Here is a 165007-nt window from a genome sequence, read left to right as displayed (position 1 = left end):
GGTTCACCTCCGGGAGCCCGGGCAACATTCCCCCTTGGCGAGCGATCAGGAGGCCGTTCGGCGGATCGAGCGCGATCGGCTCGTCGAACCGGATCGCTATCCAACGCGAGATATCTGGGATCGGGTACGGTGCAACGATCAGGGCGCCACGAGCAGCAAGCTCGTCGACCCTCGCGCGCGCCGAGTGTGTATCCCGCGCCGGCTCGACGGTGAGCCCAACTTTTATGAATTCATGAAACGAGAACGGTAGGCGTTCGTGCTGAGCCTCCGTCACGATTAGGAGCGTCGGAAAGACCGCGGCTTCACCGAGAACATATTCTCTGATGGCCTTGAACATGCTCTCCGCGCGCGCTCCCTCTTGGGGACCTCGCGTCGCATCCACCACGAGGCGGATCGGACGCTCGGCGAGGAGCATCTCGGCCAGGCCTGTTAGTCGATCCCGAGCAGCAGCCGGAGCGCCGAGCACCTCGAACGTCGTGTCCCTTCGTTTCCGGTCGCCTAGGAAAAATTTCACTCCGTCGACCCGACCTCGGAGGCACGAGCTCAGGCGCGACTCTGCCGTATCGATGCTCCAGCTGTCATCTCCGGGGTGATTTTTCTTCCAGGCCTCGAGCCACGCTATGGCAAACTCCTTCTGCATCATGCCTTCACGGAAGTATCGCCTGAGCTCGTCGCCGATCGTTCCTGCCACTGCTGTTCCTCCTGCGGCCACCCTCGCCGTGGCGATCGCCCGCCCACGATACGGCTTCGACAGCAAAGGGCACTAGGGTCTCCTTGCATGTAAGTGGAGGGCGCGGCCGCCGGTGGCGGCGCGGCGGTCACTCGATCGCGAGCAACCGCGTGCAACCGGCCGACGCTGCAGCCTCCCGCCGGTCCGACCGAGAAGCACGCCTCTGTAGTCCAATGTGGACAAGTTCAATGTATGTCCTCATGGCTTCGTCATGGATCCGTCGCGATCCGTCACATGCGCCGAGGTTAGGGGGCATGAACGCGGATGGCCCCGCTCGAGGGGCATGGCCCCAACCCGGGCCAACCTCCGCCTTCGGGGAATTCTCGCCGACGAAGGCGTCGTCATGGGCTGCGGTGGTTACCGAGCTTGCAGCAGCCTGAGCCGCGCCGTCGCGTTCGGGAACGAACTGGTGGCCAGGGTCGCTCGTGCACTAACCGGGCAGTTCCTCGGCTTGCCGCCGGTACCGGTAGGGTGAGCCACGTCCCGGTCGATAATCGGGCCGAATGCCCGCCCTGGTCGCCCAGTGAGCCCGGCAGCACCTCGACGCCCGCCGACCCGGCCGACCGCGCGCGGGCGGGGTGAGCAAGCGGCGGAGGGGAGCCAAGCGCCCGCCCGCCGCGCCGACAACACCGCCGACCGAGGTGAAGCCTGAGGTGATCCTCGCCGAGAGCAAGCTGCTGCGCGCGGTGCTGGCGAACTGCGGCGTGCCCGTGCGCGACCGCGACGACGTGCTCCAGGAGTGCCTCATCGGCGCCGTCGTGGCCGTCCGTGAGGGCCGCTACCGGCCTGAACCGAGGCTACACCCGAGGCGCGTCCTCCAGCGCTGGCTGATCGGCATCGCCGTCCACCTGGCAAGGAAGTACCACGAGAAGGCCTACCGTCGCCGGGAGCACGCCGTCCCTCGGCAGCTGGCTTACGCGCGGCGCGAGGGGTACAATCTGAAGCAGCTGTACTGGTGGCGCTGAAAGCGTATCCGTCCTGTAGACCCCATCCTCGCGAGGTGCGTGCCGTCGCCGTAGATTCGCGACGCGATGCGAGAGCAAGAGCGGCCTGCGGCGAAGGGTGGTTGGGCGCAGCAGCGAGCGGGTAAAGCGGCGGTCGATGCCGATCTCCCCGCCCGCGTGCAGGTCGCCCGCAGGCGCACGGCAGCGAAGCCGCGTGCCGCCGATGCCACTGCCGACCCCGAGTCGTCGACGAGGCGCCGGAGGCCACGCGTCGGCCGAGCGAGCGCCGAAGAGGCGGCACCAGCGCAGCAACGCCGGCGAGCGGCGAGTCCGGCGGCCGGCAAGGGGGCGCCGGTGCCTGCGGCAGCGGACGGCGAGGCCGGGGAGCGATCAGCTGGCGGCCGCGGCCGGCGCCCGAGGCCACGGACTGGCCGCGAGCTGCTGCCGAGCGTCAGTGTTCTCGAGGGTCTGCTTCCAGGACTTGGGAGCGAGCTCGATGAGCCGCTCGGGAGGCCAGGTTCGCAGCAGGATCAACACGTCGCGCAGGTAGGCCCAGGGCTCGATGCCGTTCAGCCCACAGGAGGCAATGAGCGACACGATAGTGGCGTTCCACTCGGCGCCGTCCTTGCTGCCCACGAAGAGCCAGTTCTTCCTGCCGACGGCTTCGCGGCGGAGCTCAAGCTCGCTCCGATTGTTGTCCAGGCGGAGCCGACCATCCTCAAGGAAGCGAGTGAGCGCGGTCCACTGATTGAGCGCGTAGCCGATGGCCCCGGCGATGGGGCTTTTCGGCAGGACGAGCACGTCCTCTGTCTCAAGCCAGGCGCGGAAGGCCACGAGCACGGGCTCGGCATCCGTCCGGCGCTTCTCGGTCCGGCGGCTCGGAGGCAGCTCCTTGGTCGCCTTGTCGATCGCGTAGAGCTTGCGAATGAAGCCGATGGCGACTGTCGCGCGCTCCCGGTCGGAGGTCATCGCTTCGAAGAACTTCCGCCGGCTATGGGCCCAGCAACCGACCTCGGTCACCTGCTCGGTGCGGAAGAGCTGCTCGTAGACGTTGGAGGCGTCGGCCTGGACATAGCCCTTGTAGCCCCGAAGGAACTCCTTGGGGCCATCCTGGTTGTGATGGGGCGTGAACCGGAACAGGACGTGATCTCGGTCCGCCACCAGGACCCAGAAGTGGCCCCGCCGGCACCTTTCCTTTGCTTGCACCAGCACGCCGGTGGCATCGATGGCGATGCAGTGCGCGTTCAGGGCGTCCTTGGCCATCGCCCCGACGAGGATCGCGAGCTTGTCGGCGCACGATTCGACCCAACCGCACAGCGTCGAGCGCGAGAGGTGAAGGCCCCAGCGCTCGAACATCTTCTCCTGCCGGTGAAGCGGCAAGTGATCCGCGTACTTGCTCACCAGCACGTGCGCGAGCAAACCCGGACCGGCGAGACAGCGCGGGATGGGGCTGTCGGGGACGTCGGCGATCGTGATGCCTTGCTCGGGCTCACCTTTGACCGCGAACTTCGGCCTCACGATCTGCAGCCGCACGAAGCTCGCGGGCCGCCACTCCAGCGTCTCCGACACCTCCTCGCCGACGCGGACGAGCGCGGTCGCGCGCTCATCCTGCGCCTCCGGCGGCAACAGCTCGATCCGCTCGACAGGCAGATGCTCGGGCAGGCGTTGCCGCCCGTGCGGGCGGGCCTGGCGCCCCTTGTCCCCGCCGCCGGAAGAGCCGTTCGGCGTGGCGTCATCGCGGCCTTCCGGCGAGCCGGTCGCGCCCGCGTCCGGCTGCGCACCGGCGCCCGCGAGCATCTGTACGATCGCGTCGAACGCGAGCTGCATCTGCCCGGGGTCGACGTGCTCGGCCTTCTGGCCGAAGATGTGCCGGCGAAGCCGCTCCAGCTCGATGCTGGCGAGCTCGTAGAGCTTGCGGTACTCGTCCCGCTCGTGGGCAGCGCGCGCGAGTTTGTCCTTGAGCTCGCGAATCTGCTCTTCGACCGGCTTGCTCACGGGGCGGTAAGTACTCGTGAGCTCCTGCTTTTTGAAGGGGCTTGTTGAGGAAAGTTACAGCGTCTCGCGGGAATGCAACCATGGGTGCTGCCCGCGAGAATGCAGTGCTATCAGGTAGGATCAGGGGGCTGGAGGGGGTGCAGCCTCAGCGAGGCGGACCTCTCGCCGCAGCTTCGAGGGCGCAAGCGCGATGCCCTCCAGGATCTTCGCGAGCTCGGCGGCGTCGATGATGACGCTCGTGCCACCCGGTGTGATTGCGCGCGGGACTCGAAACGTTCCGCGCTCTAGCCTTTTGTAGAGAAGACAGTACCCGCTGCGGTCCCACCACAGGGCCTTGCAGCGGTCAGCTGCCCTGTTGAAAAAGAGAAACAGCGCTCCGGAGAGCGGGTCCTCCCGTAGCACTTCCCGCACGACAGCAGCGAGGCCATCGAACGACCGGCGCAGGTCGAGCGGCTCGGTGGCAACGTAGATCGAGACGCGGCCCGGGATCATCGCATACCCCCGAGCGCTCGAACAACGCGCGCCAATGTCTCCTCGTCGAACGTCGGTGGTACGCGCACGACCGCGCCGTCTGGGAAGACGATCTCCAGCGCCGCGCCCGAAGGGCAGGCCGCAGCGCCCGACGGGGCGACCACCACCGGGAGCAACGTGGGCAGCGTCGCCTTCTCCGAGCGCTGCCGGTAGTCGCTCCGCTTCATGCCCAGTCGGCGGCTCCACGAGTACAGCGTGCCGGCGTTGACCCCCTCCTGCTCCGCGAACACGCGGGCGGAGTGCCCGCTCTTGTGCCAGCGCGCCACGCGGTCGCGCCAGGTGCGTGTGCTCTCGTCCATCGATACCTCCGGCGCCGGTTTCTAAGCGGCGCAGAGGCTCGAAGACAGGATGGGGTCCGCAGAACGCGTACCTGAAAGCTACGCGCCGACGGTCCCGCGCAGCCCTCGCCGCCGCCGTCGATGGATCCGCCGCGCTTCCATGACCGCCCAGCCAACGCCATCGTGATCGTCCGTCGGGCCGGCTACCTGTTCCCAGCGCGAAGGCGGAAGCGATGGCGACGAGAGCGCCCCGTCGGCCTGGTGCCCGCGGTGGAGCTCCGACTATGCGAGGCCGCCCCCTGCGAGGCCAATGCTCTGCGAGACCATCCGAGCCTCTTTCCGCGTCAGGACGGCGTCCGGGCACCGTGCTCCCGGCGAGCGGCTCCTGACCATTCCGCTGTGGCTGTACATGGGTCCCAGGATGCGCCTGCCGCAGGCACGGGGCACGCCTGCCGCGAGGCGAGGCATCACGCCTCCCCGGTCTCGACCGCCCGCCATCATGACCCGGCCCGCCAGGTCGCGGCGAACAGTCCGGGACCGCCGTAGGCGAGCTCATGTGGAAGTCTTCATCTCGAACCGTCCTGTGGACCGCTTCTTGACCCGTTAGTCTCCATTTACTCCTCTGGCAGGCACACATGCGGTCGAATAGTAGACACGGGACTCTCAAACTCGATAGGCGGAGCGTTCTCGCAAAAAATAAGGCCCTTGATAGTCGTGTAGCCTCCGATGGAATCGTCGTTTCCGCAGATATCCACCACGTGTTTTTCGTATTGTGGATAGAAAGATCGATTTTGATCCATATAGAATCCCAGCGAAGTCGATCCGTCCATAGAACGGGCATCGTCGCGGTACCAGCCGACCGCTTGATTTTCGGCGCTGAGCCGAACCCTGTCGGAGTGTCTCCAGATCTCGATGCGAATGTACGGTGATCGAGCTGCACCGCTGCCCCGGTTTACCAGCCAGATACCGAGATGCGTTAGCCGAGTTTGTGATATTTGGACTGCGAGTCTAGGGGACGGAGGGCGGCCAAATAGCGCAGCCAATACCGTATATGGCATGGGCGTCGCTCCCAACTCAGTGCGCATATAGAAGTCGGGGGCGCGTTTTGATCTTGATCGATGAGGCCCTGCAGAACCTGGCGGCACGTAGATCATCACAACACCAGAGCCGTTGCTGTCGGGATCTTTTATGGGATCGACGCGCACGTTCATGATCTTGGGATCGCAGATGTCGTCTAGCCTATCACGAACCAGTTTTGCGAATCGTTCAACGGAATCGATCGCGCATATCTGATCGGCCCGGTCGCCATCGCTTGTTCTCAATGTCTGAATTCCGAATATAACAATTCCGCCATCCGTGTTTGCGAATGCGGACATTGACTTTGCTAGGTTCTTGTGATCATCTTCTCCTAGCGAAGGGCCTCGGCCGTTGTCTTGCGAGCGTTTGAAGTCGAGATGTATACCTTCTGGTGTTTTCTCGGCTATCATGCTCTGAATTGCCGACCATCGCTCCTGCTCGATCCACTGCAGTAGACGCAATGCAGACATGTCCTACCTCAGCTGTTTTTACGTTGTAACTATCGTACTATTTAACCCCACGGCTACTCTACTCTAGGAGGCCAGCGGAGATACCGTTCCGTGTCAAGAGGAGGCCGTCTTTGGTCCCCCCGGCAGGGGGCGCCCGGCCGGCCGTGCTCCCGGCGAGCGGCCCCGGGTCGTTCCATTGTGGGTGTACGTGAGTGCCGCCGCTCCCGCCTGCCGCGAGGCATCACGCCTCCCCGACCTCGACTCCCGCCACCATGATCCGGACCGCCAGGTCGCGGCGAACAGGCCGCAGCTGTCATCGGCGAGCTCCAGCACGAGACCGGGGGCGATGGACAGGGCGAAGGTCTCGTCCTCCTCCGCGAGAACAGCGTCTGCGATGGCGTCGAGCTCGTCAGGGTCGATCATGCCGGTACGCGTTCGGTGACCCGCATGCTGTCGTCGAGCCTCTGCGCTGCGTAGAAACCCGCGCCGGAGGTGTCGATGGACGAGAGCACACGTATCTGGCGCGACCGGGTGGCGCGCTGGCACAAGAGCGGGCACTCCCGTTGGCGAGGCGGCGCCTGTCCAACCTCGGTCGCGGCGCGCCGCTTGCGGGACTCGGGCTCGGCGGTCGATGCGCTCGGCTTGCCGGGGCGCCGCCTTCGCACGCCCGCCTCACTGGCCGCGCGCTGATCGGCCGCCGCTGCGGGATTCCTCAGCCCGGTCTCGCCGCCCTTGCCGGCGTCCTGCCGTCGCTCTCGCATCGCACGGCAAGCCTATGTCCCTGGCCTGCTCGGCGTCAGGATGCGCTCTGCCGAACGGATACTTGGGGGCGAGCGCGGGCGGCCGGGAAGTTCGCCGGCGCGTGACGCGGTGGCAGAGAACGCGCCCAAGCGACGCGCCGGAAAGAGAAAGGCCCTGGGTAGGGGTCACAAGTTAGCCGTCACTCTGCTCTCCGGCTTCCGCCGCTGGCATGCCCATCATCTTATCAACCTCGGAGTCGACCTCTTCTTGTGAGACGTCGTACAAGTGCACCAGGATTTCTCGTCCGACGACGGCCAGACCGGGTTCGAATTCGGGCAGGTTGGTCGGGAAGTACATCGGGGGGCACCAGCCACGCTGAAGCACCTCGAAGTCGAGGTTGTGAAAACTTGCGGTCCGCGGGTCGTCGGCTTCCAGCATGCTGACAAGACGGTGCCAGGTGAACTCGTGCACCCTTGCGCGTGTGGAGTCAAGGAAACCAAGCTCCACAGGTTCCCATAGATCAGAAGCCCGTTCTTCGAAGCGCTTGGCGACCGTATCCGGTGGGAGTGTCGACAGATAACTAGAAACTGTCGCTTCGTCGGATCCGTAAATAAAACGAGCGGCACTCGAGGCGAGTACCTGACCGAGCTGAATGTGTGAATATGGACTGAGGGCAGTTCGCTTGATCAGCGGGATCCACTCAGAGCCGTCATACCGCAAGATCGCACGCGTCTGACAGGGATGGATCCTGAGCACGTGCCGAGGGCCGAGCGGAATGGCAATGCCCAAGGAACCATCCCTATCACCGGAGGCGACGAATCCTATGTCACTGAGGATTAGATCTCCCGGACCATCCGCCGCAAAAACGTGCCATTCGGCGGCGAGCACCGAGGCGAGAATGCGTTGCAACTCAAGCAGTCGCCCGTAATTAATGTTGTCGTTAGAGCGCTGCTCCTCGGGCCAGTCTCGAAGCCTAGATGAAAACCGATGCTTAAAATCGACTCCTCGCACGAGCATGGCCGCAGCAAACGGCACGAGAATGCGCGTCCAGGCACGAGCCGTTATCGTACCGGAAACAAGAGCCGAGATTGCTTCGGCGAGCCCACCCTCGTAGGGCGCCCAAGTAGCATCTACAAAATCACGATAGGCCGTCTCAGACTCTATAGTATAGAGGTTCTTTTCGGCAGCAAGCCGTGACGCCGGGGCACGGAAAGTAGTCATGTGCTGCTTGTCCCCCACTACGAGCATACGGTCCCGCCTCGGAATCGTTGCCTCGTCCGCAGAGAAGCACGCCAAGTACGTGGCCGGAAGATAGTGATGGAGAGACATTATCAAACCTCCAGTACTGGTACAGCACGCCTAAAATCTAAATGTGTTACCAACGCGAGGTGACCGAGAGACTCGAAGCGACTCAGAGCTGAAGACGGTGGTCCCGAGTGAAATCTGTTGAAATATTGGTATTGATATGACTGCTCGAGATGCGCGTGCACGTCAATCGCGCCAGCGTTCGAGAAGAGGTTGTGGCGAAGAGGAGCCGACTCTGCGGGGCCTTGTTGAAGTTACTCAGGAGGTGTGACATGAGGCGGCATTTGAACGTAAAATGGTGCTGCGGCGGGGCACACCTCGCCGTCAGCACCAATTTTTGGTTAGGCGCCTCCTCGCATGGTAACACTAGGAACTCCAAGTACTGCCGTCCACATGGTTTCCTCTAGAGAACGCTCGAAACGTCGAATCGTCATGGCTCTCCGGTCGACATAATCAATGTTGACATCCCGTAGACCGGTGACAAATTCATGCATTTCGCGAGTGCTGCGCTTCGTATCGGACGAGAGTTCGTCGCTCCAGACGATGGTGATCCATAGGCTCAGCTTCTGGCGCTCCTCGTCTGTGTACTCGGCCAACTTCTTGCTAAAATCCTGAGAAACCCTGTCGATGGTGATTGATATACTTGGACTGGCAGAGGTTCGCAGGTCCGCGTATTCCTCTCTCCGCAGCGTCAGCCCGAGAAGCGACATCGCAACGTCAAGGCAGTGCTCAACCGTTAGGTCCAGGGAGAACGGGATTTGAAGTCGGACAGGTGTGCGGTTGTTTGCCAGGTCCAGTACGTAGCCCTTATCCTTAATAAGTCGTTCGTATTCCTTGACCTTGTGCTCAAAGTACCGAGCCTTGCGAAACGCATCGATGGTCTGTTCCTCGGTGAAAAAGAGTCGATAATCCAATCTGCTCTGTACCTTGGAAAGGTGCTGGTCGCACAGCTCGGACCAGTAATCTGGACCGAGAAACAGGATCGAGCGCTTACCAACACCGAGTTCCTCGGCAACCTTGAGGATCTCCTCGACACCCCTCCCGGTGTATTCGGCGTTAGTCGCCAACCGGTATTGGAGCCACTCAAATGTGTTCCAGTGCTCGACGGCTGTGCGAAGCGATTCGACTGTAGGAGCTGCGGGAATGGTACCGAGCGCACCGCGCTCGTCTGACTTGCATTGATAAGCCTCGGCCGCGCTCTTGTGGAGTATGTCGATACCACGATCTGGAGGCATCAGGTGAAGGTAGTCGCCGTCCGGATCGGAAGCTCGGAGAAGGTCAAGGCAGAGCAGTTCCCAGGCATCTCCGAAGGACGTTGCGGGCGGCTGAACTTTGAGGAACTGAGTATTGAATATGTACTTCATTGACGTGCTCGGTGTCTTACAGGTCTGCTCTGGGCGCGCCTAACGATCAGTCGGTTGGTCAACCGAAGCCGCCGGACCAGGTCTGTCTACACCGTTGCCTTCTGTAGTTTTGCGCACCAAAAAATCTCACGGATCGGCTCTGCGCCGCAAGGCCCAAACGCTGTCCAACACCATGGGGTAGATCGGTGCCCAGCTACGCGGCACCGAACCCGAACGCCATCGGTTCCCACGTCGGGTCGCGTGCGGGTGCTGCCGTTCGCTGGACGGCATCCTCAACTCCGGGAAGGTGATAACGCCGCTCCAATGAGCGAAAGCTCGCGGCGCTCCCCTCATGGCTCACCCGACCGCGACGCGCAGCACCTCGGACCGGAGGTGAAGAAACGACGCATGGACGTAGCGGACGAACGGCGCACGGAGCCCAAAGAAGACCGCCAGATCGACCTCGGCCGCGGCGCGGAACATCCCCTGATCCAGCACGGGAGCCTCGGTGCGGAGCGCCCCGCTCGCGAGGCTCCGGGAGGCGGGGGACGCCGACTCGGGGTGGATGGCGACCACCAGCGTGGCAGCCCACGGGGCGGCGTCGATCCGCTCGCCGAGAGCCCTCGGGTACCGGTAGCTGAGCTCGAGCACGCCGCCCTGCAGCGCGGCCTCGATGCCGGGCGCCGCCGCCACGGCCAGCGCCGGAGGGGCGGCCTTTGCCCCCGCGGGCGCGCCCTTCGCTTCCCCAAGCGCCTCCCTCGCCCCCGCAGGCGCGCCCCCCGCCCCGGGCGCGCCGCCGCACCCGCCGAGCACCACGAGGCCAGCCCCCACGGTGACCTGCGCGATGAACGCGCGCCGCCCCACAATCGCCATGCGACGGCCCCTGGAGCCTGCGCCTGCGCGCCTGCCCCACCAGCATCCGCGCCGGCGTGATGCGGCCCAGCGCCGCGGCGCTCTCCTCCGCCGTCGGGCGCACGGGGTGCCCCGGCGGGAGCTCGGCGACCATGCTCTGCCACAGCGCGAGCGCCCGGTGCTGGTAGATCTGCGCCAGGCTCGATCGCGGCGTAGCCGCTCCGCAGAGCGCGTTCTGAAGCGTGCTTGTGGAGGGCGGCCACGTGCGTAGAGTCGCGATGCGATGACGAAGCGACGGAGCGGGGACGCAGGCGCCGAAGTCCCGAGCCTGACGACGGCGGTGCTGAAGCTGTCGGCGCCGCATGTCGCGTGGCAGGGCCGCGAGGACGCCCCCGCCCGCGCGAAGGGGCGCCCGCGTCGCGCGGCCTCGCAGCAGGAGCGCGCGGGAGTTGCCGAGGCCGCCGGCGTGCGGCGCCGCAAGACCGCCGCCCAGCCGTTCGCGGAGGAGGTGGGCGAACGGCCGCCGACCGGAGGCGCGGACAAGCCGCGCCGAAGCGAAGCGACCCGAAGGCGCCCCGCCAAGACGAACTCGACGGTGGCGGGGCGAAGCGACGACAGCACCGGCTCGACGAGCCGACGCACCTCGGCGCGGAGAGGACGCGCGCCCCACTCGGCCGCTCCGGACGCGACGAGCGCTGTGGGCGCGACGGAAGCGGGCAACGCCGCACGATCAGCGGTCGCGGAAGGCGAGCCGCGAGCCGGTGATCCGAGCCAGGTCCAGGTACTTGAGCCGCCCCTCGGCGATGAGGCGTTGTCGCGTCGCGACCCAGTTCTTGGGACTCAGGTCGAGGATGCGACGGAGCGGGTAGCTCGGAGCCACGGTCAGGATCTCCTGCAAGTACAGCTCGGGGTCGAGCCCGTGCATCTGGCAGGTCGCGATGAGCGACGTGATGGCACACGCCCGGACAGCATGCTCGTCGCTGCCGTGGAACAGCCAGTTGCGCCGTCCCTTGACGACGCGGCGCAGAGCCCTCTCGCTGGCATTGTTGTGGATGGGGATCTCCCCGTTGGAGAGGAACTCGCAGAGCGCCTCCCTCTGGTTGTGCAAATAGACCAGCCCCTCGCGCAACGGCGAATGCTCCGGGACGACCTGCCGCTGCGCCTCGGCCCAGGCGAAGAGCTTCTCGATCAGCGGTGCGGACTCGCGCTGCCGGATCGCGAGGCGCTCGTCCGGGCTGCACAGGGCGCATTCCTCCTCGACGCGGAAGAGCGCCTGGAGGGTCTGGAGCGCGAACGCCGCCTCCTTGCCCGCCCCGGCCTTGAACGCCTTGAAGAAGCGCCTCCGTGCATGGCTCCAGCAGCCGGCCTCGCGGGCCTTGCCCGGCCCGAACAGCACGTTGTGGTTGGCCGAAGCATCGGCGACGAGCGTCCCCTGGTAGCCGCCGAAGAGCTTCGCGACGGTGAGGCCGTCGTACGTCGGTGTATAGCGGAACAGCACGCCATCGCCTGGCGCGACCAGGACGAAGACATGCCCATAGCGGTGCTTCTCCTTGGCCCGGATGGCGGTGCCCGTCGCGTCCATGGCGAACCACGACCTCGAAAGCGCGTCGCTCCACATGGCATCGGCAATGCGCATCGCGATGCCGCCGCAATCGTACTGCCAGCGTGTCATGTTGCTGCGGCCGATGCGAAAGCCGTGGCGATCCGACTCCACCTCTTGCCGGTAGTAGGGCATGTGGTAGTCGAGCTTGTGGACGAACAGGTGGGCCAAGAGGCTCGGATCGGCAAGGCACCTGTCGATCGGGCGCTCCGGCAGCGAGGCGATCTTCACCGGTCCGCCGCTGTCCTCCTCAGCGTCCGATTCGGGCGTGTAGCGTACGAGGACGCCGTCGACGAAGGGGCTTTGCTTGAAGCCCGTGTCCGTGGGGATCCCCAGGAACTCGTGCTCCCGCAGGACGAGGGGCTCGTCGAGCTCGCGCGTGAAGGCCGACCCTACGGCTGGCAAAGAAGCAGGCTCCTGGCCCGCTGCGCGGCTCGCCGCCGGTACCTCCGCCTTGGCCACGTACTTGGGTCGACGCCAGACGATCTCCACGGGGCCGCCGCGCCGGTGGCCGATAACCGAGCTGTCTTCGACGCCCACACGCTCGAAGCGCTCGATGCCCTGGAGCAGCACCTCCGGCGGCAGCGTCTCGATGATCACCCTCGGGATGACACCGATGCGACGGCGCCCGTGCTCGTGGCGCTTAACTCGCTTGCCACCTCCGGGATCGGAGCCGGAGGAGGACTCTGCCGTCCCCCCACGCTCCGGCGGCCTCGCGGGGTCCGGCGGCGGGCTGCTGCCCTCGCTCGGGTCCGCTTCGGGCGAGGTGCCGAGGCTCTCGGCCTGCGACGCGGGAGCCGGACAGGCGCCTGGCTCACCGGCCAGCGAAAGCCGCAGCTGGTCAGGCGAGATCTGCTCGGAGACGTGGCGCCGGAACCCGATCTCCAACGTCCGAATCGTCTCCTGCAGCTGTCGATTGTACGCCTTGAGCGACTCGACGGAGCGAGCGAGCTCTTGGGCCTGCTGCTCCGCCGTCGAGAGCTCGGTCAGCCTCGCCTCGAGCTCCTGCACCCGCCGGAGCAGCGCGTCGACCGCCGACGCGGGGTCGGCGGGGCTCCCCTGTCCTTGTCCCCTGGCCTGGAGATAGCCGAGCACGAGCGCCGCGCCGTCAAGGCGCTCTGTCTCCGCCGACTGCGGCAGCTCGGTCCCACCGGGTCGTGTCGTCGAGGTCAAAGCGCGCCATGGATGCCCGCTCCGCTTGCTCCTGGCAAGTACCTTACGTAGACACTTTCCGCTGTTTTTTGATGAGAATATTTTGTCGAAAGTGGGAACGCGGAACAAGCGTGATGCGCCCTCGGCGCTGCGCTGTCGCGAGGTCTTCGGGATGATGCAACTCGCGCCCTGCTCCACCTCGGCATCGGGCTGAGCCGGCCGCCATCGGGCCGCGCTGGCGCCCGTAGCGCGGTGTCCGGCAGCGCGGTGGACGAGCGCCGGCGCAGACACCTCAGTGCACCACGCGGCGGCGGCTTGCCAGCTCTTCCACGGGTAGACCGGCGAGCAGCTGCGCGAAGTCCTGTGCTGACAGCTCTATACACTTGCCGTCGGCCTCGGTGAACGAGGGCAGAGACCTGCATCCGTGTCCCATCGGCAAATGCGACGTTGAGCCGCAAAGGCGGCGCCTCTCGGCGCTCCGGGCGCACCACGACGGGTAGGAACGAAACATGCTGAGCCGCCTTGATGGTCGCTGGCAACGCCCCCTCATCTGCGCGCTCACCGCCAGCCACCCATCGGTCGGCCGTCATCTTGTGGACACCGAGCTCCGTGGCGATCTCGGTCGGCGTCGCCCCCGCCCGGGAACGCTCCCTGGCGTACGCCTCGGCTCGCTCTCGCAGCTCGCCCGGGTACTTCCCACGGCTCTTCTGCTCTCGATACCTCGACAGCTCCGCACGCAGCTGCACCAGCTCCCTGCTTCCTGGCATCGCTCGCTCCTCTTCGCTCGACGAGGGCACGGCCCTCATCGGACGCCGCGTAGCGTGCAACCGAAGCTGGCCAGGGAAAAGACGCGGTCTGCGGAGCGGCTACCGTGAAGCGAATCTGCTCGCGGACAGCCCCGCGATCACGGAGCCATAGGCGGGAGCGGCCGGAGACCCGGTTGCCTACTCGCGAGGGGCCGCGCAGCGGCGACGGCCTCTCGTTCATCATGAAGGAGACTGCCCATGCGGTCGGTTCCCGCACGCCGTAAGCGTGCATCCCTGGTGAGCGCGGCCCTGCTCGTCGCCGCTGTCGCGGCGTACACGAGGCTCGCTCCGCATAGCAACGAGACCGCCGGCGTCGATCGCGGTCGATCTAGCAGAGCGCATGTTGCAATCGGGTCTGCGGGCGCCCCCGTGCAAAGGCTAGCGTCTCGAGGGACGAGCATCGGGCTCGCGAAGCCGGTGGCCGAGGGGGAGGCTGCAAAGCCCCAGAAATCGGAAGAGTGGCCCGAGCTGGCGCCGCTCTCGGCAGAGGAGCAAAGAGAGTACGCCGTCATCACGGAGCAAATCGCCCGATTCTACGACTGGGGCGAGATCGATCAGGAGGAGCTACCTCGCTTCCAGCAAGCCCTCATCGCCATGCGGGACCGTGGCCTGGCGCACATCGCGCGCAGCTTGATTCGTGCCTCCCAGGACACGGTCAAGGACCCGGGCGACGCGAAAGAGACGATCGAGAAAATCGATGTGCTGCGCTACTTCGCCGAGAATGGAAGCGCCTTGGCGATGGATGCAACCTGGAAACTCGTCGAGCGCGGCTTCCGTACCGACGGTAATGGTACACCGCTCGATCGCGTCGAGGCGCAGGTCGCGCTCGAGGCCTTCGAGGTCCTCGCCAGATCCGAGCCCGAGGCGGCGCGCTTCCACCTGCGCGATCTGCCAAGTGATCAGGTCGTCGCGTTCTCGTACCACTACCTGATCGGACGGCGGATCGCGCATGAGCCGCAAGACGAGACGATCGGCTATCTCGCGTCGACGTTTGGTGACGCCATGGTCAGCTACATGAAGCAGATGGGGTTGAACTAGCAGGAATGCGCGGACCGGGCGTCCCCCTCACTCGAGCTCCACCTCGACGAGCCGGAGCGAGCCGGAGCTCCCCCGCGAGCATCCCCGTCTCCCGGAAGTACGTCACGTACTCCACCCGTCCTCCCTCCCGCGCGAGCTCCGCGTGGCCCAGCGCCGCATACGGCCACGCCTCCGAGGTCGACGGGGCGGCCCAACGCGGAGCCACCTGGCCCGGACGAGGCCACGTGGCCCTCGGGTGTGTCCGTTATGAGAGATGTTGCGTCCGTTATGGTAGACGAGCGCGCCGCGCCGTGGTACCTGGCGATCAACGGACGGAACAGCGATGCACTACCGACAACTGGGTGACAGCGAGCTCCGGGTCTCGGAGCTCTGCCTTGGGACGATGACGTTCGGCGAGCAGAACACGCTCGAGGACGCCAGAGCGCAGCTCGATCGCGCGTTCGAGGCCGGGATCAACTTCGTCGACGCGGCCGAGATGTATCCCGTGCCGACCCGCGCCGAGACGCAGGGCCGCACGGAGAGCTACATCGGCGAGTGGCTGAGCCAGCGGCCGCGCGACAAGGTCGTCCTCGCGACAAAGATCGCGGGGCCCGGCCGGCCCATTCCGTGGGTCCGCGACGGCTCCCTCGCGGTCAACCGCGCGAACGTCCGGCGCGCGGTCGAGGACAGCCTGCGGCGCCTCAGGACCGACTACATCGATCTCTACCAGATCCACTGGCCCGATCGGTACGTCCCGCAGTTCGGCGCGACCGTCTACGATCCGGCGAACGAGCGGTCGAGCACGCCGATCCCCGAGCAGCTCGCGGCGTTCGCGGAGGTGATCCGCGACGGCAAGGTCCGGTATATCGGGCTCAGCAACGAGACGGCCTGGGGGGTGACGCAGTTCAGCCGCGTGGCGGAGCACCTCGGGCTGCCGAAGCCGGTGTCGATCCAGAACGCCTACAGCCTGATCAACCGCACGTTCGACTCGGCCCTCGCGGAGGCGTCGCGCCGCGAGGACGTGCCGCTCCTGGCCTACAGCCCGCTCGCCTTCGGGCTGCTCACGGGCAAGTACCTGGGCGGACCCCCGCCGGGCTCGCGGCTCGCCCTGTTCGAGACGTTCGGGCAGCGCTACCGGAAGCCCAACGTGGACGAGGCGGTGCAGGCGTACGTCAAGCTGGCGCGCGCGCACGGGCTGACCCCGGCGTCGCTCGCGCTCGCCTTCGTGCGGAGCCGCTGGTTCGTGGCGAGCACGATCATCGGGGCGACGACGCTCGATCAGCTCGAGGAGAACCTGAAGAGCGCGAGCGTGGTGCTCGGCAAGGACGTGCTCGCCGAGATCGACCAGATCCACGCCCGGTACCCGAGCCCGGCGCCGTGAGCGCGCTGGCCGCGGAGCCGCTGCCCCCGCGGGGCGCGCGGCGCTCGTTCGCCGAGGCCGAGAAGCGGCGCTTCATGGCGCGGGCGCTGGAGGTGTCGCGCGGGGCGCTCCCGCGCTGCCGACCCAACCCGCCGGTGGGCTGCGTCGTGGTGCGCGGCGCGAGCATCGTCGCGGAGGGGTTCACGCAGGCGCCCGGCTGCCACCACGCCGAGGCGATGGCGCTGGCGAGCCTCCCCGGCGATCTCTCCGACTGCGCGGCGTTCGTGACGCTGGAGCCCTGCTCGTTCTTCGGCCGCACGCCGTCGTGCGCGCGGGCCCTGATCCAGCGGCGCATCGGCGCGGTGTTCGTGGCCGTGATCGACAGCGATCCCAGGAACCTCGGCCGCGGGGTCGCGATGCTGCGCGCCGCCGGCATCCCCGTCGAGGTCGGGACGCTCGCCGACGAGGCGGAGGCGTTCCTCGGCAGGTACCTGATCCGCTGACGCCACGGCGGCGCGCTGCGGCGGCCGGAGGAGCCCGTCCTGCGCTCCGGCGAACGGCCCCCCTCGCGGGGCGCGCCGCGCGCGGCGCAGATAAAGCCGTGGTGATCCGGGATTATCCTGCGCGCGCCGCGCGACGGGATTGCGCCGACACAGCGGACCGGCTGCGATCTGCCCACCATCGCGAAAATACCTTTGTTTTCGAATACTTATGCTCGTTGTCGGCCGCCGTGCATACTCCGCGGGCTGCGCGGGGCGTGGGAGGGGGAGGCTCCCCTGCTCGCGGAGGCGCGGCGCGCGCCAGGCGGGCCATCCTGCGGTTCCGGAGGGGCTGCGCCCGGCAGGAAGGGAAGAGACGCAGAATGATGAAGCTACCCAGGCGGAGCTTGCTGGAAGGCCTGCTGGCGCTCGGCGCCGCGGGGTGCGCGGCCTCGGGGACGGCGACCGCCGCGAGCGGTCGGCCGCAGGCGCGCCCGCCGACCGACGCGTGGCAGCGCGTGCGGGACGAGTTCGAGGTGTCGCCGGCGTGGATCCACATGACGAGCTTCCTGCTCGCCTCGCACCCGCGGCCCGTCCGCGAGGCGATCGAGGCGCTGCGGAGGGAGCTCGACGACAACCCGGCGCGCGCGCTCGACGCGCACGAGGACGCGGCGCCGGTGCGCGAGGCGGCCGCGGCGTACATGGGCGCGAGGGCCGAGGAGATCGCGCTCACGGGCAGCACCACGATGGGGCTCGCCTCGCTGTACCTCGGGCTGCCGCTCCGGGCGGGCGACGAGGTGCTCACGACGGTGCACGATCACTACGCCACGCACGAGTCGCTCCGGTTCGCGGCGGAGCGGACGGGCGCCACGGTGCGGAAGATCGCGCTGTACGAGCGGGGCAGCGCCGCCACGGCGACGGAGATGGCGGGGGCGATCGAGGCGGCGATCACGCCGGCCACGCGGGTCGTGGCGATCACGTGGGTGCACTCGGGCTCGGGGGTGAGGACGCCGGTGCGCGCCATCGCCGAGGTCGTCGCCCGGGCGAACCAGGGGCGGGCGCCGGGGGATCGCGTCGTCTGCTGCGTGGACGGCGTGCACGGCTTCGGGGTCGAGGACGTCACGATGGCCGACCTCGGCTGCGACTTCTTCTCGGCCGGCTGTCACAAATGGATCTTCGGGCCGCGGGGCACGGGCGTGCTCTGGGGCAGGGCCGAGCTCTGGCCGATGCTGCGCCCGAGCATTCCGCACTTCGGCCAGGAGGGATACGGGGCCTGGCTCCGGGGGCAGCCGGCGCCGCCCACCACGGCGAACATGATGTCTCCCGGAGGATTCCACGCCTTCGAGCACCGCTGGGCGCTGCCCGCGGCGTTCGCGTTCCACCGGCGCATCGGCAAGGCCAGGGTCGCGGCCCGGATCCACGCGCTGAACCGGCAGTGCAAGGAGGGGCTCCAGGCGATGAGGCACGTCACGCTGCACACGCCGATCGACGACGCGATCTCCGCGGGGCTCGTGTGCTTCGAGGTCGCGGGGATGTCGACGGCGGCCGTCGTGGGGAGGCTCCGCGAGCGGAAGATCATCGCGTCGACGGCGCCGTACGCGACGCGCCATGCCCGCGTGGCGCCGAGCCTGCTCAACTCGGAGGCGGACGTCGAGGCGGTGCTGCGCGAGGTCCGGGCGCTCGCGTGAGGGGTCGTGGCGTTGGAGGAGCCTCCTCTTGAGGCCTCCCTGTCGGCCATCGGGGGCATGAGGGGCGCCGGGGCCGACTCGGTCGGTCGCGCGCGATCGCCGTCCTCGGCGTGCTCGCGGGGGTCTACATGGTCGACGACGTGCTCGGCATCGAGCTGCTCGACGAGCCGCAAGGCCGCCCTGGAGGCGCTGATCCGTACCTGTCACGAGGGCGGCGACCGAGACGCGAAGAGCGCGCCATCTTGCCGCGCCGCATGGGCAGATGTAACAGAACCACTCCTCCTCTCCCTCGGCTCCCCATCGAGCCCCGTCGTCGAGACACCCCGCAATGTTCTCCTTGAGCTCGCTCTGGAACCGCGTTCTCGCTGCTCTCGGCCTTCACAGGAGCACCGGAGACGTCGCGTTCGAGGAGGACCGCGTCGTCTTGCGAGATCTCCATCGTGCGACGGAGTTTCCGCAGGAGCCAGCAGAGCCAGGCCGCAGGGAGATGGCGGCATGCGAGCGGTGCGGCGGGCCGCTCCGCCAGGTCGTGTTCACGACCGCGGGAGGTGGTGCTCAGGTCGAGATCTGGCGAAAGTACCCGCTGGCTGTCGACGGGTGGATGTGCCGGGGGTGCGGGTGGTCGGCGATGCCGCGGTTCATCAGCGCCGAGGAGTCGGTGCAGTACGGGCGGGAGGCGACCGCGCACGCGTCGGCGGGGCAGTTCGACGACGCGGAGTTCTGGCTCCGGCGGATCATCGGCTCATGGCCGGGCTACGCGCCTGGCTATGCCGATCTGGGTCTGCTCTCGTTTGCGCGCGCCGAGGCCGCCGTCGATCCGGAAGGGAAGGAACGCCATCGATCCGAGGCCGAAGCCTGGTTTCGGCGCGCTGTACATGCCGACCCCGAGCGCCGCATCCCAGGGGTGCGCGTTCCTCTGGCGCGGACCCTTGCCCTCAACGGCAAGGAGCGCGACGCGTTCGAGGTGCTGGACGGGCTCCTCGGCGACCCGGCGCTTCCCGCGCCGGTCCGCACCGACGCGGAGACGCTCGCGACCGATCTCCGCGAAGGAAGGGCGCTCTTCTCCCGGGCTGCCGAGATGAGCGGAGATCTCGTGCTCGAACCACCGTCGAGACCCCTGGCAGCGGCGCAGCGAGGCGCCCTGAAGCAGGCCCGGGCGCTGCTCCGACAGGCTGCAGAGCGAAAGGGCACGTTTGCGACCCTCTGGCTCCTCGGGAAGGTCGAGATGCGGTCGGGCGACATGGAGGCTGCGCTGGCCGCCCTTCAGCGCGCGCACGCGATCGATCCCGAGCAGGCGGACGGATGCCGCGAGCTCGGCGCCGCCTACCTGGAGCTCGATCGTGCGCACGACGCCCTGCCGATCGCCCGACGCGCGGTCGAGCTTCGGCCCGGTGATGCGGGGCTGCACTGCAACCTGGCCCTGATCCTCCTGCTGACGGGAGACGTCGAGGGCGCGCTCGCCGAGGCGACCTCTGCGCTCTCCCTCGATCCAAGCGACGCCATCACGCGTGGCCTGCTGAAGCTGATCGAGGACGTCGTCGCTGGTCGCCGCCAGCGACCGCGCTCCCTCGCAGAGGCAGAAGGCCGAGCGCGGTGACATGGCTGATCTGGCGAATTCCAGAGCGCTGGACGGAGCAGAAGCCGTGGACCTGCGTAGAACTCGAGCCGAAGCGTTCCTCCTCGCGCTCGACGTGGGGGCTGCCTCCGTCGACGAGGTCGTCAACTGGGCGCTGAAGGTGATCCAGGAGGTGGATCATCCGCACTGGTCCTTCTGCGAGCTCGCCTTGTGTTCCATGAAGTACCCGCGAGACCTTGCAGAATACCTGCGAGCGGTGCCTGGCGTACCCGATGTGAAGCTCGCCCGCCTGCGGGTGCTGGAGATGTTGAGCGACGTTCTGGCCGAACATCCAGAGCGAGCTGAGCAGATCGCCCGCTCGCTGTATCATCTCGCGATCTCGGGAGACCTTGACGATCCGGCGGTTGGTGAGGTTGCCTGGTGGGCGTGGGATGCCCTCGACCTCGCTGCCCAGGGAGCGATCGAGCAGACGCGCGACGACGTGGTGAGCCAGATGCGCTCCGCGCTTGCGGAGGCGATCTCGGCGGGAGCGACACAGCGAGCGCCTGGCTAACACGGCATGACAGCCGTACCGAGGCGGGTCGAGCGGCAGCCTGGCTCGCGGAGCAGCTGCAATCGCTCCCGTGCGAGTTCGGTCCAGAGCGCCTCTGGCTATCGATCCCGGCCTTCCGCGCGGCCACGCAGCAGCGGTGGTTCGAGTACGAAGTCCTGGAGCCGCGTGAGCAGGTCGGGGGCGCGGCCCCGTCGGTCCCGTAGGCCGCATTCCGGTCGAGACCGAGCCACCTACGGGTGGAGCGCGGCCTGCACAGGTCGCCTCCTGCGCAGCCCATCGTCCGCGCGCGGCGGGCGCCCGGGCGACAACCCATCAGAACTCGCCCGAGACCGTGAGGCCCGCGGCGCCCTCGGGGCCCGACGGCGCGAGGCTCAGGCCTGCCCGGCGCAGGTCCTGCAGATAGGACTGCGCCGGGTGGTCGACGTCCAGCATGGCGAACGACCACACGCAGGTGAGCAAGCCGGTCGTCACGCTCACCAGGCGCTGTGACCCGGGCAGCTCGCTGTCGAGCGCGGGCAAGGCAGCGGCGACCCCGCCGAGCGCGACCGGGAGGTGGATGGCCCAGCTCGGGATCGCCGGCGCGGTGCCCAGCAGATCCCGCTCTATGCCGGCGATCTGCGCGCCTGAAAGCCGCGCGCGCCACGCGGGCGTCGCCACCAGCGCGTGGTCGGCGCGGAGCCGGGAGACCGGCGTGTAGTCGGACAGCGCCAGGTTCAGACCGGAGAGCGCGCCGGAGAGGTAATATCCCGCCGAGAAGGCGACAGGCGTCATCCTCGGGAGCATGTCGCTGTCGAGGAGCGCGAACCCGAGCCAGAGGCTCCCTTGCGAGAGCAGCCCGGCCGTCGCCAGGGTGCCCCGCCGGTAGGTCTCCGGCACAGCGAACCCGACGAGGCCCCCGGCGAGCATCGTCGCGGACCCGGAGGCCCAGGCGATGCGCAGCGGCGTATCGATCTCTCCGGCCAGGCTCACCGCCGCGAGGCTCGCCGCGCCGAGACCGCCGAAGAGGATCGGCAGCCCTTTGCCGGCGGAATGGAGCCTCGTGGCGTCGTGGAAGTGCGTTGCCAGGAGCGCGGCGCGCTCGCGCCGCTGGGCCACGTCCTCCGGACGCTCGCGCTCCTCCCACGTCGGGGCGATCGCCCCCTGCGCGGCGGCGCGCCCCGGCGGCGACAGGCACGCCGCCGCCGCTCCCATCATGACTGCCCACCGCGCGCAGCGCATGAACCATGACGACCAGACCATGAGAAGCCTCTCTGTTGAATCATCTCGCGTCGACTGCACTCGACACCTTCGACGAGCCGAGCACGCCAATCCCCCTCTGGAGGGCCCTTCAAAGCAGGTTCACGCCGCTGATCACCTGTCCGTCGTCGCGCCGAGGAGCGCGCGCACGCCCGCGGCGTGCGGGCTCGTCGGGCGCGAGGCGAGGAATCGCTGGCCCAGATCGGCCGCGCGGGCCCGATCGCCGAGGCGGATCAGCGCCTCGATGCGGAGCACGGTGGCCTCCTCTCCCATCGCGCTCCGAGGGAACCTCCCGTCGTGGGCGTCGAGCGCTGCAAGGCACCCGGCCGCGTCGCCGGCGCCGAGGGCGTCGCGCGCACGATCGATCATGGCGACCTGCTCGCCGAGCGCGTCGGCCGGCGCGACCGGCGCGGACCGCGCGCGCGACGCGGCGCCCGTCGGGCGCGGAGGGCTCGCGACGGCGGCGGGCGCGGGGCTCGGCGAGGCGCTCGCCTGGAGCGGGATCGGCGCGCGCGTCACGGGCCCCGAGGGCGCCGGTGCGGGCGTGACGGGCTGCGCGCTCGCGGCCGGCGGCTCATCGGCGACGGGCGGCGCGGTCGCGACGGGCTGCGCGCTTGCCGCCGGCGGCTCGCTCGGGGGCGCCGCCGCGGAGGGAGCCGCCGGCGGACGGAGGAGCGCGACGCCCGCGCCGAGGAGGCCGGCGCCGATCACCGCCCCGAGGCCCCACTTCGCGAGCGTCAGCAGCTTGCCCGCGGCCGCCTTCGGCGCGGGCGCGGCATGCGCGTCGGGGGCGGCGCTCGTCCCCGCGGCGAGCCCGGCGATGGCGAGCGCGCGCGCCCGCGCCGACGAGGACGGCGACTCGTGCTTCCACGAGCGGAGGAGCGCGCGCTCGAGGTCGGTCGTCTCGTCGTCCCCGAGCTCTCCGAGCGGCTTCGGATCGGTCATCGCTTGCCTCCCCCGTGCATCGCTCTCGCCTGGGCGCGCTTCACGATGGCGTGAAACTCCTCGCGCGCCCGCCGGAGGCGAGACGCCACGGTGCCCCTCGCGAGCCCGAGCATCGCGGCGATCTCCTCCGTCGGGACGCCCTCGAGCTCGAAGAGGACGAAGACGACGCGGAGGTCGTCCTCCATCGCGTCGAGCACCTCGTCGAGCAGCGCGCGCGCCTGCTTCATCTCCATGAGCTGCTCCGGGTTCGGTGCGCCGTCGGCCGCGGCCGCCATCGCGTCGTCGTCGCAGCGCTCGCGCCGGCGCGCCCCGGCGCGGCGCGCGTTCGCCGCGACCCCCATCGCCGTCCCGAAGAGGAACGAGCGCTCGCGGCCGGGCGCGATCTCACCGAGCTTCTGGTGCGCGATCAGGAAGACGTGCTGCGCGGCGTCGTCGGCGGCCGCGGCGGGCACGCCGAGCCCGCGCAGCGAGCGCCAGGTGAAGTCGAAATACGCGTCGACCAGCGCGCGGTAGCGCTCCGCGGCGGGCGACGGCGCGCCGCGCTCGGCGCCCTCTGCGGGCCCGGTCACGGCCGCGCCGCGCGCCGCTTCCGCGCGTGCGGGGGGGCTGGCTCGGGTCGCGCTGATCATGGTCTACCGGCGCCATGTCCGGCGGCGGGCGCCGGGATCACGGAATCGCCCACCCGAGCCCGATCGCGGAGACGCCCTCGAGCGGCGGCGCGGCGACGACCTCGGCGCCCTCGACGAGGAGGCCGTCGCGCAGCAGCGGCATGCGGATCCCGGCCTCGGCGTCCAGCACGAGCGGGCCCCAGAGCAGCAGCCGCGCGCGCACCGGCAGGGCGAGCGCGAGCCACCCGCGCGCCGCGCTGCGCACGGGGGCGTCGCCTCGACGGCTCGCCGAGAGGAGGCCGCCCTCGACGCGCGCGCAGGGGGCCAGGCGCAGGGCGCCGTACGCCGCGCCGAACGGGCACGCGTCGGCGGCGACGGCCGCGAGCCGGAACGACGCCGAGCCGCCCGCCGCGGGGATGTCCGAGGACACCTCGAGGTCCGCGTGGAAGCGCAGCGGGCCGATGTCGCCGTCCGTCGCGCCGACCGGGGGCTCGGCGAAGAGGCGCGCGCCGATGGCTTGCGGGCCGACCATCGCGCCGTAAAGGAGCTGCGCGCCGAGCGTCAGGCGCGTCGCGGTGTCCGCTGCGGGCACGGGCGGGGGCGGCCGCGGCCGCTCACCACCGACCGGGGCGGGCGGCACGGCCGCGGCGCTCGCGGAGGCCGATGCCGCGGGGGCGGCGGCCGAGGCGGGCGCGTCCGCGGCGTGGGTGCCGATGGCGAGCGCGGTCACCACCGCGAGCGCGGCGACGACATCATCGCAGGTGTCCCCCGAGACATCGCGGTCGGACGCCGCCCCGTCCGCCGCGCGGACGCCGAGGCGCCCGGTGAACCGGCGATCGCTCTTCTCGATGGTCACGACGTACGCGTTCGCCGCGTCCGCCTCCCCGAGGGGCCGGCGGAGGCGCGCGACGACGCGCTCACGAAAGTCGGCCTCCGTCGGGCATCCAGCCTCCGCGCGATACTCGATCTGCAAGGGGGCAGCGGTCGGCTGCGCGCGCGCGACAGCGCCGCCGGCGAGCACCGCCGAGGCCATGACGAGGCGCGCTGTGGATCTCCCCCGAAGACCGCGGCGCGCGCGTCCTCCCGGAGGGCGCGATACCGTGTCTCCCGGACGCTGAGCCGCTTGAACGCCCATTACAGCGCCTGGCGCGCGACGGCCGCCCTGACGGCGCGCTCGAGCGCCTCGCCGTCCTCGGTCGAGAGGGCGCGCATCGCGCCGGGGAACGCCGCCTCGAGGTCCACGAGCACGTCGAGCGCCGCCTCCTCGTCGACGGCGGCCCGGTCGTGGCGCCCGACCTTCGACGCGGCGGAGGCCAGGCGCGGGCCGTTCGCGAGCCGCTCGCCCCAGCGGATCAGCGTCGGGAGGTCGACCGGGCGCGCTGGATCCCACGGCGCGCTCTCGTCGAAGCGGTCCTCCCGCATCTCGGCGATCTTGCGCTTCAGCGCCATGTACGCGGCGGCGGGCATGCGGACATCGGGCCTGGCGACCAGCCCCTCGGCGAGGTTCTCCGGGCCGAGGGGCGGCAGCCCCAGGGCGGCGGCGACGCGCGACGGGAAGCGCTCCGACAGCGCGGCGATCTCCGACTTGCGCCCGCGCGCGAGCAGCGGCGGCGTCATGAGCCCCGCCGCCGCGGCGATCGGGGCCGCCTCGCTCCAGGCGAGGAACGCGTCCTCGCCGCCCCCGACGGCGCGCAGCTCGAAGAGCGCCCACCGCAGATCGGGCGCGTACCAGACGCCGGTCTGCACCGGCGACACGCCGCCCGCTGGCACGTCCGGATGGGGGTAGCCGCCGCCGAAGAGCTCGCCGTAGAGGACGATCCGCTCCGCGCCGACCGCCGCGTGGGCGGCGCGGGCGGCGTCCCGGAGCGACGCGCGGAGGAGCTGCCAGCCGAAGAAGGCGTCCTCGTCCCGGAGCCACTCCTTGCGCTTGCCGAAGCGGACGCCGGCCGCATCGACGCCGATCACGAGCTGCGCGCCGTGGATCTTCTCGAGCGCGACCCAGGTGGCGGCGTCGCTCGCGCCGACGCACGGCATCTTGGGGAAGGAGAGGAACTCCATTCCGGGCGACTATAACGCTGATGGCGCCGCCGGTCGTCGGATGCCGAGGAGGCTTGACTTCAGGGAAAGCCTCTGGATCTCCTTGACCGTGGGGGGGTGATCCATGTCCGCAGAACCCGGCCGGGCTCCGCCGGCCCCGTGCTTTCGCCTCTTGCTGATCGAGGACAGCGCCATTGCGGCCTCGATCGTGCAAAGCCACCTCGACGCCGTGCCGTGGCAGCGCGCCGAGCTCGCGCACGCGGAGACGCTCGCGGCGGGGCTCGCCCGCGTGAGGGAGGGGTGGGACGTCGTTCTCCTGGACCTCGGTTTGCCGGACGGCGAGGGCCTCGAGGTGGTCGAGCGCGTTCGGGACGTCGATCCCCATGTGCCCATCGTGGTGCTCACGGGCCACGACGATGTCGGCCTGGCCGAGCGCGCGCTCGGCGCCTCGGTCCAGGATTACCTGGTGAAGCGCAGGCTCGACGCCGACGCGCTGTGGCGCGCGATCCGCCACGCGGTCAGCCGCCAGCAGCTCGTGACGCAGCTCGCGCGGACGATGGCGGAGGCGAGGGAGAACGAGGCCAACCTGCACCAGCTCATCGCCCGGAGCGCCGACGGGGTGGTCGTGCTGGAGCCTGGCGGGACGGTGCTGTTCGCGAACCCGGCCGCGGAGGGGCTCCTGGGCGACGGGCGCCTCGTCCGCGGGCGGGGCTGCCCGGTGGCGCTCGGGGCGGGGGAGACGACGCTCGACCTGGGCGGCCTCCCCGTCGTCCTCGACGTCCGCTGGGTCGACGTGGACTGGCAGGGTCGGCCGGCGAGGATGGCGCTGCTGCGCGACGTGACCGGGCGGCGCCGGGCCGAGGAGCTGAGGCTCCATCTCGAGCGCAGCGAGCGGCTCGCCGCGGTCGGCCAGCTCGCGGCGGGCGTGGCCCACGAGATCAACAACCCGCTCGCGTACGTGGTGGCGAACCTGGAGCTGCTCGCCCGCGAGATAAAGCGCCTGGCCGACACCGGTGCTCCCACCGAGCGGCTCGGCCAGCCGCTCGCGGACGCGTGCCACGGCGCGGCGCGGGTGATGCACATCGTGCGGGATCTCGGGGTGTTCGCGCGCGGGGAGGCCAACGAGGCGATCGGGCCGACGGACGTCAATGCGGTGATCGAGAGCGCGCTCAACATCGTTCACGCGCAGATGAAGCACCGCGCGCGCGTCGTGCGCGAGCTCGCCCCGGTCTCCCGCGTGGGCGGGGCGGAGGGCCGCTTGACGCAGGTGTTCGTGAACCTGCTCATCAACGCGGCGCACTCCATGCGAGAGGGGCGCGCCGCCGACAACCTTGTCGAGGTGCGCACCCGCGAGCAGGACCGCGAGGTCATCGCCGAGATCGTGGACTCGGGCTGCGGGGTGGCCGAGGAGCACCTGCACCGGCTGTTCGAGCCGTTCTTCACGACGAAGCGCGCGGGGGAGGGGACGGGGCTCGGGCTCGCCATCTGCCGGAGCATCGTCGAGTCGTGCGGCGGGAGCATCGCGATCAGCAGCAAGGTCGGCGTGGGCACGTGCGTCCGCATCCGGCTGCCCGCGTGGTCGAGCGGCGAGCCGGCGGCGCTGCCCGCGCCGGCGCGCGACGAGGGGGCGGCGCGGCGCGGCCGGATCCTCATCGTGGACGACGAGCCGCTGATCTTGCGCGCGCTGCGGGGGATCCTGGGGACGACGCACGAGGTCGTGTGCGTGGGCTCGGGGGCGCAGGCGCAGCGCACGCTCCTGCTGGACGCGGACTTCGATGTGGTGCTCTGCGATATCGTGATGCAGGAGGGCACGGGCATCGAGCTGCTCGAGTGGATGGAGGCGGAGCTGCCGGCGCTCGCGGAGAGGGTGCTGTTCATGACGGGGGGCGGGACGAGCGAGGTGAGCCGGCGCTTCCTGGCGGCTCACGGGGCGCGCGTGCTGGCCAAGCCGGTCGATCCGGCGGAGCTGGTGGAGCGGGTGGAGGGGTTGCTGGCGGAGAGATCGGTCGCCGCGGTGTAGCCGGGCGCGGCCAGAGCACCCACGGGGGCGAGCGCGTCAGGCGCAGCTCTCGCCGGTCGCTGGCTCGCCGTCGGCGAGCAGCCGCTTGAGCGTGGCGAGGTCGACGGGCTTCACGAGGTGCTCGTCGAACCCGGCTTCGCGCGCCTTCTCGCGGTCGTTCTGCTGCCCGTAGCCGGTGAGCGCGATCAGATAGACGTCCTCGTGCTGGCGCCTCTCGCGGACGCGGCGCGCGAACTCCAGGCCGTCGATCCCCGGCAGCCCGATGTCCACGATGGCGATGTGCGGGCGCACCGCATCCATGAGCTCGATCCCCGAGATCCCGTGGTCCGTCGAATGGCACTCGAACCCGGCGCGCTTCAGGAGCGCGCAGAGCGCCTCGCGGCCGTCGGCGTTGTCCTCCACGACGACGACCCGTGATCCCTTGGGAAACCTCCTGAGGAGCGACCCGCGTGCCGTCTCCTTCTCGTGCGCCCGCTCGGTGATCGGCAGCCGCACCTCGAACTCGCTGCCTTTGCCCTCTCCGTCGCTCCGCGCGCTCACGGTGCCGCCGTGCTTTTCGACGAGGCCCCGGACGAGCGTGAGCCCCAGGCCGAGCCCTCCCGCCGACCGGTCCAGCGTGCGGCTCGATTGCACGAAGAGCTCGAACACGGTGTCGAGCATCTCCTTCGGGATCCCGACGCCATCGTCCCTCACGCGGATCACGGCGTGTCCGTCCACGCGCCTGGCCTCGAGGGCGACGTGACCGCCCCGCGGGGTGTATTTGGCAGCGTTGTTGAGCAGGTTCACCTGAACCTGCTGGAGCCGCGCAGGGTCGCCCTCGACCCAGATCGGCTCGGGATCGACCGCGGCCGAGAAGCTGACGCCGCGCCTGTCCATGAGGTTCTTGACCGCGTCGGTGGCGTCCTTCACCACGGCACCAAGGTCGATCACGCGCTTCCGAAGCTCGATCTTGTTCTGCGTGACGCGGCTCGCCTCCAGCAGATCGTCGAGCAAGCGCGCCATCTGCGCGGACTGACGCTCGAGGATCTGGAGGACCTTCTCGTCGATCCCGGACGCGCCGTTCGACGCGGCGCTGTCTTCCTTGAGCAGCGCCGTGGCGTGGACGATCGCGCCGAGCGGGTTGCGGAGCTCGTGAGACAGCATGGCGAGGAACTCGTCGCGCCTTCGTACGGCGTCCTTGATCTGCTCCTCCGACCGCTTTTGCTCGGTGACGCTCCGGAAGATCCCGATGATGCCCACGATGCGGCGCGCGGCATCCATGAGCGGGAGCCGCGTGACGAGGTCCCACTCCACGACCCCATCCGGCCGCAGGCGCTTCTCGAGCTTGTAGTGCTGCGCCTCGCCGGTCCGCAGCACCACCTCGTCCTGCTGGTGGACGGCGAGCGCGGCCTGGTGCCCCGGGAGCTCGAAGCCCGTCTTGCCCGCGGCTTCGCGCGGGTCGGAGAGGCCGAGGCGCTCCGCCATGGCGTGGTTCGCGCGAATGAACCGGCCGCGCGCATCCTTGAAATAGATCGCGTCGGGCACGCTGAGGAGCAGGCTGTTCAGGAGATAGCGCTCGTGGAAGAGCGCGTCCTCCGCCGCCTTGAGGCCGCTCACGTCGATCAGCGTGAGCACGACCCCCGCGACGGTGCCCTTGGCGCGGTAGGGGAGGATGCGAAGAAAGAACGAGCGATTGTGCCGATCGCGCAGCTCGCGCTCCACGCGCTCCCCCGTCGCGAGCACGCGCCTGAGATCCTCGGTGAGCTCCGGGTGGTCGACCGCGTACGTGAACGTCTCGATCGGCCGGCCGACGTCCTGCAAGAGCAGGTTGAAGCTCTCCGCGATCTGCGGCGTGAACTTCCTGATCTTGAGCTCCTTGTCGAGGAAGATCGTGCCGATGTCCGTGCTCGACAGGAGGTTCTCCATGTCGTTCCCGAGCTCGGTGAGGTCGGCGATCTTCCGTTGGTACTCCGCGTTCACCGAGTAGAGCTCCTCGTTGACGCTCTGGAGCTCCTCGTTCGTGCTCTGCAGCTCCTCGTTGGAGGCGAGGAGCTCCTCGTTCGCCGCCTGCAGCTCCTCGTTGCTCGCCTCGAGCTGCTCGGTCGTCGCCTGAAGGCTCTGCTTCGTGTAAACGAGCTCCGCCTCGAGCGCGCTGAGCTGCTCGCGCGAGACGTCGTCGAGGTTGATCTCCTTCTCCGGCATCGCCGCCCGCCGCGGCGCCCCCTCGAGCGCGTCGAAGGTGATGAGGACGTGGGGCAAGGTGCCTCGCCGGCTCTCGACCCGGCGGATCGTGACCTTGTACACGCCGCCCTCCGCCTGCACCCCCTTGAACACGATCGCCGAGGGCTCCTTGAGGGCGCGCTGGAGGCCCCCCATCAGCATCATCTTGAGATCGCAATCCAGCATCTCGAACGCGTTGAGCCCCTGTCTGCCGTCCTTGACCTTCAGGAAGCGGCTCGCCCCGCCGAACGTGTGGACGAGCTCGCCCGCGTCGTTCACGAGGAGGCTCGGAGGCATGAACTCGTCGAGCAGCGCGTCGTAGGTCCCGAGCAGGTGCGTCAGCGGGGGGCGCGCGGCGGGCGCGGTGATCCCGGAGCGCGGAGCGCTCTGGCCCTTCGGCGACGCCGGCTGAAAGCGGGGATCGACCTGCATCCGCCGGTCGCTGTACTTGCGGTAGATCCGCCACTGCTTGTTGACGACCTCGAAGTCGTGCGCGAGGTGCCCCGGGGTCTCGCTGGGCCCGAGGAGGACCACGCCCCCGCGGTTGAGCGCGAAATGAAAGAGGCTCAGGACCTTCTGCTGCGCCGCCGGCTGGAGATAGATGAGCATGTTGCGGCAGCTGATGAAGTCGACGCGCGTGAACGGCGCGTCCTTGATCACGTTGTGGTGCGCGAAGACGACCGCCTGGCGCAGATCGGGGACGATCTGGTAGCTGCGTCCGCGCCGGATGAAATGCCGCTCGAGGCGCTCGGACGAGACGTTGACCACCGCCTCTTCCTCGTAGAGCCCGCGCGTCGCGAGCTCGAGCGAGCCGTGGTGCACGTCGGTCGCGAAGATCTTGAACGGGCGGTGGCCGCTCCGGGACGTGAGCTCGTGGAGCAGGATGGCGAGCGAATAGACCTCCTCGCCCGTCGCGCAGCCGGCGACCCACACGCGGAACGGCGCGTCGCGCGGCCCCTCCCGCAGGAGGGCGGGGAGCACCTCCTGCTCGAGGATGCCGAACGCCTCCTCGTTCCGGAAGAAGCGCGTCACGCCGATGAGGAGGTCGCGGTAGAGCACGTCGAGCTCTGTTGACTCGCTCTTCAGGCGCTTGACGTACTGGTCGAGATCGTCCGTATGCGCGAGCTGGATCCGTCGCTCGATTCGCCGGGTGACGGTGCTCGGTTTGTAGTGCGTGAAGTCGATGCCGAACTGCTCCTCGAGCATCTGGTAGACCCCGGCCATCGCTTGATCGACGCCGGCCGCCTGCCGCTCCGGCCGACGCCCCTCGGACCTCACGTGCTCGAGGAGGACGCGCGGCATGTCCTGCGGAGGCATGACGCAGTCGGCCACGCCGGCGTCGCGCGCGGTCTTCGGCATCCCGTCGAACTGCGCGCTGTCGACGTCCTGCACGACGACCAGGCCGCCCGCCTCGTGGACCGCGCGGATCCCGCGTGAGCCATCGCTCCCGCCCCCGGAGAGGACCACGGCGACCGCCCGCGTGCCGCAGTCCTGCGCGAGGGATCGGAAGAACACGTCGATGGGCAGCGCGAGCTCCTGGTCGGGATCTCTCTCGCTGAGGAGCAGGCGACCGCCGGAGATGATCATCTCCTTCTTCGGCGGGATCAGGTAGACGTGGTCGGGCTCGACCAGCATACCGTCCTCGACGAGGTGAATGGGCAGCTCGGTGCGGCGCCCGAGGATCTCGTCCATCAGGCTCCTGAAGTCCGGCGACAGGTGCTGGACCACGACGAAGGCCATCCCGCTCTCCTTCGGGAGGTTGTCGAAGAAGTGCTCGAGCGCCTCGAGCCCCCCGGCCGAAGCGCCGATCCCCACCACGTAAGGCCCGAGCGCTGGCGGTGCCACGCCGGGTCTTGTGTTGGTTGCTTCGCGCATCTCGCCTTCGGTCGACATCCCCGAGCTCAACGGCAGCAAGCGTGCCCAGGCTGTGTCCGCTCGAAAGAGCGCTCACGGGGCCCATCTCCGTGGATCTCGGGCAGCGGGCAACCGTCAGAGCTGTGGCAAAGTGCCACGCCTCGCGCGGGGTGTGGTGATCCTGCGGCGTCGGAGCGGCTCCGGTGCGACGCTGGCGGGCCTGCGGTGACGCCGGGCGTCCTCGCCAGCGTGCTGCGCGGCGTCCCGAGGCGCTGCGTGCCGCAGGGCCACGATCAACCGGGCGGCGGCGCGCGGTCGTGCGCCGGCGCCGCGCTCCTGCTCCTCGGAGCCGTCGGCGCCGCCGCCTGCACCGCCGGAGCGCAGGGCGAGGCGGAGAGCCTCGGGGAGGCCAGCCTGCTCGGGACTTATGATCTCACGAGCAGCTACACGGGCGACGTCCAGCAGACCCGCGGCTGGATCATCGAATGGGAGGTCCCCGTGCTCCTGAACGCGAGCGAGGCGTGGGCCGCCGTGGGGCAGTGGTACTTCAACCTCGAGTCGGGCATCTACCACAACCCGAGCGGCTGGCATGTCTACTACTTCGCAGATGACAACGGCATCGCGGGGAACCACCCGAGCTGCGCCCTCGGCACCTGGGACGGCGGGAGCCTCTGCGAAGGCGCGCTCAGCTCGCTCCAGCCCGGACAGCGGGTCGCCTTCAAGTACGAGTGGTGCACGGCCTCGCGCGTCGCCGACGTGAACGGCGCCCAGATCTGCCTCTATGTCGACATGAAGGATGGCGCTGGCTGGCAGTTCCTCGCGCAGGACGCCCGCTCGACCGTCGAGATGTACGCGCACGACATCGAGCATTTCCGCGACGAGGGCCCGCAGTACCCCGAGCCGCAGTTCTCCTGCGAGGCGCCCATCAAGATGCTTCGCCAGGAGGTGAAGACGACCTCGGGCGCCTGGCAGACCATGACGGGCGCGAGCACCTGGTCGTTCCACGACGCCGCGCCCTACGTCTACCAGAACAAGAACCTCACCGCGTCGCCGGCGACCTGGGAGGCCTGCACGGCGTCCAGCGGCGGGAACAACTGCGGCGGCGCCGTCGCGTGGGCGCCGGCGCAGGCCTACCCGCCCTCGACCCAGGTCACCAGCGGCGGCAAGCTGTACTCCGCGAAATGGCACATCGGGTGGTCGCACCCGAGCTGCCCGCCGAGCAGCCCGGCCTCCTGGTGCCCGGCCGAGTGGACCGAGATCGGCCCCTGCAACTGACCGCGATCCCGGCGCGCTGATCCGCGGAGCACCGTGGCTCCGCGCTGTCGGCTCACATCCCGCCGCAGGCCTCGTACTGCGACTTGCACACGTCCATCGCCGCCTCCTCCACGCAAGGCGCGCAGTTCGCGGTCAACCCCTCGCCGGCGCACTCCGACGCGCACGCGTCGGCGCAGACGTCCGCCGCGCAGACGCAGGCGATGAGCGCGTCCGTCTCGGGGTCCTGGTCGAACGCGGTGCTCGGATCGCAGCCTGGCACGCAGGCGCAGCAGATGCCGTCGCCCGGACAGCACCCGTCGCCGCGCCCCGTGGGGCAGGAGCAGTCGCTGCCGTCTTGTTCCATGCACGGCCCGTAGCCGCTGCCGTCGGCGAGGCACGTGGCGACGCCCGGCTCCTGGATGGCGTGGCAGGTGCACGACATGGTCGTTCCCGGCGCGCAGGCCGCCCCGGTGGCCGAGCTTGCGCTGGTCGAGCTGGCGGTCGACCCGCCGCTCCCGGTCGGGTCCGGGTCGGTCGTCGTGGAGCCGCACGCGACCGAGAGCGCAGCCGTGATCATGCAGAGAGAGAGGATGTTTCGCATGGTCACACCCTATATCCCGCCGCCGGCGTCGACGTCGAGTTGCATCACGGCGCTCCCTCGAGGGCTCCCCGTCGCCACCTACATCGCCGCCGCGTCACCGAGGGTTTCCGCCAGCCGGCTGGTCTGCCGCGCGGGGAGACCCGCCTCGTGGCGGAATGGACGATGTTGCCCTCCGGCGCTCCGCCGCGAGAGAGGCGTCGAGCGGCGTGATGGCCGAGCGGCGTGGCCCGGCTTCCGTCGACAGGGATCCTTTCACGGCAGGTGAAACGAGCGTGCGACCGGCTCTGCGTCCTGTGCGTGGGGGCGGGCGCATGCGCCGTCGAGATGGTTTGCACTACTTCACAGGCGCGCCTCGAGGGCTCGCCCAGCGTGCCGTGTTCTGTGCGCCTGCGCGGTGGAGTCCGCGGGGCGGCGCGCGAGGGCCGCGCTGAAGCGTGGGGAGGTGCGGGCGGCGCCGGCGTGATATCGCGCTTGCGCGAGGGGGGTGGCGTCTCTATGTTCGCGCCCGCGCTTCCCCGACGGCGGTGCCTCTGCGCCGCGCTGGATGTGTCGTGCGGGGGCTGCGCGGCTCGTACCGTGCGGTAACAAGGAGATGAAGATGGCGATCTCGATGTATCAGGCCTCGGTCCCTGTGTTCGTGAGGATGTTCGGCAACCTCTCGGCGATCCTCACCAAGGCCGCTGCGTATGCCGAGGCGAAGAAGATCGAGCCGCGCGTCCTGCTCGACGCGCGCCTCGCCCCGGACATGTTGTCTCTCACGCGTCAGGTGCAGATCGCCTCGGACTCGGCCAAGGGCTGTGGGGCGCGTCTCGCCGGGGTCGATGTCCCGAAGTACGAGGACAACGAGGCGAGCTTCGACGAGCTACAGGCCCGCATCGCGAAGACGGTGGCGTTCCTGAACAGCCTGCGGCCCGAGCAGATCGACGGCTCCGAGGATCGCGACGTCTCGATCCCCACGCGCGGCCAGCCGTTGCAGTTCAAGGCCCTGCCTTTTCTGCTGCACTTCGCCCTGCCCAACTTCTATTTCCACGTGACGACCACCTACGCCATCCTGCGCCACAACGGCCTGGACATCGGCAAGATGGACTACCTCGGTCAACCCTGACGAGCGGCGGTCACCCGCTGCGGATACGGGCCCACCTCGACGTTTTCGGTGCTCGGCGTACGAGAGTACGCCTCCGCGCCGAAAACGCCGATCTGGGCCCGTCTCCTGTGCGGGTGACCGCCGCTCGGTGCCGTAGGTGCCGGTTCCGGCCGCCCCGGATCATTCCCACCCTTTGACGCACGGTAGGCCCCCGGAGGGGGTGTTCTTCGCGCGGGGTGGGGGATGGGCCGATGTCTGAGCCTTCGAGTCGAGGCATCCGGCTTGCCGGATGCCTCGATTCGAAGGCGAGTCCGGCGGGGCCCCCACCCCGCGCGAAGAACACCCCCTCCGGGGGCCGGGCCGGATCTACCTCTCGCCCTCTTCGCCGTCGTCCTCCGGAGGAGGAGCCGGCCGCTCGCCCGCCGCCACCTGGAGCTCCCGGACGATCGAGAGCAGCGCCGGACAGCAGAAGCGCTCCACCACCGACCCGTCCGGCGCGAGCTCGAAGCTCGGCGGCCCGCCGTGCATCGGACACGCCACGTCGGCGTACTTCGACTCGAGATCCTTCAGGACGCTCTCATCCACCTCGCGGACCTCGATGTCCCCGGCCCCGAGCGCTTCTTCCTTCTCGTAGATCGCCATGCGGCGCACGCTAGCACGAAGAGCACCGCGCCTCGCGCGCTCACCTCGTCGCCCGACGACCTCATCTTCCGCCGCAGGGACGTCAACAGCCGTCCGAGATCAAGAGACAAAATAGCAGCGCCGCCGGGCGCCTCGGGGGGTAGCGGAGGCCGCCGGCGGTGCTGGCCGTCGGATAAGCACCCTCCGTACCAGGCGCAGAACCCCGAAATCCCCGCGTTACGTCCAGGGTACCGCCGCGACGCCTTTCGATCCTGCGAGGCACGGGCTTGCACGGCTGCAGGATCGCGACGCCCGCCCCCGGGCCGCTTCTTCCTCGCGGCGCCCGCGGCGGCAGCTCGCCGGCAGCTCGGGCTCGATTTCCCGCCGGCGAAGGGGGAGGGGGCGCCCCGGTGACGAAGCGGCCGCGGGCCGCACGCCCGGTCAGGCGTGCGGCCGCGGCCCGGTCGAGGCGCGCCTCGGTCGACGCGCCTCGATTCACCAGGTCTTCACGAGAGCGCGGTCTACCAGGTGCTGAAGTAGGCCCACGCCTGGTTGCCGGCGGACGCCTCGAAGCAGTAGCCGCCGTTGCGCTTCGCGGGCAGCGTGATGTTGCCGCCCGTGCAGCTCACGACCGTGTTGTTGACCTCGAACGTGCGGCCGCTCGCGAAGTTGCCGCAGTTGGCGCCGGTCAGGTTCGCCGTCGTCTCGAAGCAGCGCGCGCCGGTGCCGAGGTTGCCCGAGTTGTAGCTCGCGCTCGTGAACACGGTCGGGCTCGTGCACAGGCTAGCGCACGGCGTCGTCCCGCTGCTGGGCTGGCAGACCCCGGCCACGCAGTTCGCGCTGGTGCAGTCCGCGTTGACGCTGCAGGTATCGCCGTTGGCGCAGTCGGCCGTGCAGGTGCCGCCGCAGTCGACGTCGGTCTCGGTGCCGTTCTGCACGCCGTCCGTGCAGGTCGGCGCGGTGCCGCCATTGATCACGCTCACCCCGAGGCCCTGGAGCCACGACGTCACCGTGTAGCGCGCCGAGGTGTCGAGCCGGGTGTGCCAGTTGGTCTGCGACGGGTTCGAGCCGGGCGCGGACGGGAACGTGTAGTAGGCGTTGACGCCCACGACGATGAGATCGGTCGAGCTCTGGCGGTAGAGCGGGCCGCCCGAGTCGCCGGGGCACAGGCTGGCGTACGAGGTGCTGGCGTAGTAGCCCGGCGTGAGCACGTACGACGCCGCGACGTCGTTGATGGCGGTGCCGGAGACGTAGGAGCCGGGGTGATTCAGGATCGAGGAAGCCGCCGCGGTGAGGTTCTGGAGCTTGAAGACATTCGACATCCCTGCGCCGGGCGTCTCGCAGCCGTAGCCGGTCGCGACGACGGGATCCCCCACCGCCACCGCCGCCCCGTCCACCACGGCCGCCGGGATCGTCGGCGAGAGCTCGTTGACGACGACCACCGCGAGGTCGGGCGTGTATCCCGGGTTCAGGACGTTGACCCCGCAATCGGGCGCTCCCGCCGTCCGCGCGGCGGCGCAGTCCGCGATCCACTGCGGGTGGATGTACGTCTGCTCGATCGTCAGGTTCACGTAGGGCGAGATCGGGGGCGTGTTGTCGGCGCTGACCGAGTAGATCCCGCCCGGCCCGAACCACGGCTCCACCGTGGCGGTGTACAGGTCGTCCACGCAGTGAGCGGCGGTCAGGAAGTGACGCGGTCCAACCTTCGCCGCGGTGCAGCCCCCAGCGAGGACGGTGGAGGCGTATTGCGACTCGAGCGCCGGCGTCCCGCCGATCAGCTCGTCGTTCGCCGCGGCGATCTCCTCGGAGGTCTCGTCGTAGCCCTCCACGCTGCAGGCGGCCAAGCACAATGAGAGCAAAGCATAGACAGGTGCGCGCACTGGTTGCTTCTCCTGTCGTCCCGATGCGCGATGGCCCCGCGCGCCGCCGCCTGCCTCGCGCGCGCCCGGGGGGGGCCCGCGAGCCCGCCTGTTGCGCCGCGCCCCGCGAGCCGAGCCGCTCTGAGCGCGGCCTCGGGGCGCGGATGCGCGGATGTCAGGGGGTCGCGTGCCCCTTCAGGGGTCCACGTCGAGCGTTCAGGGAGCGCGGCCGTCCGGTGGGACTGCCCGCGCGGGATCACGTCGTGATCGGTCCGACGCTCCCTGTCTAGTCCGCCCGGTAACCACCATCCAACTCGCAAACAGCATGGACGTGATGCACGCCCTGCATAGCACATTCGCGACGCCAGCCATGACGCGCAACTCCGGCCGTCTGCGGTCCGCGCTCGACCCTGAACCGATTAATCCTTCCGCTCGCGGTGCTGTCGACGCAGATGTTCCCCGGGATCGCGCTCTCGCGCCGCACGAGCTTCCCGATTTCCCGCCTTCATGACAAGCTCCTCCGGGCCGACGAAGCACCCCCCGGAACAACACAGCTCGTGGAGGACGCACGATGAAGGCATCCCAGGAGATCCTCGACTTCTACACGCGCCCCGCGGCCATGACGTCCGCCGGCGCGCACGCGCCCCGGCTCGACGAGCTGCCGCGCGACGTGCCCTCGCTCGTCCGCGTCGTGCAGGGCCTCTTGCTGCACCAGCACTGGGCGCATGCCTACGGCGTGGAGCTCTCGGACGAGCGCCGCGACGAGTCCCACCTCCGCCCGGTGGACCGGATGCTGGATCGCCTGCTCGCCCACGACGCGCGGCCGCTCTCCGCCGCCCGGCCGCTCGAGACGCGCCTCGTCGGCACCTGCCGCCAGTTCACCGTGCTCCTCGTGGTCCTGCTGCGCGCCAAGGGGGTCCCTGCGAGGGCTCGCTGCGGCTTCGCCGGGTATTTCAACCCCGGCTCCTTCGTGGACCACTGGGTCTGCGAGTACTGGAACGCCGCCGAGGCGCGCTGGGTCCTCGTCGACGCGCAGATCGACGACGCCCAGCGGGCGGCGCTTCAGCCCGACTTCGACCTGCTCGACGTGCCGCGCGACCGCTTCGTCGTCGCGGGCGACGCCTGGACGAAGGGCCGCGCCGGGGAGGCCGATCCGATGAAGTTCGGCTTCCTCGACGAGGGCGGGCTCTGGTTCATCGACGGGAACATCGTGCGCGATCTCGCGGCGCTCAACGGCATGGAGATGCTGCCCTGGGATTGCTGGGGCGCGATGAGCCGCCCCGAAGAGCCGCACGGGGACGAGCGGCTCGCGCTGTTCGACCGGCTCGCCGCCATCACGCGCGCGCCCGACGCGCGCTTCGCCGAGCTGCGCGCGACCTACGAGGGCGACGATCGCCTGCGGGTGCCGGCGACCGTCCTCAACGCCGTGCTGAACCGTCAAGACACGATCTGAGACGGCCGCCGCCCGCCCCGCGCCGGGCCCCGGAGCGCAGTCCTCCTGCGCCGGGGGCCCGCGCTCACCGCGGGATATCGAACGGCTGGCACACGCCGTTCAAGCACACGTCGCTGGCCCAGCAGCAGTCCGAGCTGGCCGCGCACTCCCCACCTGACTCCTGGCAGGTCTCGCCGCCGCCCGGATCCTCGCCCGGATCGCTGCCCCCTTCGCCCGCGGGCGGGTCGTCGTCCTCGCACGTCGATTGGCACGGCCCCGGCGTCACGGTGAGCGTGTCCGACGGGTACTTGCTCGGCGACGCGTGCACGTAGCTGATGGTCGCGTCGCCGAAGCCCGCCGCGCCGAACGCCGAGGCGCTCAGCCACACGTCGTACACGACGCGGTAATCCCAGTCCGGCGTCTCCGTATTGGGGGTGTAATTCTCGTCCGTGGCCGGCGAGTCCTCCGTGTACCCGCCATAGCCGCACGCGTTGAGATCGCGGTCGAGCGACGTGGTGGCAGCGACGATGGCGCTCGCGTCCCCGAGGAGCATCTTGCCCTCTCCGCCGAGCACGCCGAGCGACCCGTAGCCGGAGGGCTTCTCCTCGTCGGCCGAGAGATAGTCGACGTAGAAGTCGAGCACGAGCGCGCCTGTCCCGTCCGTGATCTGGAACTGGGCCTTGTCGCTGCCCACGAGATCCTTGAACGTGTGCCCGTTGTGCCCCTTCGGCTTCGGCGCGTCGCCGGGCTTCGGCGCGTCACCGGGCTTCGGCGCGTCGCCGGGCTTCGGCGCGTCGCCGGGCTGCGGCGCGTCGGCCTGCTCGTCGCCGCCCCAGCCGATGGCCGTCTCGCCGTACGTGTTGTCGACGAACGCAGGGTTCAGCGTCAGCCGCACGTGCACGAGCTCCTCGCCCTCGGCGATCTCGACGACGCGCTCGACGAAGGCCATCGGGGTGGTCTGGTCGCCGTTCGCGTAATAACAGTCGATCTCGGCGGTCTCCTCCACCGCGGTGAACCGGCTGCGCCCGCCGCACGACAGCGGATCGAGGGCCGCGGTGATGGGATCGCCGGCCCCCGATAGGCCCGATCCCGGGAAGGTCGGGGCGGGGGTGCTCCCGCCCTCGTCCGACGGGACGCACTCTCCCCCGGAGACGACGCCGCCGCCGGCGGTCCCTGTGCTCGGCCCGGTGCAGGCCGCGCCGACGACCGCGAGAGACAGCAGCCCAACACCCATCGATCCTGTGAACGCGAACGAACGCATGGAAGTCCTCCCTGCTCGAAGACGAGCACGACATGGAGCGCGCCCGGCGACGCCGATCGCGGGCGCGATGATCTCCTCGATGCAGTGGAAGTAACCGGAGGCGCCGAGAGCAGGCAGCCGTTCGTCAGAAAAGCGGCGAGGTCCGTCAGCCGCGGGCGATCACGGGCGCGCGCCGCCGGCGCGGGACGCGGACGTGGCCTCCTCGCGCCCGAAGCCCCGCGGGTAGTCCTTGAGGTACCGGCGCGCCTCGGCCGCGGTCCGGTCCTTGTCGCCGAGCATCTCGGTCGCCCGCAGCCGCTCCACGCGGGCGATCTCGGCGAGCGGCGAGTCCGGGTAGCGGCCGAGGAGGCGGTCGAGCCGCTCGATCGCCCGCCTGGGCTGCCCCTGCCTCCGCGCCTCCATCGCGCCCTGGAGCAGCTCGTTCTCGGCCGCCAGCGACGCGCGCGCCGGCCCTCCGCGCGCCCCGCGCGGCTCGCCGGCCCCGCCCTCGTCGCCCTCCCGCGCCGAGCCGTCCTGCTCCCGCGGCGGCGCCTCCGCGTCGTCCCGCTGTCCCTCGGCGGGCGGGTCCAGCCGGCGGGCCGGCTCCTCGTCGCGCGACGACCACGTCTCGCCCGGGCTCAGGAAGCGCTCGACCTCGCCGCGGCGCACCGCGACGCGCCCATCGACGACCGCCACGCGCGTCTCGGCCGCCTCTCCCGCCGCGCCGGGCTGCCGCTCGACCGAGAACCGCGTCCCGTGGACCGTGACCACGGTGTCCGCGGTGCGCACCGACAGGGTCACGCCCGCCGGCAGCGGCGGCACGTCGACCGAGATCCGCCCCCGATCGAGGGCGACGATGTCGTCGAAGCGGTCGCGCCCGGCCCCGGACGGCGTGAACCTCACGCGCGTCGAGGGCCCGACCTCGACGGTGGCGCCCGTCGCGAGCGACGCCTTCGCCATCGCGCCCTCGCCCGTCCGCAGCTCCTCGCCGCTCGTGAGCGGCACGAGGGCGCGCGACGGCGGCGAGCGCGTCGCGTTCCCGGCCGCGATCTCGACCGCGCCCTGGAGCGCCGTCACCTGCGCCGCGGCGTCGGGGAGGGGGCGCGCCCGGAACACGACAGCCACGCCGGCGGCCGCCGCGGTCAGGGCGGCCGCGAGCGCCGCCGCGGCGACGGCGGTGCGCCTCCGGCGGGCAGCGCGGGCGCGCCGCGCCGCTTCCTCGGCGGCGAGCCGGTCGATGCGGCCGGCGATCTGCTGCTGGAGGTACCGCGCCTGGGCCCTGGGCAGCGGCGGCACCGGCTGCGCGACAAGCGCCCGCAGCGAGGCCTCCACGCCGTCCACGCTGGCCACCGCGGGGCGATCCTCCGGGATGGCGTCCACGTCGTCCTGCTTCATCGTAGCTCCTCGGGTCGGGCGGGGTCGTTTCGCGTCGCCGCGCCGGATTCCCAGCGCGCCTGGAGCTCCCGCCGCCCCCGCGACAGCCGGGACTGGGCCGCGGCCGCGGAGACGCCGGTCAAGTCTGCGATTTCATTGAGGGAATAGCCCATGACATGGAGCAGCAGCGCGGTCGCGCGGTCGCCGTCCATCGCCGCGAGGTGCCGGCGCAGCGCCTCGAGGTCGCGCTGCGCGCTCACCTCCCGCTCGGGGTCAGCGCTCCGCGCGGGCGGCTCGGGCCCGGCCTCGGGGGCCGGCGTGCGATCGATGACCTTGCGCTCGCGCCGGCGGGCGCGCAGCGCGCTCAGCCCGACGTGGCAGGCGATGACGGACGCCCAGCCGGCCAGGCTGCACTCCCCCGCGAAGCGGCGCTTCGCGAGGGTGCTCACGATCTGCTCGAACGCGCCCTGCACGAGGTCGGCATGGTCCTGCTCCCGGCAACCCAGGATCCGATACAGGGTCCGGTCGACCACGGGAAGCAGGTGCTCGTACAGGCGCAGGCCGATCCCTCGCTCGCCCCGCTGGAAGGCGAGCAGGAGCTCCTCGTCGCTGACGGGCGCGGGTTGCTCCGCGCCTGGGGCGGAGACGAGCCTGAGCCGGCGGCTCGCTGGTCGTGGCTCGGCGGTTCCCATGCTGGTGCAGTAGCCGCTCGGCCCGAAAGCAGGCTGAGCCGCTGATCTTCCTCTCGCGGCGGCGCCTCGCCGCCCTACCGCAGGCGGAGCTGGAGCCCCAGCATCCCGGTGAAGCCGCCCCTCGGCAGCGTGGTCTTTGGTTTCGGGTGCACCTCGAGCGCGGTCCCGTGGATCCGCACGAACGCCTCGGCGCTGCCGAGGAGGGCCACGCTGCCGCCCTCGGGCCACAGGAGGTCGACCGCCGTGCGCGTCCCGAGGGCCCACCCGTGCCCCGCCTCCGGCGGCTGCTTCGGGTCCCGCGCCGAGGCCGTCACCCAGTCGAGGGTGGCCTCGAGCCGCGCCCGCACGAGCGCGTCGATCGGGTAGATCGGCGCGGCGAGGCCGCCTCCGCCGCCGAGCGTGAGCCACTGGACCGACACCCCCGGGGCCGGCTCGCGCAGGGCCGCCGCGTAGGACACCGACAGCGTCCCGAAGAACCCCGTTCCCGGGTCGAGCGCCGTGGCCATGACCCAGCCGCCGGCCCGCGCCGGTCCGCCTTCGAGCCCGCTCCCGGCGAGCCCGCCGGCGCCGACGAACCAGCCCAGCGGGCGCGGCGGCTCCGTGGCCGCGGCCTGATCGGCGTCCGCGGCCTGGTCGGCGCCCGTCGGCGCGGGGGGCGTCGGCGCGGGGAGCGTCGGCGCGGGGAGCGTCGGGGCGCCGGCGCGCTCCGCCGCCAGGGCGGCGACCAGCAGCCCCGCGGTGCGGTAGCGGTCGGGCAGCGGGTCCTCGGCGCGGAACTCGATCTGGCGCGACGACAGCGTGCCCTCGGGGGAGCCGAGCGAGGCGACGTCGACCCGCAGGCGCAGGTGGTCCGGCCCGTCGAGCCAGACCACGGCGAGCGCCCTCACCGCCGTCCCGGTGCGCTTCGGGTCGCCGAGCGCGCAGCCGCCGCCCCCCGCGGCGCGAGAGCACGCCTCCACGAGGATCGCCGCGAGCTCGCCATCCACGGCGGGACCCGACGCAAGCTCGACGACGATCGGGGCCGCCACGCAGACTCTACCCGGGGCCGACGCTACCGACGGCGAGGGGACAAGGCAAGACGCAAGACGGAGATGACCCGCGCGGCGCCGTCGCGTGGCGGCGCCCGCGGACCGGGAGGCTGCGCCAGGCGAGGTCAGCCGTCCCGGCCTGCACCGTTTGCGCGGGCGCGCCGCGCTTGCGCCGCGCCGGCGCGGCGCAGCGGCGGCGAGCTCGGGTTCCGACGCGCATCGCCGCCGAGGTCCGGCGCGGACGGGCGGCACGCTTGTTGTCTCGTCTCGTGGTCTGTCGAGGAGGCGCGCTGCGCGGCCGCGTGACTGCGCGGCTGCCGCGGCGCGCTGTCCGGCCCGAGCCTGCGCGGCGCGCGTGGGCTCCTGAACCACGAGGTCGATCATGTCCATGTTCTGCAATCAGTGCGAGCAAGCAGCCCACGGGACCGGGTGCACCACGGCCGGCGTCTGCGGCAAGGACGAGGACGTGCAGTCGCTCCAGGAGCTCTTGATCTACGGCCTGAAGGGCGTCGCCGCCTACGCGCACCACGCGCGCAAGCTCGGCGTCACCGACGAGCGGGTGAACGCCTTCGTCGAGGAGGCGCTCTTCTCCACGCTGACCAACGTGAGCTTCGACCCCGAGGCGCTGCTCGAGCTCTGCCTCGAGTGCGGCCGGGTGAACCTCCAGGTGATGAAGATGCTCGACGAGGGCCACCGCCTGCGCCTCGGCGAGCCGCGGCCGACGAAGGTCCGGGAAGGCACCGTGGCGGGGCCGGGGATCCTCGTCTCCGGGCACGATCTCGCGGATCTCGCCGAGCTGCTACGGCAGTGCGAGGGCACGGGCGTGAACGTCTACACGCACGGCGAGATGCTGCCGGCGCACGCGTACCCGAGGCTCGCGGAGCACCCGAACCTCGCCGGCCATTACGGCTCTGCGTGGCAGAACCAGAAGGCCGAGTTCGTGGCGTTCTCGGGGCCGATCCTGATGACCTCGAACTGCGTGCTCGTCCCGCGGGAGGCCTACCGCGATCGCCTGTTCACCGCCGGCGTCACCGCGGTGCCCGGCGGCCGGCGCGTGAAGGGCAGCGACTTCTCCGAGGTCATCCGGATGGCGCTCGCGAGCCCGCCCTTGCCCGACGAGCTCGTCCGCGAGACGGAGGTCGGCTACCATCACGAGGCGATCCTCGCGCACGCCGGCGCGATCGTGGACGCGGTGAAGGCCGGCCAGATCAGCCGGTTCTTCCTGATCGGCGGCTGCGACGGGCCCGAGGCGGCGCGCAGCTATTACACGGACTACGCGGCGCAGACCCCGGCGGACTCGTTCATCCTGACGCTCGGCTGCGGCAAGTACCGTATTCGCAACCAGGACCACGGCACGCACCTCGGCTTGCCGCGGCTGCTCGACATGGGGCAATGCAACGACGCCTATGGAGCCATCCGCGTGGCCAGCGCGCTCGCCGAGGCGTTCGGCTGCGGGGTGAACGATCTGCCCCTCACGCTGGTGATCTCGTGGCTCGAGCAGAAGGCGGTGGCGGTGCTCCTCACGCTGCTCAGCCTGGGCGTGAAGGGCATCGTGCTCGGGCCGCGCCTGCCGGCCTTCCTCTCGCCGAACGTGCTGCGGCTGCTCCAGGAGCGCTACGACCTCCGGCTGACCAGCAGGGCGCCCTCGGTCGACCTGCTCCAGCTCCACCGGGCCCCCGCGAGCGCCTGAGTCGCCCGCGCGCCCGCGTCGCGGGTTGTTCTCGGTTGCGAACAGTTCGCGCCCTCGCGCACAGTGGGCGCATGATCGACCCGCTCTTCGACGATCTCCCCGGCATGCTCTGCTTCGCGCGCGTCGTGGAGCGCCGATCCTTCACCGCGGCCGCGGCCGACCTCGGGGTGTCGAAGTCGATGGTGAGCACCCGGGTCGCGCGCCTGGAGGAGCGCCTCGGCGAGCGGCTGCTCGTGCGCACCACGCGCAAGCTCACCGTCACGGACGCCGGCATGAACCTCTACGCGCGCTGCGCCCGCGTTCTCGAGGAGGCCACGGCGGCGGTGCGGGGCGCCTCCGACGCCGACCGGGGCCGCATCCGGCTCAACGCGCCGGTCAGCTTCGCGCAGATGTACCTGGCGCAGCCGCTCGCCCGGTTCCTCAGGGCGACCCCGGGAGCGCACGTCGAGCTCGCGCTGAACGACCGCCTGGTCGACCTCGTGGAGGAGCGCGTCGACCTCGCCATCCGGATCACGAAGCTCGGGGACTCGAGCCTCGTCGCGCGCCAGATCGCCGTGACGGCGCTGAACGTGGTCGGCGCGCCGGACTACCTCGAGCGGCGGGGGCGGCCCGAGCAGCCGGGGGATCTGCTGGGCCACGACTGCCTGCGCTACCTCCACCTGCGCGTCGAGGACGAGTGGCGCTTCTACGGCGCCTCGGGGCGCATCTCCGTCCCCGTCACGGGCCCGCTCACGGCGAACAACGGCACGGCGCTGCGCGAGGCGGCCGTGGCCGGCGTCGGCCTCGCGGTGCTGCCGCGCTTCATGGTCGACGAGGATCTCCGGGCCGGGCGCCTCGTCGCGCTGCTCGAGCGGTTCGCGCCGCGGCCCATGGGCATCCACGCCGTGCACGCCGCCGGCCGGCGCCCGCCCGCGCGGGTGCGGCGGCTCATCGACTTCCTGGCGGCCGCGTTCCGCGGGACGTCGTGGGCGTAGCCGGCAGATCGTTCTCCTGCGAGAACAATTCGTTCCCGAGCGCGCTCTACCGCGGCGCGGCTCCGCGGCTTATTCATCGAGCCATGGAACAAACACTCATTCACCGTCTCGACACCACCCTCTCTGTCCCCCGCTCGGCCGATCTGGCCGCGCTCACATTGCGCCTCGGCCTCGGCGCCGTGTTCCTGGCGCACGCGCTCGCCAAGCCGCTCGTGTTCACGATGCCGGGCACCGCCGCGTTCTTCGCCGCGAGCGGCTTCCCGGGCTGGACGGCGTACCCGGTGTTCCTCGCCGAGCTGCTCGGCGGCCTGGCGCTGCTGGCCGGGTTCAGGACGCGCCTGGTCGCGCTGGCGCTCTTGCCCGTGATGGCCGGCGCGCTGCTCGTGCACCTCCCCAACGGCTGGATGTTCTCCGGTCAGGGGGGCGGCTGGGAGTACGTCGCCTTCCTCATGATCGCGCTCGGCGCGCAGGCCCTCCTCGGCGACGGCGCGTTCGCCCTGGGGCGGCGGCAGCGCGCGTAGCTCGGCGCCGCCCGGGCCCGCCCTGCGCGCTCCCGCCGGCGGGCCCGGGGACACTGACCTTCTGAAGGTTGACATGCTCCGAGATGAACCGGTAAAGTTCGCGCCCTGAGGGTCGCGTTTCGACGCGACCGGCGGTCCGACGTCGCATGGCTTTGCCGTACCGGGCGACGGCGCCGCCTGATGGGGCTGACGTGGACTGTCGCGGGGACGAATCGCCCGCGTGGAGCATGCCGATGAAGACTCGATCCATGACGCGCCGCGTGTTCGCGCTGGCGGCGCTGGCCCTCTCGGCCGGCGTCGCGGCGGGCTGTCCTTCCAGGGACGAGGCGCGGCCCGCGCCCGGCCCGAGCGCCTCGGGGGCCGCTCCGCAGGGCGCGGCGCCGGCGCAGAAGGGCGCCGGGTTCGTCACGATCTCCAGGGAGCAGCAGGCCTCCTGGGTGCGCAACTTCAACCCGCTGCTCGCCGAGGGGAGCGTCCGTTTTCCCACGCTCGCCGGCATCTACGAGCCGATGCTCGTCTTCAACACGATGAAGGGCGAGTACACGCCGTGGCTCGCGACGAAGTACGCGTGGAGCGACGGGAACAAGAGGCTCACCTTCACGACGCGATCCGGCGTCAAGTGGTCGGACGGACAGCCGTTCTCGGCGAAGGACGTGGCGTTCACGTTCGCGCTCCTGAAGAAGCACCCCGCGCTCGACCTCTCGGGCGTGTGGAAGTTCGTCGAGTCCGTGAAGGCGACGGACGACGCGACCGTCGAGTTCGCGCTGGCGCGGGCGTACGTCCCGGGGCTCAGCTACATCGGCCACCAGCCGATCGTGCCGGAGCACACGTGGAAGGACGTCGCCGACCCGGTCACGTACGCGAACGAGAACCCCGTGGCGACAGGCCCGTTCACCGAGGTGAAGGTCTTCCAGAACCAGGTCTACGAGCTCGGCAAGAACCCGAACTACTGGCAGCAGGGGAAGCCGGCCGTCGACGGGCTCCGCTTCCCGGCGTACCCGGGCAACGACCAGATCAGCCTGGCGATCATCAACGGCGAGGTCGACTGGGCGGGCGCGTTCGTCCCCGAGATCGAGAAGGTCTATGTCGCCAAGGACCCGGCGAACCACCATTACTGGTTCCCGCTCGTCGGCGGCATGGCCACGCTCTACCCGAACAGCACGAAGAAGCCGTTCGACGACGCGCGCGTGCGCAAGGCGATCAGCATGGGCATCGATCGGGCGCAGATCGTCAAGATCGCGTCCAACAATTACACCCAGCCGGCGGACGCGACCGGGCTCGACGACTCCTACGAGCGCTGGCGCAACCCGAAGGCCGTGGCGTCGGGCGACTGGGTGAAGCTCGACGTGGCCAGGGCGAAGCAGCTCCTCGACGAGGCCGGGTGCGCGGTGGGCCCGGACGGGATCCGGGTGAAGGACGGCAAGCCGATGCGCTTCGAGATCAACGTCGTCACCGGCTGGTCCGACTGGGTCCGCGCGGTCCAGATCATCGCGCAGAACCTGAAGCAGCTCGGCATCGACGCCTCGCTCAAGGCGTACGACTTCAGCGCGTTCTTCGAGGCGCTCCAGAAGGGCACGTTCGACATGTCGATGGGGTGGACGGTCGTCGAGCCCACGCCCTACAACTACTACCGCGAGCTCATGTCCGCCGAGCTCGTGAAGCCCGTCGGCGAGGCGAGCGCGCGCAACTGGCACCGTTACGGCGACAGGGAGGTCGACAAGCTGCTCCAGCAGTTCGAGTCGGCGACGGAGTTCGCCGAGCAGAAGCGCATCCTCGACGAGGTGCAGATGCTCTACGCGCAGAGCGCGCCGGTGATACCGCTCTTCAAGAACCCGTCCTGGGGCGAGTACAACACGAAGCGCTTCACGGGCTTCCCCACCAGGGAGAACCCGTACGCCAAGCTGTCGCCGAACAACCCGCCGGAGTACCTGCTCGTCCTGACCGAGCTCAGGCCGAGGTGATCCCGGGCGTCAGGGCAGCTTGCAGACGTAGGGCAGCTCGGCGTCGCAGGGCATGTCGTTCCAGCGACCGCTGGCCCCGTCCGCGAGCTGCACGCAGTGCTCGCCGCGGCCGGCGTCGTTCGGCTCGCCGCCGTTCCAGCGCTCGTAGTCGAGCGGCGTGCCGTCGGTCCACGCGAAGTCGCCCTCGGACTCCGCGTCGGTGAGCCCGATCCACCAGTCGCCCTGCTGGACGTCGGCGGCGGCCGAGAACACGAGATCCTGCGTCTCCCTGTCGTGGATGGACACGAGGTGCCCGTCCTGCGCGATGCAGTCGCGCTCCGCGTCGTCCCACGTCGCGGGCCTGAAGCAGAGCGCCAGGGTGCCGCCGTCGGGCAGCGGCTGCGGGACGCAATGCGGGCACGACGGATCGTCGTCCACGACCCCGTCGCAGTCGTTGTCGACGAGGTCGCACAGCTCGGGGGCGCCCGGGTACGCCGAGGCGTCGTTGTCGTCGCAGTCCACGTCGCAGCCGGAGGAGAGGTCGCCGTCCGCGTCGATCCCCGCGGGGTCCTCGCACGCGAGCCCCGCCCGCACGCTGGCGGGGCGGTCGTTCAGGAAAGCGATGGTGGCGTCGATGTACGCGCCGACGTCCTCGGGGCTCGTGTCCAGGCGGGGATCCTCGAGCACGTGGGGCCAGATGAGCGCGCGCGCCGCCTCGGCGTCGCTCGCCAGGTCGAGCTCCGACGCGCGCTCGAGGACGCGCTCGAAGGCCGCCACCAGCGCCCGCCGGCACGGCGGCGAGGCGGTGCACATCTGCTCGAGGCGGGCGACGCCGCCGAACGGATAGAGGTCGTCCTCGAAGGTCTGATCGAGGCCCCACGGCAGGAAGGTCCAGCGGCCGTCGTCAGGGCGCCGCGCGATGAAGTAGTTGTTGCGCAGCCAGACGTAGCCGTCCCAGTGGCCGATGAAGGTCTCGGTGGCGGCGAACGCGAGGTAGCGCTCCATGTCGATGCGCTGCGACGCGTCGGCGAGGAACGTGTCCGGGTCGTTCATGCCGTCGAGCGCCTCGACGAGCTCGACGAGATCGGCGAACGCGACGTCGTCGCCGTTGTCCTGATCGAAGGTGTCGATGAGCCGGGGCTCGAGATCGCTCCCGTACGCCCCCTCGTACAGGTTGCCCTCGTGGTCGCCGAGCCAGCGGTCCAGAAAGCGAGGGTTATCCGCTGCCTCCACGGTGGTATACAGGCCGTAGAGCGAGCCGTTCAGCCAGACCGTCGCGTGGGCCGAGCGCGCCGCGGGCACGTCCATCGCGCGGAACAGCGCGTAGGCCAGGCGCTCGTGGATCATGCTGTGGTCCTGGACCATGTTGTTGAGCGCGAGCTTCTCCACCCCGAGCAGGGTCTGGTCGTCGGTGAACTCGTCGAATTTCAGAAGGAAGGCGGCCTTCTGGTCCAGGGTCCGGAACGACCCGTGCTCGCCCTTGAGCCGCACGCCGATCTCGGAGAGCTCGACGACCTCGCCGTCCAGCGTCACCGTGAGCTGCCCGGGGACGTACTCGTCGGGTGTGGCGTTGAGCTGATCGATCGACGCCTCCGACAGCGCGATGTCGAACCGCGGGACGCTCGTGCCGGCGAAGAGCGGCGCTGCGGGATCGGGCGGCGCGGGCTGCTCCCCGCCGGAGCCGCCGGAGCCGGGGCCACCGCCGGCGCCGCCAAGGCCGCCGGTGCCGGGGGCGCCACCCGAGCCGCCCACGCTGCTGCCATTCGGCCGGGGGTCCTCGGTGGAGTCGCCGCATGCGGCGAGCAGCGCAAGGGATATCGCGAGGGGACCGGTCCAGTTCCAGGAATATGGGAGTAACTTTCTCACGTTTTTTTGTCTTCTACATTGGTTGCTTGCTCGTTGCACGTATCCTCGATCTAACGTGCACCGCGAAGCCGCGCGGCTGCCTGCGCGAAACATCCGGCGAGGCTCTCGCCGGGCGCTCGCGTGCGAGAGCTTCATCTTCTATGTCGACATCCCCTACATCGGAACAGACGGCGACAGCGAAGATGTCTGGACGGCGCGTTCATGAGACGAACCGGCAGAACGATGACGACCAGGCGCTTGGCCTCCGCTGCTTCGTCGAGATTGGTTGATGCGGGGCCGCCCGAGCGACGCTGCCAGGCCGTCCGCCATCAAGCGGGCGAACCCCGCAGTGCGTGGTCGCTCAAGGGCAGCCCCGCCCGCTGGGATACCGAACGCGTCACCCGTCGCTACGAGCACGACGCGCGCTGCGGCTCGGCTGTCAAGGACGAGGAGACGACGGAAGACGGGATCCGCCACGCCGCAGATGGGGGATGCCAGGGAGGATAGAATCGGCCGGACGTCGAATCCAATACGGACAAACTGTTGCCGCGCTGACCAAATTCCTTGTAGGCCAAACTCCTTACAGGTAGATGATGTCGTTGTGCGTGTTGTTTGATGCGCACACGCGGAGGCAGGGGCGAGCTTGGACTCTCGACAGAAGATCGGCGCGGTGCTCGGGGACCGATATGAGATTCTCGCCGAGCTGGGCGAGGGCGGCTTCGGCACCGTCTACAAGGCCCGGCAGCTCGCGACCGGCCAGCTCGTGGCCATCAAGGTGCTGCAGCTCGGGTCGAGCGGCGCGGCGCAGGCGCGCGAGAAGCGGATCGCGCGCTTCCAGCGTGAGATGCAGCTATGCGCGCAGCTCCACCACCCGAACATCGTCCGCCTCATCGACTCGGGACAGGCGGACGAGGCCGTCGTCTATTCGGTCTTCGAGTTCGTGCCTGGCAAGGATCTCGCACAGGTACTCGCCGAGGAGGGCCCGCTGGATCCGCGCGAGGCGCGGCACTTCATGCTGCAGATCCTGGACGCGCTCGGCTGCGCGCACGCGCAGGGGGTGATCCACCGGGACCTCAAGCCGGCGAACCTCATGATCATCCCCACCGGCGCCCGGCGTAACGTGCTCGTGCTTGATTTCGGCATCGGGGCGCTCACGGAGGAGGCGACCCGCGACGAGAAGACGCGGATCACGCTGACCAATGAGTCTGTGGGCACGCCCGCGTACGCCGCGCCCGAGCAGCTCCGCGGCCAGCCTCCGACGCCGCGCTCGGATCTCTATGCGTGGGGCCTGGTCTTCCTCGAGTGCCTGACCGGCAAGCGCGTGATCGCGGGCGACACGGCCGCTGACGTGATCTTCAACCAGCTCTCCACCGATCCCGTCGCCATTCCTGCGACCATCCTCGACCATCCGCTCGGGAACATCCTCCGGCGCGCGACGGCGAAGGACGCGGCGGCGCGCAATGTCACGACCGAGGGGCTCCTGCGCGAGCTCGAGGAGTGCGACGTGAGCGGGCTGCGGCCCAGGAGTGCGCCCGCGCGCCTTCAGCCGGCCGCGCCGAACATGAGGACCGAGACGGTGGAGCTCGCCGGACAAGGGAGCAGCGGAGGGCTCTCCAGGCGTCTGGTCGAGGGCGAGCGGCGTCAGATCACGGCCGTGTGCTGCACCTTGACGGCGACGAGCACGGGGCGCGGCGCCGCGGACATGGAGGAGCTCGATCAGCTCCTCGGCCTCCAGCAGGAGGCGTGCACAATGATCGCCCGCCGCTTCAACGGTCACGTCGCCGGCGTGCTGGGTGACAGGGTGCTGTTCTATTTCGGCTACCCGACGGCGCGCGAGGACGCCGCGCGGCACGCGGCCGAGGCAGCGCGCGAGATGGCTGCGGATCTGCTCCGGCGACGGAAGGCGCTCGAAACGGAGCGCAAAGTACGCATCGATTTTCGCATCGGGATCCACACCGGGCTGGTGATCGCACGCGAGTTGCGCGACCAGACCATCGCCGGCTTGGGCTACGTCGTGGGGACGACGCCGAAGCTCGCCGCTCGGCTCAGCGCGGCGGCGGAGCCAGGCAGCATCCTCGTGAGCGGCGAGACCCAGCGGCTGCTCCGTAAGCACTTCGCGCTGGAGGCGGACGGCACCCGCTCGCTCGAGGGCTTCGACGCGCCGGCTGCGGTCTTCCTGCTCCGGGAGGGGAGCGCGTCCGGCGGGCTTCGGGACGTGCCGCTCGTCGGCCGCGCGCGGGAGCTGGAGACGTTGATGGAGCGCTGGGGCCGCGGTCGAAGCGGCGCAGGCCAGGCCGTCCTAATAACCGGTGAGCCGGGCATCGGAAAGTCACGCCTCGCCCGCGAGCTCGAAGAGAAGATCGGCGGTGAGGCGCACTCTTGGCTGGAGAGCCGCTGCACGCCGGACGGCGCAAACAGCGCGTTCTACCCCATCGTCGATCTGCTTGATCGCTTGATGGATCCGCGCCGCGAGGTGAAAGAAGACCGGGCGGCCAAGCTGGAGGCGCTGCTGTCGCTCCACGGCTTCGATCTGACCGAGGCCATGCCTCTCTTCGCGCCGCTCCTGTCGATTCCGCTCCCGAACAAGTGGGTGGCGCTCGACGTCTCGTCCCAGAAGCAACGGGAGCTGACGCGCAACGCCGTGCTCTCGCTGCTTTTCGAGATGGCCGAAAAGGAGCCGGTCGCGCTGTTCATCGAGGATCTGCACTGGGCCGATCCGAGCACGCTCGAACTGCTCGGCCAGCTCGTCGGCGAGGTGGGGTCGGCCCACGTACTGGCGCTCTTCACCGCGCGGCCGGAGTTCGTGCCGCCATGGTCGCCGACGGCGATGCTCCAGATCCAGCTCGGGCGCTTCGACCGGCCGCAGGTCGAGCAGATGGCCACGACGGTCACCGGCGATCACGCGCTGCCGGCCGAGGTGCTCGACGCCATAGCGTGCCGTACCGACGGCGTGCCGCTCTTCGTGGAGGAGCTGGTGCTGGCGATGATCGAGGCTGGCGCGCTGGTGGAAGAGGATGGGCGCTACACGCTGGCGAAGCCGCTGTCGGACGTAGCGATCCCGAGCACGCTTCGCGATCTGCTCGTGTCGCGCCTCGATCGGCTGGGCAGGGCCAAGGAGACCGCACAGGTGGCTGCGGCGATCGGGCGGGAGTTCTCATTCGAGTTGCTCCGCGCGGTGAGCCCGCGCAGCGAGGCCGAGGCACAGGAGGACCTGGACAAGCTGGTCGTGGCGGAGCTGGTGCACCGGAAGCGGCGGCTGAGGAGCGCGGCGTACCTGTTCAAGCACGCGCTGGTGCAGGACGCGGCGTACGAATCGATGCTCAAGCGGTCGCGGCAGCAGGTTCACGCGCGGATCGCCAAGGCGCTGGAGGAGAAGCTCCCCGAGGTCGTCAGCGAACGGCCAGATCTGCTCGCCCATCACCATGCGGAGGCGGACCAGAAGCAGGAGGCGATCGGGTACGCGCAGAAAGCAGCGACGGGGGCGCTCATGCGGTCGGCCTACGAGGAGGCCATCCGCCACGCGAGGCATGCCCTCGCCTGGGTGGACGCGATTGAGAATCCTCTGGAGCGCGCGTCGACCGAGCTCTCCGTGAACGGGCTGCTCACGATGGGGTTAATGGCCCGCCAGGGCTATGCCTCCGGCGAGGTCGAGGCGGCGCTCGCTCGCTCCAGCGCGCTGATCGAGACCTTGGGTGACTGCCCCCAAGTGTTCGCAACCCGCGTGGCGCTTTTCATGTTTCACCACCTGCGGAGCCACCGCGTGGAGGCGTGCGCGCTCGCGCAGCGTATGCTCGCCGTCGCCCAGCGTGAGCAGGACGTGAGCCAAGAACTCGTGACGCTCGTGTTGCTATCTAATGCGCTGCTCATGGAAGGGAGGTTTGTGCAGGCGCGGTCGCTCTGCGAGCGTGCCATTTCGCTCTACGAACCAGAGGCGCATCGTGGACGTGCGATGATGCTCGGCATCGACCTTAAGGTTTATGCCGGTGCGGCACTGAGCATTCTGCTCTGCTACCTCGGGTACCCTGAGCAAGCGTTCTGCCAAGCTCGATCTGTGATCGAGTGGGCGCGCGAACTGAATCATAAAGACAGTTTGATGAACGCTTTAATCGCTTCGGTGGTGGTACACTTCGAGAACCGCGAGCGCGATCAAGTGGCAATACTTGTGGACTCTATTACCGAGATCGCAACCCGGTATGGGTTGGCCATGTACCAGAACCTTGCGGCGATCTTCCGTAGCTGGGTAGATCGCGACGCCGACGCTGCTAGCCGCCACTTCGCAGCGCTCCAGGCATCCGGCCAGAACAACGGCACGTCGCTGATCACGGTGCTGGTGGCAGATATCGAGTTGGATGCGGGGCGACACGAGGTCGCATTTGCGCGGCTCGACGCCTGTATGACAATGGTCTTGGGCAACTCGGAGAGCTACTATGATGCTGAACTCTTGCGCCAGAAGGGAACCTGCCTCTTGGCGCGCGACGCAAGCTCTGAGGTTGCGGCGGAATGCTTTCGTGAGGCGATCATGATCGCTCAGCGCCAGAGCGCCAAGACGTTCGAACTTCACGCGAGCGTCGCGCTAGCGAAGCTGCTACGTAGCCGAGGCGCCGTCGATGAGGCAAAGGCGCTCGTAAGCTCTATACTTGACTGGTTTCCCGAAGATTTCAGTACGCCTCCACTTCGAGAGGCACGTTCCCTGCTGGATTAGCAGCCCCGGGGAACTCTAAATACCAGTCAACTCATCGTAGGAGACAGGGCCGAGGGCGCCCTGCGCGCGGGTATTCTCCACCTGTTTACAGGCAGACCGCGTCGGGCTGGCTGGGATCCGGGTTGGGCTCGGGATCGTCGCCGGGATCGATGAATACGGCAGCCCGCGCCGTGGTCTCCGCGCGGTCTCTGTTGTCGAGGCGGTACAAGAGGGCGGCGGACTCCGCTGCCGATAGCCCAGCGTCCTTCAGGACTGCCGCTGGATCGCGAAGATAGGCTTCGAGCTTGAAGGGATCAAGATTCAGTTCGGTCAGCAGATCGAGGAACGGTTCCAGAAACGATTCTCTGCTTTCGCTCATTGGTCATCTCCATGAGTATAGCTGTTAGCCCCCTGTAGCAATGCGCGGAGGACCTTGCCAAGATCCGATCCGCTAGGTACGTTGTGCCATATCGGATCGTTTTGTGCGATGAACATGGATTCTAGATCTTGCTTCCCAAGGAGGAACTCGAGCATCTCCTTCGCCTCGGGATGACTGCCCTGAGCGTAGTACACACCGGCAAGCAACATGTGAACAATGTTGAGCAGTGTTGAGAGCCGACGGCGCGCATAATCGAGGGCTGCTTTGGCGTTCGGGTCATTTATGGCATTGAGACTCTGCGCGATATAGTAGGGAACGATGGCGTCCTCGGGATCCGCTTGGCGCGCCAGCCATCCTTGTGTTAGAGAGTGACGGTAGTGCTTGTCCCAGTAGCCCAGCTCTGCGAAGGCTCTATGTGACGGAACTTTGCTGTTCGTGCTCATCATGAGGGCCTCCCCCATGACCTTAGTGGCATCATTGAAGCGGCCGACTATGCCATAGAAGACTGACTTGAAAGCGAAGGCCCAAGCATAGCTCGGATTTAGATTCGTTGCTGCATCGAAGCATTGCTCCGCGTCGCGTGCATGGTCGTGAGGGTGGTCCCCTAACTCCGGGTAAAGCTTGATCAGAATGTATGCAAGGGCGTGCATTGCCCCCTTGTGCGCAAACGCCCAGGTGTAGTTTGGGGCCTGCTCGGTGGACGTTTGGAACGAATCCAGGGAGAGCTGGATATTGGCCTTGAGTTCCTGCAGTCTATCTCTGGTCCACGGTATGCCGTCTCGTACATATATGCGGTACGCTTCCCCCCTTTGTGCAGAGGCCCATGGGTAGTGCTGCTTCTTGAGATTTTTGATGTTGATGGCCTCGTCGAGATCTTTGATGGCGCCTACGTGATCGCCCAATGCTGCTTTGGCAGCCCCACAATGCGCAAGGCTCCACGCGTCTTTCGGATGAGCTTCGAGCCATTTGGAGAAGCAGTCGACGGAATCTGAATAAAGCCCGGATGTTCGGAGTGATTCTGCACGCTGCGGCGAAATTTCGTTGATGTTTGTCATGGGCTGAGGCGTCCTTTCAGTCTCATTTCAGTGCGACGCAGGGCCGGGCTCGTTTGGCTGGGCCATGCCGAGTCGAGCGAGCATCCGAGCGTCGAGCGGAGCGCGTCCGATTGGCGGCACGTAGAGCGTCGAGAGCTCCGACACCAGTGCGTCCTCGAGATCACCCAATGCGATTCGGTCCGCTCGTGGCGGCTTCACTAAGAGTGTTGATGCCTCGTAAATCACGGCTTCGTGCGTGCGGGGAAACAGGAGGCACAGGGCCTCGCCTAGGGCTGCAAGCCCGCGCCGCAGCCGCTCTTGGTTCGACGGATTGAACGAGCCGAGGTTGCCAATCATACCAATCTGGCAGAGGAACATCGGGGTGTGGACGTCCACCACACGTGGTCGGGTCAAAAATAGCGTGGCCTCGAAGACCTGGCAGCCATCTTGCCCAGGATCCAGCCCGAGATCAGCAATGAGGCAGTCGATAGAGGAAACACCGGGCAGCATTCTGGCCGAAAAACCCTCGCTCCGCGCACGGCGGATGGCCTCGTGCGCAGGGAAGGTGAGGACGCCGGGATGGCCGTAAAAAACGGCGCACACTCTATGCCCCGCCTCGACCTCGGCCATGATGCGCTCGACCATGTCGAGGTAGATGCGCTTCCGGCGCCGGCCATCCAGCGGATAGGAAAGCTGCTCGGCCCGGGGGTTCAGGCCGAGCACCCATTGTGACGCCAGTGAATCGGCGACGGCGAAGAGCACGCGATCTGCTTTCTCGATGGCGCCTCGGGCTGCGAGCGTCGTCTGTCCACCCCACTGGATGCCGGTACCCACGACGAGCAACGATCCCCTATTTGGCATGGTCCTCATTTGAGAATGACATCAGATGCACTCGGGAGCTGTCAAGAGGAACGTCGCTTGCCTTGATGTCCATATGAATGAGACATCGGTCGGAGCGGCGTCTCAGCCCTTCGGCAGCGTGATCACGAACTCCGTATACTCCGCCTCCTCGCTCTCCACCCGCATCGTCCCCTGGTGCCCCTGCACCACGATCTCCCGGCTCAAGGACAGCCCCAGCCCCGTCCCGTCGCCGGGCGGCTTCGTCGTGAAGAACGGCTCGAACATCCGCGCCGCGACCTTCTCCGGGATACCCGTCCCGTTGTCGCGGATGCGCACCTCGACGTGATCGCCCCGGACGGCGGTGCGGACGCTGAGCTCCGGCGCATAGCCGTCGCCGTGCTCGCGCCTCTTCTGCCGCATCGCATAGAGCGCGTTGTCGACCACGTTGAGGAACACACGCCCCATGTCGAGCCTCGCCATCTCCAGCGGCCCGATCGCCGGATCGTACGCCGCGACGACGCGCACATCGAGATCGCCGCCCTGCGTCCCGGCGCGCGCGAGCCGCACGCTCTCGTCCACCACCGCGTTCAGGTCGGCCGGCGCGCGCTCGCCCGAGGGGCGCCGCGCGTGCTGGAGCATCCCCTTGATGATCGCGTCCGCGCGCCGGCCATGCTCGGTGATCCGGGCCATGCTGCTGCGCAGGTGGGCCAGGTTCTCCTCGAGCTGCGCGAGCGAACCAGGGTCGAGCCGGGCCTCTTGCGCGCGCAGATCCTCGCTCACCTCCTGGGCCACCTCGGCAGCGATGTCAGCGAAATTATTCATGAAATTCAACGGATTGCGGATCTCGTGCGCGATCCCCGCCACGACGCCGCTGAGCGAGGCGAGCTTCGCGTCCAGCACGAGCTGCATGCGCTCCACCGTCTCGCGCTCGAGGCGCCGGTACAGCGAGGCGTTCTGCACGGCGACGGCCGCCTGGCTCGCGAACGCGACGAGGAACTCCAGATCCGATTCGGTGAAGATGTGCGCCGCGCGGAGGTTGTCCACGTAAAGCACGCCGATCACGTCGTCCTTGGGCTTGAGCGGAATGCACATCGAGGCGCGGATCGACTGGGCGATGACGGAGTGCGCCGCCTCGAGGCGCGGGTCGAGGACGGCGTCGGCGAAGAGCGCCGCCACGCTGTTGCGGCACACGTAATCGACGATGTTCTGGCTGTAGATCGGCTCATCGTCTGGCGAGGGGTTCGCCGTCTTCGCAGCGCGGCCCTCGAGGCGGCCGGTCACGTCGTTGACGAGCAGGATGACGCCGCGGTCGACGTTGAGGATCTGGAAGATCAGATCGAGTACTCTGTGGAGGAGGGTGTCGATGTCGTCGGAGACCGGGAGCAGCTTGGCGACCTCGATCAGGATCTTGAGCCGAGCCTCCGCGCTCGGCCTGCCACCGGGCGTTGTGTCACCCACGAGCCTGCCGATGGAGGTGTGCGTCAGGGGGCGGATCGCCTGCGGTCGGAGGGAGCCGTCCGACGAGGGAGCGGCGTCTGCCGTGAAGAGCAGGTCCAGATCTCCGAGCGTGATCGTGTCGCCGCTCCGGATCGCTTTACGCTGGACCCGCACGCCGTTGACGAACGTGCCATTCTTGCTCTGCAGGTCGACGATGAAGAACTTTCCCTCGCACGGCTCGATCCGCGCCTGGCTGCGCGACAGGCTCCTGTGCGGGATGCAGATCGCCTGATCTTCGGCGCGGCCGACGGTGACGGCGGCGTCTCCGATCACGAAGACCTGCTCGTCGGGTCCACCGGGGTTGTAGATGAGCGTTGGCACGGCTCGACCTATGGCATGGTGGCGGTCGTGGGAATGCGAACGGTCGGCTCGCAATCTGCGAGCAGGGCGGCCGGACCGCGCCGCACCACGTTGAACACGTCCACCGGAGGGGCGCCCGGCAGGAGGCTCCTCGCGCCGACCTCCTCGAAGTCGAACAGCGCCTGCGCGGCCTCGCGGACCGGCGCATCGACGAGGATCTCCCCGGGCACCGCCGCTCTGGCGAGGTGCGCGGCGGCGTTGACCGCCTCGCCGAGCACCGTGTAGTCGAGACGGCCGTACGCCTGAGATCCGATGCTGCCGGAGAGGACCTGCCCCGTCGAGAGGCCGACGCAGATCCCCTGTGCGTAGGGCGAGCTCTCGCCGGCGCGGCGCGCCACCGCCGCCATCTGCGCGCGGACGATCACGCACGCGCTGAGCGCCCTCGACAGGTGCTCCGGCCCCTGGAACACCGCCATCACCGCATCGCCGAGGAACTTGTCCACGACGCCCCCCTTCGCCATGAGCTCCGGGACGATCACCTCGAAGTTGGCCCTGAGCAGCCTCATGGCCTCGCCGGGCGGCCTCTCCTTCGTGACGCGCGTGAACTGGAAGATATCGATGAACGCCACCGTGGCCATGACCGCCTCGCTCGCGAGCGCGATCGCCGGCCCCATCTCCCGGATCCGCTCGACCAGCGCCGCGCTCGTGAACTGCCGGAGGATCTTGTTCTCCTCGTCCGAGCGGGCGTTTCGCCGCAGCTCCGCGACATGCTTGATGGTCTTGTCGATGGTCGCCTCGAGATCGGCGCAATGGATCGGCTTGAGCAGGAAGTCGAACGCGCCCTGGTTCATCGCGCACCGGATGTTCGCCATGTCGCCGTAGGCGGACATCATCACCGTCTTCGCGAAAGGGTTCACCTCCGGGACGCGCCCGAGGAACGTGAGTCCATCCATCACAGGCATCTTGATATCGGTCAGGATGACGTCGATATCGGGGTGGCGCCGGAGCTCGTGGAGGGCGGCCTCGCCGTTGTCGGCGAAGATGAACTCGTAGACCCCGTCGCGGATCTTCTGCCGGAACTGCAGCCTCATCATGAGCGCCACGTCCGGCTCATCCTCGACGACGAGGATCTTGGTGGGGCCGCTGCTCACCTCGACCACCGCCGCGAACGCCGCGACGAACTCGCGCGCGGACTGGAACCGCTGCGCTGGGTCCTTGGCCAGCGCGCGAGCGAAGAAGCCGTCGAAGCCGGGCGGCAGGGCCGGGACGAGGCTCGACGGCGGCGGGAACGGATCGGTGCAGATGCTGATGAGCAGCTCCCCGACCCCGCGCGCCACGAAGGGGGGTCGGCCGGTGAGAGCTCTGTAGGCGATGACGCCGAGCGACCAGAGATCGCTGAGGTGATCCGGCGCGACGGCGCGCACCTGCTCGGGGCTCATGTACGCTGGCGTCCCGATCGCCTTGCCGAACGAGCTCTGCTGCGCTTCGTCCGACCCCTCGAACAACGTCCAGACCACGCCGAAATCGAGGAGCTTCACGCACTCCCCGGGCTCCTTCCGGGCCATGAAGACATTCGCCGGCTTGAGATCGCGGTGGACGATCCCGGCGGAGCTCGCCGCCTGCAGGCCAGCGGCGATCTGCCGGAGCAGGGCGAGCGTGGCCGACGGCGAGAGCTGCCGCTCCCGGGCAAGCCTGTGCTCGAGGTCTTCCCCTTCGAGGAGCTCCATGACGATATAGGGGCAGTCCTCGTCGATGCCATAGTCATGTATCTGTACGATGTGCTCGTTCCGGAGCCGGGCGATCGCCGTCGCCTCGCGCTCGAAGCGGCGTCGCGCGCTGTCGGACGTGACGTGCTCTGGCGTCATCACCTTGAGCGCCACAGGACGCCGGAGCGCCTGATCGAACGCCTCCCAGATGACGCCCATCCCGCCGCGTCCGATCTCACGTCGGAGCGTGTACTTCCGCGCGATCGTGCGATTGAACATGTTCATCGCGGTTCCATCATCAATGCTCGGTCGGTCTGATCACGCTGCGGCATAAACCAGGCTCTGGGCGGCCGGATCGCGCTCGAAATACGGGAGCTCATCGACAGCATCTCAGCCTCATTGAATGGCAAGCAACAAGTAGAAATCAGCAGTTAGCAAGAAGAAGTTAGCAAGAAGAGGGCCGCTTCACGCCCAGCACCTTCATGCGGTACGACAAGGTTCGCACCGGCATCCCGAGCCGCCGTGCCGCCTCGGCCCGATTCCAGCCCGCAGCCTCGAGCGTGTTGTGGAGGAGCCTGGCCTCGTACTGCTGCACCATCCCGCGGGCCGGCGCCCCACCCTCCGCCGCCGCCTCCTCCGGGGCAGGGGGCGCCGAGGAGCGTGGCTCCGGGTCGGGTGAGGAGGACATGCGGCCAGTCGCCGAGGCGCGCTGCGGGTCCAGCGCGCGGTCCGGGTCTGGCGCGCGCTCCGGCGAGCGCACCCTCGGCGGCAGATCCACCTCATCGACGATCACCCCGCGCGCCACCACGACCGCGCGCTCGATCACGTTGCGCAGCTCGCGCACGTTGCCGGGCCACGCGTAGGCGTCGAGCAGCGCGAGCGCCTCCCGGGTGATGCCCTCGACGCTGCGGCCGTTGGCCTCGCTGGCCGTGCGCAGGAAGTGCCGCGCGAGCGGCTCGATCTCGTCCCTGCGATCGCGCAACGGCGGGATGTCGATCACGACGCCGCCCAGCCGATAATACAGATCGGCACGGAACGCGCCCGACGCCGCCATCGCCTCCAGGTCCCGGTGCGTCGCCGCGACGACGCGCACGTCGACCTCGACCTCTCGGCTCGAGCCCACGCGGCTGAATGCCCCCACCTCGAGCACGCGGAGCAGCGCGGCCTGAGCCGCCGGCGGAAGCTCGCCGATCTCGTCCAGGAACACCGTGCCGCCGTCGGCCTCCTCGAACACGCCCTTCTGCTGCTGGAGGGCGCCGGTGAAGGCCCCGCGCTCGTGGCCGAAGAGGGTGCTCTCGATCAGATCCTTCGGGATCGCCCCGCAGTTGACGCGCACCATACGCCGCCCCTTGCGCGGCCCGCTATCGTGGATCATCCGAGCGAGGACCTCTTTGCCCGTCCCCGTCTCGCCGTGCAGGATGACCGGGAGGCGCGAGGCAGCCACGCGCCTCACCGTCTCGAGCAACGCGCGCATCTGCTGGCCAGCGATGATCCCCGCATCGGCCGGCTCCTGCCGCGCGAGCACCGTCGCCGCGGCCGGGCCGTACGCCACCGGATGCCCCGGCGAGGCGCGGCGGGCGGCCTCGCGCGCGGCCGCGAAGAGTTCGTCCGCGGTGCTGCCGGCGTCCGGATAGAGGGCGAGGCCGACGAGCAACCGGGCGTCACCGCCGACGCAGGCGGCGGCGATGGCCTGCGCGATACGGCTCGCCTCCTCGGCGCCGGTCTCGGGTAGCAGCACCTGGGCCGCGCAGGAGCCATAGAGCGCCACACGATGCACCGGCTGAAGGCAGGCGCGCACGGCCTTGAGCCAGCCCTCGGCCGCGACCGCCGCGCCGATGCGCACGTGGAGGAGGGCGAACGGGCGGCGAAAATGTCGAGCACGCGTGAGCTCGTCCTCCACCCGGCGCAAGAGCCTCTCCTCTCCCTCGAGCCCGAGGGAGTCTCCTCGGGCGCCGAGCGCCTGCACCTGCAGCGTGACGCTGCCGAGCACGACCTCATCGCCGATCGCGATCCCGGCACGCGAGACGCGGCGGCCATCGACGAATGTCCCGTTCTTGGATCCCCGGTCATCGACCCACACCCGCCCGCGGGAGAGGACAAAGCTGGCGTGCTCCCGCGACAGGGTACGATCTTCGATGCAGAGCGATGCAGGCAGGGCGCGCCCCACGACAAGCGGCGTGTCCGGCGAGAGCAAACGTCTCTCGGTCTTTCCGTCGTGGTGCCATACCAGGGCGATGCGCAGCGCCGCGCTCTGCTGGAATGCAGCGGTCGCCTCCCCATCCATGGTCCAGGTCTTCCCCGCGTCGTCCTGAACCGAGTTTCTGGACCGCATGTACTACCCCTCGCCGGTCTCTATATCAGGCGCGTTCGACCGGTCCAAGAGGCACTACCGGGCCGATCCGTGGAGGTGTTCCCCGGTCGCTTCCCGCCAGGTCACGCTGCGCGGCAGTCCCTTGCGGGTAAAATTTTACCAATGCGCGGCTGGCTGTGGCCTGGGGGCACCGGCGCGCTCACGTGCCCGGCGGAGCCACGAGGTAGGCGAAGGACCAATTCGCGGTGGCGATCCGGCGCGATCCGTGCGTTCCGCCGGTTTTTTCGGCGGGCGTGACGACGGATCGCAGCCCCTGGACGGCATGGACCCAACCCGGGCCCGACCGAGCCCCCGGCTCGGGGAGCTGACGGCGGCCGACCCGTTGTCTTGGGCTGCCGTGGTGCCGAGCTTGCCAGCACCCTGGGCCACGGCGTCGCCCTCAGGAATGAGGTGGCGGCCCGGGTCGCTCACGCGGCGATCGGTCAACTGCTCGGGCCGCCGGTGGCGCCTGCGGAGCGAGCAAGCTTGGGCCGAACGTCGAGCCTGGATCGATGGAATCAGGGCCCGCTCTTCGCGCCGGGCGGCCGCGGCAGGTTCTTCAGGAAATCTGCGACGGAGTCCATGAACTCGTCGAGCCTGTAGAGCTGGTGGGGGCCGACGAGCGCGCCGAGACGCGGATCGGGCACGTCGACGGGCAATATCTGATTTTGCTTGTCTGCCAGCCAGAAGGCGAGCGTGTAGGCGGCGGGGATGAGCAGCAGCCGGAGCTCGTGCTCCTTGTGCACGTGCTGCTCGATCCAGCCGATGGCGGCGTCGATCTTGGCGACCGCCGGGGAGATCCCGATCGCCTCGACGCTCGGCGCGTTGGCCGAGCCGGGATCGGCCAGGGACCGCGCGTAGGCCGCCGGGTTGCCGTCGATCAGGATCTGGTGCCAGTAACCGACGTTCTCGAAGAGCTTCGCGGGCGTCCGCTCGGCCTCGAGGAAGCCGGGGCGCGCGGTCCAGAGCGAGAAGGTCTCGCCCAGCTCGATGGAAGCGTTCCGGGCAAGCGAGGGATCGAGGCCGTAGAGCCGATGGGCCTTCTCGCCGAGCTGCCGGGCGATGTCGTCGAGGTGGTGGGGGAGCATGTCCGTGGTGTTCATGGCGTTCTCCTCAGTGAGACAGGACCCAGGTGTCGTTCCATCTGCCCTGCCCGTATGCGCTCGACACGTACGCATAGGTGCCCCAGAACTGCCCGATGGTCGGCCAGGGATCGTTCACCAGGAGATCGGTCGAGGCGTTGTCATAGCCGATGATGAGGGCGAGGTGGCCGCCTCCGGCCGTCCAGTTGAGCGAGGCCTCGAGCACGGCATTCGCGTTGATGAACTGCTGGACGTAGGCGAGGGCGACGGGGCCGTACGTCTCGTTGGCCGTGATCTGGTACTGGGGGTACGCCGGCCCGACCATGCTGCCGGAGATGGACGTATTGCACCACCCGGAGCCCGGCTTGCTGCAGCAGTCGCTCCGCCCGAGCACATGGTTGACGATGCTGCACTGCTGCTCCGCCGCGGTGTTGTAGTACGTGATCACCATCTCGATGCAGGCGGCCCAGCACCACATGCTCTGCTGCTGCGAGTAGTAGGGGACGTTGAGCCCGATCTGCACCATCGGCCCCGGCTCGATCTTGCGTCGCTCCTTGAGTCTGGCCTTCATCTTTGTGTCCTCCTCCGCGGGTCCGCGGATCGACGTGGCGAGTTGTACCGCCCGCGCCAGGGGACTCCAATGCATGGACGGGGCCAGCCGTTCCCCGCGGGGCAGCAGCCAGGTTTGCGCGCGTGACGCCGGTCGAGAGCCACCGGGGAGAGCTGCCGGGACGGGCAACTTCTTGCCGAGGGCAAGGAGCTGCCGAGGCGATGGCCGTCGCAGGCAGGTTGTTGCCCGCACGGAAGAGCAAGCAGCAGCCTGTTTGTCGCGCAGGCGCTCCCCCACGTCCGACGCTGCGACCCTGGGCTCGCCCTCGCCGTCCAGTCTCGGCGGGCGCGTGGTGAGAGCGGGCATCCGGCCATGGAAGCGCAGGAGGAGCACGGAGGAGTGCTGATGTTGACTGGTATGGAATGAGGTTTGCATCTCGGTCTCTTCACGATGCGGCGTTGAGCCGAGCTCCGGGCCGGCCGCCGCCGCCGCGTGTGATCGTGAGTCAATTCCACCGAGGAGACCAATTCATGACATACCAGATCAATATCGACATCGACGACGCCGGCCTCCAGAACATCTACAAGAGCGGCCAGGCCGTGACGCTGGTGAAGAGCGTCGTGAGCAACCCCGTGTCCACGGGCAACCTCCCGGTCGCCTGGATCGAGTTCCAGCCCCTCGAGACGAACCAGATCACCTGGGTCGAGAACTACTATGCCTACGCAACCACCACGGTGATCCAGGCGGGCGCCACCATCGTCATGACATCGCAGACCGCCGCCCCGGTCCAGCCGGGCTATCTCTACACCTTCGCGCAGGGCCAGTTCACCTCGGCCTCGGGATCGGGCGGCACCTATAACGTGGTGAACGGCCAGGTCAACGGCTTCAACTTCGGCCTGGCCCAGCAGGCGACCGTCAACAACACCGCGACGCTCGCGCCCCTCAACTCGGTGCCGGTGCTGTTCAATGAGGAGGTGTCCTTCACGCCGATCGAGACGGTCTCGATCTTCCTGTCGTCGTACATCAACAACGGCGTGGTGATCAGTCAGATCGCGGGCGCGGCGCTGACGGTGCAGCTCACCAGCCAGTCCCCGACGGCGACCGTTGGCTTCAACGACGCCACCAACGAGTTCTACCTGATCCCCAGCGCGGTGAACAGCCCGCAGGATTACATGCGCCGCCTGGCCTCGCGGCGGAATCATCAGCATCGCCCGACGATCAGGGCATGATCGGAGCCGCTCGGGCGCGGGCCTCTGGGCCTGCGCCCGAGCAGCGGGCGCAGGCATGCAATATCAGGTCATCATCGGCATCGACAGCGCTGGGCTCCACACGATCTACCGTGCTGGTCAGGCCGTGACGGTCATCAAGTGCGTCGGCGGCCAGGTGATGACCCCGAAGAGCGCCGCGACGAGCCTCCCGGTCGCCTGGCTCGCGTTCCAGCCGCTCCAGAGCAATCAGGTGATGTGGACCGAGACCTATTACGCGTACGCGACCACCACGGCGCTTCAGGCGGGCGCCGTCATCGTCATGAACTCGAAGACGGGCTCGCCGGCGCAGCCAGGCTGGACTTACACCTTCGCGCAGGGCCAGTTCACCTCGGCCTCGGCCTCGGGATCGGACAGCACCTTCAACGTGGTGAACGGCCAGAGCAACGACTTCAGCTTCGGCCTGGCCCAGCAGGCGACCGTCAACAACATCGCGACCGTCGCGCCCGTCGACGCGATGCCGGTGCTGCTCGGTGAAGAGGCCTATTTCAGCCCGAGCACGACGGTCTTGCTCTTCCTCTCGTCGTGCACCCAGAGCGGGACGGTGCTCGTTGGCAGTCCCAGCAGCGCTCTGGCGATCCGGCTCTCGTCCCAGAGCCCGACGGCGACCGTGGGGTTCAACGACGCGACCAACCAGTTCTATCTGGTACGACCCGCTCCGCGGTCGCGACTCCATCCGCCAGCGGGGCCCCGCCGGCGCTCGTAAAACCAGCGTTCGTGCTCACCGTTCAGGGTGATGCGACCCCATGCCGTCATGTGCCGGGCGGGTGAAGCCGGTCGTGACCATGAGCAACCCCTCGAAGCCGGTCACGACCCTCGGCCCGCCTCGGCGGAGGCGCTCAGGGGCTCGGTGCCCGGTTCTCTATCATCTTCTGAAGGGTCGCCGCGATCTCGACGAGATCCGCGTCCGCGCCGGTCGCGTTCGCGGCGAGGACCGTCTCGCGGGCGGCCGTGACCGCGCCCGCGCCGGGGAGCAAGAAGTCGCGCACGACCCCCATGTGCTGCATCGAGCTGGCGCCGCTGTCCGTCGCGAGGGCCGGGCTGAGCTCCGCGATCGGCGAGTAGACGCGCGTGTCGGCCACCAGGCCGTTGGTGAAGCGGCTCTCGCCGATCACGACGGCGGTCTCGAGCGGCGCCAGATCGTCGTCGACGAGCACCCAGTCGTACGGCTTGCTCCTGCCGGCGTTGGTGTCCGTGTCCCCGTTCCTGTCGGCCGGGTAGGGCCCTGACGTGGCGACGACCTCCGACAGCGCGGAGATGCACGGCTCGCTCCGGTTGTCGGTGTTGAAGTCGCCGCCGATGACCAGGTAATCGCCCTCGGGGACGATGTCCCGGATGACCGTGACGAGCTGCTGCGCCTCGTCCCGGCGCACGCTCGCGCTGCGGGTCAGGAGGTGGACGCTGACGGCCCAGAGGTCGATCGGGCCAGGGATGTCGATGCGCGCCCAGGCGAAGTCCCTGTTGTCCACCTCGCCGTCGTCCCACTCGCCGGCCTCGACGATCGGGTAGCGGCTGATGATCCCGTTCGGGATCTGCGCTCCGTCCTCCTGGTAGTAGCTGAACGTGCTGCCGAACGTGCCGTCCACGAACGCGCGGAGATCGGCCGCGCGGTTGTCGCCGTAGTTGAACTCCTGGATCAGGACGATATCCGGTCCGACGCCCTGCATGATGCGCTGGCCGTGGCCGAGGTCGTAGCTCTGACGCGTACCGCTCGTGAGGTTCGCGGCCATGAGCCGGAGGCGCACCGAGGGCGTCTCGCCGTCGCCGCCACCAGCGCCGCCGGCGCCGCCAGAACCACCCGTGCCGTCAGCGCCGCCGGCGCCGCCAGAACCACCCGTGCCGTCGGAGCCGCCGGCGCCCCCGGCGCCGCCCGCGGCGCCACCGATACCGCCGGCGCCACCCTCACCAGCACCGATACCGCCGGCGCCGCCCTCGCCGCCCGCGCCACCCTCACCAGCACCGATACCGCCGGCGCCGCCCTCGCCGCCGGCGCCGCCCGCGCCGCCCTCGCCGCCGGCGCCACCCTCACCAGCACCGGTTCCACCGCCGCCGCCGACGCCGCCAGCGCCGCCCTCACCACCACCGGCGCCAGCGCTGCCCCCGGCGCCCCCGGCGCCGCCACGGCCGCCCTCGCCCCCCGCGCCGGCGCCCTCGCCCCCGCTGCCGTCACCGCCGCCCTGCTCGGCGCCTCCCTGGCCGCCGGACGATGTCGAGGACGAGACGCCGTCCTCGCTCCCCGGCGGGTCGGTCCGACATGCGGCTCCGGAGAGCACGGACAGGAGCAATGCCCATCGCAGGAGCTGGCGCCCCGGGGCCATGGAGGACGAACTGCGCATCTCGTTGCACCGGACCTTTCCTGGTTTCCTCTCATGAAAGCACGGACGAGGACGCGCCAGGAACCCTGAACGCCCGCCGGACGACGATCCGCGGGACCGATGGCCATCTGTGCGGAGGCAGCGCACATCGCGAACCGTCCACGCGCGCCGCCACGAGCGCTGCCTCACCGACGAGGCCGCGTCCGCGGCGTGCCCGGGACTGGCATGGTCGGGGTCGCGGACCTGCGCCGGTTCGACGCAGGTCCTGCCCCGCCGATGCTGCTCAGTGGGATCCCGTGTACTTGAACTCGAGGATCGCCCCCGGGTTCTCCAGCGCCGTCGTGGCGCCGCCGGTCGGTCCGCTCGTGTTCCCCGCGGTGTCCGTGATGATGTAGAGCGTCTTGCGGTCCGGGCTCATCGCGAGGTCGCGGTAGCGGTTCGTGGTCTGGAAGTGGACGATCGGCTCGCCGACAACGGACTTCCCGTTCGGGCTCAGCTTCACCTGGTACAGCGCGCCCTTCTTGAGGGTCGTCATCAGGAGCGTGTTCTCCCACCCCGGGATGCCAAACCCGGCGGGGTAGTAGTGGAGCGCGGAGGGCGCGACCGTCGGCCAGCAGATGTACTGCAGGAAACCGCACGACCAATCGAAGAAGTTGTAGTCGTCGGGGACGGTGAAGAAGGTGAGGAGCGGCTCCTTGAAGGGCTGGCTGAACGCGCTCTCCTCCTGCTGCGGGACGGAGGGAGGGGCAGCGTAGTCGTTCCAGAAGAGCGACTCGCAGGACTCCGGGCTCGAGGCCGACCAGTTGTCGTACGTGTAGGCCTGGTCGTCCTGATAGCCGGCGACGTGGGGCCAACCGTAGTTCTTGCCGGGCTCGATGAAGTTCAGCTCGTCGTCGCTCTTCGGCCCATGCTCGTTCGCGTAGAGCTTGTCACCCCGGCCGAACGTGAGGCCCTGCGGGTTGCGGTGGCCGTACGAATACACATGGCTGCGGACCCCGTTGATGACCGGGTTGTCCTTCGGGATCGAGCCGTCGAGGTTCATGCGCAGGATCTTGCCCTGGTACGTCTGCCAGTCCTGCGCCGCGACCTGGGCCGCCGTGGGCAGCTCCTGCGCGCGGATCGGGAGGCACTTCCTGTCGAACTGGTTGTTGCCCTGATCCCCGATGGTGTAATAAATCCTGTAGTCGGGGCCGATCAGGATCCGCGCGGAGTTGTGGTCGTAGCTCCCCGGAAGGCCCGTGATGATGTCGACCGGGCTCCCCAGGGTCTCGGTCGCCGCGTCGTACGTGTAGCGGCGGATCTTCACCCTTCGGTCCACGTCTTCGCCGGGATCGATGTCGTAGGTGTACGAGACGTACACGTATTCTCTCCCCATGCCCTTGAACATGTCCGGGTGGAGGGCCAGGCCCAGCACGCCGTCCTGTCCACCCGACTGGAACGCCTCCGTGATCGTGATCGCGGGCTTCAGCAGGCCGTCTTCCGGCCTCACGCGCACGACCCGCTTCGCGGTGCGCTCGGTCAACCACAGGTGGTCGTCCGGCCCCCAGACGATCCGCATCGGGTACGCGAGATTCCGCAGGATCTCGCGTGAAGCGAAGGTGGCTTCGCCGGGGGCGGAGCCCCCGCCGCCCGGCTCGCCGACGACGACGGCCTGGCCCTCGGCGCCGACGGGATCGCCCAGATCCTCGGCGTTGTTGCATCCGATGAAACCCAACGAAGCGACGGTGAGCAAACCAACCTGAGCAAGGGTAATGGCTGGACCGCGTGAGATGAATAGGGACATGGTACTACCTCTCTGCTTCTTTCAGGCGACGGCGCTGACCAGGTCCTACCGCGCCAGGCGCGGTGGACATGATGGGCGAGCTTCAACGTGGAACCGGTGAACACACTGCTCCCGGTAAGGCGCCTCCCGGTTAAGGTAAGGTCTTTACTATATCAAGCGCCCGGGACCCCCGTACTGTCAAGTTCAATCCGCTTTGCAGCACGGATGGCACAGCGCACGAAGACGGCGCTGAATCAGACTTCTGGCACGGCCGTTGCGGAGCTCGTGATAACTCGCCGAGCCTCACGAGGCCGGCACGCGGCGCTTCAAGGAGCACCATGTCGTCAAGGAGCGCTTGTTATGCGCCCCCCGGGGATGCCAGCGGCGACGCTGCAGTGGGCCGGAGCGGAGAGCGAAGCCGCGCTGTCAGGGAGATCGCACGGCGGCAATCGAGGGCGACAGGACATCTCCTGGCTTGCTCACCGACACGCGCTGCTCGCTCATCGAGGCGCGGCGATCGCCGGCGAGGGCGCCTCGCGCGCGATGGGATCGAGCGGCATCCACCCTGCGATGGCCCGGAGCGCGCTGCCGTGCTTGCGGCGTGCGGGAGGGGTGTTGGTGACGCCCTCGCTCGCGAGGCCCTCGACCCTCGATCGGCAGCATGAAATGAAGCGCGACGAGCCGACAGGGTTCGTGAGGGTCCAGCGGACCGTCGAGGGTACGGACGGGCTCCCGGAGCCAAGGAATCCCCCCATTGGCAGCCCTTTTCAGCGGGGAAATTGAACAGGGAGGCGGGGAGACGGGGAGGATTGAGAAAATCTCCCTCCCGCCTCCCCGCCTCCCTGTGAAATCTTCTTGAAATTGAAGGGGATGCCCCACCTCGGCTGCGCCGTTCGCGCGGGGGCGCCGCGGCCGTGGGTGGGGCAGGGGAGGCGCGGCGGCCGCCCTGGCTACCGCGCCTTCTCCGCCAGGCCGAGCTTCTCCAGCGAGCGCGGGGTCCCGAAGCCGGGCCCGCCGAGCGCGGACTCGATCTGCTGATACACGTTCTCCCGCCCCGCGGAGCGCGCCGCGTCGAGGAGCACGTCATTGCGGTAGAGCGTCAGCGTCAGCCCCGCCACGACCGACAGCGCGAGCATCAGGCGCTGCGCCCGCCCCGCGCCGCGCGCGCGCGGACCCGTCCGGACCGTGTCCCGCAGCGACATCGGCGTCAGCATCTGCTGCGCCGCGACGCCCGGCAGGGCCAGCGTCGACATCATCTGCGGCGCCGGCGTCGCGGGGTCCGGCAGCATCAGCGTCGCCAGCATCTGCGGCTGCGGCGGCGGCGGGGTGGGCCGAGACGCCGCGAGCACCGCCGCCGGCGGGGCGGCCACCTCGGTCCGCGTCACGATGTTCGTGAAGCTGTCCACCGGCCCGAGGAGCGCGGAGGCCGAGAGGCTCGTCACCACGGGCGTCGGATCATCGGAATCCATGGCCCGCGGGATCGTCGGGCCCGGACGACCCGCGCCCGGCCGAGCCGGGGCCCGCGCCGGCTCCGGCGTCTCCGGCTCGAGGCCGGCCACGATGCCGAGCGGCTGCCAGTTCGCCATGCCGGGCCGCCAGATCTTGGTCGACTCGTCGATGAGGTCGAGGCGGAACAGGTCGTCGAGCTTGTCCAACGTGAGCACCTTGATGTCGTCTGGCGCGACGGCGACATGCCACAGGGTCTCGCGCTCATCGGTCGCCGGAACGGGCGGCGCAGGGCGCCTGGCCGGAAGGGGCGGCGGTTTCATACAAAGTCCTCCCTTGCGAAGCCGAGGATGCCACGACACGAGCGCACCTGTACACACCGACCTGAGACGCGGCGTTCTTTCGAGGTAGTGCGGATTTTTGCAGCGCCTGACGCGCGCTCCGTGGCGCTGGCGAGATCGTCGCCATGTAGGTATTCTCGCCCGCGGCGGAGCGGACCATGGAGGAATTCATGAGCACGGGACATGAGGGGATCGCGGCCGGCAACAGCGCTGGATCCTCCAGCTTCTCGCGCTGGGTCCGGGCGATCACGGCGCTCCTCCTCGTCGCGAGCGCGACGTTCGTGGCGGCATATTACGTTCCGCTCCGCCGCGCACACATGCTCTTGATTCAGGAGCAGCAAAAGTCGGTCCAGAAGGCCAGAGAGCTCGAGCAGACACTGGGCCAGGTGCGCGGGGAGCTCCAGGCCAAGGCCGCCGAGTTCGACAAGGTCGAGGCGGAGCGGCAGCAGGCGGCGGCCGCGAAGCGATCGGGGCTCGAGCGGGCCGAGCAGCTCAAGGCCGAGGTCGCGGGGAAGCTCGACAAGCAGGTCAAGAAAGGGGTCGCCGCGGTCGCCGTCGCCGACGGCCATGCGTTCGTCGTGCTCTCCGAGAGCGCGGTGTTCCTCCCCAGCACGGTCGACGTGAGCCCGCAGGGGCAAGGCCTCCTGTGCCAGGTATCGGCCGCGCTGTCCGCGAGCGTCGGTCAGGCGCCGCTGCGCGTCGGCGCCGTCAGCGGCCCTCCGGACTCGGTGCCGCCCGCCTTGCAGGCCGCCTATCCGACGCCGTGGGAGCTCTCCGCGGTCCGGGCGGCGACCGTCGCGCAAGCCCTCCAGGACAAGTGCGCGGTGGCAGGAGCCCGGCTGTCGGCGGTCGGGCACGCCGAGCACGACCCCGCGGCCGCCGCGCTCGGCGAGACCAAGCTGCCCCCGGGGCGCGTCGAGATCTCCATCGCGCTGCCGGCCGCCTCACCCGCGGACAAGTGACGCGACGATCCGGCGCAGCTCCTCCTCGACGAACCGCTGCTTCGACAGCACCGCCCGCACGCCGAGCCCGCGCAGCGCGGCCTCGCTCTGCTCCTGCGCCGCCGTCGTCAGCACCACGACCGGCACCCGGGCGAGCCCTGGCGAGCGCCTGAGCTCCGCCACCATCTCCAGGCCGCTCATGTAGGGCATCTCCAGGTCGGTCAGCACCACGTCGGGCGGCGTCGCCCGCGCGCGCGCGAGCCCCTCCCGGCCGTCGCTCGCCTCCTCCACGCGCAGCCCGATCGACCGCAGGATGCCGCAGAGCAGCTCCCGCGCGACGGGCGCGTCCTCCACGACAAGCGCGAGCGGCTCCCGCGTCGGCTCGGCGGCCGCGGCGAGGGGCGCCTCCCGGGGCGGCTGCCGGGCCCACGCGAACACCCGCTCCACGTCGAGCAGCAGCAGCGCCTCGCCGTCCGCCGTCGGCGCGACGGCGCGCACGAGCGGCGAGGTGACCGGCAGCTCCTCCGAGCGCACGAGCGAGACCAGCCGCGGGTTCTCGTAGCCGTCCACGCTCACCGCGAACAGGCCCGCGGCGTGGTGCAGCACGAGCGCCGCGTCCCCCGGCGCGGGCTGGCCCCCGTCGCCGAGCACGGCCGCGAGCGAGAACAGCGGCACGAGCTCCGCGCCGGGCTCGCCGGTCACGCGCACGCGCGCCCCCTCCGGGGTGTGCAGCGCGTCCTCGAGGAGCACGACCGAGTGCACGGCGTGCGTCGGCACCGCGCACCGGAAGCGCCCGCTCGAGACCGGGACCACCTCCTCGCCGTGCAGGCTCGTCGGCAGGACGAGGAGCATCGTCGTCCCGAGCCCTGGCCTCGAGTCGACCCGGACCTGCCCGCCGAGCGCGCCGATCTCCCGCGCCACGACGTCGAGCCCGACGCCCCGACCCGAGATCGCCCCGACGCTGCGGCTCGTCGTGAGCCCGTGCGCGAACAGGTACGGGATCAGCTCGGCGTCGTCGAGCGACGCGACGTCCGGGACCGACGGCGCGAGCACCTCGCGCAGCCGCGCGAAGTCGACGCCGCCGCCGTCGTCCTTCACCTCGACCCGCACCGACGCGTCGGTCTGGGCCACGGTCACCGCCACCGTGCCGCGCGCGGGCTTGCCGCGGCGCGCGCGGACGTCGGCCGGCTCGATCCCGTGGTCGACGGCGTTGCGCACGAGGTGGAGCAGGGCCGGCTCGAGGCGGCGCTCCACCCGCGCGTCGAGGAGCCCCGTCCCCTCGACCCGCGCCTCGACGTCCTTGCCCAGCATGCGCGCCGCGCTCCGGGCCGCGAGCGACACCTGGTTCAGCAGGCGCTCGGTGCGCACGACCGACGCCGCGCGGACCACCTCGTCGAGCTCGCCGAGCGCGCGCCCGACCGCGAAATCGTTGCTCGACCAGTCCGCCCGGACGGCCCCGAGCGCCCGCTCGATCTCGGCGCCGTAGCCGAGCGTCTTCGTGATGCGCTCCGCGACGCGGTCCACATCCGCCCCTCGGGGGTCGATCTCGAGCAGCAGCGCGCGCAGCATGCGCTGGGCCTCGCGGAGCCTGCGCTGGAGGACCTCCCGCTCGCCGTGCAGCCGCTGCAGCTCCCGCGAGAGCGCCCCGACGGCCCCCGCGTCGAGGACCGGGGGCGACGCGGCCGCCGCGTCGAGGACCGGGGGCGGCGCGGCGCTCCCTGCCGCGCGGCCCGGCGGCGACCCGGGCTCCTCGGCGGACGGGCCCCCGCCCACGAGCGCCGCGCGCGCGGCGCGGAGCGTCTCCCGCACGCCCTCGAGGTCGGGCGCGGCGTCCTCGCCTGCGCTCGCGGACAGGATCCCGAGCGCCTCCAGCGCGCCGAGGAGGCTGTCGCCCGTGAGCTGCGTCGGGCGCCCGCCGCCCCGCAGCGCGTCGATGACGCTCTCCGCCAGCTCGGCCAGGTCGCCCCACGGGAGCAGCTCGAGCATGTGCGCCTCGCCCTTGAGCGTGTGCAGGAGGCGGCGCAGCACCGGCAGGTTGCCGCCCTGGCCGTGCTCGTAGCCGAGCCAGAGGTCGGTCGCCTCGGCGACGCGGTCCGGCATGGCCCGGTGGAACGCGGCGACGAGGTCAGCCCGGCTCCTCATCCGTCTCCGCGGCCGCCGGCCCGTCGCCCTTCGCCCCGGCGGGCTTCACCCGGAAGGCCCTCGCGGCCGCCTTGAGCGCGCGCGAGAGCTGGAGCAGCGACTCGGCCGAGCGCGTCGCCTCCGCGCTGCTCGTCAGCGTGTCGTTCACCGCGCCGACGATGTCGACGATCGCCGTCTTCACCCGCGCCGTCCCCTCGCGCTGGTGGTCGACCGCGTCCGAGATCTTCGCGGCGGCGGCCGCGGTGTCGCGGGCCAGCTTGATCCCGTCCTCGGTCGCGAGCACCGACGCGTGGGAGGCCGCGCGCATGTCCGCCACGAGCTTCCTGATGTCGCGCACCGAGTCCATGACGTGCTCGGACATCCGGCGCATCTCCGCGGCCACCAGCGAGAACCCGCGCCCCACCTCGCCGGCCTTCGTGCCCTCGAGCGCCGCGTTGAGCGCGAGCAGGTCGGACTTGTCGGCGATGCTCTGGATCAGCGACAGGATCTCGCCGATCCGGCCCGAGTGGGCGCTGACGAGGCGCGTCTGCTCCGCCGTGTGCTGGACGCTGACGAGGCTCCGCTGCGCCGTCTCGCGCACGGTGGCCGCGTCCTTCGCGATGTGGTCCGCGCTCGCGGTCAGGGCCTCCACGGTCCGCCGGATCTCCTCGAGCGCCGCGTTCTGCTGGCCGGCGGTCGTCTCCTGCTCGCGCACCGACGAGAACATCCCGGCGGCGGCCGACGCGACCTCGGCCGACGTGTCGCCGACGCGCGTGGCGAGCGCCTCGAGGCGCGTCACCATGGCCCGGAACGCGGCGAACAGCTCCCCGTCGCCGGTGATCGTGCAGGCGAAATCGCCGCCCGCGACGCGCGTCGCCGTCTCCTGGAGCTCGCGGAGCTGGGTGTTCATCCGCTCGAACGCGCTCGCCATCTCCCCGAGCTCGTCGTCGGAGATCCGGAGGGACAGCCGCGCCGACACGTCGCCGCGGGCGATGCGATCGGCCGCCTCCTTGATGTGCGCCATCGAGCGGGTCATGCGCGCCGAGACGACCCACGCGAGGCCCAGGCCGAGCAGCACGACCCCGGCCGACTGCAGGGCCATGGTCCTGCGCGAGTCGGCGCGCCGCTGCGCGATCCGGTCGCTGCGCAGCCCGACGGCCAGCGTACCGAGCGGGCGATCGCCGCTCCGCGAGCGGATCGGGGCCTCGCTGACGACGACGCTGTCGTCGCCGCCGCGGGGGGCGCCCTGCGCGATCCCGGGCGCCTGCACCGCGCCCACCCCGGCGACGCGATCGCCCTTCGCGTCGTACACGGCGACCCAGCTCACCAGCGGATCGGTCATCGCGGTGCGCAGGGTGTCCGGGAAGGTCTCCGGCGGCTGCTCGAGGTCCATGGCCACGCCGATGGGCTCCTTGAGCATCGTGGCCAGGATGCCGGCGCGCTCGCGCAGCTCGGCCTCGCTCGCCCGCGCGGTGCGGTCGGGGATCAGCCACAGATCCAGCGCCGACAGCGCGATGGCCACCGACGCGACGAGGGCAGCGATCTTCCAGCGGATGGATCGAAAATTGAACATGAAGTGGGCATGAGTTGAAAATGAATTGAACATGAGTCGATGAATCCCGCGGCGTCGATGCGCCGAGGGCCTCAGTCGACGATGCGGGCGAGCCGGAGGAGCTGCGGGTCGAAGCGGAGGCCGACGGCGTTGGCGTGCTTCACGTTCAGCAGGAGCTCGGGCTTGGCGCCGGCCAGCCCCACGGCGACGGCGCAGCCGCGCTTCGTGTCGTCGCCGTCGCCGCACACGACGATGCGGACCACGGCGCCCTCGCGCGGCGGGATGTCCGGGATCGCCGCGGCCAGCCCGCGCGCCACATAGACCACCTCGGCGCCGCCGGCGCGCAGCGCCTCCGCGAGCTGGGCCTTCGAGGTGTACGTCACGCGCTGCACGGTCGCCGGCCGCCTGGCCACGGTGGTCTTCGCCGCCAGCTTCGACAGCACGGTCGCCATCGCGCTCGCGTCCTCCGCGCTCTCGCCCGACTCCCCCCCGACGACGGCGAGCACGGCGGTGCCCGTCCGGCTCGTGAACCCGCTCTCGTAGCCGAGCGACCGCAGGAGGATGGCCCCCCTCAGCTCGTAGGGGACCGGGGGGGCAGCGTGGGTCTCCGCGCTCGCGGTGATGAGGAGCGCCAGGGCCGCGAGCGCTCGAATCGCAGCCGCCGGAGACACCGTGTTTCCCTGCCAGGCCTTCAACCGTCACCGCTCCCTGGCGGCGAGCCGCTTGACGAGGGCCGGCAGGCGATCGAGGTGCCGCTTCGACAGGACCGCGTCCGCCTGGACCTCGAGCTGCAGTTGCTCGAGCTCCCGCTCGGAGTGCCCTGACATCAGGATGACGCTGAGGTGCCCGAGCCGCTGGTTCTTCCGGAACAGGGTGAGCAGCCGGTCCCCGCGGATGGTGGGCATGAAGATATCGACGACGACGACGCGCGCGTGATGCCGCACGATCGCCTGCGTCGCGCCGATGGGCGACGGGAGCGCCACGACATGAAAGCCGGCCGCGCGCAGCACGCGGGACGCCTCTTCTCGTGCGATCTCGCTGTCGTCGATGACGAGCACAGGCGCGCTCGGCGAGGCGCTCAGCGGCGTCCGCGACGCGGGCGACGCGCTCAGCGGCGCGCCCGCCTCGTCGACGGGCAGCTCGTTCAGCGGCCTGGCCCTCGACACGGCCGACCGGGAGCTCGGCTGATCGCTCATCGCCCCGACCCGGCGGCCCGCGCCTCGCGCGGCGCGACGACCGGCTGCGGGGCGCCCTCGGCAGCGTCGAGCAGGTGGGTCACGTCGAGGAAGGTGACTGTCCCCTCGCTCGTGTCGACGACGGCGCCCGGCGAGAGCTCCCCGAACACCTGGACCGCGGGCACACACCGCGTCTTGCCCGCGGGCAATCCCAGGTAGCCGCGCGGCGTCCGGCAGACGACGATCCGGAGCGGCGCGGCCGGTCCCGCGAGCGCCGAGACGATCACGATGATCCTCCCCCGGTCCTGGAGGATGCCGAGCACCCGCGGACCCACGCGGGGCAGCGGCGCGGGAGCGCGCCACGCGATGACCTCTTCCACCTGCTGCGCCCGCAGCGCGAAGGTCACCCGCCCCAGATCGAAGAGCAGGAGGTCGAGAGCGGCCGTCTCTCGCGGGCCCTTGTCCGCGGCGTCGCCGTGCAGGTCGAGCGGTGCTTGAAGCTGAACGAGCGCTTCAGACAAGGTTTCCTGGATTTATCACAATGGTTGAGTCCGGGTAGGTGCTTTCGTAACGGGTGACACCGAATCAGGAGAATACTTACCTCACCTGCGACATGGCTCCGCCATTGTGGGGTGCTCCGGCCGCGCGATTGATGCATTGCGACAGACGGCCAGCCTGCCGCCGCGGGGGCGCGGGCGCCGGGTGTGCTGTCCGTTGCGCCACGGGCGCGGAGCCGCTCCGCGTGGAGGTGCTTCGCGTGTATTTGTCGAGAACCATTGGACTTGATTGCCTCCGTGGCGAGGCGGCAGCGCTGTCCGTCCCGCGGGCGCCTACCTCTCCACAGGTCCTGCGCGTGCCGGCGCCAGCCCTTCTGTCGCGGGCGCTCCGGACGGGCTCAATCGCTCACCTCCACCGAGGTGCCGACCTGCGGGCGCCCTGAGGCATGCCCTTACATTCTTCGGAAAGTTCACAGGGAGGCGGGGAGGCGGGGAGATAAATCTTCAATTACTCCCCGTCTCCCCGCCTCCCTGTTCAATTTCTCCGCTGAAAAGGGCTGCAACATGAGGGGATCCTCGGGCGGGCGACCGGTCGTGAGGTGGATGTGGGCCGTGCTGCTCCGGGGCGGTGGCTTCTCTCCCTCGTTGTCGGAGAGAGCGATCTGCGTTGTGCTTCTGCCGTCGTGCACGACGAGCGTCGTGGCGCTGTCGTCGATGAGGATCCCGCGCGCCGAGGAGGGGCGGTGTTGCCGGGCGGGTGGGCGCGATCTCGCGGGGGATCCGGGCTTCCGGGGGCGCCGCGCGGCGTCCGGCGTCACCGCCCGGTGATCCAGTAATGGAAGGCGTGGAATCCGGAGCCGCGCCGCAGGGTGATCGCGATCGGGGTGGGGCCCGCCAGGCGCGCGGCAGGGAGGGGCAGCGCCCGCTCGACCCAGGGGCCGCCGGGCACATCGACGGTCCCGACCTCCTCGCCGGCCACGGAGACCGCGAGCTCGGCGCGCTCGTCCGAGGCCACGCGGAGCACGAGGCGCGCCTCGGACGGGGGCGCGACGAGGTGGACCGTGAAGCGGTCGGCGGTCCGGTGGTACCGGCCGCCGTCGGCGATCTCCGGGCGCGTGGGGTCGGGCTCTCCGGGCGCGCTGCTCTCGGGCGCCTCGAGGGAGATGGCCGCGTTGCGCAGGTCCGCGAGCGGCTCGAGCGCGTAGGCGTGGGCGGCCTCGGACTCGAGGTCCGAGACGTCGAGCTCGTCGAGGATCCGCTCGCCGGGCACGGCCCGCACGGGCAGCGCCCCGGAGCCGAGGAGGTCCCAGCGCGCCTCGTAGGCCACCATGGTCGTGCCGCCGAGGATCGCCTGGTCCTCGACGGTGGCCGCGATGAGCTCGCGGCCGAGCACCGGCGGGCACGCCATCCAGTGCGGGTAGACGATGAAGTGCGTCGGCCGGCGATCGGGGGGCAGCTTCTCGTAGTGCTCGAACCTGGAGCCCGCGCCCGCGACCCAGTAGCGCGCCTCGCCCTCGGTCGTCAGGCCGACGACGTCGAAGGTCCTGCGGCCGCTGAAGTACGCGAGCGCGCCGGTGTCGTTGACGCCGATCCTGGCGTCCTCGGGCAGGTGCTGCGCGGCCCAGCGGCCGAGCCATACCTGCTGTCGATCGATGGCGCGCGCGGAGTTCGCGAGGTCCGCCACGGCCCACGGGATCCGCGCGGCGAGGGCGCCCGCGAAGGCGCCGGCGACGAGCGGCGTCACGTGGTGGATGGGGCGCCGGAGCCGCCGGGCGGCGTCGCCGAGCTCGCGCGCGAGGCACGCGGCCATGACGATCCCCGCCGGGGCGAACGGCCAGACGTAGCGTACGCGGTTCCAGAGGAAGCTCAGGTAAGTGCAGGGCAGCAGCGCGCCGAGCGCGAGGGCGACCACGACGGCGGCGTGCACGGGGCGGCCCCTGCGGTACGCCGCCACGACGAGCGCGACGGCGCCGAGGGCGAGGACGGCGGCGGAGCCCTCGGGGAGGAAGACGGCCGTCCACTGGCCGCCGTCGATGACGTCGGTGACGAGCAGCCGGAGGTTGTTGAGGATGGCCGCCCGGAGCGTCGCGCCGTCGTAGCTGGGGTTGCCGATCAGCCACTTGACGGCGGTCGTCGACGAGGTCGGGTGGCCGGCGAGGAGCTGGTTCAGCGCGGGGACGACGAGCGGTCCGAGGAGCGGCACGAGGGCGAGCAGGCGCCCGGCGAGGAGGCGGGAGGCGGCTGCGCGGGCGCGGAGCGGCAGGCTCGAGGGGGCGGGGGAGGACGCGGGCGATGGAGGCGACGGGCGCGGCGCCGAGGTGGCGAGCGCGACCGCCGCGAGCAGGGAGGCGAGCGCGCCCTCGGGGCGGAACAGCGGCGCCGCGAAGCCGGCGAGCGCGAGGGCGCGGGCGACGGAGGCGGGCTGCGCCGGGGCGGGGCGTGGCTGCGCGGGGGCTGGCTGGTTTGAGGCGGGGGCGCCGCCGTCCTGCGCGGGATCGGCGCTGTCGCCGGCGGGCTCCGGCGGCGCGGGCTCGCAGAGGGCGGCCGCGAGGCGGGCCGTGCGGGTGAGGATCCAGGCGAACGCGACCGTCTCCATCCCGCTCCAGGCGAACCAGGCGAACGCCGCGAACCCGGCGCACATCGCGCCCGCGCCGGCGGCCGCCGCGGGGCCGGCGAGGGGGCGCGCGAGGCGCGCGGTCTCGACGGCGAGCGCCGCGTGGAACACGACCCCGAGCGCCCAGGTGGCGTGGACGAGCGACAGGTCGCGCAGGCCGAGCGCGTGGAACGGGGCGAGCAGGACGGGCCAGAGCAGGCTGGTGGCGCCGGTCGAGTATCCATCGCCGGCGACGAAGCTGAAGAAGCCGCCCTCCGCGAGCCGGCGGGCGTACTGCATGTGGATGAACGCATCGTCGAGCGGCACGGCCGGGCCCCCGGCCTGCGCGACGACGGCCCGGATGCAGAGCGCGCCCAGGGCGCCGCTCGCGATGAGCGCGGGCGCGTAGGGCGAGGCGCGCGCGGCGAGTGCGCGCAGCCGCGAGGGGGCGGCGGAGGGCGCGGGCGCGGCCGGGGCGAGCGGCGTGGAGGGCGCCGCCGCCGGACCTGCGGCGCCGGGCCGCGATGCTGGAGCAGCGGCGCCCGCGGCGCCGGACTGCGACGCTGGACGCGCTGCGCCGTGATCACCTTCCGCCATGGGGCCGGACGAATACCACCACCCCGCCCCGGGGCCGCGATTTCCCGCGCGTGAGCGGCCGGCATTTGGTAGAGCGCCGGGGCTCCATGGTCTTCCAGCCGCGCCCGAACCACCCCTACGCCGACGCGCCTCGCTTCCCCGACGGCGACGACGTGTCCATCGACGACCTGATCCCCGGCGCCGGCCCCGTCGAGATCGAGATCGGCCCCGGCCGGGGCGGCTTCCTGTTCGAGCGCGCCGCGGCGAGCCCGGAGGCGCGGCTGCTCGGGCTCGAGATCCGCCTGAAGTGGTCCGCCATCGTCGACGAGCGCCTGCGGAAGAGCGGGCTCGGCGGCCGCGTGCGGGCGCTCAACGCCGACGCGCGCGAGGCGCTCGCGCGGCTCCGGCCCGACGCGTCGATCGCGCGGTTCTTCCTGCACTTCCCGGATCCGTGGTGGAAGAAGCGCCACGAGAAGCGCCTCGTGATGGGCCCGGGGCTGCTCGACAGCCTCGCGCGCCTGCTCGTGGACGGCGGCGAGCTCTACGTCCAGACCGACGTCGAGGAGCGCGCCGCGCTCTACGCCGAGCAGATCGGCGCGCACCCCGCCTTCGAGCCCGCCGGCGACGCGCCCGGCTCGCCGCTCCTCGGCGAGAACCCCTACGGCGCCCGGAGCCCCCGCGAGCACCACGCGATCGCCGACGGGCTGCCGGTGAGCCGGCTGCGCTACAGGCGCCGGCCGCGCGCGGCGGGTGGCGCGCCTCCGGACAACGGATAGGCTCTCTCCGGCAGCGGCCGGGCGAAGCGCGCCGCGCAGGCCACCAACCTGAGGAGGTCAGCCATGGAACAACCGATGCGGAGCACGATGCGAGCCATTGCGCTGGACCGGTTCGGCGGTCCCGAGGCGCTTCAGCTACGGACCCTCCCCGTGCCGACCGTCGGGCCGGACGAGGTCCTCGTCCGCGTGGAGGTCGCGGGCGTGGGCGAGTGGGACCCGTTCGAGCGCGAGGGGGGATATGCCCGGATGCTCGGGCTCACGCCGCAGTTCCCCTATGTGCTCGGCTCGGAGGGCGCGGGGAAGGTCGTGGCGGTGGGGGAGCAAGTCCGTCGCTTCCGCGAGGGCGACCCGGTGTACGCCCTCGGCTTTCTCAACCCCAGAGGCGGATTCTACGCCGAGTACGCCGCGGTGAACGCCGATCTGGTCTCGGCGATCCCCGGCGCGTTGACCGTCGATCAAGCGGGGGTGATGGGCGGGGTTGGCATCACCGCCCTGCGCGGCCTGGACGACACGCTGGGTGTGAAGCAGGGCGAGTCGGTGATGATCTTCGGCGCGAGCGGCGGTGTCGGGCACATGGCGGTGCAGCTCGCCAGGCGGATGGGCGCCAGGGTGTTCGCCGTGGCCTCGGGCGACGACGGCGTGGCGCTGGCCGAGCGGCTGGGCGCCGACGCCGTCGTCGACGGGCGCAAGGACGACGTGCTGGCGGCCGCCCGGGCGTTCGCGCCCGGCGGGCTCGACGCCGCCCTGCTCACCGCGGGCGGCGAGGCGGCCGAGACGGCGCTGCGCGCGCTGCGCGACGGCGGGCGCGTGGCCTACCCCGGCGGCGTCCAGCCCGAGCCCCAGGGCCGCCCGGCCCTCGTGCGCAGCAGCTACAACGGCGAGCCTGACGCGGAGATCATCGGGCGCCTGAACCGCCTGATCGAGCGCGGCCCGTTCGAGGTCCACATCGCCCGGACGTTCCCCCTCGCCCGGGCCGCCGAAGCCCACCTCGCGCTCGGCGGCCACTACCTTGGCAAGCTCGCCCTCCGGGTGGATTGATCGGGCGGCGCCGCGTGGAAGCGGCACGCCTGCGTGCTCTCTGTGTTATGGCCTGGCGGTTCGCTCGCACCGACGCACTCATTGGAGTGCGGCCTGCTCCAGGTGTTTGCTGCTGAAAGGAACCGACATGGACAATCTCCAGCTCACGCAGGTGCCGATCGTGAAGACCGGGATGCTCATCCGCAGGCCTGTCGCGGAGGTGTTCGAGGCCTTCATCGACCCCGAGATCACGACGAAGTTCTGGTTCACCAGGGGCAGCGGGCGGCTCGAGGCAGGCAAGCAGGTCCAGTGGGACTGGGAGATGTACGGCGCCTCGGCCCCTGTGGACGTGAAGGTCGTCGAGCCGTGCAAGCGCATCGTCATCGAGTGGCCGGGAGACAACGGCCTCACCACGGTCGAGTGGCTCTTCACGCCCCGGGAGGACGGCTCGACGTTCGTCAGCATCACGAACACCGGATTCACCGGCGACGGGGACTCGCTCGTACGGCAAGCCACCGACTCGACGCAAGGGTTCTCGCTGGTGCTCGCGGGACTCAAGGCGCTCCTCGAGCACGACGTCAGGCTGAACCTCGTGGGCGACCGTTACCCCGCAGGCCTCGAAGAGCACTGACCCGGCGGCGCGCCGAGCTGCTCCCGAGGTGCGCCGGCAGGGCCGTCGGCGCGGGGGAAGCGCGGGAGCCAGACGTCTGGCTGTCCGTGGCCAGACGTCTGGCTCTCGGGCGGGACGTGCTCTTCGCCCCCCGCCAAGCTAGCTTCGCTCCCCCGGAGGCTCCTCCTCGTACCTCCCGTCCCATGGCGCCCCCGGGAGAACGAGAAACCCCGACCTCCATGCGCTCCGCCTGGCTCCCCCGCGCCGCCCTGATCGTGGCGATGGTCCTCTGGGGCTCCTCGTTCGCGGCCCAGAAGTACGCGTTGCTCGCCTTCTCGCCGATGGAGATGAACTTCGGCCGCATGGCCGTGGCGAGCGCCTGCTTCGCCGTGCTGCTCCCGAAGCTCAACGGCGTCCGCCAGCACTACCTCCCCGGCGACTGGTGGAGGCTGCTGCTGCTCGCGCTGTTCGAGCCGTGCCTCTACTTCGTCTTCGAGGCCTGGGCGCTCACGAAGACGAGCGCCTCGCAGGCCGGCATGATCGTGGCCCTGATGCCGCTCCTGATCGCCCTGGTCGCGCGGCTCACCCTGAAGGAGACGCTGCCCCCGCGCATGGTGCCAGGGTTCTCGGTCTCCATCGCCGGAGCGGTCTGGCTCTCGGCCGCGGGGCAGGCCACCGGGCTCGCGCCGGAGCCCGCGCTGGGCAACCTCCTCGAGCTCGTCGCCGTGGTCTTCGCCACCGGATACACGATCTCGAGCAGGCAGCTCGCCCCGCGTTATCCGCCGCTCTTCCTGACCGCGGTGCAGGCGCTCGTCGGCGCCCTCTTCTTCCTGCCCCTCATGCTGATCACGAGAGGCGCGGGCGTCGTCGAGCTCTCCCTCGCCAACAGGCCGCTCCTGGCCGTGCTCTATCTCGGCGTGTTCGTGTCGCTCGGCGCCTATGCCCTCTACAACTACGCGCTGAGCAAGGTGTCGGCGGTCCGCGCGGCGCCCCTCATCAACCTCATTCCGGTCTTCTCCCTCATCGTGGGGCGCGTCTTCCTCGGCGAGGAGCTCACCCCCGGCCAGTACGCCGCCTCGTGCCTCGTCCTCGTCGGCGTCCTCATCGCCCAGAGCGCCCCCGGGGACGCCGCGACCCGCTCGCCCGGCAGCGCGTGACGGCGCCCGTGCCGATCGACGGCCACGACGTCACCGGGCCCTCGCTCACGCGCGTGTCGTCCCGCTCCCCTCGGCAGGCGCGACGCAGAAGTCGGCCTCGGCGGCGTAGCCCTGGGCGTCCCGGAGCTCGACCACCCGGTCGCGGCCGAGGGGCGCCGCGCCCGGGACGCGGAAGGTGGTGATATCGAGCCGCGGCACCGGCGCCTCGCGCGGCGCCGGGAGCTGGGGAACCCAGGCGTACGGCGCGCGGTAGGCCCGGTAAACCAGGTTCAGGCTGAGCGGCGGTTTGCGCCAGTAAGGGCTGATGTACTCCCAGACGATCTCGTGCCCCGGGGTGACCTCGAAGATGCGGCCATCGGACCCCTCGGTGATGAGCGTGTTGCCGTTGGGCAGCCGCTGCGCGCTGCTGATGAAGGGGCTGTAGAAGCGCGACGCGTCGAGGGGCATCACGAAGCCCGCCTCCCTGGGCGTGTACTGCCAGCGGATCTCCAGCGTGATGGGGTCGATCTCCAGCACCCGCGAGTGGTCGCGCAGGGCCGTCTTGAGCCCCCTCGGCGCGCCGGGGTTGGGGGCGCCGTAGCCGGCCCAACCCCCGTTGTCGAAGACGAGGAGATTGCCCTCGCCGGGCAGCCCGCGCGGGATGATGTGCGCGTGGTGCTGGCCGATGATCCAGCCGAGCCGGCGCTCGGCGTCGTTGCCGTCGTACCGCGGGCCGAGCTTCCACACGATCCGCCCTGTCTTCTTCTCGACGATGGCGATGATGTTCGCCTCGCGCGCGTCCCAGATCAGGTTGTCGGGGTGAAAGCGCTGGTCGCCGGCGTCATACCACCGGTTCGGCCCGAGCAGCGACAGCGAGTTGATGTGCAGCCAGTCGCCCACCCCCGAGGCCCCGGGGGTCGCGCCGAGGGCCCCCGCGCCCGGCGCGCGCAGGTTCGGATCGCGGCGCAGCGCCGCGCGCGCGGCGTCGTCGAAGCCGAGCTCCTCGACGTGCTCGTGGGCGCGCCACTGCCACACGATGTTCCCCTTCCAGTCCACCTCGATGATCTTGTCGTCGAGCAGCGGGTGCTCGGAGATCGCGATGTTCCGCACGTTCTCGTGCACGAGCAGGAAGGTGCTCCCCCGGTCGACGAGCGGCTCCTGGCCGGGCGCGTAATACCCGACCGGGTTGCCCTGCCGCTGGAAATCGTGGTGCTGGCGCGCGAACCAGCGCGGCGCCTCGCCGGGATCGTGGATGTGCTCGAGGCGATCGAAGCGCCACACCACGTTGCCTTCCCAGTCGACCTGCACGAGGTCGATCTGATCCTGCGTCCCGTGCTGCGGATTGCGCTCACCGGTGCTGCCGAACACCTGACCGCCGGGCAGGAGCTTGGTCGGAAACCCGTGCAGCCCTCTCCAGAGCTGCACCTCGCGACCGTTCATGTCGATGAGCAGCGCGCCGAGGCCCGCGGCCTGGAAGATCGTGTAACCGTTCCAGCTTCGATCAGGGTCATAGAGGGTGACCCCGGTGGGGTAGATGGTCGGATGGCCCATGGGCTTCGCGTCTCCGGTCGTCGGTGGCGGCCCGGCGCTCGACGTGGCGCGCGTGGCGCGCGTGGCGTGCGTCGCTCGCGTCCTCTGCGTTGGCCGCGTCGTCCGCGCGCCCATGTCATTGCATGGGACGTACCAGCGGTGGACAGCGCGCGAAGGCGCTGCGCCGAGCGCCGCGGCGCGACGCTGCTGCGCTGGGAGCAGCCGGGCAGCAGCGGAGCTCGCCAGCGCGCACGGCGGACGCAGGCGGGCCACCCCAGGGCGCGGAGATGCGCCGCAGATTGACCTCCTCCACGCGCTCCACGCCGTGATCCGACAGCGCCTCGGCCGAGGCCGGTGCGCCACATCCTCCCACCTGAAATAGACAATCCACCATCACGGCGGCGTCCGCTCGCATGACAATCGACGTGAGCGTGTCATCTTGCCTCACCGCAAGGGGCTCACGTTCTGCATGTAAAATTCCAGTGAAGCTTTGGCAGTGTAAAAATTCAGTGGAGCTTGCGATTCCGAGGAGGACGCCTCTATGAGAGCTCGAGCTTGGTTGACGGGGTTGCTCCTCGTCGTGGGCTGCAACGGCGAGATCGGTGAGACGATGCCTGAGGGCGCCGAGCAGGTCCCCGATGGCACGACGCCCGCCGCTGACGGCGCCGCGCCCGTCCCTGGTGGCGCCGCGCCCGTCCCTGGCCCCGTCAACACCCCTCCGGTACAGGCCGCTTGCACCCACGTCGGGAGCGGCAAGGATTACCAGGTCGGCCCCGGCAAGGAGTTCGCTTCGATCGGTGATGTGCCGCTCGAGTCGCTCGTGGCCGGCGACACGGTGCGCATCTTCTGGCGCGCCGAGGGGTACCACGAGAAGATCATGATCGGAGGGCAGGGGACCGCGGAGCAGCCGATCCGGGTCTGCGGCGTCCCGGGGCCCGGCGGCGAGCTGCCGGTGATCGACGGCGAGGACGCCACCACCCGACCCGAGCTCGATTTCCCGTTCGACGGCCACCAGGTGAGGGGGCTCGTTGTCATCGGGCACAAGCACGACGACCCCTACGATCTCCAGCCCAGCCACATCACGATCGAAGGGCTCGAGATCAGGAACGCGTCTCCCCCCTTCCGCTTCACCGACAAGGCGGGCGCGGTGACGCCCTACGCGCGCAACGCCGCCGGCATCTTCGTCGAGCGCGGCGAGCACGTGACGATCCGCGCCTGCGAGGTCCACGACAACGCCAACGGCCTCTTCATCGGCACGGGCGGCGCGGAGATCCGCACGAAGGACGTGCTCATCGAGTCGAACCACATCCACGACAACGGCAGCGAGACCGATTTCACCGAGCACAACGTCTACAACGAGGCGTCGAACGTCGTTTACCAGTTCAACCGCTTCGGCCCCACGCGCGGCGGACAGGGCAACAACATCAAGGAGCGCTCGGCCGGCGTCGTGATCCGGTACAACTGGATCGAGGACGGCGCCCACCTGATCGACCTCGTGGACGCGCAGGAGGCGACCGACTCGGTCGACATGCCGTCGTTCCACGAGACGTTCGTCTACGGCAACGTGCTCCTGCGCACCGGCTACGGGCCCTCGATGGTCCACTACGGCGGGGACAGCGGGCAGACCGAGTATTACCGGAAGGGCACGCTCCACTTCTTCTCCAACACCGTCTTCGTCGACAACGCGACGTACCGGGACTACGAGCGCTCTGCGGTGTTCGAGGCGTCCACCATGGACGAGCGGATCGACGCCCGGAACAACGTGTTCGCGAGCAGCCAGGAGCCGACGGACATCCGCGCGATCACCTTCCTCGGGGACCGCGACAACGTGGCCGCCGGGACCCTCGTCCTCGCCGGGAACTGGGTCATGCAGGGGTGGACGGCGTTCGACCCGGTCCCGGGCGCGCGGCTGCTCGGGAAGGTGAACGGCCTGGAGAGCTCGATCATCGGGCTCGATCCGGCGTTCGCCTCGGCGGAAGCCCGCGACTTCGCGCCGGCGAGCGGCGGCCCGCTCGTCGGCGCCGGCGCGGCGCTCGACGGCCTCCCGGCGGTCGATCACCAGTACTCGCCGCACCAGCAGGCCACGCCGCGCAACGACGGCCAGAAGCTCACGATCGGCGCATTCGGGCTGTGACCTTGACGGCGGCGGCCGAGCATCGCGCGCGCGATGCGCGATGCCGGGACCGCCGCGCCGTCCGGGGATCAAGGCGCCGCCGGCTGGCCCGCCGCGGCGGTCGCGCGGCTCGCAAGCGTAGAGTTTACCGCTACTTGCGCGCAGCGCCGCGGGCGCCCGTGACGGGCATGGGGCCTGTCGTGGTATCGTGGCGTGATGGTGGAAGCGAATGACTCCAAGGATCATGACGAGCTCCCATCGACGCCGCAGGAGGGGGAAACGGGGGACGCGGCCCCCAGGAAGAAGCGCGACGTCTATCCCGTCGGGCCGGCCGGAGATCTGCCGCCCGTCCAGGTCACGCCCGGGTACAGGCTCCGGGTCGTCCTCGTGCTCGCCTCGCTGCTCACCTTCGTTGCGCTCTACCTCGCGCTGCTCGCCGCCTCGGGCTACCTCGTCTACCTCACGCTCTTCGAGATGGCGTGGCTGCCCGGCAAAGGGATCATCCTCAACCTCGGCGCGGTCGCGGCGAGCGGGATGCTGTTCCTCTTCCTGCTGAAGGGCCTCTTCCACAACCGCCCGTTCTCGTCGGAGGGCCTCGTCGAGGTGACGGAGGCCGACCAGCCGCGGCTCTTCGCCTTCCTCCGCCGGCTCTGCGAGGACGCGGGCAGCCGCCTCCCGGGCAAGGTCTATCTCTCGCACGACGTGAACGCGGCGGTGTCCTATCCGCAGTCGCTCCTCAGCCTGATCTGGCCTGTTCGCAAGAACCTCGTCATCGGGCTCGGCCTCGTGTCGGCCCTCGACCTCTCGGAGCTCAAGGCCGTGCTGGCCCACGAGTTCGGGCACTTCTCGCAGGCGAGCATGAAGCTCGGCCAGTATGTGTACGTCGCGAACGGCGTCGTCGCAGACATCGTGTTCGGCCGCGACGCGTGGGACAGAGCGCTCAATCAATGGCGGGGCGTGGACATCCGGCTGAGCTTCCCCGCCTGGATCCTGAGCGGCATCGTGTGGGTGCTGCGCAAGCTGCTCGAGCTCGTCTTCCGGGGGATCAACCTCGCGAACCTGTCGCTGGCGCGTCAGATGGAGTTCAACGCCGACCTCCACGCCGTGCGCATCGCGGGCAGCGACGCGATCGTCTCCGGGCTGTGGAAGGCGGAGCGGGCGGCGCTCGCCTACCGCGACGCGCTGGGCGGCCTCGCGAGCGTCGCCGAGCACGGCAAGTACTCCGAGGACGTGTTCGCGCAGGTGGAGCGATCGCTGACCCAGCTCGACGCGCGGCTCGGCAAGGCGCCCGGCGCCCGGGAGCGCCTCGGGCCGATCCTCGCGCGGTACGAGCGGGGGCCGACGCTGCACTTCGCGAGCCCCGCGGAGCGGGTGAGCTCGCTCTGGGCGACCCACCCGCCGAACCACGAGCGCGAGGCGAACGCGAAGCGCGTGTACGTCGCCGCGCCGGAGGACAGGCGCCCGGCGTTCTCGCTGTTCGTGGAGCGCAAGGCGCTGCGCAGGAAGATGTCGCGCGCCGTGTACGAGGCGCTCGGGCGGAAGGCCCGCGAGCTGCTCCCGGCCGAGGAGATCGCCGCGCTCATCGAGGAGGAGCGCGGCGAGATGCGCCAGGCGGAGCACTACCACGGCCTCTACGAGAACCGCGTGCTGGACCCCGGCGACCTCGACGCCGCCGCGGCCGCGATCGACGCCGAGGCGGCGAGCGGCGCGCTCGATCGCGGCGCGCTGCGCGCCGCCGTGCTGCCGTTCACCGGCGACGCGCTGAAGGAGCGCATGGCGCGCGTGGACGCGCTCCGCGGCGAGAGCGAGCTCATCGAGGCGCTGTCGGCCGACCGCGTCCGGCTGAAGGGCAAGACCGCCGAGTTCCGCGGCGCGCAGCGCACCCGGGACGGGATCATCGCGCTCTCCGGGGAGGTCCAGCGCGAGCTCAGGGCGGAGCTCGCGGCGCTCCAGGGGGCGGATCAGGCGTTCTTCCGCCACGTCTACGCCTGCTCGGCGGACGACCCGGAGGCGAGGGCCGAGCTCCTCCAGCGCTACCGGTTCCTCCTCGTGATCCAGAGGCTCGTCGTGAAGCACAACGCGCTCGACGAGGCGCTCGAGGGCGCGCTCCAGGGGCTCCGGGGGGGCACCGAGCTGTCCGAGCACGAGTTCCGCGGCCTCGCGGAGGTCCTCTCCGCGGCGCGCGCCGCCCTCGAGGAGACGTTGCGGGCGACGAAGCCGCTCGTCCCGCCGAAGCTCGCGCTGCTCCAGCGCGGTACGCTGCTCCACCGCTTCCTGCTGCCCGAGGCGCTCGTCGCGCCGCTCGAGGGGGGCGGCATCTCCGGGGCGTGGATCAACGAGCTCATGCAGCAGCACACGGGCGCGCTCGGCCGGCTGCGGAAGCTGCACTTCAAGAACCTGGGGCAGCTCCTCGCGCTGACGGAGCGGCTCGACCCCACGCTGTTCCCCGGGCAAGCGCCGTCCGGGGAGGCGGGCGGGAGCGCGGCCTGACGCGCCCGCCGGGCTGGCCGAGGCGCGCTCAGTCGCCGGGGGAGAACTCGATCGGATAGACGACCGTGGTTTTCTTCCCGATACCCGGGAACGTCAGCGCGCTCGTCGCGGCCACCATGCACCGCTCCAGGGTCGCGTCGCGCAGCGTCGACTTGGCCGTATCGACCGCGGCGTCGGCCACCGTCCCGTCGCCCAGGATCGCGAACGTGAGCGGGATCGACCCCGCCGCGGCCGGGCTCCGCGCGAGGAGCTCCTCGTAGCAGACCCGGTAGCGCCCGAACGAGCCCCGCACCACGGCCTGGATCTCGGCCGGCGTGAGGCCGTCCGGCAGCGGCACCGCGACCGGCCCGGCGGGCAGCTCGTGCATCGCGGCGAGCGCCTCCTCGACCACGGGGAGCTGCGCCTGGCGCGGCGCGGCGATCAGGATCGCCGGCGGCGCCCCGCCGCGCTCGCGCACCGCGATGAGCCCCTCGCCCTTCTCGAGCCGCGCGACGATGTCCGCCGTGGGCAGGGGCAGATCCGCGTCGTACCGCGCGGGGATGCGCTGGTTGCCGAGGTCGAAGTAGAAGACCGCGAGGCTCGACCCGAGCAGCGGCCGGGACGCCGGGATCTGAGCCCAGCCGTCGGTCCCGTGGGACATGTTGTTGATCGCCACCTGGTCGTCGCAGCGCGGGCAGGCTTCCCGCCGGATCGCGCGGATCGCGCGCGCGACAGCGAAGGTCCCGAGCCGCTCGCTCACCTCCCGGCTCCCGCCGAACGCGAGCACGGTGACCGTGAGCTCCCGGGGGCCCGACTCCGGCACGGGGAAATACCGCGCGAGCGCGCGGGCGAACGGCGACGCCCGCTCCGGGCCGGACGGCTCCTCCGGCAGCGGCTTCTCCTCGCTCCCGGTGACGAGGAGGCGCAGCCGCCGCTCGGCGGCTCTCTGGAGCGGCCAGGGCTCGCCGACGACGTGGTCGCCGAGGAGCGACTCCACGGCGGCGATCGCGGCCTCCTGGTCGCCCTCCGCCTCGAGCACCCGGCTCATCGCGAGCCTCGCCTGGTCGCGCTGATCCGGCGTCACCGACGGCTCGGCGAGCACGTCGGAGAGCGCCCGCCGCGCGGCGGCGATCTCCCGGCCCGCGTCGAGCCTGCGCTCGGCCTGCTCGATCGCGAGCGAGATGTCGGGCCGCCTGTCCGCGCCGTCGACGAGGTCGACGCGCGCCTCGGCGCCCGGCGCGGCGGTCTCCGGCCCTTCCGTGCACGAGGCCAGCGAGAGCAGTCCAGCGGCGATGACGGCGGCGACGGCGGGGTGATGGATGATGTTCATGGCGATCCTCGTCCTCCTGCGCGCGGCCCGTTTGCGGCGGCGCGTGAGGGGCAGTCTGCGCGCTGGCCTTGTTGGCTCCGTCTTCGCCAGGTCACCGTTCTGTCTCCGGCGCCGGAGCGCGGGTGAACCGGTATCCGGCGCCGCGCACGGTCACGAGGTGCCGCGGTGATCGCGGGTCGGGCTCGAGCTTCGCGCGCAGGCGGTTGATGAAGTTGTCGACGGTGCGATCGGTGCCGAAGTAGTCCGCGCCCCAGACCGCGTCGAGGATGCGCTGGCGCGGCAGGAGCGCGCCCTCGCGCTCGACGAAGAAGCGCAGGAGCTTCATCTCGAGCGCCGTGAGCTCGACGGGCGCCCCGCGCCGCTCCACGCGGTGGGCGCGGAAGTCGACGACCACCTCCGCGAAGCGCACGACGGCGCGCTCGGCGTCGCCGAGCCGCCGCCGCCGCAGCGCCGCGTCCACGCGGGCGAGGAGCTCGGAGACGCCGAACGGCTTCACGATGTAGTCGTCGGCGCCGAGCCGGAGCCCTCGCACCCTGTCCTGCTCCTCGCCCTTGGCGGTGACCATCAGGATGGGCAGGTCGGCGTCGCGCCGCCGGAGCTCCTCGCAGATCTCGAAGCCGTTCATGCCGGGCAGCATCACGTCGAGCAGCACGAGATCGGGCGGCGCGGCGAGCGCCATCGAGAGCCCCTCGGCGCCGGTCTTCGCCACCTCGACGCGGAAGCCCGCGGATCGCAGCGTCTTCTGGAGGCCGAGGCGCAGCGTCGGGTCGTCCTCGACGACGAGGACGGTCTCCAGCCTGCCTTCGGGCGTCTTCTGGGTCATGGCGTCTGCTCCTTCGGTCCTTCGGGTCCGGGCGGTCCCGGGATCCACAGGGTGAACGCGGCGCCGCGGCCCGGCTCGCTGTCGACGCGGGCGGCGCCGCCGTGCGCGCGGGCGACGTGCCGGACCAGCGACAGGCCGATGCCGCTGCCGGAGACGGCGCGGCTCAGCCGGTCGTCGGCGCGCTCGAACGGCTCGAAGATGCGGCGCTGGTCGCGCCGGGCGACGCCCGGGCCGCGGTCCTCGACGACGATCGCGACGCCGCCCCGCTCGCGCGCGACGCGCACGCGGTAGGGGGCGGCGAGCGGCGCGTACTTCAGGGCGTTGGCGAGGAGGTTGTCGACCGCGAGCTGGATCTGGCCGGCGTCGATGCTCGCCTCGGCGGCCGGGTCGAGATCGCGCGCGACCCGGGGCATCTCCGGGTTCCGCTCCTCGAACGTGTCGATCGAGGCCGCGACCGCCTCGGCGACGCGGGCCGGGGCGCGCTCGGCGGCCGCGCGTCCGGCCATCATCCGGCTGAAGCCGAGCAGCCGCTCCACGGTGTCGCCGAGCCGCCGCGCCTCGCGCCCGAGCGCGTCGAACACCTCGCGGTGCTCGTCGGGCGCGAGCCGCCCCTCCTCGAGCAGCTCCGCGAGCATGCGCACCGACGCGATCGGCGTCCGGAGCTCGTGGGAGACGGCGGCGACGAAGTCGGTGCGCAGCTCGCTGGAGCGCCGCGCGGCGCGCATGCGCGCGAACAGGAGCGCGGCCAGCCCGAGGGCGAGGGCCGTGGCGGCGGCGCCGACGCCGACGAGCAGCCGCTTGCCGCGCGCCGCGTGCCGCTCGACGGCCGCCGGATCCGCGGGGGAGAGCCGCACGGCGAGCCCGGGCGCGATCGGCAGGAGGGCCGCGGGCGCCCCGCCGAGCTCGGGCCCGGCCGGCGCTCGCCCGGCGACGTCCGCGCCGGCGACGACGTCGGCGCGGACGTCGGGCGAGAGCGGGCGCGCGTCGCCGCGGAGCCAGCCGGCGAGCGAGCCGGCGTGGATCACGAAGCCGGCGGAGCGCCCGTCCGGGAGCGCCCGCAGCGTGCCCGCGGCGGCGCCCGCGCGGAACGAGGTGAGCCCGCGCGCGTCGGGGCGCGCGCGCAGCGCGGCGTCGAGGCCTCCGCGCCGGAGCTCGGCCACGAGCGCGTCCCGCTCGGGGCGCGGGGCGGCGAGGGCCGCGCGCGCCCGCCCGCGCGGCTCGCCCGAGAGCGCGGCGTCCACCTCGATCGCGGTGGCCTTCCGCTCCGCCTCGGAGAGCCCCGCCGCGTGCGCCTCGAGCCACGCGGCGACGGCGCCCTGGTCGACGGCGCCGTCGGCCGCGGGGTCGAGCGCGAGGACGGGCCAGAGCCACCGCCCCGCGGGCGACCTGGCCTCGGCGCAGCGCGCGAGGAAGTCGCGCCGCGCGCCGGCGCGGGCCCGGGCGTCCGGCGCGGCCGCGGCGCGGGCGAGCGCGGCGCACCCCGCGGGCGCGGGCGCGGGCGGCGGCGCGGCCTGGGGCGGCAGCAGCACGGAGCGATCCGGCGCGAGCAGCACCGGCGCGGCGAACGGCGGGGCGATCCCCGCGAGCGCCGCCGCGGCGGCCTCGGGGGGGCCGGCGTCGATCGGGAGGGCGGCGAGGGCGGCGGCGGCGCGGTCGGTCTCCTGGTCGATCGCGCGCGACAGACGGTCGGAGGCGGTGGCGAGGCCGAGCGCCACCTCGCGGCGGGCCCCGTCGGCCTCGTTGGAGACAGCGCGGAGGCCGAGGACGCCGACGCAGATCGCGGGGACGGTCGCGGCGGCGGCGAAGAGCGCCCAGTCGCGCAGGCGGCTGGCCCGGGGGGAGAGCACGGCCCCAGGGTCGCACGGGAAGGTCACCGGAATGTCACGAGCCGGGGAGCACCGGAGGCGCGCTCAGGTGGGCTTGCGGGCGTGAGCGCAGTCCCGGTGGAAGAGCATGGCGGTGTCGGGTACGCGAGCGGAGCCGCACGCGTGACCGGGCCCTTGCCCGGGGCGGATCAGATCCACTTCATCGTGGAGGCGTCCCAGCGCCTCCAGGTGCCGTCGTCGTCCCGGTAGATGTCGCTCTCCCCGGCCAGGGTGCGGAACCGCTTGCTGCGGACCTCCAGGTCGCCGCGCCTCGCCGTGTAGTCGGTCTTCACCGCGGTGGGGTCGATGCTCCGCATGTCGACGACGAGCTCGTCGCCGTTCGCCTCGACCACGACGTAGCCGTGGGCGTAGCTGTTGGCGTGGGCGAGGTGCGGGTTGACCTTCGTCGTTGACGACGTGAGCAGGTTGTCGATGCCGGCGGCGAGCAGCGCGGCCCCCGGGACCGCGCTGAGCACCGGATCGGCCGCCACCTGGCCCTGCAGCATCTCGCGGAAGGGCGCCGACGAGACAGCGCCGCCCACGAACTCGACGATCCTCTTCGTCGGATCGCCGTCGAGCCCGGCCGTCCCCGCGTAGAAGGCGTGGATGTCGCCGGTGATCGCCACGACGTTCCCGACGTCGACGAGCCGCTCCAGGAGCTCGTTCCGCTTGTTGCGGAAGCCGTCCCAGGCGTCGAGGTTCATGTAGAAGCGCTGCTTGAACTGCTCGGGGACGCTGTTCGCGGAGAGATCGATGGCGAGCGGGAGGAGGCAGTACTCGTTGCCCCAGACCTTCCAGGTCGCCTTCGAGCCTTCCATCGTCTCGAGGAACCAGGACTCCTGCTCGGCGCCCATGACGTCCTCGCTCGCGCCCTGCGTCTCGTTGTAGCGAATGGCACCGTAGATATCGACGGTGTCCTTGACGGCGAAGTAACGGGAGCCGATCGAGCTGTGCATGCCGGTCTTGCCGAGATCCAGGTACGCGATGCCCCGCTCGAGGGACGCCTGCTCCTCGGCGCCGATGAGCGGGATCTGCATGTCCTCCGGCAGGCCCTCGTTCACGCCGGCGACGACCTGGTTGACGAAGGCGACGCTGATGTTCCCCGTCACGTCGGCGGCGTCGTAGCCGGCGGCCTGGGCGGCCCCGGTGAGGGCCGACGCATAGATGCCGTCGCCGTAACCCTCGATGTCCACGTAGGGCTGGGCGAGCTCGGGGACATCGTTGAGCTCTTCCAGGAGCCTGGCCTGGTCGAGCACCACCTTGCCGGGGAAGGCGCCCTCGGGGATGAGGTGATCCGGCCGGTAGCTGCGCAGATCCGTCATGACCAGGTGGACGTGCCGGCCGAACACGAAGTCGCGGTAGATTCGGATATCGCCCGGGAATTCCGCGCCGGGGTCGTACTCGAAGTCCTCGCCGTAGTCGACGGGCTGGTACTCGAACCAGGCCTGGTTGGCGGCCTTGCGCCGATCGACGTCGGTCTCGTCGATGCGGCCGTCGGAGTACGTGGCCGTGGCGCCGTAAGCGTCGTTCGAGAACTCGTGATCGTCCCAGGTGGCGATCATCGGAAAGCTCTCGTGAACCTTCTGGAGGTTCGCGTCGGAGCGGTACGTCCTGTAGAGCTCCCTGTAGTTGCCGAGCGACCTCGCCGCGTGGAACGCGCCGTCCGCGAGCGGGATGGCGCCGTCCACGTCGGTGAGCTCGATTCCTCGCCCGGTGGTGTTCTGGAAGCTGGGGTCGCCGGTGGTCTCGTAGATGTAGTCGCCGAGGTGGACGAAGAAGTCGAGCTCCTCCTCGGCGAGCGCGAGGTAGGTATTGTAGTGGCGTCCGATGTAATCCTGGCAGGACACGTAGGCGAAGCGCACGTTGACGTCGGCGTCCTCGGCCGGCGCGGTCCTGGTGCGTCCCACGCGAGATACGTAGTTCTTGTCCCCCTTCACGTAGATGAAGCGGTAGTAGTAGACCGTGCCGGCCGCGAGGCCGCGGACCTTCACCTTGACGCAGTGATCGTGCCGCGCGAGCGCCTTCACCTTCGACTGGCCGGCGTCGAGCGCCACCCGCTTCGTGAACTCGGCGTCGGTCGCGACCTCGACCTCGAGGTCGCGATCCTCCTCGCCGTCCTGCACGCGCGCCCACAGGATGACGCCGTCGGGGCGAGGATCGCCGGACGCGATCGACTGGGGAAAGAACTCGGCGCCGTCGGTCAGATTGCGGTCGTCGAGGACCGGGTCGATGATCTCGGGATCGTCGCCGCAGGCCGGGACGGCGAGCGCGCCGGCGGTGACGAGGGTGGCTCGAAGGAAATCTCTGCGCTTCAGCATCGAGGACCAGGGAATCCTGGAACTTTCGCCGGTGTCAACGGGCTCGTGGACCTCGCCGTGCCAGCCCTCACCGCGCGGCGTGTCGCCGGGGGGCGCGCCGCCAGCAGGCGGTCGACGAGCGCATCCACCTTGCGCTCCGCCCTCGCGATCGACGCGCTGAGCCGCTCGTCGCCGAGCTCGTCGTGCTGCCTGGATCCAGCGGCCCGTCACCGGTGAGGGCCGACGACCTGAAGAGCGGCGCCCTCGTGCAGCCGTTCGGTCCGGTGCTCGACGGCCATCGCTATCACCTCGTGCACCTCGAGGGCGCAGCGGCCCGCGAGGAGATCGCGGCGCTCCGCGGGTGGCTCTCCGCGACGATGAGCGGAGGACGATCCCGGAAGCCGCGATGAGGCGCGCGCGGCTGTCCGACGGACACCTGCGCTCATCCGGCCAGCTCGACCTCGACGGCGGGCTCTCCGGCCGGCGGCGGCGGCGGAGGGCCCCAGGGCGAGGGCGGTTCGCAGGGCAGGAGCGACATGTTCCGCATGAAAGACGACAGGAACATGCGATGTTTGCAGATACGGAAAACTAACGTGTGAGCGGATGCGGCGCAGGGGGGCGCAACGCGTCGCGGCAATCGCGCATCGGGCGCCTGGCATGCGTGAGACGCGTGAGACGCGTGTGAGACGCGGCAGAGGACTCTCTCAGGGGCACGTGTCGGCGGACGTGTGTATTCGAGTTTCATCCGCGAACGGCATTGCCGGAGGGGGCACAGGTAGGGTACACTGTGCGTTTATCATGGTGCGTCGGCGTGGTACCATCGGGCAACGTCAGGCCGACACGCGGCCGGGACACAGCGGTGCTGAGCCCCCGAGCACCGAGCGCCGCGATGTGAGCCCCTCGCAGCGGAACGTGCCGTCGCCCGTGCCCTCGCGCCCGTCCAGCGAGCTTTCGCCGCGGAACACTTCGTCGCCCGCGCCCTCGCGTCCCGCCCCACCCAGCGAGCCGTCGCGGCGGAGCGTGCCGCCGCCCGCGCCTTCGCGTCCCGCCCCGCCCAGCGAACCTTCGCCTACCTCACGACCACCCCCGTCGCGCAGAGTACGCACCATCGACGTGCTCGTTCAAGGCGCGACCGTGGAGCTCTTTCATTTTTACGGTGTGGCCATTGCGCCGGCGGACACCGGCGATTGTCGTGAAGAGGCGCGCCTCCACATCGACCCGGCGAGCACGATCGATTTCTTTGCTCCCGGCTTCTGTGGCGTGCTCGCCCTGTCCGCGAACCCTGGTGTGTTCCGGGCCATGAAGGGGCTGCCGCCGATGCCCGAGGGCTTCAGCGACTGGATGCGCGAGGTCGCCAATCAGCTCATGGGCAAGGTGAAGAGCCGCCTCGCGCGGTTCCAGATCTCGCTGCAGACCGAGCTGCCGCAGCTGCGCCACCCGAGCGACGTGGAGCGCCGGCACCGGAGCTGCAAGCAGCAGTTCTGCTATTCTTTCAGGACATTGAAGGGCGAGGTGTTCGTCACCTTGAGCGGCGACTTCGACGATGGCTCCCTGATCTTCTCGAACGCGTCGCCGCTCCCCCTCGACGGCAAGGTCATCCTGTTCTGAGGGCGCCCGCTTCGGATACGGGCCCACCTCGGCGTCTTCGGTGCTCGGATACGGAGCCTGGTTCCGCGGGGCAGAGATCCTGCCAGGGATCTGCATCGAGAGAGGACAGAGATTTCGACGCAAAGGCGCCAAGAGCGCAAAGACGCAAAAAGGCATTGTAATCATCTTTTTGCGCCCTGGCGTCTTTGCGCCTTTGCGTTGAAATCTCTCTCCGGATCCCTGGCCGGACTCCTGGCGGGCGGAACTAGACGCCGCCGCCACCTGCGCTGCCGCCGCCGGCGCCGCCACCGCCACCGGTTCCGCCGCCAGCAGCGCCGCCGTCGCCGCCGGCGGCGCCCGCGCCACCGCTGCCGCCTGCGCCGCCGCTGCCGCCGGTGCCGTCCGCGCCGCCGGTGCCGGTGGCGCTTCCGGTGCCGGTGGCGTCGCCGGTGCCGGTGGTGCCGGTGGTGCTGCCGGTGGAGCCGGTCGGCGGCAAAGGAGTCATGCACGCGTTCATGAAGACGAGCTGGCCCGGATCACAGGGGTCCGACTCCCAGCATCCCATGAGCATCGCCGCGCAGACGGCGCCGAGCGCGACGACAAGGGCCCCGCTACGCGTGGGCGACATGATGCGAGACGGGCGGATGTCCATCGTTCGTTCCTCTCTCCACAGGCTCACGGCGGCACGACCTGGCCGTCGCGGATGCGCGCGATCACCTTGACGGAGGGGTTGACGTCGCCGGCGGCGACGTACCCGATACCGCCCGCCTCCTCGCCCACGATGCGGAGGACGGCGCTCGGACTCGACGCCTTGCGCGGCGGCCGCTCGCCGCCGCGGATCTTCCGGTCGATCCAGTAACGGGCGACGCCCTCGGGATCGAGGCCCAGCACCGCCTTGTCGAAGCGCTGCCGGAGCGAGGAGTCGTCGGGGAGGTTCACCGGCACCGCCGACTTGCCGTACCACTCGGTCCGCGTCGTCTGGAAGATCGGACGGAGCGTATCGCGCCCGGCCGCCCGGACGGAGCTGGCCTGGTTGACGACGACGACGATCTCCTCCTCCACGGCGAAGGACGAGGCGGACGGGGTCATGCCGAGCAGGGCCAGGAGGAGCAGAAGGGATAAACGCTTCATGGTTGCGTCGAACCTCTCTCAGAAGGCCAGGATCAGGCGGGCGAGCGCGGCCGTGGTATGGAAATCCTCCACCGGGGGGATCCCCGGCACCGCGCTCTCCTCATCTCGAAGGACGGTCATGATCGTGCGCAGCACCTGGGTCCTGAGTGTGACGTCCGGGGTGATGTAGAAGTTCAGACCGCCGCCGACCTGGAACATCGTGTCGTGGCCGAAGAACGGCGCGTGCAGGGCGGCGCCGATGACGAACGGCTCCATGTTCAGGAAATCGAACCGGTGCGCCGCCACCGCGTACGTGGAGGTCTTCCAGGCGTCCGGCGCGAAGAGCCCGCCACCCCCCTGGCGTTTCCCTTCGTCGAAGATCACGCGGACGACCGCCGCCTCCGCGCGCAGGCGCGTCGACCCGAAGTCGAGCGAGACGTCTCCTGCCCCGATGTACTCCCGGAACGACCACGTCGAGCCGATGGTCGGAGTGAGCTCTCCGACCTTGTAGTCGGCGACCCAGTCGCGGGCGCTGCTCGCGATGAACGACGCCCCGAGCTTCAACGCGAGCTTGCCCGGGTCCTCGTAGCTGGCGTGCAGGCGGCCGCCGAACCCGCGGGTGTCGTCGAAGGCGAACGGCGCGTTCTCGTTGCGCCCGTTGCTCACGTAGGCGTTGTATCCGAGCTCCCACGGGCCCGTGAACGTGCTGCCGTAGAGCATGACGCCGGTCTGCCGCGTGGGAAACAGGCGCGATGTGATGAAGTAGGGAATGGCGGCGGTGATGAGCACCGGGCTCCCATGGTCGACGTTGTAGATGCCGATCGGGGTGAAGAACTGCCCGACGCGCACCTTGAAGAGGTTGAAGCGCGTCCAGTCGATGTGGGCGCGCTCGATCGACACCAGACCGCCATAGGTGAGCGGCGAGCCGAGCGCGATCGCGGTCGAGTCGTAGGTCCCGTACTCCTGCGTGGTCACCCGGCCGACCACCCCGGGCGGCAGCGGCGTCGTCGGCGGGACCGGCACCGGGGCGCCGCCCGGCGCGGTCGTGAACCGCAGCTCCCCGAGAAAGCGAAAGTGATCGCTCGGCTGCGCGTCGAGGTAGAGGTTCAGGTTCCCCACGACGAAGTTCGTGGCGTTCGCCTGCGGGGACGCGGCCGCGAGCACCGAGCTCTCCGGGACCCACAGGCGCTGGACGCCAGCGTCGATGAACCCGTAAAGCCGGAGTAGCTCTTTGCCCTCATCCTGCTCCGGCGCTGCCTGCGCGTCCTCGACCGCCGCGAGGCGCTTTTCGAGCTCCGCCGCCCGCTTCTCCGCGGCGGCGAGCCGCGCGTCGACAGCAGCCTCTCCGGTCGTCGCTGGCGCTGCGGCGTCTGCTCCGGTCGCGGCGGGCGCTGCGGGCACGGCTCCGGGCGTAGCGGGGGCGGCGGCCGCTCCGGGCGCGGCGGGCGCGGCGGCTGCTCCGGGCGCGGCGGGCGCGGCGGGCGCGGCGGGCGCGGCGGCGGCGCCCGGCGCGGCGGGCGCGGCGGCTGCTCCGGGCGCGGCCCCGGCCCCCGGCGCGACGCCGGCGCCCTGGCCCTGCGCGTGCGCGAGAGATGCCGTGACGAGCACTCCGCCAATGGCAGCGCTCGACGCGCGCGCGAGGCGCCATGCGCGCGCTCGCCGCTGTGATCTCCGACCCATCACCATTGCTTTCTCCCCTGTCCGCAGAGCTCGGTATGCGGGCGGCCGACGGCGCACGCGCTCTTGCGGACTCGCGACCGTCACGCGTAGCATACAGAGGAACGATGGAAATTGTGAACTCGACGCGCTTCGCTTCGCTCCGGCGCATAGGGCGCACTGGTCACCAGGGCACGTGAAACGTCGCATCAGGAGCGCGCCTGAATCATGAGGACGCACAGGGTGCGCGGGGAAAGCTCGGCGGCGACTCCGGTCCTCGGCACCTCGATGATCGTTTGCGGTGCTCTGTCCGTCCGATGCTCCAGGTGAGCGCCAGGCGCGGGGTCTCAGGCGTTCGCCGGGAGCCCCTTCTTCGAGAGCACACGAGAGGTGAGCGGCCTTTCTGTCGCGCGAGCCAATCCGGGGGGACGGGCGTGCATGCCGAGACTACGTAACGCGTCGATCCGCTTGAAGCTCTGGTCGCTCGCCGGCGTGCCCGTCGTGGGCGCCCTGCTGCTGGCGGCGATGATCGTCGGTGACGCGCGGCGACAGGCCGAGAGGGCGGCGGGGATCGGCTCGATCGAGGACCTCGCGCAGCTCTCCTCGATCATGGCGGAGCCGCTGCACGCGCTGCAGAAGGAGCGGGCGCGGACCGCCCTCGTGGAGGGGCTGGAGGTCCGGCCCCAGGAGGCGAGGGACGCCGAGGGCGCGCAGGGCGCCTCGCGACCATTCCAGCGCGACGTGGCGCTCGCGCGCGCGAGCCGCGAGCTCAGCGCCGCGCGGACGGCGACCGACGAGCGCCTCGCCCACCTCGACGCGTTCCTGGCCGAGCGCGACCTCTCCCGGCTGCCGCCCCGGCTGGCCCGCGACCTCGCCGACGCGCGCAACCGCGTCCGCGAGCTCGGCGCGTTCCGGAGCCAGGCCGACGCGAAGGCCGTGCCGCTCGACAGCGTCCTCAAAGTCTTCGGCGGCATCAACGTGAGCCTGATCCGGGCCAACGCCGGGCTCTCCGAGCTGAGCGACGACGGCGAGCTCCTGCGCAGCATCCAGTCGCTCGTCGCCGTGCACGAGTTCGCCGAGCGCGCCAGCCGCCAGCACGCGCTGCTCGCGCACGCCTTCGCGTCCACGCAGTTCGAGCCCGGCGCCTTCAAGACGCTGGTCACCTTGATGACGGAGGAGGAGCTCTATCACGAGGTGTTCATGGCCAACGCGTCCGAGTCGGCGCGGGCGCTCTTCGACGCTTCCCGCGCGGACGCGCGCGTGCGGCGCGCCCAGGAGCTGCGCGCCGCCGCCGTCGCGTCGACGGACGAGGCGCTGGCCCTCGATCACGACGCGTGGTTCGACGCGCAGCAAGGGCGCCTCGACCGGCTCGCCGCCATCGAGCTCGAGGCGCTCACGGGCATGCGGCGCGCGGCGGCGGCCAAGGTCGCGGACACGCGCCGGACGGTGCGCAACGGCGTCGCGGTCTCGGCGTTCGTGCTCCTCATGTCGGTCGCGCTCGCGTTCGTCCTCGTGCGGGGGATCTCCCGATCGCTCGAGGTCCTCGGCGAGGCCGCGGCCCACGTCCGGCGGACGCGCGACTACACGACGCGCGCCAGGAAGACCGCCGACGACGAGTTCGGGGCGCTCACGGACGCCTTCAACGAGATGCTGGCGGGCATCCAGGCGCGCGACGAGGCCCTCGAGGGCCACCGGCAGAACCTCGAGGCCACCGTCGCCGAGCGCACCCGCGAGCTCGAGAAGCGCAACGGGGAGATGCGCCTCGTGCTCGACAACGTCGATCAGGCCCTCGTGACCATCCGCCGGGACGGCACGATGGAGCCCGCGTACTCCGCCGTGTTCGAGCGCCTCTTCGGCGCGCCGTCGCCCGACGAGCACTTCGCCGATCGCGTCGCCGACCACGACCCCCGGGCCCGCGCCTTCCTCAGGATGGGGTGGGAGGCCGCCTGCGACGATTTCCTCCCGCTCGAGGTCGTCCTCGACCAGCTCCCGAAGCACCTGCACCGCGGCGGCCGCCACCTCACGCTCGGCTTCAAGCCGATCCTGTCCCGAGAGGGCCAGTTCAGCGGCGCGCTGATGGTGATCACCGACGTCACGGCGACGATGGACTCCCTGCGGGAGTACGAGCGACAGCGCGAGTACATCCAGGTGTTCGAGCGGGCCGTGAAGGACCGGCTCGGCCTCATCGGGTTCGTGAACGACACGAGCAAGCTCGTCGACGCCGTGTGCGCGCGGGCGATCGCCGAGGTGGACCACGTGATGCGCCTCGTGCACACGATCAAGGGGAACGCCGGGCTCTGGGGCGTGACGAGCGTGGCGAGCGTGGCGCACGACATCGAGAGCTTCGTCGTCGAGGAGCGCGCGCTGCCGCCGGACGAGCAGATCGACGCGCTGAAGGACGCGTGGTGCGCGTTCGTGGCGCGCGTGAGCGGCCTGCTCGCCGGGGCGGCGCAGGCCATGCGCGTCGACGTGGCCCACGAGGAGCTCGAGGCCCTGCTCGAGATGGCGCGCCAGCGGCGCGAGCACGCGGAGCTGGAGCGCGCGATCGGGGCGCTCCGCAACGAGCGGACCGACGTGCGGTTCAACCGGATGAAGGATCAGGCCGAGACGCTGGCGCGGCGGCTCGGCAAGCCGAAGCCGGACGTGCGCATCGACGCCGGGGGCGTGCGGCTCCCCGCGGCGCGCTTCGCCGCGATGTGGCAGGCGCTGTGCCACGTGGTGCGCAACGTGATGGACCACGGGATCGAGATGCCGGAGGCGCGCGAGCGGGCCGGCAAGCCGCCGAACGGCGCGCTCACGCTCCGCTCGTGGGTGACGGCGGACGAGATCGTCATCGAGATCGGCGACGACGGCGCGGGCATCGACTGGGAGCGGGTGCGCGAGAAGGCGGCCGCCGTCGGGCTGCCGAGCGCCACGCGGCGGGATCTGGAGGCCGCGCTGTTCGCCCCCGGCTTCAGCACCGCCGAGCAGGTCACGGACGTCTCGGGCCGCGGCGTCGGCCTCGGCGTCGCGCTCCACGAGTGCCGGCGGCTCTCGGGCCGCGTCGAGATCGACACGGCGCCCGGCGAGGGGACGACGTTCCGCTTCCGGTTCCCCCGGGAGCTGAACGAGGCCTCCGCCCTGCCCGCGGGCGCGCCGTCCGCCTCGCTGCCCCCGTCGAGCCGGCGAGGCGGGCTCCTCGCCGGCGCGTCGCGCGGCGCATCGAGCCCGAGCTACCCGCCGGTCGGCGGCTCGAGCCCGAGCCTCCCGCCGCTCGGCGGCTCGAGCCCGAGCCTCCCGCCGGGCGGCGGGGCGAGCCACTCGCCGATCGGCGCCGGCGGGGCGCCGAGCGCGAGCCGAGCGGAGCGCGGCGCCGTGAGCGCATCGACAATGCAGAGCGACAGATCGAGGAGAGCTGAATGAATCCGGAGAGCTGGCACCGCATCCATGACGAGCTTGCGGCGTCGTGCGTCCACCTTTTTCGCGACAACGGCGTCGAGCTCCGGCTGCTGGAGGACATGGAGCCGCAGGTGACGCCGGGCAACGCGGTGGTCTCCTTCATCGGCTTCACCGGCGATCATCTCCGCGGGAGCCTGACGCTCGTCGCCCCGGTGGCGCTCATCACGCGCAGCCACCCGCTGCGAGCGCGGCGCCCGATCGACGAGGACATGGTGTGCGACTGGGCGAGCGAGCTGTCGAACCAGCTCCTCGGGCGGGTGAAGAACCGCCTGCGCCCGCTCGGGCTCGTCGTCGTGCTCTCGACGCCGAGCGCCGCGATCGGCGATCACCTGCGCGCCAGGGAGGAGCAGAGCGAGGGCTTCCGGCGGCTCCTGTTCGACGCAGGGCTCGACCGGCTCGTCGTGCTCTTCGACGCGCTTGCCCCCGACGCGGCGCTGAAGCTCGAGGAAGTGAGCGCGCCCGACCCGCAGCGCGAAGGCGAAGTGCTGCTGTTCTGATCTGCGCGGCCGCGCGCCCAAGGAGAGACACGACAGATGCCCAGGAAGATTCTTCTCGTCGAGGATTCGAGCACGGTGCGCCAGCAGGTCGGCATCCTGCTGCAGGGGGCGGGCTACGGCACGCTGGAGGCGGACAACGGCCGCGACGCGGTCGCCGCCGTCGCCGCCTGCAAGGGGGATCTGGCCATGATCATCGCGGACGTGAACATGCCCGTGATGAACGGCATCGAGATGATCCAGAGCCTCCGGGACAAGAACCTCGCGACCGGCGTCCCGATCCTCATGCTCACCACCGAGGGGCAACCCGAGCTGATCGAGAAGGCCCGGAAAGCCGGCGCCAAGGGCTGGATCATCAAGCCGTTCAAGCCGGACCTGCTGCTCGCGGCGGTGAAGAAGCTCGCCGGCGAGCCCTGAACCGCCGGAGGCGCGGCAGGTCAGCGGGCGGGCACGAAGCGCAGCGACGCGAGGCGGAGCAGCTCGCCATCACCGCCCGTCGCCTTCAGGTACACCTCGTGGGTGCCCGTCGTGGGCACCAGGTTGCACTTCACGGTCGTCCACTTCTCCCAGTCGCCCGTCGCGGGGATCTTGCAGGTGCCGATGGCCGAGCCGCCGGCCAGCGGATCGATCCAGACCTCCACGTCGCCGCCTTGCCCGACGCTCGAGACCTTCAGCTCGATGGCGTCCGCGTGCGCGCGGCTGTTCCCCAGGTAGACGCTGCCGTACATGGCCCAGTCGCCGCTCTCCAGCCCCAGCGCCGATCCTGCCGCCTCGCTCGACACGATCTCGGCGCCGGACTGCTGGTTCGCCTCCGCGGCCGGGATCGAGGTGAACCCGTCACGGTAGGCGAAGAGGTCGAAATCGGCGCTCTTGTTCGTCGCGAACATGCCGGCCTGGTTCCCGATCCAGGTGTGGGCCATCGCGTAGAACTGGTCGAGCGGGGAGATATCGATCTCGGAGCCTACCTGGGTCCACTCGATGCCATCCTTGCTGAACCAGCCGGTGGCCTTGTGGTTGGTGCGCTCGAGCTTGAGCCAGACCATCTCGCCGGTGGGGGCCGGGACCGACTCGCTCACCACGACCGGCTCGTCGAGCTCGGTGTACGCGGCTTCACCCTCCTTCAGGGGCTTGACGGAGCGCGAGCGGAAGGCGAACCGGATCTTGTCGGCGCCGTCCTCCATGACCCGCGCCACGGAGACCTCCATGGCGGCGGGCAGCGCGAAGCTCTCGCCGCTGGTCATCCACGTCGGGGCGGTGAGCACCTGCTCGTCCTGCCAGTAGCCGTTGCCCACGCGGACGCCGGCGGCGTCGCCGTCGTCCCCGGGCGTGAACTCCAGCCTCGCGACCATGCTGCTCGAGTGCAGCGCGTCCTTCTGCACGACCCACGTGGTCTGATCGGCGTCCGGATCGATCCGCAACCACCCCGGGCGGTCGGTCACCGAATACTTGTGCTCGGAGCGGCCGTAGGTGGTCCAGGCGGGGCCGATCTCGTTGGACGAGAACTCGTCGTTCACGGGCAGCAGGAAGGGCACGTCGCTCTGCGGCAGCTGGGGCGCCGGCAGGTCGCGCACCTGGCTCGGGTACCGCGGGACCGGGATCGTCTTCCCGCCGACCTCCTCGTCCTCCCAGGTCACCTGCAGGAGCAGCCCCTCGCGGGCCAGCCCCATCCACTCGCCGTTCTTCGTGTCGTTGGTGCCCACGTTGGTGCAATCGTACGAGTGGGCGAAGATCCACCACGTCCCGTCGTCGAGCTCGATCGGCGCCGTGCCGTGCTGCACGCCGGCGTACGGCTCCTCGCCGGTCAGGACGTAGCCGAGCCACGTCCAGTCCTCGGCGGTGCTGCCGACCAGCTTCTTCGACGCCCAGGCGTGCATCTGGCCGCCGCAGGCCGTGTGCGTCGACACGAAGTAATAGTACCAGTCGCCGCGCTTGGCCATCGTCGGCCCCTCGGCCCACTTGCTCCAGTCCGCGTTGCTGAACTCTCCGCAGCCGCCGGTCTCCTGATCCCAGTTGATGAAGCTCAGATCGATGGTCGTGTCCGGCAGCAGCATCCCGGTCTCGGGGTCGATCTCCGTGACCAGGTTGATGCCGAAGTCGTTGGGGTGCTCAGCGTCCCATTTGCACAGGCCGTTCTTGATGATCATGTACGTCTTGCCGCTGTCCGGATCGACGAACACCGAGTTGTCGGAGCCGGTGCCTCGCATGTACGACATGTCGCTGCCGGGCGGCGTGTACGGGAAGATCTCGACCTTGGTGGGCTCCGACCACGGGCCCTCGAGGCTCGGCGCCGAGGAGAAATGCTGCGTGGCGCCGACGGAGTAGTAGACCCGGTAGAGGTCATCGGTCTTGACGATGAAGCCACCCCAGGTGCCCTGGCCGGGGCCGACCTGGTTCTTCAGCGCGGCCGCGGTGGAGTCGACCACCCGGTTCATGCGCTCCCAGCGCACGAGGTCCGTCGAGCGGAGGATCTCGAAGGCGGGCATCATGTGGAAGTTCGACCCGACCAGGTAGAAGGTGTCGCCCTCCCGGTAGAGGTTCATGTCGGGGTGATCGCCGGGCAGGACCGGGTTCTGGTAGGTCGTCGGGCTGAAGGCCGTGCCGAACGTGGCCTTCAACGTCTTGCTCCCGTCCAGGGAGACGGTCAACGGGTTGCTCAGCCCGGCGCCGTCGCCGCTCCATCCCAGGAAGTTGAGGCCCGGGGCGGGCGTCGCGGTCACGGTGACCCAGCTACCAGCCTTGTGCGTGTACGTTCCGGGCGCGGGGTCGGTCGTGCCCTCGCCGCTGGCCTCTATCGTGAGCGCAACCTCGGCGTCGTTATCACCGCAGGCCGCGATCAGAGACCCGGCCAGGAGAACCATCATGACATGCGCGCTGCATCGTCTCATCGTCTGCTCCTCGCTGGCACCTTGCCAGCGGTCAGGGGCGCCCCGGGATCGGGCAACGAGCGCCCGAGCTCTGAATGTTCGTTACACAACAGGAGCCCGCCCCGGGGGGTGTGTGCCCACGTGGCGCAATGTGAACGCTCACACCGTCGGCGTCAATAGTCCACCGCGGCGGCCCTCATCACTGCCTGTGCATCATTGAATCCACTCGTCCGACGCTCGTGCTGGCGGTGTTCGCGTCGGAGCGGGCGGGGACGCGGGAGCGGCGCGCGCGGTCGTGTCGGGACGACCGCGCCTCACCACGCGATGCGCTACTGGCAGGTCGTCGCGTCGAAGCAGACCGCGGGGTCCTGCCGAGGCGCGCTCGGGGCATGTCGCGAGAGAGGCTCTCCGGTGCACTTGAGGTTCTCCGGGATATCGGCGCTGGAGCCGAGCGACAGCGCGCAGTGCGCCTCGGCGTCGAGCGGGGCGCCGCCGCCCTGCGCGTAGATCGGGACGTCCTCTCCGTCGACCGGGAGGGTGGCGAGCGGCGTCTCGATGTCAGCCGCGAAGTCGGACACGCTGATGTCGTCGTTGCAGGGGGGCGTGTGCCAGTCGATCGCCACCATGCCGACCGGCTGCCGACGAGACTGCCCAAGTGAACCGGTTCACCCGGATGGGCTTCGCGCGAGCGCGCCTGAAGCGGGCGGCCAGGGTGGCCGAGCTGGGATGTGGGATTGCCGTGAGAATGCACACCGGGCTCTGCCCGGTCGCGCCGCCGAGGTGAGCGCGATCGATCCGGCAGCCGCTCAGACGCTGCCGCTCACCTTGGCCGTGCGGGTGTTTCCGTCGAGCGACGACTCGATGCTGTACAGGGCTCCGTGGAAGGAGATGCTCCCGTCATCGCTCAAGTTTCCGCCGCGCAGCACGTTGGCGGCGCTCTCGTACAGGAGGTAGGAGGCGCGGCCGCTGGGCGCGCTGGCCAGCGTCCAGGTGCCCTCCGCGCCGGCCGACTCGATCACGAGGTGCTGCGGAGCGCCGGTCGCGTCGACGAGCACGCCGAGCGTCGAGCCGCTCCGGTCGCGCGACGTGGCGCGGAAGGTGAGGAGGGCCGCGGTGGCGAGCAGCAGGGCGGAGGCGATTGGCTTCTGAGGGATGGACATGGCGATGAGTTGCAACTCCGTTGGTGGCCGCTTCGTGCGGCTGGTGGCCGCTTCGCGCGGCCCGCGTGACGTGTCTCTCCGGGGCGGCCAGGCGGCGGCCGGGCTCCGTGAAGGGGGGGCTCTACCGGTCGGAGACGGCGAGCGCGCTCGTCGGCTGCCAGACGAGGCCGCCGTACTTCCGGGGCGACCCCGAGCGATCCAGCCGCTGGAACGTCTCGCCCGACCTGAGGTGGCGCTGCCTGTCGCGATCGAACGGGCCGCGCAGGTTGAGCGCGGGCTCGTACACGACATCGCTCCTCCCGTGCACCTGGAAGCGCCAGCAGAGCCTCTGTTCCACGCCGTCCACGACCCGTGACAACGACTCATTCATGATCGAACCCTCTCTGCGCTCAGCGCGCGAGTTGCTGGAGCGGAAGCATGGGGCGCGGCGGGATCCGCGAGGGCGGCCTTCCCGTCCGTGCCTCGAACCGCGCGAGCGCCTCCCCGAAATCAGCCTCGACCTCCGCCACCATCCACGCCTCGTCCTGCTCCGAGAGCGGCGGCGCGTCCCCGGCGGAGCGGAGCGCGAACAGCGCGCTCAGGAGGAAGCGAGGCCACGAGCGCACGTCGTCGCCGGCCTCGGCGACGGCCCCCTGGGCCTGGATCAGCTCGGCGAACCCGTCGCAGCGGAGGGCCAGGCACCGCCGCGCCCCCTCGGAGAGGCCGGCGAAGGGGCCCGCGAGGCAGAGCGCCAGCGCGCGCAGATCGGTCGGCATCCGCTCGTCGGTCGGCATCCGCTCGGCGCGCGACGGCGCGACCGAGACAAGGCCTTCACCCAGCATGGCGCCGCTCGGCGCGGCGGGGGTGGTCGGCGTGGACGCATGGATCATCTCGACGTTCTCCCGAGGCGGGAAGGCACGCGAGGCGCGTGCGTCCCAGGGCTGTGCATGAGTTGCCTCGAACGTCGACAGACGGCCGTGCTTGCCGTCTCTGGCCGATGGTCCAGGCGGCAACGCCAACAACTTCTCTGCGTGTGTGCAGGTGTATAGCAGAAAAAGGCGCCGCGGCACCACGCTTATCGGTGAAGCGCGCGCTATTTTTGTTGCCGCTTTGCCGCCGCTTCGCCGACGCTTCGCCGGCGCGGCGATCTCGGTCGAGGTTGCTCCTCGGGCAGCAGGAAAAATGGTTCTTCCGGGGAGGGGCGCTCAACCCTCGACGCCGGCGGCCCCGGTGTCCAGGCGGGCGACCTGGCGCCTCTCGGGCATCTTGAGGATGCCTGCCCAGGCGAGCACGCGGATGACCTGGTACGCCGGGTCGATCTCGAACCAGCGGACCGCGAAGTTGGGGCTCTGCGCGTACTTGTGGTGGTTGTTCTGGAAGAGCTCGCCCAGCGTGACGAGGTCGAGGGCCAGCGTGTTGCGCGAGTCGTCGTCGCTGTTGAAGTTGCGGTAACCGTAGCGGTGGCCGCACCAGTTCACGATGGCGCCGTGGAGCGGGCCCATGGTCCAGTGGAGCGGGACGAACAGGAATTGCCACCATTGCGTGGCGAAGGCGATGTAGAAGAGCGCGTAGCCCGTCCCCCAGGCGAGGCGGCTGGCCCACGAGTTGCCGATGCGATCGAGCGTGGGCCACTCGGGGTAGCCGCCGAGGAAGCGCGGCTCGATCTCCGCGGTGCCGTCGCAGATGGCGTCATAGCGCTTCGCGGTCGACAGCATCATCGGGACGACGCTCGAGAAGTACCGCGGCGAGTGCGGGTCCTTCGGCGTGTCGCTGTAGGCGTGGTGCATGCGGTGCAAGATCGCGTATGCCCGGGGCACAAGGTACGAGGATCCCTGCGTGAGGTAGGTGAGGAGATGGAAGATCCGTTCCCAGCGCTTCGACATCGTGAACATCCGATGCGAGGCGTACCGGTGCAGGAAGAAGGTCTGAAAAAAGACCGACAGTGTGGAGTGGGCGATCAGGACAGCAACGAGTTCCATGGTTCGCTTCTACATGAAGGTTGGGCCCCCGTGGGGTCAGCGCATCGTCACGCGTCGACAGGCCCGGATCCGCGCATCCCGCGCGAATACGTCCTCACGCCTCGCGATTCCGTCCATGCGCCGAGCCCGCCACGGCGCGTTCATCGATCGGAAACAATAGCGCTGGTACAGGGCGCCGGTCCGGTCGATGGACCGATGAGCCGATGGACCGATGGACCAATGGGAAGGATCACCGCGGCCGGCGGCGGATCGTTCTTGACATACTCGCGCGCTGCGCGCAGGATGGCCGCTAAACCGTTCGAGCGTGCGTTGGAGATGCTGTCGCGCTCGCGGTTCAGGTGTCATCAGCGGCGTCGCTCGGCCGGCGCGCGGTGCGTGCTCGTGACGCGCGCCGCGCAACCATCCCGAGGTGTCCGCATGCAGATCCGCGTCGGTTACGAGCTGCTCTACGAATTCCCACAACCCACGCCCGTCATCCTGACGCTGAGCATCCACCACTCGCGCGTATCGGATCTGGTGCGGCCCGATCACATGCTCACCAACCCGCCGATCCCGGCCCGGTCCTACCGGGACGCCTTTGGCAACTGGTGTAGCCGCATCGTCGCGCCGGCCGGCGAACTGAAGGTCTCCGCCGACACGGTGGTGAACGACACCGGCGCGCCGGACCGCGTCGTGGCGTCGGCCGAGCAGCACGCCGTCGACGCGCTGCCGGAAGAGACGCTGGTCTTCTTGCTGGGCAGCCGGTACTGCGAGACGGATCGCCTGTCGGAGGCGGCGTGGGGCCTGTTCGGCCAGTCCGCCGCCGGCTGGGGGCGCGTGCAGGCCATCTGTGATTTCGTCCACCGGCACATCGCGTTCGGCTACGAGTTCGCGAGCCCCACCAAGACGGCGTGGGAGGCGTTCAATGACCGGAAGGGCGTCTGCCGGGACTACGCGCACCTCGCGATCGCGCTCTGCCGCTGCATGAACATCCCGGCGCGCTACTGCACCGGCTACCTGGGCGACATCGGCGTGCCTCCTCCCCACGGGCCCATGGATTTCTCCGGCTGGTTCGAGGCCTATGTCGGCGGCGAGTGGCATACGTTCGACGCGCGCAACAACGTGCCTCGCATCGGGCGCGTGCTGATCGCCCGCGGGCGCGACGCCGCCGACGTGGCGATCTCGACGACCTTCGGCCCGAACACGCTCAAGGGATTCCGCGTGTGGACCGATGAGGTCGCCGACCAGCTCGCCTGAGGATCGGCGGACGTGCTCATCGGCGTATTGATGTGTCCGTCACTCCCAGGCTGCGCGCGCATGCCTGCTCGCGGGCAGCGTGATAGTGTCAGCGCCCCTATGGACCATGCGTCGAACGACAGCGAGAGAGACAGCGATGAGGGCGACTGGGGTCGACTTCACATCACGCGCGCCTGCTGCGGCGCAGGCGTTTGCAGGAACTTCGCGCCCGAGCTCCTGGGCGAGGTCTCTCCGGCTCACTGGGAGCGCATGGACGGCGGCGACGGCGACGTCCGGCGCCGCGCCCCCGCCGTGCTGGAAGGCACCTACGATGAGGGGGCGTTCACGGGCGTCCTGCGGCAGCCGCGGAGCCTGGCCGATCTCGAGGCGGCGCGCGCGGCGGTCGCCGCCTGCCCGGTCCACGCGCTGCGCCTGAAGACGTCCCCCGGGCGGGTGCGCCCCGGCGCGCTCGGCGCGCCCTTTCGCGCCTGGCCGCGCCGCATCGAGGACGAGGTCTGGGCGCTCGGCCACCCCTCGGCCGACAACATCAGCGCCACGACCTATTTCATCGAGCGCCCCGGCGGCGGCGTGCTCGTCGACCTCCCGGAGCCGAGCGAGGCCATCTTTCGCTTCCTCGAGGAGCACGGCGGCGTGCGGTGGATCTTCCTCACGCACCGTGACCACACCGAGCACCACGCCGAGTTCGCGGCGCGCTTCCCCGGCTGCCGCCGCATCCTCGGCGCGGCCGACGTGACGCTGCGCGGCGGCGGGTACCGCGCGTCCACGGGCGACGTGGAGATCCAGCTCCCCGATCGCCCCGAGCCCATGACGCTGGAGGGCGCGCCGCTGGCCGACGGCGAGCTCGCCGGCGCCGAGCTCGCCGTGCTCTCGCAGCCCGGCCACACCGCGGGATCGATGTGCCTGCTGTACCGGGGCCGCTTCCTGTTCACCGGCGATCACCTCGCGTACTCGCGGAGGCTCGGCCACATCACGGCGTTCCGGCTCCAGTGCTGGGACGACTGGGAGCGCCAGATCCGCTCCGTGCGCCGCCTGGCCGCGCTGGCGGAGGCGGGCCACCTCCGCTTCACGTGGATCCTGCCCGGGCACAACGAATGGCGTCGCCTCGAAGGCGACGGCAGCGCCGCCGCGACCGCCGCCGAGCTCCAGCGCGTCGTCGCCTGGATGGAGCGGCAGGCCCCCGGCCACGTGCCGATGCACCGGTTCATCCCGTGGATCCAGAGCCGCACGAGGCCGAGCTCCCGGCTCGCCCGCGTGGTGCGCGCGCTCGGCGGCGAGGGCCCGGGGAGCGAGTCGTGGGTGCTGCCGCGCGCGGCCCGGCCCTACCTGCCCGATCACCGGCCCGAGAAGGACGTCGCGGCGCTGGTGCGGGTCTCGCTGGCCGCGACCGCTGCGCTCGGCGGCGTGGCCGCTGTCGGCTGGCTCGCTGCCCGCGCGGCGAGGGCGGTGGTGGCCAGGAGGTCGTGACGCGGCCCGGGCCGGGGGCGCTCGGGCCGAGCGCCGCACGGGCGCGCCCTCCGCCCGGATCAACTCGAGTGCAGCAGATACCGCGTGTCCGGGTTGTCGCGGCGCCAGATCACGCTGTCCATGAAGTAATGGTGGATGTTCACGGACACGTAGATGGCGGCGAAATACGGTGTCTCGCCCAGGCCTGCCGTGGTCTCTCCCGCGCTCGCGCCGAGCACCAGCGCGGCGTCGAGGAACGCGGGCGCGCCGCGGAAGAGCATCCATCCGAGCGCGACGGCGGACGCCGCCAGCACCCCGAGGCGCAGCGCGGTCGGCTTGCCGAACGACGGCGGGCCCTCGGCCTCGCGCGCCTCGTTCCGCTTCAGGAGCCAGACGAAATACAGATACTGCACGGAGTGCAGCGCCGGGATCAGGTACACCATGAGCCGGTCGAGGCTCGAGTACACCGTCCAGAGCCAGATCGTGATGAAGAACCCTGCCAGCGGCGCGATCGGCGGTAGCCGCCGCTCCGCGCGCCACCTGCGCGCGAGCACCCAGAGCAGCGCGAGCGCGCTCGCGCCGAAGGCGATCCCGGTGGCGAGCTCGAGCCCCGGCGGGTGCGCGAGCGACGTGTAGACAACGCCCTTCTCCGCGACCTCGCGGCCCGGATCGGCCGGGCTCGCCCACGCATACGCCCAGCCGGCGAAGCAGTGGGCCAGGATCGCCCGGCGCTCGGTCGGGCCGAAGCGATGGCCGCGTCGCGCCGAGAGCACCGTCAGGATGCCGAAGCCCTGCTTCACGTAATGCCAGCCCACCAGGAAGAACATGAGCTGGATCATGAAGCCCATGGTCCGCGCGGAGCCGGTCGCCAGCGCGACGATCGCCCACGCGGAGAGCGCGAGGGGCACCAGGAGCCCGGCCGCGATGTAGCGAGCGCGCTGCGCGGGGGCGAGCTCGCCGCCGAGCGCGCGGCGCCGCGCGTCCTTGTAAAACAGCAGGTATGTCACCGCGAAGTGCGGGTCGTTGATCAAGGACGCCGCGTGGAACGTCAAGAAGCCGACCGCGAGCTCCGCCGGATCGAGCCCGACGGCCCTGCGCAGGAGCCATGCGAGGGGGAAGAGCACGAGCGTCGCGCCCCCCACCAGCAGGAACTCGATGAGGCGAGCCCGCCACGCTGGGGGACGCGACGCCTCGGCCGCGCCGAGCAGCGTCACGGTCGCGCTGGTCATGCGGACAAGCTACCACAGCAGGGGCGCGCCCACGCGGCCGACGCGGGCGGCGAGCGCGCGCCCGGGCTCGTCCGTCGCCCTCGCGCCCTCGCGATGGCTGGGGCCTTCATCGAAGCTTGTTCGATCACGTCCTCGCCCCGTGTGCGCTCACGCCTCATCATCAAGGCTTGTCCAAGCATGTCCTCTCCCCGTGTGCGCGCGCACGGACCGCGCGCGATAGGCAAGCCGCGGACCGCGCGCCGGCGCTGCCGACGGGGCGTTCGCGGTAGATCCGCGGGCTGCGTGTCGCCTATACTCCATCGGGCCCCGGGCACATGGCATGTCAAGCTGGCAGCCCGGCCAGCGATCGTGGGAACTCCGGTGGTCCGTGAGCGCCCATCCCGCGGCGCTGCGCGCGAGAACACGAGGTGTAGATGCCATGGGCATGAATGGCCAGCTCGATCCATGTGTGGTGAACGGGGACCTGGGCGCGCTTCGAGATCGCGTCCTCTGGCTGGAGCAAGAGCTGGCCCGGCGCGAGCAGGAGCTGGCCGATCACCGGCGAGATCTCCAGGGCGCGTACGAGCGCGAGGCGCGGCTCGCCGGGGTCGAGGAGGAGCGGAAGCGGCTCGCCGCCGTGGCGGAGAACAGCGCCGACTTCATCGGCATCGCCACCATGGAGGGAAAGGCGCAGTACCTCAACGAGGCGGGGAGGCAGCTCGTCGGCATCGCGGACGGCGGGCTGGATGACATCGAAGTCGGCAGCTTCTTCTTCCCGGAGGACCTGCGTTACGCCATGGATCACATCATCCCCGAGACCGTGAAGCACGGCCGCTGGATCGGGGAGTTCAGGTTCCGGCACTTCAGGACGGGCGCCCCGATTCCGGTGCTCTACAACTCTTTCCTGATCAAGGACCCGGACACCGGACAGCCCATGGCGCTGGCGACCGTGTCGGCGGACCTGACCGAGCGCAAGCGCGACGAGGAGGAGCGCGTGCGCCTCAAGGACGAGGTGATCCGGATGCAGGCCGCCATGCTGCGCGAGCTGTCGACGCCGCTGCTCCGCATCAGCGACCGCGCCGTCCTCATGCCGCTCGTCGGCGCCATGGACGCGGGACGCGCCGCGGCCGTCCTGGAGCGGGTGCTCCAGGGCGTCAGCGCCGATCAGGCGAGGGTGGTGCTCCTCGACATCACGGGCGTGTCCAACGTCGACACGCACGTCGCCGACGCGCTCCTCCGGACGGCGAGGGCCGTGCGCCTGCTCGGCGCGCAGATGGTCCTCACCGGCATCCGCCCGGAGGTCGCGCAGGTCCTCGTGGCGCTCGGCGTCGATCTCCGCGGCATCATCACGCTGGGCTCGCTCCAGAGCGGCATCGCGTTCGCCATCCAGCAGCCGCGATAGCCGCGCTCGCTCCGCAAGAGGGGTTGTCCTTCAGGCCACCTTGGCCACCGGGGTCACCTCCGGCGGGGGGCTGCGCACGCCGTACGTCCGCAGCGCCGCCGTCGGCCTCGCTCGCCCGGGGGTGACCCGAGGGGCGCGTCGGGGTAGGTTTGGCAGACGGACAGACTCCCGTGCTCGTTGCCGCCGGGCGGCCGGCCTCGAGCAATACCTTCGCTGCCCCCCCGTCCAAGCTGCCATGACCACCCCCTACCGAGACGACGTCGATGCCCTCAACGCTCGCCACGCCCAGCTCGTCGAGGAGCTCGCGGCCGTCAAGGAGCGGGTGAGTGAGCTCTCGGCCCTGGAGCAGACCCAGCGGCACCTCGAAGGGGAGCTGGCGACCGTGCGCGAGCGGCTCGACGGCCTCACGGCGCGCCGCGGCCTGCCGCTGCTCGACAGCCTCCGCGTCGCGAGCCCGTGCCCCGCCCACTGGGACGAGATGGTCGGCGATGACCGGGTGCGCTTCTGCCGCACCTGCGAGAAGAACGTGTACAACCTGTCGGAGATGCCGCGCGACGAGGCGGAGCGGCTCGTCCGCGCGTCCGCGGGCGACCTCTGCGTGCGGCTTTACCGGCGCGCCGACGGGACGGTGCTCACGGCCGACTGCCCCGTGGGGGTGAGCCGGCGGCGCATCCGCAACCTCACCGCCGCGGCCCTGGGAGGCAGCCTGCTCGCCGCCGGCACGGCGCTCGCCCCCTCGACGGTCGTCATGGGCGGCATCGCGCCGCCGCCTCGCGCCATGGAGCCGGACGTCGGCATCTCCGTGGGCAGCTTCAGGCCGCAGCCGAGCGTCGCGCAGCCCGGCCCCGCCGAACGGACCGGGATGAGCATCGCCCGCCCGCCCGCGTTCGGCGAGGCGGCGGCGCCCCCGGCGGAGGAGCCGCCCGCGCGCGGCGAGGCGCCGGGGACTCCCGAAGAGGCGCTGGAGCAAGCCGCCGAGGCTGCCCAGCAGGGGGCGGAGCCCCGCCGCCGCGATGGGGCCTCCGGCGCCAAGGTGGGCTGCGCGTGCGCCGCGGGGGATCCGCTCTGTAGCTGCCTGTGATCCCCGCGGGCGGCGGCCGCGTCGGGCACCCCTGGATCAGGGGAGCAGGCTGCACTTCGAGAGCTGCGTACGGTAGTCCATCGCCTGCGTGTTGCGCTCGAACTCGTCGAGGTTGTTCGGACACACGACATACCAGCCAGCATCGGTGAAAGAGCTCACCTGCCGGTTGGTGGTGACCAGGTCGTACGCGAGCAGCACGGTGTCGTAACCCCAGCCAAACAGCTTCTGGCCGAGCAGCACGTCCACGTATCCGGCGCGCATTCGCTCCATGTATTCGGGCAGCGTATCGAAGGCCACCGAGTGAATGGTCTTCGCCGCCGCTCGCTCGGCGAGCAGCGGCGCGTTGGTCTCGAGGTCCGGCTCGCCGAGGAGCTTGCTGTAGGAGAAGAAGAAGCCCACGATCTCCGGATCATCTTCCAGCGCCTTCTGCGCTTGCCCCGTGCAGAACGGGTCCTTGTAGTCGCAGCAGAGGCAGGGGAGGCTCGCGACGCTCGTCATGTCCGGGTACCTCGCCAGCGCCTCGGAGAACCCGGCGGATCGATCGATGAACGTCCCCGCGGCGGTGGGCGTGTAGCCGCCGTTCGTGTCCTCCTCCATCATCGTCTGGAAGGCGATCTTGCCGGTCTTGCCGTTGATTGTCGCGAGGGCGTCCATGAGGAACGCGGCGGCGGCCTTGTTGTCCATCCCGTAGTAGGTGTGGCGCTTGCTGGTCGGCGCGTCGCCGCCGTACGTGACGACCTTCATGCCGCCGTCCACCGCCAGGTTGATGATGTCGTTCTCGCAGACCCCGTCGAAGACGTCGACGACCATCGCGTCCGCCTTCATGTCGATGACCTCCTGGATCACCTTCATCTGCGGCCGCGAGAAGTAGCAGGGGTCGTCGTTATCTATCGGCTCGCCGTGCTCGTCGAGCGCTGGACACTCGGGATCGATGACCAGCACCTCGACCGGCCGCGTGCTCGTGCTCGACAGCTCCGTGCTCGCCTGCCTGGCGCCAGCGCGGCCCAGATCGTGGAATCGATTGCACTTGTTGTGCGTGATGTACGCGATCGTCACCGGGGCGCCCGTCGCGGCGTCGCCCTCGCTGCAGGCGATCACGCCGGTCGACAAAAGGATGCCCCCCAAGATGGCGCGATGGACCATGATTCCCCTCCTTATACCGTGTGGATTGACGCGTTCGCCGAGATGGCCGTCACTCGCGGTGCAGGTGCCGCGGATCAGCTCCATCTCGAGCCTGCCCGACCGGGACCGCATACGCGATGCCGCTCTGCAGGGTCCCGGCCGTGATCAGGCCTCGCAGGTCGACGCCGAGCTCGATCATCGTCCGCGCGATCGCCGGCTGGATGCCGGTGAGCACGACCCTCGCCCCGAGCAGCCCGGCCGCGCGCGCGGCCTGCACCAGCATCTCCGCGACGTGCGCGTCCACCGCCTTGACCCCGGTGACGTCGAGGATCGCGATCCGGGTCGCGTGCCGCGCGACGCCCTGGAGCAGCGTCTCGATGATGCGGCTCGCCCGCGCGCTGTCGAAGAAGCCGATGAGCGGCATGACGAGCACCCCCTCGGCGATCGGCAAGAGCGGCGTCACGAGCTCCTGGATCGTGTCCTGCTGCGCCGCGATGAGCTGGTCCCGCGCCGCCTCCCGCTCGAGCTCCGCCGCCTTGACGCGCGTGATATCGAGGGAGATCCCGGCGACGGTGCCCTCCGGAATGCCCTTGCCCCGGACCGGGAACTTCACCGAATAGAACGTCCTCGCGCCCTCGGCGTGCGGATCGGTCTCCTCGGCCTCGAACGGGGCGCCGCTCGTGCGCACGAGGTCCTCGATGTCCTTGTAAATGGCCGCGACCTCCGGCGGATGGACATCCCTGTCGGTCTTCCCGATCAGGCCGCCCGGCCCGACGCCGGCGCGCTCTTCCAGCGAGCGGCTCGCCAGGAGGAACGCGCCCTCTCCATCCTTCGCATACAGGAGGACCGGCGCGCGGTCGCAGACCTCGGCGAGCAGCGCCTCGCTCCCGAGGCGCTGCTCGGCGCGCCGCCGCTCGGTCACGTCCTCGGCGCAGATGATCACCTCGCGCGCGGCGCCGTCCTCGCCCCGGGAGAAGACCTCCGCGCGCGCCGCGAAGCGGCGCTCGTCGCCCCCGCGCCCTCGCGCCCTCAGCTCGCCCTCGACGACCTCGCCGTCCCGCGCCGACGCGAGCCTGGCCGCGCGCGCGGCCAGGCCGTCGAGGTCGTCCGCGTGGATGCAGCCCGAGAGCGCCTCGACGCCGCGCGCCGACAGCTCCCCGTCCGAGAACCCGGCCGCGCGGGCCAGCGCGGCGTTGTGCGCCGTGATCCGCGCCGCCTTGATGTCGATCACACACACGATCGACGGCACCGCGTCGAGCATGCGCTGGGCTCGCGCGCTCACCGGTTCCTGCGCCTGGCTGGCCTTGGTCTCCGTCATCGCAGGACTACCTTCCAGACGTCCAGTCAGATCAGGGCAGCCGGCGCTTCGACAGGGGTATCCGGCGGGCCTGGCCGGCGTCGCGGGGCGGAATGGACCCCGCGCGGGTCGTGCGAACCACGCTCGCGAGCTCGCTCGTCATGTCGCTGTCCTCCCGCCAGGCAAGCATGCTGGTCGGCCTGAGAACACCATCGGCGACGCTCCGGTAGCCCATGAAACCCCTCCGAGACTGGCACGCGAGGATGCAGTCCAGATTCGATGTTACAATTATGTGAGGTGAGATCGGCTGTCAACATCGACGGTCATGCTCCGCTCACCATCACATCCGGTTGCCGCCGCCGCCGCCGTCGCCGCCGTGAGCGCCATCACCGCCGTGACCGCCATCACCGCTGTCGCCCCCCTGACCGCCTGCCCCGGCGGCGCCGCCGTCACCGCCCGTGCCGCCCGCCCCGCCCGCGCCGTGCGCGCCCGCGCCGGGGGCGCCGTCGCCACCGCCGGTCGACGCGCCTCCGCTCGCGCGCGACGAGGTGGTCGCGCCGCCCGATTCGCGGCAGTTCGGGTTCTCGTACTCGATGACGCAGCCCACCTCGACGGGGTGGCCGACCTCGATACAGCCCCAGGCCATGAGGCCGGATAAGGCCGACAAACCGACGAGGAGCGAGGGATAGAGTGTGCCTTTCACGGGTCAGCTCCGAGCGCGGCGCGCCCGACCGTCGCGCCAGGAGGAGGCGCGGCCGCCTCGTTCAGGCCGCCTGCCGGTTCGTCGTCCAGGTGAAGCGCGATCCCGGCAAATAGCGTGAGCCGGTTCGCCAGCGCGAAGTCCGCGGTCGGGCCGCTCTCCACGAGATAGCGCGGCAGCCCCTGGTTGGGCCCGACGACATAGGGCTCGTGGGGCGAGAACGCGTACTGCCCGCCGAGCGTGTACCCGGCGCCCTTCACCCCGGGCACCGCGCCGGTCAGCGCCGCGCGGAGCTCGAGCTGCGGCGGCACCTCCGGGCGCGGCGCGATGTTCGACGGATCTCCGCCATAGTACGCCTGATCGGCGATCCGCCGGCCCATGTACGCGGCCGCCAGCGACACGGCGCCTCGCGCGTGCTCGTACGAGACGTGCGCGTTGCCGTACACCTGCGGCGCGACGGTGATCGGGACCTCGTCGCCGGTGCCGAACCGCGCGTTCCGCGCGATCTGCTGCTCCGACATGCGGCGGCGCGTCAGGGCGAGCGTGGAGTTCAGGCCGACGCGCAGCTTCCGGTCGAGGAAGCTCGTCTCGTAGGCCAGGTTCGCCCCGTAGTTCTTGATGCCGGGCACGTTGTTGTACTTCGAGACGCTCGGCGCCTGGGCCTTCACGATCTGCAGCTCGATGACGTCCCGCCAGTCCGAGTGGAAGCCGCCGACGGTGAAGGCGTGCGCGCCGCTGCGGAACGTCGAGACGGCCTCCAGCGAGGAGACCTTCTCCGGCTTGAGGCCGTCCGGGTTCGGCTGCAGCCTGCCGGTCACCGTGTAGAGCTCGACGAAGCTGGGCGCGCGGAACGCGCTCGAATAGATGAGCTTCAGCGCGACGCGCTCGTCCGGCGTGACGATCAGCGCGGCGCGCGGCGAGATCGCGCTCGCCAGGTAGTCGAGCGGGATGCGCGAGTCGAGGTCCACGCGGATCCCCGCGTTGATCGACAGGGGCCGCAGCGGGCGGAGCGTCTGCTGCACGTAGGCGCCCAGCGCGGCCTCGTCCTTGAGGCGGTGTCCGCCGCCGTGCCAGTGCGTGAGCCCCGGGTCGGAGCCATAGCTCTTGCCCGTGAGGTCGTCGAACGTGACGAACTCATAGGCCGACGTGCGCAGCCGCCCGTCGACGCCCACCATGGTCGAGAACGCGCCGTCGCCCAGCCAGTCGTACCGCCCCTGGAGCTCCAGACCGACCCAGCGCGAGAGGAACAGCGCCTCCTTCCGGCAGGGCCCCGAGGGGCCGCGCGGGCATTGCTCCGGGGAGAGGACGCCGACCGGCACGCCCGGCACGAGGGGGTCGTGGCCGACGACGTAGCGCGAGCGCAGGACGCGGCTGTACCCGAAGTACCCGCGCGCCACGCCCTCGAGCCGCTCGCTGAGGCGGGCGCGGTAGCGGACGCTGCTCAGGATGAGCCACCGCATGTTGTCGTTGCGCGCGTCGTCATAGGCCCCGACGCGGTTCTCGTAGAGATCCATGTACGGCGCTGCCCACGCCGAGCGCGTCGCCTGCGCGGTGGCGCTCAGGTCGCCGGCGTCGAGGCGCAGGTAGGCCCCCGCCTTGCGCCGGAACCACTGCTCTTCCACCGGGCCGCCCCAGGTGCCCGGCTCGGCGTGCGGGCCGAGGTCCATGAACGACCTGCCGTCCGCCTCCCTCGGGAGCGGCTGCTTCGGGAAGCGGATGTGAGGCCCCTCGAAGTCGTCGACCTCGAGCGCCGCGACCACGCCGGCGGGCTCCCCGCGCAGCGTGAAGGTGCGCCCGAAGCTCAGCGACAGCGCGGTGTCGTGCCCGACGCTGTGGGCCGAGGGGGCGATGATGTCCCCCGACTCGTCGAGCGGCGGGGATGCCCCGAGCATCACGGCGGCGTGGAGGCCGCGGTGATCCGCGGCCTTCTTCGTGACGACGTTGATGACCCCCAGCATCGCCTGCGCCCCGTAGAGCACGGAGCCCGGGCCGAGGATCACCTCGATATGGTCGACGACGTCGAGCGGGATATCGTGCAGGAAGACGGCCCCGCCGCCCTGCTCGTTCACGACCATCCCGTCGAGGACGACCAGCACGTGGCTGTTCGCGTCGCGGGTCAGCGCGACCCCGCGCGCGCCGACCTCCGGGACCGACATGCGGCTGTGCGCGAAGGCGCCGTTGGCGAGGAAGTTGAGGGCCTCGCCGAGGCGCCGCAGCCCGAAGAGCTCGAGCTGCGCGCCCGTGATCACCGACGACATGGCGGGCGCGTCGCTCGCGCGCTCCGCGGCGCGAGAGGCGCCGGAGACGACGTTCTCCTCGAGGATCTCGAGGAGCGAGCCGACGTCGTCGGCGCGCGCCTCGCGCGGGGCGGCGGACGTCCAGGCGAGCGACGCGGCGCAGAGCAGTGCCAAACGAGCCGAGCTCACGTCAATAGATCCTTGCCAGTCTGAGGATAGAAGACGGGAAATCGATCCCCTGGGAGCGGGCCTGCGCGAGGTGGATGCTCATGCGCGGCTTGCCGTTCGCGACGTCGACGCCGAGCACGACGCCGAGCGGCACGTACGTCTCCACGGCCGCGACGGTCAGGACGCCGCTGTCGGCGAGCGCGCCGCGGATCGCGGCGACCTCCCTCGCCAGGCCGGAAGAGACATAGACGACGTTGATCTGATGCGCGCGGCACGCCGCGGTCAGCTCGGCCGGCGTCGTGTAGTCGGCCCTGTCCACGTGGATCGGCCTGTCACGCACGTTGCCGATGTCGAGCAGCGCCTTCTTCATCTGCTGCGCGGCGCTCGCCGAGTCCGCGTTTCCGGCCTTCGAGAGCAGCAGAAAGGCGACCTGACTCCGCGCCTTGTCCGGGAAGCCGCGGTCGTACGGCAGGATGCGCGCGACGATCTCGGCCTGCACGGCGAAGGGCGCGGTGGCGGTCTCCGCCCGGGCGCGGCGCGGCGCGCTCGCGGCCGCGGCCGCGAGGCCGATCAGGAACGATCGCCGGAGGAGCGTCACGCCTTGCGTTCCTTGCCGCGCGACAGCCCGGAGAGCTTGCGGATGCGGAGCGCCGCCTGCACCTGCGGCGTGAGCGCGAGGAGATCGCCCTTCCTGCCGAAGACGCCGTCGAACCCGAGCTCCGCGTGGCGCGCGCCGGCCGCGGCGTCCGTCGTGTAGAGATAGAAGAGCGGCGGCCGCTCGCCCTCCGGCAGCGCGGACTTGAGCGAGCGCAGCACGGCGCCGCCGTCCAGGCCGGGCATGAAGAAGTCGATGATGACCAGATCGCAGCCGCGCAGGTGGCGGGCCGTGCCCGCGAGCTGCGTGGTCGTCACCACGTCGTAGCCTGCGCTCGACAGCTCGACGCGGATCCGCATCAGCACGATCTCGCTGTCATCGACGACCAGGATGCGTCCGGCTTGCGACATCGCGTCATTCTCCGTTGCGGCGAGGGACAGCCTGCGTGCGGGGTCGGATCACGAACGCCGTCCCGGTCCGGCGCGACGCGTCCACCTCGATGAGCCAGCCGACCGAGAGGAGGTCGGCGCGGACCGCGGACAGGCCGACGCCGCGGCCGGCCAGGTCGCTCACGTCGCCCTTCGTGCTCACGCCGGGGGCGAAGAGGAGCTCGCGCGTCTCGCGAAGATCCGAGGGATCGACGCCGGCGCTCGCCGCGAGGGCGTCGAAGTCGATGCCCTGGCCGTCGTCCTCGACGACGATCGTGGGCAGCGGCTGATCCTCGATGCAGGTGGCGCGGATCACGCCGATCTCGGGCTTGCCCAGGTGGACGCGCGCCTCGGGGCGCTCGATGCCGTGCGCGATCGCGTTCCGGACGAGGTGGATGAGCACGCCCGGGAGCACGCGGGCGAGGTCGGACGGGATCGGGATCTCGCGGCCGTCGATCTCGAGGCGCGCGCGCTTGCTCTCCTGCTCGGCCCAGCGGGGGATGCGCTCGGCCAGCGACGCGAGCACCTCGCCGAACGGCCGGGCGCCGAGGCGGCGTACGATCTCGGCGGCCTCGCCTTCCTGCCCGCCGATGAGCTCGCCGAGGCGCGCGACGTCGGTGCGGCGGACGGTGATCTGGTCGAGGATGACCCGGCCCACGGGCGAGGCGTCGACGAACGTCTCCTGCGCGCGCGTGAGCTCCTCGGCGACGCGCTTGAGCCGCGACCGCCAGGACGCCGACGACCCCTCGACGGAGATCCCGCTCTCGGAGCGCGCGCGCGCCTGGACGACGGCGAGCTCGCCCTCGAGCGTCATGACCTCGTCGGCGAGGCGCTCCAGGTCGAACGAGCGGGCCTCGCCCTTCATGGTGTGCAGGAGCTGGAGGAGCTCGTCGATGTCCGCGGGGCTCAGCCGGTCGCCGCTCTGCAGGATCTCGCTGCACCGGGCCACGCGCTCGCGCGAGACCTCGATGAAGCGGACGAAGACCTGGCCGCCGCCGGCGATCAGGCGGCGCATGGCGGCGATCTGGCGCGCGTGCTCCTCGTCCTTGGTCTTGACGCTCTCCTCGAGGCGACGGAGCTCGGTCTCGTCGGTCGCGAGCAGCATGATGCGCGCGATCTTCTGGCCGGAGACGACGGGGCAGAACTCGAGCCGCAGGAACCTGCGGTCGCCCGGCGCTCGCTCGATCCACGCCGCGCGCGGGGCGAGCTCGGCGATCTCCGGGAAGACGTCGAGCTCCGCGTCGAACGCGACGTCGATCCACTGCCGGAGCGCCTGGGTCTCGACGCAGAGCGGCCCGCCGCGGTAGAGGAGCTCCGCGACGTGGTGGCCCGCCTCGGCGCGCTCGCCGAAGATCTGCCTGGCTTGCCTCGACACCTCGCTGCCGAGGAGGCCGTCGGGGCCGAACGCCACGATGGCCTCGCGCATGTTGTCGAAGAGCTCGCGGAGGCTCTTCGTGGCCATCTCCAGCTTCCCCTCGCGCTCGAGGATGGCGGCGCTCATCGCGTTGAACACGTCGGCCAGCCGCCCGAGCTCGTCGTTCGTGCCGACGTTCACGCGGACGGTGCGGTCCCCCTCGCCGAGGCGCCGCGCCGCGTGGACGAGCCTCGAGAGGGGGCGCACGATCTGCCACCGGGCGAAGGCGAGGAGCAGGAAGGCCGTCATCGCGCCCACGATCCCCGCGAACTCGAGGATGTCGCGGCGGGCCGCGGCGAACGCCGCGTTCTCGGGCTCGAGGGACAGGACGAGGACGACCGTCCCGAGGCGCCGCCCGTCGTCGCGCAGGACCGGGCGAGCCACGCGGATCTCGCGCTCGAGGACCTGGTTCTCGGCGCCGCGGGCGGTGAACGCCGACAGGCCCTCCGGCGGCTGCCCGAGCCGGGCGACGGGCTCGGGGTCGCTCCCCCAGGCGACGGCGCCGATCAGCGCGCGGTTCGAGCGGAGCTCGTCGAGGTCGCTCTGCGCCGCGTCCTTATCGCCGAAGTCCAGCGGCGCGGTCAGGGCCGCCGAGAGGAGGTCGGCCATCATCGACGCGGCGTTCGCCTTGGCCGACACGAGATCATCTCGTGTCTTCTGGATCACCTGATTGGCGACCAGGATGGTGACGCTGGTGAGGACCGCCACGGTCGCCGCGGCGAGCTTGACGCCGATGCCGACAGGAACGCCGGCGCGCCGGGCGCGCTCCCGGTGAGGCGTTGACGGCGGGTGAACAGGGGCGGAGTCCAGCATCAGGCGCGCGGCGCGGCGGAGCGTCTCCGATGTGAGGAATGGTCGAAGCCAAGAGCGAACGTCATCCGCGCCCCCACGAAGGAAAGGCGCTCCCACGCGCGCCGTCGGGGCTCCCGGAGGAAGCGAGGACAGGCGCGCGAAGATGCCTTTCTCACGTCGACGGTACGTAGCTCATTTCATTTTTGCAACAGGAAATTCCTGTCCCACCGTGGAGAGAAATGTCGCGCGTCGCCGCTGCCGGCTCGCGTCGACCAGGTCGAGGAAGTCGACGGGAAGGTCCGGCTTGCCTGCGGCCTCCGCGGCCACCGCGCACCGGTACGAGATGTCGAACAGGCCGATCACCCCACGACGGGCGGGTCCGCCGTCTCGATAGGCTCTTTCATTCTTCGACGTCCTCGGTCTCGCCCGAGGCAGCCCAGGTGGATTGGCGCACCAGGCCCTCGTGGCCGGGCCAACCCCTCACCCCGCCCCGTCCGACTGCATGGCGGGCAGCCACATGCGCACCGTGGTGCCCTCGCCGGGCTGGCTCTCGACGCGGATGCTGCCCTGGTGCTCCGTGATGAACCGGTGCGTCAGCGACAGCCCGAGGCCGGTCCCCTGTCCGGGCGGCTTCGTCGTGAAGAACGGCTCGAAGATGCGGCTCAGGTCCTCGGCGCGGATGCCGGAGCCGGTGTCGCGCACGTCGATCTCCACGCCGTGGACGTCCCCGTGCGGGAGCGGGCGAGCCCCGACCACGACCGCGCCGCCGTGGGGGCTCGCATCGAGCGCGTTGCCGATCACGTTGAGCAGGGCGGAGTCGAGCTGCGACGTGTTGACGAGCACCGCGGGCAGCGCGGCGGCGCTGCTCGCCTCGAGGTGGACCCGGCGCTCGCGCGCCCGCGGCGCGGAGAGGTCGACCGCGCGGCGGAGCGCCTCGCGCACGTCGCACGGCTCCCGGCCGATCGGCTTGCCCCGCGCGTACTCGAGCAGCGCCGTCACGAGCTCCGAGCAGCGGTTCGCTTGCCGCTCGATGGTGACGAGCGTCTTCAGGAGCGTCGCCTCGTCGGGCAGCCCGTGCCCCTTCCGCTGCCGCCTGAGGAGGTGCTGGGCGTTCATCATGATGACCGAGACCGGGTTGTTCATCTCGTGCGACAGCCCGGCGACCAGCGTCCCTATCGCCGCCATCTTGCCCGCCTGGAGCAGCTCCTCCTGCGTCTCCGAGAGCCGCGCCAGCGCCGCCGCGAGCTCGCGGTTCTTCGCGGCGAGCTCCAGGTAGGCGCGGTGCAGCCGCTCGGCCGCGCGCACCCGCGCCCGGAGCTCCAGCGGGTCGAACGGCTTGCTCACGTAATCGTCGGCGCCGACCTCGAGCCCCACCACGGCCTCCGCCCGGCTCGCCCTCGCCGTCAGCAGGAGGATCGGGATGTCCCGGAGCTCCGGATTCCCCTTGAGCCGGCCGACCAGCTCGAAGCCGTCCATCTCCGGCATCATCACGTCCGACACGACGACGTCGGGCCGCGTCGCCCCGATCGACTCGAGCGCTTCCCGGCCGTTCGTCGCCAGCGTGACCTCGTGCTCGGGCGACAGGACGCTCTCCAGGTAAGAGGCCATGTCCGGGTTGTCCTCCACCACGAGCACCCGCGCGCGGGACGAGAGGTGCCCGCCCGCGCCCCGCTCGTCCCGCGCGCGCGGCGCGGGCTCCGCGACGCCGGCCGCCCTGCCAGGCGACCCCAGCGCCCTCAGCGCCTCCCGCGGCTCGTGCGACGCCGGCGCGTCCTGCGACGCCGGCGCCTCCTGCGTTCCCGCCGGCTGCGGCGCGCCGGCGGTCTTCGTGGCGCCCGCGCCCTCCGCGGCGCGCGGGAGGCGCACGAAGAAGCGGGAGCCGGTCCCGGGCTCGCTCTCCACGCCGAGCGTGCCGCCCATCAGCTCCGTGAGCTCCTTGACCAGCGACAGCCCGATCCCGGTCCCCTCGTGCTTGCGCGTCGCCGACGCGTCGATCTGCTGAAACTTCTGGAAGAGCAGGTGTCTCTTGTCCGCCGGGATGCCTGGACCGGTGTCCTCGACGGAGAGCTCGAACCTCTCGTCGAGCGCCCGCACGTCGATCGCGACGCGGCCCCCCGGCGGGGTGAACTTCAGCGCGTTGCCCAGCAGGTTGAGCGCGATCTTCTCGAACTTGCGCCGGTCGAGGGCGACTGTCCGCAGCGCGGGATCCACCTGAATCGAGAGCCGGATCCCGCCGCGCTCCGCGGCGGGCCGCGCCTCGTCCACCATGTCCGCGACGAGCTCTCCCACGTCGACGGCCTCCCGGTGGATCTGCATCTTTCCTGCCTCGATCTTCTGGTAATCGAGGACGTCGTCGACGAGCCGGCGGAGCCGCCGCCCGCTGCGCTGGACGCGCTCCAGGTCGGCGCGCACCCGCGGCGAGAGCGGATCGTTCGAGCTCGACAGGAGGGAGTCGATCGGACCGAGGATGAGCGAGAGCGGGGTCCGGAGCTCGTGGCTCATCACGGTGAGGAACTCTCCCTTGGCGCGGGCGGCGGCGTCCGCGGCCTCCTTGGCCTTCTGGAGCTCGATCTCCATCTGCTTGCGCTCGGTGATGTCGGCGTAGATCCCGAGCAGCCCGGTGACCTCGCCGCGCTCGTCGCGCAGGGGCACCTTGCTGGTGAGCAGCACCCGCCGCCGGCCGTCCGGGCGGAGCAGCGGCTCCTCGATGTCGAGCATCGGCGTGCCACGCTCCATGACCTCCCGGTCGACCTTCACGAAGAACTCCACGTCGTCGCGCCTGCCCCACACGTCGAAGTCGGTCTTCCCGACGAGGTTCTCCAGGACCTTCGTGTTCGTGTCGTTGAGGAAGTTCTGGTTTCCTCCGAGGAAACGACCCTGGCGGTCCTTCCAGAAGATGGCGTGAGGGACGTTGGCGATGACGTATTTGAGCACCGCCTGCTGCTGCTCCGGCCCGTCCCGCGCCTCACGCGCCCGTCCCCGTGCGTCGAGGGCGGCGGCCGTGCTCGCCTGCGCCTCGGCCAGCCGTGCTGCCCGGGACGTTCGTGCCTTGTGGGCGTGCGTTCGACTGGCCGGGACGAGCTTGCTGATCTTGGCGGAGAGCCGGTAAAGACGTCGCATTGTCCGAGTCGCAGCCAAGCATAGGACGGGCGCGAGCGACCTCAAAGCTTCGCGGCGCAGGAACGCCGCCGAGCACGAGCGCCCGTGTCGCCGGCGCGCCGGCAGGCGGGCGCGGCCTCCGCGGCCTCGTCCGGCGAGCGGCCCGGACGTCACCGCCTGCGGGCGTGCGTTCACGCAGCGGCGCCGCCGTGGTAGGGCGCCTTGCGCATGTCAGATCGAGTCGCGCTCATCACCGGAGCGGCGTCGGGCATCGGCGCGGCGACCGCGCGAAGGCTGTCGCAGAGCGTGGGCGGCCTTGTCCTCGTCGACCGGAGCCGCGACGCGCTCCACGCCCTGGCCGAGGAGCTCCGCGGGCCGGAGCTCTTGCTGCGGGGCTGCGACGTGGGGAGCGAGCCCCCGTGGTCCGAGCTCGAGGAGGCCGTCGAGCGCCGCTTCGGCAGGCTCGACCATGTCGTCGCGAACGCCGGCGTCGCCCACGGCGCGCCGCTCGCGGAGACGTCCTTCGAGGACTGGCGGCGCGTCCTCTCCGCGAACCTCGACGGCGTCTTCCTGACGCTCCGGGCGGGCCTTCGCCTCCTCCGGAAGACGGGCCAGGGCGGGACGGCGGTCGTCGTCTCCTCGGTCGCGGCGGTCAAGGCCGAGCCGGGCATCGGCGCGTACGCGGCCTCCAAGGCGGGCGCGGCGCAGCTCGTCCGCGTGGCCGCGAAGGAAGGCGCGCCCGACAGGATCCGCGTGAACGGCGTCTTGCCCGGCGGGGTCGAGACGCCGATATGGACCCAGACGCCCTTCTTCCAGGCGCTCGTGACCACCGCCGGGAGCGAGCGCGCCGCGTTCGACCAGATGGCCGCGATGGCGACGCCGCTCGGCCGCTACGCGACCGCCGACGAGATCGCCGGGATCATCGCCTTCCTGCTCTCGGACGCGTCGGCCACCATGACGGGCGCGCTCGTGGTGAGCGACGGCGGCTATTCGCTCTAGTCTTGCGCACCACGAGTCCGGCCAGGGATCCGAAGAGAGAATCAAACGCCAAGGCGCAAAGGCGCAAAGGCGCAAAGGCGCAAAAACAATCTATGCATTTTGGCGTCTTTGCGTCTTTGCGCCTTGGCGTTAAATTCTCTCTCTCTCTCTCTCTCTCTCTCTCTCTCTCTCTCTCTCCTCCTCCTCCTCCTCCTCCTCCTCCTCCTCCTCCTCCTCTGTGCCTCTGCGCTTCAAATCCTTTTTCATCGCGGCACGAGGCGAGCTCGCGAGAGCTGAAGAGTAGAGCCACCAGGACGCCAACAGCGCCACGGTCCGTGGATCTGCCAAGCGTGAAAAATTGAAGCGCTAGCGTCCGCGTCAGCCCACAGCGCGCGTCGCACGACCGAAACAGAGGCGCAGCGCGTCACGACGGCGCGTGCCCGTGCAGGCAGAGGGAAAGCGCTTTCATGACGCGATCTCCGGGTCGCACGAGATCGGCCATCCCCGTGGCGCCATGACCGAACCATTACCGCGCGGCGATCACCACGGATGTTATAGAGCGCGAGCTTGTCATTAGGAGGCATCTCAGCATGGTAGAGAACCCGCAGGCCCTCCGCGGCGCCGGACTCCAGCCGATCGGGATCTGGCGCAGCGGACCCTGGCTCCCCGCGTTCACGTCGACCGACCTGCGGGAGGCAGTGTCCTTCGTGCGCGAGCCGGTGCACGTGGTGCGCGAGACGCCGGATGGGCGCGTCGGCGTGTCCCGCGGCGGCGCGGTCATCCGCGAGGACCAGGTGAATGGAGTGCCCACGTTCCCGCTCCTCGGCACGCTGCCCGCGCTGTACCCGGAGTGGCTCGGAGACCGCTCCTTCCTCGAGGTCCACGGCCTGCGCTTCCCCTACGTGGCCGGCGCGATGGCGAACGGTATCCACACCACGCAGATCACCATCGCCATGGCGAAGGCCGGGATGATGGGGTTCTTCGGCGCCGCCGGCCTCGGGCTGCACCGGATCGAGCAGGCGGTCGACGAGATCATCGCCGCGCTCGGCACGGAAGGCCCCACCTGGGGCTGCAACCTCATCCACGCTCCGAACCAGCCCCGGCTGGAGAGCGACACCGTGGAGCTCTACCTGAGAAAGGGTGTCCGCCGCGCCGAGGCCGCCGCCTACATGGGCCTGAACCCGATGGTCGTGCGGTTCGCCTACAGCGGCATCAGGCGCCTGCCCGACGGCCGGATCGACCGGAAGAACCACCTGTTCGCGAAGATCTCGCGCCCGGAGGTCGCCGCCCGATTCCTCGCCCCGGCGCCCGCCGAGATCCTCGATACCTGCGTTCGCAACGGGTGGCTCACCCGCGACGAGGCGGAGCTCGCGCGGAGCCTCCCGGTCGCCGAGGACATCACCGTGGAGGCCGACTCCGGCGGTCACACCGACAACCAGCCCCTCGTCGCGCTGTTCCCGGTGATCCTCGGCGTCAGGGACGATCTCGCGGCGAAGCACGGCTATCAGCGCCCGATCCGCGTCGGCGCCGCCGGCGGCCTCTCCACGCCGTCCACCGTGGCGGCGGCGTTCGCGCTCGGGGCCGCCTACGTGCTCACCGGCTCGGTCAACCAGGCGTGCGTCGAGTCGGGCCTGTCCGACGACGGCAAGAAGATGCTCGCCCAGGCCGACCTCCCGGACGTGGTCATGACGCCCGCCGCCGACATGTTCGAGCTCGGCGTGCAGGTCCAGGTGCTCAAGCGCGGCACGATGTTCGGCGTCCGCGCGCAGCGGCTCTACGACCTCTACGTCGCCCACGACTCCATCGAGTCGCTGCCCGCCGACGTGCGGGCGCGCGTCGAGCGAGAGATGTTCCAGATGTCGTGCGACGAGGTGTGGTCGGGCTGCGAGCGGTTCTTCGCGGAGCGCGACCCCGCCGAGCTCGAGCGCGCCGCGCGCGAGCCGAAGCACAAGATGGCGCTGATCTTCCGCTGGTATCTCGGCATGTCCAGCAAGTGGGCCATCGCCGGGGACCCGAAGCGCCGCGCGGATTACCAGATCTGGTGTGGCCCTGCCATGGGCGCGTTCAACCGCTGGGTCAAGGGGTCGTTCCTCGAGGATCCGCAGAACCGCTCTGTCGTCCAGGTCGCGCGCAACCTGCTCGAGGGCGCGGCCGTCGTCACGCGCGCGCAGCAGCTACGGACGTACGGCGTCCCCGTGCCGAGCGCCGCCTTCAGCTTCACTCCCCGCCCGCTCGCCTGAGCGCCTGATCATCTGCTGAGGTCCTTCATGAGCTCTTCGTCCTCCCGTACTCCGCCCATCGCAGTCGTCGGCGTGAGCGCCATCTTCCCCGGCTCGCTCGACGCTCACGGCTTCTGGCGCGACATCCTGGCTGGAACCGACCTCATCACCGACGTCCCGGAGACGCACTGGCTGGTCGAGGACTACTACGATCCCGACCCGTCCGCCCCCGACAAGACGTACGCGAAGCGCGGCGCCTTCCTGAAGAACGTGCCGTTCGATCCGCTGGAGTGGGGCGTGCCGCCCTCGATCGTGCCGGCGACGGACACGACGCAGCTCCTCGCGCTGATCGTGGCCAAGCGGGTGCTCGAGGACGCGGCGCAGGGGCAGTTCGAGTCGATGAACCGCGAGCGGATGAGCGTCATCCTCGGCGTCACGTCGGCGCAGGAGCTCCTCGCCTCGATGGTGAGCCGGATCCAGCGGCCGGTCTGGTCGAGGGCGCTCCGGGAGCTCGGGTATCCGGAGGACGAGGTGAAGCGCGCCTGCGACGCGATCTCGGGCAAGTACGTGCCGTGGCAGGAGTCGAGCTTCCCGGGCCTGCTCGGCAACGTCGTGGCCGGGCGCATCGCGAACCGGCTCGACCTCGGCGGGACGAACTGCGTGACGGACGCGGCGTGCGCGTCGTCGCTGTCGGCGATGTCGATGGCGATCAACGAGCTCGCGCTCGGCCAGTCCGATCTCGTGATCGCGGGCGGCTGCGACACGATGAACGACGCCTTCATGTACATGTGCTTCAGCAAGACGCCGGCCCTGTCGCGGTCGGGCGACTGCCGCCCGTTCTCCGACAAGGCCGACGGCACGCTCCTCGGCGAGGGCATCGCCATGGTGGCGCTCAAGCGGCTCGACGACGCCGAGCGCGACGGAGACCGGGTGTACGCGGTGATCCGCGGGATCGGCTCGTCCTCGGACGGCCGGAGCAAGAGCGTGTATGCGCCGGTGCCGGAAGGGCAGGCGAAGGCGCTGCGCCGGACCTACGCCGCCGCCGGGTACGGCGCCGAGACCGTGGAGCTGATGGAGGCCCACGGCACCGGGACGAAGGCCGGCGACGCGGCCGAGTTCGAGGGCCTGCGCGTCATGTTCGACGAGTCGGGGCGCGCCGACAGGCAGTGGTGCGCGCTCGGCAGCGTGAAGTCGCAGATCGGCCACACCAAGGCGGCGGCCGGCGCGGCGGGGCTGTTCAAGGCGATCATGGCGCTGCACCACAAGGTGCTCCCGCCGACCATCAAGGTCGACAAGCCGAACCCGAAGCTCGAGATCGAAAAGACTGCTTTCTATCTGAACACCGAGGCGCGGCCGTGGATCCGCGCGTCCGATCACCCGCGGCGGGCGTCGGTGAGCTCGTTCGGGTTCGGCGGCTCGAACTTCCACGTCGCGCTGGAGGAGTACACGGGCCCGGCGCCGCGGGCGTGGCGGGTGCGGTCCGCGCCGGCGGAGCTCGTCCTCCTGTCGGCGGACACGCCGGCGGCGCTCGCGGATCGCGCGCGCGCGATGGCGAAGGCGGCGGAGACGCCCGAGATCCTGCGCTTCCTGGCGCGGGAGTCGGTGCTCTCGTTCGACGCCTCGAGGCCGGCGCGGCTCGGGCTGTGCGCGACGGACGAGGCGGATCTCGCGAGGAAGCTCGAGCAGGTCGCGGCGCACCTCCGGGCGAAGCCGGAGCAGGCGCTCGCGGCGCCGCTCGTGCACTGCGCGAGCGGCGAGGCGCCGGGACAGGTGGCGTTCCTGTTCCCGGGGCAGGGGAGCCAGTACGTGGCGATGGGCGCCGACGTGCTGATGACGTTCGACGCGGCGCGCGCGGCGTGGGACGCGGCGGCGGGCGTGGCGATCGGCGACGCGCCGCTGCAGGAGGTGGTGTTCCCGCGGCCGGTGTTCTCGGACGAGGAGCGCCGGGCGCAGGAGGCGCGGCTGCGCGAGACGCGGTGGGCGCAGCCCGCGATCGGCGTGACGAGCCTCGCGCACCTCGGGCTGCTCGCGGCGCTGGGGGTGCGGGCCGACGCGTTCGCCGGCCACAGCTTCGGCGAGATCGCCGCGCTGCACGCGGCGGGCGCGCTGTCGGCCGCGGACCTCCTGCGCGTGGCGCGGCGGCGGGGCGAGCTGATGGGCGCGGCGTCGTCGGAGCGGGGCGCGATGATCGCGGTCCCGCGGGCCATCGACGAGGTGCGGGCGCTCGGGCTCGGCGACGTGGTGGTCGCGAACCACAACGGGCCGAAGCAGGTGGTGCTGTCGGGCTCGGTCGCGGCGATCGAGGCGGCGGAGCGGCGGCTCGGGGAGCTCGGGATCCAGGCGCGTCGCCTCGACGTGGCCGCGGCGTTCCACTCGCCGCTCGTGGCGGAGGCGAGCGCGCCGTTCCGCGAGTTCCTGGCGGGGATCGAGGTGGGGGCGCCGGCCGCGCCGGTGTACAGCAACGCGGAGGTCGAGCCGTACCCGGGCGGCGGCGACGGGGCGCGCGACCGGCTGGCGCGCCAGCTCGCCGAGCCGGTGCGGTTCGTCGAGCAGATCGAGCGGATGTACGCGGCCGGCGTGCGCACGTTCGTGGAGGTCGGCCCGGGGTCGGTGCTGACGAACCTGGTCGGCGACATCCTGAGCGGCCGGCCGCACCGCGCGGTGGCGCTCGACCGCAAGGGCAAGCACGGCGTGACGAGCCTGTTCGAGGCGGTGGCGCGGCTCGCCGTGGCCGGGGTCCCGGTGGATGCGCGCGTCCTCTGGGAGGGCTTCGCGGCGCCGGTCGACCCGCGGACGCTGCCGAAGCCGAAGCTGGCGCTGCCGATCAACGGCAGCAACTACGGCAAGCCGTACCCGCCGCAGGGCGGCGCGAAGGAGCTGCCGAAGGCGAGCGCGGCGCGGCCGGCGCAGAGGCCGGCGCCGGGGGCGAGCGCGGCGCAGCCGGCAGCGAAGGCGGCGGGGCCTGTCGCGAGCGCGGCGGAGCCGGTGGTGAGCGCGGCGCAGCCGACAGCGAAGGCGGCGGGGCCCGCCGTGACCGCGGCGGCGTCGGCAGGGAGCACGGCGCGGCCGGCGGTGAGCGGGGCGGCGCCGGTGGTGAGCGCGGCGGCGCCGGCGGTGAGCGCGGCGGCGCCGGCGGTGAGCGCGGCGGCGCCGGCGGTGAGCGCGGCGGCGCCGGCGGTGAGCGCGGCGGCGCCGGCGGTGAGCGCGGCGGCGCCGGTGGTGGTGAGCGCGTCGCGGCCGGCAGTGAGCGCGTCGCAGCCCGCAGTGAGCGCGTCCCCGGTGGTGGTGAGCACGCCCGCGGCGGCCGTCAGCCCGTCGTGGCTGGCTGCTTACCAGGAGGCGCAGCGCGCCACGGCGGAAGCCCACGGCGTGTACCAGCGCACGATGGCGGAGAGCCACATCGCCTTCTTGCAGGCGGCCGAGGCCTCCTTCGTGGGGCTCGCCGCGCTCGCGACCGGCGCTCCGTACACGGCCGCCGCGGCGGCGCCTGCGGCGCGGCCTGCGCCCATGCTGCTTGCGCCGGTGCATGCGGGGCCGATCTCGGAGGCGTCCCTGGGGCACGCAGGGGCGCTGACGAGCACCGGCAGGGGCAGCGTGGGCCAGGACGGCCTGCATGGCGCAGGCGGGGAGCACCGTGCCGCGGTCGTGACCGCGGCGCCCGCGGCCGCAGCGAGGGTGACCGTGGCAGCGCCGGCGCCCGCGGTGGCAGCCAAGGCGGCAGCCGCAGCGCCGGCGCCCGCCGTGGCGGCGCCGGTGCGGGTCGCTGCGGCGCCCGCCGCGGCGGCGAGCGCGAAGCCCGCGGCGCCCGCCGCGGCAGCACCGGCGGCGGTGGCCGCGCCGGGGGTCGATCTCGAGCGGCTGGTCCTCGAGGTGGTCGCGGACAAGACGGGGTACCCCGTCTCCATGCTCGGGCTGCAGATGGAGCTCGAGAGCGACCTCGGCATCGACAGCATCAAGCGGGTGGAGATCCTGTCGTCGGTCCGGGACCGCACGCCCGGGCTGTCGGAGGTGGACGCCTCCGCGCTGGCGCAGCTCCGCACGCTCGGCCAGGTCGTCGAGCACCTCCACACGTCGCTGCCCGCCGCCGCGTCGGCCGCGGGCGCGAGGCCTGCCGTCGGCGCTGCGCCTGCCGCCGCGCCCGCCGTCGCCGCTGCGCCTGCCGTCGCTTCCGCCCCTGCGCCGGCTGCGTCCGCGGAGGTCGAGCGGGTGGTGATGGCGGTCGTGGCCGAGACGACGGGCTACCCGGCCGAGATGCTCGGGCTGCAGATGGAGCTGGAGAGCGACCTCGGCATCGACAGCATCAAGCGGGTGGAGATCCTGTCGGCGGTCCGGGACCGCACGCCCGGGCTGTCGGAGGTGGACGCCTCGGCGCTGGCGCAGCTCCGCACGCTCGGCCAGGTCGTCGATCACCTCCGCGCCTCGCTGCCCGCGGCGCCGGCAGCGGCCGCCGTTGCCTCGCCCGTCGCGGCGCCTGCCGCTGCTTCCGCCGCGGCGCCGGCAGCGGCCGATGTCGAGCGGGTGGTGATGGCGGTCGTGGCCGAGACGACGGGCTACCCGGCCGAGATGCTCGGGCTGCAGATGGAGCTGGAGAGCGACCTCGGCATCGACAGCATCAAGCGGGTGGAGATCCTGTCGGCGGTCCGCGATCGCACGCCCGGGCTGTCGGAGGTGGACGCCTCGGCGCTGGCGCAGCTCCGCACGCTCGGCCAGGTCGTCGACCACCTCCGCGCGTCGCTGCCCGCGGCGCCGGCAGCGGCCGCAGTCGCCTTGCCGGCCGCCGTGCCGGCAGCGGCTGCTGCCGCGACACCCGCAGCGGCCGACGTCGAGCGGGTGGTGATGGCGGTCGTGGCCGAGACGACGGGCTACCCGGCCGAGATGCTCGGGTTGCAGATGGAGCTGGAGAGCGACCTCGGCATCGACAGCATCAAGCGGGTGGAGATCCTGTCGGCGGTCCGGGACCGCACGCCCGGGCTGTCGGAGGTGGACGCCTCGGCGCTGGCGCAGCTCCGCACGCTCGGCCAGGTCGTCGATCACCTCCGCGCGTCGCTGCCCGCGGCGCCGGCAGCGGCTGCCGTCGCGTCGCCGGCCGCCGTGCCGGCAGCGGTCGCTGTGACCTCGCCCGCCGCGGCGCCTGCCGCGGCTGTCGCCGCGGCGCCGGCAGCGGCCGACGTCGAGCGGGTGGTGATGGCGGTCGTGGCCGAGACGACGGGCTACCCGGCCGAGATGCTCGGGTTGCAGATGGAGCTGGAGAGCGACCTCGGCATCGACAGCATCAAGCGGGTGGAGATCCTCTCGGCGGTCCGCGATCGCACGCCCGGGCTGTCGGAGGTCGACGCCGCTGCGCTGGCGCAGCTCCGCACGCTCGGCCAGGTCGTCGACCACCTCCGCGCGAACCTCGGCCCGGCCGCAGGCGCCGCCCCGGCCGCGCCCGTCGAGGACGCGGCCTCGGCCTCCGCGGACCTCGGCCGGTGGACGCTCGCCGAGGTCCCCGCGCCCGCCGCCGGCCTCGCGATGCCCGGCCTCTTCGACGCGGGCACCGTCGTGGTCACCGGCCACGACGCGATCGGCCCCGCGCTCGTCGCCGCCCTCGGGGCGCGCGGGATCGCGGCCGAGTACGCCCATGCCGTGCCCCGCGGCGCCCGCGGCGCCGTGTTCCTCGGCGGCCTGCGCGACTTCGCCACGGTCGACGAGGCGCTCGCCGTCCACCGCGAGGCGTTCCTCGCGGCCCAGGCGATCGCGGCGAAGCCGGCCCTGTTCGTCACGGTCCAGGACACCGGGGGCGACTTCGGCCTCTCCGGCTCGGACCGCGCCTGGACGGGCGGGCTGCCCGGCCTCGCGAAGACCGCGGCGCTCGAGTGGCCCGACGCGTCCTGCCGCGCCATCGACGTCGAGCGCGCCGGGCGCCCCGCCGGCGAGCTCGCCGAGGCCATCGCCACCGAGCTCCTCTCCGGCGGCGTCGAGCTCGAGATCGGCCTGCGCGCCGACGGCCGCCGCACCGCGCTGCACAGCGCCCGCGAGGACGCGCAGCCCGGGCCGCTCCCGCTCGGGCCGTCCGACGTTGTCGTGGCGAGCGGCGGCGCCCGCGGCGTCACCGCGGCGACGCTGATCGCGCTCGCCAGGGCCAGCCGCGCGCGGTTCGCGCTGCTCGGGCGCACCGCGCTCGAGGACGACCCGGCCGCGTGCCGCGGCGTGGGCGGAGAGGCCGCGCTCAAGGCGGCGCTCGTCAAGGCGGCGGCCGCCGCGGGCCAGAAGGCGACCCCGGCGGAGATCGGCCGCCAGGTCGCGAGGATCCTCGCGAACCGCGAGGTCCGCGCGACGCTCGACGCGATCCGCGCGGCCGGCGGCGAGGCCCTCTACGTCTCGGCCGACGTGAACGACGCGCGGGCGGTGGCCGCGGCGCTCGGCGACGTGCGCCGCGCCTTCGGCCCCGTCACCGCGGTCGTCCACGGCGCGGGCGTGCTCGCCGACAAGCTCGTCGCCGAGAAGACGGTCGAGCAGTTCGACCGCGTGTTCAACACGAAGGTCGACGGCCTCCGGGCGCTGCTCGGCGCGACCGAGGGCGACCCGCTCAAGGCGATCGTCCTCTTCAGCTCGATCGCCGCGCGCAGCGGCAACAAGGGGCAGTGCGACTACGCGATGGCGAACGAGGTCCTGAACAAGGTCGCCGCCGCCGAGGCCGCGCGCCGCCCCGGCTGCGTGGTGAAGTCGCTCGGCTGGGGCCCCTGGCAGGGCGGCATGGTGAACGCGGCGCTCGAGGCGCACTTCGCGCAGCTCGGCGTGCCGCTCATCCCGCTCGCGGCGGGCGCGCGGATGCTGATCGACGAGCTCTGCGACGGCCCGGGCGCAGGCTCGCCCGCCGCGGTCGAGGTCGTGCTCGGCGCGGCGCCGACGACCCTCGCCGCCCCCGAGCACGGCCGGCGGGTCGCGCTCGCCGTCCGCGCCGACCGCGCGACGCACCCGTACCTCGCCGATCACGCCATCAACGGCGTCCCCGTCGTGCCGGTGGTGATCGCGCTCGAGTGGTTCGCCCGCGCGGCGCGCGCGTGCCGGCCGGATCTCGTCGTGACCCAGTTCCGCGACGTGCGGGTCCTGCGCGGGATCAAGCTCGCGGCGTACGAGTCGGGCGGCGAGGTGTTCCGCGTCGACTGCCGCGAGGTGAGCAACGGCCACGGCGCGGTGCTCGCGGCCGAGCTGCGCGGGCCGCAGGGGGCGCTGCACTACGCGGCGACCATCGAGATGCGGCCGCTCGCCGATCGCGTGGCCCCGAAGGGCCCCGCCGCGCCGTCGCTCGGCCCGTGGAGCGGCGGCGACGACCTGTACGACGGCCACACGCTCTTCCACGGCCGCGATTTCCAGGTGATCCGGCGGCTCGACGGCGTGAGCCGCGAGGGGATCGCGGGGACGGTCGTGGGCCTGCGCGAGGCCGGCTGGGTGACCCAGCCGTGGAAGACCGATCCGGCCGCGCTCGACGGCGGGCTGCAGCTCGCGACGCTCTGGACGCAGCACGTGCTCGGCGGCGCGGCGCTCCCGATGTCCGTGGGCGCGCTGCACACCTTCGCCGAGGGCCCGTCGGAGGGCCCGCTGCGCGCGGTGGTGCGCGGGCAGATCGTGGCCCGCGACCGCACGAAGGCGGACATCGCGTTCGTCGACGCCGGGGGCACGCTCGTCGCCGAGCTGCGCGACGTGCAGTACGTCCTCCGCCCCGACGCGGCGCGCGGCCAGGCGTGATCGAGGACCCCGTGTTCGAGCCCATCGCCATCGTCGGCCGCGGGTGCGTCCTGCCGGGCGCGCTCCACCCCGCGGCCCTCTGGGACAACGTGCTCGCGGGCAGGGACCTCCTGTCCGCCGCCCCCGAGGGCCGCTGGCGGCTCTCGCGCGAGCGCGCGGTCGTCAGCGACCCGCGCGACGCGAGGGACCGCGCGTGGAGCGACCGCGGCGGCTATGTCGCCGGCTTCGACGAGCACTTCCGACGCGTGCTCGCCCGCGACCCGTTCCCACGGCGCGGCGGCCCGCCCGAGGCCCTGCTCGCGCTCGACCCGCTCTTCCAGTGGGTGCTCTACGCCGGCCGCGAGGCGCTGCGCGAGGCCGGCCACGAGGGCCGGTCCGACCGCGCGGGCGCGGTGCTCGGCAACCTCTCGTTCCCCTCGTCGGCGATGTCCGCCTGGGCCGAGTCGACGTGGCTCGGCGAGCTCGCCGGCGTCCCGCGGCCCGATCCGCGCAACCGGTTCATGTCGGGGCTGCCCGCCCACCTGCTCGCCGACGTGCTCGGCCTCGGGGCCGGGGCGTTCGCGCTCGACGCGGCGTGCGCGTCGTCGCTGTACGCGATCGCGCACGCCTGCGAGCGCCTCCAGCACGGCGAGGCCGATCGGATGCTCGCCGGCGCCGTGTGCAGGTCGGACGACCTCTTCATCCACATCGGGTTCTGCGCGCTGTCGGCCATGAGCCGCACCGGCCGCAGCCGCCCGTTCTCGTCCGAGGCCGACGGCCTCGTCCCGGCGGAGGGCGCGGCGTTCGTGGTCCTCGAGCGCCTCTCCGACGCCGAGGCCGCGGGCAAGCCCATCCTCGGCGTGATCCGCGGCGTCGGCCTGTCGAACGACGGCCGCGGCCGCGGCCTGCTCGCGCCGGCGGTCGAGGGCCAGCTCCGCGCGATGCGGGCCGCGTACGCCATGGCCGGCCTCGATCCCCGCGAGGTCTCGCTGCTCGAGTGCCACGCGACGGGCACCCCCCTCGGCGACGCGACCGAGATCGCGACGCTCACCGAGATGTTCGGCCGCCGCGAGGTCCCGCTCGGCTCGCTCAAGTCGAACCTCGGCCACCTCGTCACGACGGCGGGCGCGGCCGGGCTCCTCAAGCTGCTCGGCGCCATGGCGGCGGGGGTCCGCCCGCCCACGCTGCACGCGGATCCGCTGAGCGACGCTGTCGCAGCGAGCTCGTTCCGGGTGCTGCAGCGGGCCGAGCCCTGGGAGGGGCGGCGCCTCGCGGGCCTGTCGGCGTTCGGCTTCGGCGGCAACAACGCCCACCTCCTCGTCGAGGCGTACGAGCCCGCCTCGCCGCCGGCCCGCGCCGCCCGCGCCGCGCCGCGCCCCGAGGCCTCGCGCGCCGCGTCCGCGCGCCCCGCCCCGGCGGGGCACCTCGCCGTGGTGGCGATGGGCCTCTGCGTCGGTGAGCTCAGCGGCGTCCCGGCGTTCGCGGAGGCGCTCCTCTCCGGCGGCGGCGCGGATCCCCGCCGCGCGACCGTCGCGTTGCCCGCCGATCAGCTCCGGTTCCCCCCGCGCGATCTGCAGCAGGCGCTCGCGCAGCAGACGCTGCTGCTCGAGGCGGCGATCGAGGCGACCGCGGGCCTCTCGCTGCCGCGCGACCGCACCGCGGTGCTCATCGGCATGGGCGCCGACACCGAGGTGTGCCGGTACATGGCGCGCTGGCGGCTCGCCGAGACGGCGCCGGCGCGGCTCGGGCCCTCGGTCGACGTCGGCGCGCTGCAGGACGCGGTGATCCCCGCGCTCCAGGCGGCGGGCGTCGTCGGCAACATGCCGAACATCCCGGCGAACCGGCTGAACAGCCAGCTCGACGTCGGTGGGCCGTCGTTCACGGTCGCCGCCGAGGAGCTCTCCGGGCCGTGGGCGCTGCGCATCGCGGGGAGCGCCCTGCGCTCCGGCGCCGTGGACGCCGCGATCGTCGGCGCCGTGGACCTCTCGTGCGAGCCCGCCCACGTGGCCGCGCTCGAGGCGCTCGGCGTCCGCCTGCCGCCCGGCGACGCGGCGGTCGTGCTCGTGGTCGAGCGCCTCGACGACGCCGTCCGCCAGCAGCACCCGGTCCTCGCCGTGGTCCTCGACGAGCCGGCCGACCCGGGCCTCGTGCTGTCGGCCACGGACCTCGCGCCGCGGTTCGGCCACGCGCACGCCGCCTCCGGCCTGCTGCACGTCGCGGCCGCGGTGCTCGCCTGCCGCCATGCCCGCAAGCCCGACGGGGCGCCGTGGTCCGACGACGTCCGCGTCGCCGAGGTCCGCTGCGCCGGCCTCGGCGGCGGCTCGCTGTCGGTCCGTATCGGGGCCGGCGGTCCGGCTGCGCCCCTGCCGCCGCCGCGGCCTTCGGAGGGACCGAAGCTCACGTTTCCCGCCCACCCGCCGGCGATCGTCGTGCCCGGCGCGGCCTCCTGCTCATCTCCCGGAGACTCCATGGAACCTGCGCCGCCTCTGCCGTCCGCCCTCGACGACCTGCCGCCGCTGTACCCCGGGCCCACGGGGTTCTCCGCCGCGGAGGATCTCCCGGCGCTGTCCCCGGACGAGCCCTTCCGGGCGGCGCCGGCGCCCGTCGCATCGCCTGCCGCGGAGGTCGCGCACGAGCCGCTGTGGGCGGCGCCGGCGGTCGTCGCGTCGACCGTCGCGGAGGTCGCGTACGAGCCGCTGCAGGTGGCGCCGGCGATCGTCGTGTCGCCTGTGCCTGGCATTCCGGGCGACGTGGTCGCCGGCGCGGCGGCGTTCACCGTGCAGCTCGCGCGGCTCCACCAGGAGTGGGTGGAGCAGCAGGCGCAGGTCCACCGCCGGTTCTTGCAGGTGCGGCAGCGCGCGCTGGACACGCTCGTCCACGCGTCCTCGGGCGCGCTCGCGACGGTGCAGGCGGCCCCCGCGGCGCAGGTCTCGCACGTCGCGCCGCTCCGCGCCGAGGCCCCGCGCCCCGTCGAGTCGCCGCGACCGATCGCGGCGCCGCGGCCTTCGCCGATCCTCGCGGACTCCGCGGGCCTCGCCCGCGCCGAGTCGCCGCGCCCCGTCACGGCGCCGCCGCGTCCCGTCGAGTCGCCGCACCCCGCCGCCGCGCCGCATCCGGCGCCGGGCCCCGCCGCGCCGCCGCGCCCCGCCGCCGCGCCGCATCCGGCGCCGGGCCCCGCCGCGCCGCCGCGCCCCGCCGCCGCGCCGCATCCGGCGCCGCGCCCCGCCACGGACGCCCTCGCGCCGAGGGGCCCCCGGTTCAGCCGCGAGCAGCTCGAGCAGCTCGCCTCGGGCCGGATCTCCGACGTGTTCGGCCCGCTCTTCGCCCAGCAGGACGGCTACCGCCGCCAGGTGCGCATGCCCATGCCGCCGCTGCTGCTCGCGGATCGGGTCACCGGGATCGACGCCGAGCCCGGCTCGATGAAGCTCGGCACGATGTGGACCGAGACCGACGTGCGGTGGGACTCCTGGTACCTGCACGACGGCGCGATGCCGGCCGGCATCATGATCGAGAGCGGTCAGGCCGACCTGCTGCTCATCAGCTGGCTCGGCGCCGACTTCGAGAACCGGGGCGAGCGCGTCTACCGGCTGCTCGGCTGCGAGCTCACCTTCTACGGCGGCCTGCCGCGCCCGGGCGACACGCTCGTCTACGACATCCACGTCGACGGGCACGCGAAGCACGGCGACGTCCGGCTGTTCTTCTTCCACTACGACTGCCGCATCGGCGGCGAGCTGCGGCTGAAGACGCGCAAGGGCCAGGCCGGCTTCTTCACCGACGAGGAGCTCGCGAACTCCGGCGGCGTCCTCTGGGACGCCGAGACCGCCGAGCCCGCGGCGGCCGCCCGCCTCGATCCCCCGCGTATCGCGTGCCAGAAGTCCGCGTTCGATCGCGCCGACATCCTCGCGTTCGCGGCCGGCGACGGCGCGGCGGCGTTCGGCCCCGGCTTCGAGCGCCTGCGCACCCACGTCAGGACGCCGCGGATCAGCGCGCCGCCGATGCTGTTCTTCGACCGTGTCGACGCGTTCGACCCGGCGGGGGGCCCGTGGAAGCGCGGCTACCTCAGGGCAACGCTGCCCATCACGAAGGACGGCTGGTACTTCGAGGGCCACTTCAAGGACGACCCGTGCATGCCGGGCACGCTCATGTTCGAGGGCTGCCTGCAGGCGCTCGCGTTCACCATGGCGGCGATGGGGTTCACGGTGGACGGGGACGGCTTCCGCTTCGAGCCCGTGCCCGAGATCCCCTACCTGCTGCGCTGCCGCGGCCAGGTGGTCCCGTCGAGCCGGCTGCTCACGTACGAGGTCTTCATCGAGGAGGTGCACGACGGCCCGCGCCCCACGGTGTACGCCGACTTCCTCTGCACGGTCGACGGCCTCAAGGCGTTCCACGCCCGCCGCGTGGGCCTGCGCCTGAGCCCCGACTGGCCGCTGACGGGCCATCCGGAGCTGCTCGACGGCCACGTCGAGCCGAAGCCGGTCGCGCGCGTCCCCTGGTCCGAGCTGGGCGCTGCGGCCCCGGGCGGCCCCGCGTCGGGCGCGTCGTCCGCGTCGGCCGCCGGCGGCTTCCCGTTCGACTACCGGAGCCTGCTCTCGTGCGCCTTGGGCCGGCCGTCGGACGCGTTCGGCCCGCTGTACCGCCGGTTCGACGAGGGCCAGCACGTCGCCCGGCTCCCGGGGCCGCCGTACCACTTCATGAGCCGGGTCCTCTCGGTCTCGAGCCCGATGGCGGCGATGAAGGCCGGCGCGAAGGTCGAGGTCGAGTACGACGTCCCGGAGGACGCCTGGTACTTCGACGAGAACGCGAGCCTCACGATGCCGTTCGCGGTGGTGCTCGAGGCCGCGCTCCAGACGTGCGGCTGGCTCGCGAGCTACGTCGGCTGTGCGCTCTCGTCCGAGAGCGCGCTGTATTTCCGCAACCTCGACGGCAAGGGCACGCTCCGCGCCGAGGTCCTCCCGTCGCCGGCCGGCGGCGCGCTGCGCACGACGTCGCAGCTCACGAGCATCTCGCGCTCGAGCGGCATGATCATCCTGGCGTTCCGGGTCGAGTGCAGCGTCGGCGGCGCCCCGGTGTACGACCTCGACACGGTGTTCGGCTTCTTCCCGAAGGCCGCGCTCGCCACGCAGGTCGGGCTCCCGCCGAAGCCCGAGGAGCTCGCCGCGCTCGAGGCCCCCTCCGATTTCGAGGTCGATCTCCGCGAGCGCCCCGCGCGGTACTGCGGCGGCAAGCTCGGGCTCGCGCGGCCGTCGTTGCTGATGATCGACCGCGTCGACGGCCTGTGGCAGGCCGGCGGCCGGAAGGGCCTCGGCCGCGTCCGCGCGCAGCGGGACGTGCACGCGTCGGAGTGGTTCTTCAAGGCCCATTTCCTGGGCGATCCGGTGCAACCCGGCTCGCTCGGCATCGAGGCGATGCTGCAGACGATCCAGTTCTGGATGCTGCACCATGACCTCCACGCGGGCCTCCGCGACCCGCGGTTCGAGCCGGTGATGACCGGGCACGAGCACGCCTGGCGGTACCGCGGCCAGGTGCTGCCGGGCAGCCGCCGCGTGACGGTCGAGACCGACATCCTCGAGGTAGGTCGCGACGACCGCGGGCCGTACGTCATCGCCGAGTCGTACCTGTGGGTGGACGGCCTTCGCATCTACGGCGCGACGCTCGGGGTGCGGATCGTCGACGGCGCCTCCTCCCGCGCGCGGCGCGACGTCGGCTTCGACGTGCGCGGCGACGCGCGCCACCTCGCGTCGCTCCCGGGCGCCGTCCACCGGAGCGCGCGGCTCCAGGAGCCCGCGGGGCGAGCCGCTGCGCCGCTGGATCCGGAGGGCCGAGGCGCGCCGTCGCTGCCGGCCGACGACGCCGAGGAGGTGCTGGATCCGGACGGGTGGGTGGCCGATCACCGCCCCACCTGGGCGCTCCCGGCGCTCCCCGGGATGAGCATGGTCGATCGGCTGGCCGGCGCCGCCTTGCGGGCGCGGCCGGGCAGCGTGGTCGTGGCGGTGGAGGACGTGGTGGTGCAGCGCTGGCTGCCCGTGCCGGGGCCGGTGCGCATCAAGGCCGAGGCCAGCGGCTCCGGCGATGTCCTCGACGTCCGGCTCCTCGCGTGGCGCGAGGCCTCGAACCCGGCGCTCTCGCGGTTCGAGCCCGTGTGTACCGGCCGCGTGCGCGTGGCCGGCGCGTACCCGCCCGCCCCTGCGCCGGAGCCTGCGCTCGACGCGCCGGAGGCGGACGACCCCTACGCCGCGGGCACGTTGTTCCACGGCCCTGCGTTCCAGTACCTGACCGCGCTGCGGCTCGGCGCGCGCGGCGCGTCGGCGACGCTCGATCCCCGCAAGGGCTCGGTGCCGCCCGGGGCGCTGCACCAGGGCATGCTCGACGCGCTCACGCACACGATCCCGCACGACCGGCTCTCCCTGTGGGATCCGGGCTGCCCGCCGGCCCAGATCGCGTTCCCGTCGCGCATCCCGTCGCTGCGCCTGTACGGGCCGGCGCCCGACGGGCCGGTGCGCGTCGAGGTGCGCTACGAGGGCCGCGACGATCGCTTCGTCTCGTTCCGGGTTCAGGCCATCGCGCAGGCCGCGCCCGCCGCCGGAGCCGGGGCCGCTGCTGGCGCCGGGGCAGGGGCCGCGGCTCTCGCGGCGTCGGGGGCTGGAGAGCGCGTGTGGCTCGAGCTCCATCTGGTCGAGGTGCTGCTCCCGCAGGGCCCGATCGGCGGCGCCCCGCCCGGGATCCGCCGGGCGTTCCTGCGCGACCGCGCGCCGGTCGAGCTCGGCGTCTCGCGCGTCGACGCGGCGTCGGGCGAGGCGCGCTGCGGCCCTGCGGACGTGCGCACGATGGACTGGATGCCGGGCACGGTGGCGCAGCTCTACGCCGCGTCGGGCGATCTCGTCGAGGCGGCGGCGGTGAAGGACCACGTCGCGCGGCGCGCGGGCGTGCACCCGTCGACCGTGTCGCTCGCCGGGATCTCCTCGGCGCAGCCGCTGACGCGCTGGCCGTTCACGGTGGCGCGCGAGGGCTCCGAGGTCGTGGTCCGCGCCGCCGGCGCGCCCGCGATCGACCTGGAGCCGGTCCGCCGCTACTGGGGCGCGGCCATGGGCCTCGGCCGCTGGCCCGCGGAGGACCTGTATTTCGGCCTGATCGAGCGGTTCATCCGCCGCGTGCACGTCGTCGATCCCGCGGCGTTCAGCGCGGTGAAGGGCCGGAGCCTGCTCTACCTGGGCAACCACCAGGTCGGCGTGGAGTCGCTGCTGTTCGGCATCGCCGTGTCCGGCCTCACCGAGGTCTCCACGGTCACGGTGGCCAAGGCCGAGCACCGCGCGACCTGGCTCGGCACGCTGCTCGCGCACTGCTTCGCGTACCCGGGCGCGCGTGATCCGAAGGTGATCACGTACTTCGACCGCGAGGACAAGGCGTCGCTCGGGGGCATCATCGCGGAGCTCGGGGCCGAGATGCAGGGCGCCGGCAAGGGGGTGATGGTGCACGTCGAGGGCACGCGGTCGCTCGAGTGCCGCACGCCCGTGCGCAAGATGAGCGGCGCGTTCATCGACATGGCGCTCGCGGTGGGCGTCCCGGTGGTGCCGGTGCGCTTCACCGGCGCGCTGCCGCCGGAGCCGCTCGACCGGCGGCTCGAGTTCCCGCTCGGCATGGGCGTGCAGGACATCTGGATCGGCCGCCCGTTCCTCCCCGAGGATCTCGCCGGTCTGACCTACAAGGACCGCAAGGAGCTCGTGATCAGCGGCATCAACGGGCTCGGACCGAGCAACGCGGTCGAGCAGCCGTTCCCCGGGGATCCTGCGTTCGCTGCGTCGGTGGACGCCTGGGTGGCGGAGGCGGGCGTCGCGCACGAGGACGCGACGATCTTCCGGGTGCTGGAGGCCTGCGCCGACCCGACGCCCGAGACGGCCGCGATCCTGGAGGCCGCGCGCACCGGTCGGCTCGTGCCGCCCGACGCCCGGCGCGCCGACTGGCTCCGCAAGCTGGCGGCGCGGCTCCTCGGGAGGCGGCTTCCAGGGTGAGCCAACGGCCGGACCGTACGAGGATGGCTATCGCTCAGCGTGTCGTCACACCGGCGCGCTGAGCGAGCGTGCGACGTTCTGTATTGCCTCGACCAGCTCCGCTTCGAAGCGCTGGAACGCCGGCAGCGTCCTCAACGCCTCCAGGCTGACCTCTTCGCCGAACAAGCGGTACAGTCGCTCAGGTTTCCGCCTCATTCCTCCTTCTCTCAAGAGCCGCCCCAGCGTCAGCTTTGGATCGGCGTCTCGCTCTGGCTCGGCGGGAAGCGCGGGCTGCGCTCCGCTGCCGAGCAAGGTCCGGAAGACGTCGACATCCGCCAGCATCCGTGCCTCCGTCTCGCGTACGGGTACGCACGGGACCGACACGACGTTCGGGTACGCGCGCCGGGCGGCCTCGATGCCGGGGTCAATGCAGCTCCGCCGCGCAGACGCCGGGTCACCTGCGCCGTCGACGTGGATCACGAACAGCGTGCATTCTTCCCAGCGGTCGGCGATGGCGGCCGCGATCCGCTCGGCTCGCTCCCTTGGGCTGGGCAGGGCGCATCGATCCCCAGGCTCTCTGCAACCTCGCACGCGCCTGGAAAGCGCGACGCCGCGAGCGACGGCAGCAAGCGATCGTGGAGCGGCAAGAGGAAATCGTAGTCGCTCGGACCTTCCGCGTAGAGGCCGGCGCGGAGGTAGAGACGCCTCCTCGTCATTCCGCGGCCTCGCTGTCCGCGGCCTGGAGGAGCATGTCGACGTCGCGCAGCGATGCGATACGCGCGCCGTCGCTCGGCGCGTTCAGCTCACCCACTGCACGCGCGCGCGTCGCAAGCTGACCGTCGCGCCGCACGAGATCCACGAAGCGTAGATGCTCGGGTCTGTCCCGGAACGCGGCGAGGACGACTGGCGAGTGGCTGGTGAGGAGGACCTGGGTGGTCGGCAGCGCAGAGCCAGGGTGCCCTTCGTCGTCTGATGCTGCAATTTCGCGGAGTAACGAGAGCAATCTACGCAGGCGGCCCGGATAGATGCCGTTTTCTGGCTCCTCGATGCCGACGACGGACGGGCGAGGTGCGACGCGGAGCGCAGCGAGCAACGCCAGGGCGCGAAGCATACCGTCGGAGGCCAGGTGAGCCGGGAGGCGTTCCCCGCCGGAGAGCTTGAACTCGATGCGGAAGCTGGCCTCGTCGGGAACGACGTCGAATCCGGCGAGCCCCGGGATGAGAGAGACGAGATCAGCGCGGATCTCCCCGAGAATCGGCCCGGGAAGATCCGCCAGGATGGTCGGCAGGTTCGAGGCGTCGGGCGCGAGCATCGTCGAAACGATGCGCTCGCTCGGCTCGCGCAGGCGCGCCGCGTCGATCTGGAAGAGGCGAAAGCGGGAGAGCTCGTCGGCAAGCGCAGTGATGACGGCGCTCCATCCGCTTTCTCGCATCTTCGATGTTTCGATTCCCAGCTTTTGATTCTCTATGTCCAGTATTTCTTTGAACAGCGCATGGTCGGTGCGAGCGTCGATGATCTCTTTCAGCCTGGCCAGTCGGGCGCGCGTTTCTTCGTCGAGGTTGAGCTGGAGATAATAACGTTCGGCGTCGGCGAATTTTGAGCCAAGCGCAGAGTGCGTGTTTGGGCACCTGAAGGTGTTTTCATCTTGACCTTCCATGCTAGACGCCATGGTTACACGCCGTTCCCGCTGATTTTGCTCCTTCTGTCGGAAGATGGTTCTCTGCCTGGTCGACTCCTTGCCGTCGGAGAACACGCACAGATGTTCGTCAGCGATGGCGAGCTCCTCGGCACCTGACGGGCGCTCCCGACGCTCGATGACGAGCTCGTAGCGATAGCGATCAGGCGGCGTACCGCGCACGGAGGCTTCCGATGCTCCCCGCAACAACACCTCGACGGCGAACCGGATCGTCCTCCCCGCCGCTCCCTCCGAGCGGCTGAACTGATCGACAATCCTCCCCCGTCCGAGCTTGAAGGCGTCTTCCAGCGACATGGCTGCCAGACGCGCGAGCAGCCCGAGCGCCTCCAGCAGGTTCGACTTGCCCGCCCCGTTCGGCCCGATGAACACGGTCCGCGGCTCGAGGTCGACCGCGAGATCCCGCAGTGACTTGAAGCCATCGACCTCGAACCGCGTGATCATCGCTCGACCCTACCACACTGATGCGTGGCCGCGACTTACCGGTCGCTTCGCCGCGTTGCCCGGTTTCAGCTGGTCCGCCGGCGTAGCTGCGCCCCGCCCAGCGCGTTCCGTTCGCGCGGTCGCTTCAGTCGAGCGTGAACGGCACGCCCACCCTCTTCCGGCGGCTTACGTTGATCGCCGGCGACGTCCACAGTCCGCGGTGAGGCACGCAGCTCACCTTGACCGCCTCCGGGTGTACGGACGCCTCGACAGGCGTCGCTCCGACCTGCTCGCCGCCCACATGACGGTGCAGGATCCGTCCTTCGCCGGGTGCGCACCATGGCCACCTGCGACCAGAGTCTGCCCGGCCCCGTGCCTGGTCCGGTTTGGTCGTCCCGGTCTTCGCGATCTTCCGGCACGTCACCCGCATGACCCTCGTCTCCCTCGCAACCCGCCGGCTGCGGCGAGATCTCGAGCCAGCCATCCGCCTCGCCTGCGGGCTCGCGCTGCTCGGAGCCCTCGCGACCGCGGAGGGCCGCCATCCCGCGCCGGGGCGGGCGGCGGGCGGCGCTCAGCCCCCGCGATCGCCGTCTTCCCGCTTGATCGCGCCGCGACGCGGGAGATACCCTCCGCGCATGCGCCGCCTGGTCTCGTGCGTCCTCCTCCTCTCATCGTTCGCCTTCGCGCCCGGGTGCGCGACCTACACGCAGGATCTCGATCGGGCCCGCAGCCATTACGAGGCGAACCGGTTCGAGCAGGCGCTGGCGCTGTTCCGCGTCCTCGAGCACGACATGGACTCGTTCTCGACCCCGGAGCGGGCGCAGTACGCCTACCTGCGGGGCATGACGGACTACCGCCTGGCCGATCTTGCGCCGCAGGGCACCGGGGTCGCCGATCCGCGCAAGGGCTACCGCGACAACGCGCGCCACTGGCTCGGGCTCGCCGCGGCGATCGAGAAGCAGACCCCCGGCGGCATCAGCAGCGAGCAGAAGAATCGCCTCACCGAGACGCTCGCGGACCTCAACCGCGACGTGTTCGGCGGCGCCGAGACGCTGCCGGAGGGCGACGCCGCCCCCGGCGCCGCGCCGCAGCCTGACGCTCCCGCGACGCCGCCCGCGGACGCGCCGGAGCCGGCCGCACCGACGCTCTGAGCTGCGCGCCGGCGTCCGCGGTCCTCGCGGACGGCGTTCCATCCTCGTGACGGGGCTGCGAGCCTGGCGCCGCATGCGCGTGTTGCGGTGGGCGCTGCGCGTGCGCTGGGCGCCGCTGCACGCCGGGCACCGCGCGCAAAGCCTCGCGCTGGGCGCTGCGTGCGCGCCTGGCGCCGCACGTCTGGCGCTGCATGCGCGTCTGGCGCTGCGTCGCGCTGCATGAGCGCGTCGGATGGCTGGGACAGGAACGGAAGGGGAAACGAGCGGGCAGGGCGCCGTGCGCGGCGCGTTCTGGATCGCTGGTCAGCAGGGGTGCGCTACGACAACCGTCGGCGCAGGGATTCGATCTCGTCCTTCGCTGCGAGCTTGTGTTTCTTGAGCTGGGCTGCCTCCATCTTCTCCCCGGGTGTCAGGAAAGCCCGCCGACCCAGCTGCCTGAGGCGCGAGTCGAGCTCACGATGACGCGCTTCGGCCAAACTCAGCCGCTGCTCCGTGCCGATTGCCATCACCGTGCGAGGAGAGACGATTTGATGCTTCATGTACCCACCTCCAAGGCCCCACAAGGGCCGTGATGCCTCGAGGGCCCACGACAGAAGCCCTCGTTCTGATCGTCGCTGGAGAGGAGATCGCCGCTGACCGAGCTACGAGCCACGACAACGGCCTGATGAACGAATGCGAGATTACCGCAGGGTGGCGCCCCGATGCAGCCCTTTTGTCGGGGGGTGCCGCCCCGCATTTCCCAAAAGTATCGGCCAGATACAGGAATCGCCGTACACGCACAGCCATCCACCTTCGTTCCGGACGGCCAGGCTTCGATCTCCGTCCAGGCACCAGCGGAACAACCTCGGACGTGGGGCTATCCTTCCCCGGCATGTCGAGTTCCTGCTCCACCCCGGTCGCTGCCCTGGTCCTCGCCGTCGTCCTGGGCGGATGCACATCCGAGGCCACGACGCCGACCCAGGCGCGATCCCCGCAGCCGGCATCGGCGCGGGGGCCGGTCGAGCTCGCGCCGGTCGTCGTCTCCCCCTACTCGGACGCCGAGCTCGCGGCGGAGTTCGAGCGGGCGCGCGCGCTGCTCCTGGCCGACAAGGCGCGCGAGGCGGCCCCCCTCTTCGATCGGCTCGTCCGCCTCTCGCCCGACGGCCAGGTCGCGCCGCCCAGCCTCTTCAACGCCGGGCTCGCCCACGAGGCGCTCGGCGACCGCGGGCTCGCCGCCGAGCGCTACCGCGAGGTCGCGCGGCGCTTCCCGGACCACCCGGTCGCGCGCGGCGCCCTCTTCCGGCTCGCGCGCGCCGCGGCCGCCCTCGAGCGGTGGCCCGAGCTCGTCGAGGTGTCGCGCCGCCTGCTCCGCCTCGGCGACCTGAGCGTCCTCGAGGCCATCGAGGCGCGCGGCGCCCTCGCGCTCGGCCTCGTGGAGCAGGACCTCGTCGACGAAGCGGCGCGTCAGGTCGCGGTCGCGCGCGATCTCATCGAGGCGCACCGGCTGGGCGAGTCGGGCAAGCCGCCGATCGAGCTCGCGCAGGTGAGCTTCGCGCTCGGCGAGGTGCGGCGGCGCCGCAGCGAGACGATCACCTTCGCGCCGGTGCCGGCGGACTTCGCCGAGGCGCTCGAGCGGCGCTGTCAGGGGTTGCTCGACGCGCAGAGCGCCTACACCGAGGCCATGCGTAGCCTCGACGCCCACTGGTCGGCGATGGCGGGCTACCGCGTCGGGCAGCTCTACAAGGAGCTCCACCGCGACGTGATGCGTGTCCCGCCGCCCCCGAGCGCCGACACGCCGAGGAAGAAGCAGCTCTTCGAGGGGGCGATGCGCCTGCGCTACCGCGTGCTCCTCGAGAAGGGGCAGAAGATGCTCGCCGGCACCGTCCTCATGGGGGACCGGACCGGCGAGTCGTCCGCGTGGGTCCTCCGGGCGCGCGACGCGCAGCGCGAGATCGAGCTCGCGCTCGCCGACGAGCAGGCGGCGCTCGCGAGGCTCCCGTTCACCGAGGCCGAGCTCTCGGCGGCGCTCGACGCCCTGAAGGCGGAGCCGCCGAAGAGGCCGTGAGCCCCGCGCGGGCGCGGGTGACCCGGGGCCAGGGGCTCAGTTCAGCTTCGGCTCGCACCCGAAGAGCACGTTGAGCTCCGCCTGCACCTCGGCCTGGACGGTCGCGCAGGACGCGGGGCAGAGGATGATCTTCTTCGGGAGCTCCTCGTCATCGTAGTACCACCCCGGCCCTGCGCCGCAGTCGGCCTCGTTGTCCGCCCTCGGGATCTCCATCTCGCTGGAGGTCCCGGGCGCGAGCTTGACCGCGACCCGGGTCTTGTCGAGGGTCGCGCCCTCCGGCGGCTCGGGGATGAGGAGCTCGCACGGGAGGGCCGACGCGCGGATCTCGGCCATCTTCGTCGAGAACGCGCTCACGTCCGCGGTGACGTCGAACGCGCGCGTCGTCCCGCCGGCGGCGGCGATCTGGTCCAGGTTCGAGAGCGTCGATCCCTCCACGGCGATGACGTAGGTCTGGACACCGTTGTAGTTGAGCGCCCGCTGCGCGATCTCCGCGGTATCCGCGACGGTGTTGTTGGCGCAGCCGGACGGATCGCCGTCGGTCGCGAGCACGACGATCACCTTGTGGGACGGGTTCGCGTCCTTGTAGGCGGTCGCGTTCGCGAGCGCCCCCTGGAGGGCGGGGCGCATCGGCGTCCCGCCGCCCGGCGAGGTGCCCCGGATGGATGCGGTGAGCTCCGGCGTGTGCAGCGGCAGCTCGCCGATCTCGACCGCGAGCTCGCTGTACGTCGCGTGCTCGCAGTCGTTCAGCCCGTTGTTGCCCCGCGGGAAATACGTCAGCCCCACGTTCATCCCGGCGGAGGCCGCGTCGTTCACGAAGGTCGAGATCGCGCTCGTGACGCCGCTCCATTTCGCGCCGAGCATGCTGCCGGACCGGTCGAGCAGGACGAGCATATCGAGCGGCAGCAGCGTGGCCGCCGCGCTCGTCTGGGCGCAGGAGGCCCCCTCGTCGAAGCCGCCCTCGCCGGTCGCGCCGTACCCTCCTTGGCCGAGCGCCGGGTCCCCCGTCGCGCTGCTCGGCCCGAAGGAGCCGCCCCCGCCGCTCTCGGCCTGCTCCGGCGGGGCGACGCTCGGCGGCCTCCGCTCGTCGGTCGCCGCGCAGCCGCCCGACGGAGCTGCCATCCCGGCGGCGACGAGGAAAGGGGCAAACACGAAATGACGTCGGAAGGACATCTCTGCGCTCCTCTGGAAATGGGTGCGATGTGGCTCGCGGACGCGAGATCTCCACGCGCGAAGTGGTCTGTCTGTCGAGGGAAGCCGAGCTCCAGACGCTCTCGTCAGCATACCGCAACTCTCGATGAAGGGGCGATAGGGGCTCTCCGGTTTGTTGGGCTTCTTGGTATCGTGGTCTCTTTCCTGTCGTCGCTGTCGTCGCTCTCGCTACTCTCGTGTCTCTCGTCTCTCTCTCGGTCCCTCTCCCCCGTCCCGTGGCTCGCGCCGCGCTCTTCTCGCCACCGTCGCTGGTCGTCGCTGGTGGTCGCTCGTCGCCGCCTGCGCTGACCGTTCCGGGTGCTCGCGCGCGCCGGAACATCATGTTTCCTTGCGCAGCCGCGAAGAACGCGTAATTCCCACGAGGAGCGTCACGCTTGCTGGAAAGAGGCGAACATGACTAGGTGGATTCCATGGGTACTTTCCGCTGTCGCCCTGACGGATCTCGGCTGTTCGACCGCGACGTCCGCGGGGAGCTCGGGCGCGACGGGGGATGGGGGCGCCGCCGCCGCGCCGGCCGTGTCGAGCGGAGGGGGCGGCGCTCCGTGCGAGATCGACTGCGCGCTCGTCCCGACCCCGCAGTGCATGACGGCCGTGTGCAACGAGGCGACGAGGCAGTGCGAGCTCATCTCCAGCGCGGGTGGGGAGCCGTGCGATGACAGGGACTCCTGCACGGTCGGCGAGACCTGCGAGGACGGCCTCTGTCAGGGCGGCGCGCAGGAGGACTGCGGCCTCGCGCCGGACGCCTGTCATGTCGTCACCTGCGTCGACGCGGGCGGCGCCCCCCGGTGCGGGATGGCGCCCAAGGAGAACGGGTCGCCGTGCGCGACGGAAGATCGCTGTGTCCTCAACGCGGCATGCACGGACGGCGCCTGCGTCGGGACTCAGCGGGATTGTTTCTTCTTCCAAGTTCCGGACTCCTGCCATGTCGGAGCGTGCAATCCGGCTACCGGTGCGTGCGAGGCGGTCCCGGGGAACGACGGGGCGCCGTGCGCGGACTCCGGCGACCTCTGCATGGTCGGCAAGGCCTGCCAGAGCGGCCGCTGCGAGGGCGGCGTCCCCAAGGACTGCAGCGCGCTGAGCGTCGCATGCAACCGTGGCGCCTGCGATCCGGGATCTGGCAATTGCCATGCTGAGCCGATCGCGCCGGGCGGCGCCTGCCTCTCCGGGACCGACGAGTGCAACCGTGGTGTCTGCGACGAGCACGGCGCCTGTAATTCCATCCCCACCCCCGGCGCGTCGTGCCCTTCACAGACGGTGGGCTGTACGCGCGGTATCTGCAGCGACGCCGGGGTGTGCACGGCGCGCTCGGTCCCCGACGGGGGCGCCTGCGCGGACGGCGACTGGTGCACCGTGGGGGAGTCGTGCCTGGCGGGCGTCTGCCAGGGCGGCAGCGCCGCGGCGACGCCGACGGTCTATTTCAGAGATACGTTCGAGAGCAACGCGGCCGGGTGGGAGCCCGGTCCGACCTGGCAGATCGGCGCGGCGATGGAGTCCTCCGGGCAGACCTACGGTCACGCCGATCCGGGGCTCGATCACACGGCGACCTCGGACAACGGGCTGGCCGGCGTGGTCATCGGAGGGAACGCGCCCGTCGGCGTTCACCCGTACTTCTACCTGACGAGCCCCGTCATCAACGCCGATGTCGCGGGCGGCGTGTACCTGTCGTTCTGGCGCTTCCTCAACAGCGATGAGTCGCCCCACATGACGAACCGCGTCGAGGTCTTCGACGGCCTCCGTTGGGAGGTGATCTACGAGTCGGGGGCGTACCCCGGCGTCCGCGACGCGGCCTGGACGAAGGTCCGCTACGATCTGACCCAGCACAAGAGCGCGAATCTGCGGATCCGCTTCGGCTACGCCGTCGAGCGGGACTCCTTCGTCGACGTGGTGTCGGGCTGGAACATCGACGACGTGGAGATCGCGAACGCCGCCTGTCCGTAGCGTGGGACGCGCGTCAGAGGAGCGCGCCGCAGAGGCGCAGTGGGCGCGAGGACACCATGCTTCCCGCGTCCCAGCGCCCGGGCCGCTCTCCTCGACTCAATCCATCGACGCCCTCACCGCTCCACGATCGGCCCGAGCGCCGCGATGATCGCGCGCGAGACCTCCTCGACCGGGCCGTCCCCGTCGATGTGGATGACGCGATCGCCCGGCACGAGCTCCTCCGCGCGCCGGTACGCCTCGGCGAGCCGCGCCTGCAGCTCGGTCTGCTCGAACAGCTCCTCGGCGCCCCCGCGCGCGCGGCGGCGCCTCTCGGCGATCTCCGGCGCCACGTCGATCACCACGGTGACGTCGGGCCTCCGCGCGTGACGGTTGAGCTCCCGGATCCATCGCAAAATCGCCCCGGTATCCCGCTCTCCGCCGGCCGCCGTCGTCGACTGGTACGCGAGGCTCGACAGATCGTACCGGTCGGAGATCACGACGTACCCGTCGTGGAGGAGCGGCTCCACCTCGGCGCCGAGGTGATCGAGGCGGTCGGCCGAGAAGAGGAGCGCCATCACCTCCGCCTGGCGGGCGCCGGGCAGCGAGACCCGGTGGGTCAGCATCAGCCGGAGGAGCGAGCCCACGGGCCCGCTGCTCGGCTCGCGGGTGACGCGGACCATGCGCCGCGCGGCCCTGAGGTGCGCCGCGTAGCGCTCGGCCTGCGTGCTCGTGCCCGCGCCGTCGATGCCCTCGAACACGATGAAGACGCCGCGCCTGGATTCGGCGGGGGGGCGCGACGACGGCGCGGGCGCCTCCCTGTCGGAGCTCGTCGTCATCGGCCGGCCTCCTCGCCCGCCCCCGCGATGGGCGGCGCGTCCTCCCCGAGCACGACGTTGTCGATGAGGCGCGCCGACCCGAGGCGGACGGCGACCGCCAGCAGCGCCCGCTCGCCGACCGTCGCCTCGCCGCTCCAGATCGCCAGCGACTCCGGGTCGGCGAGGTCCACGTAATCGATGCTCGTCGCGACGGCCGCGAGGCGCGCGCGCGCGGGCTCGAGCAGCGCGGCGGGGCGCCGCTCGCCGCGGGCGAAGGCGCGGCACGCGTCGGTGAGGGCGAGCGGGATGGAGCGCGCCGCGCTCCGCTGCTCGGGCGAGAGGTAGGCGTTGCGCGACGACATGGCCAGGCCGTCGGGCTCGCGCACGGTCGTCGCCCCGACGACCTCGACGGGCAGGAACAGGTCGGCGGCGAGCCGCCGGATCACCTGGAGCTGCTGGTAGTCCTTCCGGCCGAAGACGGCGACGCTCGGGCCGGCGAGCGCGAACAGCTTCGTGACCACGGTGGCGACGCCCTCGAAGTGCCCGGGCCGGTGGACGCCGCAGAGCGGGGCCGCGGTCGCGCCGACGCGCACGCGCGTCTCCTCGCCGGGCGGGTACATCGCCGCGACCTCGGGCGCGAACACCCCCGCGGCGCCGGCCTCCGCGCAGGCGGCGAGATCGCGCTCGAGCGTCCGCGGATAGCGCGCGAGATCCTCGCCCGCGCCGAACTGCGTCGGATTGACGAAGAGGGTCACCGCCACGAAGTCCGCTCTTCGCCGCGCCTCCGCGACGAGCGCGAGGTGGCCTGCGTGGAGCGCGCCCATCGTCGGAACGAGGCCGACGCGGCGCCCGGCCGCGCGCGCGCGCTCGCAAGCGAGCCTCAGCTCGTCCGGCTGTCGCCAGAATTCCATGGGCGGACCGTATCAGACCTGCGATAAAATCGAAGCTTCGACCATGATTGACGTGCCCTCCTCCACCGACACAACCGTTGCGTCCGGTCCCAGCTCCGGGGGCGATCCGGATGCCGCTCAGGTCGCCAACCCCGCCGCGGGCTCGGGCGACTCGGCCGGCGCGAGGTCTGGAGGCAGCGCCGCCCCGTCGAGCGGCCCCGTGTCGATCCCCGCCGCCTCGGGGCCGATCCCGATCGAGGGCGACCCGGCGCACTACCTGAACCGGGAGCTCTCGTGGCTCGAGTTCAACGCGCGGGTGCTGTCGGAGGCGCGATCGCACGATGTTCCGCTGTTCGAGCGCCTCAAGTTCCTGAGCATCTTCTTCTCCAACCTCGACGAGTTCTTCATGGTGCGCGTCGCGGGCCTCCAGGCGCAGACGCTGCGCACGATCGCGGAGGTCCCGCCGGACGGGCTCACGCCCCACGAGCAGCTCGTCGCGATCGGCGCGCGCGTCCACGCGCTCGTCGACGACGCCTACCAGATCTGGAACTCGGACCTCATCCCGGCGCTCAAGCGCGCCGGCATCGTGATCGTCCGGCCGGACGAGCTCGCTCCGCCCGAGCTCAGCGCGCTCGACGACAGGTTCCGCACGGACATCTTCCCGATCCTCACGCCGATCGCGATCGATCCGGGGCACCCGTTCCCGCACCTGCGCAACAAGATGATCAACCTCGGGATCATGTTCTCCCGGGAGCATGAAGCGCAGGAGCCCGGCTTCGCGGTCATCCAGGTGCCGCCGATGCTGAGCCGGTTGATGCGGGTCCGCGTGGAGGGCGCGACGCGCGCGTTCGTCCTGCTCGAGGACGTGATCGCGCGGCACGTGAAGGATTTCTTCCCGTCGGGCAGGCTGCGCGGGACGTACCCCTTCCGCGTCACCCGGAACTGGGATCTCGAGATCGACGAGGAGGAGGGCGAGGACCTCCTGGAGACGATCCAGGCCGAGCTCCGCCGGCGCGATCGCGGCAACGCCGTGCGCCTGGAGATCGGCATCGGCGAGGGCGCCGGCACCTCGGTCCAGCGGCTCTGCCGCGCGCTCAAGGTGGACGGGTCGCTCGCCGTGTACCGGGTGCCGGGGCCGCTCCACATCGCCGACCTCATGGGCATCGTCGCGGACGACGAGCGCCGCGAGTACCGCGACGAGCCGTTCTCGCCGCAGGTCCCGCCGCTCTTCCGGGACGTGGAGGACATCTTCGCGGTGATCCGGGAGCAGGACGTGCTCCTGCACCACCCGTACGAGTCGTTCGATCCCATCGCCGAGTTCGTCTCCCGCGCGGCGGACGACCCGAACGTCCTCGCGATCAAGCAGACGCTCTACCGGACCGGCGGCGACTCGCCGATCCTGAAGGCGCTCGCGCGCGCGGCCGAGAGCGGCAAGCAGGTGACCGCCATCGTCGAGCTGAAGGCGCGCTTCGATGAGGCGAGCAATATCCAGTGGGCGCGGATGCTCGAGCAGAGCGGCGTGCAGGTGATCTACGGCCTGCTCGGGCTGAAGACGCACGCGAAGGCGCTGCTCGTCGTGCGTCGGGAGAAGGACAGGCTGCGCCGCTACGTGCACCTCTCGACGGGCAACTACAACCCGCAGACGGCGCGGCTCTACACCGACATCGGCCTGTTCACGGCGAACCGGGAGATCGGCGAGGACATGACGTCGCTCTTCAACCTGCTCACCGGTTACAGCGCGCCGCCCAAGTGGAACCGCCTGCTCGTGGCGCCGCTCGGCCTGCACGAGGCGGTGCTCGGGTTCATCGCGCGCGAGGCGGCGCACGCGCGGGCCGGTCGCAAGGCGGAGATCGTGGCGCAGATGAACGCGCTCGTGGACGTCGACGTCATCGACGCGCTCTACGCGGCCTCGCAGGCCGGGGTCGACATCAAGCTCGCGGTGCGCGGCATCTGCTGCCTGCGGCCGGGCATCCCGGGGCTGTCGGAGCGGATCCAGGTGCGCGCGATCGTCGACCGCTTCCTCGAGCACAAGCGGCTGTTCCGGTTCGCGAACGGCGGCAACGAGGAGGTCTACATGTCGAGCGCCGACTGGATGCCGCGCAACTTCCACCGCCGCGTCGAGCTGATGGTCCCCATCATCGAGCCTGCGATCCGCGCGCGCGTGGAGGACATGCTGAACATGGTGACCTCCGACACGGCGAAGACGTGGGAGCTCGCGAGCGACGGCAGCTACCACAAGCTGCAGGTGCCCTCCGGCGCCGCCCCGCTGCGCTCGCAGCAGCGCTTCATCGAGCTCGCGCGCGAGCGGGTGAAGCTCAGCGATCCGCTCGCGCGCGGCGGCGGGCGCTTCCACATCCTCCGCGTGCCCGCGAGCGCGTCGGACGGGGAGTCGCGTCACCGCAAGGGCACGAAGAAGAAGAAGAGCCTCCCCTGAGCGAGCCGGTGGCCTCGCGCGCGCCGGAAACGGGAGGAGGCGCGCGTCGGGGCTGTGTGCGCGCGCCCTCGCACGGCGAGGGCGAGCGGATCAGAACCGCGTGTGCAGCGTGGCGGATCCGGGGCCGAGCGAGAGCGTGGTCTGGGCGGGCGCCTTGGGCGCCTCGTCCGTGGCCGGCACCTTCTTGCCGCCGATGATCCAGAGCGGGATGCCCACGGCGAGCATGACGCCGCCTGCCACCGAGATGAGCGCGCCAGCGACCTGGCGGGGGCCGTCGGAGCGCGTGTCGCAGACGTCGGTGAAACCCCCGAAATCGCAGTAGATCTCGTAGCGCTCGCTCGCCGAGGCGAGCAGGCCCGTCCCGGCGAAGAACGCGATGGTGCCGCCGGCGGTGAGCGCGATGCCGCCCAGCATCAGGCCCGGGTTCTTCCGCCGCAGCGGAACCGGCGGCGGAGCAGGCGGGAGCTCCGCCGCGGCAGGCGGATAGCCCGGCGGCGGGTAGGCGCCGCCATACGGAGCGTAGCCGCCCTGAACACCGGGCGGCGGATAGCCTGGCGGCGGGTAGCCCGGCGGCGGGTAGCCCGGCGGCGGGTAGCCTGGCGAGCCTGGCGGCGGGTAGCCCGGCGGCGGGTAGCCTGGCGCAGCCTGAGGGGCCTGCTGCGGCGGCGCGGGGTAGGGCGGCCCAGGCGGGTAAGGCGCCGCGGCGCCGGGGGAGGTGGCCCCGGGTGGCGCGCCGCCGGGCGGCGTCGCAGCGCCGGTGGGCGGCGCGGGAGGCGCGCCGCCGGGCTGCGGCGTGGCGGCTGGCGACGCGGCGGCCGAGGGGGCCGCGCCTGGCTGCGCCGCGGCGCCGCCGGGCTGTCGCGGCGCGGCGGGCGCGGACGACCCTGCAGCCGGCTGTCGTTGGGGCGCCGGCTGCGCGACCGCCGTCGTCGCGGCGAGGAGGCCGGACAGGGCGACACCGAGCGGCAGGGCGAGCGCCCGCCCGCTGGAGAGCGGCGAGCGGCGCGGCGTTCGGGCGTCGGGAAAGGCAATCAAGCGAAGCATCTCGGGCGTCCTTTCATCGCGGCGGTTTCGATCCTTCCTACGGAGTCTCGGCGGGCCGCTGCGCCGGCTGCTTTGCGGGTGTGGCACCGGCCGTCGGCGTGGCACCGGCCGTCGGCGTGGCACCGGCCGTCGGCGTGGCACCGGCCGTCGGCGTGGCACCGGCCGTCGGCGTGGCACCGGCCGTCGGCGTGGCACCAGGCGGCGCCGCGGCCGCCGGCGTCGCACCGGCCGATGGCGCGGCACCGGCTGTCGGCGTGGCACCGGCTGTCGGCGTGGCTCCAGCTGGCGGAGCGGTTCCGGCCGGCGGCGCGGCTCCGGCCAGCGGCGTCGCTCCAGGCGTCGCGGCGCCCGGCTTCGCCGCAGCCCGCTTCGGCGTCGCGGTGGCTGCCGCCCCTGCAGCAGCGCTGGTCGCTGTCCCCCGCGGGGCGGCGCTGGCGGCCGCGCGCTGCGACGCAGCGGCGCTCGCGGGCGCACCTTCGGCCGCTTCCGCCGTGACGATCGTGGGGGGCGAGGAGTCGACGGGAGGTCGAGCCGACAGCTCGCCTGACGTTCTCGGTGCAGCGGGGTCCGCGCTCGAGGGCTCCCCGGCAGCGTGCTCCCGTGACAGCGGAGCGGCGCTCGGGGGCTCGGCCCGCGGGCGCTCCGGGGTGCGGGGGGACTGCGCGACGAAGACGATCACCGCGGAGAGCGCCACGACGCCGAGGAAGACCAGGAGCACACGCTCTCTCCCCGTCCTGGTCCGCGCGCTCCCGCCGCGCGCTCGGGCGGCCTGCGCGCTCTTCGGCACGGCGGCCTGCGCGCTCTTCGGCGCGGCGGCCTGCGCGCTCTTCGGCGCGGCGGCCTGCGCGCTCTTCGGCGCGGCGGCCTGCGCGCTCTTCGGCGCGGCGGCCTGCGCGCTCTTCGGCGCGGCGGCGTCGCGCGATCGCGCGCGGAGCGCGTCGTCGCCACGGCCATGCGTCGCGGGCTCGATGCGCGCTTCCGTGGGTCGTCGTTCCGTCGCCTCGTCGCCCGGATCGCTCCGCGACGAGGGCGCCGTGATCGCCGTGTCCGCGCGGGACGCAGTCCCCAGCGTGACGCCGGGTCGCCTGGCCGTCCGCCGGCTTTCCCTACGCTGGGCGCGTGAAAGCTTCTTCGCCACGCAGCGACCGTACCGAACAGCAGCCGGGCCGCCAAGAGCCGCCCGCGCGCGTCCGCGTTCGCTTCGTGCCGCGCGCGGGCGCAGCGCGCGGCCAGCCGCGCATCACGAGCGCGTCCCCCGGCGTCGCGCAGGATCACCCAGAAGAACCGCCTGCGGAAGCATCCAGCACGAACGGGTGTCGTCCCGCTTGACAGGTTTCTGCTCCTGGGTATCCTGCGCGTCCCCATCCCTCAGGTGGAAATCCGCGTCTCTATGCCGACCATCAGCCAGCTCATTCGCCAAGGCCGCGAGGCCGCCCGCTACAAGACGGCCTCTCCTGCGCTCAAGTCCTGCCCGCAGCGCCGAGGCGTGTGCGTCCGTGTTTATACCACGACGCCGAAGAAGCCCAACTCGGCGCTCCGCAAGGTCTGCCGTGTCAGGCTGAGCAACCAGATGGAAGTAACGAGCTACATCCCGGGCGAAGGCCACAACCTGCAGGAGCACTCGGTCGTCCTCATCCGAGGCGGCCGTGTGAAGGACCTGCCGGGCGTGCGCTACCACGTCGTCCGCGGCACGCTCGACGCGTCCGGCGCCGCCGGGCCGAGCTCCACCAACAAAGCGACCCGCAACCGCAAGCGCTCGAAGTACGGCGTGAAGCGCCCGAAGGCCTGACCGGGCGATAGCCGAGCAGAGGAACGAAGATGCCCCGTCGTCGCGAAGTCCCGAAGCGGAAGATCATTCCGGACCCGAAGTACAAGGACAAGCTCGTCGCCAAGTTCACGAACTCCCTGATGCAGTCGGGCAAGAAGGCGACCGCCGAGGGGATCCTCTACGGCGCGTTCGACATCGTGCGCGACCGCTTCAAGGAGGAGCCGATCGACGTCTTCCGCAAGGCGCTCGACAACGTGAAGCCGAAGCTCGAGGTGAAGAGCCGGCGCGTCGGCGGCGCGACCTACCAGGTCCCCGTCGAGGTCCGGCCCGAGCGCCGCGTCGCGCTGGCGATGCGGTGGCTCGTGACCTACTCGCGCGGCCGTGGCGAGAAGACGATGCGCGAGCGGCTCGCCGCCGAGCTCGTCGACGCCGCGCAGAACCGCGGCAACGCGGTCAAGAAGCGCGACGACACGCACAAGATGGCGGAGGCCAACAAGGCGTTCGCCCACTATCGGTGGTAGACACCGAGACCGCCAGCGCAGATCATCGATCTGCGCTGGTTCGTCCATTTCATGTCCCGGTGACCAGGCGAGGAGACGCGTAGAGCGAGATGGCACAGTCGACATAAGGATCGGGTTACAGAGCCGGTCTTCTCGAGGGAGCGCGACAGCGCTCACCGTCGCGAGACCTAGAAAAGCTGCTGCTGTACCCCGACACCCTCTCCAGGTTCAAGTGCCCGCCACAACAGCGGCGGGCCGGGCTGGAGAGGGTGTTTTGCATCCTGAGTCCGGAACACTCACCCGACGCATCAACACCACGGAGAAGGAACAGTGGCACGCGAGTACAGCCTGGAACGGACGCGCAACATCGGGATCATGGCCCACATCGATGCGGGCAAGACCACGGTCACCGAGCGCATCCTTTATTACTCGGGTGTCAACTACAAGATCGGTGAGGTCCACGAGGGCGCGGCCACGATGGACTGGATGGTCCAGGAGCAGGAGCGCGGCATCACGATCACGTCCGCCGCGACGAACTGCTTCTGGACGCCGGTGCAGGGATCCCAGAAGGGCGTCTCTCACCGCATCAACATCATCGATACCCCCGGCCACGTCGACTTCACCATCGAGGTCGAGCGGAGCCTGCGGGTGCTCGACGGCGCGGTGGCGGTGTTCGACGGCGGCAACGGCGTCGAGCCCCAGAGCGAGACCGTCTGGCGCCAGGCGGACAAGTACGGCGTCCCGCGCATCGCGTTCATCAACAAGATGGACAAGGTCGGCGCCGACTTCGACATGTGCGTCGACTCCATCCGCGAGCGCCTCGGCGCCAACCCGGTGGCGATCCACTACCCGCTCGGCGCGGAGGACTCGTTCCGGGGCGTCATCGACCTCGTGACCCTCCAGGCCGCCGTCTTCGACGAGGAGACGAAGGGCCAGAACATCAGGTGGCAGGAGATCCCGGGCGACCTCCTCCCCCGGTGCAAGGAGCTCCGGGAGAAGCTCCTCGAGGCGGCCGCCGACTCGAGCGACAAGGTGATGGAGAAGTTCATCGCCGGCGAGCTCGACAAGATCACCGAGGAGGAGATCCACGCGGCGCTCCGCGCCGGCACCCTGAGCTTCAAGATCGTCCCCGTCCTGTGCGGCTCGGCGTTCAAGAACAAGGGGGTCCAGCTCCTGCTCGACAGCGTGGTGAACTACCTGCCGTCGCCGGTCGACATCAAGGCCGTCGAGGGGACGCTGCCC

Annotated in this window: 120 protein-coding genes (1 of these 120 running past the window's edge); 46 read left to right on the top strand and 74 right to left on the bottom strand. The window is 71.1% G+C overall.

Annotated elements, in window-relative coordinates; genetic code table 11:
- Positions 1 to 691 (bottom strand): hypothetical protein (locus WME76_RS48615; RefSeq protein ID WP_437963020.1); only part of this gene is annotated, 691 nt, incomplete at its 3' end.
- Positions 692 to 1383: 692 nt separating this feature from the next.
- Between WME76_RS48615 and WME76_RS48610 the strand changes: the two genes are divergently transcribed.
- Positions 1384 to 1695, top strand: coding sequence for a hypothetical protein (locus tag WME76_RS48610; RefSeq protein ID WP_437960387.1), 312 nt, complete (start codon positions 1384 to 1386; stop codon positions 1693 to 1695).
- Positions 1696 to 2064: 369 nt separating this feature from the next.
- On the opposite strand, the gene tnpC (WME76_RS48605) is transcribed toward WME76_RS48610, so the two are convergent.
- From tnpC (WME76_RS48605) to WME76_RS48560, 10 genes are all read right to left on the bottom strand, one after another.
- Positions 2065 to 3669: an IS66 family transposase gene (gene tnpC, locus WME76_RS48605; RefSeq protein ID WP_437954795.1), complete on the bottom strand. Its 1605-nt coding sequence runs from the start codon at positions 3667 to 3669 to the stop codon at positions 2065 to 2067.
- A 120-nt stretch (positions 3670 to 3789) separates the two neighbouring features.
- Entirely contained in the window at positions 3790 to 4161 is a 372-nt protein-coding gene (gene tnpB / locus WME76_RS48600; protein WP_437954794.1) for an IS66 family insertion sequence element accessory protein TnpB, read from the bottom strand.
- Positions 4158 to 4499 (bottom strand): IS66 family insertion sequence element accessory protein TnpA, encoded by a 342-nt coding sequence (tnpA, locus tag WME76_RS48595; protein ID WP_437954793.1) that lies wholly within the window; start codon positions 4497 to 4499, stop codon positions 4158 to 4160. The genes tnpB and tnpA overlap by 4 nt, the downstream gene beginning before the upstream one ends.
- A gap of 593 nt (positions 4500 to 5092) precedes the next feature.
- The gene (locus tag WME76_RS48590) at positions 5093 to 6025 is read right to left on the bottom strand and encodes an AlbA family DNA-binding domain-containing protein (protein ID WP_437960386.1); all 933 of its coding nucleotides are present in this window, start codon (positions 6023 to 6025) and stop codon (positions 5093 to 5095) included.
- Between the two features lie 398 nt (positions 6026 to 6423).
- The gene (locus WME76_RS48585; protein ID WP_437960385.1) at positions 6424 to 6765 is read right to left on the bottom strand and encodes a hypothetical protein; all 342 of its coding nucleotides are present in this window, start codon (positions 6763 to 6765) and stop codon (positions 6424 to 6426) included.
- Positions 6766 to 6937: 172 nt separating this feature from the next.
- Positions 6938 to 8074 (bottom strand): DUF4238 domain-containing protein, encoded by a 1137-nt coding sequence (locus WME76_RS48580; protein WP_437960384.1) that lies wholly within the window; start codon positions 8072 to 8074, stop codon positions 6938 to 6940.
- Between the two features lie 317 nt (positions 8075 to 8391).
- The gene (locus tag WME76_RS48575; protein ID WP_437960383.1) at positions 8392 to 9414 is read right to left on the bottom strand and encodes a hypothetical protein; all 1023 of its coding nucleotides are present in this window, start codon (positions 9412 to 9414) and stop codon (positions 8392 to 8394) included.
- Positions 9415 to 9750: 336 nt separating this feature from the next.
- Positions 9751 to 10266: a hypothetical protein gene (locus WME76_RS48570; RefSeq protein WP_437960382.1), complete on the bottom strand. Its 516-nt coding sequence runs from the start codon at positions 10264 to 10266 to the stop codon at positions 9751 to 9753.
- Positions 10267 to 10975: 709 nt separating this feature from the next.
- Entirely contained in the window at positions 10976 to 13018 is a 2043-nt protein-coding gene (gene tnpC, locus WME76_RS48565) for an IS66 family transposase (RefSeq protein WP_437954404.1), read from the bottom strand.
- Positions 13019 to 13289: 271 nt separating this feature from the next.
- On the bottom strand, positions 13290 to 13430 hold the full coding sequence (locus WME76_RS48560; protein ID WP_437963019.1) for a hypothetical protein: 141 nt from the start codon (positions 13428 to 13430) through the stop codon (positions 13290 to 13292).
- A gap of 571 nt (positions 13431 to 14001) precedes the next feature.
- On the opposite strand from WME76_RS48560, the gene WME76_RS48555 reads away from it, so the two are divergent.
- From WME76_RS48555 to WME76_RS48530, 6 genes are all read left to right on the top strand, one after another.
- Positions 14002 to 14841 carry a hypothetical protein gene (locus tag WME76_RS48555; RefSeq protein WP_437963018.1) on the top strand — a complete coding sequence of 280 codons (840 nt, stop codon included), beginning with the start codon at positions 14002 to 14004 and terminating at the stop codon, positions 14839 to 14841.
- A gap of 322 nt (positions 14842 to 15163) precedes the next feature.
- Entirely contained in the window at positions 15164 to 16201 is a 1038-nt protein-coding gene (locus WME76_RS48550; RefSeq protein WP_437963017.1) for an aldo/keto reductase, read from the top strand.
- A gap of 74 nt (positions 16202 to 16275) precedes the next feature.
- Entirely contained in the window at positions 16276 to 16683 is a 408-nt protein-coding gene (locus tag WME76_RS48545; RefSeq protein ID WP_433937712.1) for a bifunctional diaminohydroxyphosphoribosylaminopyrimidine deaminase/5-amino-6-(5-phosphoribosylamino)uracil reductase RibD, read from the top strand.
- 359 nt (positions 16684 to 17042) lie between these two features.
- Positions 17043 to 18347 carry an aminotransferase class V-fold PLP-dependent enzyme gene (locus tag WME76_RS48540; RefSeq protein ID WP_437963016.1) on the top strand — a complete coding sequence of 435 codons (1305 nt, stop codon included), beginning with the start codon at positions 17043 to 17045 and terminating at the stop codon, positions 18345 to 18347.
- A 487-nt stretch (positions 18348 to 18834) separates the two neighbouring features.
- A complete protein-coding gene (locus WME76_RS48535; RefSeq protein WP_437963015.1) occupies positions 18835 to 19944 on the top strand; it encodes a tetratricopeptide repeat protein in 1110 nt (369 codons plus the stop codon).
- Position 19945: 1 nt separating this feature from the next.
- A complete protein-coding gene (locus WME76_RS48530; RefSeq protein WP_437963014.1) occupies positions 19946 to 20476 on the top strand; it encodes a hypothetical protein in 531 nt (176 codons plus the stop codon).
- A 312-nt stretch (positions 20477 to 20788) separates the two neighbouring features.
- Here the strand turns inward: WME76_RS48530 and WME76_RS48525 are convergent, their stop codons facing one another.
- From WME76_RS48525 to WME76_RS48505, 5 genes are all read right to left on the bottom strand, one after another.
- Positions 20789 to 21715, bottom strand: a complete 927-nt coding sequence (locus WME76_RS48525) for a hypothetical protein (protein WP_437963013.1) — start codon at positions 21713 to 21715, stop codon at positions 20789 to 20791.
- Positions 21716 to 21826: 111 nt separating this feature from the next.
- Positions 21827 to 22657 (bottom strand): hypothetical protein, encoded by an 831-nt coding sequence (locus tag WME76_RS48520; RefSeq protein WP_437963012.1) that lies wholly within the window; start codon positions 22655 to 22657, stop codon positions 21827 to 21829.
- On the bottom strand, positions 22654 to 23226 hold the full coding sequence (locus tag WME76_RS48515; protein WP_437963011.1) for an RNA polymerase sigma factor: 573 nt from the start codon (positions 23224 to 23226) through the stop codon (positions 22654 to 22656). The genes WME76_RS48520 and WME76_RS48515 overlap by 4 nt, the downstream gene beginning before the upstream one ends.
- A gap of 97 nt (positions 23227 to 23323) precedes the next feature.
- A complete protein-coding gene (locus WME76_RS48510) occupies positions 23324 to 24298 on the bottom strand; it encodes a hypothetical protein (RefSeq protein WP_437963010.1) in 975 nt (324 codons plus the stop codon).
- A gap of 101 nt (positions 24299 to 24399) precedes the next feature.
- Positions 24400 to 25323 carry an RNA ligase family protein gene (locus WME76_RS48505; RefSeq protein WP_437963009.1) on the bottom strand — a complete coding sequence of 308 codons (924 nt, stop codon included), beginning with the start codon at positions 25321 to 25323 and terminating at the stop codon, positions 24400 to 24402.
- Positions 25324 to 25426: 103 nt separating this feature from the next.
- Here WME76_RS48505 and WME76_RS48500 point away from each other — a divergent pair, with 103 nt between their 5' ends.
- Positions 25427 to 27322, top strand: coding sequence for a response regulator (locus WME76_RS48500; protein ID WP_437963008.1), 1896 nt, complete (start codon positions 25427 to 25429; stop codon positions 27320 to 27322).
- 36 nt (positions 27323 to 27358) lie between these two features.
- Here the strand turns inward: WME76_RS48500 and WME76_RS48495 are convergent, their stop codons facing one another.
- Positions 27359 to 31366 carry a chemotaxis protein CheB gene (locus WME76_RS48495; RefSeq protein WP_437963007.1) on the bottom strand — a complete coding sequence of 1336 codons (4008 nt, stop codon included), beginning with the start codon at positions 31364 to 31366 and terminating at the stop codon, positions 27359 to 27361.
- A 234-nt stretch (positions 31367 to 31600) separates the two neighbouring features.
- Between WME76_RS48495 and WME76_RS48490 the strand changes: the two genes are divergently transcribed.
- A complete protein-coding gene (locus tag WME76_RS48490) occupies positions 31601 to 32650 on the top strand; it encodes a hypothetical protein (protein ID WP_437963006.1) in 1050 nt (349 codons plus the stop codon).
- A gap of 52 nt (positions 32651 to 32702) precedes the next feature.
- Here WME76_RS48490 and WME76_RS48485 read toward each other — a convergent pair whose 3' ends face one another.
- A complete protein-coding gene (locus WME76_RS48485) occupies positions 32703 to 33230 on the bottom strand; it encodes a hypothetical protein (protein WP_437963005.1) in 528 nt (175 codons plus the stop codon).
- A gap of 598 nt (positions 33231 to 33828) precedes the next feature.
- Between WME76_RS48485 and WME76_RS48480 the strand changes: the two genes are divergently transcribed.
- Positions 33829 to 34335, top strand: a complete 507-nt coding sequence (locus WME76_RS48480) for a DUF1993 domain-containing protein (RefSeq protein WP_433933575.1) — start codon at positions 33829 to 33831, stop codon at positions 34333 to 34335.
- A gap of 345 nt (positions 34336 to 34680) precedes the next feature.
- Here WME76_RS48480 and WME76_RS48475 read toward each other — a convergent pair whose 3' ends face one another.
- Positions 34681 to 34956 (bottom strand): hypothetical protein, encoded by a 276-nt coding sequence (locus tag WME76_RS48475; RefSeq protein ID WP_437288928.1) that lies wholly within the window; start codon positions 34954 to 34956, stop codon positions 34681 to 34683.
- A 500-nt stretch (positions 34957 to 35456) separates the two neighbouring features.
- Positions 35457 to 36779 carry a trypsin-like serine protease gene (locus WME76_RS48470; protein WP_437963004.1) on the bottom strand — a complete coding sequence of 441 codons (1323 nt, stop codon included), beginning with the start codon at positions 36777 to 36779 and terminating at the stop codon, positions 35457 to 35459.
- A gap of 586 nt (positions 36780 to 37365) precedes the next feature.
- On the opposite strand from WME76_RS48470, the gene WME76_RS48465 reads away from it, so the two are divergent.
- Positions 37366 to 38247, top strand: coding sequence for a transglutaminase-like domain-containing protein (locus tag WME76_RS48465; RefSeq protein WP_437963003.1), 882 nt, complete (start codon positions 37366 to 37368; stop codon positions 38245 to 38247).
- Between the two features lie 64 nt (positions 38248 to 38311).
- Here the strand turns inward: WME76_RS48465 and WME76_RS48460 are convergent, their stop codons facing one another.
- The 4 genes from WME76_RS48460 to WME76_RS48445 all read right to left on the bottom strand — a co-directional run bounded on the left by WME76_RS48460 (position 38312) and on the right by WME76_RS48445 (position 42560).
- On the bottom strand, positions 38312 to 39460 hold the full coding sequence (locus tag WME76_RS48460) for a hypothetical protein (protein WP_437963002.1): 1149 nt from the start codon (positions 39458 to 39460) through the stop codon (positions 38312 to 38314).
- A 186-nt stretch (positions 39461 to 39646) separates the two neighbouring features.
- Complete coding sequence (locus tag WME76_RS48455) at positions 39647 to 40861, bottom strand: FecR domain-containing protein (protein ID WP_437963001.1); 1215 nt, start codon at positions 40859 to 40861, stop codon at positions 39647 to 39649.
- Positions 40858 to 41532, bottom strand: a complete 675-nt coding sequence (locus tag WME76_RS48450; protein WP_437963000.1) for an RNA polymerase sigma factor — start codon at positions 41530 to 41532, stop codon at positions 40858 to 40860. The genes WME76_RS48455 and WME76_RS48450 overlap by 4 nt, the downstream gene beginning before the upstream one ends.
- 74 nt (positions 41533 to 41606) lie before the next feature.
- The gene (locus WME76_RS48445; RefSeq protein ID WP_437962999.1) at positions 41607 to 42560 is read right to left on the bottom strand and encodes a hypothetical protein; all 954 of its coding nucleotides are present in this window, start codon (positions 42558 to 42560) and stop codon (positions 41607 to 41609) included.
- A gap of 388 nt (positions 42561 to 42948) precedes the next feature.
- On the opposite strand from WME76_RS48445, the gene hcp reads away from it, so the two are divergent.
- The 4 genes from hcp (at position 42949) to WME76_RS48425 (ending at position 47706) form a co-directional block, all read left to right on the top strand.
- Positions 42949 to 44250: a hydroxylamine reductase gene (gene hcp / locus WME76_RS48440; protein WP_433937713.1), complete on the top strand. Its 1302-nt coding sequence runs from the start codon at positions 42949 to 42951 to the stop codon at positions 44248 to 44250.
- 71 nt (positions 44251 to 44321) lie between these two features.
- Complete coding sequence (locus WME76_RS48435) at positions 44322 to 45224, top strand: LysR family transcriptional regulator (RefSeq protein WP_437962998.1); 903 nt, start codon at positions 44322 to 44324, stop codon at positions 45222 to 45224.
- Positions 45225 to 45307: 83 nt separating this feature from the next.
- Positions 45308 to 45745, top strand: a complete 438-nt coding sequence (locus WME76_RS48430) for a DoxX family protein (protein WP_437288936.1) — start codon at positions 45308 to 45310, stop codon at positions 45743 to 45745.
- A gap of 233 nt (positions 45746 to 45978) precedes the next feature.
- Positions 45979 to 47706 carry an ABC transporter substrate-binding protein gene (locus WME76_RS48425; RefSeq protein ID WP_437962997.1) on the top strand — a complete coding sequence of 576 codons (1728 nt, stop codon included), beginning with the start codon at positions 45979 to 45981 and terminating at the stop codon, positions 47704 to 47706.
- Positions 47707 to 47715: 9 nt separating this feature from the next.
- Here the strand turns inward: WME76_RS48425 and WME76_RS48420 are convergent, their stop codons facing one another.
- Positions 47716 to 49551 carry a CotH kinase family protein gene (locus WME76_RS48420; protein ID WP_437962996.1) on the bottom strand — a complete coding sequence of 612 codons (1836 nt, stop codon included), beginning with the start codon at positions 49549 to 49551 and terminating at the stop codon, positions 47716 to 47718.
- Between the two features lie 622 nt (positions 49552 to 50173).
- Here WME76_RS48420 and WME76_RS48415 point away from each other — a divergent pair.
- Positions 50174 to 54232 carry a TOMM system kinase/cyclase fusion protein gene (locus tag WME76_RS48415; protein ID WP_437962995.1) on the top strand — a complete coding sequence of 1353 codons (4059 nt, stop codon included), beginning with the start codon at positions 50174 to 50176 and terminating at the stop codon, positions 54230 to 54232.
- Between the two features lie 85 nt (positions 54233 to 54317).
- Here the strand turns inward: WME76_RS48415 and WME76_RS48410 are convergent, their stop codons facing one another.
- The 8 genes from WME76_RS48410 to WME76_RS48375 all read right to left on the bottom strand — a co-directional run bounded on the left by WME76_RS48410 (position 54318) and on the right by WME76_RS48375 (position 63970).
- Positions 54318 to 54590 (bottom strand): hypothetical protein, encoded by a 273-nt coding sequence (locus tag WME76_RS48410; RefSeq protein ID WP_437962994.1) that lies wholly within the window; start codon positions 54588 to 54590, stop codon positions 54318 to 54320.
- Positions 54587 to 55645 carry a tetratricopeptide repeat protein gene (locus WME76_RS48405; protein WP_437962993.1) on the bottom strand — a complete coding sequence of 353 codons (1059 nt, stop codon included), beginning with the start codon at positions 55643 to 55645 and terminating at the stop codon, positions 54587 to 54589. Before WME76_RS48405 ends, WME76_RS48410 begins: the two co-directional genes overlap by 4 nt.
- A gap of 27 nt (positions 55646 to 55672) precedes the next feature.
- The gene (locus WME76_RS48400; RefSeq protein WP_437962992.1) at positions 55673 to 56458 is read right to left on the bottom strand and encodes an SAM-dependent methyltransferase; all 786 of its coding nucleotides are present in this window, start codon (positions 56456 to 56458) and stop codon (positions 55673 to 55675) included.
- A gap of 129 nt (positions 56459 to 56587) precedes the next feature.
- On the bottom strand, positions 56588 to 58282 hold the full coding sequence (locus WME76_RS48395) for an ATP-binding protein (protein WP_437962991.1): 1695 nt from the start codon (positions 58280 to 58282) through the stop codon (positions 56588 to 56590).
- An 8-nt stretch (positions 58283 to 58290) separates the two neighbouring features.
- Positions 58291 to 60246 carry a protein kinase domain-containing protein gene (locus WME76_RS48390; RefSeq protein WP_437963034.1) on the bottom strand — a complete coding sequence of 652 codons (1956 nt, stop codon included), beginning with the start codon at positions 60244 to 60246 and terminating at the stop codon, positions 58291 to 58293.
- 166 nt (positions 60247 to 60412) lie between these two features.
- The gene (locus tag WME76_RS48385; RefSeq protein WP_437962990.1) at positions 60413 to 62299 is read right to left on the bottom strand and encodes a sigma 54-interacting transcriptional regulator; all 1887 of its coding nucleotides are present in this window, start codon (positions 62297 to 62299) and stop codon (positions 60413 to 60415) included.
- Positions 62300 to 62835: 536 nt separating this feature from the next.
- A complete protein-coding gene (locus tag WME76_RS48380; RefSeq protein ID WP_437962989.1) occupies positions 62836 to 63420 on the bottom strand; it encodes a hypothetical protein in 585 nt (194 codons plus the stop codon).
- Positions 63421 to 63430: 10 nt separating this feature from the next.
- Positions 63431 to 63970: a papain-like cysteine protease family protein gene (locus tag WME76_RS48375; RefSeq protein ID WP_437962988.1), complete on the bottom strand. Its 540-nt coding sequence runs from the start codon at positions 63968 to 63970 to the stop codon at positions 63431 to 63433.
- Between the two features lie 509 nt (positions 63971 to 64479).
- On the opposite strand from WME76_RS48375, the gene WME76_RS48370 reads away from it, so the two are divergent.
- Both WME76_RS48370 and WME76_RS48365 read left to right on the top strand, forming a co-directional pair.
- A complete protein-coding gene (locus tag WME76_RS48370; RefSeq protein WP_437962987.1) occupies positions 64480 to 65178 on the top strand; it encodes a hypothetical protein in 699 nt (232 codons plus the stop codon).
- A gap of 55 nt (positions 65179 to 65233) precedes the next feature.
- Positions 65234 to 65920, top strand: coding sequence for a hypothetical protein (locus WME76_RS48365; protein ID WP_437962986.1), 687 nt, complete (start codon positions 65234 to 65236; stop codon positions 65918 to 65920).
- Positions 65921 to 66053: 133 nt separating this feature from the next.
- Here the strand turns inward: WME76_RS48365 and WME76_RS48360 are convergent, their stop codons facing one another.
- The 3 genes from WME76_RS48360 to WME76_RS48350 all read right to left on the bottom strand — a co-directional run bounded on the left by WME76_RS48360 (position 66054) and on the right by WME76_RS48350 (position 71060).
- Positions 66054 to 67532, bottom strand: a complete 1479-nt coding sequence (locus WME76_RS48360; RefSeq protein WP_437962985.1) for an endonuclease/exonuclease/phosphatase family protein — start codon at positions 67530 to 67532, stop codon at positions 66054 to 66056.
- A 280-nt stretch (positions 67533 to 67812) separates the two neighbouring features.
- On the bottom strand, positions 67813 to 69243 hold the full coding sequence (locus WME76_RS48355) for a glucose/sorbosone family PQQ-dependent dehydrogenase (protein WP_437962984.1): 1431 nt from the start codon (positions 69241 to 69243) through the stop codon (positions 67813 to 67815).
- A 998-nt stretch (positions 69244 to 70241) separates the two neighbouring features.
- Positions 70242 to 71060 (bottom strand): DUF4339 domain-containing protein, encoded by an 819-nt coding sequence (locus tag WME76_RS48350; RefSeq protein ID WP_437962983.1) that lies wholly within the window; start codon positions 71058 to 71060, stop codon positions 70242 to 70244.
- A 188-nt stretch (positions 71061 to 71248) separates the two neighbouring features.
- On the opposite strand from WME76_RS48350, the gene WME76_RS48345 reads away from it, so the two are divergent.
- Complete coding sequence (locus WME76_RS48345) at positions 71249 to 72040, top strand: OmpA/MotB family protein (protein ID WP_437962982.1); 792 nt, start codon at positions 71249 to 71251, stop codon at positions 72038 to 72040.
- On the opposite strand, the gene WME76_RS48340 is transcribed toward WME76_RS48345, so the two are convergent.
- From WME76_RS48340 to WME76_RS48325, 4 genes are all read right to left on the bottom strand, one after another.
- Complete coding sequence (locus tag WME76_RS48340) at positions 72023 to 74161, bottom strand: hybrid sensor histidine kinase/response regulator (protein ID WP_437962981.1); 2139 nt, start codon at positions 74159 to 74161, stop codon at positions 72023 to 72025. The two genes, WME76_RS48345 and WME76_RS48340, sit on opposite strands and share 18 nt — an antisense overlap.
- Complete coding sequence (locus WME76_RS48335) at positions 74145 to 75713, bottom strand: methyl-accepting chemotaxis protein (RefSeq protein WP_437962980.1); 1569 nt, start codon at positions 75711 to 75713, stop codon at positions 74145 to 74147. Before WME76_RS48335 ends, WME76_RS48340 begins: the two co-directional genes overlap by 17 nt.
- A gap of 71 nt (positions 75714 to 75784) precedes the next feature.
- Positions 75785 to 76363: a YfiR family protein gene (locus tag WME76_RS48330; RefSeq protein ID WP_437962979.1), complete on the bottom strand. Its 579-nt coding sequence runs from the start codon at positions 76361 to 76363 to the stop codon at positions 75785 to 75787.
- A 27-nt stretch (positions 76364 to 76390) separates the two neighbouring features.
- On the bottom strand, positions 76391 to 76750 hold the full coding sequence (locus WME76_RS48325; protein WP_061618894.1) for a response regulator: 360 nt from the start codon (positions 76748 to 76750) through the stop codon (positions 76391 to 76393).
- Here WME76_RS48325 and WME76_RS48320 point away from each other — a divergent pair.
- On the top strand, positions 76740 to 76880 hold the full coding sequence (locus WME76_RS48320) for a hypothetical protein (protein ID WP_437962978.1): 141 nt from the start codon (positions 76740 to 76742) through the stop codon (positions 76878 to 76880). The two genes, WME76_RS48325 and WME76_RS48320, sit on opposite strands and share 11 nt — an antisense overlap.
- Before the next feature lie 4 nt (positions 76881 to 76884).
- On the opposite strand, the gene WME76_RS48315 is transcribed toward WME76_RS48320, so the two are convergent.
- Entirely contained in the window at positions 76885 to 77388 is a 504-nt protein-coding gene (locus WME76_RS48315) for a chemotaxis protein CheW (RefSeq protein WP_437962977.1), read from the bottom strand.
- Positions 77389 to 78178: 790 nt separating this feature from the next.
- The gene (locus WME76_RS48310; protein ID WP_437962976.1) at positions 78179 to 80554 is read right to left on the bottom strand and encodes a hypothetical protein; all 2376 of its coding nucleotides are present in this window, start codon (positions 80552 to 80554) and stop codon (positions 78179 to 78181) included.
- 86 nt (positions 80555 to 80640) lie between these two features.
- Between WME76_RS48310 and trmB the strand changes: the two genes are divergently transcribed.
- The 4 genes from trmB to WME76_RS48290 all read left to right on the top strand — a co-directional run bounded on the left by trmB (position 80641) and on the right by WME76_RS48290 (position 84093).
- Complete coding sequence (trmB, locus tag WME76_RS48305; protein WP_437962975.1) at positions 80641 to 81309, top strand: tRNA (guanine(46)-N(7))-methyltransferase TrmB; 669 nt, start codon at positions 80641 to 80643, stop codon at positions 81307 to 81309.
- Between the two features lie 63 nt (positions 81310 to 81372).
- Positions 81373 to 82347, top strand: coding sequence for a quinone oxidoreductase family protein (locus tag WME76_RS48300; protein WP_437962974.1), 975 nt, complete (start codon positions 81373 to 81375; stop codon positions 82345 to 82347).
- A gap of 127 nt (positions 82348 to 82474) precedes the next feature.
- Positions 82475 to 82957 carry an SRPBCC family protein gene (locus WME76_RS48295; protein WP_437962973.1) on the top strand — a complete coding sequence of 161 codons (483 nt, stop codon included), beginning with the start codon at positions 82475 to 82477 and terminating at the stop codon, positions 82955 to 82957.
- A gap of 218 nt (positions 82958 to 83175) precedes the next feature.
- The gene (locus WME76_RS48290) at positions 83176 to 84093 is read left to right on the top strand and encodes a DMT family transporter (protein WP_437962972.1); all 918 of its coding nucleotides are present in this window, start codon (positions 83176 to 83178) and stop codon (positions 84091 to 84093) included.
- Between the two features lie 45 nt (positions 84094 to 84138).
- On the opposite strand, the gene WME76_RS48285 is transcribed toward WME76_RS48290, so the two are convergent.
- Positions 84139 to 85623 (bottom strand): aryl-sulfate sulfotransferase, encoded by a 1485-nt coding sequence (locus WME76_RS48285; RefSeq protein WP_437962971.1) that lies wholly within the window; start codon positions 85621 to 85623, stop codon positions 84139 to 84141.
- A gap of 520 nt (positions 85624 to 86143) precedes the next feature.
- Here WME76_RS48285 and WME76_RS48280 point away from each other — a divergent pair.
- Together WME76_RS48280 and WME76_RS48275 are read left to right on the top strand one after the other, a co-directional pair.
- Positions 86144 to 87736 (top strand): right-handed parallel beta-helix repeat-containing protein, encoded by a 1593-nt coding sequence (locus tag WME76_RS48280; RefSeq protein WP_437962970.1) that lies wholly within the window; start codon positions 86144 to 86146, stop codon positions 87734 to 87736.
- A 195-nt stretch (positions 87737 to 87931) separates the two neighbouring features.
- Positions 87932 to 90205: a M48 family metalloprotease gene (locus WME76_RS48275; RefSeq protein ID WP_437962969.1), complete on the top strand. Its 2274-nt coding sequence runs from the start codon at positions 87932 to 87934 to the stop codon at positions 90203 to 90205.
- Between the two features lie 28 nt (positions 90206 to 90233).
- Here the strand turns inward: WME76_RS48275 and WME76_RS48270 are convergent, their stop codons facing one another.
- The 4 genes from WME76_RS48270 to WME76_RS48255 all read right to left on the bottom strand — a co-directional run bounded on the left by WME76_RS48270 (position 90234) and on the right by WME76_RS48255 (position 96520).
- Positions 90234 to 91514 carry an AgmX/PglI C-terminal domain-containing protein gene (locus WME76_RS48270; protein ID WP_437962968.1) on the bottom strand — a complete coding sequence of 427 codons (1281 nt, stop codon included), beginning with the start codon at positions 91512 to 91514 and terminating at the stop codon, positions 90234 to 90236.
- A gap of 91 nt (positions 91515 to 91605) precedes the next feature.
- Positions 91606 to 92337 (bottom strand): response regulator transcription factor, encoded by a 732-nt coding sequence (locus WME76_RS48265; protein WP_437962967.1) that lies wholly within the window; start codon positions 92335 to 92337, stop codon positions 91606 to 91608.
- The gene (locus WME76_RS48260) at positions 92334 to 94184 is read right to left on the bottom strand and encodes an ATP-binding protein (RefSeq protein WP_437962966.1); all 1851 of its coding nucleotides are present in this window, start codon (positions 94182 to 94184) and stop codon (positions 92334 to 92336) included. The genes WME76_RS48265 and WME76_RS48260 overlap by 4 nt, the downstream gene beginning before the upstream one ends.
- A 167-nt stretch (positions 94185 to 94351) precedes the next feature.
- Positions 94352 to 96520: an alkaline phosphatase D family protein gene (locus WME76_RS48255; RefSeq protein WP_437962965.1), complete on the bottom strand. Its 2169-nt coding sequence runs from the start codon at positions 96518 to 96520 to the stop codon at positions 94352 to 94354.
- Positions 96521 to 96702: 182 nt separating this feature from the next.
- Here WME76_RS48255 and WME76_RS48250 point away from each other — a divergent pair, with 182 nt between their 5' ends.
- Complete coding sequence (locus WME76_RS48250; RefSeq protein WP_437962964.1) at positions 96703 to 96909, top strand: hypothetical protein; 207 nt, start codon at positions 96703 to 96705, stop codon at positions 96907 to 96909.
- A 703-nt stretch (positions 96910 to 97612) separates the two neighbouring features.
- On the top strand, positions 97613 to 98107 hold the full coding sequence (locus WME76_RS48245; RefSeq protein ID WP_437962963.1) for a chemotaxis protein CheX: 495 nt from the start codon (positions 97613 to 97615) through the stop codon (positions 98105 to 98107).
- A 244-nt stretch (positions 98108 to 98351) separates the two neighbouring features.
- On the opposite strand, the gene WME76_RS48240 is transcribed toward WME76_RS48245, so the two are convergent.
- From WME76_RS48240 to WME76_RS48230, 3 genes are read right to left on the bottom strand one after another with little or no spacing between them, the layout of a single operon-like run.
- The gene (locus WME76_RS48240; RefSeq protein ID WP_437962962.1) at positions 98352 to 98738 is read right to left on the bottom strand and encodes a hypothetical protein; all 387 of its coding nucleotides are present in this window, start codon (positions 98736 to 98738) and stop codon (positions 98352 to 98354) included.
- Positions 98739 to 98761: 23 nt separating this feature from the next.
- Positions 98762 to 99217, bottom strand: a complete 456-nt coding sequence (locus WME76_RS48235; RefSeq protein ID WP_437962961.1) for a hypothetical protein — start codon at positions 99215 to 99217, stop codon at positions 98762 to 98764.
- Positions 99218 to 99235: 18 nt separating this feature from the next.
- Positions 99236 to 100804 (bottom strand): hypothetical protein, encoded by a 1569-nt coding sequence (locus WME76_RS48230; RefSeq protein ID WP_437962960.1) that lies wholly within the window; start codon positions 100802 to 100804, stop codon positions 99236 to 99238.
- Positions 100805 to 101290: 486 nt separating this feature from the next.
- On the opposite strand from WME76_RS48230, the gene WME76_RS48225 reads away from it, so the two are divergent.
- Genes WME76_RS48225 through WME76_RS48215 form a run of 3 tightly spaced genes read left to right on the top strand, consistent with a single transcriptional unit; the run spans position 101291 to position 105201 of the window.
- Positions 101291 to 104254: a nitrate- and nitrite sensing domain-containing protein gene (locus tag WME76_RS48225; RefSeq protein ID WP_437962959.1), complete on the top strand. Its 2964-nt coding sequence runs from the start codon at positions 101291 to 101293 to the stop codon at positions 104252 to 104254.
- Positions 104251 to 104787 carry a chemotaxis protein CheX gene (locus WME76_RS48220; protein ID WP_437962958.1) on the top strand — a complete coding sequence of 179 codons (537 nt, stop codon included), beginning with the start codon at positions 104251 to 104253 and terminating at the stop codon, positions 104785 to 104787. Before WME76_RS48225 ends, WME76_RS48220 begins: the two co-directional genes overlap by 4 nt.
- Before the next feature lie 36 nt (positions 104788 to 104823).
- On the top strand, positions 104824 to 105201 hold the full coding sequence (locus tag WME76_RS48215; RefSeq protein ID WP_437288974.1) for a response regulator: 378 nt from the start codon (positions 104824 to 104826) through the stop codon (positions 105199 to 105201).
- Between the two features lie 20 nt (positions 105202 to 105221).
- Here the strand turns inward: WME76_RS48215 and WME76_RS48210 are convergent, their stop codons facing one another.
- The 6 genes from WME76_RS48210 to WME76_RS48185 all read right to left on the bottom strand — a co-directional run bounded on the left by WME76_RS48210 (position 105222) and on the right by WME76_RS48185 (position 110766).
- Positions 105222 to 107669 carry a family 43 glycosylhydrolase gene (locus tag WME76_RS48210; protein WP_437962957.1) on the bottom strand — a complete coding sequence of 816 codons (2448 nt, stop codon included), beginning with the start codon at positions 107667 to 107669 and terminating at the stop codon, positions 105222 to 105224.
- A 308-nt stretch (positions 107670 to 107977) separates the two neighbouring features.
- A complete protein-coding gene (locus WME76_RS48205; protein ID WP_437962956.1) occupies positions 107978 to 108274 on the bottom strand; it encodes a hypothetical protein in 297 nt (98 codons plus the stop codon).
- 180 nt (positions 108275 to 108454) lie between these two features.
- Complete coding sequence (locus tag WME76_RS48200) at positions 108455 to 108808, bottom strand: hypothetical protein (RefSeq protein WP_437962955.1); 354 nt, start codon at positions 108806 to 108808, stop codon at positions 108455 to 108457.
- A 121-nt stretch (positions 108809 to 108929) separates the two neighbouring features.
- Positions 108930 to 109178, bottom strand: a complete 249-nt coding sequence (locus WME76_RS48195; RefSeq protein ID WP_437962954.1) for a hypothetical protein — start codon at positions 109176 to 109178, stop codon at positions 108930 to 108932.
- Between the two features lie 19 nt (positions 109179 to 109197).
- On the bottom strand, positions 109198 to 109677 hold the full coding sequence (locus WME76_RS48190; RefSeq protein ID WP_437962953.1) for a hypothetical protein: 480 nt from the start codon (positions 109675 to 109677) through the stop codon (positions 109198 to 109200).
- A 315-nt stretch (positions 109678 to 109992) separates the two neighbouring features.
- Entirely contained in the window at positions 109993 to 110766 is a 774-nt protein-coding gene (locus tag WME76_RS48185) for an acyl-CoA desaturase (RefSeq protein WP_437962952.1), read from the bottom strand.
- A 417-nt stretch (positions 110767 to 111183) separates the two neighbouring features.
- Between WME76_RS48185 and WME76_RS48180 the strand changes: the two genes are divergently transcribed.
- Positions 111184 to 112002 (top strand): transglutaminase domain-containing protein, encoded by an 819-nt coding sequence (locus WME76_RS48180; protein ID WP_437963033.1) that lies wholly within the window; start codon positions 111184 to 111186, stop codon positions 112000 to 112002.
- A gap of 99 nt (positions 112003 to 112101) precedes the next feature.
- Positions 112102 to 113466 (top strand): MBL fold metallo-hydrolase, encoded by a 1365-nt coding sequence (locus tag WME76_RS48175; RefSeq protein WP_437962951.1) that lies wholly within the window; start codon positions 112102 to 112104, stop codon positions 113464 to 113466.
- Between the two features lie 59 nt (positions 113467 to 113525).
- Here WME76_RS48175 and WME76_RS48170 read toward each other — a convergent pair whose 3' ends face one another.
- Entirely contained in the window at positions 113526 to 114674 is a 1149-nt protein-coding gene (locus WME76_RS48170; protein ID WP_437962950.1) for a hypothetical protein, read from the bottom strand.
- Between the two features lie 418 nt (positions 114675 to 115092).
- Here WME76_RS48170 and WME76_RS48165 point away from each other — a divergent pair, with 418 nt between their 5' ends.
- On the top strand, positions 115093 to 116055 hold the full coding sequence (locus tag WME76_RS48165; RefSeq protein ID WP_437962949.1) for an STAS domain-containing protein: 963 nt from the start codon (positions 115093 to 115095) through the stop codon (positions 116053 to 116055).
- Between the two features lie 235 nt (positions 116056 to 116290).
- Positions 116291 to 117136, top strand: coding sequence for a hypothetical protein (locus tag WME76_RS48160; protein WP_437962948.1), 846 nt, complete (start codon positions 116291 to 116293; stop codon positions 117134 to 117136).
- A 36-nt stretch (positions 117137 to 117172) separates the two neighbouring features.
- Here WME76_RS48160 and WME76_RS48155 read toward each other — a convergent pair whose 3' ends face one another.
- From WME76_RS48155 to WME76_RS48115, 9 genes are all read right to left on the bottom strand, one after another.
- Positions 117173 to 118279 carry a substrate-binding domain-containing protein gene (locus WME76_RS48155; protein ID WP_437962947.1) on the bottom strand — a complete coding sequence of 369 codons (1107 nt, stop codon included), beginning with the start codon at positions 118277 to 118279 and terminating at the stop codon, positions 117173 to 117175.
- Positions 118280 to 118328: 49 nt separating this feature from the next.
- Positions 118329 to 119576, bottom strand: coding sequence for a PAS domain-containing protein (locus tag WME76_RS48150; RefSeq protein WP_437962946.1), 1248 nt, complete (start codon positions 119574 to 119576; stop codon positions 118329 to 118331).
- A 319-nt stretch (positions 119577 to 119895) separates the two neighbouring features.
- The gene (locus tag WME76_RS48145) at positions 119896 to 120258 is read right to left on the bottom strand and encodes a hypothetical protein (protein ID WP_437962945.1); all 363 of its coding nucleotides are present in this window, start codon (positions 120256 to 120258) and stop codon (positions 119896 to 119898) included.
- Entirely contained in the window at positions 120255 to 122681 is a 2427-nt protein-coding gene (locus tag WME76_RS48140; RefSeq protein ID WP_437962944.1) for a TonB-dependent receptor plug domain-containing protein, read from the bottom strand. Before WME76_RS48140 ends, WME76_RS48145 begins: the two co-directional genes overlap by 4 nt.
- Before the next feature lies 1 nt (position 122682).
- Entirely contained in the window at positions 122683 to 123258 is a 576-nt protein-coding gene (locus WME76_RS48135; protein WP_437962943.1) for a YfiR family protein, read from the bottom strand.
- Positions 123255 to 123665 (bottom strand): response regulator, encoded by a 411-nt coding sequence (locus WME76_RS48130; RefSeq protein ID WP_433933656.1) that lies wholly within the window; start codon positions 123663 to 123665, stop codon positions 123255 to 123257. Before WME76_RS48130 ends, WME76_RS48135 begins: the two co-directional genes overlap by 4 nt.
- Positions 123666 to 123669: 4 nt before the next feature.
- Complete coding sequence (locus WME76_RS48125) at positions 123670 to 125910, bottom strand: HAMP domain-containing protein (protein ID WP_437962942.1); 2241 nt, start codon at positions 125908 to 125910, stop codon at positions 123670 to 123672.
- A gap of 171 nt (positions 125911 to 126081) precedes the next feature.
- A complete protein-coding gene (locus WME76_RS48120; protein WP_437962941.1) occupies positions 126082 to 126252 on the bottom strand; it encodes a hypothetical protein in 171 nt (56 codons plus the stop codon).
- 117 nt (positions 126253 to 126369) lie between these two features.
- Positions 126370 to 129009, bottom strand: a complete 2640-nt coding sequence (locus tag WME76_RS48115) for an ATP-binding protein (protein ID WP_437962940.1) — start codon at positions 129007 to 129009, stop codon at positions 126370 to 126372.
- A 207-nt stretch (positions 129010 to 129216) separates the two neighbouring features.
- On the opposite strand from WME76_RS48115, the gene WME76_RS48110 reads away from it, so the two are divergent.
- A complete protein-coding gene (locus WME76_RS48110) occupies positions 129217 to 129987 on the top strand; it encodes an SDR family NAD(P)-dependent oxidoreductase (protein WP_437962939.1) in 771 nt (256 codons plus the stop codon).
- Positions 129988 to 130116: 129 nt separating this feature from the next.
- Here WME76_RS48110 and WME76_RS48105 read toward each other — a convergent pair whose 3' ends face one another.
- Positions 130117 to 130296, bottom strand: coding sequence for a hypothetical protein (locus tag WME76_RS48105; protein ID WP_437962938.1), 180 nt, complete (start codon positions 130294 to 130296; stop codon positions 130117 to 130119).
- A gap of 260 nt (positions 130297 to 130556) precedes the next feature.
- Here WME76_RS48105 and WME76_RS48100 point away from each other — a divergent pair, with 260 nt between their 5' ends.
- The 3 genes from WME76_RS48100 to WME76_RS48090 are packed head-to-tail and all read left to right on the top strand — an operon-like array spanning position 130557 to position 147898.
- A complete protein-coding gene (locus tag WME76_RS48100) occupies positions 130557 to 132206 on the top strand; it encodes a PfaD family polyunsaturated fatty acid/polyketide biosynthesis protein (RefSeq protein ID WP_437962937.1) in 1650 nt (549 codons plus the stop codon).
- Between the two features lie 27 nt (positions 132207 to 132233).
- Entirely contained in the window at positions 132234 to 139913 is a 7680-nt protein-coding gene (locus WME76_RS48095) for an SDR family NAD(P)-dependent oxidoreductase (protein ID WP_437962936.1), read from the top strand.
- Complete coding sequence (locus WME76_RS48090) at positions 139910 to 147898, top strand: beta-ketoacyl synthase N-terminal-like domain-containing protein (protein ID WP_437962935.1); 7989 nt, start codon at positions 139910 to 139912, stop codon at positions 147896 to 147898. The genes WME76_RS48095 and WME76_RS48090 overlap by 4 nt, the downstream gene beginning before the upstream one ends.
- 45 nt (positions 147899 to 147943) lie before the next feature.
- Here WME76_RS48090 and WME76_RS48085 read toward each other — a convergent pair whose 3' ends face one another.
- Together WME76_RS48085 and WME76_RS48080 are read right to left on the bottom strand one after the other, a co-directional pair.
- Positions 147944 to 148357 (bottom strand): hypothetical protein, encoded by a 414-nt coding sequence (locus WME76_RS48085; RefSeq protein ID WP_437962934.1) that lies wholly within the window; start codon positions 148355 to 148357, stop codon positions 147944 to 147946.
- A gap of 232 nt (positions 148358 to 148589) precedes the next feature.
- Positions 148590 to 150014 carry an AAA family ATPase gene (locus tag WME76_RS48080; protein WP_437962933.1) on the bottom strand — a complete coding sequence of 475 codons (1425 nt, stop codon included), beginning with the start codon at positions 150012 to 150014 and terminating at the stop codon, positions 148590 to 148592.
- A gap of 614 nt (positions 150015 to 150628) precedes the next feature.
- Between WME76_RS48080 and WME76_RS48075 the strand changes: the two genes are divergently transcribed.
- On the top strand, positions 150629 to 151144 hold the full coding sequence (locus tag WME76_RS48075) for a hypothetical protein (RefSeq protein WP_433933669.1): 516 nt from the start codon (positions 150629 to 150631) through the stop codon (positions 151142 to 151144).
- A 317-nt stretch (positions 151145 to 151461) separates the two neighbouring features.
- Here WME76_RS48075 and WME76_RS48070 read toward each other — a convergent pair whose 3' ends face one another.
- Entirely contained in the window at positions 151462 to 151683 is a 222-nt protein-coding gene (locus WME76_RS48070) for a YdcH family protein (protein WP_433933670.1), read from the bottom strand.
- Positions 151684 to 152015: 332 nt separating this feature from the next.
- Between WME76_RS48070 and WME76_RS48065 the strand changes: the two genes are divergently transcribed.
- Complete coding sequence (locus tag WME76_RS48065) at positions 152016 to 153188, top strand: tetratricopeptide repeat protein (protein ID WP_437962932.1); 1173 nt, start codon at positions 152016 to 152018, stop codon at positions 153186 to 153188.
- Between the two features lie 36 nt (positions 153189 to 153224).
- Here the strand turns inward: WME76_RS48065 and WME76_RS48060 are convergent, their stop codons facing one another.
- Positions 153225 to 154358, bottom strand: a complete 1134-nt coding sequence (locus WME76_RS48060) for a vWA domain-containing protein (RefSeq protein WP_437962931.1) — start codon at positions 154356 to 154358, stop codon at positions 153225 to 153227.
- A gap of 432 nt (positions 154359 to 154790) precedes the next feature.
- On the opposite strand from WME76_RS48060, the gene WME76_RS48055 reads away from it, so the two are divergent.
- Positions 154791 to 156335: a hypothetical protein gene (locus WME76_RS48055; protein ID WP_437962930.1), complete on the top strand. Its 1545-nt coding sequence runs from the start codon at positions 154791 to 154793 to the stop codon at positions 156333 to 156335.
- Between the two features lie 113 nt (positions 156336 to 156448).
- On the opposite strand, the gene tmk is transcribed toward WME76_RS48055, so the two are convergent.
- On the bottom strand, positions 156449 to 157150 hold the full coding sequence (gene tmk, locus WME76_RS48050; protein ID WP_437962929.1) for a dTMP kinase: 702 nt from the start codon (positions 157148 to 157150) through the stop codon (positions 156449 to 156451).
- Positions 157147 to 158040, bottom strand: coding sequence for a pantoate--beta-alanine ligase (gene panC / locus WME76_RS48045; RefSeq protein ID WP_437962928.1), 894 nt, complete (start codon positions 158038 to 158040; stop codon positions 157147 to 157149). The genes tmk and panC overlap by 4 nt, the downstream gene beginning before the upstream one ends.
- A gap of 43 nt (positions 158041 to 158083) precedes the next feature.
- Here panC and ppk1 point away from each other — a divergent pair, with 43 nt between their 5' ends.
- On the top strand, positions 158084 to 160453 hold the full coding sequence (gene ppk1 / locus WME76_RS48040) for a polyphosphate kinase 1 (RefSeq protein ID WP_437962927.1): 2370 nt from the start codon (positions 158084 to 158086) through the stop codon (positions 160451 to 160453).
- Between the two features lie 90 nt (positions 160454 to 160543).
- Here ppk1 and WME76_RS48035 read toward each other — a convergent pair whose 3' ends face one another.
- On the bottom strand, positions 160544 to 161497 hold the full coding sequence (locus WME76_RS48035; RefSeq protein WP_437962926.1) for a hypothetical protein: 954 nt from the start codon (positions 161495 to 161497) through the stop codon (positions 160544 to 160546).
- Positions 161498 to 162887: 1390 nt separating this feature from the next.
- Between WME76_RS48035 and rpsL the strand changes: the two genes are divergently transcribed.
- From rpsL to fusA, 3 genes are all read left to right on the top strand, one after another.
- A complete protein-coding gene (gene rpsL, locus WME76_RS48030; RefSeq protein WP_012233473.1) occupies positions 162888 to 163286 on the top strand; it encodes a 30S ribosomal protein S12 in 399 nt (132 codons plus the stop codon).
- A gap of 29 nt (positions 163287 to 163315) precedes the next feature.
- Positions 163316 to 163786: a 30S ribosomal protein S7 gene (gene rpsG, locus WME76_RS48025; RefSeq protein ID WP_012233474.1), complete on the top strand. Its 471-nt coding sequence runs from the start codon at positions 163316 to 163318 to the stop codon at positions 163784 to 163786.
- 309 nt (positions 163787 to 164095) lie between these two features.
- On the top strand, positions 164096 to 165007 hold the start of the coding sequence (fusA, locus tag WME76_RS48020) for an elongation factor G (protein ID WP_437962925.1). 1203 nt of this gene lie beyond the right edge of the window; the window shows 912 of its 2115 coding nt (coding positions 1–912); the start codon lies at positions 164096 to 164098; the stop codon falls past the right edge of the window.

The organism is Sorangium sp. So ce119, assembly GCF_051524405.1.
In the GTDB taxonomy this organism is placed as follows: Bacteria; Myxococcota_A; Polyangia; order Polyangiales; family Polyangiaceae; genus Sorangium; species Sorangium cellulosum_G.
This window is presented reverse-complemented; position numbering and strand designations above follow the sequence as displayed.

What these genes read in the sequence shown, in the direction of transcription:
- WME76_RS48130 (WP_433933656.1), bottom strand. Translation starts at nt 123,665, where the DNA reads ATGTCGCAAGCCGGACGCATCCTGGTCGTCGATGACAGCGAGATCGTG.
- trmB (WP_437962975.1), top strand. Translation starts at nt 80,641, where the DNA reads ATGGTCTTCCAGCCGCGCCCGAACCACCCCTACGCCGACGCGCCTCGC.
- WME76_RS48465 (WP_437963003.1), top strand. Translation starts at nt 37,366, where the DNA reads ATGAAGGCATCCCAGGAGATCCTCGACTTCTACACGCGCCCCGCGGCC.
- WME76_RS48065 (WP_437962932.1), top strand. Translation starts at nt 152,016, where the DNA reads ATGTCGAGTTCCTGCTCCACCCCGGTCGCTGCCCTGGTCCTCGCCGTC.
- WME76_RS48215 (WP_437288974.1), top strand. Translation starts at nt 104,824, where the DNA reads ATGCCCAGGAAGATTCTTCTCGTCGAGGATTCGAGCACGGTGCGCCAG.
- WME76_RS48340 (WP_437962981.1), bottom strand. Translation starts at nt 74,161, where the DNA reads ATGAGGAGCCGGGCTGACCTCGTCGCCGCGTTCCACCGGGCCATGCCG.
- WME76_RS48300 (WP_437962974.1), top strand. Translation starts at nt 81,373, where the DNA reads ATGGAACAACCGATGCGGAGCACGATGCGAGCCATTGCGCTGGACCGG.
- WME76_RS48180 (WP_437963033.1), top strand. Translation starts at nt 111,184, where the DNA reads ATGCAGATCCGCGTCGGTTACGAGCTGCTCTACGAATTCCCACAACCC.
- WME76_RS48540 (WP_437963016.1), top strand. Translation starts at nt 17,043, where the DNA reads ATGATGAAGCTACCCAGGCGGAGCTTGCTGGAAGGCCTGCTGGCGCTC.
- WME76_RS48205 (WP_437962956.1), bottom strand. Translation starts at nt 108,274, where the DNA reads ATGGTGGCGATCGACTGGCACACGCCCCCCTGCAACGACGACATCAGC.
- WME76_RS48190 (WP_437962953.1), bottom strand. Translation starts at nt 109,677, where the DNA reads ATGATCCATGCGTCCACGCCGACCACCCCCGCCGCGCCGAGCGGCGCC.
- WME76_RS48590 (WP_437960386.1), bottom strand. Translation starts at nt 6,025, where the DNA reads ATGTCTGCATTGCGTCTACTGCAGTGGATCGAGCAGGAGCGATGGTCG.
- WME76_RS48475 (WP_437288928.1), bottom strand. Translation starts at nt 34,956, where the DNA reads ATGGCGATCTACGAGAAGGAAGAAGCGCTCGGGGCCGGGGACATCGAG.
- WME76_RS48485 (WP_437963005.1), bottom strand. Translation starts at nt 33,230, where the DNA reads ATGCGAAACATCCTCTCTCTCTGCATGATCACGGCTGCGCTCTCGGTC.
- WME76_RS48520 (WP_437963012.1), bottom strand. Translation starts at nt 22,657, where the DNA reads ATGACCGATCCGAAGCCGCTCGGAGAGCTCGGGGACGACGAGACGACC.
- WME76_RS48525 (WP_437963013.1), bottom strand. Translation starts at nt 21,715, where the DNA reads ATGGTCTGGTCGTCATGGTTCATGCGCTGCGCGCGGTGGGCAGTCATG.
- WME76_RS48450 (WP_437963000.1), bottom strand. Translation starts at nt 41,532, where the DNA reads ATGGGAACCGCCGAGCCACGACCAGCGAGCCGCCGGCTCAGGCTCGTC.
- WME76_RS48535 (WP_437963015.1), top strand. Translation starts at nt 18,835, where the DNA reads ATGGCGGCATGCGAGCGGTGCGGCGGGCCGCTCCGCCAGGTCGTGTTC.
- WME76_RS48185 (WP_437962952.1), bottom strand. Translation starts at nt 110,766, where the DNA reads ATGGAACTCGTTGCTGTCCTGATCGCCCACTCCACACTGTCGGTCTTT.
- WME76_RS48235 (WP_437962961.1), bottom strand. Translation starts at nt 99,217, where the DNA reads ATGAAGCGTTTATCCCTTCTGCTCCTCCTGGCCCTGCTCGGCATGACC.
- WME76_RS48410 (WP_437962994.1), bottom strand. Translation starts at nt 54,590, where the DNA reads ATGAGCGAAAGCAGAGAATCGTTTCTGGAACCGTTCCTCGATCTGCTG.
- WME76_RS48060 (WP_437962931.1), bottom strand. Translation starts at nt 154,358, where the DNA reads ATGTCCTTCCGACGTCATTTCGTGTTTGCCCCTTTCCTCGTCGCCGCC.
- WME76_RS48285 (WP_437962971.1), bottom strand. Translation starts at nt 85,623, where the DNA reads ATGGGCCATCCGACCATCTACCCCACCGGGGTCACCCTCTATGACCCT.
- WME76_RS48530 (WP_437963014.1), top strand. Translation starts at nt 19,946, where the DNA reads ATGGCTGATCTGGCGAATTCCAGAGCGCTGGACGGAGCAGAAGCCGTG.
- WME76_RS48295 (WP_437962973.1), top strand. Translation starts at nt 82,475, where the DNA reads ATGGACAATCTCCAGCTCACGCAGGTGCCGATCGTGAAGACCGGGATG.
- WME76_RS48160 (WP_437962948.1), top strand. Translation starts at nt 116,291, where the DNA reads ATGACCACCCCCTACCGAGACGACGTCGATGCCCTCAACGCTCGCCAC.
- WME76_RS48075 (WP_433933669.1), top strand. Translation starts at nt 150,629, where the DNA reads ATGCGCCGCCTGGTCTCGTGCGTCCTCCTCCTCTCATCGTTCGCCTTC.
- WME76_RS48220 (WP_437962958.1), top strand. Translation starts at nt 104,251, where the DNA reads ATGAATCCGGAGAGCTGGCACCGCATCCATGACGAGCTTGCGGCGTCG.
- WME76_RS48225 (WP_437962959.1), top strand. Translation starts at nt 101,291, where the DNA reads ATGCCGAGACTACGTAACGCGTCGATCCGCTTGAAGCTCTGGTCGCTC.
- WME76_RS48270 (WP_437962968.1), bottom strand. Translation starts at nt 91,514, where the DNA reads ATGAACATCATCCATCACCCCGCCGTCGCCGCCGTCATCGCCGCTGGA.
- WME76_RS48035 (WP_437962926.1), bottom strand. Translation starts at nt 161,497, where the DNA reads ATGCTTCGCTTGATTGCCTTTCCCGACGCCCGAACGCCGCGCCGCTCG.
- WME76_RS48320 (WP_437962978.1), top strand. Translation starts at nt 76,740, where the DNA reads ATGACGAGCACAGGCGCGCTCGGCGAGGCGCTCAGCGGCGTCCGCGAC.
- WME76_RS48290 (WP_437962972.1), top strand. Translation starts at nt 83,176, where the DNA reads ATGCGCTCCGCCTGGCTCCCCCGCGCCGCCCTGATCGTGGCGATGGTC.
- WME76_RS48335 (WP_437962980.1), bottom strand. Translation starts at nt 75,713, where the DNA reads ATGTTCAATTTTCGATCCATCCGCTGGAAGATCGCTGCCCTCGTCGCG.
- WME76_RS48095 (WP_437962936.1), top strand. Translation starts at nt 132,234, where the DNA reads ATGAGCTCTTCGTCCTCCCGTACTCCGCCCATCGCAGTCGTCGGCGTG.
- WME76_RS48405 (WP_437962993.1), bottom strand. Translation starts at nt 55,645, where the DNA reads ATGACAAACATCAACGAAATTTCGCCGCAGCGTGCAGAATCACTCCGA.
- WME76_RS48585 (WP_437960385.1), bottom strand. Translation starts at nt 6,765, where the DNA reads ATGCGAGAGCGACGGCAGGACGCCGGCAAGGGCGGCGAGACCGGGCTG.
- WME76_RS48370 (WP_437962987.1), top strand. Translation starts at nt 64,480, where the DNA reads ATGACATACCAGATCAATATCGACATCGACGACGCCGGCCTCCAGAAC.
- WME76_RS48555 (WP_437963018.1), top strand. Translation starts at nt 14,002, where the DNA reads ATGCGGTCGGTTCCCGCACGCCGTAAGCGTGCATCCCTGGTGAGCGCG.
- WME76_RS48070 (WP_433933670.1), bottom strand. Translation starts at nt 151,683, where the DNA reads ATGAAGCATCAAATCGTCTCTCCTCGCACGGTGATGGCAATCGGCACG.
- WME76_RS48560 (WP_437963019.1), bottom strand. Translation starts at nt 13,430, where the DNA reads ATGGGACACGGATGCAGGTCTCTGCCCTCGTTCACCGAGGCCGACGGC.
- WME76_RS48390 (WP_437963034.1), bottom strand. Translation starts at nt 60,246, where the DNA reads ATGTTCAATCGCACGATCGCGCGGAAGTACACGCTCCGACGTGAGATC.
- WME76_RS48115 (WP_437962940.1), bottom strand. Translation starts at nt 129,009, where the DNA reads ATGCGACGTCTTTACCGGCTCTCCGCCAAGATCAGCAAGCTCGTCCCG.
- WME76_RS48280 (WP_437962970.1), top strand. Translation starts at nt 86,144, where the DNA reads ATGAGAGCTCGAGCTTGGTTGACGGGGTTGCTCCTCGTCGTGGGCTGC.
- WME76_RS48150 (WP_437962946.1), bottom strand. Translation starts at nt 119,576, where the DNA reads ATGACGGAGACCAAGGCCAGCCAGGCGCAGGAACCGGTGAGCGCGCGA.
- WME76_RS48275 (WP_437962969.1), top strand. Translation starts at nt 87,932, where the DNA reads ATGGTGGAAGCGAATGACTCCAAGGATCATGACGAGCTCCCATCGACG.
- WME76_RS48100 (WP_437962937.1), top strand. Translation starts at nt 130,557, where the DNA reads ATGGTAGAGAACCCGCAGGCCCTCCGCGGCGCCGGACTCCAGCCGATC.
- hcp (WP_433937713.1), top strand. Translation starts at nt 42,949, where the DNA reads ATGTTCTGCAATCAGTGCGAGCAAGCAGCCCACGGGACCGGGTGCACC.
- WME76_RS48360 (WP_437962985.1), bottom strand. Translation starts at nt 67,532, where the DNA reads ATGGCCCCGGGGCGCCAGCTCCTGCGATGGGCATTGCTCCTGTCCGTG.
- WME76_RS48365 (WP_437962986.1), top strand. Translation starts at nt 65,234, where the DNA reads ATGCAATATCAGGTCATCATCGGCATCGACAGCGCTGGGCTCCACACG.
- WME76_RS48175 (WP_437962951.1), top strand. Translation starts at nt 112,102, where the DNA reads ATGGACCATGCGTCGAACGACAGCGAGAGAGACAGCGATGAGGGCGAC.
- WME76_RS48580 (WP_437960384.1), bottom strand. Translation starts at nt 8,074, where the DNA reads ATGTCTCTCCATCACTATCTTCCGGCCACGTACTTGGCGTGCTTCTCT.
- WME76_RS48345 (WP_437962982.1), top strand. Translation starts at nt 71,249, where the DNA reads ATGAGCACGGGACATGAGGGGATCGCGGCCGGCAACAGCGCTGGATCC.
- tnpA (WP_437954793.1), bottom strand. Translation starts at nt 4,499, where the DNA reads ATGGACGAGAGCACACGCACCTGGCGCGACCGCGTGGCGCGCTGGCAC.
- WME76_RS48110 (WP_437962939.1), top strand. Translation starts at nt 129,217, where the DNA reads ATGTCAGATCGAGTCGCGCTCATCACCGGAGCGGCGTCGGGCATCGGC.
- WME76_RS48195 (WP_437962954.1), bottom strand. Translation starts at nt 109,178, where the DNA reads ATGAATGAGTCGTTGTCACGGGTCGTGGACGGCGTGGAACAGAGGCTC.
- panC (WP_437962928.1), bottom strand. Translation starts at nt 158,040, where the DNA reads ATGGAATTCTGGCGACAGCCGGACGAGCTGAGGCTCGCTTGCGAGCGC.
- WME76_RS48310 (WP_437962976.1), bottom strand. Translation starts at nt 80,554, where the DNA reads ATGGCGGAAGGTGATCACGGCGCAGCGCGTCCAGCGTCGCAGTCCGGC.
- WME76_RS48435 (WP_437962998.1), top strand. Translation starts at nt 44,322, where the DNA reads ATGATCGACCCGCTCTTCGACGATCTCCCCGGCATGCTCTGCTTCGCG.
- WME76_RS48165 (WP_437962949.1), top strand. Translation starts at nt 115,093, where the DNA reads ATGGGCATGAATGGCCAGCTCGATCCATGTGTGGTGAACGGGGACCTG.
- WME76_RS48460 (WP_437963002.1), bottom strand. Translation starts at nt 39,460, where the DNA reads ATGGGTGTTGGGCTGCTGTCTCTCGCGGTCGTCGGCGCGGCCTGCACC.
- WME76_RS48055 (WP_437962930.1), top strand. Translation starts at nt 154,791, where the DNA reads ATGACTAGGTGGATTCCATGGGTACTTTCCGCTGTCGCCCTGACGGAT.
- WME76_RS48550 (WP_437963017.1), top strand. Translation starts at nt 15,164, where the DNA reads ATGCACTACCGACAACTGGGTGACAGCGAGCTCCGGGTCTCGGAGCTC.
- WME76_RS48265 (WP_437962967.1), bottom strand. Translation starts at nt 92,337, where the DNA reads ATGACCCAGAAGACGCCCGAAGGCAGGCTGGAGACCGTCCTCGTCGTC.
- WME76_RS48125 (WP_437962942.1), bottom strand. Translation starts at nt 125,910, where the DNA reads ATGCTGGACTCCGCCCCTGTTCACCCGCCGTCAACGCCTCACCGGGAG.
- tnpB (WP_437954794.1), bottom strand. Translation starts at nt 4,161, where the DNA reads ATGATCCCGGGCCGCGTCTCGATCTACGTTGCCACCGAGCCGCTCGAC.
- WME76_RS48210 (WP_437962957.1), bottom strand. Translation starts at nt 107,669, where the DNA reads ATGAGACGATGCAGCGCGCATGTCATGATGGTTCTCCTGGCCGGGTCT.
- WME76_RS48570 (WP_437960382.1), bottom strand. Translation starts at nt 10,266, where the DNA reads ATGGCGATTGTGGGGCGGCGCGCGTTCATCGCGCAGGTCACCGTGGGG.
- ppk1 (WP_437962927.1), top strand. Translation starts at nt 158,084, where the DNA reads ATGATTGACGTGCCCTCCTCCACCGACACAACCGTTGCGTCCGGTCCC.
- WME76_RS48380 (WP_437962989.1), bottom strand. Translation starts at nt 63,420, where the DNA reads ATGAACACCACGGACATGCTCCCCCACCACCTCGACGACATCGCCCGG.
- WME76_RS48155 (WP_437962947.1), bottom strand. Translation starts at nt 118,279, where the DNA reads ATGGTCCATCGCGCCATCTTGGGGGGCATCCTTTTGTCGACCGGCGTG.
- WME76_RS48170 (WP_437962950.1), bottom strand. Translation starts at nt 114,674, where the DNA reads ATGACCAGCGCGACCGTGACGCTGCTCGGCGCGGCCGAGGCGTCGCGT.
- WME76_RS48080 (WP_437962933.1), bottom strand. Translation starts at nt 150,014, where the DNA reads ATGATCACGCGGTTCGAGGTCGATGGCTTCAAGTCACTGCGGGATCTC.
- WME76_RS48500 (WP_437963008.1), top strand. Translation starts at nt 25,427, where the DNA reads ATGTCCGCAGAACCCGGCCGGGCTCCGCCGGCCCCGTGCTTTCGCCTC.
- WME76_RS48545 (WP_433937712.1), top strand. Translation starts at nt 16,276, where the DNA reads ATGGCGCGGGCGCTGGAGGTGTCGCGCGGGGCGCTCCCGCGCTGCCGA.
- WME76_RS48385 (WP_437962990.1), bottom strand. Translation starts at nt 62,299, where the DNA reads ATGCGGTCCAGAAACTCGGTTCAGGACGACGCGGGGAAGACCTGGACC.
- WME76_RS48510 (WP_437963010.1), bottom strand. Translation starts at nt 24,298, where the DNA reads ATGGCCTCGGCGGTGCTCGCCGGCGGCGCTGTCGCGCGCGCGCAGCCG.
- WME76_RS48350 (WP_437962983.1), bottom strand. Translation starts at nt 71,060, where the DNA reads ATGAAACCGCCGCCCCTTCCGGCCAGGCGCCCTGCGCCGCCCGTTCCG.
- tmk (WP_437962929.1), bottom strand. Translation starts at nt 157,150, where the DNA reads ATGACGACGAGCTCCGACAGGGAGGCGCCCGCGCCGTCGTCGCGCCCC.
- WME76_RS48375 (WP_437962988.1), bottom strand. Translation starts at nt 63,970, where the DNA reads ATGAAGGCCAGACTCAAGGAGCGACGCAAGATCGAGCCGGGGCCGATG.
- WME76_RS48240 (WP_437962962.1), bottom strand. Translation starts at nt 98,738, where the DNA reads ATGGACATCCGCCCGTCTCGCATCATGTCGCCCACGCGTAGCGGGGCC.
- WME76_RS48425 (WP_437962997.1), top strand. Translation starts at nt 45,979, where the DNA reads ATGAAGACTCGATCCATGACGCGCCGCGTGTTCGCGCTGGCGGCGCTG.
- WME76_RS48200 (WP_437962955.1), bottom strand. Translation starts at nt 108,808, where the DNA reads ATGTCCATCCCTCAGAAGCCAATCGCCTCCGCCCTGCTGCTCGCCACC.
- WME76_RS48455 (WP_437963001.1), bottom strand. Translation starts at nt 40,861, where the DNA reads ATGAAGCAGGACGACGTGGACGCCATCCCGGAGGATCGCCCCGCGGTG.
- WME76_RS48430 (WP_437288936.1), top strand. Translation starts at nt 45,308, where the DNA reads ATGGAACAAACACTCATTCACCGTCTCGACACCACCCTCTCTGTCCCC.
- rpsG (WP_012233474.1), top strand. Translation starts at nt 163,316, where the DNA reads ATGCCCCGTCGTCGCGAAGTCCCGAAGCGGAAGATCATTCCGGACCCG.
- WME76_RS48480 (WP_433933575.1), top strand. Translation starts at nt 33,829, where the DNA reads ATGGCGATCTCGATGTATCAGGCCTCGGTCCCTGTGTTCGTGAGGATG.
- WME76_RS48505 (WP_437963009.1), bottom strand. Translation starts at nt 25,323, where the DNA reads ATGGAGTTCCTCTCCTTCCCCAAGATGCCGTGCGTCGGCGCGAGCGAC.
- rpsL (WP_012233473.1), top strand. Translation starts at nt 162,888, where the DNA reads ATGCCGACCATCAGCCAGCTCATTCGCCAAGGCCGCGAGGCCGCCCGC.
- WME76_RS48575 (WP_437960383.1), bottom strand. Translation starts at nt 9,414, where the DNA reads ATGAAGTACATATTCAATACTCAGTTCCTCAAAGTTCAGCCGCCCGCA.
- WME76_RS48255 (WP_437962965.1), bottom strand. Translation starts at nt 96,520, where the DNA reads ATGCTGAAGCGCAGAGATTTCCTTCGAGCCACCCTCGTCACCGCCGGC.